This window comes from Novosphingobium sp. (genome assembly GCF_039595395.1).
In the GTDB taxonomy this organism is placed as follows: Bacteria; Pseudomonadota; Alphaproteobacteria; order Sphingomonadales; family Sphingomonadaceae; genus Novosphingobium.
In genome coordinates this window covers 1,734,043-1,964,728 of sequence record NZ_JBCNLP010000006.1, presented here as the reverse complement: position 1 = coordinate 1,964,728, position 230,686 = coordinate 1,734,043, and the positions used below count along the sequence as shown (strand labels likewise).

Sequence of the window (230,686 nt, the reverse complement as noted above, 5' to 3'; positions counted from 1 at the left end):
GCTGCGGTTATGAGGTGCCCCAGCGCCGAGCTCGGCGGCTGCCGATGCAGGTGTGTGATCAGATCAATGTCGTGTTGCCGGTATCTCTGGCGCATGGCAGGCAATTGGCCAATCCATTCGAACTGGCGCTGATAGGGGGGATCGGTGCAGCGCTGCGCGAGCGTCGACGAGATTTTTCGATCAATTGGCAGACGCCTTATGATGAGCAGAGCCTCGCCGATTTTCTTGGTGCTTCGCCCTATGCCGGGACAATCTTTCTTGGCCAGTCGCAGTTTCACGATACGCTCAATCGGTTTGGCGCCGCCGGCAAGCCGTTGATCGTCTGGGGGGCGGGCATTGAGGGGCAGACCTATTGCTCTGTAGGCAGCGACAATTTTCAGGGCGGTTATCGCGCGACCCAGCATCTGGCCAGGTTGGGTCGTCGTCGGATTGCCTTTGTCGGCGCGATGCCGGCAATCGCCTCGGCCCGAACGGGCTTTTCTCAGATTGCGCTACGGCTGGAAGGTTATAAGGCGGCACTTCAGGCCTCGGGGATCCCGTTTGATGCCGACATTGTGCAGACCCCACCGTCACAGCGCTTCGACGGCGCGGATGCCATCGACAATCTTCTGGAATGCCAGATCAGTTTCGACGGCATCGTCGCGGCTTCCGACATGGTCGCGCTCAGCGCCATACAGGCGTTGGTGCGTCGAGGGGCACGAGTGCCTGAGGATGTATCGGTGATCGGTTACGATGATCTCGATGTCGCCTCCTATGCCAGCCCACGACTGACAACCGTGCGCCAGGACGTGATTAAGGCTGGAAACCTGCTGGTTTCCAAGCTTTTGCGGATGATTGATGGCCACCGGGTGAGTGCCGAACTTTTGCCGACCGAGATCATTATACGCGAATCATGTGGCGCCTGATTTGTGCAATTGCGGGGATGTTTGTGCTTGCAGTTTGTGCAAAATCATTGAGCTGCGAAGATCGATGTTCGAGCATCTGTCTGAAATAAAGTAAAATAATCTAGAACAATTGACTTAGCTCCATGAAAAATGCAATCGATTGCCAAAATATATTGCACGATTTTGCATTGCGTGCGACATGAGGCGGGCCAGCCCGCGCCAGCAAGTGCGCGGAGCAAAAACGACCTGGCCTTATGTGGGGATGATGATCATGAGAGCGTTTCGTATCACCTTGTTGTGCACGGCGGCGGTGGCGGCAAACTGCCTTTCTTCCGTAGCGATGGCCCAAGGTGTCGCTCCGGGAGGCGCTGGACAAGCTGCTCAGACGGACGGTAGAGTTTCGCAACCTGCAGCAAATGAGGCAAGCTCGCCTCTTGATCTCAACACCATCGTTGTCACCGGTGCGACAGTCGCGCGCACCAAATTTGAAACATCCTATGCGATTACCACGCTGAACGGGGCCGAACTGACACGAAAGAGTCCGCGCGGCATCGCCGAATTGATCAATGACGTTCCCGGCATTTATGTCGAAAGTTCGGGCGGGGATGTCGGCAACAATGTCTATTCGCGCGGCCTGCCTAATGACAATTACCGCTATATCTCTGTGCTGGAAGACGGATTGCCTGTGTTCGAGGAGGGGGCAGGTGCTTTCACGAATGCGGATGAGTTCTTCCGTATCGACAGCATGGTCAAGAGCGCGCAGATCGTACGCGGTGGCTCGGCTTCGATCACAGCCTCCAACTCGCCAGGTGGCGTCGTGAACATCCTGACCAAGCACGGCACGGAAAATCTGGAGGGCCTGGTCAAGGTCGAAGGTGGCAGCAACAATCACCTGCGTACCGATGTCAGCCTGACAGGCCCACTTACCGACCGGATTCTCTTTGACATTGGTGGTTTCTATCGCGTCGATAACGGTGACCGCAATGTTGGTTATGCCGCGAACAAGGGTGGGCAATTTCGTGCGGGCCTGACCTTCAAGTTTGACGATGGTGAAGTCTACGCAGGCTACCGCAAACTGGATGACCATGCGGTGTTCTACACCGCCATGCCGCTGGCCAGTACATCATCGGGTCTGCCGGGGCTGAGCGCGGGGGCGGGTACTCTCTATTCCCCGGCCTTTGCTACAGTATCGGTGCCCAACGGCTATGGCACGGGCAACCAGACTGTCAGTCTGCAGGACGGGGTTCATACCAACACGGACACCTTTACCTTGTTGGCCCGCAAGGATTTCGGAGCCCGCTTCACCGTCAATGAGAAGGCCCGTTACACCCATGGGTATGTCGATTTCAATGGACTGTTCTCGAATACGGATGCTCCCTCTGCCGCTTTTCTGACCAGTTCACTTGCATCGCTCAAGTCGCTGGCGCCCAGCACCGTATCGGCTGCCTATCGAGCAATCGGCTCGAACACCAACCTTGGCGCTGCGGATATCGCCAACGGCCTCATTGAGAACGAGAGCATTTACCACACGCTGGTCAATGTGGACAATTTCATCAACGACCTGTCCGGTACCTTCAAGGCAGGGGCGCACAAAATCACGCTGGGCTATTATTTCAGCCATTATACGCAGCGCCAGCAGTGGAATTGGAACAACATCCTGACCGAGGCGACCAATCAGCCGCGGCTGCTCGATGTGGTGGGACTCGATACTGCCGGCAATGTTACCTCGCATCTCACGGCCAATGGCGTGGTCAATCCGCACGCGAACCTCAATGATTTTCATGACGATGTCACCCAGAACTCGATCTATCTGACCGACACCTGGAAGATCGACGGCCGACTGACCTTTGATGGTGGCGTGCGGATGCAGCATGAGAAGAAGACGGGCCTCATTGCGGGCACCACCACGGCCAATCTGCCCGGGTCGGCCACCATTGTTGCCGACAACAATGTGACGGTGTTTTCCGGCGCCTATACGCCTTATCGTTTTTCCACCACTCAATGGGCGTTCAGCGGCGGGTTGAACTATGAATTCAATCCGCGCCTCGCCACCTTCCTCCGCTATTCCAACAGTTTCCGTATTACGCCGGAATTCGCGCAATGGTTCAACTGCTGCAATGCTGTGGAAACCCGGATTCAGATGGTGGAAGGCGGGGTGAAATATGCCTCCCGACCGATCTCGGCCTTTGTGACGGGCTTCTTCAATGACTTCCCCAATGTGTCCTTCAACGAAATTGCCGGCAACCAGGTGATCACCGCCAAGGCATCCGCACGATCCTATGGATTGGAAGCCGAATTCGTGGCGCGGCCCACGGCCTGGTTCGATCTGGCCTTCGGTGGTACGCTGCAAAGTATCAAATATCAGGGCTTTGCTGGAACCGACCCGACGACGGGTCAGCCTTTCAGCTACTCGGGCAAACAGATCGTGCGCCAGCCTTCGCTCATGGCCTCTGTTCGCCCGACAGTCCATCTGATAGGCGGCGCGCTGGATGTGTTCAGCGATATCCGTCACACCGGCAAGCGCTATGCCGATGTCGCTAACACCATAGCCCTGCCTGCTTATACCGAAGTCAGCCTTGGGGCCGACTGGGCCATCACAAAGCGTCTGCACGCCATGGGACAGATCAGCAATCTGTTCAACACGGTGGGGCTGACCGAGGGCAATCCGCGCTCGGGTATTGTGCAGGGCGTGGCCGAACCGCAATTCCAGGGGCGGCCGATCTTTGGCCGTCGGTTCAAGGTGAGCATGACCTATTCATTTTGATCTCCTGATGGATCAGATTGTCAGAACCCAGACTTCATCGGCGCGCTGGTAGCACCTCCCCCGCGACCCGCCTGGCCATGAACCCCGGCTCCTGTTCGTTCAGGGCCGGGGGTTTTTTGCCCGCCAGATCAAACCCTTTTGTGGGACCACAGGAACGCCATGACCATCCGTTCGCTGCTCACTTGCGCAATGCTTGCCTGTCTGCTGATCTCGCCACGATCGGGTGTGGCGGCTTCGGCCCGCGCCGATGTCCGGCCATGGTGGGAGCATGCGGCGATCTATGAAATCTATATTCGCAGCTTTCAGGATTCGAACGGGGATGGCATCGGCGATCTTAACGGCATCACCCGCCGTCTCGATTATCTTCAGCGATTGGGCGTCGATGCGATCTGGATTACGCCGTTCTATCCTTCGCCCAACAAGGATTTCGGGTACGATGTCAAGGATTACGTCAGCATCGCGCCGGAATATGGCTCGATGGCCGATTTTGCTCGCCTGGTGAAGGAAGCGCGCCGCCGCCGCATTCGCGTGCTCGTCGATTTTGTGGTCAATCACAGTTCCGACCAGCACCCATGGTTTAAGGAAAGCATCGGCTCGCGCCATTCGGCGAAACGTGACTGGTACATCTGGCGCGATGGCACTCCCGATGGCGGGCCGCCCAACAACTGGCGTTCGATCTTCGGCGGCCCGGCCTGGACGAAAGACGTGACTTCCGGGCAATGGTATTATCACATCTTTCTGCCCGAACAGCCTGATCTCAACTGGCGCAACCCCGCCGTGCAGCAGGCGATGTTTCAGGTCATGAAGTTCTGGCTGGATCGCGGGGTGGCTGGATTCCGGCTGGATGCCACGCCCTATCTGGTTGAAAACGCCGATTTTGCGGATGATCCGGATATCGACCATGGTCAGCCAGTGGGCCTGAAGGGCTACAATTCGGATCACCCGGAAACCCATGCGATCCTGCGGGCCATGCGCAAGGTTGTCGACAGCCGATCTGGCGGGGCTATCCTGCTTGGTGAAAGCGCGACCGCGACGATCGAGCAACTGGCCGCCGAATATGGTGCGCGGGGCGATGAGATCACCTTGCCGATGAATTTCCTCTATGGTGATCTGCGCAAGCTCGATCCGTTGGTGATGCAACACCAGATCGACGATGCGCAGACCCGGTTGAACGGCCGTCCGCCCGTCATGTTCTTTTCCAGCCACGATCATAACCGGCAATGGAGCCAGTTCGGCGACGGGTTGCACAATGATCTGATCGCCAAGCTGACCGCGACGATGACGTTGGCGCAAAAGGGCGTGGCGCTGCTCTACTATGGCGAAGAAATCGGCATGCATGATGCGTCCCCACAGACACTTGCCGCATCGCCTCTGGGGCCCCGGCGCCCGGTGGCCGACAGACGCGATGTTGCCCGCACGCCCATGCAATGGTCGGGCAGATCCTACGGCGGATTTTCGGACGTGCGTCCTTGGCTCGACAGCGATCCTAATCAGACCGGCTATGACGTTGTCAGTGAGGTTTACCAGAAAGGTTCTATCCTGGAATGGTATCGCGATTTGCTCGGGCTGCGCAGGCACAATCCCGTGTTCCGCGATGGTGAATTCGTACAACTCGCGGCCAGCGACAAGGCTGTCGTGACGTTTGGCCGGCGGCTGACCGATGGCCGTGGCGCGATCGTGCTGCTTAATTGTTCAGATAGATCCACCGATGTTGTCGTTTCCGGGTGGCCTGGCCGCTGGCGAGTGCTTCACAGCTTGCTTTCAACGCATGGTGGTTTGCTGAGACGTGGGCACGCCTTTCGTCTGAAGCCGTATCAATCACTGCTGGTCAGCGTGAAAAGCGAATGATCAGTGTCCTGTCATTCGGAGGTGGCAACGATCGATGACGCTGAGCCGCAGATAGCCCATCGTCCGAGCGAAGGGATCAATCAAGGGCCTCGCCAGGGAAGGGGAAGGAGGCTCCATGGCGCCCAGGCTGGCATTCCGAGGCCCGCATCGCCATCCACGGAGACCACAGATAAATCTCCATCCATGTTGGTGAGCAACTGAAATGACTCAACAACCTTATGTGGAAGCTTTATACCTTAAGATCGTTGGCGATCAGGGGAATCTGATGTTAACATCTTCCAACCTGGTTGACGCAGAGGCGCATCGCCGTCGTCCCGGGCGTGACGGGGACATCCATGCCGACACTGACGATCAATGGCGAGGCGCATGACGTGACCGCAGAGGCGGATGTGCCGCTGCTGTGGGTGCTGCGCGATCTTCTCGGGATGACGGGCACCAAATTCGGCTGTGGCATTGCGCAATGCGGGGCCTGTACCGTGCATCTGGATGGGGAGGCGGTGCGCTCCTGCCAGCTTCCGCTGGGCGCCATCGGGACGCGCCGGATCACCACCATCGAGGGGGTGGGCAAGACGCCAGCAGGCGCGAAGATCCAGAAAGCCTGGCTCGACCTTGAGGTGATGCAGTGCGGCTATTGCCAGGCGGGGCAGATCATGTCGGCTTCGGCTCTGCTGGCTGCCAATCCCGCGCCGCAGGATGCCGATATTGACGCGGCCATGGCGGGCAATCTGTGCCGCTGCGGTACCTATGTGCGCATTCGCGAGGGGATCAAACATGCTGCGCGCGGATAAGCCGGTGATCGGCGACCTCAGTCGTCGATCGGTACTGCGCGCGGGCGCGGTGGTGGGCGGTGGCCTGCTGATCGGCATCAATCTGGTGAGCCGGGCTGCGGCGGATGCTGGTGGAACATCCGCCGAAGGGCCCGCCTTCAACGCCTTCATCCGCATCTCGCCCGAGGATCGCGTCACCTTTGTGATGCCCGCGGTCGAGATGGGGCAGGGGGCTTACACCTCGACCTCGATGATGTTGGCAGAGGAACTCGACGTCGATCTCGATCACGTCATGACCGAACATGCCCCGCCGGATCAGAAGCTTTATGGCAGCCCGGCGCTGGTCATTCAGGCGACGGGCGGCTCGACCACTACGGCGGCATGGTTCCTGCCGCTGCGCAAGGCAGGGGCCACGGCGCGGGCGATGCTAGTGCAGGCGGCGGCAGCCGGTTGGGGCGTGGCACCTGACACGCTGCGCACGCAAAGCGGCATGGTGCATCACGATGCCAGCGGCCGGTCGATCAGCTATGGCAAGCTGGCCGGCCATGCCGCGCATCTCGCGCCTCCCACCGATGTCCCGTTGAAGGATCCCTCCCGGTTCCGCCTGCTGGGCAAGCCCGCGCGCCGTCTGGACAGTCCGGGCAAGGTCGATGGATCGGCCAAATTCGGCATCGACGTGACCATGCCGGGCCTGCGATTCGCGACGTTGGCGGCCAGCCCGGTGTTTGGAGGCAAATTGAAGCATGTCGATGACACGCAGGCCAAGGTGGTGCCGGGCGTGCGGCAGATCGTCGTGCTGGATGATCTGGTCGCGGTGGTTGCCGACCATATGTGGGCGGCAAAGCAGGGGCTGGACGCCTTGAAGCTCGACTGGGACGAGGGCGCCAATGCCGGGGTCGGTCAGGATCAATTATGGGCTGAGCTTGAGAAGGGATCGCTGGGTTCGGGCGTCGTGGCGGAAAAGGTCGGTGATGCGGCTCAGGCCCTGAGCACGGGTACGCTCTATGAGGCGACCTATGAATTGCCCTTTCTGGCCCATGCGCCGATGGAGCCGATGAACTGCACTGCCCATGTCCATGACGGGCTATGCGAGGTCTGGGTCGGCACGCAGGCGCCAGGGCTGGCGCAGGGCGGCGCGGCCAAGGCCTTGAGCATCGCGCCCGACAAGGTGACGATCAACAACCATCTGATCGGCGGCGGCTTCGGGCGCCGGCTGGAGGTTGACGGTGTGGTGAAAGCGGTGCGGATCGCCCAGCAGGTCGAAGGCCCCGTCAAGGTGGTGTGGACCCGCGAGGAGGACATCCAGCAGGAACTTTATCGCCCGCTCTACCACGACCGGATGAAGGCGCGGGTGGAGGATGGCAAGGTCACGGCGTGGCATCACCGCGTGACGGGCCCCTCGATCCTGGCGCGCTGGTTGCCGCCTGCCTTCAAGGACGGGATTGATTCCGATGGGGTCGATGGCGCGATCAAGCAGCCTTACGACTTCCCCAATACGCTGGTCGAATTCGTGCGCCATGAAACCCAGATCCCGGTGGCCTTCTGGCGGGGCGTGGGGCCCAACAGCAACGTCTTTTCGGCGGAATGTTTCCTCGACCTGATCGCCCGGCAGAGCAGCGCCGACCCGGTGGCCTTCCGCCGCGCGATGCTGCAGAAGAACAAGCGTGCCTTGGGCGCGCTCGATCTGGCGGCGGACAAGGCGGGCTGGTCGACGCCGCTGGCGGCATCGGCGGGCGGGCGCGTGGGGCGGGGCTTTGCGCTGCTGGCCTCCTTTGGCAGCTTCCTCGGCTGCGTTGCCGAGGTCGTCGTGGGCGACGATGGCGATGTGCGCGTCACCCGTGTGGTCGTGGCGGCGGATGTCGGCACGGTGGTCAACCCTGACACGCTGCTGGCGCAGATTGAGGGCGGCGTGGTCTTTGGCATCACCACCATCCTGCACAGCAAGGTGACGATCGACAAAGGCCGCGTGCAGCAGAGCAATTTCAACGACTACCGCCTGCTGCGCATCGACGAGATGCCGGTCATCGCGGCGCATATCGTGCCCAGCTCCGAGCCGCCCGGCGGCATTGGCGAGCCGGGCACGGTCGTCGTGCAACCGGCGATTGCCAATGCGATCTTCGCTGCCACCGGCACGCAACTCACGCGCATGCCCATCGACCGCAGCAAACTCGCCAAGGGTGCGGCATGAGAGTGCTGCGCTGGACTTTCGGGGCCATTGTCGTCCTCGGACTGATCGTGGCTGGCTATGTCGCCTGGCTGGTGCTTCAGCCGGGCGTCACCGATTTTGCCGGGGGCACCGCCGTCGATCTGGCCGCTTACACGGGGCCATCGCCAACAGGGACGCCCGCCGATCTGCCGCAAGGCGATGCCTTGTCGCGCGGCGCCTATCTGACGGCGGCGGCCGATTGCGCGGCCTGCCACACTGCGAAGGGCGGTGTTCCCTTTGCCGGCGGTCGCCCCTTCAAGCTGCCCTTCGGCACGATCTACACGCCCAACCTTACCCCTGACCGCGAGACCGGCATTGGCAACTGGAGCGACGCGGAGTTCCTGCGCGCGGTCCACAAGGGCATCGGCAAGGGCGGCGAGCATCTCTATCCGGCCTTTCCCTATGCTTCCTACACCATGCTGACCGACGCGGATGTGCTGGCGATCAAGGCCTATCTCTTCTCGCTGGCGCCGGTGCATCAGGCCACGCCACCCAACACCTTCGGCTTTCCGTTCAACCAGCGCTGGCTGATGGCGATCTGGTCAACGCTGTTCAACAAGGATGAGCGTTTCAGGCCCCGGCCTGCGCAAAGCCCGGTTTGGAACCGGGGCGCCTATCTGGTCGAGGCGGCGGGCCATTGCGCCGAGTGCCACAGCCCGCGCAACCTGATGCAGGCGCCGGACACGCGGCAAAAGATGGCGGGCGGCCAGGCCGAGGGGTGGAACGCCTACAACATCACCAGCGACCGCCTGAGCGGGATCGGCGCGTGGAGCACGCAGGAGGTCACCGACTATCTCACCAAGGGGCATGCGGCAGGGCGCGGCACAGCGTCAGGGCCGATGCGCGAGGCGGTTGAGTTGAGCCTTACAAAGCTGACTCGAGGGGACATTGCCGCCATCGTCACCTATCTGCGCACCGTGCCTGCCATCCGCTCCTCCGCGTCGCCGGAACCTACAGGTCCGGCGCCGAAACTGGCCAGCGCAGGGCCGAGCGATAACCCCGTCGGCAAGCGCATCTTTGAGGGTGCCTGCACCAGTTGTCATGCCTGGACTGGGGCTGGTGCGCTGGTTGGGCAGGCGCAATTGACCGGCGGGCGGGCGGTCAATGATCCCAGTGCGACCAATGTCGCGCAGATGGTCCTCAACGGATCGGGCAAGGCCACCAGCGGCCACCCTGTCATGCCCGGTTTCGCCAGCGCCTACACCGATACCGAGATCGCGGCTGTGGCCAACTATGTCACCGCGCGCTTCGGTGCGGTGCCCTCGAAGGTAACGGCCAAGGAGGTGACCAGGCTGCGCGAGCAGAATTGACGACGGCGGCGGATGGGCGCGGCGGACGCATCCCTCTCACACCGATGGCTTGCCCAGCATCAGCAATTGGGCGGCCACGGCGATGGCGATCACGGCCGGATCCTTGCCGCTGATGCCCTCCATCCCGATGGGGCACACCAGCCGCTTGCCAGCATCGGCGATCCCCTCCCGCTCGATGCGTGAGAGGAAGCGCGCCCGCTTGGTGGCCGAGCCGATCACGCCGATCAAGGCGAAGGGGCGCTGCATCGCCGCCACCGTCAGGCGGTAGTCAAGCCCGTGATCATGGGTCATGATCAGGATCGCGGCCTCGGGCGGAGCGACGTCGATGGCGGCGAGGAGCTCTGCTTCCCCGGCGAAGCGCACGCCGGGGCGGGCAAACTCCGGCCGACCGTCATACCAGGCCAGCGCAAAAGGCAGCGGTGCCAGCACGGCCGACAGCGCCAGCCCGACATGCCCCGCGCCGAAGACCAGCACGGGGCGCCCCGCTTCGCCCAGCGGTTCGGCAAAGCTCTCGCCCGCCACCGGTCTGGCGCCGCGCGGATCGTTGAGCGGCGGCGCCATGCCGGCTGCCACCACCTCGCGCGTCACGCGCCCTTCATCCAGCCTTGCGGCCACCGTCCGGGAGGGCGCCAGATCGGCCAGCCAGTCCGCCCGCGCCGGATCGAGATGTTCGACCAGCAGCCGCACCTTGCCGCCGCAGCATTGCCCCAGCAGCGGGCCCAGCGGATAATCCTGCACCCGCCATGCGCCTTGCGGCTGGTCAAGGATCGCCTGCGCCTGCGTGATGGCGGTGACCTCCAGCGCGCCGCCGCCCACGCTGCCCGCTGCCAGGCCCGCGTGTGTGACCACCATGCGCGCGCCGGGGCCAAGCGGGGTGGAGCCCTGCGTTGCCAGAATGGTCACCAGCGCCACCTTTTGCTCGGTCAGCAGCGCGCGGGCGGTCAAGGCCCAGCCGAAAGGGGCGCGGGTGGCCGATGCGTGGCCCAGAGGCGCGGCGCTACCCATCGCGCGCCTTCAGATCGGCGATGGCGGCAAGAATGCGCTCGCCGGTGGCGGGGGCATCCAGACGGGGGAAGCCCTTGCCCGGCGCGGCGGCCATCACCGCGTTGGTCAGCGCCGAAAAGACGCTGATCGCCAGCATGAAGGGCGGCTCGCCCACCGCCTTGGAACGATGGATCGTGGGCACATGCGCCCTGCCGCGATGCCACAGGGCGATCTCCATCCGCGCCGGGCGGTCGTTGGCGGTGGGAATCTTGTAGGTGGAAGGCGCGTGAGTGGTGAGGCGGCCCTTGTCGTTCCACACCAGCTCCTCGGTGGTCAGCCAGCCCATGCCCTGAATATAGGCCCCCTCGACCTGCCCCAGGTCGATCGCCGGGTTCAGCGAGCGGCCCGCATCATGCAGGATATCGGCCGAGAGCACGCGATATTCGCCGGTCAGCGTGTCGATCACCACCTCGCTGACGGCTGCGCCATAGGCGAAGTAGTAAAAGGGGCGGCCCTTGTGCTTGGCGCGGTCGTAGGCGATCTCGGGCGTGGCATAGAAGCCGCTGGCCGAAAGCTGCACGCGGTTGAGCCAGGCCTGTTTCGCCACATCGGCAAAGGGCAGCGCCAGATTGCCCACCAGCACCCCCTTGGGCGTGAACAGCACTGTTTCGGGATCGACACCGTGTTGCTCGCCCAGCATGGCGGCGATCCGGTCGCGGATCTGGATCGCGGCGTTATAGGCCGCCATACCGTTGAGATCGCTGCCCGAAGAGGCGGCGGTGGCCGAGGTGTTGGGCACCTTGTCGGTGCGGGTCGAGGTGATCCTCACCGCATCCAGCCCGATGCCAAAGACATCGGCGGCCACTTGCGCCACCTTGATGTTGAGCCCTTGGCCCATTTCGGTGCCGCCATGGTTGAGGCTGACCGAGCCATCGGCATAGACCAGCACCAGCGCGCCCGCCTGATTGAGATGGGTGGTGGTGAAGCTGATGCCGAATTTGACGGGGGTGAGCGCAATGCCCTTCTTCAGCACCGCATGCGCCTCGTTGAAGGCTGCCACGGCATCGGTGCGGGCGCGGTAATGGCTGCTGGCTTCCAGTTGGGTGATGATCTCGGGCGCGATGAAATCCTCGACCGCCATGCCATAGGGGGTGATGCGCCGCCCGCTGTCCTGCCCGGGCATGTCGTAGAAATTGGCCTGCCGCACATCAAGCGGTTCGCACCCCAGATGAGCGGCGATGTGATCCACCACCCGCTCAATGGCGACCATGCCCTGCGGGCCACCAAAGCCGCGAAAGGCGGTGTTCGACACGGTGTTGGTGCGGCAGCGGTGGCTGATGATCTCCACAGCGGGCAGATGGTAGCAATTGTCGGCGTGGAACATCGCCCGGTCGTTGATCGCGGGGGACAGGTCGGTGGACCAGCCGCAGCGCGAGGCCAGCGTCAGGCGCAGGCCCGCGATGCGGCCCGCGGCGTCGAAGCCCACATCATAGTCGATGTGGAAATCATGGCGCTTGCCGGTGATCTCCATATCGTCGTCACGGTCGGCGCGGAATTTGGCGGGGCGGCCAGTGTGATGCGTCACCAGCGCGGCGGCGGCAGCGAAAAGCGCGGGCTGGGTCTCCTTGCCGCCGAAGCCGCCGCCCATGCGCCGCACCTCCACCGTCACATCGGCGGAATTGAGGTGCAGCAGATGGGCGACCAGATGCTGCACCTCGGAAGGGTGCTGGGTGGAGGCATGAAGATGGATCGTGCCATCGTCGCCCGGCACCGCCACGGCGATCTGGCCTTCGAGGTAGAAATGATCCTGCCCGCCGATGTCCAGATGGCCGGCAAGGCGATGCGCCGCTTGCACCAGCGCGGCATCGACATCGCCGTGGCCCATGGTCTGGCTGGCCTCGATCAGGCTGCCTTGCGCCAGCGCCTCCTCGATGGTGAGGATGGCCGGGCGGGGATCATAGGTGATGCGGCCCAGCCTGGCCGCGCGCCGCGCCGCCCGCGCGCTGGTGGCCGCGACCAGAAAGATAGGCTGGCCGAGGAACAGCACCTCGCCCTGCGCCAGCATGGGATCATCGCCCGCGAAGGGGGAGACATCGTTGCGGCCCGGAATATCGGCGGCGGTATAGACGGCCACCACCCCGGGCGCGGCGCGGACGGCGGCCAGGTCGATCGCGGTGATCCCGGCATGGGCCTGCGTCGACAGCCCGAAGGCCAGATGGAGCAGGCCCGGCATCTCGGGCAGATCGTCGGCATAAAGCGCGCGGCCTGAGACCTGCGCCGGGGCGCTGTCATGCGCGGTGGGCTTGTGGACGAGAAAGGTCTGCGCCTTATCCATGGGCCACCTGTGCGTGGCTGTCCGTTATGGCGTTGTCCAGCACGCCGGGGCCGCCGGCATGGATGCGGCGCAGCAGATTGGCGGCGGCGGCGAGGCGGTAGGCGCCCGAGCCGCGCATGTCGGTCAGCGGGGTGTAATCCCGCGCCAGCGCCGCGCAGGCCGCCTCGACCGTGGCGGCGGTCCAGGGGTGGCCGATCAGGGCAGCCTCGGCATGGGCGGCGCGGGCAGGGGTGGCGGCCATGCCGCCGAAAGCGATGCGGGCACTTTGCACGATATCGCTGGAGATCGTCAGGGCGAAGGCGCCGCAGACGGCGGAAATATCGCTGTCGAAGCGTTTGGACAGTTTGGCGATATGGATCTGCGTTTCGCCAGCGGGGCGGGGGATGAACACGCTTTCGACCCATTCGCCCGGCGCGCGATCCTGCTTGCCATAGGCGATGAAGAAGTCCTCCAGCGCGATCTCGCGTCTGGTGTCGCCATGGCGCAAGGCCAGGCGGGCATCGAGCGCGATCAGCGCCGGGGGCATGTCGCCGATCGGGCTGCCATTGGCGATGTTGCCGCAGATGGTGCCGGCATTGCGCACCTGAGTCCCCGCGATGCGGCGCACCAGCTCGCCCAGATCGGGGGCGAGGCGGGCCAGGGCGGGATGCGCCTCGCTGTAACGCACGCCGGCATAGAGGCGCAGCCCCTGCGGCGTCTCCTCGATACGGCGCAGATCGGCGCAATCACCAAGGAACACCAGCGCTTCGAGATCGCGATGCTGTTTGGTGACCCACAAGCCAACATCCGTGGCCCCGGCCACGATCCGCGCCTGAGGATGAGCCAGCAGCAGGGCGGACAAGGCATCGGCGCTGCGGGGGGCGAAGGCCTGGCGGGTCTGCCCGGCGGTGGTGTCATGATGAGCAAGCGCCAAAGCCTGTTCGCGCCGGAGCGCCAGCAGCCTGCCGCGCAGCGCCGCATCCTCTACCGCGGCCGAGCCGGGGGGGGCAGCGGCGCCCCGCCTTCAGAATGGGGCCATAGCCGGTGCAGCGGCACAGATTGCCGGCCAGCACATCGCCAATGCTGGCGTCTTGCGTGCCCATGGCGCCCATGGCCCGGCCTTGCAGGCTCATGACGAAGCCCGGCGTGCAAAAGCCGCATTGCGAGCCGTGGCAATCCACCAGTGCCTGCTGCACCGGGGACATCGTGCCCTTGGGGGCGAGGCCCTCCACCGTCATCACCGCGCGCCCGTCGAGCATCGGGAGGAACTGGATGCAGGCGTTGACCGCGCGCCACGATATGCTGTCATCTGCCTCGGCCAGTTCCCCGACCAGCACGGTGCAGGCGCCGCAATCGCCCTCGGCGCACCCTTCCTTGCTGCCGGTGGCGCGGGCCTGATAGCGCAGCCAATCCAGCAGCGTACCGGTAGGGTCGGCATCGGCAAGCACAGTGGGCTCGCCATTGAGCAGAAAGCGGATAGCGTTGGTCTGTTTCATCGGTGGCCCCAACAGGAATAAACGGTCGTTGGCCATGGGGTGAAGGGGAGCGCAATGGGCATCAACATCGATCTGTCATCCTGCCGTTTGCTGGACCGCTTCATTTCCATACCTTGTTCAAAGCACCGCTCATGTCGGATCCATCCGACGGGAGTCGGACCATAAGAGTTGCAGGCGTTCCAAACCAATAGAATTGATCGTCAGAAACTGACAATTTTTCGAACGCTCTTTGCTTTTGCCTCGGGGCCTTCGCTCACAGCCTAGAGACTTGTGTGGACGGCCGCACTCTTGCAAGGATTTTTAGCGGATAATTTGAACGGATCGCTTGCTGCCATGTGTCCGGCCTGTACCACGGTGCCGGACTTGATATCGAGGGCTTTGCTCTCATTGTGGCCGTACCGGGCAGAAACAAGGATCCTTATCCAGCATGTCGTGGGGGCGGACAGCAGCGTCTTGAGCTTGGGCAGCGCCGCGCCTTTTTGCGCGGGCCGCCCTATCGTGCGGGAGGTTCGTTGCGGGGGAGGGGCGAACAGGCGTGAATCCACCCGCAGCCGGGTGATGAGCGTTGCACGCCGTGTGATAGCATGGACCAGTTCGTGGACGGCAAAACTGCTGTCGCCCACGAAGATCACCCGGCGTCCTGGCAACCCAGCGGCACAACTGGAGTGCGCCCTGCCGAGCCCGGTCCGTCAACAGCTTGTACCGTCCACCGCGTTGGCGGTTGGCTCGCTCTGATGGAGCAAGCAAGGTCAGGACCGGCAAGTCCTTGATCAGGCTGGTCCATGACAGGGGCGTTAGCACCATGAAGCTCAGCCAGCGCAGCCCGTTGGCTTGACGAAATGGCCCTGCCTGGAGCGGACTGGGTTGCGGTATAATCTCCCGCGCGTTGATCCGGCGTCCCCACCGATGCTCGATGGTATCATCCATGCCGATGATGACACGACCGTGGGGCACGAACCGCTGAACGAACATGGTGAGCAAGCGCCTGGCAACGGCGCGCGTTCTCCAACGGGCTCGATTGAGGATCTGGTGGTGGGTCGCGAAGTTGATCGCCTCGGCCCGGCCAGTCATGCACAAGCACGAACTGACGGTCCGTTTGCCCGATGCCAGCGCTTGGGCGTGCCCGGACGGTCAAGCGGGCTTCTTGCATGGGGTGTTCCAAAACCTCCCCTTCCTTGTATCTTCAACATGCCTCGGTCGCCATGCAATTTTGGTTCTCAAAAATCGCCCGATCTACGCAGCCTTCATTTACTGGAAATTCACCGTTATCGCTCAACTAACCATGGTTAATGACGAATATGATCCGTGTGAGCACATGTTCGCTGGTTCCAGACATGGGGGTAGGCCCATATGCGCGTGTTGTTGATCGAAGACGAGCCTACCACGGCCCGCGCGATTGAGTTGATGTTGACCACGGAGGGCTTCAACGTCCATTCGACCGATCTTGGCGAAGAGGGCCTGGATCTGGGCAAGCACTATGATTACGATATCATTCTGCTCGACCTGAACCTGCCCGACATGCACGGCTATGAGGTGCTGAAAAAGCTGCGCGTCGCCAAGGTGCAGACGCCGGTGCTCATCCTCTCGGGCATTTCCGAAATGGATTCCAAGGTCCGCTCCTTCGGCTTTGGCGCCGACGATTACGTGACCAAGCCGTTCCACCGCGAGGAACTGATCGCCCGCATCCACGCCGTGGTGCGCCGGTCCAAGGGGCATTCGCAATCGGTCATCCGCACCGGTAAGCTTTGCGTCAACCTTGACGCCAAGACCGTCGAAGTGGACAGCGCCCGCGTCCATCTGACCGGAAAGGAATATGCCACGCTGGAGCTGCTTTCGCTCCGCAAGGGTACGACGCTGACCAAGGAAATGTTCCTCAACCACCTCTATGGCGGGATGGACGAGCCCGAACTCAAGATCATCGACGTCTTCATCTGCAAGCTGCGCAAGAAGCTGGCCCATTCATGCAGCGGCGAGAATTACATCGAAACCGTCTGGGGCCGCGGCTATGTGCTGCAGGATCCCTGCGGCGAAGTTGTAGCTGCTTGACGTCCGCCCGCTGCATGATCCTGGGTAGCGTGAAATCATGTCTCGCCAGCGCTCGGCAGCCGTGGGTACTTCGAACCGTAGGGGCAATTGGCATCCCCGGTGTTGCGGATCGCGCCACTGCTAGATCGACGACCATTATTTACTGGTCACTTTCGGCTGCACGCTCGTAAAACACAGGGATCAATGTATCGGGTGTCCGCCCGGTATGCGAACGCAGGAGGAAAAATGCGGACCATTCGGACTGTTGCCTTGATGCTCGTCACGGCGATCCTTGTAGCGTTCATCGCGATGAATTGGAGCAGGGCGGTCATCAATCTTTGGCCGCTGGGCGATGGCACCTACGTTCATCTGGAATGCCCTATTGGACTGATCGCCATTCTGTTCCTCTTTCTGGGAATATCGCCGATCTGGTTGTATTCACGGGCCGTTCGCTGGCGATTGGGGCGGCGTGTTATCGCGCTGGAGAACAAGCTGGTGCATGGTTCCATGTGATCTGCCCCCTTCTGAGTGGCCCATCGACTATCATAGTCTGGATCACGAAGGAGGAATGGAATGGCTCGGAAGCACAAGCCGGAGGAGATCATCGGCAAGCTGCGTGAAGCGGAGATCGTGCTGGCGCAGGGTGGGACGGTGGCGGATGCCTGCCGACGGATCGGCGTCACCGAACAGAGCTATTATCGCTGGCGCAAGGAGTATGGCGGCCTGAAGATGGATCAGGCGCGGCGGATGAAGGACTTGGAGCGCGAGAATGCTCGGCTTCGGCAGGCGGTGTCGGACCTAACGCTAGACAAGATGATCCTCCAGGAGGCTGCACGGGGAAACTACTGAGCCCCGCGCGCCGACGTCGCTGTATCGACCACATCCAAGGGATGATGACTGTCTCCGAGCGGCGGGTCTGCCGTGTGCTCGGCCAGCATCGATCGACACAGCGCAAGGCCCCCGCGGGGCAGACGAGGAAGCAGCTCTCACAGAGGACATCATCGCTCTGGCTCGGCAATATGGTCGTTATGGCTATCGCCGGGTGACGGCCTTGCTGCGCGATGCCGGCTGGCACGTGAACCGCAAGCGGGTCGAGCGCATCTGGCGGCGCGAGGGGCTCAAAGTGCCGCAGAAGCAGCCGAAACGCGGCCGTCTCTGGCTCAATGACGGATCGTGCATCCGGCTGCGACCCGAGTATCCGGGGCATGTGTGGTCCTACGACTTCGTCGAGGGCCGCACCCACGAAGGCCGCAAGTTCCGCATCCTATCGATCATCGACGAGGCCAGCAGGGAGTGCTTGGCCTTGCCGGTCGCGAGACGGCTCAGAAGCGAGGATGTGCTGGCGGCGCTGGCCGATCTGTTCATCACCCGCGGCCCGCCGGCACATATACGTTCGGACAATGGTCCTGAATTTATCGCCGCGGCCGTGCAGCAATGGCTGGCCAGGATCGGTGTGAAGACGCTCTACATCACGTCCGGCAGCCCATGGGAAAATGGCTATTGTGAGTCCTTCAACGGCTCGATGCGCGATGAACTGTTGAACGGGGAGATCTTCTACACGCTGGCCGAGGCGAAGATCCTGATCGAAGCCTGGCGGCGGCACTATAACACCATCCGCCCGCACAGCTCGCTCGGCTATCGACCGCCGGCACCGGAAACAGCGACGCCGCCATGGCCGCCCTCCGGTTCCGCTGCGCTCCACCTACGGTCGACCATGGCGCCGGAAGCAACAATGCACTAACAATCAACACGGACCACTCAGTGGGGGCCGATCAGTCGGTGGTGAGCCGCCCGCTGAGTGGTGAAGCGCCCACGATCGACCTTGCCGTGGGCTATCGGGCGGACAATCCTTCCGAGGTTCTCAGGAAATTTCTAAACGATATTAATCAACTGATTGATATTGGCCCTGCTGGAATGCGTGCGCCTTCGGGTACTTTGATACAGCGGCCTGTTGGCTAAGGTGTGTCTGTAACCCAGTGAGGGGTAGGCTACAATTCGCCGTTGACGATGGGAAATCCACGGCGCTTTGCCGAGACACTGTTCAAAGGTCTGGTCCCCAAACTTGATTTCCGGGCTTTGCGACAAGCTGGGACCTTTGCCGTTATCTGCCTTTGCTTTTTGGGCGGTGCCATGGTTGGCGGCTTCTCGACCCCTCGTTTTGGCAATTCGGCAGTTACGATACCTTTCGTCGCCCTGCTGTCCCTTCAGCTTGAGATATCCCTGAAACGGCCGTTCCAAAGTTGACCCTCTTAGGCTGCGCGCAGCAGACCTCGGTCTGAATCGCCATCAATCTCGCATGCATTTGGCCTTGCGGATCGAGGACACGTTCTCGATCCGCAAGGGATGGGCCGCCACCGTATCGGTAGGAAATGCGCTAGCCCCAATCGACGGGGCCGATACGGCGACTGGCGCATGCCCACCAGCGCACCGACACTCCCAGACGGACGCGAACATCAGCGGCCGCAAGGTCAATGGGTCCGATCCGGCCGGTTGCGCGTCGCTTAAGATGCGGAAGCCTTCTGCCGCGTCTCGCGCGGCACGCCCCAATTCGCGCAGCCATGATGGTTTGGGTCAAGGCCACCGACCTGGAACTGATCAACCTGCCGATGCCGCTCAAAAACTAATGAATTAGCGCCGCCCAAGTCTGACGAGACTGAGCATAAGGCTTGGAGCAAGCTCCATCTCGCATCGTCAGGCCTGGACCGCGTTCGCCCGCGCAGTGAAAGGAGTATCCATTGGCCTGCCAGCACGGCGGGCTGCGTGAAGTGAGGACTGCAACATGATACAAATCATCGATTATTCTCAACTTTGATCAACAATGCGATTCGATCTAAAATGAGAATCAATCCATGAGGCATCGAACTTCTGACCCATAGATTCGATCCACAAGGCTGATCCATCTTTCGGCGGAGACATCTTTACTAGAAGCATCGCACAGCTCCCAAATGTGTCATCCACAACAGGTAGAATCATGCCAAGCCTGTTCATCACGAAAAGCGTAGCGGGCGTTTTCCGAGATGGCATGATTTCCTGTTCCATTGATTTCCTTCCCTATTCCAATGCACATGCCTTAAGCGGTAATGCGTGGATAGGTACTGAACGAAAGAGCTTGACTACGGTTCCGAAGCGGAAATCCGAAATGTCAACCTGACCTTGTGGGCAATGATAGAGAGGAGCAGGGGGCCAGCGTTGCCGTCCCCGCTAAGACATGGGTGGTCCAGCGGATCGATCGCGAGGAGCCCTAGACGGATCTGTTCAAAAGGCCGGCCTCGCGAAGACTCCGGGTTTTATTGCCGGCTCCCCGCTGAGGAGCTTCTCAGGCGGTTGAACCGCACCGCATTTGCCCGAGGCTTCAGACCTGGAGTGCCGCATGAACGAAGGCGAGCATTCGACGAGCAGGAATGTGCCCTTGGACGTCAGCTTTGTCAGCGGCAGTGTACGCTCGCTGCTGCGATGTGAGCCATGCACTGGTAGATCCGCGCCCTGCCACGGTTGCTCGTAAGGGATAGGACCCGAACCAAAGATGCAAGCGCGCGGGGCTGAGGCCGCGCGCTTGCCTTGCAAAGACGGTTCAGGGCTGGAACAGCTTTGCCCATGGCTCAATGGCGTTTAACCTGCTTCGGCCATCCACTGCACAGCATCCTCTCCTGCCGCAATCCTGAGCGGCGCGCCCGGATCGGTGGCGGCCTGCCACACCGCCTCGGCCACGTCACTCGCATGGGTAACCGGGCCGCTATCCTCACGGAATCTGGCGATCATGCCTTCGATCATCGGCTTGTAATCGGGGTTATCGAGCCCACGCAGGTGCGGCAGGGCATTGTTGCCGAAATTCGTCTCGGGCGAGCGTCCGGGCAGGACGATGTGCACACGCACGCCGAACGGCTGCATTTCAACCGCCAGACTTTCGGTAAGAGCGTTCACGGCCGCCTTGCTCGCGCGGTAAACGCTGACGAGAGGCAGCGGCTTGAGCGTGACCGTTGATGTGACGTTGATGATGGTGCCGCTGCGACGTTCGCGGAATTTGGGCAAAATGGCCTGCAGCATCGCCAGCGTGCCCAAGGTGTTGGTCTCGAACAGTTGGCGCGCCGTGTCCGGCTCAATCAACTCGATGGGCACAGCAGCACCGAACCCGGCATTGTTGACCAAAACGTCGATATCGCCCGCCTGCGCCAGCGCTTTGGCGATGCTTGCAGGATCGGTGACATCAAGCGGCAATATGGTCAGCCGATCGGATGCGGGCAGGATGTCGGCCTTGGGCTGGCGCATCGTGGCAACGACGTTCCAGCCTTTCGCCAGAAAGTGCCGGGCGGTTTCGAGACCAAAGCCCGAGGAACAGCCGGTGATGAAAACGGTGGGCATGAGATTACTCCACGAGTGTGAACGGTCATCCCGATGTGGCCATGGCTTGCAGGATCAGTTATGGCCAGCTGTCTCGAATTCATTGGCGATAGTCCTGTTATGTCCGTTGACCCGCTTGCCGAGATCGTGACGCTGCTCCAGCCCTCGGCCAGCTATTCCAAGCTCGTAGAATATGGCGGGCGGTGGCGCGTTCGCCGCGACATCGAAGGCAAGCCTGTCTTTTTCGCGGTCCTGGAGGGAGAGTGCCGGGTCGTATCGTCGGGCCGCCCGCCGATCATCGTGCGTCAGGGCGATTTCGTGCTCTCGCCATCCACCAGCGATCACATCGTGGAAAGCATTGAGGCGCCGCCGCATGGGATCGCGATGATGCCGGTGGACATCGGCGAGGGGCGATTTCGCATCGGCCCGCCGTCAGAGCCGGTCAATCTGCGGATGCAGGTCGGGCTGTGCAGCTTTTCCTCGCCCGATGCCGCTTTGCTCGTGTCACTGTTGCCCGCGATGATTGTGGCGCGCGGGGCGCCGCGGCTTGCGCTGTTGCTGCAACTGGTGGGCGATGAAACCCGCCATACAAGACCGGGACGCGAATTGGTGCTGGAACGCCTGCTCGAGGTGTTGCTGATCGAGGCGCTGCGGTTTGGCGCTGATGTCACGTCCGTGCCCAGTGTCGCGCGCGGCCTGTCGGATGAGCGTCTGGTTTCGGCTTTGCGCGCCATGCATGGCCGGCCTGCGCATGGCTGGACGGTTGCCGATCTTGCCGCTGAAGCGGCCATGTCGCGCTCGGCTTTTTGTGCACGCTTTCATCGCGTCGTCGGACTGCCTCCGATGGAATACCTGCTGGCGTGGCGCATGGCGCTGGCCAAGCGCCTGTTGCGCTCGCATGAACTTGCTATCGAACATGTCGCCGCCCAGGTCGGCTATGGTTCGGCAAGCACGTTCAGCACCGCTTTTTCACGCCATGTTGGCATGCCGCCGATGCGCTATGCTCGGACGGTGGTTGCGGTTTAGCAAGGACGGCTTGTTTTCATCCGAATTCTTCGCGCATTATGCGCGATTGGGCAGGACACAAAGTCTGAGGCAGTTCGTCGAGGGCTGACTGATCCACGTGAATGATCGGCCGCTCTTGAAGAGATCGGGCGGGGCCGTAGACGACTGCTATGGCGGCGGGAGTGGGCAGACGGAACGCGCTGCCTACTCATCCCTGCGCTGGCCTTGCGATCCTGTAGGCACTCTTAGCGCATCGATCACGCGCCGACGAGTTCGGCAAGGTGCCGTTTCGCCGCTGCATTGGCTGGGTCCAGCTCCAGAACACGTCGGTATTCTTGTGCCGACGCCGCTCTCTCTCCGACGACGTGATAAGCCTGAGCCAGACTGTCGTGTGCATTCACGCTTTTGGGAAATTCGGCTGCGATGAAGGCGAACAGCGGCACCGCATCCTGCGCCCGCCCGTTGCTGAGCAGGCGATAGCCCCAGTCATTCAGCTCGTCTTCGGACCATACCAGCCCCGGATTTCCGGCCTTGATCGCCGCTGCTGCCGCAGCCGCATGCTCGTACCCCTCTTCCTCAAGTCTGATGCGCAGTGCGGGCACGCCTGTCAGCGGCAAATCGGGCGCATAGAGTGACGCGATCTTGTCGACCATATCCTCGGGAAATGCGCCTGTCAGATTGGTGAGGATGACAACGCCGACATGATCCTCGGGATAGTAAAACACCGCAGCGCGTCCTCCGCCGGTCATGCCGACCGCGCGATGGCTGCCGCGCGCGAGGATCTCCCAGCCCATGCCCCATTGGCCGGGCGTTCCGTCGGTAAAGGCAAGGGGCTGCCACATCGTTTCGCGGGCCGGGGCGGTGAGCAGCGAGCCCTTCTCAAGGGCGATCAGCCACTGCGCCATGTCGATCGCCGTGCTGTTGAGCCCCGATGAGGCGCGCCGGAATGGCAGGAAGCGTTCCGATGTCTCCTGCATCTGGCGCGGCGTGTCGGGCGCTGCAGCGCTGTAGCCGTTCACGAAAGGCCCAGGAAGCGACCAGCGATAGGTCGGCACCTTGTTCGGGATCATGTCATAGGCATCGCCATAAGAGGTGTGCGCCATGGCCGCGAGCTGCAGTTGCTCCCCGGCAAGCGGCGCGTCGAGGGCTCGCCCCTCGATCTTGTTGAGCACGCGCTGAACAAGCGTGTAGTTGGTCTGGCAATAGTTGAAGTGATCCCCCGGCGCGAAGCGGACCGGTTGTTGCTGGACCCATGTCCATGCCACAGCGGCATCAGTTTCAACCGTGGGCGCGCGCATCACATCAGGCAGGCCGGATTGGTGACTGAGCAACTGGCGGATGGTCACGCCGCGCCATGCCTCAGGCAAGTCTTTCAGATATCGGCCAACCGGCGCGGAGAGGTCGAGTTTCCCCTTGTCGACCAGACGCATCGCCGCAACGCCGGTGAAAGCCTTGGTGATCGAGTTGATGGCAAAGACCGTATCGTCTCTCACCGGAAGGCCGAATTCGACACTGCCGATCCCGTAGCTGCGCGCCAGGACAATCCTGCCCTCTTTGACCACTGCCACCGCAAGGCCCGGAATGCGCAGCCTGGACATTTGCGCGCCAAGATAATGGTCAACGGCGGTTGCAGCATCGACCGGAACGCTTTGCGCGGGCGCGGGCATCGGCAGGATGGCGAGGATCAGCGGGGCTATGCGGCAGACAAAGCGATGGCGGCTGCCGAACCAAAGGTGCGGGGTCATATCAAGCTCCAGCAATGTTGTGCGGTGCAGGAAGCGAATGCGATTTATGAGAGCGGGGATGGCGTCAGGATCGGCCGGCCGCGCGCCGCTGCGGCAGCTTCGGGGGAAGGGTAGCGGGCCTGTGCCCGCGCCAGGCCCGCTGCGGCGCGCTGTTCGAGATAGGCCGGGTCATTGATCGGGCGCCCTCTTGCTGCGGCCAGCGCTGACGCAGCCTCTGTCGTTACGGCTGCGCGATCGGCCTCGGGCGCGTCAAATGACGGAGATGGCACGGCCTGAACCCGTGCGCTGCCTGTGGCGATACGCGCCGGTACCAGCCTTTTGCCGACCATTCGCGCGGACTGCGGCGCCATGCGCTGGGGCGAGGTTGCGACGGGGATTATGGCTGTTGCGGAAGGCGTCATCACGCGCGTCGCCGCGCTGAGCACAAGGGCGCCACCGCCGAGCGCAAGTACCAGCGCCGGGATATGTCCCTGTCGGCGCTGCGGCAAGTCGAGCGCAAGGCCGCGCAGGCGATGCTTCAGCAGCGCCACCTCGCTGAGGCGACACAGCACGGCCGCCCCGCCTGCGGTCGCCTTGAGCAGCGTGCGGGCATAGGTGCCGGCATGCGCCTGTCCCAGCTTGCGCAACACATCGGCGTCGCAAGCCAGCTCCTGATCCCCACGGAACAGCAGATGCGCGCGATGGGCGAAGGGGTTGAACCAGTGCAGAGCCAGCACCACCATCGCGGCCAGATTGGCGAGCAGGTCGCGCCGCCGGTGATGCATCGCTTCATGGGCAAGGGCGCAATGCTGCTCACACGGATCGAAACGCGCTTCGAAATCGAGCGGAATGAGTATCTCGCGCCGCCATATGCCCACAGCGACAGGGCCGTCGACAACGCCGCTGCCGTGAACGGGAATGCCGGAGGCGAGTATTGTGGTCTCGATGCGATCGCTCCGCGCCGTTCGCAGGAAATGCCAATAGCGCGCGCATTGCCAGGCGAGCCAGAGGAACGCGCCGATCAGCCAGACCGTGAGCAGCATGGCGGCGAGATCCGGCCTTGTCGCATCGAGGAGGGATGCATCGGCCCTCGCTGCCGGTCCGGCGGGGAGAGGCTCTGCGTCCAGCAATGGCAGTGGCGGTATCGCCATGCGCAAGGCCGGCAGCAACCAGAGGGCGTAGATGAATTTGGGCCCCACGCGGCCGCTCAGCAGGCGGCGGAGTGCCGCCACCACGATCATCAGCAGCGTTGAGGCAAGAAGTGTCTGCGCGATCCAGCCGGTCACGCCTTGATCGCCTTCAACAGGGCCTCGATTTCGGCAATGTCATCGGGCGTGAGTGCGCCGCCGCGCGCCAGATGCGCAACGAGGGGCGCCGCGCGTCCGCCGAACAGAGTGTCGATCAACTGCCGCGACTGATGCGTCGCGAAATGTTCGCGTGACAGCGCAGCACGATAGATAAAGCGACGTCCATCTGCCTCATGAACCACCGCATCCTTAGCGACGAGCCGTGCCAGCAAGGTCTTGACGGTGCTCAGGCTCCAGCCGCGTTCGCGCTCCATGGCTGCCCCGACTTCGGCAGCGGTCATGGGTTGCCCATCCCACAGCGCCCGTAAAATCAGCTGTTCGCTTTCGGTAATGCGCTCCATGACGCCTCCTGTTTACATTTGTAGATGTATCATCGACAAATGTAAACGACAAGACGGAAACCGCGATCGGCAGGAGCAAACCCCTGCATCAGCCTGGATGAGCATCCCTGTTGATGTGAGAGGGCGGGCGCCTCTGATGGCACGGTTTCAGCCAAAGAAAGTCCGCTTTGGCGGCGAAACGAACATTTTCCATTGGTTGGCTGAGCATGCCTCGCGGGCGTAGACCATCATGCAAGCTCTGTTGCTACCGACCGTGCTACGCCTTCGAACAGATCCTTTTTCTGCAGCGGCGTTGGGTTGCCGCCTCGAGTGTAAACGCAGATCGCGATTGGTTCGTCCGGGCGTGGCCAAACGAGCGCAATGTCCCCTGCGGCATCCTTACCATTATTGCCGGTTTTGTTGGCAATCACCCAATCCGTGGGCAATCCTGCACGCAATCTGTCGGCACCGGTCTGGCATCCGATCATCCAGTTGCGGAGCCGACCACGAGCATCGTTCGACAACACCTGTCCGAGCAAAAGTTGGCGCAGGATTGAGGCCATCGCGACCGGTGTGGTGGTGTTGCGCAGGCCGTCTGGCGGCGTGGTATTCAGTGAAGGCTCGGTATCGTCCAACCGCGTGTCGCGATTACCTATCGCCCGCCAAAACGCGGTTAACGCGGCCGGTCCACCTACGCTGGCCAGCAAGAGATTGGCGCAGGTGTTATCGCTTTGCTCGACAATGGCCTGGCACATCTCGCTCACCGATAGTGCGCCTCTGGCCAGTTTGGCCTTGGCAACTGGCGCCCACCAATCGGGTACATCAGTAGGTGAGAACGGAATTTCGCGGTCAAGCCGATCGCGGCCTTGATCGACCCGCGCCAGAACAAGACCGGCAAGCGAGGCCTTAAAGGTGCTGCACATCACGAACCGTTCTGTCGCACGCCATGCAAGCTGAACACCCGTGCGCAGATTTTGGGCGTAAACACCGGCATGTCCGCCGCTGCCGGCCTCATAGAGCGCGACGGCGGGGAGCACCGTTCGCAGGCCAGACGATGCACGAGATGCTAGCAGCGCTATCGCACTGCCTGCTATGAAATGCCGCCTTTGCATTAGCCGAACGCTCCATCTTATTGTTGCCTGCTTGCTTATATCTCAAACCAGTGTGGATGCGACGAGCCTGCCGACGCCGGAAAGGTCCTGTCGAACTGCGTCCCGGCCGGCTTTCCCTGCGCGTATAAACCGTGATGACGATCCGCATTTTTGGCCGTGGCAACGCGACGCCAGTATCGCGGGCCATGTCGTGACCGATCCGTCCCCCGGTCGTGCGCTCATACGCGTGATCAGGTCAGCATCGCAGCGGGCGAACGCAGGCCACCACAAAAGCGCCGGTACGCCCAAGGCGAGGGATCGTGTTGTGAATTTCATCGTCAAACGCCTCTGTCTTTGGCGAGATGGCTAGGCTCCTCCATCAGCGAGGAAGGAAGGCATATCTGCGGAGCATCGGGCTGACAAAAGATCATAAATCGTATCTGACATGAGATTATCTCATGGCGGGCCTTTACCGGTATTGCTCAACGATCTGCGCTCCTTCGCGAGCGCCGCACGGCTCCTGCCGTTACGCGGAGCCCCTCCGGGCGGCGGGTTTGTTCCAAGCAGCAGCGTTCGCTCTCTGCAGGATATCGATGAACGAATGGCAGGAGACCGGGGCGCATCTAAACTGGGTGAGCGTCCGCTTTGTCAGCGCCATCGGTCTTTTCAACCATCCTGTGGTAGAGCCACCACGAAGGTCGTGGGCAGTGTCTCTCGCAAGTAGAGGTCGCCGCGATGACCACGAGCGATATGGCGGCTGAGGCTGAGGCCGATACCTGTGCCATTGGGTTTCGTTGTATGAAATGGATGGAAGATCTTCCCCCGTTCAGCAGAGGCCACGCCTTTGCCGCTGTCGCTGACAAGGATCAGGATCCGGTCCTTTTCGCAGGTGATGTCGAACCCCACCCAAGGCGTCTGCTGCCCGTCCAGCGCAGCCTCAGCAGCATTTTGCAGCAAGGCCCAAACCGCCTGGGTCAGCTGATCCCGGTCGGCCATGAAGCTGGCGCCGTCTGGTCCCGGCTCCACCCGCAAGGTGATCCCGCTGCGCCAGCGCCCTGCGAACAGCAGGGTGAGATCGCCCATGAAATCATCCATGGCGATGGGTGCGCGGGTGGGTTCCGGCAGGCGGGCAAGGGTGCGATAGGCTTCGGTGAAACGCTGAAGGCTTTCAGCCCGCCGCGCCAGCGTGGCAAGAATGTCGGGCATCAGCAGCGCGCGTTGCGCCTCACTTTGTTGCCAGGCAGCCAGCCCGCTTTCGGCGAGTGAGGCGATGGGCGCCAGGCCATTGAGCACCTCATGCCCCATCACCTGGATCATTTCGGCGGCGGCGCGCGCTTCACCGGTGCGCTCCTCGGCCTCGATGTCGATCAGCGCGAGGATGGTGCGGGCGCCGGTCGTCCCGCTCGCCTCCACCCGGTCGATGCGCCAGTGACGCCCGGCATGGGCCAGACGCGATGCGGCCGGAGATAGCAGCGGATCGGGCACCGGCGCGATGTGATCCTGCGTGGCAAACAGCGCACGGGCTGCGCGGTTCAGCGCTCGCGCGCCATCGCTCTGGATGCCGACCAGCGGGGTGGGCAGTTGATCGAGCAGCAGGCGCAGCGGCATCGTCTCCTCGCCAGTGGCGGCGGCAAGGGTCGCGTCACGAGGGGGCGAAAGCGCGGCATGCCCGATCCAGAGCCGCGCCAGCAGGCAGACGATCACCAGCAGCGCGCCCGCCACACTGGCCCACAAGGCATGTTGCCAGGCGCCGGTCATTGCCGCGCCGCCCAGGGCCAGCGCGACCCCCGTCATCAGCGCGCTTGGATCGCCTTTAAAGGCCATGGCGCTCCATCCGCCGATAGAGCGCGCCGCGCGTCAACCCTAAAGCCGCAGCGGCATGGGTGACATTGTGATGATGCTCGCGCAGTGCGGCGGCGATCATCGCCTTTTCGCTGTCGGCCAGATCGAAGCGTGCTGTAGGCTCGGTGGCGACGACGACGACAGGGGGCGTGATGGCCGTCGCCTCGATCACGCCATTCTCGGCGAGCAGCACCGCCCGCTCGATGGCCAGCGCCAGGCCACGCACCTCGTCCGGCCATGTCCTGCGCGTCAGCAAGGCTTCGGCGCCGAAGGTGAAGCGCGGCGCCGGGCCGCCATGGCGCTGCGCCGCGATCCGCGCGAAATGGCGCGCCAGCAGCAGGGCATCGCCATCGCGCTCCGCCAGCGGCGGCACGGCAATCTCGATGGTGGCGATGCGGGCGCGCAGCGGCGCGCCAAGCCCGGCGGCATGGGTGAGGATGGCGATCACCCTGGCCTCCGGCATCAGCCGCTCCAGCAGGCGGCCCTGCATCACCGCATCGATCTGGTCCGCATTGCGCAGGATCAGCGTGGCCTCTGTTGCGGCCAGCCTGCCCCAGGCCTCGGGATCGGCAAGATCGACCGTGACCGATGGCATCGCCCCCCGCGCCGAAGCCGCATGCAGCGCGGCGGCCACCAGCGAGCGCCCCGATCCGGCAGGGCCGGTCACTGCGACGCTGGCCTCGGTGGGGCCGATGCGTTGCACCAGCGCGCGCATGCGTTCGATGGCGAGGCTGTCGCCCAGAATATGCACCGGCTCGCCAGTGGGGGCCGGGCGCGGGGCGGCGGCGATCCGCGACGGGCGGGCGATGGCGGCCTCGATCTTGGCGATCAGCTCGGCATTGCGCCATGGTTTCATCACGAAATCGCTGGCCCCAGCCTGCATCGCGGCCACGGCGATGCGCACCCCGCTATGCGCGGTGATGACCAAGACCCGCGCATCGGGCGTGGTGGCCAGAATGCGCGCCAGCAGGGCCAGCCCCTCTTCCCCGTCAGTCTGGCCGGGCGAGAAGTTGAGATCGAGCAGAATGGCATCGAAGCGCTGCAGCGCCAGCCGTGACAGCGCCTCCTCGGGCGAGGGGACCGCCACGATGTCATGCCCGGCGATGCGGCAGGCGATCTCCATCGCCCGCGCCACATCGGCATTGTCGTCGATCAGCAGAATCGTCGCGCCACTTGCAGCGTCCCCGCACTGTCCATTTTCGGACACTGCGTTCGCATCCGGACGGTCATGCTCCGGCTGACTGTGTGATTGTCCTTGATTCATAGTGCTTTAGGTTTTTTCGCCGTTTCACATGATAATGGCTTCATGATGAACGAACCGGCAAGCCAGACAAGCCCCTCCAGCGGCGGCGCGATGGACAGGCGCATCGCGCGCGCCGCCGCGCCATGGTGGCGGCAGCGCCGTATGCTGCTGGGCGCGGGGGTGGTGGCCGGGCTGGCGCTGTTGTGGTTCTTCCTGCCCGCGGGGGGCTCGACCGACCTCGCCGCCGCCGATCTGGAGACTGGCCTCGTCCAGCACGGGCGCTTCGACGACACGCTGCCGCTGCGCGCCTCGGTGGCGCCGCGTGTCACCACCCTGCTCAGCGCCATGGCGGGCGGGCAGGTGGCGCGGCTGGCGGTGCAGGATGGCACGCTGGTCACGGCGGGCCAGCCGCTGGCCGAGCTGACCAATCCGCAACTCAAGCTCGATGTGCTGACCCGCGAGGCCGCGATCACCAGCCAGCTGGGCCAGTTGACCGGCGAGGATCTGGCGCTGGAACGCAGCCGCCTCGACCGCGCCGATCAGACCGCGACCGCCAGCTACGATCTGCTCAAAGCCCGACGCGAGCTGGATGTGCGCCAGCAGCTGCACGATATGGGCTTCGTCTCCGACGCAGGGGTGCGCTCCTATCGCGAGGAGGCCGATTATCAGGGCCGCCGCCTCTCCGGGCTGGCCAAGGGGCAGGCGGCGGAAAACCGCACCGCCACCCAGCAGGCGGGCCGTCTGGCGCAGGCGCGCAGCGAGCTTGAGGCCAACCGCGCCGCCGTGCGCGCCGGTCTCGATGCGCTGGTGATCCGCGCCCCGGTGGCCGGGCGCCTGACCAATTTCACGCTTCAGCCCGGGCAGACGCTGAAAGCGGGCGATACGGCGGGGCAGATCGACAGCGAGGGATCGTGGAAGCTGATCGCCGATGTCGATGAATTCTATCTGGGCCGCGTGGCTGTCGGGCAGAAGGCGGCGGCGGGCGATCTGCGTCTGACCGTCTCGCGCGTGCTGCCCAGCGTGACCGATGGCCGCTTCCGCATCGAACTGACCTTTGCGGGCGCGCCGCCGCCCGGGCTCAACCGGGGCCAGACCATCGATGCGCGCGTCACGCTGGGCGCGGCGCGAGAGGCCTTGCTGGCGCCGGTCGGCGGCTGGGTCGACAGCGGCGGGGGCAGCTCGGCCTTTGTGGTCGATGCCGATGGCCGCCATGCCCGGCGCACCGCGATCCGCATCGGCCGCCGTAATCCGGAGGTGGCCGAGGTGCTCTCGGGCCTCGCGCCGGGGGCGCGCATCGTCACCACCAACACCGCCGCCGTGAAGGGCGACATCATCAACATCCGCTGAAGCGTCATCAACATTGGCCAACGCAAGGGACATTGCCATGATCCGGCTCGAAAACATCCAGCGCCGCTTCACCTCCGACGAGGTCGAGACCACCGCCCTTGCCGACATCGATCTGGAGGTCGCGCAGGGCGAATTTCTGGCGATCATGGGGCCTTCGGGCTGCGGCAAATCGACGTTGCTCAACACGCTGGGCACTGTCGACCGGCCCAGCGAGGGGCGCTATCTCTTCGCCGAACGCGATCTGGCCATGCTCGATGAAAGCAGCCTGGCCCAGTTCCGCGCCGAGATGCTGGGCTTCGTGTTCCAGAGTTTCAACCTGATCGACGATCTCACCATCGAGGAGAATGTCGCGCTGGGGCTGGCCTATCGCCGCCCGGCCATGGCCAACCGGCGCGAGAAGGTGATGGCGGCGATGGACCGGGTGGGCATCGCCCACCGCGCGCGGCACTTCCCGCATCAGCTGTCGGGTGGCCAGCAGCAGCGCGCCGCCATCGCGCGGGCCATCGTCGGCGATCCGAAACTGATCCTTGCCGACGAGCCCACCGGCAATCTCGACACCGAAAACGGCGCCCAGGTGATGGACATTCTCACCGCGCTCAACAAGGCGGGCGCGACCATCGTGATGGTCACCCATTCGCCCGCTCACGCCGATCTGGCGCGGCGGCGGATCGACATGCTCGACGGGCGCATCGTCGCCTCGGCCGCGCGCGCGATCTGAGGAGGGCGATGATGAACCGTTTCGCCCTGCTGGCACTTTACCGCTCGCTCAGCCGCCACAAGCTTTATGCCGCGCTCAACATTGGCGGGCTGGCGGTGGGGATCGCGGTGTTTCTGGTGCTGGGCCTCTATGTCCGTTTCCAGACCAGCTTCGAGACCTGGTTGCCCCATCACGAGCAGATCGAGGTGGTGCAGACCGTCTGGCACCTGCCCGGAAGCCCCTTCGATGGCGCCAATTCCTACACGATGGGCGGGCTGCTCGAAGAGATGCAGCAGGATTTCCCCGGGCTTGTCGGCACGCGCGTTCAGGGCGGCGAGGGCGGCGGTCAGGTGATCCGTGGCGGCATCGCCACCGTGGAGGATGTGGCGCAGGTCGACGGCAGCTTTTTCGATGTCTTCGATCTTGCCATGGTGAGCGGCAATGGCAAAGCTCTGACCGCCCCCACCAATGCCCTTGTCAGCCGCAGCTTCGCGCGGCGCTTTTTCGGCGACACCGATCCTGTCGGCCAGATGCTGACCGTGGGGACGGGCAATGACGCCCCCGCCGATTTCCGCATCGCTGGGGTCTTCGAGGATCTGCCGAAAAACAGCGATTTCCATATCTCGTTGCTGGTGCCGCTGCCGCGCGCGCATCCCGAGGATTGGTGGCATCATTGGGGCAGCACCTCGCTCAACACCTATCTGCGCTTTTCCTCGCCTCAGGCGGCGCAGGCTTTTGCCGGGAAACTCGATGCTTTCGTCGACCGACGCGGTCTCAGGGATATGGGATTCCATGCCTCGCGGACGATGAGCCTGGCGCTGCTGCCGCTGACCGCCCTGCATTTCACGCCCGAGGGCACGCAGAGCGCCAGCACGAAAATCACCGTTGTCACGCTGGGGATCGTGGGTGTGCTGACACTGCTGATCGCCATCGTCAATTACGTGAACCTCGCCACCGCCCGCGCCGGGCTGCGCGCCCGCGAAGTGGCGATGCGCAAGGTCCTGGGTGCTGACCAGCCCCGGCTGATCCGCCAGTTTCTGGGCGAGGCGGTGCTGACGGTGACGGTGGCGGCGCTGCTGGGGCTGATCCTGGCCGAACTGGGCCTGCCGCTGATCAATGCGGCGGGCGGACTGTCGCTCTCCATTCCCTATGGGCTCGTGGTGCCGGGGCTGGTGGTGCTGGCGGTGGTGGTCGGCGTGGCGGCGGGGGCCTGGCCCGCGCTGCTGCTCTCGCGCTTTCCGGCGACGGCTGTGCTGGCCTCGGCGCGGGCGCCGGGCGGCGGGCGCAGCGGCAACCGCCTGCGCGAGGGGCTGGTGGTGTTCCAGTTCGCGTTGGCCACGGCCTTCATCATCTCCACCATGGTGCTGGTGGCGCAGGTCCGCCATGTGCGCCACACCGATCTGGGCTTTGCGCGGCAGGGGCTGATCGTGGTGCGCGGTCTGAGCGATGCGCAGATCGATACGGCGCGGCTGCGGCGGATCGTCGATGCCTTCCGCCGCATGCCTGGCGTGCAGAAGGTGGGGATCGGCAACAGCGCCGCCGGAGGCGGCTATGAGAACGACACCGACAGCATCGCCATCCCCGGCCGGAACGGCGACGGACCCTCGTTGCGCCGGATCGATGTCGGCCCCGATTTCTTTGGTGCCTATGCTCCGCGCCTGCTGGCCGGGCGGCTGTTCGACGATGCCCATGGCACCGATGATGCGACCGGCTGGTTCAAGCGCCATGTGTCGCGCAATGTGGTGATCAACCGCAGGGCGCTGGAGGTGCTGGGCTTCCACAGTCCGCAGGAGGCGGTGGGCAAGGTGCTGGGCGGCAAGCAGCCGGTGGTCATCATCGGGGTGATCGATCAGCTACGCTTCTTCTCGCCGCGCCAGCCCGACGATCCGACTTTCTATGTCTTTTACCGTGAGATGACCTCCAATCTGGTCGCCTCTGTCCGCTTCTCGGGTGATCCGCGCGCGATGCTGGAACAGGTGAGGGCGCGCTGGGGGCAATTGGCGCCGATGGTGCCCTTCCAGAGCGATTCCGCCGACCGGCGTCTTGCCAAATTCTACGAGGAAGACGACCGTGCGACCCGTCTGTTCGGCATTGGCGCGGGGCTGGCGGTGCTGATCGGCTGCGTCGGCCTGTGGGGGCTGGCCTCGTTCAACACGGCGCGGCGGGTGAAGGAGATCGGCATCCGCAAGACGCTGGGCGCCTCGACAAGGGATATCGTCCGGCTGCTGGTGGGGCAGTTCCTGCGCCCGGTGCTGCTGGCCAATGTCATCGCCTGGCCGCTGGCCTATGGCGCGATGCGACTGTGGCTGGCGGGGTTCGACGACCGTGTCGCGCTTTCGCCGCTGTATTTTGTATCGGCCAGTGTGCTTGCGGTGGTGATTGCGGTGGTGACGGTGATCGGTCAGGCCCTGCGCGCCAGCCGCGCCGCGCCGGGCTGGGCCTTGCGCCATGAATAGGGCGCTGCTGGCCGCCGCGCTGCTGCTGGCGCCGTTGTCGGCTCCTGGCCCGGTCAGCGCGGAAACGCTGGGCGAGGCCATCGCCGATGCCTGGCGCAACAATCCGACCCTGGGCGAGGCGCGGGCCCGCCAGCAGGCGCTGGAGCAAAGCCCGGAGAAAGCGCGTGCCGCCGGTCGGCTCACGGCTGGGGTGGATGCCACGGGGGGTTATGACCATGTCAATTACGGCAAGGGCGGCGGGGGCACGGTAACCGCCAGCCTGTCGGTGTGGATGGGGGGCCGCGTGTCCTCGGCGGTGCGTGTGGCGCAGGGTAATGTGGCGGCGGGCGCCGAGGGGTTGCGTGACAGCGAGGCGGCGGTGCTGGAGGCGGTGGTCGGTGCCTATGCCGATGTGCTCTACAGCCAGCAGGCGGTCGAGGTAGCCGGGGCGGATATCGGCCTGCTCGACGCGCAGGTGAGCGAGGCGCGGGCCCGTTTTGATCGGGGGCAGGCGACCCGCACCGATGTCGCCCAGTTGCAGGCGCAAAAGGCTTCCGCCGAGGCGACGCTAGCGCAGGCCGGGGCCACCTTGGCGGGCGTGGTGGCAAGCTATCGCGCGCTGGTCGGGCATGAGCCGGGGGTGCTGGTGGCCGCGCTCCCAGTGCCGGGCGCCTTGCCCGCCACGCCGCAGGAGGCGCGCGCGCAGGCGCAGCGGGCCAATCCGCTGGTCCGCCAGCAGCAGCGCACCGCGCAGGCTGATGCCGCCGGGATCGACCAGCAAAAGGCCGAAAGGCTGCCGACGCTGACGCTGGGCGGCAGCTATGGCTATGAGGGCGGCACGGTGCAGCCCGGCGTCACCATCGCCGCTTTTGGCGGTGTCACATTGCATGTGCCGCTGCTGACCGGAGGGCTGGTGCGGGCTAAGGTGCGCGAGGCCGAGGCGATCCACCGCGCCGATCTCTTCGCCACCGCCGCGGCCCAGCGTGAGGCCGAGCGTGCCGCCGACACGGCCTGGGCCAATCTGGCCGCCGCGCGCAGCCGCATTCTGGCCAACCAGGCGCGGGTCGATGCCGCCGATCTGGCGCTCAAGGGCGTGCGTGCCGAATATGGCTTTTCCTTGCGCTCCACGCTGGACATTCTGATCGCGGACGAGGCCTTGCGCGCGGCCCAGTTGGCGTTAGCCCAGAGCCGGGCTGATGTGCTGATCGCTCAGGCAGCCTTGTTACGCGCCGTGGGCAGGCTGTACGATGGAAGCTTCTAAACTGGTGAGCCAGATATGAATGGATGGCCGGAATTGAGGGCCCAAGCCAGATCGTCGAACGGCAGCCTAGTCAGCGAAACTGGCGTTGTGGCGTCTCGCCAAGGCGCTACGACCATGAATTGTTGATCGCCCCTTCTCGTGCCAGAGGGGAGGGGCAGCCTCAACTCATCGTGGTATTTACTTATTCGTATCGATTCGGCAGCTAACTCTCGGGGATGCCCGGGCGCCAGATAAAAAATTTGCAGGATTTTGCGTGTTTGGCGCTATGCGCGGCCGTCTGTGCAACGGCCTTGCTGCAAGCGACAGCGTTTCCATCCCGTCTGGCGGCAGCGGGCATTTCTCTGATCGCAGTTGCGGGCCTATGGGCTGGCCGCCTGCGCGACAGCCATCGCCTTGCTCTTCTGGCCAATCGGTTGGGTTGTGAGCCATCTCGGGGATGGGAAGGGATATTGGTCCGGGCCATCGACATCGAGAAAGAGTTGCAGGAGCTCGGCACGCGTCTGCCACAGCGCCACCCCGTGTCAGACCTGCCGACCCGGGAGCCACTGCTTTCTTTGATGGCACAGGATGGCCATGGTACGCTGGGCATTGTAGCTCTTGACGATTTCGACCGGCTTTGCGCGCTCGATCCTGCTCAGGCAGATGGCATGCTCAAGGCGTTGGCGCTGCGCCTGTCGCGCATGACCGGAGCGCGGCGCATGGTGGCGCAAGTTGACCGAGCGCGGCTCGCCATCTGGTTGGGTCCGGACGTGGCCGCCCGGGATGCCCATGGCCAGCTGGAGGCGATCAGCTATGTGCTGCATGCACCGCTGGAGGAAGGAACGCCCTTCGCTGGGCAACTGACCGTCCATCACGCCGCCTTCGATCATGCGGTTGAAACGCCGCAGAATGCTCTTGCGCGCCTGCTGGCGGTGGCCAGTTCGCGGCCGGGGCGCGGCGGCGCGGTGCATCGCGTTGATGACACCTGCGATGCAAGGGAGCGCGAGCAGTTCGCGCTGGAACAGGATGTGCGTCATGCGCTGGCGCGTGGTGAACTGGAGTTGCGTTTTCAGCCGCAGATCGATGCCCGCAAGGGGCGCACCGTGGGAGCCGAGGCGCTGCTGCGCTGGCGCAGCCCGGTGCATGGCATGGTCTCGCCCATGCGCTTTATCCCCTTGCTGGAGCAGCTTGGGCTGATCGAGGAGGTCGGCCTCTGGGTGCTCAACGCCGCCTGCCGCATGGCCCGGCAATGGCAGGCGCTGGAGCTGGGTAACCTGTCGATTGCGGTCAATGTCGCGCCGCAGCAGCTGGAGGATGCCAGCTTTCACGCGAGGGTGCGCCGCACCCTTGAGGCGCAAGGTCTGGCCCCTCAGGCGCTGGAGATTGAGCTGACCGAATCGCAGGCCGTCGCCGATCCCCACCGCGCCGAGCGGCAGTTCACGCCGCTGCGCGCGCTGGGCGTGAAGATCGCCATCGATGATTTCGGCACCGGCTTTTCCAGCTTCTCGGCGCTGCGCAAGCTCGATTTCGACAAGATCAAGATCGATCGCGAATTCGTGACCGATGTGGAACAGCGGCGTGACAGTCAGGCCATTTGCCAGAGCATGATCGCTTTGGCGCGGGGCCTTGGCATCCGCGTGATCGCCGAAGGTGTCGAGCGGGCCGAGGAATATCGCTGGCTGCTGCATCACGGCTGCCACGAATTTCAGGGCTTCTTTTTTTTCCCGGCCGCTGGCCGGGCCCGATTTCGCCGATTTCCTGCGCGATGGCGCCGGGCTTGCGGCGAAGCTGGCTGTCGATCCCCGGCAGTCTCAACATAAGATTTTACAAAGGTTTGGTCCATGATCCGGCGACTGGCTGGCCAAGGCGCAGCGGCATTTCTTCTGGCTCTTGCTGTGGCGGGCTGTTCGCATGACACAAGGCCCAAGCCCGTGGCCGTCCCGGCGCTGACGGTCACGCCCGAGCGGATCGATGCCATCCAGACCTGCCTGTTGGCGGGGGACCGGAAAGGGGCTGAAAAGCTGCTCAAGGCGCTGCTGAAGCTGGAGCCGATGAACCCCAAGCTGCAGCTGCTGGCCGATTCGCTCGACAAGGATCCGCAGGAGCTGCTGGGGCCGAAAAGCTATCCCTACACGGTCCAGCCGGGTGAAACGATCACCGATGTTGCCGAGCGTCTGCTGGGCAATCGCCTGAAGGCCTATCAGCTGGCCCGCTACAACCAGCTGGCAACAATCGTGGCCCTGACGCCGGGCCAGGTGCTGCGCATCCCCGGCGAACAGCCGGTGGCCAAGCCCCAGCCCGCGCCACCCGCGCCCGAAAGGCCCCGCCGCCCGGCTCCTGCGGCAAAACCGGCGGCGCCCGCGCCTGCAAAGCCTGTCGTCAATCCCGGTGCCGCGCAGCATCTGCGCGCGCAGGGCCTTGCCGCGCTCAACCGTGGTGCGGTGGGCGAGGCGGTCGGCCTGTTGCGCAAGGCCAAGGCGCTCGATCCCGGCAATGCCCTGATCGCCCGAGATCTGGGCCGGGCCGAGCGGATTGCCGCCACCGTGCGGGCGAATGCCAGAAAATAGGCGCATGCTAAATTTTGTTAAGTCATTTCCCTTAGGACGCTGACGACAACGGGGGGGCCGGAGGGCATATGCAGCAACTTGGCCGTTATCAGATTGCAGGGCGCCTGGGCGAAGGCGCGATGGCGGACGTCTTCCGGGCGTTCGATCCCGATATCGGACGCACCGTTGCCATCAAGGCCCTGAAGTCCGACTATCGGCGCGACCCGGAGCTGAGCGCGCGCTTTCTGCGTGAAGCCCGCGCCGCCGGGGCTTTGACCCATCCCCATATCGCCACCATCTTCGATGTCGGCGAGATTGACGGCATCCCCTACATCGCCATGGAGCTGGTGGAGGGCAAGCCGCTCGACGCCGTGCTTCAGGCGCAGGGCCGCATGCCCTTCGAACGCGTGCTGACGCTGGGCCTCCAACTGGCCGAGGCACTGGCTTTCGCCCATGCGCGCGGCATCGTCCACCGCGATGTGAAGCCCTCCAACATTCTGATTTCCAGCGATGGGCTCACCGCCAAGCTGCTCGATTTCGGCGTGGCCCGCATCGATGGGGGTGAGGGCGCCGGTCAGGACCGTCTGCTGGCGCGCACCATGGCCGGGCAGATCATCGGCACGCCGCGCTACATGAGCCCCGAGCAATGCCTGGGCCTGCCGGTCGATCAGCGCGCCGATCTCTTCTCGCTGGGCGCGGTGCTGTATGAGATGGTGGCGGGCACGGTGGCCTTCGATGCCACGGGCCTGGCCACGCTGGCGATCCAGATCTCGCAGGATAAGATTACGCCGATCGAGCGCAGCGCCGCCGATTGCCCGCTGGGCCTGCGCCAGATCATCGACAAGCTGCTGGCCAAAAAGCCCGAGCAGCGCTTTGCCGACGGCACTCAGCTGGCTCAGGCCCTGCGCCGCGAGATCGCCGCGCTCCATGCCGATGAGGGCGCGGTGCGCCGGGGCCTGTCGATCCGCGTCAAGCTGCCGCTGGCGCTGGTGGGCATCACCCTGGCCGCGCTGCTGCTGTGCATTTCCGCCGTGCTCAACCGGCAGCAGCATGCGCTGGAGCATATGGCGGTGACTTCGGGCGAGACCATCGCCACCTTCGTCAGCAAGAATGCCGCCGTGCTGCTGGCCGACAATGCCGGGCTGCCCGCCGATCAGCAGGATTGGGCGCCGCTTCAGGCTTTCGTGGCGGCTGCCGATCAGGACGGCGGCGTGAAGGACATAGTGGTGGTCGATGCGCAGGGCATGGTGCGCGCGGCCAGCCAGACCGGTCTGGTCGGCCAGCGCTATCGCCCCGTGGCGGGCGAGGCGGCGCTGGAGTCCTCCGGTCATGCGGCGGTCACCGATGTGCCCGGGCACAGTTCACTGCGCTTTGTCCGCGCGATCCATTACGCGGGGGCCGATTTCGGCAAGATCGACATGCTGGTGCCGCGCACCGCTCTGGATGAGGCGGTGGCCAATGCGCGCATGCTGCTGATCGCTCTGGCCGGTGTCGTGCTGGCGGTGGTGCTGGCGGTCGGCTATCTGAGCGGCGCATTGGTGGCGCGGCCCCTGCGACGCCTGCAACAGGCGCTGCAGGAGGCGGGAGAAACCGGCCTTGCCTTGCGCATCTCCCACAATCGCCGCGATGAGTTCGGCGCGGCCTTCACCGCCTTCAACCAGCTGGCCGAGACCATCGAGCCGCAATTGGGCGGCCTGCCCGAGCTTGCGGCGCCCGCGCTCGATGCGACCTGCATCCAGCTTCCCCCCCGTCAGGCGGCGTAAGGAACGCGGGCGATGTATATGTTGCAGCTTTTCACCGAGGACAGCGCCGTCGAGCCGGTCGATGCGCGGCTTTTGCGTGATGGCACCATCACCATCGGGCGCGGCGCGACCTGCGATTGGCCGATCAACGATCCGCAACGCGCCCTCTCGCGTGAGCATTGCGAGCTTTCCGCGCTGCCCCACGGGCTGATGCTGCGCACCACCGGCGCCAATGGCGTATTCGACGATGCCACCGGCGAGCGGCTGCCCGATCTGGTCGATGTGCCGGTGGCCGTGCCCGCCACCTTGCGGATCGGCGGCTTTCGCCTGGCGGCCACCCATGCCAAGCTGACCGATCAGGATCAGGTGGAGGACCGCACCATGGTGCTGACCCCACCCATCGGCATGTCCGCCGCCGTGCCGACCGATTGGGAGGATGCCTCCTTTCCGCTGGCCAGCCAGAGCGAATCGCTGATGGAGGCCTTTTGCCGGGGGGCGGGGCTCGATGCCTCGATGCTGTCCGGCGACGATCCGGCGCTGGTGATGGAGCGCGCCGGGGCGATCTACCGCCAGATGGTGCTGAGCATCGCGGATCTGATGCGTGAGCGCGAACAGGCACGGCGTCGCTACAATCTGGCGCGCACCACCATCAGCGGTTCGGGCAACAATCCCTTCAAATGGGCCCCCACGCAGCGGCTGGCGGTCGATCTGCTGCTCTCGGAGATCGGCAGTTTCCTCTCCGGTCCCGAGGCGATTGCCAATTCGCTGCAGGATGTGAAGCGGCATCTGATCGCCACCTTCGCGGGGTTGCAGGCCTCGCTGCATGAGGCGGTCGATACTTTCGATCCGGAGGCGGTAGCAGCCGCAACCGAAGGCAAGGGCGGCCTGCTCAAAAGCCAGCAGGCGCTGCAGATGCGCGAGGTACAGGAGCGCCACGCCGATCTGCGCCGCCAGCTCGATGGCGCCGAAGGCTCGCTCGAACGCGCTTTCGTCAACGCCTATGCGGCGGCGGAGCGGGACTGATGGGCGCAACCCTCGACCGGCCCGAAGCGCAGGCAGCACAGGCCTTCGCCTCGGCGGCGCGCAGCCATGTGGGCCATGTGCGCAAGATCAACGAGGACCGGCTGCTCGATTGCCCGGAGCGCTGCCTGTGGGCCCTGGCGGACGGCATGGGCGGCCTGCATGGTGGCGATGTCGCGGCCGAACTGGTGATCGGCGCCTTGCGCCAGCTGGTCCGCCAGCCCGCGACAATCGAAGCATCGATGATTGTGGAGGCCTTGCAGCAGGCCAATGCCGCAATCCTGGCGCGCGGGCGCGACACGGGCGGCATGATCGGTTCCACCGTGGTCGTCCTTCATATCGAGGCGGATCAGGCCACGCTGTTCTGGGCTGGTGACAGCCGCGCCTATCATTGCAACGGGGGCATATGGACGCAACTCACGCGCGACCATAGCGTGGTGCAGGAGCTGATGGATGCCGGGCTGATCGATGGCGATCAGGCCAGGCGGCACCCCAAGGCGCATATCGTCACCCGCGCGCTGGGGATCACAGAGCCCATTGAGATTGCGCAGATGGCGCGCACCGTCGCGCCCGCCGACCGGTTGCTGCTGTGCTCCGATGGCCTTACGCGCATGCTCGACACGCGGGATTTTACCTCCAATGCCGCTATCGGGACGGCGGCAGACACCCTGCTGACCGAAGCGCTTCATCGCGACGGATCGGACAACATCAGCCTGATCCTGATCGAGCCAATTGCGCCCTGATACCCCAGGCCCTGCTGCCCTTTCTGGTGAACATCACCATCGCCGCCATGCTGGTGGCGAGTTTCCTCACCATCGGCCAGCTCAACCCCAGTGTGCGCAGGGCCCGGTGGATCGCGCTGTGCTATGGGCTGGGGGCGCTCAATCCGCTGGGCGAGCTGGCGATCCTTTTCGGGGGTGATCTGAAATGGATGGGGATGATCGCCGCCGGCGGTTTCCTGTCGGGGATCACGCTCTATTCCCCGGTCATGTCCCAGTTTTACGGCAAGGCGGCGCGCCGCTGGGTGTCGCCGTGATCGACATCGACCATTTCAAGCGGATCAATGACAGCTTTGGCCATGCTCAGGGCGATGAGGTGCTCAAGACCATCGCCTTGTGCCTCGACCGGAACAAGCCGTCATCCGCCATGCTGGCTAGGATCGGTGGCGAGGAGTTCGTGATCCTTCTACCGGGGCTGAATGAGCAAGGCAGCTTGCTGGTGTGCGAGCATCTGCGGCTGGAGGTCTCCCGTCTGGTGACAGGATCGTTCCGCACGCTTACCATGAGCGTGGGTTTGACTCTCTTTGATAAGGGCGAAGATCTGGCTGATACGCTGCGTCGGGCGGATCGCGCGCTCTATGACGCCAAGCGCGGCGGGCGCGACCGATGCCGTGTTGCGGCTAATCAGGTCCCCCCGGAACGATTCCCTCGCCTGGAACTCGTTGCGAACGGATGAGTGCAAAATTCAGGGTTTTGGCGCCTCCGCGAACATCCTGTTTGGTCGTTGATCAGGTCCGGGCCCCATTGATGAGCAGCAGGCGATGTGTTTCACGCTCCATCACCTGGAGGCATGCCAGACTGGACCTTTAGAGGCGCGGTTAATGATCGGCAGCTATCGACGCTTGATATTCGGTCATTCAAGGTCGGCTTTTGTGAGCGAAAGCGCCTGTTCGTGGCAGGGCCCGGCTCGCCACCGCACGAGTAACGCTAACCCTCCCCAAGGCCCTTGCTTCAAGTCCTGCCTGCTTGACGCCGATGGAATTCGGCCCCGGGCCTATCCCGAACGTCGCTTCCGCCAGGCGGGCACGGATTGGCCGCCACGTCCCCAGTCTTCAGGTTCCACCTCCTGAATGATGACGAACGTATCCTCCGGGTCCTTGCCCAGCACAGTGTGAAGCAAGTCGGAGACGCCCGCGTGAAGCGCCTCCTTCTGCTCGATGGTGGTGGCCTTCGCGCCCGGGAGGGTGCCCTCGCGCGTGATCTGAATGGTCACGATTGGCATCGCCTGTCTCCCGATCAGTGCCCGGCGGACTGGCCGCCATCGACATGCAGGATCTCGCCGGTCACGAAACCCGCATCCTCAAGATACAGCACCGCTTGGACGATATCCTCCACCTCGCCCATGTGGCCGATGGGATGCAGCGCATCGAGAAAGCTATGCGTTTCAGGCGTATGCATCGGGGTGCGGATCACACCGGGCGACACGGCGTTCACCCGGATGCCGCGCGCGGCATATTCGATGGCCAGACTGCGCGTGGCGGCGTTGAGCCCGCCCTTGGTCAGCGCCGCCAGCGCCGAGGGCACGCCCGAGATCGCGTGATCGACAAGGCTGGTGGTGATCTGCACCACATGGCCCTGGCCCTGCCGCTCCATCGCGGCGATGGCGTGCTGGGTGATGTGGAAGAAACCATGCAGGTTGGTGGCGATGTTGGCCTGATACTGTTCGGGCGTGAACTGCGTGAAGGGGCTGGCGGTGAAGATGCCCGCATTGTTGACCAGCGTATCCACCCGCCCGAAAGTCTTGAGCGCCGCCTCGATCACGCGGGCGCCGGTGTCAGCCAGGCCGATGTCGCCGGCGATGGTCAGCAGGTCGGGGTTGTGTGAGGGGGCAATCGAGCGCGAGGTGGCGACGACCCGGTAGCCGCGCTGCAGAAAGGCCTCGACGAAACCCGCGCCCAGTCCTTGCGATGCGCCGGTCACGACGGCGACTTTGCGATCTTGTGTCATGGTGATGCTCCTTTCTTCTGGTGGGCCTCAGCGCCCGCGATGGAGCGGAAATAGGATGCTGCGCCTTGTGTGAAAATTCGCTATGATTGCGCAATGGCTGAGCAAAAACGCACAGACCCGGATTGGCAGGATCTGCGGGTGTTTCTGGCGCTGGGGCGCCATGGCAGCCTGTCTGCCGCCGCCCGCGCGCTGGGGGTGAACCATGCCACCGTCGCCCGGCGCCTGCATGCGCTGGAGCGGGCTGCGGGCGAAAAACTGATGGAACGCCGCCCGGATGGCTATGTGCTGACCGCGAAAGGTGCGCAGGTGCTGTCAGCGGCCAGTGACATGGAGGCGGCGGCGCGGGGCATTACACGCGGCGCGGCGGGTGAGGGGCCGCATGGGCTTGTCAGGATCAATGCGCCGCCCGCCCTGTCGCAGGGCTTTCTGGCCCGGCGTCTGGCGGAACTGGTCGCCGATCAGCCCGGTCTGGACGTGGATCTGGCCACCGGAATCCGCGCCGTCAGTCTGGAGCGGCATGAAACCGACATCGCCATCCGCATGAGCCGCCCCGAGGATGGCGATGTGATCGCAAAACGTCTGGTGGAGGTGGGGTTTGGGTTCTATGCCGGCGCGCGATGGTGCGAAGGCATTGCGGCAGGGCAGGAGCCAGTCTTCATCGGTTTCGATGAGGCCGATGTTCATGTGCCCGAAGCGGCCTGGCTCGCGCGCCATTTTCCCCGCCGCCGCGTGGCATTTCGCGCCGGTAACCACGCCTTGCAGGCCGTGGCGGCGCAGGCGGGGGCAGGGGTGGCCTTGCTGCCTCACTACATCGGCGCCGTGGCGCAGGGCTTGCAACCTTGCCCTCTGGGCGCCGATCCGCCCGGGCGTGAGGTCTGGATGCTGACCCGCCGCCGCGACCGCCACGATCCGCTGATCCATGGCGTGGCGGAGCGGGTCGCGGCTTTCTTCGCGCGGGAGGCTGCCCTATTTACGCCGGGCGGGGAATGAAACCGGGCACGCCTGTTTCCACCACGCCGTTAAAGCGGATCTGCGTGGCGATGTCCTCGCGCATGGCCCGCATTGCCTCGGCGGGCAGGCGCGAGATGGCGAAATTCTCGGCGATATGCGCCGCGCTGGTCGAGGTGGTGAGAAAGGCCGTTCCGCGCTGCGCCGCCCAGGCCAGAGCCACCTGCGACGGGGTCTTGCCGGTCTGGCGGGCGATGGCCTCAAGGGTTGTGTCCTGCGTCAGGCGCGGCTCCATGCCATGGCCCAGCGGAGCGAAGGCCAGCAGCACAATTCCTTCACTGCGGCAGTAATCCAGCAGCTCCCATTCGGGCAGATAGGGATGGGCTTCCACCTGCACCACGGCGGGCTTGATCCGGGCGATGGAGACGATCTCCTTCAGGCGTTCCAGCTTGATGTCGGAAAGGCCGATGCTGCGCGCCTTGCCTTCATCCACCAGACGTTCCATCGCGCCCCATGTCTCCTCCAGCGTGACGTCTGTGTCGTAGATCGTCTGCCCCTGGGCATCGCGCGGATGTTGTTCCTCGCCCGCCGGGAAGGCGAAGGGCGTGTGGATTAGATAGCAATCCGCCGCCTCGATCCGCAGCCTGCGCAGGCTGGCCTCCAGCGCGGGAGTGACCCGCTCGGGGCGGTGATTGTTGTTCCACAGCTTGGTGGTGACGAACAGATCCCCGCGGTTGAGCACGCCCGCCGCGATGGCTTCGCTGATCGCCTCGCCCACCACATCCTCATTGCCATAGCGCTCGGCGCAGTCGAGGTGGCGGAAGCCGGTTTCCAGCGCGATCCTGATCGCCGCTTTGGCCTTCACCGGATCGGGGATCAGCGTGCCGAAGCCCACGGCGGGCATGCTCGCCGGGCCATAGGCCAGCGGAATGTTCAGATGGCGGAGGGTGTCGGGGTGGCTCATGGGTCTTCTCCTGTTTCAGCGGGTGGCCAGGGATTGCTGGCGTTCAAAGGCGCCGCGCGCGTGGCCGCCCAGCGCGACGGACAGATTGACGGCATCGAGATAGCGCGCGGTGCGGGCCTGGATCTGGCCGAGCAAGGCGCGTTGCCGCGACCGCTGGGCCGCCAGCACGGTGAGCATATCGTTCTGGCCCGCGCGGTATCCGGCCTCGGCGAGGTGCTGGCTGGTTTCGGCGGCGGACAAGGCGCCTTGCTGGGCGGCTTCCTCCTGCCCGTCGTGGCGGATGGCCTGCAAGGCATCGGCGACCTGCCCCAGCGAGGCCACGACCGTCTGCTTGTACCCCGCCAAAGAGGCCTGATAGCCATCGACCGCCGCGCGCTGATTGGCTTTCAACGCGCCGCCGTGGAAGATCGGCGCGGTAAGACCGGCCGCGATACTCCACAAGGTGGCGATGCCCGGCGCGCCCTGGCCCAATGCGGCGGAGAGCTGCAGAAGCGGATAGAGATCCGCCGTGGCGATGCCGATCCCGGCACTGGCGGCGTGAAGCTGCGCTTCGGCTTCCAGAATGTCGGGGCGGTCATGGGCGAGGTCTGAGGGCAGGCTGTCGGGCAAGTCTGCGGGCAGGGTCAGATCGGCCAGATCGACATCGGGCGGTGTCCAGTCGCCCGGCGATCGCCCCGCCAGAACGGAGAGCATATGGCGCGCCAGATCCTGCTGCTGGGCGAGGGGCGGCAGCAGCGTTTCATCCTGCGCCAGTTGTGATCGGGCCAGCGCGATATCGACCTGCGTGGCGCTGCCGTGATCATGGGCTGTTTCGGTCAGCGTCAGCAAGCGGCGGTCCTGCGCCAGCAGATCCTCCACCGCTGCCATCTGCGCCCGGGCGCTGGCCAGTTGCAGCGCCTGTATCGCAACATCGCCGGTCAGCGTCAGCCATGCCGCATCGAAGCGATGTCTTTGCAGATCGGCGAAGGCGCGTTGCTGGGCGATGGCGCTTCTGGTGCCGCCGAAGAGATCGAAATCGAAGCTGACCTGTGGGCCGATGCCGTAGACATTCGAGGACACGCCGCCCATGCGCTGCCGTCCGCCCTGTGCGGTCAGATCGATGCGCGGGCGCAGTCCGGCGCGGGCGACGGTGATCGCCTCATCGGCCTGCGCGATGGTGGCCTGCGCGGCGGCGAGGTCGAGATTGTCGCTCACCGCCTGCCGCATCACGGCATCGAGCGTAGGGGAGCGGAAGATCGCCCACCATGAGGCATCGGGGGTGGGGGCGGCATGGGCCTCCACGGCGAAACAGCAGGCGGACAGCAAGGCGAGGGTGAAGTGACGGCGTGTCATCGAAACTCTCCTCTCAGGATTGGGGTTTGCGCAGCAACAGGATCAGCGGGGCGGCAAGGACCATGGCGAACATCAGGATCTTGAACTGGCCCAGCAGGGCGATCATCGCGGCCTGCCCGGTGACGGTTGCGTTCAGCAGGGTCGGGCCGGGGCCAGCCAGCAGCGCAGGGGCCTGAAGCGTGGCGCGATGCAGGGTGACATGGCTGGCCAGCGCCAGATGCATCGCCTGCGTGTTGTCGGCGAGGAACCATTGCACCACCGCGATGCCCAGCGTGCTGCCATAGAGGCGCGCCATGTTGAAGACCGCCATGCCCTGGGGTTTCAAGGCAGCGGGCAGGGTGGCAAAGGCAGCTTTCCCCAGCGCGGGCATCAGCATGCCCAGCCCCGCGCCCTGCAGCACCCCTGCGGTCACCACCGGCCACCGGTCCATCAGCGGTGAATAGGCCAGCATTCGCCAGTTGGCCCAGGCCGTCAGCGCAAGGGCCGTCAGGATCACCAGCCGGTTGTCGATGCGGGCGGGGGCATGGGCGGCCAGCGCCATGGCCAGCAGCAGCGCGATACTGCGCGGGATGGTCATGGCGCTGGTGGTGTCGGGCGGGTAGCCCAGCAGTTCCTCCAGCATCGGCGAGGTGAGCGCCACCGTGGGCAGTAGCACAAAGCCGAAAGCGAAGAACATCAGGCTGGCCGCCAGGAAATTGCGGTCACGCAGCAGGCCCTTGTCGAGGAAATGCCGGGGCGTGGTGAGGCTATGCGCCAGCCAGAGCGTGAAACCCAGCACGGCGGCGAAAGCCTCCAGCCGGATCTCGGGCGAGGCGAACCATTCCAACCTCTCGCCCTGGTCGAGCAGCAGTTGCAGTCCGGTGAGGCCCAGCGTCAGCGCGGCAAAGCCTAGCCAGTCGAAGGGGGGCGCGGCGGGTTTCTTCTCCTCCAGACATAGCGCCATGGCGGCAAACACCCAGACGCTCACCGGCAGTCCCAGCCAGAAGATCCAGCGCCAGTCATGATGCTCGCTGATCCAGCCGCCCAGCGGAGGTCCGCTCAGAATGCCCAGCATCACGCACAGGCCCGAGATCAGCGTCAGCCGGGCATGGCGCTGCGGCGAGGCACCGTCCAGCAGGACTGCCAGTGACAGCGGCGCCAGCGGTCCGCTCGCCGCGCCCTGAACGATGCGCGCGGCGATGAAGGCGCCGAGCGTATCGGCCTGCGTTGCCAAAACCAGACCCACAGCGAAGACCGCGATGCAGCTTAGAAGCACCGCCTTGCGGCCAAAGCGCCCCGCCAGCCAGCCGGTCATCGGCATGGTGATCGCGCTGGCGGCGATATAGGAGGAGAACAGCCAGCCCATCTCGTCATCCTGCATCGAGAAGGCGCCGCTGATATGGAACACCGCCGCGTTGGGGATCGAAATCGTCACCGCCTGCAGCCAGCCGGTGGCCAGTGCCGCCGTGGTGGTGGCGCGGCTCACCGTGCTTCTCCGGTGAAGGGGTGGGCCCATGTGCGACGCCAGCCCGTGTCGATCCGCGCGGTGACGCTGATGCCCGACCAGAGCGGATGCGTGCCATCCACATGGTCGAGTTGCAGCCGCACCGGCAGGCGCTGCACCACCTTCACCCAATTGCCCGTCGCATTCTCGGGCGGCAGCAGCGCGAATTGCGAGCCCGTGCCGGGGCTCATGCTGACGATATGAGCAGGGAAATGCAGGCCGGGATAGGCATCGACCGTGATGCTGGCCTTTTGCCCTACGCGCATATGGGTGAGGTCGGTTTCGCGGAAGTTTGCCTCGACCCAGATGCGGCGCGACAGGATGGCAAAGATCGCCGTGCCGGTGCTGACATAATCGCCCGGTTGCAGATCCTCGACCCTTGCCACAGTGCCATCCTCCGGCGCGGTGACGCGCGTGTAGGACAGATCGAGCCGCGCCTTGTCCAGTTGCGCCTGCGCCTCGCGGACGGTGGGGTGTAGGCTGGTGGCGATAGCGGGATTGCCGTCGAGCGCGGCCACGGTGTTGGCCACCTGTTGCTGGGCCTGTGCGATGCCTTGGCGTGAAACCTTGAGCGCGGTTTCCGCCTGCTCATAGCTTGCGCGCGAGGTGATGTCGGAAGCAAGCAGAGCCTGTTTGCGGGCGAAATCGCTGGCATTGTAGCCGGCTGTGTCACGCGCCGCCTGTAACGCGGCCATCTGCTGGCGATAGGTTGCTTTCAGCCCCTCTACCTGCAGCCGCGTGGCGTTCAGATGCGCCTCGGCCTGCGCCAGGGCGATCTCATAGGGCTGCGGATCGATGCGGAAGAGCAACTCCCCTTTGCGCACCACCTGATTGTCGCGGACGGCAATCTCCACCACCTGCCCGCCGACACGCGCATTGATCGAGCCCTTGGTGCTCTGGATCGTAGCGTTGTCGGTGGTGGCATAGGGCTCATCGGCCAGCCACAGGGCGCCGCCGCCCAGGGCCAGCAGCAAGGGCGCGAGCACCAGCAGCGGGCGGCGCAAGGCAAGGGTTTTGGAACGGGAAGGGGCGCTGCGCATCGCCGCGCCATCTTGGCTGGAAAGGCTGATCTGCATGGGTTGCTCCAACGCTCTTGAATTTTGTACTGTGTCGCATAAATATGGTGAGGCAGAATGCTCGTCAAGGAATTTATGCGAAATGGTACAAAATAAAGATGGAGCCGAGGGGAAGCGCCGCGGGCGCCCGCGCGCCTATGATCCCGCCGCCGCGCTGGCGCAGGCCCGCGATGCCTTCTGGCGCCATGGCTATTCGGGCACCTCGCTTGACGAGATCTCCGCCGCCACCGGTATGAACCGCCCCAGCCTGAGCGCCGCCTTTGGCGACAAGCGGGCGATCTATGTGGCGGCGCTGCGCGACTATTGGCTGGCAAAATATGCCACGATGGACCGGGAGCTTGCCGCCCCGACGCTGAAGGAGGCGCTGCTGGGCGTCTATGATGCCGCGCTCTCGCTCTATGTGACCGATGGCGAAGAGGGGCGGGGGTGCTTTGTGGTGGGCACCGCGATCACCGAAGCGGTCGATGATGCCGAGATCCGCGCGATCAGTCAGCAGGGCTTTGCCGCGATGGACGCCAAATTCGCCGCCCGGATCGAGGCGGCGCGTGTGTCAGGCGAGATTGCCGCCGACAGCGACGTGGAATCGCTGGCCCGGCTGGCGACCGCCACGATGCACACGCTGGCGGTTCGCGCCCGCGCCGGGACACCTTGCGGGGACTTGCGTGAGATGGCTCGCAAGGCGGTGGCGCTGATCTGCCGATGACGGGGCTGCCGGATGTTATCCAGCCCAGCTTGCGGGTGCTGTTCTGCGGCATCAATCCGGGATTGCTGGCGGCTGCAACCGGGCATCATTTTGCGGGGCGAGGCAACCGTTTCTGGCAGGTGATGCATGAGGCGGGCTTCACGCCGCATAGGTTCGCCCCGCAGGACAGCCGGGACTTGCTACACCATGGCTGCGGCCTCACCACAGTGGTTGCGCGCCCGACGGCGCGTGAGGATCAGATCGATCCGGCTGAATATCGCGCGGCAGCCGATGCCTTCGGAGGCAAGATCGCCCGTTACCGACCGGCCTTTGTCGCCTTCCTGGGCAAGCCGGCCTGGGCGGGGATGTCGGGCCAGCGGGAGATCGCATGGGGGCGGCAGGCCATGGGCTTTGCCGGCGCGACGACCTGGGTGTTGCCCAATCCCAGCGGTCGCAATCGCGCTTTCACGCTGGAGCAACTGGTCGAAGCTTATCGGGGCCTGCGCTGCGTGGCGTTTGCTGGGCCAATTCCATCACCGTGAATGAAGGGCGACTTTCGAGAGTTTAAGGTCACCACCTGAACGGCAGGAATCAGGCGGGAGAGGGCACCGCCTAGCTTGACGGTAAAGGGTTGACCGATGGGTCGTGCGATCCGGATCGGCAGCTTTCGATTATAAAAGTTGATGATCTGCCGTTCGGTCTGTTAGCACTCGGCAAGGCTGCTTTCCGAACCACTCGTGCTTTCATCGAATGGCATAGAAAGGTCCAAAACCATTCGTCCCTCGATCTTGCCTGCCTTTAGTCTGGCGAAAATCGCGTTGATCTCGGCCAACGGTGCTTTGGTTATCTCTGCGGTGATTCCTTTGTCAACCGCCATGGCGATGGCCTCATCCAGGTCGCGGCGTGTTCCGACGATGGACCCGCGCACGGTGAGACGCTTGAGGACGACATCGAAGATAGGCGTTGGGAATTCGCCAGGCGGCAAACCGACAAGTGCAACCGTGCCCCGGCGCCGAACGAAGCCTAGGGCTTGAGAAAACGCGGGCGGCGAGACCGCCGTCACCAGAACACCGTGAGCGCCTCCTCCGGTCGCAAGCAAAACTTTGGCCAAGGCATCGGGTGAACGTGCATCGATTGCGACATCGGCACCTGTTTCAAGCGCCAGTGCCAGTTTTTCGGGCGCGACATCCAGGGCCACAACCTTGAAGCCCATCGCCTTGGCATATTGGATGGCGATGTGGCCGAGGCCACCGATCCCCGAGATTGCGACCCATTCACCGGCGCGTGCTTCGGTTTCCTTCAGGCCCTTATAGGTCGTGACGCCGGCGCAAAGGATCGGCGCGATCTGGGCAAAGTCGACGTTGACGGGAAGTCTCGCGGTGAAGGCAGCAGAGGCAATGACATATTCCGCGAAGCCGCCATTGCAGCTGTAGCCGGTGTCATGTTGGTGCTCACACAGGGTTTCCCACCCGGTTTCGCAATACTCGCATCGCAGGCAGGCGTCGTGCAGCCAGGCCACACCGACCGGATCGCCCTCCTTGAAACCGGTCACATCGGGGCCGATGGCCGCCACCACACCGGCGACCTCGTGGCCAGGGATAAAGGGGGGCGAAGGCTTCACAGGCCAGTCCCCATCGGCGGCGTGCAGATCTGTATGACAGACACCGCAAGCAGCAACTTTGACGAGAAGTTCGCCCGAACCGGGGACCGGCACCGGAACATCCTCGATCACCAGCGGTTCGCCGAAACGGTGGACGACTGCGGCCTTCATCATCTGGGGGATCATCGCTCAACTCCTGTGTTGATGACGCCAGACTAGACGAGTCGGCCGGGGATGCATTGATGACGGTCAAGTTTGCTGCGCGATCCGGTTCCGGTGTGCGAGATGGCCACGTACCCGACAATAGGATGGACTTTACAGTACCGTGTCTTTGGACGTTAGGCATATGCCGGCCACATGTCCGATTAGGCGATTGGCGCCATGATTGAGGCAAATTTTCTAAGCGCCGAACGGAAGTGAGCTCCTTTGACCGCTTTAGCGGCTTCCTCAAGGATTACCCAGCGGCGCTGGCGTTGAAACATCTCCGGCCAGGTTGGTAGCAATGCTTCGACCTCCAGCGAAAAAATCTGCATGTGCTCGCTTGCCATGCCTTCTCCGCTTTCAATCAGGGGAAAATCACACCGGGTGACGAGAGGCTGGTCGACGGAACCTCGTGCGCCCGCCTCCTCATAGACCTCTTCTTGGGCGGATATGGCAGCCGTTTTTCCTGGTTTCACCTTGCCCTTTGGCAAGATCCAGTTCCCTTTCCCACGAGACGTGACCAGCAGCACCTCAATGTCCCCGGTTTGGGTCCGGCGGTAAGGTATTGCTGCGCACAGCATGATCAGTGCCTTTTCTCACGGTGGTGCCAACACGCACGATATCGGTTTGAGGCATTGTCTCACAAGGGCGCAGCCTCAGTTTTTCCTAACTTCTTTTGATCTCCAGCAAAGAAGTCCGCCTCTCTGGATGCTAGAAATTGCTCCCGATGAGAGTGCCAAGTCCTGCTCGTGCGGCTTCAAGCCTGTCATAGCGCTTGTCCTTGCCAGCGCAAAAGTCCTCATCCTTTGGGTCGATTTGACCGGTCGCAAATACGTGGCGGCTTTGGCGGGCCTAGGCATGGCCTGTCGCGGCGATGGAAGCCCGGTTTGGGCAGGGCGGCGAGGATCTGAGGAGATGACAGATGAAGTCCATGTCCCGCATGTTGCTGGCCAGCGTTCTGGTATTTGCGGCCCAATCTGTGCCCGTTCAGGCGGCGCCCCACGCGACCTCGCTTGAAGCTCAGGCCTTGCTTGAAAAGGCTGTGGTCGAGGTGAAGAGCCAGGGAGCCGACAAGGCCTTTGCCGAGTTCAACCAGCCCAAAGGCGTATTCAACACTGGCGAACTCTATGTTTTCGCTTTCGATCTGCATGGCATTTATCAGGCCTATGGCGCGCATCCCGGGCTTGTCGGGGCCGATGTGAGTGATCTGACCGATGTCGAGGGCAAGCCAATCGTGAAGGACATGATCGAGATTGCCCGAACCAGTGGTCATGGCAGGATCAATTATCTGTGGCTAAATCGCGGGGACAATCGCCTGGAACACAAGATGTCTCTGATCGAACTGGTTGGCGATCATGTCATCGGGGTAGGCTATTATCCGAATTGAGGCGCTTCATGGAGTGAGCCGCCCAGGTGTGCGGGGTGCCTGGGCGGGTCATCCATGTGAAACGGTGATAATAATTATCATTAAAATTGATTTTGACATTCAATATAAATAATAACTGAATTATAGGCTTTGATTTGAAATATGTCAAATATACGAAGATTGTTTATTTGTAATTTTTGAATCATATTTTTCTTTGTTAATCGCCTCCACATTTGAAGGGGAGGGCGAAATGGCCTTGCATATTTGCAGAATGAGCGCCGTATTCCTGTCGATGATGGCTGCCCTGTCCCTGCCGCACCCGGCCATGGCCGCCCCTGAGGAAATTCAGGTCTATATGGACGAGATGGACAAGCCGGGCCATTTCGGCCTGGATACCCATCTCAACTATGTTCCCGATGGCGTGCTGACCGATGATTATCCGGGGCAGCAGCAATCCCTGCGCCGCCTGCGTATCACCCCCGAATTTTCCTATGGTATCACACACAATTTTGAGGCTGGCCTCTATCTGCCGCTGGCCACGCTGGATGGTCAGGGGCGGCTCGACCCAGGTGGGTTGAAGGCAAGGCTCAAATTCATCGCTCCGCGTGCCGAAGGGCAGGCCTGGTGGTGGGGCGCCAATTTCGAGATCGGTCATGTGAATCACAAGCTCGACATCAATCCGTGGAACGCGGAGTTGAAAGGCATTGTGGGAACACGTCTCAACAAGTGGACACTGGCCGAGAACGCCAATGTCGATTTTGTTGTTTCGGGCCCGCAGCCGCATTCCCCCGAGGTCGAATTCGACACGAAACTGGCCTACGCCATGACCAAGGCCGTTTCGCTGGGCATCGAGAGCTATAATGGCACCGGCAGCTTCGCGCATTTTGGCGCTGTGGGAGACAGCGACCAGTCGATCTTTGCAGTGGCGGACATCGATCTAGGGCATTGGGCGCTCAACATCGGTGTGGGCCACGGTTATGGCACCAATGCCGATCATATGATCCTCAAGGCCATCGTCAGCCTGCCGTTGGAGCGTATCCTTGGTCGAAGGGGCGCTGCGGACTGAGTGCTGCCAGTTCAGTCTGATCTGTCGATTCACGATTGCCGGCTTTGCTCATTGCCAGAAAGCCTTGTGATCCATCAGATCTGCCCATGACTGCACGGCCTTTGAAATCAGGTCGGTCTTTCTTTGCTGGAGCATCTGCCTTTCAGTTGTCGCGGCTTCGGCCAGTCCCAATCGCTCGAGAAGGACCGGAATGGAGACGAGGTCGTTGAGTTCCCCCAAATCGTCCTGAAGCTTTTCGAGAGAAGCGGAAAATTTACGATAGCGTCGCTGAGCCTTGTGCTCGGGGAACAGCGAGCCGAAAAACTCCACTCCGTAGCGAAGGCGCTTCGCGGCCTTACGCAGATCGTGCCGCTCGACGTCAGTGAGCGTGGCCAGATCTCCGCCGCGCCTTTTCACCTTTTTGCGCAATTTGTGCAGGGCTTCTTGGGCATAGCATTTGGCCGTGGAATCTAGCCCATCGCGCGCGACGGACCAGGGACCTGCGGCGATCCACTCGGCCAGTTCAAGCAGAAGGTCTCGGACCCGTTTCGTAGCGAGCGTTGCTGCCAATTCGGCGTGAGATGTTGCGCAAGCATCCTCAAGCTGTTTGCGCCGCTCTTCCTGTCGGGTTGTGTCGAGCAGGACATCGATATCGCGCGTGCTGCCCAGAGCGGCGGTCAGCCAGCGCAGCTCGGATTGGACGTGGGCGAGGTGTTGGTTACCCAGCATCGGTTTGAAAATTGCGATGGCTGATCGCAGCCGCCGCAAGGCAACGCGGGCTTGATGCAGGGCTTCTGGCTGGTGGCCAGCCAAGAGCCTTGTCTCATTGAGGATGTATTGGTGCAGGCATAACCCTGCAATATCACGGTAGGCCGTCGCTGGCGAAACATCTCGTGCCAGATCCACCTTCTCGGCCTTGAAGGCGTCGATCACCGGGCCAAGCAAGCCATAGCCGCGCTGGGCCTTGCTCAGCACGCCCGGACGGACGGGCACAAATTCAGCGATCTTGCGGGCAAATGCGAAGACAGCTTGCGGTTCCCCTCGCTTGAGTTCCAGTTCCAATTCGCAGAAGGGAGCCTGTCGGTCGCTGGCTTTGACCAGTCCCCGGTCCAGCACCACCTCAATCGAGCTGCCGCCCTCTTCCACCATCCACCTTAGGCGTTCGACGGACACCTCAAAAGCAGGAGTGAGACCATCTGCGGCCCCGCTCAGCAGTTCGAGGATGGGCGTAGTTGGGTCCAGCATGACACGATTGCCAGAAACGGGCCGTTCCCATTCCTGGCGTATGAAAAGACCCGACATTTTTGAACCGCGACTCTTGATGGTCTGAATGTATTTTCGGCCTGATCGGCGGATGCGCAATGCGAACCCGGCTCGATGCAGAAGGTGATCGGGGGTGTCGAAGTAGGTTGCATGCAGCAGCTGCCTGGACGGTTTTTTCGAGATGATCGCTGACCGCACAAATGCCTCAGCCGCGTCGGCCGAGAAATCCAGCTTTAATTCGACTTCTTGTGTCACGACACACCCACGCTGCTCAAGGCGATACAAGCTACGTTTTATATCCGGGAATGAGCGTGTCGATGACGCATATCAAAGTCGATAGGCAACGTCACGAAGGAGGAGAGGTAACGCTGGATGCCATTACCGCCCGTAATAGGGGTTTGAACGCACTAGGGATGGGCTGAATGAAGGGCAGGTTTCAAGGATGAATTTTGATGGCATGAATGGCCGCCTTGTCAGCGATCCCCGCGCGGCGCAGAGGCGGCAGCCCGCGACCAAAATGCGTCGTTCGCACATGCTGCCCCGAATGGCAGATTTCGACGAAACCTGATGTCCAGCCCGGGCGCGATCAGCGCGATCTCCTTCGCCCCAGAACCAGCAAAAAGCCAAATCCCGCAAGATTGAGGATCGCTAAGGGCAGAAGGGCAAGAGCATAACGACCCGTCTTGTCCAGGATGAAACCGTAGATGTTGATGGCGATGCCTCCTCCGATAAGGTTTGAAACCGCGCCCACAACCGCCAGCCCCGCCGCCGCCGTTCGGGGTGAGAGCCACTCATAGCACAGCGCCCAGAAGGGCCCCTTGGCGCTATAGGCGCCCACCAGGATGGCACACAGCATGACCATCGTGGGTATCAGCGCTGTTGTTGTCATCGTGGACAGCACGCCGGCCACGATGAGCAATATGGCAGCGCAGGCGTGCCATTTCCGTTCGCCGGTCTTGTCCGACGAGGCGCCCCAAAGGATCATTGCCACCGAGGCGATGCCAAAGGGCAGGGCGCTTATCAGCCCTACCTGAAAGTTGCTCAAGCCACCGGCGGACTTGATCAACTGCGGTTGCCACACGCTTAGAACCGTGCTTGCCGCAGAAGGGCCTGAATACGCGAGCGCCAGAGCCCAGATGAAAGGATTGAGCAACAGTCGCCCTGTGGAAGGCGCGTCGGCAAGCGAAGTCGACGCCTGTTCTTCCTTCAAGGTTGCGTCAAGCCATTCGCGTTGCACGGGCGAAAGCCAGGCCGCTTGCGACGGCCGATCGGTCAGGACAAAGAAACAGAGGCAACCCAGCAGCAGCGTCGGCACACCTTCTGCAACGAAGACCCAATGCCAGCCCCGCATCCCCAAGCTGCCGTCCATTGACAGCAACGCTCCGGACAGCGGCGCTCCCAAAAAATTCGCGGCGGGGATCGAAGCCATGAAGGTGGCGACGACCCGGGCTCTGTATTTGCGCGGCAGCCAGTAGCTGAGATAAAGAAGGACGCCGGGAAAGAAACCAGCCTCCGCCGCTCCCAGCAGAAAGCGCATAACGTAGAGCATGTTAGCGCTCGAAACCAGGGCAGTCGCTGAAGAGAGCAAACCCCAACTTATCATGATGCGAGCAATCCAGCGGCGAGCGCCGAACCGTTGCAGCGCGAGATTGCTGGGGACCTCGGCCAGAAAATAGGAAACAAAGAACAGGCTGCTTGCCAGTGCGAATGCGGATTTCGACAGCTTGAGGTCTTCGTTCATTTGAAGCGAAGCCATGCCAATATTGCCGCGATCGATGATTGAAAACAGATAGCATATCATAAGAAACGGCACGATCCGCCAAATGACGCGGCGCATCGTGCTGCGCTCGATCGCAGAATCGACGAGACTGTCCATAATCCTCACCCCGGGCGGTATGCCGCCGTCTTTGTTTGTGTCAGGCTGCCTTCAGCGCGATGGGATTGGCAACCATCCATTGATCCGGCAGGCGGCCTTCAATTGCGGCCAGAGCCTGTTCCATCACCATGACACCAACCCTTTCGCGCGCTTCCGCTGTGTCCGCACCCACATGCGGTGTGACAACCAGGTTGGGCGCTGCCCAGAGCGGTGAATCGGGACCGGGCGGCTCAGATGCCACCGTGTCCAAGCCAGCTCCTGAAAGCTTTCCATCCTTCAGGGCCGCCACCAACGCGGCTTCATCAATGAGTCCCCCGCGCGCCGTGTTGATCAGCATTGCGCCATCGCGCATCAGTGCAAAGCGCCGGGCGTCGAACATGTTCGCGGTTTCGGGGGTGAGCGGACAGTGAAGGCTCACGACATCGCTATCGCAAACCAACGCATCAATGCTCGACGCAACTCCGTAAGACAACGGCAAGCTTTCAGCGGCCACATAAGGGTCATGAACCAAGATTCGCATACGCAAAGGTTCGACCAATTCGGCCAGGCGACGTGAAATGGTGCCGAAGCCTATCAGGCCCAAGGTCTTTCCGGTCAATTCTTGTCCGGGGACCTTGTCCCATGAACCATGTCGCGCGGCGTGGTCGAGTGCCACGATGTTGCGCGCCGCCGCAAACATGAGTGCAAAAGCGTGTTCGGCAACAGATTGCGAATTGGCCCCAGCCGCAAACGCCACTGGAATTTTCTGAGCAGTCGCGGTGGTGACGTCAATCGAGTCAACGCCCACCCCATGTTTCGTGACAAGCTTGAGCCGCTTGGCAACACGGATCGCGGCTCCACTCAATTTGCCGCTGCGCATGATGATCACGTCGGGCTGATGAGCCTCGATCGTTTCGATCATTTTCTCCTCAGGTGGATGAGGTGGAAGAGTTATGAGTTGTACGCCCCGAGCTTGCGCCAAGGCAACAGCTGCCGGTGCCAGGCCCGCCCCGACGAAGAGAATGGATGACGCCCCCCGCATCACTGGTGGATCTCACAACCTGCCGCCACCAAGGCGTCCTCGACCCATTGCCGATTGTTTTGGCCCTTGGCGATGCGGTCAAGTTGAGCGGTTTCCGCAGAGTGTTTCTTGGCCGCTGCAGCGTAGACGTTTTCGACATCGGCAAAGGGTATCGCGACCAAACCATCGTCGTCGCCCAACATAAGATCGCCCGGTTCGATGACCATGCCACCAATGGCGATCGGGACGTTCACCTCGCCCGGCCCCATCTTGTACGGACCGCGATGCGTCACGCCCGCTGCAAACACTGGAAAATCGCCGTCACGTATAGCAGCAAGATCTCTTACTGCCCCGTTGATGACAAAACCACCCAGCCCCAGCCAGGCGGCATGGGCAATCATGAGTTCGCCAATAATTGCATTGGTCAGATCCCCTCCGGCATCGACGACGATAATGTCGCCAGGGGAAGCCCGATCAATTGCTGCGTGAACCATCAGGTTGTCACCAGGCCGCGCCTTGACTGTGATAGCAGGACCGGCAAGGCGACTTCCGCGATGAAGAGGCCGTAAAGTAGCGCCAGCGCCTAACATTCTATCCATCGAATCGCTAACGTTGGCCACCGGCAACTGTTTGAATTTCTCCACCTGATCGGCCGAGACGGCCCTTCCTCGCGGCAGAATGCGAAAACCCACAGCCATACCTCAGCTCCATAACCGTCGTTTTTGATGTGCGGCAAGGAATAATGAAACACCGTTGCATTGTCATTAGCTAATTTGGGAAATTCAGCGCAAATTAGGCTGAAATCCTGCTTTTCACCGTGGCTTTGGTTGATGTGTGAGGCATTAATTGAAACGCCATTTCCATTTTTCGCGTCAAGGCGGCAGCCAGCCGCGCGGAGTGCTGCTTGGAAACGGGCAGTTTTGCTATTTACGAGCGGGTGCGATTCGCTTCCTGTAGAATGACGTCGCGGTGCACATCGGCGTTCATGCCACTGAGCAAATTGGAGAGCGCTTCCGATAGCAACGGAGCCAGCTCTTCCAGCCTTCCCTCATGGAGACGATTTGATGGCCCGGAAAGGGTCAAAGCTCCAACCGGCGGCCCATCGCCCAGAAAGACAGCTATGGCCATGGATGAGGCATATGGATCTTGCGACCCGGCCGAGTAGAGGACGCGCACTGCTTGGGGATCTGTCAGGCGCAGCGCCTGAGCAATCGCGGAATTATCCATCGGCCTGGTGTCACCTGGCTGGAGGTGAATGCGCAGCCGGTGCGGAGAATTGATCCGATACAGGCACATCCGATACGCCCCGTGCCTCACATAGAACGAGGCGGTTTCTCCCGACTGCTCCGAGAGACGCTGGAGGATAGGCAGGATTTGGCGCTCGAAACCGAAAGCATCCTGGTAGATGCTGCTGAGGCGAGCAATCTCCCCGCCGAGTTGGTATTGCCCGTCAGCCAGCCGCAGCAGAAAACCTGCTTCTTCCAACGAAACAGCCAAGCGCATCACGGTGCTTTTGACCAGATCGGTGCGCCGGGCGAGCTCGGAAAGCGTCAGCACCGCATCACCGCGCTCGAATGCCCGAAGAACGCTAAGGGCCCGATCGACGGCTGCAACACCGCTAACTCCCGGTCGATCACGTCTTGTCAATTCGCTGTCATTTGCCATGCCGTTTGCGATAAGGCCGCTCCCTCATAAGCACAAGGCCAGTCCTGCGCCCGTGGGTCCGGAAGACCTTGGGACCGGGCAAGTCCGCTCACTTAATCTCCCGCCCTTTTGTTTCCGGTGCGATGGCCACGATGACGAGAGCGAGCAACAAGGCGACCACCGTCGAGCCCAGTCCGGCTGCCAGACTGCCCTTGCCCGAGGCCAGCATGCCGATGATCGTGGGTGCCGATACACCGCCCAGCCTGCCCCCATTGTAGATCAGCCCCATGACGAAGCCACGCCGAGGGCTGGTGGCGATCAGTTCCGCGATGAAAGGGCCCAGTCCGGCGAAGATGCCATTCACCGAAAAACCCGCGCAAAACAGCGCCAATGGCAGCAGGGCATCGGGACCGAACACGAAGGTAGCGACCGCAACCGCGCCCAGCAGCAAATAGGCCGCGAACATCGGGCGTCGGCCCAGCCGATCGACGAAGACGCTGAAAACCAGAAAACCGGCAAGAGCGCCAAGCTGGAGCAGCAACACATGGCTCAGGCTCGACATCAGGTTCATGCCCCGGGCGGCAACCAGATAGGTCGGGGTCCAGCTTGTCACCCCCCAGAATACATATTGCAGGCAAAACACCAGACCGAAGGCGATGAGAGCAGGCTTGAGGATACTGGGGCCCACACCCTGTCTTGCGTCATGCGCTATTTGTTTGCGATGTCGTTGCGCTATCCAAACTGGAGACTCAGGCGTGGCCCGAGCGACGAAAAAGAGGATCAGGGCCGGCAAGGCCCCGATGAGATAAGGCACGCGCCACCCTTCATCGGCGAGGCCGATCGTTTCACCGACGACAGCGGAAGCGGCGATCGCCACGATCGCCCCGGTAGGCAGCCCCGCCTGCATCAGAGCGCCGCCGCGACCACGCAAATGCGCAGGCCAGCTCTCGGCGACGAGCGCGGCCCCCGCTGTCCACATACCACCCATGCCGAAAGCGCCGCAGACCCTAAGAATGAAGAGTTGCTCGACCGATTGGGCGCAGGCGAAGAGGCCCGAGAACAGGGAATAGATGCAGATACAGAGAAAGGCGGTTTTCACCCGCCCGATCCGGTCGGCCACGAAGCCGAAGAGAATGCCCCCGACCATTTGGCCTGCCGCGGTGAGGCTGAGGAGCGATCCGACCAAGGTTTTCGACATGGTGAAATGTTGCGAGATGAACGGGATCGTCAGTGACAAGGAGTAGGAGTCGTAGCTTTCAAACGTCCATCCCAGCCCGGCCAGGGCCAGGGCCATCCATTGGGCTCGCGTGATGTCGCGATACCATTTGGCGCCACTCACTTGCACATCAGACATCGCATGCTCCCGCGGCTCGTTTTATCGTGGGGCGAGCCTGCGCCCGGACCATGCACGGCCAAACCGAGAATCGCAATCAAAAATGAAACGCTGTTGCGTTATTGAGGGTGTGAGCTTAGGCGAGTCCCGAATTTTTGGAGAGTGCACGTGGCCGAACCCAAAGCGATAGCCTTTAGTCATGTCCCCGTCCGCGAGGATTGGTTGGCACTGAATGTCGAACCAGCACTCGATCCTGAGCTACCCATTATCGATTGCCATCACCATCTCTGGGACCGTCCGGACGGAACCTATCTCTACCCGGAATTGCTGAGCGATATCAAAAGCGGGCATCGTATCGCCGGCACGGTGTTCGTCCAGTGTCGTTCGATGTACCGCAAGAACGGGCCCCTCGCGCTCCGTCCGCTTGGCGAGGTCGAATTCGTCAACGGCGTGGCAGCCATGGCGGCCAGCGGCATCTATGGGGAGACGCTGGCCTGCGGAGGCATCGTGGGATGCGCCGATATGACGCTGGCGGCAGAGATTGCCCCGATTCTTGACAGGATGCAGCAGCACACCGACCGCCTCAAGGGCATCCGTTTCCCAGTTGCCTTTCACAACGATCCAGCAGTTCAGTCGACCCCGGTGGCTCCTCCCGAGGGACTTCTGCAAAGCCCGAGCTTTATTCGTTCCTCCCAGATCCTTGCGCAGCGGGAGCTCACGCTCGACGTCTGGGCCTATCAAACCCAGTTGCACGAAATTGTGCAGCTCAGCCTATCGGTCCCGGATCTTACCATCGTCGTCGATCACTGCGGCGGACCGATCCGCGTAGGAGGTTATCGCGACCGGCCGCGAGAGGCTTTTGATGCGTGGCGCGCCGGAATCGAGGCGGTTGCATCGCGACCCAATATTCGCATGAAGCTTGGTGGACTAGGAATGAAGGTTAATGGATTTGACCTCCATTTGCTCCCGGAACCGCCCACATCCGACCATCTGAGCCAGATCTGGCAGCCCTACATAGACTTTTGCATCGAGGCTTTTGGCGTAACGCGCTGCATGTTCGAGAGCAACTTCCCGGTCGACAAGGGTATGGTCGGCTATGCCAATCTTTGGAACGGTTACAAGCGGATCGCTGCATCTCGGACAGCACAAGAGCGTCACGCGTTATTTTTTGAAACAGCGCGGCAAACCTACAGCCTGAACGATATGTACCCCCTCGGCTGACGACATAAATTACCGCGAAAATGAAACACCGTTGTATTTATGCTTGTCACAGCCGATTTCTCCGGTTAACCCACCCCTCGTAAACCGGCCTGTCGAAAGGCCGAACGAATCGACCAGGCAAAGTCTGGCGAATGAAAGGGAAGGGACCGATGATGGGCCGTTACGCCTCCACTATGCCATCCGCTGTCCGCGTCATGCTGCTTGGAGCAGCAAGCGTTTTTGCATTGAGCAGCACCGCACATGCTCAAGGTGCTGTGGCCTCGTCTGAAACGCCTCCGGTCACTGCTCCAACGACAGCCAGCACCTCGGACGCAGGCAAAGTGAATGCCGATATCATCGTCACCGGGTCGCGCATCGCCCGGCCAGGTCTCACGGCCCCAACGCCGGTCACTGCCCTGAGCAGCGATCAGCTCATCAAATCCTCGCCTTCGACAATTGCAGAAGCGCTGCGCACCCTGCCCGCCCTAACCAATACGTCGGGGCCTCAGCGTAATTCGGGCACCACGAACGGAGGGCAGAGTTTCCTTGACCTGCGCGCGCTTGGACCTTCGCGGACATTGACCCTGCTCAACGGCCAGCGTTTCGTCGCTGGCTCGCTCAACGGCAGCGTCGATGTCAACATGATCCCCTCAGCGCTGATCAGCCGCGTGGACATCGTAACGGGCGGCGCTTCCGCCGCCTATGGATCCGATGCCGTCGCGGGCGTCGTCAATTTCATTCTCGATACGAAATTCACCGGCCTGAAGACCGACGCCTATTATGGCATCTCGCAGCGAGGTGATAACAAGGAAGTCAAAGCCTCCGGCGCTTATGGGTTCAAATTCGGTGGCGATCGGGGCCATGTCGTGATGTCGGCCGAGTATTTCCAGAATGACGGCGTGCGCCCGCAGGATCGCAGCTGGAGCAGCCAGGGTCATTACTATGTGCAGGGCCCGGCGGGCGGCCCTGGCCTCATTTCGGCTTACAATGTACGGACGATCGGCACACAGGGCGGCATGATTTTGAATGGCAATGGTGGCTCTGCGGCTGCCAATGCCGCGCTAGCCGGCATCCAGTTCAGTCCAAATGGCACACCCACGCCTTACAGCTTTGGCAGCTATCGTACCAGCTCGCAGCAGATCGGCGGCGATGGCATCAATTCGGAACTGGTGCAGGACCTGATCCGCCCGCTGCACCGCATCTCGCTCTTCGGTCACGCCGAGTATGATCTGACGGATAATGTGACGCTCTACGGCGAAGCTATGTGGGGTGACAGTGAAAGCACATACGTGACAGGCCTTAACCGTAATCAGGTCGGCAATGTTCTGACGATCCAGCGTGATAATGCCTATCTTCCGGCGTCCATCAGCAGCCAGATGCTCGCGACAGGTGTCACGTCCCTTACCTTCCTACGCCACTCTTTCGATCGTGGGTATGTCTACACCGACAATGACGCCAAGACGCAGCGCTATGTCGGTGGCGCCAAGGGCAAGCTGGGTTCCTGGAAATGGGAAGCCTATTTCAACCACGGTCAGTCCAAGGCAACGACCCAAATCCTCAACGTAGACAACACCCAGGCGTTGGCGCGTGCTGTCGATGCGGTCATCAGTCCTGCAACCGGGCAAGTTGTTTGTCGCTCGACACTGACCAACCCGACCAACGGCTGCGTGCCCATCAATCTATTTGGCATCAATGCGCCGACCTCGGCGGCGCTGGACTACGTTTCGGGTACCAGTTCCTCGGTTTCGACGCTTACCGAAAACGAGGCTCAGGTCAATTTTACCGGGACGTTGCTGCAAGGATGGGCAGGCCCGATTTCACTTGCCGTGGGCGGCGAATGGCGCCGGGAAAGTGCGGTCACGACCTCCGATCCGCTATCGCAAGCCGGCGCGTGGCTTTACGGCAACCCGCAACCCTGGGCCGGACATTATGAGGTCAAGGAGGCCTATGCGGAAACCGTTATCCCGCTTCTCAAGGACACCCCTTATGCTCGCAGCCTGGAATTTAACGGCGCGGCGCGCGTTACGAACTATAGCACCAGCGGAACCATTCCTTCATGGAAGGCGGGGATCAGCTATGTGCCTACCGAAGGTTTCCGCCTGCGGGTAACCCGATCGCGCGATATCCGCGCACCCAACGTATCTGAATTGTTCAGTGCCGGGCGCCAGCAGACCTCTTCGCCCATTGATCCCTTCAAGGGCGGCGCAGTCGTTCTTGGCGTTCCCACTATCTTGTCGGGCAATCCCAACCTAAGGCCGGAAAAAGCCGACACCTTCACCGCGGGCGTCGTGTTGCAACCGCCGGTCATTCCGGGTTTCACGCTGTCCGCCGACTACTACGACATCAAGATCAATGACGCGATCCAGTCTGTGACGGCGCAGCAGCTTGTTGACCAGTGCTACGCAGGCAATCCACTCGCTTGCTCCCAGACCGTTCGAGACTCAAGCGGGACGCTCGTTCGGCTGCTTAGTGTGCCTCTCAATCTTGCTCAACTCAGGGCTACGGGTATCGATTTTGACATCGGCTATCGTCATGCGGCTGGATCAATTCTCGGCGATGGCAGTAATGTGAACCTGCGCACCATCATCTCCTACCTCGACCGGCTCACCAACACCGTCCCGGGGTCGGCTCCGATCAACCAGGCTGGTCAGGTCGGCCTGAGTACAACCCCTCATTGGTCGGGCACGACTCAGCTTGGTCTCTCAAGCCGGGTGGCCTCGATCTTCTTTCAGGGACGGCTGATCGGGGGCGGGCTCTGGGATATCACGAAGAACGATACCCAGGTGAATTTCAATCATATCGCCCCGCAGTTCTATCTGGATGCCCAATTCTCCTACAAGCTGCCGGTGCTCGAGCGCCGGGCTGAGGTTTACATCGATATCCGCAACCTCCTCGACCACAATCCGCCATTTGCGCCAGGCAACGGCAATCTTGCGATCGCCACCAACCCTGGACTTTACGACGTTGTGGGCCGTTCCTTCCGTTTTGGCCTTCGCTTCAAGATGTGAGACATGAGATGAGCAAAATGAAAAACATTGCAGGCATTCTCCTCTCTTCCGGCCTCTTACTTGGATCGGTCACTAGCGCCGTTGCCGATCCCAACAAGCCGTATCCCAAGCCCGTCCGCACCTACGAGGACCTTGATCGGGAAGACGGTCTGAAGGATCCGGCCGCCATCGGCTTTGGCAAGATGGCGGTCGATGTCGGTGGCAAAGACTGGCCCACCACGGTCTCCTTCCGCTGCAACGCGACGGGTGGGCACATCGTTTCGGGCCTCACCGCGCCCAAAGCCACAAAGGTTTTCGACAATCTCTACTATATCGGAGCGGCCGATGTTGCCTCCTGGGCAGTGGTTACTTCGGAGGGGATCATTCTGATCGACGCCCTGACCACCCAGCAGGAAGCGCAAACCTATATCGTGGATGGCATGCGTTCGGTCGGCCTCGACCCGGGCAAGGTGAAATATATCATCGTTAGCCATGAACACGGCGACCATTATGGCGGTGCGCCGTTGATCCAGTCGCTGTCGGGTGCCCATGTCTTCATGAGCGAGATCGCGTGGCAAGCTTTGGAACATATGAATGAGCGCAGCCCACTGGCCCGCTCGCCCCGTCCGAAACGGGATCTCGTCCTTGAGGATGGCGGCCATGTAACGCTGGGCGACACCACCGTCACCACCATCGCAACGCCCGGCCATACGCCCGGAACCTTTTCCTTCATCATTCCGGTGAAGGACCATGGGCAGATGCATCAGGCGGCATACTGGGGTGGCAATGGCCTCCCGCTGAAAATCGAGGGTCAAAAAGTTTTTCTTCAGTCGCTCGGGAAGTTTTCCCAGGCCACGATGCTGGCCAAGGTCGATGTCGAAATTTCGCCTCACGGCGATACCGACGACACCGTGCAGCGCTTGAACGAGATCGGCCGTAGCAAGACCAATCCGTTTCTGGTCGGGCGGGAAAAATATGAGCGCTATGAGGCGGTATTCGACTTCTGTACGAGGGCGCGCATGGCAACGACCCTGGCTGCGGGAGGAACTGCAGCCTCGGGTGAATGAGAGGGCGCGTGATGCTGTGCGCTGGCTCAAGGCGTTGTAAATGGACCGAGATAGGGAGGGGAGGTGTCCATGCGCGCGATGAAACTGCTGGTGAGTGGGTTCGTGCTGGCCGGAGCGGTGTCGGTGCATGCCGCAACGCCGCAGGAAACGGTGGAAACCCGACAGAAGAATTTCAAGCAGTTCGGCGCCGCGGCCAAGGCGGCAGGTGACACGCTTAAGACCGGCACGCCCGATGTGGCCGTCATCCACAAGAGCGCGGCCACCATCAACGCGCTGGCACCCCGCATTGCCACCTGGTTCCCGAAAGGCACCGGCATCGGCCGCTACAAGGGGAAGACCGGCGCCAAGCCCGGGATATGGAACGACAACGCCGGCTTCAAGGCGGCGGCCGCCAGTCTGGTCAAGGCCGCCGGCGACTACAAGACCGCCGCGGATTCCGGCAATCTTTCCGAGATCCGCGCCAAGCAGATGGCGCTGGGCATGGCCTGCAAGGGCTCTCATGACAAGTATCGCCAGAAGGACGACTGAGCTTGGCGGACCAGCTCGTGACCGGCCAAAGCTTGACCATTCTCATGGCTCAACCGCACATGGTGACCTTGTGGCTGATCATTCCAGCGCTGATAGCGGGGGTGGTCACCTTGGGCTTGGCGCATGGGGCCAAATGGCCGCGGGTTTAACTGGAAGAGGTAACAAAACGCATCTCAGCAGTGCGAAACTTCGGCAATCCATCGTGAAGGAATGTGCCCCAAATCCAGCAGCCTTCAGCGGCGCCGAAATGGATCGTCCCCTGTGACAACGGATGGCATGATTAGGCTAAGGAGGCAGGTTTCGTCAAAATCTGCCATTCGATGCATCATTTGCGAAAGGCGGCAAAGTCCCAGACCCAGTCTTTCAGCAGCGCTGCAGCCAACGTAAATGTATGCCCGGTTTCAAAGCTCCGACCACGAGCGCTGAACGACCGGTATTGAGGCGGAGGCAGGCAAATGCCGTGATGCCATCTCAGGGATTGCATTACCCCTTGCCGCGTAAGCGGCACGGTGTGAAGGGGGAAGGCATGAATGAACTGGCAGCTCTATCGCTCCGCCGCTTGCAGGTCTTTCTGGTTGTGGCCCGTCATTTGCACATCGGGCGCGCGGCCGAGCAACTGGGCATTGCCCAGCCAGCCGTCAGCCAGCAGATCGCCGCGCTGGAAGAAGCGCTGGGCGTGCGCCTGTTCCACCGGCGTAAGCGCGGCATCGATCTGACCCATGCCGGTATCGCCTATCGCGACGCCTGCGCGAGCCTGCTCGACCGTCATCATGCGGATGCCGAAACCGCCCGCCGCACCGCGCGGGGCGAGGCCGGGCGGCTGGCGATCGGCTATGTCGTCTCAGCAATGTTCGGCGATACCCTGCCCGCCCTGCTGCGCCATGTGCGCGATGAACGGCCCGGTCTGGCGCTGGAGCTGCATGAGGGCAACATCGGCAGTGTGCTGCGCCAGCTGGAAGAGGGGCGGATCGACGTCGCGCTGGTACGCGCGCCGCTCACTTTGGCACCAGGATGGAGGCATCTGGCGCTGGCCCCTCAGCCGCTGCGCTTGGCCTTGCCCGAAAGCCATGTGCTGGCCGGGCGCGATCATGCCACGCTGGCCGATCTCGATGGGCTGCCGCTGATCAGCTACAGCGATCCGGGCGATTTCGGCGTGATGCAGGTGATGTCGCACCTGGCGCGGGAGGCTGGATTCTCGCTCAATGTGCAGTGGACCTCTAGCTCGGTGACCGGCGTGCTGGGGCTGGTGGCGGCCGGGCTGGGATCAGGGATTGTGCCGGAGGGATTGGCCCAGCTCAATCCGGCGCGCATCGTGCTGCGCCCTATCGTTCACCCCGAGGCGGTGGCCAGCCTGTGGTTTGTGTGGGATGAGGCGCGCGTGTCTCCCGCGCTGCAATGGACACTCGACGAGATCGACCGCAGGCTAGCCGCGCAAGAGCGGTGACTGGCCCGGCCCATCACGATTCAGCGCTTCGACTTGGACCTCGAACAGCTGTTGCCGTAGCTGCGCCCAGCGCGCCTGTCCTGTTTGCGGGTCATGCAAGGCAAAGCGCAGCGCACTGGTGATGCTGGCATAGGGCGCACTTTTGTCGCATACCGCAATTGGCTCGAGGCAGAAGCCTTGGAGATCCGGACCGGAGGCTTGGCTGGGGAGGGCAAGGGTGCCCACCAGCGCCAGACGGATCTCGAACACGCCTTCGGGGCTGGCCAGAATCAGGCAGGCCTGCCCGGTTGCCACCAGATTGTGGGTCCCGCGCGAACCGGCCCAGAGCGCCAGCCGGAGCTGACCCATGGTGTCGATCACCACCTCACCGCAGCTCAGATGGGCCAGATGCGGCCAGCCATCGGCGCGGCAGGTCAACAACTCGGCGGCCAGCGTGCTATCCAGGCCATGGCACCAGTCCCGCACCATGAGGGGCAGGGCGATCATGCGCGCCGCTCGATCCGGGGGACGACCGCGCTGTCCTCGTGATCTGTACTATTGCCTTCCAGCGGCGTTCCTTCGCCCCAGCGGATCATGTCGGGCATCTCCACGTCGAACAGGTCGAGCGCGCGCGCCACCGAATGGTTGACGATATCATCGAGCGTGCGCGGCCTGGTGTAGAAAGCGGGCACCGGCGGACTGCAAATCGCCCCCATCTCGGTCACGGCGGCCATGTTGCGGATATGGCCGCCGTGCAATGGCGTCTCGCGCACCATCATCACCAGCCGGCGGCGCTCTTTCAGTACCACATCGGCGGCGCGGGTCAGCAGGGTGGAGCTGATGCCGCTGGCCACTTCGGCCAGCGTGCGCATCGAACAGGGTGCAATCAGCATACCCAGCGTGCGGAACGAACCGCTGGCGATGCTGGCGCCGACATCGCCGATGGGGTGGACATGATCCGCCAGTGCATGCAACTGCTCACGCGTCAGATCGGTCTCATAGCCGCGCGTCATGTCCCCGGCGCGTGAGACCACCAGATGGCTCTCAACGCCCGCCGCGCGCAGCATCTCCAGCGCGCGAATGCCATAGATGATGCCGGTGGCGCCGCTGATGCCCACGATCATCCGGTCGGGGGCAGCGCCCCGCGACCGGCCGAGCAGCGTGCGCCCGCTCATGATGCCGCGCCCTTGAACAGCTCCGGCGCCCACGGAGCGGGGTCAACCTCGACGAATTGGGCGCGCTTGAAATGCTCCTTCATATGGAAGGGCACGGTGCAATCGAACACGGTCTTGCAGCTGTTGCCGCGCACCGAAAGGGCCGGATTGTACTCGGGCGTCTGCGATGGGTCGAGGATATGGCCCGGTACGTTGGGCAGGAACATCGTGTCGACATCGCCCTGATAACGCGTCTGCATCGCCCAGAGCACATCGTCGGTGTCGAAGAGATCGACATCCTCATCGATCAGAATAACATTCTTCAACTCGCGATAGGCTGCCAGCGCCAGGATCGCCGCCTGCCGCTGCTTGCCCTCGTCGCCCGCCGCGCGCTTGGCGACCTGGATCACCGCCAGAAACTTGCCGCCGCCCGAGGTATGAGCATAGACATTGGTGACGAAGCCGGGCAGCGCCGCCTCGCAGGCGTTGAGGATGCTGGCTTCGGTGGGGATGCCCGCCAGGCTGGTGTGCTCCTCGCCGGGCCCCACCAGTGTCTGCAGGATGGCGCCCTTGCGCATGGTCACCGCCTTGACCTTGATGATGGGCAAGGCAGGGTGCGCCGGGCCGGTGTAGCCGGGGAATTCGGGCATGGCATGGCCGGTATCGGTGTTGATGTCCTCGCGGATGCGGCGTTCGGGCAGGATCTCGCCCTCGATGACGATTTCGGCGCGGGCGATGGAATGCTCGTTCACCGTGACGGCTGGCACCAGCTCGACCGGTGCGCCGCGCAGCGCGCCTGCCACGCCCAACTCATCATAGCCGAAGGGGGTGGTGGGGGCCTCGAAACAGGCGCCGATGGGAATGGCGGGGTCCAGACCCATGTTGATGGTGACGGGCAGGGCCTCGCCGCGTGCCTCGGCCTTCTGGCGGAAGGCGTCGATATGGCGGCCCGGCGCGAAGAAGATCGACAACTCATCCTTGCCCTGCACGCAGAGGCGGTGGATGGTGACATCGCTGTGGCCCTCGTCGGGATCGGTGCCCAACACCAGGCCGAGGCAGAAATAGGGACCGGCATCCTCGGGCGTGTTGGTGGGGGCGGGCAGCAGCTTGCGCAGGTCGAAGCCGGGTTCGTCGGCGCGATAGACCAGTTCCTGACAGGGCGAGCCTTCGCCCGAAACCAGCAGCGGCGCCACCGGATTGGCGACGGCCTCGCCCATATGGCGGGCCAGATCCCGCGGTGCGCTGTCGAGCAGCAGAGCGACGCGCTCGCGGCTGGCCATCAGCCCGACCAGCACCTGCGAGTCGGGATAGCCGGTTACATTGCGGAAGATCATCGCCGGGCCGGTGCGCGTGGGGCGCGAGACCGTGCCGCCCGCGCCGATACGCTTGTAGACGCCCGCCAGTTGGGCGTCGGGATCGACGGGATGGTCGGTGATGAGGAGCTGGCCGGGCACGCTTTCCAGCCGCGCCAGCACCGAGCGCAAGTCATTGATGGTAGCGCGTTCCGGCGCGGATTGGGTGCGATTATCGGGTGAGAGATCGTTCATGGGGGACTCCTTGATCGGAATGCCCCCGGTCTAAGCTTCGGTAATATCATCATCTATGGCCTTCAAACGGCAATATTGATAAGTTTTAGATTATAGATTCCTCCATGGTCGGCGCGACGCGGTGATGCGCAGCCTGGGGGCGTGAGCCACGCTCGGAAGTCATCGGTCTCTTAATAGCCAGCCCTGCCCGCTTCAGGGCCTAAGGTCGCCGAACGTGGGAGTGGCGGAATTGGCGGGAAGTTGACCTTCGGTGAGCCGGATTGCAACGACGGCTTTGTCCGTGCGCCGTGCCAAGGCGGCGTTTTCCAGTGGGTGAAAGCCCCACCCGGCTATGCTCCAGCCGGAAGCAACCGGGGCAGGCATGGAGGTGACGAAATGTCTGAAGCCCCTGGATGACAGTCACATAGGTGACTGTGCGAGTGTGCAGGCCGCAACGTGAGTGAACGCTGAGCAAACCTCGAAAACGTCGATGTGTGGGCCGACCCGGCCGGACTTCCGGGGAAGGCTGATATGGATGGGGGAGTTTGAGCGACGCTGAACCCATCCGCCACACCGGGGTAGTGGCGGCAGCATGTACACAAGGAAAGCGCACGCAACACGGGAAACCCCATCACGTGCTCGGGGACGAGCAACCGGACGCCCGCGAGGGATGGGACGGGCGGGGTGGGGTGGCGGAGAGGCCCGTAGTACCGGGGAAGCCGGGTAATGCCGGTGGAGGGAAGGAGCCTCAGTTCAAGGCGAACGCACCAAGTAGTGAGGGACCGCGAGATTGGGAAACCTATCAACTCCGAAAAGCGTCCAGAAACTGCAGACGGCGTTGCACGCGAAAGCGAAGGCGGAAGCCGACTATCGCTTTTACGCGCTGTACGACAAGATCAGCCGCGACGACATTCTGGCGCATGCCTATGCCCAGTGCCGCTCCAACAAGGGCGCACCGGGGATAGACGGTCAGGACTTCGCGGATATTGAGGCATACGGCGTCGAGCGGTGGCTGGCGGAACTGGCGCGTGCCATCAGAGAGGAGACGTATCGACCGGAACCGATCAGGCGGGTCCATATACCGAAAGCCAATGGCAAACTCAGGCCGCTGGGCATTTCCACCGTGCGGGATCGGGTCTGCATGACAGCAGCAATGCTGGTGTTGGAGCCGATCTTTGAGGCCGACCTTCCGCCGGAGATCTATGCCTACCGAGCTGGGCGTAATGCTCAGCAGGCCGTGATCGAGGTGGAGGATCAGCTGTTCCATGGTCGTCCCGATGTCGTGGACGCCGACCTTGCCGACTACTTCGGCAGCATTCCCCATCCCGAGCTGATGAAGTCCTTAGCCCGCCGGATCGTCGATCCACGCGTGCTGCATCTGATCAGACTGTGGCTGGACTGCGCTGTCGAGGAAACCGACGACAAAGGCAGGAAGACACGAACGACGGTGGCCAAGGATCAGCGACGCGGCATCCCGCAGGGGTCACCCATCTCACCATTGCTGGCAAATCTGTACATGCGCCGGTTCGTGTTGGGGTGGCGGAAGCTCGGTCTTGGGCAACGTCTTGGCGCTCGGCTCGTCACCTATGCCGACGACCTCGTCATCCTGTGCCAGAAGGGCAGCGCGGAAGCTGCGCTCGACCATATGCGCAGGTTGATGGGCAAACTGAAGTTGACGGTGAACGAGGAAAAGACACGCATCTGCAAGGTACCGGACGAGACGTTCGACTTTCTGGGATACACATTCGGTCGGATGTACTCTCCGACGACGGGAAGAGCCCGCATGGGCTACCGACCGTCGAAGAAGAGCATCAAGCACGCGGTTGAGAAAATCCACGCGCTGACCGAGATGACGTCTACGTGGCAGGATTCCGCAGTACTGATAGCCAAGATCAACCGGGTGCTACGCGGTTGGGCCAACTATTTCTCGGTCGGCACAACGAGCAAGGCATACCGGGCCGTCGACAGCTATACGTTGGTGCGGGTGCGTCGGTGGCTGCGTATCAAACATCGAGGCAAGCGACGCAGGGCTCGGACCTATCCAGACGAGTACCTCTACGAGACCATCGGCCTCGTACGCCTGACCAAGCTTGGACGTGGCTCGTCGTGGGCGAAGGCGTGATGTCTTGTCCGAGAGCCGGGTGCGGGAAATCTGCACGCCCGGTTCGCCGAGCGGGGGGTGAAAACGGAACGTCTGGCAAGCCCCACAGGCGCGCCGCACGTCACCGCGTCACCTCCCGACTCTACCACTTTTTGTTATTCTCGACGCTCGGCCAGCACCTGAATGTATGGCAAGTTTCGACAGGCCCCATTGGAGGCGGGAACGACCGCTCTGTCAGCGTGAGCCGCGAGAGGCAGGCTGTGGGCGGCTCCGGTCGCCGACCGATTGCGACCCAGTGTACCCAAGTTGGCCGCGCAGATGGACAGCAGCGAAGATGAGGTGCTGGCCTATATGCACTTCCCGGCCTCGCACCGGATTAAGCTGCACTCGCACCATACGCCACTACCCACGAGTCGCAGCAGAAACTTCGGCACCGACATCCTCATACCGGTTACCAATCCACTGGAAAGGAGCAACAAAGAAATCAAGCGTCGGGCCGATGTCGTCGGCATCTTTCCCAACGAGGCCAGCATCACCCGCCTGATCGGCGCCGTCCTGCTCGAAATGAACGACGAGTGGGCGGTCCAGCGCGGGCGCTACATGACGCTGGAAAGTCGCGCCCAAGTCAGCAATAGTGCCTTCGTCACGCTTGCGGTCGCCGTGCCAGCCTGACAAACCCTGCCTTGCCGGGGTTCCTCGTGGCTCGCGCCCAAAGCTACACCACGAAATGGAACACGATCGTGTGCAATCGTGCGCACCCCTTCCAGCGCAGCTTCCGCAGTATTTTGCAGCAAGCCCCAAACTGCTTGGGTCAGTTGATCTCAATCGGCCATCAAGCTGGAGCCGATGGTTCGAGCTTCTCCTGCAAGGTGACCCGACCGCGCCAGCGTCCTTTGGAAAGGAAGGGTGCGATTGCGTGCGAAATCATTCAGGCGATAGGCGCGTGGATCGGTTCCGGAAGACGCGCAAAAGTACGACACGCTTCGTTAAAAGGCCGGATGCTTTCAGCCCGCTGCACCAGCCGTAGGAAGGATTTCCAGCATCGGTTGCGCGCTTTGCGCCTCACCCTGCTGCTCGGCAGTGGCGTTATACGCCTGGTCATTGATGATTGCGGGTATAAAGGATCGCCAGACACATTGGCATGGTTTCATGCGCGAAGAATGATATTTATCATCGGGAAGGTGAAGATTTACGGAGTTTTGGCTGTTATCTTCAGTCAATTATCTAAAAGGTGGCTCAGCAATCAAATGTTATGCCGACCATGACTGTCAAAATCGATAGGCAGCTTTTCTTACGATGCAAACAAAACCAACGATAATCAATATATAAAATATATATAGAAAACAAATTGCAGAAAAATAATGTGATGTCACAAGCGTGAAATGATGCGATTTTAATCGCCGCCCCTTGCTGCTCGAATGTTCGGCAAACAGGGGAAACATTCCATGTCACGTTATTCGCGCTTGATTTGCGCGCCGCTTCCGCTCGCCTTTTTTACATGCGTTGCGCCTCTGGCCGCGCATGCGCAGAATAGCTCGCCCGCGCCGGTCAGTTCGGATGATGGCGCGCCGAATGCCGGCGACATTGTCGTAACCGGAACCTATGCGCGCAGTCTGGCCGCAGCGACCGAAACCAAGCGCCGCGCAGCCTATGGCGTGGACTCGATCAACTCTACCGACATCGGCAAATTCCCCACCCAGAACGTTGCCGAAGCCCTGCAGCTTGTCACCGGCGTCGCGATCACGCGGCCGCGCGGTGAAGGGCTCTACGTTAGCGTCCGCGGCCTCGGCCCGCAATTCCAGAGCACGCTGGTCAATGGCCGCACCGTTGCCATCAACGATCTGATCGAGAACGGCGGCGCCAATGGCCGCCAGTTCCGCTTCGAGATGTTGCCCGCCGAATTCGTCTCGCAGATCGACGTGGTGAAAACGCCGACGGCCGACATGACCGAGGGCGCGCTGGGCGGCAACATCGACGTCAAGACCTTCCACCCGCTGGAAGTCGGCACCAAGACCACGCTGAACCTGCGCGGCACTTACACCTCTATGACCGGCAAGGTGAAGCCCAACGCCACCGTGCTGACCAGCTTCAAGAGCAAGGATGGCACTTTCGGCATTCTGGTGGGCGGCCAGCATTGGGCCAAGGCCGTTCGCAACGACCGCTTCTACAACACCGGCTGGAGCATCGTGCCGCGCTTCACCAGCGCTCTTGGCGGCAATTATTACGTGCCGATCCGTACCCGCCCCACGGTGGAGAATGAGGATCGCAAGCGTTACTCGGGCCTGCTCTCGGCCCAGTGGCGCCCCTCCAAGGAGCTGGAAACGACGCTCGATGTGTCGCTGACCCGGCTCGATGTCGCCTATGACGAGTTCGGCCTCGATATCTACCCCGATGACGGCCCCGGCAGCCGCTATGCCGGAGACCCTGGCACAAGCATCGTGCCCGGCTCCTTCACCATTTCGGGCGATACGGTCACGCGCGCCACGATCAACAATGTGCGCTTCATGGCCTCACGCGAATACAGCCTGAATCGCCACGATCTGGTCAATGTCGGGCTCAAGCAGCTCTGGAATCCGGGCGAATGGCATATTTCCGCCAACGCCAATTGGTCCTTCGCGCACAGCTATCATCCCAGCTTCGCGCAGGGCACCGTGCGCAGCCGCATGATGGTGATCGCGCCCCTGACCTATGACGCGACCGGCGGCTACAAGGTCGCGCCGACGCTGAGCACCACGGCGGATCTGAACAATCCGGCCAGCTATTCCTATTACCCCTTCAACATCGCACCGAAGAACAGCAAGGACTGGGACAACTATGGCCGGCTCGACGTCGGCCACGATCTGCATGGCTTCCTGACCAAGCTGCAGGGCGGTTTCGAATATCACTGGCGCAAGCGCGATTACTGGCGCCGTGATTTCACGGTGGGCTCCACCAGCAGTCCGTTGCGCCCGATCTCCCAGGTGGTGCCCAATGCTTCGGAGCCGTTGCCCTTCGACAGCTTCCTCTCCGGCGTCGGCGGCAACTTCCCGCGCACATGGCCCGCGCCAATCACCAGTGCTTTCTACAACACGCTCTTCACCGATGCCGTGAAGAACGCGCCCCTTTCGGCCAGCGACTTGCGTGCCTCCTACATCGTGACGGAAAAGGTGCTGGGCGGTTATCTGCGGGGCGATTACGGCTTCCAGCTTGGCGGCATCGACGTCACGGGCAATGTCGGCGTGCGCTATGTGCACACCGATCAGGTGGCCAGCGGCACGCTGACGACCGGCTCCTCGCCCACGGCCGTCAGCTTCCCCAAGACCTTCAACAACTGGCTGCCCAGCTTCAACCTGCGCGCGGAACTCACCCCCACGCTGATCGGCCGCCTGGCCGCAAGCCGCGTGCTGACGCGCCCCAACATCACGCAAAGCTCCCCGCAGATCAGCGTGTCGACCGACGCGCAGACGGCCAGCGGCGGCAACCCGGACCTCAAGCCCTTCCTAGCCACCCAGTTCGACGGGTCGCTGGAGTGGTATTTCCGCCGCGACGGCTCGCTGACGGGCGCGCTGTTCTACAAGAAGATGGATGATTACATCACCGCCCAGAACGTCAACATTGACATTCCCGGGCGCGGCACGGTGCTGCTCAGCACGCAGGTCAATGGCGGGCAAGCCAAGGTCTATGGCCTTGAGGCGGCCTATCATCAGGTCTTCAGCTTCCTGCCCCAGCCCTTCGACGGGCTCGGCATGCAGGCGTCCTACACCCACACCTCGGTGGAAGCGAGCTACACGGCGGGCGCCCGCCCCATCGTCAACCAGTTGATCGGACTGTCCAAGGACAGCTTCAACCTTGTCGGCTTTTACGAAAAGGGTCCGATCTCGGCCCGTCTGTCCTATGTCTGGCGCGGCAAGTATCTCTCGAGCAGCGGCAGCACCACCCAGACGGAAATCTATGTCGCGCCCTTCGGCTCGCTTGACGGAAATCTGTCCCTGCGCGTGATGCCCAGAACCACCATCAGTCTGGAAGCGATCAACATCGCCGGAGCCAGGAGCTATTCCTACAGCGGCACGGAAAACCGCTACAATGAAATCCAGTATTATGGCCGCACCATCCTGTTCGGCGGGCGCGTGGAGTTCTGATGGTGAAGAGGCTTTTCGCCACGATGCTTGGCTGTGCCGCGCTGACCTTGGTCGGCGCGGCGGGGCGGGGCACAGCAGGCCCCGTCGCCATGAACGATGTTCAGGTCGTGGGCTCTCACAACAGTTTCAAGGCGCGCATTCCCGCAGCGGTGATGGCGAAGATCCGCGCCATGGAGCCGAAACTGGCCGACGGTCTGGACTATTATCATCTGCCCCTGCCGCAGCAGCTTGACGCCGGTGTGCGTCAGATCGAGCTGGATGTCTTCGCGGACCCTCAGGGTGGGCGCTATGCCGACCCGAAGGGCGAACAATGGGCCAGGGAAGCCGGGGAGCGCACTGGTTTTGACCGCGCGGTCATGCTGAAGCCCGGTTTCAAGAGCTTCCATATCCCCGATGTGGATTATCTGAGCACCTGCGTGACCTTGGTGCGCTGCCTGACCGAGGTCGACCGCTGGTCACGCGCGCATCCCCGCCATCTGCCGATCATGATCACGATCAATGCGGCGGACACGCCCTCGAACCGGCCCTGCATTAGCAATCCGCTGCCCCTTGACGACAGGAAACTGCTGGATGATCTGGATGCGGAAATCCGCTCCGTGCTGCCGGGCAAGCGGCTGATCACGCCCGACGATGTGCGCGGCAAGGCGCCAACCCTGCGCGAGGCGGTGCATGGGCGGGGCTGGCCAAGCCTCGAAGCGGCGCGTGGGCGGATTTACATCCTGCTCGATGTCCGTCCTGCAGTGTCGGACGTGTACCGCGCGGGCCATCCCTCGCTGGCCGGGCGGGCGATGTTCGGCTGGTATCCGGACGATCAGCCCGAATCCGCCATCCAGATCGTGCAGGACCCGCTGGTGGATGGCGCCAAAATCCGGCAATGGGTGAAAGAGGGTGCCATCGTGCGCACCCGCACCGATGCCAACACCGTGGAGGCCCGCGCGCATGATCTGCGCAAGGCGCAAGCCGCGATGGCGAGCGGCGCGCAGGCGGTGAGCACCGATTATTACCCGGGCGCGCCTGATCCGCTCAAGCTGGGCTTTGCCGTCACCCTGCCCTATGGCGCGATGGCGCGGTGCAGCACTTTGCGTGTCCCCGGTGGATGCAGGCTGCGGCCATGAAGGCAAGCGCGCTGGCGGCCCTTCTGGCGCTCTGCCTCGCGGGAGGATCGTCTGCCGCGCAGGCAAAAACCGGCAAAGGCCCCGACTTTGTGGTGGAGCGCGCCGTGCTGGTGATGCGGCATGGCATTCGCGCGCCGCTGGCGGGGGAGGTGCCTGATGCCACGCGCACGGACCTGCCATGGCCGCAATGGCCCGTGGCGGAAAGCCGCATCACGCCGCATGGCGTGCGGGCGCTGGAGATCATCGGCGGTGCGGACCGCCGCCTTCTGGCCCGGCGCGGCTTGATCACGGCCACAGGATGCCCGGAAAGCGGGGCAATACGCATCCGGACCAACAGCTCAACCCGGACCATCGCTAGCGGTGAGGCCTATGCGCAGGGCTTCGCGCCTGGATGCCCCCTGCCGATCATGCATCGCCCCCTTGGTGAAGCTGACCCGATGTTCGAGCCGTTGCGGGCCCGTGCAACGGCCTTCGACACCAAGGCCGCCATTGCCGCGATCAATCAGGAGACAGGCGGCATGGCCGCGCTGGTCAGGCGCCATCAATCGGCGCTGGCGAATTTGAACCGGGTTTTGGGATGCCGTGGCACGGCGGCCGGATGCGCGGACAATGGCGTGCCCGGTCTGGCGCCCAGCGCCGATGGGCGTGATCTGGTGCTGACCGGGCCCATTCGCGCCACCTCCGGCATCGCGCAGGTGCTGCTGCTGGAATATGCCGAAGGGTTGTCTGCAAGGGATGTGGGCTGGGGCCGGGTGGATGCCGCGGGGCTTCGCAGGTTGGGCGAGCTGCATGCCGCCCTTTTCGCCGTGTTCACCAAACCGGCCTATATGGCGGCTCACCAGAGCGCGGTGCTGGGGCGCGAGGTCCTGCGGGGACTGCAGGAAGACAGTCCCTATCGGCTGGAACTGCTGATGGGGCACGATACCAATGTCACGGCTCTTGCGGCCGCTCTGCGCGTTGATCTCGATGCGCCCGGTTATGCGGTTAATGATGTTCCGCCCGGAGGTGGCTTATTCTTCGAGCGCGTGCGCAACCGGAGGTCGGGCAAAATCTTTGTGCGTGTTTCCTACCGGACGCAGTCGCCCGATGCCTTGCGAGCACTGACCTCTGGCGTGTCGATCAAGGCGTTGCCTGTTTTGACATGCCGGACTGCGCTTTGCCCGATCGAGGTGTTTCAGGAGGCCTTCGAGGCCCGGCTCGCGGCCTTGCGGTAAAATTGTCTTCTCGGGTTTCGACATCGCTGGTCATGCCTGGAGGAGAAAGTCCTGTGCCGCCGCATTGAGCGCGAGCTCAAAAAGGGGGGCGCTGTATGGCCACGTCCTTCGAAGCATGGATCGCGGCGGTACCTAGTGCCTCCGCCAATTCCTCCATGGTCCAGACACCCTTGCGCTCCAGCATTCCCGACCAGTGCAATGAATGCGGTGCTGATCGCACGACTGGCATCTCGGTCCGTTGGTGGCTCCCTTATGCTGTGACGAACCTTTGACCGTCCGGAGCTTGGAAGGCTGCCATACCATAAATGGAGGTCGATTAAACTTAGAAGGCAAAGGGATAACGGCGAGGAGATGCTGAAGCGTGTCCTCCGTCGATATGATGCATGGTGGCGTGCTGCTTCATCCGATATTTCATTTGAACGGTATATAGTATCTAATACCAACGTATGGATTGTGCTGCGGACGGACGCGTCGATACTGGACGCGACCGGGCCGCCGATGCCATGTCCAAGTTGCATCGCAATCAAAAGTGTCGGCCATGTCCTCAGGCATGCTCGAAGCCCGGCGTCTGTTCTGCACGAGTTGTAATCCCCATGTCTGAGGTGGGGTTCGGCTCGCCCGCTTTTAGCGTCCCGCCATTCCCATACCTTCGTAGTCCTTCATCCGCGTCCCACAGGCGTCCTAGATGCAATGAGGCTCGCAAAAGGATGAAGGCATATGGATAAACTAGCGGTTGAAACGATCGAAGCCCACGGTGGACTGGAGCAGTGGCGTAAATTCAAAACCGTGAAGGCCCATTTGATTCAAGGAGGTGGGCTCTGGGATATCAAAGGCGTTACTGGGGTGTTGGCGAACACGAACCTGACCGTCGCGCTTACCCATGAGCAAGCATCTCATCAGCCGTTTGGCGATGGGAAGCGCAGATCACTGTTCACGCCCAACAAAGTCGCCCTGATTTCAACCGAGAGCGGCGAGGTTCTCGAAGAGCTCGACAATCCCCGTGCTTCCTTCGCCGGCCACAAGCTGGAAACCAAATGGAATGATCTCCAACTGGCCTACTTTGCCGGGCACGCGATGTTCACCTATCTCAACACGCCTTTTCTGATGGCATGGCCGGATGTCCAGGCTGAGGAAATTGGTGATTGGGAAGAAAACGGGGCGGTCTGGCGCCGTCTGCGCATCACTTATCCCTCCAGCATCGCCACCACAAGCAAGGTGCAAACCCTCTATATCGGTGCGGATGGTCTGATCCGTCGCCATGACTATCACGTTGAAATTTCCGACGATGTGACAGGTGCTCACTATCCTTCGGACTATGTGGAGGTGCAGGGAATCAAGTTTCCGACCCGGCGCAGGATTTACACGCGGGACGCGGAGGGGATTCCCAATTTCGAGCAAATGACTGTCTCGATCGATTTGGATCGGATTGAATTGCTCTAATTCTCAGACATTTGTCTGTTTTGGCTGGTGAGGGCATAGGAGTGCAGGGCCTATGCTCCCCCGTTTTTAGCTGCCAGCATGCGGGCGCAGTGACCGATCAAGATGGTCCATCCGATCCAAGTACCTTGGGTAGAGACGCGAGACCGGCCCGGCCCATGAGCGTTGATTATAGCTCGTGGCATACCAGGGTATAATGGTCGAACGCAGGCTGATGGCGTTACGAGGCCCTCACGATCTGCCCATCGGATTCAGCACAATCTGAGCATGTTGGCGCGGGGCTTCCCGCATAGTTGCAGGGTGTATCTGCAATAAATACGAATCCGGAGAGTGGATTCGTAAAAAAGAATTCAAAAATCGAAGAAAAAATGTGGATTCATTTCCACTACTGAAATTTTTGCGTGCTATTTTCGTAATTAATATGAAAATTCAATCAAGTGCGGTGGTGGAAATTTTGTAAAATTAACGATTAAGTAATAATTCAAAATGCTATTTGGCGTCAATTGATCCGATTGTCTCGTGTAAATACACTGGAGCGCGTTATGGCTGATTATATAGAATATGGCGCAGGCGATGTGGCGACGGAGTTTCCTGAAGGGCAGCACGGCTTCACCGACAGCAACGGTGTCTTCCATCCTGACGGATCGGTGGTTACGCCCAATAACCCGGTCACTCCGGCTGTAACCGACGATTTCCAGGGGCCGCCTCCCACAAACTCGATCTTCACACCGCTGGCCTATCATCAGTATGATGGCTTTACCCAGTGGATGGACGCCGATCCCATGGCGTTCCAGACCAAGGCGAACGGCCTGCAGATCGGCTACACCAGCACGCCTCATGTCGGGCAGGGCGTGTCCAACAGCTATAGCTTCGCGCCCCCGGCACAGAGCCTGACACTGGGCCTTGCGGGCCTGTCGGTCACGGAAACCAAGATGGCCGCGCAAAGCGACTGGACCGCCACCGCCGACTGGGGCGGCAAGATGCGCGCCACGATGGTGCAGGGTGGTTTGTTCACCTATGTGAACCGTCTGTCGGATGATGATGTTGTCATCGATCTCAACACCATCAACAGCGCCTCCGCCGATACGCCCTCCAATCAGCTGGCCTACACGATCAATGGGCTGAACGGGAGTTTCAACGGGCAGGGGCTGGCTTTCAACTTCTCGGTCAATGCGCCTGAAGTGGCCGATATCGTGAAGTTGAAGGTTTCTTACGATTTCGACGGTGACGGCAAGATTGACCGTACCGAGCTGTATGATGCCTTTGCCATCGACGCCAATGCCAACGGGTGGGAAGATTACAGCACCAGTAAGCTGATCTCTTCCACGGGCGCGGCCATGCGCGACCTGGCCAATGGCAGCGTCAAGGTCGAGCTTTGGCGCGTGAGCGGCAACGGAGACAATGTCGAGGTGCAGACCAACAGCGCCTCCAGCTTCGTCAAGCTGCCCTATTCGGGGCTGACCACGGGCGATGGCACTGCCGTTCCCGGCTCAACCCTCTACCTTCAGCAGGGCGCCGCTGCGGGAGACAAGAGCAGCACCCTTTCCACTGCGGTGAATTCGCAGGACGGCGTGGTATATGATACCACCCATGTTACCCCCAAGCCCAGCATCGGCGGTTATGATGGCCCGGGTCAGGTGTGGTACAATGAGGGCGGCGTGGTCGGTATCACGATCAACGGTCAGTCCTACGGCATTTTTGCTAATTCCGACGTGACCTGGACCTATACCTCGACCGGCCTCAAATCGAGCCTGGACGACAAGAACTTCTATTCCGTCGCCCTGCTGCCTGATGCCTCGGTAAACACGCTGATGGAATACCGCCAGCACGCCTTTGCCGAAGTGACCGGCACGGTGGCCAGCTATGCCATCGACAAGTCGACCAATCAGGTCGTCACCACCTTCACCTACACCACTCAGATGATGTCGGATGAGAAGGGCCTGTCGAGTGACCCGCTGACGGCGCTCTATTACCACCAATATGCCAACAGCGATGCCTCCACGCTGGACTTCTCCTTCGCCTCCGCGCGCGGCGATATGAAGGCTTATGACGGCTCCTCCTTCTCGACCAGCATGAAGATGCCGCCGATCCTGCCGCTGATGCCCTTCCTTGGCACGGATGCGCAAAAGGCCGAGCTGCAGAGCCTGATCCATGATGAACTGAAGACCTTCCTCTCCAAAAACGATCCCGTGGGCGGCGACACCTATTGGGGTTCGCGCCAGATCGCGAAATACACCGATCTGGCCATGCTGGCGCAGCAGGTCGGTTACGGTCAGGCCAAGGATACTTTCCTGAAGGCCGCCGAACAGCAACTGGAAACGTGGTTTACCGCCTCGGACGGCGACAAGTATGAATTCGTCTATGACAAGATCTGGCATGCCATCATCGGCTATCCCGGCTCCTACGATGCGGATGACAAGAGCAACGACCTGACGCTTCAGCTCGGCTATTTCGTCAATGCTGCGGCGACCATCGCCACGCTGGACCCGGAATGGGCCAAGCAGAGCAACTTCGGCGCAATGGTCAACCTTATCATCAAGAACGCCAACAACCCTGACCGGAACGACCCGACCTTCGGTTATTTGCGCGGCTTTGATTCCTATGCGGGCCACAATTGGGCCTCGGGCACGGGCTTTGGCATCACGCAGGAATCGGCAACGGAATCGTTGAACTTCGACGGCGCCGTGGCGCGGTGGGGCGCGGCAACCGGTCAGGCCGACATGGAAAATCTTGGCCTCTACCTCTACACCACCGAGAGCCAGGCCTTCGCCGACTACTACCTCGACGTGCATAACATCGCCTTCCCCGACGGCTTTGATCACACCCGCATCGGCATTCTGGGTGCGGATGGTGGTTCCTACGCTACCTATTTCGGAACAGATCCGCTTTACGTCCAGGGCATCAACATGACGCCCATCCTGTCGCAAAGCTCGCTCTTCATGGGCTATTACACGGATGAGATCCGCGAGGACCTGGCCGAACTGACCGCGCAGATGCAGGATCCCACCCTGTCGAACCCCGACAATGCTTGGTGGAACAGCATCGACAAATATATGGCCATGGCCGATCCCGACAAGGCGCTGGCCGATTATCTGAGCCACACCACCTATCAGGGTGGCGGCGGCGAGGAATCGCGCCCCGACACGCTGGCCTTCATCGAAAGTCTGGCGGCGATGGGCACGCTGTCCAAGGATGTCAGCGCCAATTCGCCTTATGCGGCGGTCTATGTGAAGAACGGCGCCAAGACCTATGTGGCGTGGAACCCTTCCACCACCGCCGGCATGACCGTCACCTTCTCGGACGGGACCAAGGTGAGCGTGGGCGTCAATGACATGGCTACGCTGACCCCCGACGGCCAGATCCACATCACCGATTTCGCCTCGAGCATCGCCTATCGCCCCGACGGCATTCCGCTCGACCTGCCCACCGATCCGCCAGCCTATGCGCTGACCACGGTGGCCACCAATGGCGATATGGTGCTTTCGGTCGAGGCGACCACGGGCACGGCATGGCTTTCGGTGGGCGGGGCCGCACCGCGCGCCATGCTCAATGGAGACAGCACCCGCCGTGCGCTGCAAAGCGCCAATGGCGACCGGCTGGTGGCCGTGGGCCGCGATGCGTCGGGGCAGGTTCATGTGCTGCTGGCGGGCGGCGCCAATGGCAAGGAGCCCTTCTATGACAAGATCCTCGACACCAATTATAGCCTGAAGGACAATGGGGCGGCGCTTTACAGCAATGCCAATGCGGCGACGCTGGAACCACTGTACAATCAGGATTTCAACGGTGACGGGGTGGTCGTGGGCGGCACGCTCACGCTCAAGCAGCAGAATGGTACGCTGTCGCTCTTCGTCGATGATGGCAATGGCCGCGCCTATGTGAAGGACGGGGCCAATGGCATGACCGAGATCTTCCGCAACGGCGATGGTGTGCCCACCCTGCTGACGCGCGGCGGATCGACGATTTCTGCCGTGGGCAAGGATGCAGATGGCAATTTGCATGTGCTGGATGTGCCGGCGGGTTCGAACCTCGTCTATTCCTGGAAGCTGGATGCCAAGGGCAACTGGACAGGCGAGACCGCTTACGACATCACGCAGCCGGGCATCGCCGATGCTGAGGCGATCTTCCAGATCGACCTCAATCACGATGGTGTGGTTCCGGCCGCGTTGCCGCAGATTGTGGCCAGGAACGGGGGACTGCAACTGCTGGTCGATGCTGACGGCTATGCGCTGGCCAAGCTCGAGGATGGCACGACCATCAATGTGATGCGCGGCGGCGAGAAGGTGAAGCTGGATCGTGGTTCGCAGCTCTCGGCTATCGGGCGCGACAGCGAGGGCAATCTGCGCGTTCTGGATGGTGACCCCAACAACTTTGGCCCCGATACCCAGCACTGGGCCTGGCGCCTGGACGCTCAGGGTAACTGGGTGGGCGAGGACGTCTACAGTGGCACCGCGCTGACGCAGGTCGACGGGCAGTTTGGCAAGGACTTCAACGGCGACGGTGTCATCTCTGGCTCGCAGAAGAGGCTGGTTAGCCAGAATGGCGGCGACGCTCTTTATGTCGATGATCAGACAGGCAAAGCCTTTGTCTCCGTTCAGGGCGCCGCGCCGATCCAGATCACCCGTGATGGCGCCGACTGGGGCGATGTGAAGCTCCAGCGTGGTGACTGGTCATTGGTTGCGGTGGCCACCGACGATGAGGGCCGCACGCGTGTGCTCGATGCCGATCCCTTTTCCGACATGAAATATGCCTGGATCCTTGACGGTAACGGTCATTGGTACGGCGAACAGTCCTTCGACAAGTCGAACAGCGCGGCAGCCGAGATGCTCTTCTCCACCGATCTCAACGGTGATGGCATCATCGGCAACAAGGCCACAAACATGGCGGCTGCCGTGAACAACCACCTGTTGGGTTGATCCGATAACTGGCGCCGTGATCCGAACCGATCATGGCCCGACCTTGTGGAAGGCAGGCGACGGAAGTTGCCTGCCTTCCATCGCTTTTCAGAACTTGAGACCCTTTCCATGCTGCCAGCCTTTGCTGCCCTGCTCGCGCTCTCGTCGCTGGCGGTGCCTTCTGCCTCGCCTGAAAAGAAACTGAATTCTGCCCCCAGTCAGCATGCCGCGACTCGGCAGCGTTACGCAGAGGGTGGCTGGAAACTGACCATCCGGCGGGACAATTTCACCGGCATCACGTCGTGCCGCTTGACGGGCAAAAACATGCGCTATCAGCGCGGCGCCCTTGGCTTTGCCACCGGCATCCACGCCGACCTTGCAGGCGCATGGTATCGCATCGACGCGGCTGCTCCGGCGCGTTGGCAGGATCTCTATCCGGGCCTTGTTGCAGCGGGGGTGAGCATGGAGACGGGCGGTATTGATGACCCGCACGGGGGTATCGTGTGGTTGCCGATCGAGCTTGCGGGGCACGCGCGCGAGGTGGCGATACATATGGGCCGCAAGACCCGGCACTATCAGGTCGGAGGTTTCGCGGCGCTGCGAGAGGCAGCCCCGCACCTCGGATGCCGGGATGATGGCTTCAAGCTATGATCCGCCAGCGTTCGATCATGGTGGCCGGTGCGGCGCTGCTAGCCGTTGCGGCCAGGCCCTTGCATGCACAGACCCTCGCCGAGGCGATCATCGAGGCCTACCGTACCAATCCCACATTGGGGGCCAGCCGCTATGACGTGCGTCAGGCCGATGAGGGCGTGGCGCAGGCCCGCGCAGAACTGCGCCCCACCACCCAGCTTCAGGCGACTGCCGGTTACGACCACGCTGTCACTGGTCAATCCTCGCGCAGTCCCTTTTCTCCCTCGGTGACGGACAGCAACAGCAACCAGATCCAGGTCTCGCTGGTTCAACCGCTCTACACTTCGGGCAAGGCCACGGCGGACCGCCATGCCGCCGAGGCGGGGGTGAGTGCTGCCCGCGCCTCGCTGCGCGGGGTGGAGGGCGATCTGCTGCTGGCTGTCATTACCGCCTATGCTGATGTGCGACGTTACGACGCGCAACTGGCAGTGTGGCGTGGCAGCGTTGGCCAGCTTGAAAAGATCGAGGCCGAGATCGCCGCAAGGCGCGAGGCCGGCGAACTGACGCTGACCGACGTGTCGCAGGCGCGCAATCAGCTCAATCAGGAGCGCGAGCAGGCCGTGGCCACCGAGCAGCAGCTGGAAGGCGTGCGTGCCGATTATGCCGATCTGGTCGGCAGCGAGGCGGGCGATCTGGCCCCCGAGCCTCCGCTGCCGCGCCTGCCTCGCAGTGCGAACGAGGCCTTTGCCGAGGCGGAGACCAACAGCCCCGATCTCGCCCGTGCGCTGTTTACCGAAAGGTCTTCTCGCGCGAACATCGATGCCATGCGTTCGCAGGGTGGGCCCACTGTTTCGCTGCGGGGCGGGGCAGGCCTGAGCGGCGATGTCTGGCCCTATCGCCTGCGTGACCAGAACCGCGATGTCAGCGGCAGCGTGGTCCTCTCCATGCCGCTGAGCGCCGGTGGCCGCATCGCCTCGCAGATCCGTCAGGCGCAGGACAAGAATGCGCAGGACCGGCTCCAGATCGAGGCGTCACGGCGTAATCTCATGCGTGACGTGCGCAATGCGTGGAATGCGCTGGCCACCGCCCAGCGCGCGCTGGACCTGATTGAGGCCCGCCGCGCCGCCGCCCGCATCCAGCTTGACGGTATGCTCTCGGAATATCGTGTCGGCCTGCGCTCCACCTTCGATGTGCTCTATGCTCAGCAATCGCTGCGCGATGCCGAACTGTCGGTGATCGGCGCGAGGCGCGATCGCTATATCGCCGGGGCAACGCTGCTGCGCCGCGCGGGGGATCTGGATGTTGAAACGCTGGTCAGCGGCGTGGAGCCCTATGATCCCGCGTCCCATCTGCGCCATGTCCAGCGCGTCGATGCAATGCCATGGGATGCTGCGGTACAGGCAATGGATGCGACCAAGCTGCGCGGTCACGACACCCCGCCGATCATTCTGCCTCCTCTAGCCGACAATCCTGGCATCCTGGCGCCGACCACATCGCCGCCCGATCATCCCCCGCTTGCCCGATCCATGCCCCTCACACCAAGGCCGGCCACTGCCGGTCGGGTTCTCAGCCGAGATTTGCCATGAGCGACATCACCCCGCCCACTCATATGGAAAGCGGCCCCACCCTGCTGGCGGTGTTGCTTGCCATGCACCGCATCGCTGCTGACCCCGCGCAACTGCGCCATGCAATGGGCCACCATAATCCAGCCAGCGCGGTCGATCTGGTGCGCCTGGCCAAGGCGCAGGAGGGGGTGCGCGCCCGCCATCGCACCGCCACATGGGAGCAACTGGCATCGCTGCCGCTGCCTGCGCTGGCGCATGGTCCCGAAGGCTGGTTTCTGATCGGTCGCGCCGGCGACAGCGAGGTTTTGGTGCAATGGCCAGGGGCCGATGTTGCCAAGCTCAACCGTTCGCAGTTGGAGATGGTGTGGTCGGGCGATCTCATCATGCTCACAACTCGAGAGACGGTGGGTGCCTCGCAGCAGCGCTTCGATTTTTCGTGGTTCGTGCCGCAGATCGTCAAATATCGCGTGCTGATTGGTGAGGTGCTGCTCATCACGTTGGCGCTTAACCTCTTAGGGTTGGCCGCTCCGCTGTTTTTCCAGAATGTGGTCGACAAGGTGCTGGTCAACAACACGATGTCCACCCTGACCGTGCTGGCCGTGGGTTTCGTGGTCGTCTCCATATGGGAGACGATCTTTGGTTGGCTGCGAACACGCCTTTATGCCGAAACAAGCCAGAAGATCGATGTGGAGCTGGGGGCCAAACTGTTCTGGCACCTTTTGCGCCTGCCGCTCGGCTATTTCGAGACACGCCGGGTGGGCGATACCGTGATGAGGGTACGCCAGCTTGAATCGATACGCGAATTCCTCACCAATGCCTCGCTCTCGGTGTTGGTCGATCCGGTCTTCACGCTGATCTTTCTGGGCGTGATGTGGATCTACTCCTTCAAACTGTTCCTGCTCACGCTCATCACCATCCCGGCTTATTTCGCGGTGGCAATGCTTCTGACCAAACCCCTGCGCGCACGGGTGAATGAGAAGTTCGAGCGTGGTTCTGCAAACAATGCGCTTCTGGTCGAAAGCATAGGCGGCATCCAGACGGTGAAGGCTGCCGCCGTGGAGCCGCAATGGCAGGATCGCTGGGAACGCCAACTGGCGGGCTATTCGCAGGCCAGCCAGCGCGTGATCGATCTGAGCAACAGCGGCAGCCAGGCGATTCAGTTGATCTCCAAGCTGAACATGGCCGCCATCCTCTATTTCGGGGCCGAAGCGGTGATCCATCACACGCTGACGGTGGGCGGTCTGATGGCTTGCAACATGTTCGCCCAGCGCGTGTCCGGCCCGGTGATCCGCACCGCGCAATTGTGGCAGGATTTCCAGCAGGTGCGTATCTCGATCCAGCGGCTCGGCGATGTGCTGAACCAGCCCACTGAGCCGGGATCGGGCAGCCGCACCGCTCTGCCAGCGCTCAAGGGCGCCATCCGTTTCGAGGGTGTCCGCTTCCGTTATGGCATCGACGGGCCATGGACGGTGGAAGACATCGATCTGGACATCAAGGCCGGATCGACGCTGGGCATCGTCGGCTCCTCGGGCTCGGGCAAGTCCACGCTGACCAAGCTGTTGCAGCGACTCTATGTGCCCGATGCCGGGCGGCTGATGATCGATGGAGTGGATGTGGGCCAGATCGACCCGGCATGGCTGCGTCGCCAGATTGGCGTGGTGCTTCAGGAAAACCTGCTGTTCAACCGATCAGTGCGCGACAATATCGCGCTGGCCAATCCCGCCATGCCGCTGGAGCAGGTGGTGGCCGCTGCGGAACTGGCCGGAGCACATGAGTTCATTCTGCGGCTGTCGCAGGGCTATGACACGATCATTGAGGAGCGCGGCACCAACCTTTCGGGCGGGCAGCGCCAGCGTCTGGCTATTGCACGCGCGCTGGTAACCCAACCGCGCATCCTGATCTTCGACGAGGCGACTTCCGCGCTGGACGCCGAAAGCGAGGAAATCATCCAGAACAATCTCAAGGCCATGGCCAAGGGGCGCACAGTGCTGATCATTGCGCATCGTCTTTCGGCCATCCGCCAATGCGACAGGATCATCACACTGGAACGGGGCAAAATCGTGGAAACCGGCAGCCATGATCAGTTGATCGCGCTCGATGGCCGCTATGCTGATCTTCACCGCCGCCAGATGGGCGTCAGCCAGGGGGTGGCGGCATGAGCGCGCTGGCCCATTACTGGCGCCTGGCCCAAGAGGCGATGAACCAAGAGAAGTTGCGCACCGTCGACCGCCTGCGCAGCCGCGAGGCCGATTTCCTACCCGCTGCGCTGGAGGTGATCGAAAAGCCTGTCTCCCCCACCGGCCGGATCACGGCCTGGGCGCTGCTTATGGGGTTTGCGGCCACGGTGCTCTGGTTGATGCTGGGGCGGATCGACATTGTTGCTACGGCGCAGGGGCGCATCGTGCCGATGGATGCGGTGAAGCTGGTGCAGGCGGCCAACACCGGCATCGTACGGCGCATCTATGTGCATGATGGCGATATGGTGAAGCGCGGCCAGCCACTGGTCGATCTGGACCCGACCGTCTCCACTGCAGATCAGGAACAGGCGGAAAAAGCGCTGCTCGATGCCGAACTGACCGCCGCGCGCAATCTGGCGATCGCCGATGCGCTGGCGGGCAAGGGCCTGCATTTCACCCCGCCTGATGGTACGCCGCCCGAGGTGGCCGAGACCCAGCGCCGCCTGATCTCCGCGCAGGTGGCCAATGCCAATGCGGCGGTGGCGGGCATGGCGGCGGCCCGCCAGTCGGCGCTGGCCGATGCGCGCTCCGCCGGGGAGCAGATCCGCAAGTTTCAGGAAACCACGCCGGTGCTGGACCGCGAGCTGGAAGCGATGAATGGGCTGGCCGCCAAGGGTTATGCGCCGGGACTGCGCCTGCTGGAGCTGCAACGCCAGCGACGGGGCGAGCAGGGGGACCGTGATGTCGCGGTGGCGCAGCAGTCGCGAGGCCTCTCGGAAGCGGCGAAATTCGGGCAGGAGCTGGCTCAATCGCGTGAGCAGGCGCGCCAGCAGGCACTGACGGATCTGGCTAAGGCGCAAAATGAGGTGATCCAGCGCCGAGAAGAGCTGACCAAGGCTCGCCGGCGTAGCCGCCTTCAGCGCCTTGTTGCGCCCGAGGATGGAACGGTTCAGCAACTGGCGCTCCACACGCTGGGCGGTGTGGCCGAGCCGGTGAAGCCGCTGATGATCATCGTGCCCGAAGGCTCGATGGTGGTGGAGGCGCGGGTGCTGAACAAGGATGCCGGTTTCGTCCATGCCGGGCAGGGTGCGACGGTGAAGCTCGAAGCCTTCCCCTACACGCGCTATGGCACCGTGCCGGGACGGATCGTCTCGATTAGCCGCGATGCAATCCAGGACAAGGCTGGGCCCTATTATCTGGCACGGATCGCCCTGCTGAAGGGCACCATTGAGACGGAGGATGGGCCGCGCGCCGTGTCGCCTGGGCTGAGCACCACCAGCGACATCCGCATCGGCACGCGCTCGATCATCAGCTATCTGGTCAGTCCTCTGACGTCGCTGCGATCCGAAGCCGCCCGTGAAAAATAGTGGAAAAATAGTGTCCAGGGGGCAGTAACCTGACCCGGTTGGGCGCGAACCTAAGATAGGTTGGTACGGACGTCCGGATATTCGTTCGCCGCAGAGCCATCGATGAAAGCTGAGGGCTTACAGGGGCGGCAGGAGATCAACCCAGGGGGCGGAGTGCGGCCCGGCTCCGGCGCCCTGGTTTGAATTGGGAGGCGGTGCTTCAGACCTCGCAAGTGGGCGGGGCGCCGGCGACGGGTACTATGCGGCTGTGAAGAGGCGCAATGGCATGGCCAGCGACAGGGCGGTCTGACCAGGGAAAATCCGGCGTTCGAAGCGCGCATCAATCTGTTTGACCAATGCCTCCAGGAGTCGACTGCCAAACCCGGAGCCGCGTTGGCTATCGGCGATGGGCCCGGGTATATCTTCAACCCACAGGATTCTCAGCTCGGTGTTGCTGGTTTCCCAATAGATGGTCAGGCGCGCCTCCGTGAGGCCTCGCAGGCAGCCATACTTGACCGAATTGGTGACCCATTCGTGGAGGATGAGCGTGAGAGGCGTTACGGCGCCTGGGAGTATCGAGACCGTCGGGCCGGTCAGCTCGAGGATCGCAAGGTCCCGATATGGCGCGAGAATGGCCTCGAGAAGGTTTCCGAGCGTCGGATGGCTCTCGGATGCCCAGAGAAGATCGTGGGCTTTCGCCAGAGACCCGAGGCGGTTCTCCAGTTCGTTCGCGTAGGAGGGGGCATCGTTGAATTGCCGTGCGAGGCTGCGGACCATGGCCGAAAAAACGGCAAACAGATTATGCAGACGGTGCTGGAGTTCGCTGGCGATCAGCGCCTGCATTTCGACCGCTTCGACTTCGCCAGTAATGTCGATGACCAACCCCCCGAGGCGAATAGGATTGGTGCCGGGCAGGCGCGATCCTGTGCAACGCAACCATCGAATGGCGCCGGCCTCATCTTTGACGCGAAACCGGACTTCGCGGGATTCGCCCAGCTTTTCCATGGCTTCGAGAGCCGAGGCGAGGATGCCATGATCCTCTTCGACCAAGGAACCGCCCTCCGGATGAAATGCATCCCCAGCAATACCAGGCACAATACCATCGGGGCCAAGCAGGAAGCTGCGGCAGCTTGCCGTGCAGTAGACCCAAAACGCGATGCCGTTGTCCTGAAGGCTGGAGAGCAGACCCTGCCCATCGGTCTCGGCAGGGGCCAGGATCTCAGCCGGATTTTCTGTTGAAGCGCTCTGTCTTTTGCCAGATCCGGTGCGATCTGCCCGGTAAGCGCTTCCTTCACATTCGCTCATGGGAGGGCCTTTCGCTTTCGAGCTTAGTCAATCGCCGATCGAAAGCGCACGGACCACCACCATCATGGCATGGGGCAGCCATACGAAAGTGTGGCTGTTCAGGCGTCCGTCTTTGGCAGCTGGCGCAGGGTCAAGACAAAGGCGGCAAGGCCAATGATCACGGCGGGCAGGGAAGCTTCTGGCCCGAAGGCCCCGCCGGTCAGGATGTCCATGGACCCCGGTTTGGGAAGGCTCGTCAAAAGGCTCCCGTCGCTGGCCATGCCGGACACGCGAGCGCCGAAAACGCCGCCAAGCATCAGGTTCCAGCCAGCGTGGATTCCAGCCGACATCCAGACCCTGCCGGTCAGGATATAGAAGCCCGCAAAGAGCAGCCCGGCTTCGACAGCAATGGCGATAGCGGCGAGCGGGGAGGAGTGAGGGTTGAAAATATGGGCAGCGCCGAAAGCTATGGCTGAGATGATGAGCCCGGCAGGCAGCCCGAAGGCCCGAGAGAGGAGGCGGAAAAGGATGAGCCGCGCCAATAATTCTTCAAGCAAGCCGGTCCCGATCGTCTCGCGCAGATCGTGCGCCCAATCGCTCCACTGGCTGAGCCGGATATCATAAAGGCCAGCCAGCCAGAGCAATCCAACAGTGAGTGTGATGATCAGGCAGCCGGCCAGAAAGCCCGCGAGATACTCTTGCCAGAAGGCCTGAAGGGAGAGCTCTGATGGCCAGCGGCGCTCTCCCTTTCTAACCAGCCCGAAATAGGCGCCGTAGGCGAGCAGGGTGCATATGAACGCCATCGTGACCGTCAGGGTCTCGTTGGGGATCCATGATTTGACCAGCGACTGAAGGGATAGGATGGCGCCCGTCACAATCAACAGGGCGACCATCCAGATAAGGCTGCGCAGGGGTGCCCAAGGGCCCGGGTGGAGGGGGCCCTTGTTTCCCAGAACGATCCGACCCTGCCGGCCCCAGACCGTACCAAGCAATTCACCGCGCATGCTGCTTTACCCCATCATCCATCGTTACATCATCGCTGGTCGATCGCGAAAGGCGACCTATGCGTTGGTTTATGCCTCGGTGAGGCCGTAGCGCGCGGCCGGTCGGGCATGGGCAACGTTTTCGGCAATCTCGCGCCGTGCGGAATCGAACCGATCCCAAAGAGCGCCATCCTGGAGCGGCGGGATGGTGACCGTCTCGCCCAAATCGAAGCCCGCCATTGCGGAATCGACCAGGAGATCGACGGGCATCGCCTTGGGGCTTTCGGCATATTCGCCATAACCCGCCACGGACCAGAAATCGGTCGCCGTACCGCCCGGCAGAACGGTCTGGACGCGAATGCCTTTGTCCGCCACCTCGCTCAGGAGCGACTGGGTGAACGCCAGCACGAAGGCCTTGCTGCCGCCGTAGACGCCGTTGAGGATCTCGGGGCCGATCGCGACGATCGAGGAGATGTTGATGATGGCACCATGGCCACGGGCGAGCATCGCCGGCACGGCAGCATAGGTCAGACGGGTCAGAGCCGTGACATTGACCGCGATCATGTCCTCCATCAGATCGGGATCGGACGAAACGAGCGGGGCGACGCCGCCGAAGCCGGCATTGTTCACCAGCAGCGTGATATCCTCGCGGCTCGCCAGAATTTCCTCGACGGAGGTGCGGCCTTCTTTGGTGATGAGATCGGCGGTAAGCGTTTCCACGCGGCGCCCGGTCTTCTCGCTGAGATCGGTCGCGATGTCGTGGAGGCGCTCTGCGTTGCGAGCGACCAGGATGAGATCATAGCCTCGCTTCGCCAGGCGATCGGCATAGACGGCACCAATGCCCGCCGATGCACCGGTGATGAGCGCGGTACCCTTGGATGAGGTCGTCATGACAAGCGTTCCTTTGATGTAAGTTTTGAGGGGGCCGGGACCCGTTTGGGAGACCCAGGCGTGTTCAGAGTGGATTGATGGGCGAGGGGGCGCCCCGGCCCTTCAACCTTCGAGGAACAGGTTGGCATGGGCCAGAAACAGCCCAGGGAACTGGAAATGCGGGGCATGGCCCGCGTCGGGATAGATGATCAGCTGCGCATCCGGGATATTCTGCTGCAGGTAGAAGGAGTTGATGGTCGGCAACATGACATCCAGAGTGCCGTTGACCACCAGGGTGGGCACCGAGATCTTCTTGAGATCCGCAAAGCGCTCACCGTGCGGCACCAGCCAGTCGTGCCCGGCGATCGCCTGCGATACGATGGATTCCTGCCGTGAAGGGGGATCGACCTCCAGGGTTCGGCTGTGGCGGCGCTCCCAAAAGCGTCCAGCGGCAGCCCGGCCGGCTTCCGAGTGGCCAAAGAACAGCCAGGCGAGCTCCTCGAGGCCCGCGTTCCCACGCGCCCGTTTGACGACCTCCTCCTGGAAGGGCGTTGGCTCACCACCGCGCGGGCTGGTCCCCACGAGAATCAGTTTCCGCAGCTTGGACGAATGCTCCTTGGCATAGGCCTGCGCGACCATCCCGCCGATCGAGAAGCCCAGGAGATCAAAGGTCTCCAGTCCGAGAGCCATGATGAAATCATCGATGCTCTGCGCCATCAGTTCGATCGTCTTGGGCGTCTCGCCGCTCGATGCTCCGATGCCGGGGTAATTCACGAGGATGACCTCGCGGTCTTTCGCGAAGCCATCGGTGATCAGGGGATCCCAGTGATCGAGGCCGCCCGTGAAATGCTGAAGCATGACCAGCGGCAGTGTGCCCGGGGCACCAAAGCGTCGGTAGGCAAAGTTCACGCCGTTGGCTTCGATATGAAGTGTGGGCGCAGTCGCATGAGTGAGCATGGCAAGCCTTTCAGCAATTTTGCAGGGTTATGCTGAGCGCGCTAATCGCCAGCCACACACACAATGGTATGGGATAGCGCCGTTCGGCCCCTGCTTTGGCTCGCGGCTTGCTTGAATGTGTCCGACGAATTGCCCTTATGTCCTCGGTTCCAGGGCATTTGGGCAGAACTGGAGGCCAGGCCAGGGCTCTCATGAGAGGCCATACCATGGTATGGAGGGGCATTTGGTGGATTTACTGTCAGGCTGCTGATCCATATGCAGGCAGCACGTCCTGACGTCGAGGACGGATTGGAGGCCGACTATGCTAAGCCAGCGATCGGCCGTGCCGAAGGATCGTCGAGGGGCGCCTGTGGAAAGCGCGCCCTCTGACAAGCCGCTCGTTCTCATCGTCGATGATGATGATGACCTTCGTGAAGCGCTTAGCGACCTCTTCACCTCCGTTGGTCTGGATTCACTTGCGTTTCCATCGACAGCGGCGCTGCTGGCCCATGGGCTGCCCGACCGCCCGAGTTGCATGGTGCTCGATTTGCGCATGCCCGGATCCAGTGGGCTGGACCTCCAGGCTCGCCTCGTTGAAACGGGGGTGAAGCTGCCGATCATCTTTTTGACCGGTTACGCCGACGTCCCTACGTCAGTCCGAGCCATGAAGGCCGGGGCCGTGGATTTTCTGCCCAAGCCTTTCCGTGAACAGGAACTCCTTGATGCCGTGATGTCGGCCCTGGAGCGTGATCGCGAGCGCTGGGCGGGGCATCATGCGGCCCGACAGGTCCACGTTCTGGCCAAGGCGCTGACGCCCCGTGAGACCGACGTTTTGAAGGGCGTGAAGCGCGGCCTCCTCAACAAACAAATCGCCTATGAGCTCGGCATCACCGAAATCACGGTGAAGATGCACCGTTCGAGTGCGGGGCGCAAATTGAAGGCTAACTCGGTCGCTGATCTGGTTATGAAGCTCGACATCCTCGGATGGTAGGTTAGCCGGTGACCGGGAGGCGCCCTGGCGGCCCGGCGAGCATGCTCATTGGCTCGGTGGCTTGGGGATCAAGCCTTGCCCTTGCCGTTAAGGCAAACGACCACTAGATCTGCGCTGCTATCGGTAGATTTTGCGGTACTCGCGGGCGGGGCGTCGGCGCGAGGAAGCGTCATCGGATCGATCGGCCGCACTGCATAGGTCTTGAAATTAGGGTCGTCGGTCGATGAGAAAGCAGGCAGCTTGACGCAGAGTACAGGCCTTTGGGACCTGATGAGCGAGAGTGTCATCGCGTCGAGGGACGGTCGGATTTCGGGTTGGAATCTGGCTGCCTCAACCCTCTATGGCTGGCAACCTCACGAGGCAAACGGCCAGCACCTTGCTGAACTTTTTGGCGCTTATCCCGACGACATAGCCGAGGCCCTTGAGACCGAGGGAGTTTGGGAGGGCACGATCGATCGTATTGCCTTCGACGGCACCGGTTTGACCGTGCGGGTCAAGTGCGCGACCTCACAATCTCTCGGCGTGGCGCCAGGAGAAATCGTTGAAGTCTCATCTCTCCTCGATTCCAAGCATCCAGCTGAAATCAAGCTCGCGGCCAGTGAGTACCGCTATCGCAACCTGTTCAGCGCGGTGGCGGCAGCTTTCTGGGAACTCGATTTTTCAGGCGTAGGTCGAATTTTGGGCCGTTTGGGCAATGAAGCCAAGGCCGATCTGGCCGGCCATCTTGCTCGCAATCCGGATCTTGTGCGTGAGATGATGCGGGCGACGCGGGTCGTCGATATCAATGAGCGTTCAGTCGAACTGTTCGGTCCCGGTACCAAGCGAGACCTGCTGGCGATCTCGCTCGAACATTATTGGCCTCAGGCAAGTCACAAGGACTACGCTGCCGCCGTGATTGCAGCGGTGAGCGGGCAGTCGCATTTCATCTGCGAAACCCGCATGCGCAGCCTGGGCGGGCGGGAATTCGAGGCGCTCTTCACCGTGTCCTTCCTGCCCGGGACGGTTGGACGCGGCAGTTTGCTGATCGGCTTCACCGATATCTCCGAGCGGATCCGTGTTTCTCGCGAGCTTGATCTCGCCAGCCAGCGCGAGAAAATGTTCTACGAGATTCCGTCCATCGCGATCTCGGAGATGGACACAAGCCGGCTGGCACAGCGCTTCGAAGAGCTGCGGGCGCAAGGCGTCGTCGATCTCGAGCAATATATCAACGAGCACCCGGACTTCGTGGATTTTGCCATGGAAGCCGTCACCGTCATCGAGACGAATGACGCGGGTGCCAGATTATGCGGCGCAGCCTCGCGAGAGGATTTGATCGGCCGATCGCTCAAGGGCATGTTCGAGCCGGGCCGCGAGGCCTACCGCCGGGGAATCCAGGCGAGTTGGCGGGGGGAGGCCGTGTTCCAGTCCGAACTGCGTATGCGTCGCCTTGACGGGACATTTGCCGATACGCTGTTCTGCCGGGTCGTTTCGCTTCCCTACAGCAGGGGCCGGGTGCTGGCAGCTCAACTCGACATCACCGAGCAGGTTCAGGCCCGCGAGGAATTGGAGCGGCTCCAGCGGCAATTGACCCATGCTTCCCGGATTTCTATGCTGGGCGAGCTGTCAGCGTCAATCGCTCACGAGATCTCGCAACCGATCACCGCTATTGCGAACAACGCCGTGGCCGCCGAACGGATCGCCCGTCAGCCGGCCATGGCCGCAAAACATCTGGCCACCCTGAGTCAGAGGGTTCTGCGTGACGCCATTCGGGCCGGAGAGATCATCTCTCGCATTCGGGCGATGGCTTCCAACCAGAAAGTTGAGCTTGTGGATCTGGAGGTCACGCAGGTGATTTCCGATGCCCACCAGCTTGTCGCCCGAGAGCTCCGGGACCATGATATTCTGGTCAACTTCGCATTCGACAAGGATCTACCCCGCATTCGTGGGGACCGCGTCCAGCTCCAGCAGGTTATGGTCAACCTCATGATGAATGCCGTGCAGGCAATGGAAGGACAGGCAGGCCAGCGTGCCCTCCAGATCTCGGCCACAGCAGGAGGGGACACTTTTTCGATCGTCATCTCCGATACCGGGCCGGGTTTTCCCGAGGGCGGCGAGGGCGCGAGTTTCAGGAGCTTTCAGTCAACCAAGCCCAATGGACTGGGGCTCGGATTATCAATTTGCCGCTCCATCATCGAGGGGCATGGCGGCCAGATCGGCATAGCTAACCGCGAAAATGGAGGAGGGGCCAGGGTGACCATTGACCTTCCGCTCCCGCCATCAGACGGGATTCTGTCCGCTCACGACGCAGGCATTGTCGGCTAAGGTCGTCTTAGCCCAATAGGCTGACCAATTCGTCGATAAGCGCATTGGGATCAAATGGCTTGCTGAGGAACTGGTGGACTCCGGCATCCCTCGCCCTTCGCTCGATTTCATCAGCGGGAAACGCGGTGATCAGGATGACGGGGACGGCTGTCCGTGAGCGAATCTCACGGGCCAGTTGAATGCCGTTTGTGCCAGGCATCTGGACATCGCTGATGACGCAGCGGAACTCATCAAGGAGCGGTGAGGCTAGCAGCGCATCTGCGGTTTCGAAGAGGACAGCCTCATGGCCAACGCTCAGGACGAGCATTTCCAAGGACTCTCGCACGTCCTCGTCGTCATCGACGACGGCCACGAGGGCGGGTTGAGTCACGTTTTAATCCTCTCGTCGAAACCCGAGCCTCCTGCTCTGCGGGCATATCGGGTGGCCATGATTGGGGCAAGCATACCTAGGTAGTGGATGGGGTCCGAATGCAATCACTTGAGACACTGATGTTGTTTCATATCTCCAGTTGAACATGGGCTGTCAGGTGCTCGATGAGCAAGCGAATCCGACGTGAATGTCTGACATCCCGGTGATAGCCGAGCCAGACATCTCGGCCGGGCGGAGCAGGTTCAAGCCTTTCGAGCCCAAGTGAATCTCCGATCAATCGTGGCAAGACGGCGATGCCTGTCCCGCGAAGGCAGGCGATCGCCTGTGCTTCGCGATTGTTGCTGCGAAATGCGAGCCGTGCCTGGGGCCATCGCTGCTGGAGCCAGAGCGCGTCGGCAGCACCAGCCAGCGCTGTGTCCATCGTCACGATATGGTGACCCGTGCCGTCCGCGCTGGAAAGCGGATCTCCGAATTTCCGCCGGTAGGCCGGGCTGATATAGGCTCCATAGCGGACGTGCGTGAATCGTCGCTGGACAATGTCCCCTTCGCTGAAGGGGGCGAAACGAAACACCATGTCGGCTTCCCGGCGGTGGAGGCTCGAAAGGCGGAAATCAGCAAGGAGTTCGGTGGTCAGGCCCGTGTGCTGATCAACGAAGCCAGCAAGCGGATCGGCCAGAACGCGCGAGGCAAACCAGTCAGAGGTCGAGAGCCGCAGTACGCCGCCAAGCCGCTCCTCGCCATTCATCAATTGGCGTTCAAGCTGCAGGGCCTCGTCCTCGATATTCTGGGCATAGGCGAGCACGGTCTGGCCCGCGTCGGTGAGACGAAATCCGTTGTGAGACCGCTGGAAAAGCGCGGTTCCGGCCGCTTCCTCGAGGCTACGCAGCTGGCGCCCTGCGGTGGGTTGCGTGATCTTCATGCGCATCGCTGCTGCGGTGAGCGTGCCGGTGCGCGCGATCGCGAGAAACAACCGGAGATGATTCCAGTCGAGGGAGGAGGGCTCACGGGCGCTGTTCATTGATGCAGGATTTATCTCTCTCCAGCGATCAGTCCATGCATTTATGCATGATGCCCATACCGAAGTTGGTCTGGTGAAGGCAGGCCGGTCGGCCGATCTTGTTCGCACGCCAGATGGCATCGAACGAAGAGGAGGTCGCCGTGCGGCACTCGCGGAAAAGATTATGGGTTTTCGGCAGCGTTTTGGCCGCCGCTTGCAGTGGTGTAGTGCTCGCCACCTTTGGTGGTGCGGTGTTGGCGGCGGTGGCAGGCGGCGTGCTGACCGTTGGCTCCGCGACTGAACACTCGACGGGCAAAGATTCGACGGGATTGGCCCAGATCGAGAGCGTGGTTTCGACGCGAAGCCAGCTCTGGAATGCGGTTGTGGCCGATGGGAATCGCTATCTGCTTTCCGGTCCCCGTTGGACCGGGCAATCGGGGCCTCAGTTGGCGGCTGCCCGGAACGGACAGATCATCCCCTATCCGGATGCTGGCTGGAACGAATGGAAGGCGGGCGAGGATGGCGCGCGCTCATTCGTGAACATCAACGCACTTCGCCGCGATCCCGAAGGCGCGCTCTGGGTGGTCGACACCGGAGCCCCAACCTTCGGCGGAGATCCGCTGCCCGGCGCGGCCAAGCTGGTGAAGATCGATCTGCGCGAGAACAAGGTCACCCGTGTGATCCATTTTCCACCCGAGGTGGCGAGGAAAGGGTCCTATGTCGATGACATCCGGTTCAACGGCAAGCACGCCTATCTGACCGATGCCGGCAACGCCGGGATCATCGTTCTGGACCTGGACACTGGTCGGAGCCGTCGGGTGCTCGACCGGCACCCCTCCACGGTTGCGTCTTCGAACCGACCGATCGTGATGGAGGGGCAGGTTCTCAAGGGGCCGGACAACCGTCCGCTGCTGGTGAATTCTGATCCTATGGAGCTCAGCCCGGACGGCCAGTGGCTGTATTACGGCCCGCTTGAAGGGCCCTGGTCGCGGGTGCCCACCAGCTTGCTCGATGATCCCAAGGTCACCCCACAGGCCTTGGACAAGGCCGTCCGGCCTTTTGCGGATCTTCCTCCGATGGGAGGCAGCGTCATGGATGCCCATGGCAACCTCTACTTCTCGGATCTCAAAGCAAATGCGATCCGCAAGCGAGCACCTGATGGCGTCATCACCACCATCGCCTGCGACCCGCGCCTCCATTGGGTCGATGCGATGTTCATCACAGATGACGGTCAGCTGCTGATGCCGGCGGCCCAGATCGATCGGGTGCCACTCTTCAATCAAGGGGTGTCGCGGGTGGAATGGCCGATCTCGCTCTTCACCCTCAAGCTGGCAGGCCAGCCCTGATCTACGCAAATTCTCAGGAGACTTCTCATGAAAGCTGTTGGTTATCAAACACCTGGCCCAGTTGATCGGCCCGATGCGCTTCTGGATGTTATTCTGCGCTCGCCAGTGCCGGGCCCACGAGACCTGCTGGTCAAGGTCAAGGCTGTCTCGGTCAATCCTGTCGATGTGAAACTTAGGGCAAGCGCGGCCCCGGCAGGTGAGGAACCCAAGATCCTGGGCTTTGACGCAGCGGGCATCGTTGAAGCCGTCGGTACCGAGGTCGAACATTTCAAGGTCGGCGACGAGGTGTTCTACGCGGGTGACATCACTCGCCCCGGTTCCTACGCTGAGTATCAGCTGGTGGATGAGCGCATCGTCGGTCGCAAGCCTGCGAAGCTGGACTGGGGCGAGGCGGCGGCGTTGCCGCTGACGACAATCACCGCCTGGGAGATCCTGTTCAGCCGCTTCGGGCTGCCTCGCGATCGTGATCTGAGCAAGGGGACCTTGCTGGTCATCAATGGGGCAGGGGGCGTGGGATCGATCCTGATCCAGTTGGCGCGCAAGCTCACTGGCTTGACCATCCTGGCGACTGCCTCGCGACCCGATACCGTCGAATGGGTCAAAAAGATGGGGGCCGACTTTGTCATCGATTATCGGCAGTCGATCGAGGAGCAGCTGGAGCGGCTCGATATCCCGATGGTCGATTATGTCGCGTCCCTGACGGCGACCGATCAGTATCTGCCGCTGTTCCCCAAGATCGTCGCGCCTCAAGGGCACATTGCCGTCATCGATGACCCGGCTTCCCTGGATATTGCTCCGCTCAAGCGCAAGGCGATCAGCGTGAGTTGGGAATTCATGTTTACCCGTTCGATGTTCCGGACGGCTGACATGATCGAGCAGCATCGCCTGCTCAATGAGGTTTCCGAGCTGGTCGATGCCGGAGCGCTGGTCACCACGCTGACCAACCGGCTCGCTCCCATCGATGCCGCCACGGTCCGAGAGGCCCATCAATTGATCGAGGATTCGACCTCGATCGGCAAGACCGTGATCGAAGGCTTCTGACCACCGGGCCACCGACCAGTTTTAAACAGGGAGTAAAATGCCATGCATATGATGGATTGGAACGGATATCGCGATCAGGTCCTCCAGGGTGTTTCGGAAATCGGGCACATCAGCCCCGATATCACCCGGGGCTACGCAACGATCGGCGGTGCGGGTAAAAAGACCAACCACCTCGATGAAAAGACCCGTGAGCTGATCGCAGCGGCCTGCGCCATCACCCTGCGGTGCGACGGCTGCATATCGGTCCACACGAAAGCAGCCTTGGCCGCAGGTGCGACCCGGGAAGAGCTGGCCGAAGCGCTCGGCGTGGCCATCGGACTGAACGCGGGGGCGGCGCTGGTCTATTCCACGCGCGCCATGGATGCCTATGCCGCTGCCGCTGAATAAGCTCTGATCCGACCTGCGCTGCCCGCCCGGCTTAACGTCGCGGCGGGCAGTTTGCCGCCAGACATGTGATCTCAACAGATACCTTGGTGGGTATCGCCCAATACTCAGGTGCGATTGTCCTGATTTCTCGCGAGGTTGATATCTCTTGCCGGGGATGCCGGTGCCCATTCGGGCGGGCCTCCCGCTCTCTCAAAATGGGCATTTAACCGATGAGCAATTCCCTCTTCGACATCACGCGCCGCCAGATGGTGGGCCAGATGATAATGGGTGGGGCGCTCGCGTCGGCGGGGCTTACCCTGCTACCTGAAGTCGCTCTCTCGGCATCACACTCGACACATTCAGGACATGGAGATTTTGGCATGGGTACGTTCAAGGTCGCAGACGGCACCGAGATTTTCTTCAAGGACTGGGGTCCCAAGGATGCCCAGCCCATCTTTTTCCATCATGGCTGGCCGCTGAGCTCGGACGATTGGGATGCCCAGATGCTCTATTTCCTGAGCCACGGCTTCCGTGTGATCGCGCATGACCGTCGCGGTCATGGCCGTTCGACCCAGACCGACACCGGCAATGACATGGACACCTACGTGGCCGATGTCATCGCGCTGACCGATCACCTGGACCTGCGCAATGCCGTGCATATCGGGCACTCGACCGGCGGCGGCGAGGCCGCTCGCTATGCTGCTCGCGCCAAGCCTGGCCGCGTTGCCAAGGCTGTGCTGGTCGGCGCGGTGCCCCCGATCATGGTCAAGTCCGTGAAGAACCCTGGCGGCACGCCGATGGAGGTTTTCGATGGCTTCCGTTCGGCTCTCGCGGCCAATCGCGCCCAGTTCTATCTCGATGTCGCGAGCGGGCCGTTCTACGGGTTCAACCGTCCTGGTGCGAAGATCTACCCCGGCACCATCCAGAACTGGTGGCGTCAGGGCATGATCGGTGGCGCCAAAGCGCACTACGACTGCATCGCGGCCTTCTCGGAGACCGATTTCACCGAAGACCTCAAGGCAATCAGCGTTCCCACGCTGGTTATGCATGGTGATGATGATCAGGTGGTGCCGATCGCCGACGCAGGGCTGCTTTCGATCAAGCTCCTCAAGCACGGTCAGATCAAGATCTATCCGGGCTACCCGCATGGCATGCTGACGACGCATGCCGATGTGCTGAACCCCGATCTGCTTGCCTTCATCAAAGCCTAAGGGGGCTGGTCCATGAGCGTGGAAACCTATGACCTCATCGTCTTTGGCGGCGGCAAGGCCGGGAAGACCCTCGCCATGGACCAGGCCAAGGCCGGTCGGAAGGTTGCGTTAATCGAACGCGGCCTCATCGGTGGCTCGTGCATCAACGTCGCCTGCATCCCGAGCAAGACCCTGATCCGCAGCGCTCAGGTCCACGACCTCGCGGTTCATGCCGATGATTACGGCTCTCCCGATGTGGTGACTTTGTCCATGCCGGCGGTGGCGCGGCGGACCGCATCGGTTGTCCAGGAAATGGTGGATCTTAACCTGGCTGCCTTTCTGGCTTCTGGATTGGATCTCCTGATAGGGTGGGGGCGCTTTGTCGAACCTCGCGTGATCGAGGTTCAGTTGGACAACGGCGTCCGGCGCCTGACCGCCGGGGAGATTTATCTCAACCTTGGCACTCAAGCGCTGGTCCCTGACATTCCGGGCCTCAAAGACGCGGAACCGATGACCCATGTCGAGGCCTTGCGCCTGGACAGCCTCCCCTCGCACTTGCTGGTGTTGGGAGGTGGTTACATCGGTCTTGAACTGGGCCAGGCATTTCGTCGTCTCGGCAGCAAGGTCACCATTATCGAGGCTGGCGACCAGATCGCCAGACGCGAAGATCCCGATATCTCGGCAGCCCTTCAGGCCGCCCTAAGTGCTGGCGGCGTCAGCTTCGCCCTGGGATCGGCAATTGTCGAGGTCTCCGGGCGGTCAGGTCAGGCCGTCTCCGTGCGGCTTGCAGACGGGAAGGAACTTGAAGGGTCACACCTTCTCGTTGCCACGGGACGCCGGCCGATGACGCGGGATATTGGCCTCGATATTGCGGGGGTTGACCTCGATGGCCTGGGTTTCGTCAAGGCCGATGACCGGCTTCGGACGACGGCTGATGGCATTTGGGCGCTCGGCGAGATCGCTGGCACCCCGATGTTTACCCATGCCTCCCTTGATGACTTCCGGGTGATCAAGTGCGGCCTTGCCGGGGGCAACTACACCAGGGCGGGGCGCGTCATTCCCTATTGCGTCTTTACGGATCCCGAACTCGCACGGATCGGCCTGAGCGAGAAAGAGGCCAAGGCCACCGGCATCGACTATCGCCTCGCGATGCTTTCGATGAATGCGGTGCCTCGTGCACGAACGCTCGGTGAGCGTGGTGGCTTTATGAAGGCGCTGGTCGGTGATGATGATCGTATTCTCGGCTTTGCGATGCTGGGCGCCCAGGCCGGTGAAGTGATGACAGCGGTGCAAATGGCGATGGCCGGCGGACTGCCTTACACCGCTCTGCGCGACGCGATCATCGCCCACCCGACCCTTGCCGAAGGGCTTGGCCTCCTGTTCGCGACCGTCCCGGCAAAAACGCGGTGACGGGCAAGAACTCCTTTCTCGCCTGAGGCCAAGCGCGCTGCGGTGGGCTGCGCGTGAAGATGCTCAAAAATTCGAAGGAACCAAAAGATGAGCGGCAAGCCGATCAATAGCGTGTTTGCGGAAGATGCCTTCACACTCAAGCGGGTGACCGCGAAAACGGGACGAGAATTTGCCGAGGTGGTGGAGCGCTTCGAACGGATCGTTCATCGCCTCGATCCCAACCAGAAGGCAGAAGACGCGCAGCTCAGTGCCGACGGCCTTCGGAAGCGACTGTCCGGTCTGGCGGCCCCCAGTGGCTTCGTCCTGTTGGGCAAGATCGAACATGGTCTTCTCGAACGATTGGGGCGGCCAGGTCGAAGCGTTCAATATGCAATCGGCAATCCTCTCGTAGCCGCTGACATCACGGCCTACGATCTGGGCGTCGGGCTCTACGCACCCTTCCGGCTCGGAATTTTCGAAGATCTCAGTGATGGTGGGACAACGATCATGTTCGACGATCCGGCTGATCTGATGGGATCATTCGCGATTGAACATGTCGCCGAGGTCGGTCGTATGTTGTCCGCCAAGGTTCGCGATCTTATCGCCCAGTGCCTCTGAGGCGATGCCTCTTTGAATGACGGTCGAGCCAGGGGCAGGCGGTCGTGTGAGCGCCAGGTTTGGCCGGGCCTCTTCCGGATGGGCTACCTTGGTATGGTCAACACATTCCAGATCGTGAATGGTTTGGACGCTCTAAGGCAGACAATCTCCTGGCCATGAGGTCGACGCGATTTCCTTCGAATCCTCAACGCATTGCTCCAGGATTCCCGGTGTCGCGTCGATCTGCTCTGACTTTCAGCAGTGGTCGCTGAAAGTCGTCTCAGGAGATGTGATGATGAGTGATCTGGTTGACTTCGTGATCGAGGCCCACGGTGGTTTGGAGCGCTTCAAGAGCTTCAAGACGCTTGAAGCTGATCTGCTTCAAGGCGGCATCCTCTGGGCACTCAAGGGCCAGCCTACGGTGCTGGAGCATGCCCATGTGAAGGTCGATCTGACCCAGGAGCATGTGTCCCACTGGCCTTTCGCTCCGACGCAGAACCGCTCGAATTTCACGCCGGGCCGCGTTGCGATCGAGACCCCCGAGGGTGAGGTCGTGGAAGAGCTGCTCGAGCCGCGCGGATCCTTTGCCGGTTATGAGATGGAAACCCCCTGGAGCAATCCTCAGGTGGGATATTTCGCCGGCTATACCATGTGGACCTATCTCACGTCGCCGTTCCTGCTCAAGCAGCCAGGCGTCGTGACGCAGGAGGTGGAAAGCTGGACCGAGAATGGGGAGACCTGGCGTCGTCTGCGCGCGGAGTTTCCCGAGACGATTGCGACCCACAGCAAGACGCAGACCTATTATTTCGACGAGAAGGGGCATCTGCGTCGCCACGACTATGAGGTCGATATTCAGGGGAGCAATCCTGCGGCGCGCTATCTGAGCGAGCCGGTCGTTGTCGACGGGATCACCCTCTACGGCAAGATGCGGATCTACCCGCGCCTGCCTGATAACACGCCGGCGGCCGATCCGCTGATCGTGGCGATCGATCTCTCCAACTATCGCTTTACCTGATGCCCGCCGGGCGGAGGCCCCGAGCCTCCGCCCGGCCAATCCTTCGATCAAAGAGGCGCGATACATGGGCGACCCCATTTTTTACCCCGACCGACCCTACTTCATGACGTTCGAAGGCCACGAACTTCGTCTGCTCAGAACGCCCGGTGAGGGCATCCCGATTTTGATGACTGCGCCCTGGCCGCAGAGCATCTATGCATTTCATGCGGTGTGGAAAGACATTGGCGGGCTTGGCCCCATCATCGCTGTGGACCTGCCAGGCTTTGGCCAGTCCGCTCATCGTGCAGATGTGATGGCGCCCGCCCCCATGGGCGCTTTTATCGTTCGGTTGGCGGCCGAACTCGGCCTCGAACGTGTTCACGCCGTCGGGCCGGACGTTGGCACCTCGGCGTTGCTTTTTGCCGCCGCGCAGGCGCCAAACCTGTTTGAGAGCATTGTCATCGGCAGTGGCGGAGCCAGCATGGATCTGCTGGGGCAGGGGCTGCGGGGCGTGATCGAGGCTGCACCTGGTTCATATGGCGAGGCCGAAGGCGGCGCTCAGGTGACCGGGACGATCCAGCGTATGACGCGCAACCTCCCTCCGGCGGAGGCGATGGAGGATTTCCGTCAGTCGTCCTCTGCCCGTCGCTGGGTAGAAGCGGCCGATTATGTGCGAGCCTATCCACGTGATCTGCCAATCTTGCGGGATCTTCTCCCGACCATCGAAACGCCCGTGCTGGTGGTCTCCGGCAAGAACGATCCTATCGTTCCACCGGTGAACGGCGATTTCCTGGCGGCCGGCCTACCGAAGTCCCGTCACATCGTCCTGGAAACAGGGCATTTCGTGTGGGAAGATGCACCGGGTGACTACGCGGCACTGGTGCGCTCGTGGATTTCTGGGGGCTATCGGGTTTGACCCCTGAGCCGCAGGGTTGGCGGAGTTATCCTGCATTTTCTGGTTTCAGGAAAATGCATGATAATGCGGCTCGACATCCCACGGCGTCCCGCCGAGCTGTGTGAATTGTCACAAGCATATCATAAATCGGCCCCGCCTGCTTGAGTGCTGGCGGGGCCGATCTCTTGTAGCCTCGTGCAGTCAGTTGCTCTTTTGAGCGGTCGACCGACCCCCGGCTATCAGGCGTTGAGGAACTCGTTCACGTCCGCCGAGAATTCGGCATGGTGCTGGAAGAGGAAGCCGTGGCCGGCGTCAGGATAGATCTTGACGATGGCGTTGGGGATCAGGCCGCCCATGAGGTGCGAAAGGCTCGGGGGGATCATCGCATCGGCATCGCCATTGCAGACGAAGGTCGGCTGAAGGATGCCCTGGAGGCGCTGCAGCTTGGAATGATCCGGGATGCCCCAGTCGCACACGGCATCATAATGGGCATCGCGGGTTTGCAGCGTGCTGGCGATATCGCGATCTTCAGTCCGGGCGATGAAGCGGCCGAGATACTCGGCGCCTGCGGCCTGGCTGGTCACGGTCGGCTTGAAGAAAGTGTAGAGCAGTTCGGGCGGCCCGGGAGGATCCTTACGGACCGCATCGCGGATATCGGCGCGCCAGCCATGCATGTTCGGTCCGCCTTGGGGGCCGGTGGCAGCCAGGATCAGCTTGCGCACCACATCCGGGCGGATGAGGGCGATCTCCTGGGCGACGAAGCCGCCCAGCGAGAAGCCGAGCAGATCCACCTCGGTCAGCGAGAGGGCGTCGAGGAAAGCGACCAGATCACGGGCCATCTCGGTGATGGTCGAAGGCGTCGTGCCGCTCGTGGAACTAACCCCACGGTTGTTGACCAGGATAACTTCACGTTCATCCGCGAGGGTGTCGAGGATGGCAGGGTCCCAACTGTCCAAATCTCCGCGAAAACGCGGCAGAAGGACGAGAGGGACGCCGCTCGCGTCACCGAAGCGACGATAGGCGTAGCGGATGCCGTTGGCGGCTTCGACAAACTGGGTCGGCACCGTCACGGTGGTGTGTTGCGTGATGGTAAGGCTCATTCAAGCGCTCCTCGCAGGTAAAAAGGTGACAGGATCGGCCTGACCGGGACGGGGGTAACGTTAGGTCACGGGCGCCGGCGGGGGGGATTGATGGAAGCGCCCTCCGATCCTGTCATGGGCAGTTTTGCGCAATCGCGCAGGTCGCCGCCACTGATCCAAGGAATCGGCTGCCCAATAACTTGGTATGGGGCTCTTGATCAGCGATCGATCAAGCCAGGGTGATCTGATCAAGATCGATCGAAACGACGAGCGGCTCGGGCATCGCCTTGCCGTCTTCACCGCGTGGGAAAATCCGGCGCTTGGTCGGGATCTTGATGCCGCCGACTTCGGTATAGTCGGAAATGAAATGGGCGCCCGGGGTGTTGCCCGCGATTTCGACGTCATAGTCGTGGCGCTTGATCAGGCCGCTTTCATCGACATAGAGCGTCTGCGTGGTGCTGTGCGTCGCGATGTCGGCGGGGAAGCGAACGCGCAGCCGACGAAGGGTTTCACCGTTCTCCACCACGGCTTCGAGCTCCTCTGTCTCGACACCGGGCGAGGCCAGCAGGAACGGCATGGTCAGATAGGTCCACATGGCGCAGCCGGCGAAATAGGCCAGCTGGAGGTCGCTCCAGGGCGTTTCGAGGGTGTGCCCTGCGAAAGAGGCGCGTGGCTGGTCAAGCTCCTCCAGCACGCTCCCGGCATCGGAGAGAAGCGCAACCTTGCCAGGCGTGAAGGAAGATTTGCGCGAAGCATCGCCGAAGGGAGCGTGCGAGGCATGCTCGCGGGTCAGGTCGATGGTAACCCAGGTGTCGTCCAGGACACCTGCTTTGCCCTTCAGCATCCACAGGGCACCGCCCTGAATGAGGTGTGCCTTCAGCGTCTTGAACTTGCGCCATTGCTCAAGTCCGCCGTGGGCGTCGATAATGTGGGTAGCCAGATCGCTCATCGTAAAGGCCTCCGGAAGGATGGATTGGCACAGATAGAGGTCGGTGGGGATTGGGTTGAAGGACTACCAAGCTATCGGGATGCCATACTATGGTATGGATAAAAGCAGCCGTGACGTGCTGTGAAGGATGTTTTAGATTGTTCCCGAGGCCATCCTCGATAGTGGCTCGCCAGGCGAACTCCTATCGCGATGTCTTTCTTGTAGATTGGAGAATTGTAAAATATTTCTCCTTCAGGACGTCTGTCGGCAGTCATGGAGAAAGCAAGGCGCACGCCAGTCCAAGAACAATGTGGCACGATCAGTAGGACCATTGCATGTCGAATCCCATCCGCATCTTGCTGCAGACGACCATCCCGACGACGGAGGAGGACTGGCATATCGGTCGCTTTTCTCTCCTTCGTGAATATCTGGCGGGGCTAACGGATGATGCCGGTAATCCTTTGTGCCATGTGACGGCGCGAGACCGGGCTACACCGGGCGAACCCGATCCGGTTCTCTCAACCATCGACCATTCCGACTTTGACGAAATGTGGCTCTTCGCGGTTGATACGGGCAATGGCCTTCACGCCGAGGATTGCGAGGCGATCGGTCGTTTCCGCGCCAAAGGGCGCGGATTGCTTGTATCTCGCGACCATATGGATCTGGGAAGTTCGGTCTGCACGCTGGGGGGAGTGGGAGGTGCCCATTTCTTCCATAGTTCCCAGCGCGATCCCGATCCGACCCGGCACGTCATCGACGACTATGAAACCTCCTATATTCTCTGGCCCAACTACCACTCCGGTGCCAACGGGGATTTTCAGGAGATTGTCCCCGTCGGGGAGTTGCATCCCGTTCTGCGTCATGTCGATGCGCCGGAAGGATACGTCCGTTATCTTCCCTCGCATCCCCATGAGGGGGCGGTGGGGGTGCCCGTCGGCGATCCTTCTGCCCGCGTTATAGCTACAGGCACCAGCAAGGTGAGTGGGCAGTCCTTCAACATCGCGGTCGCCTTTGAACCTACGGAGACGGCAGGGCCGGTGATCGCGGAGTCGACCTTCCACCACTTTGCGGACTATAACTGGGATCCATCCGCCGGTTGTCCGGGCTTCGTTTCGGAAAAACCGGGGCATGGCTTGGCGCATTCGCCTGCTGCTCGCGCGTCCATCCATCAGTATGTCGAAAATCTCGTGCTGTGGCTGGCCGGGCGAGGGGCCTCATAAACTGGGTTCGTGCCGGCTCTCTAAACCCGAGGCCCTGCGTATGGAGATGCACTCGCAAAGGGCTGAGAGGCAGTGGGCCGAACAGCAAGGCGTTTTGCCCAAGCCCCACTGGCCTGTCTCGGGATTGCCGCGCCCTGGGATCTGGGGGCAGGGCAGGTAGCTTGCCTGATATTTAAGGCTCCTCCCGAAGGGAGACCGGGAACTGTCCGGGTCGCCGTAGGTGGCGACCCGGTTGCAGCTCACCTACGAGCAGCAGTGTCAGTGGCGGCCGCTCTCGTACAAGAACCAAGCGCGCCGTTCGGCTTCATCGATCCAGACTTCCAGCAGGCTGGCGCTTGCGACGTCACCCTTGTCGTCGCACAACCCATGGACTTCGCGCATCGCCGCGACCAGCTGACGGTTGTCGTCTTCCAGTTCGGCCAGCATGTCGCCGGGTTCGACGTAGTCTGCGTTGTTGTCCAGGATGCGCTGTTTACCGGCGATGTCAGAGATCGACCGGATTGTGCCGCCGCCTAGCTTCCGAACCCGTTCCGCGACGAGATCGGTCATTGCGAAGATCTCCGCAGCCTGCTCGTCCAGGAGCAGGTGATAATCGCGGAAATGAGGTCCGCTCATGTGCCAGTGGAAGTTCTTGGTTTTGAGGTAGAGGGCAAACACGTCGGCGAGCAACGCGGTCAGTCCCCCAGAAATATCGCGGGAAGCATCTGCTCCGAGGTCGCTGCGCGGTTCGAGATAGCGTTTGGACTGAGTGACGGTGTGGCTCGCTGCGGACATGGATAAAACTCCTGACTTCACGCTTGTCAAATAGACGGGTGGTTATCTGTTTCGGAGTTTCGGTTAGGCCGCAATCATACCAGAGTATCGACAGGAAGGGACTATTCCTGCGTCGGCAATAGCCATTTTATCCCGAAATTTGAATGATACGAAGTAGGCTGGACTTTGGTTCTTATCTCCGGACGTCAAGTGGCTTTTGGGGCATTTCCCGGGGAGGAAACGTGCGATTAGGGCTGATCTACCAATGCCAGATACAAGCGTTCAATCAGTTCCGTGCTTCGCTCTGATGTCGCAAGTAGACGATGATATCGGCACGATCGAGCTCATCCTCAATGCCTGAAAATTGCATCGAAGTGCCGGGTATCATCATTTTCGGATTTCTGATCCAACGATTGGGAGTGGCTGCATCCCACTTGCCGCCTGTGTCATGCAACGCTGCAGTATACCCATAGCTCGGGCTGTTCCAATCCACAGGTTCCCCGTGAACTCCAGAATCCGCGCATGAGCTTCGCAGAGATGCCTCTGTCAGGTCGTTAGTGAACTACTTGCATAATTTGCGCGAGTACGGAACGGGTGGGGTTATCCATTGCCGCAAAAGCAATGGCATTAACGGTGCAAGGTCGCGGCATCCATCCACTCGTTGGTCCATGTCGGTCACAGTGCGCTTGAATGGCCGAAGCTGGGGCATTGCTCACCTGAGCCAGGAACGCAGCCATCGCTTGCCTCCGACACGGGCAGCTATTGGCGCCGACTATGCTGCAGCAGCTCGAAAATCGGGGAGATGCCGCGTCGGTGTAATTCCGCGATCAAGCAAGGTCGACGAACAAGAGAGATCAGACAGATGGACTACGTTCGCTACAGGCCCTTTATCCAACGCAAGAGTGCCGGGTCGTCATCCATGCTTCCTTGCCAGACATGCTCGGGCACCTGCGGCTGGTTGTTCCCTCGTGCCCGGCCGCGGTAGACCTTCATCGATACGGCCAGTTGCGCTTTCCCGCTTGGCAAGGGAACAAGCTTGTTCTCGATATAGAGCGTATCCGCCCCCGTGGCGCGCCCGACCTGGACAGCACCGTCGGCCTTCCATTCGTCCACGGCATCGAGGCAAGCTGAGAAGCACCATTCATCCGTAAGCACGAAAACCTTGACCTGCGGCGTCCTGCCCCTGTCGGCCGCTGCCTGCGATGGAAACGCCATCGGCTGGTGCCACCAGATTTCGTGGGCCTGATCCGCCGCCTTCATTGCGGTCACTTCCTCTTCAAGCCCACTCGCATCGCTGCCCGATGCCTTGTAGCTGTCGACATAGCCTTGAAGGGCGGCGATATTGCCTCTGGATACGCGCCAGTCCACGGCCTGGGGCCTCGGGACGGGGTGCGCGGCCCGCCAGTCGTCGTCCCAAATCGTCGCCGCAATGTCATCGCCCCAGGCTGAGGACCCTCCGCCATTGCCCCGCACGTCAAGGACGATCCGCCTGGCACCGCGCAGGGCGCGTTGGTCGGCCCGCATGCGGGCGATGACCGAAGTCAGGATCTTGAAGTCAGCGCCCTGCGGATTTCCACTGAAATCGGGAAACGACAACCACCAGGTGCTATCCTCCAACTGGCGATAGGCGAATTCGGTGCGGCGCTTGGGCATCGCACGGGCCTCGGCGGCTGCAAGATCCACCGCCGCGATGGGGCGCCACTTCGTGGCGTAGCTGCGCTCACGGCCAGCGAAAGAAAACCTGCACGATCGCAAGGTGGTGAGCCAAGGATTGCCACGATCCTCCACCAGCCAGGCGGCGAACTTCGTGCGTTGAGCTTCCAGCGACCATTGGCCTACAAAACGCCCCACGCGTGCGGCGGCCAGCTTGTCAGCCGGAATGCCGTCACAGGCAAGCAGCCTGGCGCCGACTGCTGGCAGCCCCTGCATGGCCGGATCTCTGTAGGCGACGATCAACTCTCCCCTGCTGTAGCGCGTGAGAAACCCCGCCCAGCGTGTCGGCAACGCCGGTGCCGTATCGGAAAAAACAACCTGAAGATGGGCATCATCGAAAAGCGCGGCATAGCCTTTGAGCGCCCAGTACCATCCGCCTGCCGTGCGCACCACGGCAGCCTGGGTTTTGATGGCTTCCAGGCCCTTGTCCAGATTGACCGCGAATTGCGGGTTCTGCAGGTCGATGGTGCCTGGATGATCGGAACCAAGGATGTCATGCATGGCCTGCGCGTCGGCCTTCAGGGCTTGTCCCCAATACGGGGGCGCCGCATGGGCGAGGTTTGTGCTGCTGATGCAGAGCATGACGGCAAATATAGAGCTCCTTTTCACGCTTAATCCCCTATCATGTCCCTCGACGCAGTGCGCGTTTCATCGTGCCCCAAGCCGACAGGACATCGCCGATTATGACTGGTTCATCGATGCTTACCGCCTGTCTGGATTGCTTCCTGTATTGGTAAACGTTTGTGAGACAAACAAGGCAATAGAGTTCGCACGAGTTCGCTGACAGAGCTGCCGTTCATTCGGCTTCTTGACCTCGTTCAAAGCTGTCGGTCATTCATCTTCGCAACGAAGGCAGCCAACGATTCGCTTTGGGACCTAGAGGCGCCCCAACGCTGTCGCACCTAGGTCCTGACAGGCAGACCGCAATCCGCCGTCCCTGCCGTGCCAACAACTGTAGCACGGGTTATCGGCTCAACACGCACGGTCTCCTTGGTACCAGATCGCATTTGGGTAGCCCTTTGCCCACATCGCCTAGTCTCGCCAGATGATCAAACTGCCTGTTTCAGCCAGCGCCGCCAAACTTGCGCCCCAGCGTGGCTGCGACGGCCTCCGAATCGGCCGGGGCAATAGGGGCCTTGTAGACGCTGACCATCTTCGTCACCTCGTCCCGCCAGAACTGTATACCCTTCCCGCGCGGCTGCGTCGTGATGTAATCGAGCGAATGGCAGGCGGAGCAATTTGCGGCCACGACCTGCCCCTCGCCATCGGACAGCGCGGCGGGCAAGGGATCGGCGCGCGGCACATAGTGCACAGGGCGCGCGGGCGCGCCGGAGCTGGCGCTGCCCTGAGCGGACGCCAATGACAGTACGCAGGCGAAGAGCAGAGCAAAACCGCGCGCCATCAAGCCGCCTCCACCCGCACCGTTTCGACGACATTGCGCATATAGCCCGGCGGGTTCCACAAGGGCTGAAGCGGCTGCGTTTCTCGCCTGGGCGTGCTGGCCCGAACGCGGATTGCGTGGCGCCCCGCAGACAGCGTCACTGCCAATTGCCATTCGCGGAAGGAATAACGCCCCAGATCCTCCCCAAGGCGGGCCTCGCTCCAGTTGACGCCATTGTCGGTCGAGACGAGGACATGGGCGATCCCTTCTCCACCGCTGAAGGCGATGCCGCGCAGCAAAGTCGTGCGCCCCGCTGCAAGGCGCGCGCCCTCGGCATGGCTGGTAAGGAAGGAGCGGACGTTGAGCCGGCTGATCGGGCGTGTGGAAACTGGCTTGGTCCCCGCCGGCACGCTGCCATCGGGCGTATCTGGGATGCGATAGGCGGTCTTCATCCAATAGCCGTCGAAAGGCTGGTCGAGTACGGTGATCTCGCTCAAATGCTTGACCCAATAGGTACCATACCAGCCGGGCACCACCAGCCGCAGCGGATAGCCGTTGAGATAGGGCATATCCTCGCCATTCATCGCCCAGGCCAGCAGCACATCCTCCTCGCGGGCGTGGTCGATGTCGAGCGCCTTGACGAAATCGGGAACCGTGTCGACCGGCGGGGTGTCCAGCCCGTTGAAGGCGATTTGCTGTGCGCCCGCTTTCACTCCAGCGCGGTCAAGCAGCACGCGTAGCGGCACGCCGCGCCAGCGGGCATTGCCCATTGCGCCATTGCCAAGTTGCCCGCCTGCCACGCGGGGGTTTGTAAAGCCCCGGCTGTTGCCGCTGCACTGGTTGACGGCAATGATTTCATGGACGGGGAAGTCCCGCTTCAACTGGGCGAGCGAGAGCGAGAGTGGACGCTCGACCGCGCCGCCGAGGGTAAGCCGATAGCTTGTGGGATCGATGACATCGGGCAGGCCAGAAAGATGATAGCGCACGAAAAACGCGTCATTTGGGGTGATGGGGCCTTGGTTGAAGACGGCAAAAGGCGTTTCGACCTGCGGCGGCCGGGTGGTGAGCGCGATCAGCGGGCGTTTCTGCGGCAGGCGAACCAGCGGCCTTTCACCATTGTCGAACGGCAGCGTCACCTGCGCCTCTTTGCCCAGCAGAGGCGATGCGGCGGCGCCCGCCAGCACGCCCAGCATGGAGCGACGATGAAGCGCATTGCCCGAAAGAACGTCTGACATCGCCCATACCCCGAGAGTCGATCAACATCTCTAAACTCTCTGCTAGCTGCGGAGAAAGTCAATCGGAGGACTAGAGAAATTGTCAAGCGGCTGGCGTTCTTCCCATGCCTCAAACAAGCTGCCTTCAGGACAGATAAAGCCTACGCAGTTTGACGATGTCCCCGCGAGAAAGGCCCAGCTCATCGCGGAGATAGGCCTCCGCTCCGCCCGCATGCGTGTCGATCACCTTGAAGGCAGCATCGATGTAGCTGCGATCGGCCGCAACCAGCATCTTTGCGGCATCGGGCGACATGCTGGCCAGGGGGGTGGCAGGCGAGGCCGAGCCTTTGCTCAGGCTGCGCGCATCGAGGGTGCGGTTGGTGAGCAAATAATCCTCGATCACCGTGGCGCGCGGCACACCCAGAGCGGTGAGCAGCAGTGCGGCGGCGAGGCCGGTGCGGTCCTTGCCCGCCGTGCAGTTGAAGGCGAGCGGCGCATGCCCCGCCAGCAATTCGGAGAACATGCGGCGATACTGGCCGTTGAACTGCACCAGCATGCGCGGATAGGATGCGGCCATCGCCACGCGCGCCTGCTCGGCCGTCCAGCTCTTGGAATCGCCGGGCGGGAAGAAGTGCCGGTCGAGTTCGTAATCGTCGCTCAGCACGCGCGGGGCGCCGGGCTCTGGCCATGCCACCGGTTCGCCCGCACGTTCCTGCGTATCGCGGAAATCGCACACCACGCGGATGCCCCTGGCCTCCAGCGTGCGATAATCGGCTGCCGTCAGCCCGTCCATCGAACCTGAGCGGAACAGCAGGCCTCACTTCACCATCCGGCCATCGGCGGCGCGATAGCCGCCAAGGTCACGGAAATTGCGCCCGCCCTGCAAGGGCAGCACGGGCTCATGCGGGGTGTTGGGTGCCGCGATCGGAACCGGCATCGGCGCCCGGGCAAGGGCTGGCTGCGCCGCGACCAAAAGGAGCAGAGGAAGGGAAAAACGCATCATCTATCCTTCGGATCGGCGTCGCAGCCAGGGGGTGGGGTTTATCAGAAGCGGATGTTCACCTGCCCGCCAAACGTGCGCGGGTCATTGAAATAGCCGTAATAGCCGGTTCCCGTTGAGTATGTCCGGTTGACCACATGCTGCTCGTTGAACAGGTTGCGCACCCAGAAAGACAGGGTCATCTTCGCGCCCGAGCCCGCAAGCTCGATATCACCCAGCGAAATGCGCGTGTTGAACACGGCGCCGGGCTGGCTGCGCGGATTGAGCACGCCAACGGCATTGGGCGTGCTGCTGCCATAATAGCCAGAGTCCCAGGCACCGTCGAAGTGGCCGCGCAAGGTCATTCCATAGAATGGGGTCTCATAGTCGATCTGGCCCGAGGCGCTATGCTTGGGGGTGTTCACCGGCTGCTGTGGGCGCGGGGTGGGATCGACAGCGCAGCCGCCCGTGGCCAGCGGTTCGCAGAAGGGGTCCACCGCCGCACCCACGCGGACATAGGCATAGGTGTAGGAACCGCCCACCGTCAGGCCCCGGATGGGCGCCAGCGTCAGTTCGGTCTCGATGCCGCTGACCCGGCCGTTTTGCGGCGTATTGTAAGTGTTCGTGGTGGTCCGGGTGGTGACGGCGGCGCCCGGACAGGCGATCACCGCGCCCGATCCGCTGTAGCAGAAATAGGGGACGCTGAAATCGACCTGCTGGTTCTTGTAGATGCCGGTATAGCCAGCGATGTTGAAGCGGGCGTGGTGGTCGAAGAATTCGCTCTTGAGGCCCACCTCGAAAATCGAGATCGATTCAGGATCGAAGGCTCGATAGTTGAGCGACCGCGAGTTGGCGCCGCCCGATTTGTAACCCGTGCTCCACTTGCCATAAGCCTGAATGTCGCGGGCCAGATCGACGGCGAGGTTGACCATCGGATCGACGCGCTTCCACTCCGCCTTGAAACTGATCGGGGCAAAGGTGCCGTTTGAGTTCACCGGAGCGAAATTGTTTGTGAGCAGCAGCGTGCCGGACTTCTTGTCGTCGGTCCAGCGCAGGCCGCCGGTCAGGTGCAGGCGGTCCTCCAGCAACGCCGGGTTCCAGGTGGCCTGGCCGAAGATGCCGTAGCTGGTGGTCTTGGCGATGCTGGCGCGGTCCACGCCGACATAGGGGTTGAGCGGGTCCACGACATTGGTGACGCCGGTCTGCCCGTTGGTGTTCATCAGATTGTTGGTGCCGGGCAGTTCGACGATCCACTGGCCGGCGCTGTTGAAATAGCCAGTGTTGAAGGCCTGGGCCTGATCGCGGACATGCTCATGATAGGCAAGGCCGCCGACCACGAACTTGACGCGACCGATGTCGCCGATCGCCTGCAGTTCCTGGCTGTATTGATACTGCTGGAAATTGGCGAGGCTGTAGCGGTCCGACACGTTGTCATGCTGCGACAGCCCATTGGGCGCCGCCGTCGTGACGTAATTGCCACCCGCCATGCCGCCACCGTCATACTGCGACTGGCTCAGCTCGCGATAGGAGGAGATCGACTTGATTGTGAGATGGGGCTTGGCCTGCCAGGTCACGGTCAGCATATGGCCGTTCTGCTTGCCGATGCTGGGCTGGAGAGGGATGCCGAAGGCCACCTGATCGGTACGGTTGGGCTGGAGCGCGGCGGTGGGCACGAAAGCCGTGCCCACCGTGAGGCGCTGCTCATAGCCGACCGTCGAGGAATCGTAGATGTTGTCATAAGCATAGAGCGCCGTGACATCGGGCGTGGGCTGCCACTTGAGCTGCGTGCGGATGCCACGACGATAATAGCCGTTGAAGTCCGATTGGGCTGGCATTGTGTTGCGCACCGTGCCGTCGCGCGAGGTGATGAGCCCGTCGACCTTGACGCTGAAATTGTGCCACTCGGGCAGGTCGAGATGCGCCTCGGTCTCGTAGCTGCCATAGTTGCCCGCGCCCGCTGTGACGGAGAGACCGAACTTGCCGCTGGGCTTCTTACTGACGATGTTGAGCGCGCCGCCCTCGGTGTTGCGGCCGAAGAGCGTACCCTGCGGGCCCTTGAGCACCTCGATGCTCTCCAGATCGTAGAGCGCGCCGTTCAGCCCCTGCGGGCGGCCCAGATAGACGCCGTCGATGTAGACGCCGACACCGGCATCGCGCGCGGGCTGGTTGGAATCGCCCAGCACGCCGACGCCGCGAATGTTGAGCACCAGGCTGAAGTTGCGGCCCGAAAAGGGCAGCACGCGCAGGCTGGGGATCGAGCCATCCTGCAGGTCGAGCAGCGACTGGATGTGGCGGTTCGCGATGTCTGTCGGCTTAAGTACCGAGATGGAGATCGGCGTCTTCTGGAGATTTTCCTCGCGCTTCTGCGCGGTCACCACGATCTCGGCGAGAGCTCCCCGGGCGTCCTGTTCCTGGACAGGCGCTGCGGCAACCGGCTCTGGTTCAGCCGCATAAGCGGGAGCAGCAATAAGACCGGCGCACATGGAAGTCGCGCACAATAAACGGCGCGCAGAAACGCTTGAAAATGACATGAAGAGCCCCCTCTTGGTGGATGAGGGGTTCCTAGAAACATTTCGTTACACACGAAAGGCCGCATTATTACAGTTAGATCCAATATATTGCATTTTTAAGTATCCACAATTCATTGCATATTTGCAAGTTGCGGGGCGAACATCAGTTTATTAGATGGCCGATCCCAGATTGCGTGAAGAGCTACGGGCGATGATGCAGATTAGACCGATACATTCAACTTGATAAAGGCTGGCTCGAAATTCCCGGCTAAGACAAAGCTTCAGCTCTGGCCGATGCGTCGCGAGAACTCCGGCTGCCTTACCGTTCTAAAATCCAGCTTCTTCAGACCCCTACCTCCCGGAGATATGCAGTGGGCATGACAAAGATTGGCCTGTTGGGCCTTATGACAGCCACCATGATGGCCACAGCGGGCAACGCGGATGCACGATCTGCGCCGCATCCTGCGGCCAAGAGCCCCCATAACGTCATCCTTTTCGTGGTGGACGGTCTGCGCGGCAAGATTGTCGACCAGGATACGGCTCCTGAGCTCGATAGGCTGCGCAATGAAGGCGTGTTCTTTCCGAACAGCCATTCGGTGTTTCCTACCTTCACCACGGCCAACGCTTCTGCCCTGGCGACCGGGCATCAACTCGGTGATACCGGCGATTTCAGCAACACGATCTATACGGCAAAGCGGATTGCCACGGCCAACGGAAGCGTGACCCCGTTTCTGGAGAGCGACCCCGTTCTGGGGGAAATGGACCAGACCTTTGGCGGCAATTACCTGAACGAAATCACGGTTCTTGAAGCGGCGCGTCGAGCAGGCTATGGCACTGCCGCCATCGGCAAGCTTGGGCCTGTTCTGATCCAGGATCATAGGGCGCGTGATGGTCTCTCGTCGATCATTGTTGATGACACCACCGGTCACGAGGGGGCCATTCCCCTATCGCCGCACGTCCAATCAGCTCTGCGTGCGGCAGGCCTGCCGACGGCGACCCCGAGCCGGGGCGCCAACGGACAATCGGGCACGGCCACCACGCCTGGCACCTTGTCGCCCAACACGGTCCAGCAGGACTTTTTCGTCGATGTTGCGACGCGCGTGGCTCTGCCCATGCTCAAGGCACGCCATGCCCCCTTCGCGATGGTCTTCTGGTCGCGTGATCCCGACGGGACCCAGCATAATCAGGGCGACAGCCTCAACACCATAACCCCCGGCATCAACGGCGCCTCGACCATGGCGGCAATTCGTAATGCCGATGGCGATCTGGCCAAGCTGCGAACGGCTTTGAAACAGCTCGGGCTGGCCGACACCACCGACATCATCGTCACCTCCGATCATGGTTTCTCGACGATCTCGCGGCAAAGCGCGAGCAGCCCGGCGGCCCGTGGCAGCTATGCCGATGTGCCCAAGGATATGCTCCCGCCCGGTTTCTTAGCGATGGATCTTGCATCCGCGCTTGGCATGGTCATGTTTGACCCCGAGACAAACGACACTCCGGTGCCTGCTGGCACGCATCCGAGCAAGGGCAACGCATTGTTGGGCGCCACAGCCGAGCATCCCGAGCTTGTCGTGGCGGCAAATGGAGGGTCGGACCTCATCTATGTGCCTGGCAACGATCGGGCGTTGGCCGCACGCGTTGTGGAAGCTCTGCTCGCGCAGGATTACGTTAGCGGCATTTTCGTCGATGACCGGCTCGGAGCGATCGCCGGCACCTTGCCCCTTTCGGCAATCAATCTGACCGGCAGCGCAGTCACACCGGTGCCATCGATCGTGGTCAACTTCCGCACGTTCACCAGTGGTTGTGCCATTCCCACCAACTGCATGGTCGAGGTCGGCGATACGACACTGCAGCAGGGCCAAGGCATGCATGGCAGTTTCGGGCGCGGAGACACGCTGAACTTCACCGCAGCGATCGGGCCCGACTTCCGGCGCGGGTTTGTGGATCAGGCGCCTGTGAGCAATGCGGACGTCGGCAGGACACTCCTCCACTTGCTGCATCTTTCGCCAGCACCCTCGGGCAAGCATATGGGACGGGTCATTCTCGAGGCAATGCCGGGCCAGCCCATGCCAAAATCCACTCAGGGGGTGCTTTCGTCCGAAGCGGCGGCGGGTGGCCTGAAGACCACCCTGCGGTATCAAACGGTTGGTTCTGTGCGCTATCTCGACGCTGCCGGGTTTGAGGGGCGCACGCTGGGCCTCTCCGCACCAGCGGGTCAGTAACAGGGGGCGCGCGCCTGATCCGTTTTATGACCGAGCGAATGATCCAGGCTTGCTATCGCTGCATCTTTGCGGTGGGTGGCGAGCCTGGTCACCCTTCTGGAGCTAACCCCTGAAGTAGATAAACTTTCACGACGCCGACACGACGAATCTCTATGGCATTGATAGACAAACAGCAGTGCCGGGGGGATGCTGATGCTCAGGGGTCTGATATGCATGGGATTGGCCACATGGGCTACGCCGGCTTTGGCTGGCGACGGCGAAGGTTTCGACCTGTCGGGCACTGTGCGCTTGCGGTACGAAGCGATCACCAATCAGCCTCGCGTCGGATACAATCAGGACGATGACCTGGTGAACCTGCGCACCACCATTTTTGCCAAATATCAGTCCGGCCCCTTTGCCGTTGGCGGAGAACTATGGGACAGCCGGGTGTATGGCGGAAACAAGGGCTCCCCCATCACCACGGGCGAGGTCAATACGCTGGAGATGGTCCAGGCCTTCGTGGGCGCGAAAGCTGCCATTGGAGCCACCAAGCTCGCAGTTCAGGCCGGCCGCTTTACCCTCAATCTGGGCTCACGCCGGCTCGTGGGAGCCGACGAATACCGTAACACCACCAATGGCTACACCGGCCTGCGGGCCGATCTTTCCAGCCAGAGCGGCATCACCGCGACGGCCATCTATGTTTTGCCTCAGCAGCGTCGCCCCGACGATCTGGCAGCCTTGCGCAGCAACGCCGTCGGATTCGATCACGAAGGCTTCGACCTCGTGTTGTGGGGCGGACTGATCGCCAAGGCGAAGGCCATCGGGCCCGTAACCGTGGAGGCCAGCTTCTATCACCTGGGCGAGCGGGACACACCGGGCCGCCCGACGCGGGACCGCTCGCTCGACACCTACGGCGGCCGCCTCATTCGTGACCCGGCCATCGGCAAATTAGACGGCGAGGTCGAGGCTTTCTACCAGTCGGGAACCGTGAGCGCTTCCACGGCACCCGGGGCAGCAACCCTGCCGGTGTCAGCGTGGTTTGTGCATGCAGCCGGCGGTTATACATTTCCCAGTCGTTGGAAGGCACGGGTGTCAGTTCAATATGATCGAGCCAGCGGCGACGGATCGCCCGGGACCTATCGCCGGTTCGATACGCTTTACGGCATGCGCCGCGCTGATCTTGCCCCCGCCGGCCTTTATAATGCCGTTGGCCGCGCGAACATCTCCACGCCAGGGCTGCGGATCGAGATCGCGCCCCCAAAGCGATGGGACGCCTTCGTGACATACCACGCGATGTGGCTGGCATCGCACACCGACAGCTTTTCAACGACTGGTGTTCGCGATGCGAGCGGTCGATCAGGGGCCTTTGCCGGTCACCAGTTCGATGGACGCTTTCGCTGGTGGGTGCGCCCGGCAAAGCTTCGTTTTGAGATAGATGGGGTGCTGCTTGCAAAAGGGCGCTTTCTGGAGTCCGCCCCCAATGCCACGGCGAAGGGTACTACGGCTTATGGCGCGCTGAATCTCACGGCGTCGCTATAGATTAATGTTCGACTGCGAGAGCAAGTATGCCGGGGCCGCGCCCCACTTACGATAGGTGCATCATTTTCCCATGGGACCAGGTGTCTCTCTTTCTCTTTTCCTTGTGGCTCTGATCTATGCCTCCGTTGGGCAGATAGAAGCTTCGGGTTACTGCGTGCCGCCAACGCTGCCCAATCCAAGCAGAGCCTGAACGAAGGGCCGGAATGGACACATGCACTTTTGAAGCGGATGAGGTGGATGGCTCCCGCTCACGGCATCTGAGTGCCAAGATGGGTTGCTATCAGGCAAACCCGAGCAATGGAGCCATCCGCCATGGAAATTAGCACGATCGGCCTCGATCTGGCCAAAAATGTTTTCCAGGTTCACGGTGTCAACAAGGAGGGCACGGTCGTCTTGCGTAAGACACTGCGTCGAGCGCAAATGTTGCCTTTCTTTGCCAAGCTATCGCCATGTCTTGTTGGCACCGAGGCTTGCGGCACATCGCATCATTGGGCTCGGGAGCTGCAAAAGCTTGGCCATGAAGTGCGGCTGATGCCCCCTTGCTACGTCAAACCGTACGTGAAGCGCGGCAAGAACGATGCCGCCGATGCCGAAGCCATCTGCGAGGCGGTAACACGTCCAACGATGCGGTTCGTGGCAGTCAAATCGCGTGAACAGCAAGCGACACTGTCCCTTCACCGGGTGCGTCGACTGTTGACCGGTCAGCGTACGCAGTTGGTCAATATGATGCGCAGCCAGTTGGCGGAATTTGGCATATCCATTCCCGTCGGCCTTGGTCGGGCGCTACAAATGGCGCAACAGATCGTCGACGACGGCGAGGCGACGATTGACCTGCCGGCCCACGCAGCACAGGTGATCGGCATGCTGTGCGAAGTGGTGCTCAAGCTTCACGCACAGCTTCACGAACTTGATCTTCAGCTAGAGGCCCTCAGGCGTAGCGATGATATGGCGCGCCGCCTGGCCACGATCCCGGGTATCGATCCCATCTGTGCGACCGCGTTAGCAGCTTCGGTCGCGGATCCTTGTCAGTTCAGCTCTGGGCGGCAGTTTGCCGCTTGGCTTGGCCTGACCCCGCGTCAGAAATCGAGCGGTGGCAAAGAGCGCCTGGGCCGGATCACCAAAATGGGCGATAAATATCTGCGGCAGTTGCTCGTCATCGGGGCGACCTCCTTGATCCGTCGCGCGAAGTACAGTCCAGAAACGGTTCAACCATTCCTGGTGGGGATGCTGGCCAGAAAATCAGCCCGAGTGGCCAGCGTCGCCATGGCCAACAAGATGGCGCGGATCGCCTGGGCCGTCATGGTACGCGGCGAAGTCTATCGATCAAATCATGCGCCAGCATTGGCCGCATGAACACGCAATCTGGCTGATGTGATGCCATCAGCCAATCGAAGTTGTGAGCGCAAAGGGAAATGATGGCGACACCGGTCAGGCCGGGAGCAAGGGCAGCCCGTGGAAAGTCTCAGGCGCAACAGCCTGCGAAGCCGATAGGAACCTTGTTTTTCGGACCCCATCAGGGCCAGCAGTCCGAAACGACTGCATCAACAGGCCGGACAGACGACTGCACCCGACCCACGCCAGAGTTTCAAAAAGTGCTTGCAACGCGGGAGCCATCCACAGAAGAATTTCCGGAGACCACGACTTATCTGCCATCATCTGGGCTCTCGGGATAGCTTGGAGGGCAGGCGATGGCCAATTTAGTTTTACTCTTGCTTATCCTCGCTTTTATAAGCCATGAAGAAAGGCGAGGAGTGCGTGAAAATAGTTTTTCTGGTCGTCCCACATTGCCAAATGGCTGCCATTTTCGCTCATGAACAGTTGAGCGTGAGGAATAAGATTGGCCTCTCGTTCAATGCTTTTTGGGTTCATTTCATCATAGCGGGCGCCCATGACGAGAGTAGGCGTAGTGATACGCGGCAGGTCGGACCAGCGGTCCCATCCCTTTAGGTTACCTGTGATCACAAACTCATTGGGGCCCTGCATCTGGTTGTAGATCGTCCCGTTTGCCACATCAAAGCTGTGTTGCAGTCCCGACGGCCAGGGCGAAAGGCGACAGATATAGCGCGTGTAGAGCTCCCTCTGGAGAATGCTGCCGTACTCGTCACTGTCGGCTTTGCCTGCTTTCTCAAGCGTAGCGAGCTGATCCCGGATCGCTGGGGGCAGCGTGCCCTTCAGGGTTTCGGTGTATGCGGCAAAATCTGCGAAACTAGCGGTCATACTCGACAGGACGAAACCTTCGAGGTGGGCGCCGTATTTCAAGGCATACTCGATGCCCAGGATACCGCCCCAACTGTGGCCCACAAGGATGAAGCGGTCGAGCCCAAGGGCTTGCCGTACCTCCTCGACCTCTTCGAGATATCGAGGCAGGGTCCAAAGGCTGGTGTCCTCGGGACGGTCTGACTTGCCACAGCCGAGCTGGTCGTAGAAATACATCTCATAACCCGCCTGCGGCAGGAAATCGGAAAAGCAATCCATGTAATCATGGCTGAAGCCCGGCCCTCCGTGCAGCAGCAGGACCTTCTTTGGGCCCTTTCCGAGCTTTTGCGTCCAGACGCGGTGCCCATTGGACAGCGTGACCCATTGCACGCCGACATCGGATGAGATTGCGGGACTGGAGTTGGCTAGCGCAGGCACTCGGCCGAGCAAGGCGGCGCTTGCAACAGCAGATGACGCAAGGATGTTGCGACGGGTGATATTCATTCTGGTTTCCTGAAATTCTGTGGGGGTGGTTCAAGGTCTGGCGGAATGATCAGCTGCTTCGGCGAGTTCCCGATACAGCTCGCTTGCGCTCCATTCTCTGTCATGGCCGCTATGTTGGCGCTCGCGTTCTCGGTCCCCCTCCAGAAGGGCGGCGAGGGCTTCAACTGCCGAAAGGGTTGCCTGGATAAATCCGGGCTCATCCGGCTTGCCCGGCCGGTTGCGGCGGAAGAGCGCCTTGTCATGCATGCGGAAGAGGCTGGCGGAGCGGTGAGCCCTGTGCGCACGATGTCCAAGCCTGACGAGTGCCTCACGGCCGAGCAGCAGGCTGGATTCGTAGGTCTCGATCTCGATATGATCGGCGCCCGCTTCGATGAGGTTATAGGCGTGCCGCCGGTCCCATGCGCGGGCGAGGATACCGAGATGAGGGAACGAGTGGCGTGCCGTCTCGACCAGCTTGATGGCCTGTTCCCGATCGTCGATCGCGACGATCAGCAGCCTTGCCTCTTCCGCTCCGGCCGCACGAAGAAGATCAAGCCTGGTCGCGTCTCCGAAATTGACCCGCTGGTTAAAGCGGCGAAGGACATCGATCTGCCTTAGGCTGGTATCCATAATCGACAAGCGATGACCGTTGGCCTGGAGCAGGCGCCCCGCGATCTGTCCAAACCGGCCAAACCCCGCGACGATGACATCCGCGCCTTGCTCGAATTGTGCATCAGGATCGGGAGTGGGGGGGCTCTCGCGCGTCAGGTGGCGGATTGCGTGATCGAGCAGGATCAGGGCGAGTGGCGAGAGGAGCATCGAAACGGCAACGGCGGCAGGAAGCAGGCGAGCCAGATGTTCAGGGAGGATGGATAATTGCCCGGCAAAGCTGACGAAGACGAAGGCGAACTCTCCACCCTGACAGAGCAGCACCGCCAGCATCAGGGCCTCTATCCGCGGGAAGCGGAAAGCGGTCGATACGACGTACATCGTGGCGGCTTTTGCGGCCATGAAGCTCAGTGCGATCGCTACCACGGCGATCGCTTCGGAACGCAGCAATGACAGGTCCAGGCCGGCCCCAACCGTGATGAAAAAGAGGCCGAGCAGCAGGCCACGGAAGGGTTCGATATCGCTCTCGATTTCCCGCCGGAATTCAGATTCGCCCACGACGACGCCCGCCACAAAGGCTCCCAGTGCCGGGGATAGGCCAACCATCGTCATCAAAGCAGCCACCCCTACAATCAGGAGGAGGGCGGCGGCCGTGAATATCTCTCGTGATCTGGTCGCGGCAATAAATTTGAACAGGGGGCGCACGGCGAAGCGGGCGCCTGCGATCACCGCAATCAAGGCGCCCAGCATCATGGGCGCACTATGCCATCCTGTCTGGTCGTGGCTTGCAGCAGCGTGCCCCTGGATGGCCAGCATGGGGACGATCAGGAAAAGGGGAATGATCGAGAGATCCTGGAACAGCAAGACTCCGAAGCATGCTCGGCCAACCGGTCCAGCTTGCTGGCCCTTTTCCTCCAGCGTGGCCATCACAAGCGCCGTCGAACTCATCGCCAGGATCAACGAGGTTGTCCAGGCTGAAGCAAAATCAAGTCCAATGGCGAGCCCGACGAGCGTGACCACCAATGAGACGCTGGCCATCTGGGCAACACCGAGGCCGAAGATGATGGACTTCATCCGCCATAGCGTTGCGGGCCTTACCTCCAGCCCAATCACAAAGAGCAGGATGACCACCCCGAATTCGGCGACGTGGTGAACTTCGCTGATATCCCCGGTCAAGGAGAGGATTCCTGGGCCTATGATTGCGCCTGCCAGGATGTACCCGAGTACGGCGCCAAGCCCCAACCTCTTGGCGAGGGGGGCGGCAACGACGGCGGCGAGGAGGTAGGCGAAAGTCCTGAGCAGGATGTCATCGGTGCTCATGCGTGATGCCGCTCCAGCGCGGAATTGAGGTAGGTTCGATATCCTTCGCGTGCTTCGGCCAGACGAGGCCCCCGTAATTGCGGAGCATCGTGGAGGATGTGGGGCGGTAGCCATTCCATGCGACACAGAGCTGCTGTTCGCTCGAGGGGGCGGAGGAATTCTTCCACGGAGTAGCCATTATGGCCGCCTGGCGCATAGCTGGCTGAATCGCCCCCTGTGGAAACGGCGCAAAAGAGCCTTTTCCCGGACAGCTTGGGCGAGGTGCCACCATAGGCAAAGCCGTGAAGCCAGACGAGGTCAAACCATTCTTTCAGGAGGGCCGGGATGGAGTACCAAAACAGGGGGAATTGGAGCCCAATCACCTCGTGGCTTAAGAGTCGTGCCTGTTCGGAGGCGATATCGATCTGGTAGTCAGGGTATGTCTCATAGAGGTCATGGATCTCTATGAGGCCAGACGCTTGGGCCGTTTCCACCAGGGGGGCGTTGACGGCACTGCGGTCAAGGCGAGGATGCGCCACGACCAGCAGGCAGTTGCGGCCAAGCGGGAGAGTGTTCGAGACCTTATTGACATCGCTGGCGGTCAAGGGACGGTCATCCGGCTGCGAGGGTGGCAGCGCCTGCCTGTGCGATTGCCGTGTCCTGGTCAGGGGTGCCGCCGCTCACGCCAATGGCGCCCAAAAGGCCGTCGGGGGACGTGACAGGCATTCCGCCGGGAAGCGGGAGATATTTGCCGGACTGGACAGAACCAACGCCGTAAAGAGGGGCTCCGGGTTGTACCAATGGCGCAAAGTACCCGCTCGGTGCCGCGAAACCTCGTGAGACATTCGCCTTGGCCAGCGCGAGATCAAAGGCCCCCGCCCAGGCCCCATCCATACGGGCAGCAAGCAGGATGTCGCCGGTGGCATCCAGGATGACAATGGCCGCCTTAACACCCACGGCCTCGGCAGTAGAAATGGCCGCGCTGAGAATGGCTTGAGCATCCTGAAGGGTGGCAGTCTTGAAGGTCAATGGCATGGAGCACCTGTGAAATATCGGCGACATGCGTGACAAAATCACGGCTCACCTGCCACTATGCTAGGGAAGGGGGATGCCACGCCAAAGTATGGGATGGTGGCTTGGCTGGACGAGCTCGGCGCTCCGGAAAGCGCGGGCCTGGAAGCCATCTTCAAAAAGGAATTCGACCACCCGATACCTTGTTATGGGGCGCACCTGGTTGCCAGAGGCGATATAATCTTCGTCCAGTTTGCGGGGGCTGGGCTGGCAGGGCGTGATTGGGTTTCAGCAGCCGATGAAGTGCGATTGTGATTCGATGATAAGGATGCGCTGGGGGAGGGGTGTCCGTGCCCGATGACATCTGCCCGTTGGAGGCGATGCTCGACGTCGCATCCGAAGCTATGATAATTCGAGACGCAGACGGCCGGATCATTGCATGGAATGAAGCCGCGACCAGGCTTTATGGCTACCAGCGGTCTCATGCTCTTGGTGCCTGCGTCGACAGCCTTCTGCAGACCCATCCGCCACAGCAATTTCCGCAGCGAGCGGCACCAGCTGTGTGGAATGCCTGTGTCGAGCGGCGTACCTCTGATGCGGAGGCTGTGCTGGTCGAAGCGCGCCTCAGTGCAGTCTATGGCAGCGACGGTCGACTGGCCCACATACTAGAGGCTTCACGCAAGGCGGAAGGTGATGGGTCGGAAGCGCGGGTCCGTGAGCAGTTCCGGGCAATGTTTCGTGAGATGCCTATCGCGCTGTGCAGTGTGAACAGCGATCAGATTGGGCCCTACTATGCTTCGCTCGGCATCAACGACCGCGTTGATTTTGAGAAGATCCTTATTGAGAATCCCGAGATTGTTCAGCGCGTTGCGGAACTGAATTTTTTTGAGGAAGTCAATCCCAAGTGCGTTGAGATACTCGGTGCCAAGAACGCGAGTGAATTGATCGGCCGCCCAGTAGCTTTCGCGTTTGAGAAACGACCAGACAGCTATCGTAAAATTATGGTCGCGGGTCTGCTGAGCGAGAAGGTGGAACAGGAAACTCAGTTGGTTGGGCTCGATGGCGTGACCCGAGATGTGCTTTTGACCTGTATCCGCTATCAGGATGGCCGCCGCCGGAGCACATTGGCCGGCATCATTGACATCGGTCCGCGCCTCAAGGCCGAGGCCGAGCGTCATCGGATAAGCGATCAGTATGCGCGCGCGTCGCGGACTTCCTTTTTGGGGGACGCGTTTGACATGTTTGCCCATGAAATGAGCCAGCCCATATCGGCAATTGCCACTGGCGGCCAGTCCGGCCTGCGCTGGTTGGCGAAAACACCCCCTGATATTGCTTCAGCCCGTGCTTGCCTTGAATTAAGCGTTAATCAGGCGATGCGGGCTGGAGACATCATCAACCGGGTGAGGCAGTTCGGGGATACAGGCGAGGCTATCTTCGCCACGGCGAGCGTGCCCCATATGGTCCATGAAGCGGTCCGAATCGTCGAGAGCCGGGCCAAGTCCCAAAGGATCGTCCTCGAACTGAGGGATTCGACCAGTCCGCATGAGGTGCGCGTCGACCAATTCCGCATCGAGCAAGCCATTGCGAATATCCTCTTGAACGCCATTGAAGCGATTGCGGCGTCAGGAGGTACGGATCGGCGGATCCAGATCGAAATGATGGATGCCGAAGGTAGCGTCGTTTGCATGATTGCCGATAGTGGCAAGGGTTTTGAACCTGGCCAAATCGATGATATTTTCAAGCGTAGCATCGCGAGAAGCTCGCAGCAGCAAACGTTCGGCCTGCCGAACTGCAAGGCAATTTTTGAATTTCACGATGGTCACATTTTGGCCTCTAACGACTCCGCCCTTGGCGGTGCAAACCTGCAATTCGCACTGCCAGCAACATTTCTGGACGCAGGCCCGCTCTCCTGCGCACTCTGACTGGAGCCTCAAGCCTGGCAGGGCGAAGTCGGCGTTTGCTCATTTGAATTGTAAGCCTGGGGCCCCGGCAACCGCAGATTCGGCTCGTTTGAGCGGTCTTCGGTGCCGGGGACCTTTATTCATCTGAGGCAGGTTCTGAGCCAGCCCTCAGCGATTGACGTCGACCAGTGTTCGCCCACGGATCAGGCCCTTGAGCATCTTGCCCACAACGCCCTGAACCTCCGCAAGCCCAACTTCGCTGACCGTCGAAGCGAGAATGCTGGGGGCGAGATCACGGGCGAGACGTGCCCAAGCCTCTTCGCGCACCTGTTGCGGGGCATTGACCGAGTCAATGCCGGCCAGGGTCACATTGCGCAGGATGAAAGGCAGAACGCTACCGGGGAGCTCTCGTCCACCGACAAACCCGCAGTTTGTCACCACACCGCGATAAGAGGTTTGCGCCAGGACATTCGCCAAGGTCTGGCCGCCCACCGTATCGATGGCACCAGCCCAGCGCTCTGCCGCAATCGGCGCGGCAGGTTCGGAGAGTGATGCGCGGTCGATGATATCGGCGGCGCCCAGATTCGTGAGATACTCGGCCTCGTCAGCTTTGCCGGTCGAGGCAATAACCCGGTAACCGAGTTTGGCCAGGATGGCGACCGCTACTGACCCGACGCCGCCCGAGGCGCCCGTAACCAGAATTGCGCCGCGCTCAGGGGTGATGCCGCCATGCTCAAGCGCCAGTACGCTCAGCATGGCGGTGAAGCCGGCGGTGCCGATGGCCATCGCGTCGCGCGTGCTGATCGCCTCCGGCAGCTTGACCAGCCAGTCGCCTTTGACGCGTGCCTTTTGGGAAAAGCCACCATGATGAGTTTGGCTCAGGGCCCATCCTGTTGCGACGACCTTGTCGCCGACGCTGAAGCGGGGGTCGCTCGAGCCCGACACGGTTCCGGCAAAATCGATTCCAGGGATGAGCGGCGAGGTCTGGATGATCTGCGGGGTATAGAGTGCGATGGCGTCCTTATAGTTCACATCGGACCATTCCACGTCGATCGTGACGTCGCCCTCTTGCAGAATGCTTTCGTCGAGCGTCTCGATGGATGCTTCGACGGTTCCATCTTCCAGTTTGTGGGCGAGGATGGCTTGGAATGACATGTCAGGCTTCCTTTCTCATTCGTTTTCATGACATTGGTCGGGTAAGGTGAAATGGCGTATTCAGGCCTAGGGCATAGTTCGTTCGCTGGATGCGGGGAGGGTGAACGTGAAGGTCGCGCCTCGATCCGGATTGTTTCGGGCTGTCAGCTTCCCGCCAAACCCCTCGATAATCGTCCGACAGATCGCGAGCCCCATGCCGATACTTCCGGGCTTGGTCGAATAGAGTGGCTCGAACAGCCGATGCTCGTCCTCCTGGGGGTATCCACTGCCGCTGTCTTGGACTTCGGTCCGGGTGATGGCGCTTTCGGATGTGACGATAAGCACTTCTACACGCCGCTCATTGGCAGGCGAAGCGCGGTCGGCTTGCAGGGCGTTCAGCAACAGATTGATAATGACCTGTTGGAGCTCGATCCGATCCGCAACGACAGGGGCCGTCTCACTGTCAGTGGTCAATCCGATCTTGGTGTCCTGCAGCCGCGCCTCATGCTCCAGCAGGGAGATGCTGGTCCTGACGATTTCAGTGAGATCGATAACATTCACCGCTCGATCCCGTCTGGCCAACTGATCGCGGGTACGGTGCAGCAGTTCACCCGCGCGCCGGGCACTCGAGGCCACTCGATCGAGGGCTTTCCCAGCCATACTCACATCTGGAGGCGTGCGAGACAGCGATCTCCCACCAATGGCCGCATCCATGGCAATCGCGCTGATGGGCTGGCCAAGGTCATGGGCCAGAGAGACAGACAGCGCCCCCGCCGTCAGGGCGCGGTTGGCGCGGGACAGCTCCTCTCGCGCTTCGAGGAGCAGCTCCCGCGTGTGTTCTCGATCAGTCACATCGATCATGACGGAAAGGGCGCGGCACTGACCAGGCCTTTCATCCATGACTGTCACACCGCATATTACATGGATGACTCCGCCATCCCCCGCGATGAGGGGGACGATCTTTTGCCATCCGTCAGCCCGTTTGTTTGCGATGGCCAAAAGGACTTCGGCAAAGGGCTGCGCTTCAGCGATGCCTGGGCGCCGGCCTGCAAGCACAGCCTGTCTGTCGATCCGGTAAAGGCGGGCAGCTGCCTGATTGACATCGATAATACGGATGAGGCTGATCAGGTGGCGGACAAGGTCGGGGTCGGATTCGAGGTGTGCTCCGAGCCGATCCCCGTGCTGCGCCTTAAGCTCTGCCAATGCCGAGGCGAGGTCGTTTATGTCTTGCTCAACCATGCTGACATGAGACTGCTCGAACATGGACCGATACCGTCGCTCGCTTATGGCCAGCTCCTGAGCGCGCTCCTCGACGCGCTGCTCGAGGGTCTGGTTGAGGGCACGAACGCTTAATTTGGTCTGCATCTCGTCGTGGATATCGGTGGATACGCCATACCAGCGGATGATCTCGCCGTTGAAGTTACGGACCGGGCGGGCCGTCACCTGGAGCCATCGATAGGTGCCGTCAGTGTGGAGAAGGCGGCGGTAGGAGTCGAAGCGCTCACCTGAGATACGCGCGCGAGCCCAATCGTCGAGAAGGCCCTGGCGATCATCGGGATGAAACCAGTTCTGCCATGCCCAACCGTCATCTGCGAGGCCCTCCTCAACGCTGGCACCGGTGATCTCGGTCCAACGCAGGTTCATGAAAGTTACCCTTCCGTCCGGAAGCCCCTGCCAGAGCACCTGAGGTACAGAATCTGATACAATCTGGAGATCGGCTCGGCTTGAAGCCAGTTCCTCCCTGGCTTTGCGCAGCGCAGATTGGCGGTTGAACAGAACACCGGGTGTCAGCACACCTGCGATAGCGACGGCTGCGGGGAGTGCTGCTGGATGCCCATTGGCGTAAAGGCGCCATGTTACGAGGCAAGCGGAAGCAGCGGTCGCTGCGATCATGCTGCTGGCCCACGCAGGACCGAAGAGTTTCAGTTCCCCTGCCATCGCTAAAATCCGAGTGCCTCAAGGCGTGAGTCTGGCCGGGCTGCCGCAGGCAGCTCGGGATGAGGGGCGTGAGCCTTTCTCTCTGGCCATGAGGAAGCAGACGAGCCTGTTTCAGGTTTTTAGCCCCCCACAGCGACACTGCTAGACGCTCGGATAGGGGCAAGAACATCCTACCACGGTATGCATTCACTCGGGTAGGTCACAGGGCTATGCTCACGCGGAAGGCCATGCCAATTTGGGCATCCCTGGCATTCATGTGCAACGACCAGCTCGTTGTTTCAATGATAGACCTGCCATAAAATTGAATAACACATACAAAGGTTTGTGTATCCCAACGTATGTCTGCTGATTGTGGCGGTCGTTCCTAAAAATGCCATTCGCAATTTCTTTGCGAATGGAGATGATGACATGGCCAAGATCGTATGCGTACTTTACCCTGATCCGGTGTCGGGCCATCCGACCAGCTATGCGCGGGACACCATCCCGACCATCGCTACCTATCCCAACGGTCAGACTGCGCCCAACCCAAAGGCGATCGACTTTACCCCGGGCGAGCTTCTGGGCGACGTGACGGGCGAATTGGGCCTGAGGCGCTTCCTGGAGGCCGCCGGTCACACCTTGGTTGTTATTTCGGACAAGGAAGGACCGGACTCCCAACTCGATCGCGAGCTCGTCGATGCGGATGTGGTGATCTCTCAGCCCTTCTGGCCTGCCTATATCACGCGTGAGCGCATGGAGAAGGCGCCCAAGCTGAAACTGGCGATCACGGCCGGCATCGGATCGGATCACGTTGATCTCAAGGCCGCCGCCGACCACGGCCTGACCGTTGCCGAGGTGACATTCTCAAATTCCATCAGTGTGGCTGAGCATACGGTGATGATGATCCTGAGCCTGGTGCGGGATTACATCCCCCAGCACGACATCGTGCGCGCGGGAGGCTGGAACATCTCGGAGGCCGTCTCGCGCTCGTATGACGTGGAGGGGATGCAGGTCGGCGTCATCGCAGCCGGTCGTATCGGTCTGGCGGTGCTGCGCCGGATGAAGCCCTTCGATGTAGGCCTTCACTATTTCGACTTCCATCGCCTGCCTGCTGATGTCGAGAAGGAGCTGGCGCTGACCTATCATCCCTCGGCACAGGCTCTGGCTGCGGCCTGCGATGTGGTTTCGATCCATACGCCGCTGACGCCCGCAACGGACACGATGTTCGATGCGGACTTCTTCGCGGGTATGAAGCGTGGTTCGTACATTGTGAACAATGCGCGCGGCAAGCTGATCGATCATGAAGCTCTTGTGGCGGCGCTCGAGAGCGGGCACCTTGCCGGCTATGCCGGTGATACTTGGTATCCGCAGCCTGCGCCCGCTGATCACCCCTGGCGGAGTATGCCGCACAACGGGATGACGCCCCATACCTCGGGAACGAGCCTGTCTGCCCAGGCGCGCTATGCAGCCGGTACCCGAGAGATCCTCGAATGTTGGTTTGATGGTCGGCCGATCCGGGACGAGTATCTCATCATAGCCGGCGGTGGTTATGCCGGGACCGGTGCTCACAGCTACGCCGTGGGCTGAGGTCATAGTAACCTTTCAGCACTGGTGAACCTGTACTGAAAGGGCTGCCGCCCACCGCAGATCGAAAGGGGCGCCATTGGCAGAGTGCTGATGGCGCCTTTGAGCTATCGCTCTCGCCGGAGGTGCTATCAAGGGGGGCCGCTCCAAAATCCCATGCTTTGGTATGGGATTGGTGCCACCTTGGGGGCTGCAATCTGGAAAAGTTGGGCTACATGAGGCATCTGAAGGTTTGGTCGCTGATCTGGAACTCATGGCGCACGTGTTTCTGGCAATTCGCAGCGATGGCGGGGAACAAGCGCGTGGAGACAGAGCCAAGGCGAGCCGGAGACGTTTTCCTGAGGATGCTCGCGACACTGGTGATGGTCGCGATCTATGCGGTTGATCGGTTCTCCCATCTCGAGGTCGGCATCCCGACGCTCTACATCGCTGTTATCGGGCTGGTCGGGCGGGACGGCTCGGAGAAAGAGATCAGAATCTGGACATGCGCCAGCGTAGCCCTTGCTTTCATGGCCTGGCTGCAGGTCCATCTTCGCGCTCCTGATTTCGGGAGCGCGATCCGTCTGCTATTTGCCTGCATGGCGATTCTGCTGACCTGTGGTCTCTTGATCAACCGCCGTCGTTACCAGAGATCGCAGGCCGAGCTGGAAATGAGCAGGGCGGACCTTCAGAATTTCTCGGACTCCGTTCCTCAGCTTCTCTGGCGAACCCTTCCAGACGGCCGGGTGGATTATTTCAACCGGCGGTACACCGAGATGACAGGGCATGATGCCAGGGAGGCCATCGAAAAGCAGAACTGGGGGGAATGGTTTCACCCCGACGACTTCCCTCATGCAATGGAGTTGTATCAGGGAGCACTTGCTGGCAATTCGGGGGACGAGCTTCGGATTAAATTTCGTATGCTCTTTGCTGACGGCACGTATCGCTGGATGTCGTTGGTTGGCCGGGGCGTTCGCGATCCGCAGACCGGTGGCTATTCGGCTTGGTATGGAGGCACATCGGATGTTCACGATGAGGTCCTCGCACAAAATGCAGTGACCGAGCTTAACGGTCGTCTTGAGCAGCGCGTTGAGGAGCGGACCAACGAGCTGTTCAAGATCGAGCATCGGATGGCCACGCTCTTCGAGATGAGCAACATCACCTATGCCGAGCAGGACTTGAGCGAGACCTTGCCCATTCTCGATGCCATTCGAAGCGAGGGCATAACTGATCTGTCGGGCTACATGGATGCGCATCCCGAAGTGCTGGACCGTTGCATCTCAACCATCCGCAATGTGCGCGTCAATTCGGCTTTGGCTCGTCTCCTGGGCTACCGCGATGCCGACGAATTGGCCGCGACGCCACCGGTCCAAAACGCTAATGATGCCAGGGCGGTGCTGCTCCGTCAGCTCGAAATGGCATTCTACGGCTTGCCTAGCATAGAGGGCCGGACAGTTCTGATTGGGAAGAATGGCATTCGAGTACCGGTCTTCTTCAACGTCCATCGCTTGAGCGACGAGCGACAGCTCTCATCCCATATCGATGTGACCGGTCAGGAGCGCATTGAGGAGATGCGCCTCGCCGCTCAGGCCGAATTGGCGCGGGCGAACCGCGTGGCGACGGTCGGAGCATTCTCTGCCTCAATCGCCCACGAGTTGAATCAGCCGATCGCCTCCATGTCGATGGATGTCCAGACAGCCAAGCGCGTCTTGAACGTCGAGGCGCCAGATATCGCTTTGGCTCAGCGAATTCTGGACCGGCTTGCACGCACGACCGAACGGGTTGCAGGGATCGTTCAGAATACGAGGGCTCAGGTGGCAAAGGGCAATCGCTCAGCTGAGGCCATCGACGTCAGTCTGCTGGTTGTGCAGACCATTGAATTGCTTGAACGGGAAATTCGAAATGCCAAGGCGCAGGTCCGGTATGAGGTTCGGTGCGAAGGCTGTTTGGTCTGGGGTGATCGTATCGGATTGCAGCAGGTCCTCATCAACCTGCTGAGCAATGCGATGGATGCCATGGCCCAGACTCCCGAGAGGGAGAGGATCGTGGATATTTCCGTCGTTCGGGAAGGGGGCCACGTCACGATAGTCGTAGCCGACCATGGGCCGGGCATAGCCGAAGACCAGATTGATCGGCTCTTCCAACCGTTCTTCACCACAAAGCCCAATGGCGTGGGGATGGGCTTGCAAATCTGCCGATCTACCGTCGAATCGCTGGGCGGCGACCTTCGTGCATCCAGTCGGGCGGGAGGAGGAGCGGTGTTTGAGTGCGGGCTTCCCATTTATGATGAGGCATCTGGTCCCGCGCAGTGACGTCTTCTAATTTGAGCCCCATACCAACGGATGACAGCGCCCCACTTGGGTAGGGCTGCATGTTCTGGCGGCTATATGCGACACCGTTGTTCGTCCGGGCCGACAATCTGAGCGCCAGACCCCCACTGTCACGTGTCCCCACCCGAGGCAGCCGTCGGCCCGGCAACCTGGGTGTGTGATCCAGAATTTGTTAGTTTCAGGAAATAGCGATGGATTGGGTCCCGATGGTATTCCTGACGTTCAAGGCTGTTGATTGCCACTGAGATGTGACCCGGGGTTTCCATTGAGAATTGACCCGGGTGGGTGTGGGTTATGTGCTGCCTCTGGCGGGCAGGTTCAAGATGCCGGCTTCTCCTTTTTGGCTTTGGGCGCAGCGGTGCTGGCGCGGAAGCGGAAGCTGTCGTTTCCAGTTTCCAGGATGTGGCAGTGATGAGTGAGCCGGTCGAGCAGCGCGGTGGTCATCTTGGCGTCGCCGAACACGCCGGACCATTCGCTGAAGCTCAGGTTGGTGGTGATCACGACACTGGTGCGCTCGTATAACTTGCTCAGCAGATGGAAGAGCATGGCCCCTCCTGATGGGCTGAAGGGCAGATAGCCCAACTCGTCGAGGATAAGCAGATCGAGGCGCAGCAGGCGTTCCGCCAGTTGGCCGGTCCGGTTGGCTGTCTTCTCCTGCTCAAGCGCATTGACGAGATCGACCGTGGAGAAGAAGCGGGCCTTCTTGCGGTGATGTTCGACAGCCTGGACGCCCAGCGCCGTTGCGATATGGCTTTTGCCGGTTCCGGGCCCGCCGATCAGCACGACGTTGTCGGCGTTTTCCATGAAGTCGCCCTGGTGAAGCTGACGCACTAGTGCTTCATTGATCTCGCTGGCGGTAAAATCAAAGCCAGCCAGATCCTTGTAGGCCGGGAAGCGGGCCGCCTTGATCTGATAGGCGATGGACCTGACCTCCCGCTCGGCCATTTCTGCCTTGAGGAGCCCAATTGGGCCAGCATCGGCACGGCAGTATCGAAGGCAGGCGCGCCCTGCTCGATCAGTTCGCCTGCGGCCTGAGCCATGCCGAACATCTTGAGGCCGCGCAGCATGACGACGACTGCGGCGCTGGCGGGGTCATGACGCATGGCGGATCTCCCTTTGAGCATATCATAGCGATCGACATTGGCCTTGGGCTCCTGCGTCAGGCGCAAGGCCTGAGGCGCATCAATGGGCGATGCCGGAGGTGCCTTGCCGTCAATCAGTCGGTGCAACACGTTGAGAATGTGGGTCTTGGTGGCGACACCAGCTTCCAAGGCCAGCTCGACCGCACTCAGGACCGCCTGCTCGTCGTGGTGCAGCACCAGGGACAGGATCTCCACCATTTCCCTGTCTCCGCCGGAGCGCTTGAGGAGGTGGCTCTGCAAGTGTCGGAAGGCTTCGGGCATCTCCAGGAAGGGCGCGCCATTGCGCAGGGCGCCGGGTTTGCGCTGAACCACCGCCAGATAGTGCCGCCAATCATAGATCGTGCGGCCGGGTTTGTGGTGGGAACGGTCGATGAGCCGGACGTGCTCGCACACGATCTGGCCCTCGGCCGCGATGACCAGGCGATCGGGATAGACCCGCAGGCTGACCGGCCGGTTCGCGAAGGAGGCCGGCACGCTGTAACGGTTGCGCTCGAAGGCGATCAGGCAGGTGGGCGACACGCGCTTGGTCTGTTCGACAAAGCCATCGAAAGGCCTGCCCAGCGGCATCAGGCAGGAGGCTTCCTCGGCATGCACATCGGCGACGGTGCCGGGCATAAGGCCGTGCTGGATCTCGCCCCATTGCGCGATGCATCATTCTTCCAGCCAGGTGTTCAGCGTCGCCAGATCCGCAAAGCTGGGCATGGGCTGCCACAACCGCCGCCGGGCATCCTGCACGTTCTTCTCAACCTGCCCCTTCTCCCAACCCGAGGCCGGATTGCAGAAATCGGTCTCGAACAGGTAATGGCTGGCCATGGCGGCGAACCTGGCATTGACCTGTCGCGCCTTGCCCGTCCCGATCTTGTCGACGGCGGTCCTCATGTTGTCGAAGATCCCGCGCTGGGGCACGCCGCCCAGCACCCGAAAGGCCTGCGTCAGCGCGTCAAACAGCATCTCATGGGTCTGGAGCAAATAGGCCCGCACGATGAAGGCGCGGCTGTGGGCCAGCTTGGTATGAGCAACCTGCAGCTTGGTCGCCTTGCCATCCAGCAGGGCATAATCCTCGCTCCAGTCGAACTGGAAGGCCTCGCCGGGCTGGAACACCAGTGGCACGAATGTCCCGCGCCCGCTGGTCTGCTGCTCATACTGAAGATCGGTCCGCCAGCGCCGGGCAAAGGCAGCCACCCGGTTATAGGAGCCTTCGTAACCCAGCTTCACCAGATCGACGTACAGTTGCTTGGCGGTCCGCTTCTGTTTGCGAGATTTCTTGGATTCCACCCGCAGCCAGGCGGTCAGCTTCTCGGCGAAAGGATCGAGTTTGCTGGGCCGCACCGGAACCTTGAAGCTGGGCTCCACCGCATCGGAACGCAGGTATTTGCGGATGGTGTTGCGCGATAGGCCGGTCCGTCGCTTGATCTCCCGAATGGAGATCTCCTGCCGAAAATGCCATCGGCGGATCACACTGAGTAAGTCCATGTCGATCACTCCGAGACCCTCCGACTGACAGCCGGAGGGGAGGGAAACATGGGTCAATTCTCAGTGGAAACTTATCAGCTCCCCGGGTCACATCTCAGTGGCAATCAACACCGTAAGCCGCAATTCGTTCGAGAATGAGGTCTGTGCGCACCTTGTCTCGCTGCCATGTCGAGGTCGTTGCAATGATGCCTTCCACATCGAATTCATTGGCATAGAGCAGAAATCGGACCAGACTCTCTGAGTCGTCCGGTTCGTTCCCGATATCGGTCAGCACAAGCACGCGTGGTTTGGCGGGCGCTTCTGGCAGGGCCGAAGCCGTCGAGGGAAGGAGCGCGACCGCGAATATGAGCAGGAGCGTAGAGAGAAAGCGTGCGATGTTAGCCGCTTTTTGGCCGCCCACAGCCCATCTCTTCACATCCCATGGAACACGCGAGTCGGTTCTCGCCAGCGTCCGGGCCCTTAACTGCGTTGAGGTGACCGGGTCAGTCAATGTCTGCCTCCTGCTGGTTCTTGTGGCTGGTTCTGCCCTGCCGTCCGGAAAAAGTCGAAGTCAGCGACACCATTGGTCGTCGCGATTGCTGCGGGCGTTCCATAAGGCGCGCTGGCAAACAGGCCGATGCGCGCGCCAACCCAAAAGCCCGGCTGAACCAAAAACGGCTCGCCAAGATCGGTGTAGGTCTTGCCATTGAGACTGTAGGCGAGTGAGGCCATGGCCTGTTCCTCGCGCAGCATGGACGGCCAATATGGGCTGAAACCTGGCGGCGGCACCTCAATCAGAGCCGGCTTGGCGGTGAGGCGCAGCCACACCCTGCCCTCAGGCAGGAGTGGTCCGGGACTGCGCGAGATCGTATCGCCCGGCTTGATCGAGTGTTTCGTGTAGCTGACCACCTGCACGCCAGCAGGAGTGTTCTCCAGCCCAACCCAGGCAAAGGTGCGACCGTGGATGGCAAGGCCGGCGGTTTCACCGCTGCTGCGCGGTTTGAAAGTGAGGCGCGTTGTCGCGGCGAAGGAAAGCCCGGGCAGACGCTGGGATAGAATAGCGCCATTTTCAAAGAGATCGGCAGGACCGGGAACCGCGAGGAGATGCAGGGCGCCGCCTGACACCTTTGCCCAATCGGGGGAAGGATTGCTCGCAAAACTCCAGGCAAGAGAAAGCGAACCCTTGAAGTCATCGCTGCTTGCAGGGGCTGTTATAGGCTGGGAAGGAAGGTTGGGCTTCTTGTAGATCTCGACCGGCTCACCTCTGCCTGTGCTACCGACCGGCTTGCCGATGATTGGCCAATCCTTCACCCAGCGCATCGGCTCAAGAAGGACCACGCGGCCGTAAGTGTCTCTGTCCTGAAAGTGGAGGAACCAGTCTTCACCCTTTGGGGTCGAGACCCAGGCTCCCTGATGGGGGCCGTTAACAGCAGTTCGTCCCTGATCGAGAACATCGCGGCCTTCGTAGGGACCCTCGATTGAGCGGCTGCGAAAGACACCCTGCCAGCCGCCTTTCACGCTGCCGCTCGGGACAAAGATATAATACCAGCCATTGCGTTTGTAGAGTTTGGGCCCCTCGGTTGTTTGCCAAGGACGACCGCCAAGGCTGGTCTCGACTTTCGGCATGGCGTCGGCATCGATGATGACCGTGCCTTTACCGGTAGTATGGGTGTCATCCTCGCTCAGGGCTTTGAGCACGATCCGATTGGCAAAGCCGGCCCGGCTTTTGGCAAAACCGTGAACCATCCAGCCCTTTCCGTCATCGTCCCAGAACGGTGCCGGATCGATCGCGCCTTTCGTGTCATCGACCAAGACCGGCTCGGACCAGGGGCCTGCCGGATTTGTGGCGGTGACCAGAAAAATCCCCCGATCAGGGTCCGGGAAATAGATCATGAAATGACCATTGCGGTAGCGGATCGCGGGGGCCCAGACGCCGCCACCCTTGCGGGGCGTGCTGAAATGTGTGTCTGGCAGCACCCGTGGCAAGGCATGACCAATCAGCGTCCAGTTCACAAGATCTTTCGATTGCAGGATCGGGAGGCCGGGGCTTTCTGTGAATGAGGAAGCTGTCAGGATATAGCTGTCTGCGACCCTGACCACATCGGGATCGGACCAGTCGCCGATCAGCACCGGATTGCGATAGGTTCCATTCCCCAGATCGGCCTGCCAGGGCAGAGCCGGATCGATGGTCGGCGCCGAGAGCGCGAGCATGATGGCGGTGAGGAGTTGGGCCTGTGGCAAAAGCAATATCCCGAAGAGCGCTGGCCGATCCATTCGCTTTCTTGTGACGGCTTGTTGCGAATGTACCGAGGCATTTGAAGGAAGCAGGGATGGTGGCGGTTGTGCGACCACCATCCCTGGCGCACGCTCAGAATCGAGCGCTTGCGGTGAAGAAGAAGGCCCTGGGCGCGTTCACCTGCACCGTCGAAAGGGCGTTGGGGTATTGCGCGATAAAGTCGGCTTCCGTCATGTTGGATGGAAGGGTTCCCACAATGCCCAGCTTGGTGGGCGAGGCATTGTTGAACAGGTTGTTGACGTTGAACTGGAAGGTGAGGTTGCTGCTCGCGTTGTAGGTCATGCCGATGTCCGAGAGCTTTTGCGGCGCGAGCTGGAAGGTGTTGCGGATCGTGACCGGGCGCGAGCCGATATAGCGGAAGCGATAATAGCCGGCAAAGCGACCGAAGCGAATGTTCGCGGTGCCGTTGTAGACAAGGCTTGCCGCCAGCGGCTGCGGGCCCGAGGTATAGGTGGCGGTATCGTCGTCCTGCGGCTGAATCCCGCCCGGACAGTTCGTTGCCGTGACCACCCCATTGCATGTACCCAGACTGATGTTGGGGTAAGAGAGCGCCAGAGAGCGCTGCACGGTCAGCACATTGCGAATGCTGAGCCATTTGGCGAAACGCACGGTGTTGTCCAGTTCGGCACCATAGGCCTGGTAATGGGCCATAAAGGGCGGTGTCGTGTAGCGCGTGACACCATCGGACAGGAAGCCGTCGTTGCGCCGGACCGGAACATTGGTCAGATCGGTAAAATAGAAGACCGGATTGAAGGTGAGCCAACGGTTCCGGTACTGGAAGGACAGTTCCGCGCTCTTGAGGGTCGGCAAGGGCGAAAGAGAGAACTGATCAACCAGATTCTGGGCCACATTGAAGCCGTCCCAGAACGCATCGTTGTTCTTTTTGCCGAGCGTGAAACGGGCGAACATGGAAAAGCGCCGATTGAACATATAGTTGGCAGCGCCCGTCCACTGCACATACGAAATGCTCTTGTCGAAGGGGAAATGTCCCGATGGCGTATCGACGGCATAGACGTTGTCGTAGATCGTCCGGCTGTTGCCATCGACGCCGCCAAAGCTGCGAGATGCGGCGCTGGCGTTGGTCACGAAGCGGTTGTTCTCACCCCATCCGCGATACATGGTAAAGCGCGCGCCGCCATCGAGCAGAAGATGGGAGTTTGCTTCCCAGGTGATGCCGAGCAGGGGCGAGATTTCCCTGACATGGGCCCGGTCACGCAGCGTCAGCCCGACAGAACTGCCTTCAGCGCCGTAGCCGGTCGGGTCGGTAATCTGATAGGTTGTCCCGGCCGTGCCGCCCGCCGTGGTGCTCGTGGTCGTGGTGAAGGCGACGCCCAGTGTGGTGGGCTGGTTTTGCAGGGGCATTATTGCACGCCCGCCATAGGCAAAATCACGCGAGAAGCTGGTCTGGTTGAAATAGACCCCGGCCGTGATCGTCACCTTGGAAAATTCCTTGGTGAGGGTGAAAAGGTCGGTGATGTCGTTGCTGGCGATGATCCCGCTGGAATTCGACGAGCCCGTCATGAGGATGAGGTTTGTGCTGTCGATCGGCGCCTGGTTCACCAGCGTCTGGTTGGGCAGGAGGTTCGGGGTGTTCTTGTCGATGCAGTAGCCGTTTGAAACGGGCGTGACACATACACCACTTTGGCTGGCAGCCGTGATACGGTAAACCCGCGCAAGCGTCTGACCATTGGCTCGATTGGTCAGCGTGAAATAGCCTGGCGTGTTGCTCAGACCCGCCGCAGCCGTTCCCATCGTCGTCCATGTCGTCGAGTTCAGCAGGCTCTGATAGGTGAAATCCGTCGCATAATTGTTCTGCACCTGATTGCTCTGGATGCGCAGATTGTTCGACAGCTGCAGTCCGTTGTTGAACTTGTGATCCCATTTGATCGTGCCGACATAGGACTTTTCGTGGCTGAAATTGCTCGGGTCCCAGGTGTAGGAGCCATCGTTGCCGAATGGCACGGAGTGGGCGAGATCGCCGGTCGGCAGAAAGTTAACGTCGCGGCCAAAACCCGGCAGGAACTGGGGATCGCTAAAGCCGGTGGTCAGCGGGCGGAATGTGTCGTTCGTTCCGGTGTGGTCGTTGAGATATTTGAACGAGACGAGCAGTCCGCCTTTGCCGAAATCGGTGTCGTAGCTGTAATTCAGATTGGCTTTGATCTGACCGCCGTAATTCATCGGATAGGCGATGGCGCGATAGCCGTAACCATGCCGATAATCGCCGCCGATCGACCAGGCGAAGGTCTTGGCGTCATTGTGCCAGCCATAATAGCCATCGTATTTCTGATAGAGATTGCCGTCGCCCTCGCTGCCGAGGCGGACAATCACCTGGCCACCCGGATCAGTCATCCCATTCTTGGAGATATAATTGAAAAGACCTGAGGGCGCATTGGGCCCGGTAACGGCCGCAGAACCGCCCCGAACCGCCTGCACGCGCTTGATGGTCACATCGGCGCGCAGGAACATATCGGGCTGGAAATTGGAATAGGGCGCCGGGGTGAGGGGAAGCCCGTCTTCCAGCATCGTCGTCCAGTAATATCCGTAGGTCGAAGCATCCGTACCATTGGACAGACCGCGCGCGAACACCGTGGCCTTGGCCTCGCCCGCATCGGAGTTGACGACGACGCCGGGCACTTCTGTCAGCAGGTCTGCTGCGCTGAGCGGCACCGTCTGCTGAATCTTGTCTTCGCCTACGGTGGTCGTTGAAATCGGCGCCTTGCTCGCCATCGTGTCACGCAGCACGCCCGTGACAATAATTTCCTCGGTTGTCGTCTGGTCGGTCTTGGCCCCCTGAGCCATGGCGCCGGACGGCACTCCAACAACTGCGGCGCTTGCGTACAGCGCAGCACAAATCATGCGGCGTTCCATTTTTTGCCCCTCCGTTTGTCGCCCGCGATCCTTGTCGCGCTTGGCGGAAACATTTCAGGCTTCGAGCTGTTCTAGGCCTGATATCGATAACAGATATCGATATCAGGCCTACGGAGCAAGATTTAAAATGCGAAAAAATGACCCGTTTTCTGATGCTGCGTGGAAAGGTTTCTAAATCCAGTCTTTAAGCGCGCTTGAAGCACTTCCAGGCCGCGATGTCCGGCCAGCTGGATATAGCGAAACGGTTAAATCGAGATCGCCGCCCGTATTTGATGCGGCCCGGATCGCGAGAATCGACACGCCCTTATTATCGGCTTCAAGCGGTCTTCCAGGATTGGCGGACAAGATTTCGAATCTGTGTCCAGGCGTGTCAATCACCGCTTCCATGATCTTGCCATCCTGCGTGAGAATGGCTCTGTTTCCCTGAAGGGTGATCAAGGCTCGGGTGAACATCGCCCAGCGCCACAACGCCCCAGGCTTCCCGCGATCGACTTCGTCGCGCAGAACGATCCGCCTGCCATCGTCGCGAAAATCGACACCGCGCCATATTCTCTGGGCGCTCGAGGGATAAGCCTGGGTCAGATCGAGAACGGCCATGCCACCGTCCTTGCGCTCCTTGAAATGCAGGATCGGCGCGGTTCCACCGGGAGATTGCTGGCCGCCCTCTGGCATCAGCGTCCCATGTCCGCTCGCACTTATGCGGTAGATTTGGAAGCGCTTACCCCCGGGCGAACTGTCGAAATAGCCGGGAACCTGATAGCTGTCCGAGCCCAGATCGATGGCCCAGCGTACCCCCTGGCTGTCGAGGACGAAGGAGCCGAGATCGTGATGGGCGTGGTTGGCGGCGTTGTTGCCGCCCTTGAAGCCGAGGTAGGTATCATTGACCGACCAGCCGCTGCGGAAGATCGCCAGATCGGCATCCCCGCGAAAATGTTTTGCCTTTTCGTTGTCATGTCTGGCGCTGACAGTCGTGGGATACCAGAGGGTGTAGAGCGGCAGGAAGCGATCGAATTCGCCATTGAGGTCGGATGCCTCAAGTAGGCCCATCAGATCTTCCCGGGCTTTTCCGATAGTTGCGGGATGGGCGAAGCGCTTGCCGAGATAGGCCAGAGCAGCGCTGGGCGCGAGCTTCTCGTGGCAGTCTGCGTAATTGAAGGCCTTGCCGGCCGGCCCTTGAGCCCAAAGGCGGAAGATGTCCGTGACATGAAAGCCTTCAGAGTTTGCCAAGCCGCGATCGGAACCGAAAGCGGTTTCCATCATCGCAAGAATGATTACATGATAGGTCGTGCCATAGGTCCAATAGACCGGGCCTTCGGCGCTGACACCATCCGGCTCATAGGCGGTCAGGGCCAGCGGGACAGACTTGATCGCCCCGGCGATCACATCGCTGCACAGCTGGGCCTCGCTCTCGGCAACGGCAATGGCAGCAGCCAGGGCGCCGCCGTTGCAGACCTGATTCCAGTTCCAAGTGTAGCGCGGGAAACCGAGCCATTCGTCCTTCGTGCCGCGATAGGCCCGATCCGCCCAGAGCAGGCATTTCTCGACTAGCGCGGTACGGACCAGATCTCGCGTGGTTTCGTCCATCACATCATGGAGCCAGTCATAACCGATGGCGACACCAAAGCTGGTTTCCGCAACGTCGAGGAAATGAGTGTGGTTCCATTCGGGAAAGCGCGCTGCCGACACCATCTCAGCGATTGCCCTGTCGGCATAGGAGCGCTCACCGGTCCAGCGCCAGGCGAAAGCGCAGGTCATGATATAATGAATGATGGTGCGCGAGCCGCCCAGCATCGAGGGCCTTTCCGCCCCGGTCAGATTAAAGGGCACATGGGGGCGAGAAAGGACCGATTGAGCGTCGGCAAGGATGCGGGCAATGAGCCGGGCAAAGACCGGATCATTGCTTGCGGTTACACGCATCGCATTCATGGCATCAGCCGTGATGAGCAGGCGAGGGTGATCAACTTTCAGATCGGGTAGAACGTCGCCCAATTTGCTGGAAGGGAAACCCGAGCGCGCAAGGGCTGGTAGCGCCTGGGCCGCGAGAATCAAGGCGCTGCTGCCCATCAGGGCGCGACGTGTCCAGATGCCGGTTCGAGCCATCAAAATTGCTCCCAGATTTCTACTGTTTTCAGGAACGTTGGTGCGGCGCTCAGGACCAGCGGCTTTCAGCCGAGCCGGATCTTGGGTGCCTACGTCTATCGGTTGGTCGCGAGAGGTTCCCCAGGTGGGGCTAGCGCGCGAGCCAGCCACCATCGACCGCAAGGACATGACCCTGGATATAGTCTGCGGCAGCGCTGGCAAGAAACACCGCCGCGCCGCCCATATCCGCCGGGCTGCCCCAGCGATTCTCAGGGATGCGCTCCAAGATCTGGCGGTTGCGGGTTTCATCCGCCTGAAGCGCCGCCGTGTTGTTGGTGGCGATATAGCCCGGCGCGATGGCGTTGACGTTGACGCCCTTGCTAGCCCATTCGCAGGCCAGGAGCTTGGTCAGCCCCGCTACGCCTGATTTGGACGCTGTGTAGCTGGGCACCCGGATGCCGCCCTGAAAGGACAGCATCGAGGCGATGTTGACGATCTTGCCGCGCTGGCCGATTGCCTCATGGTTGGCGATCATATGGCGCCCGGCGGCCTGGCTCAGGAAGAAGACCGATTTGAGATTGGTGTCCACCACCGCATCCCAGTCTTCCTCGGTGAAATCGACTGCATCGGCGCGGCGGATGATCCCGGCGTTGTTGACCAGAATATGCAACCCACCCAACTTTTCGACTACCTGAGCCACCACATCGCCCACCGTCGCAATGGAAGACAGATCGGCTTGCACCAGTTCGCAGCGACGGCCCAGATCGCGGATGCGCTGGGCGGTCTCCTCGGCGGGGGTTCGACCGACCGCTGCAATATCGGCTCCCGCCTGGGCCAAGGCCAGGGCGATCCCCTGGCCGATACCAGTGTTGGCACCGGTGACCACGGCGACGCGCTGCGCGAGGTTGAAAATGGACACGGAAAAACACTCCTACTTCTTGATCGTCAGCTTTTCCACGAAGGGGCCAACATCGATATCTGCGGTCTCTGGCGAGATCGCCGTGCGATCGCCGAGGGTCAGATTTTCGATCGTGACATTGCGGACCGCTGTGCTCGGCGAGAGCCCGGAGATGATCGATCGGCTTGGAAGACCCTCACCGGTATAGTGGATGTTGCGAAGCGTGAGGCCGTCGATGCCGCGACCAGGGCGCTTGTTGGCCTGCGCGCTGGCGATCGTCAATTTGGTCTGGCCGGCAACGATGTTGAGCAGCCGCCCTTCCTCGATTCGCTGGACGTCGATATCGCTGAACGTCACGTTTTTGATGAAGGTGGCATTGCCCGAATAGATGGACATCACACCATCCCACATCGGATCGTCCTCGTCGAAATTGACGATCTTGATCTTCTCGAAGGTCACGTCGCTGATCGTCCGCGGCGCATCGGCGTCGCCGAAATGGCCCACGAAGAGTGAATGAGCAACATCGTTCCAGATCGTCAGATTACGCGCCGTGATATCGAAGGTATCGGCCGGCTGGGTCGCGCCCGGAGGTCCGACCGGTGCAATTGGATGGTTGCGGCAGATCGGACAGTCTGTGACCGCATAGACGACAACGCCGTCATCCGAGACCCGCAGATAGCCGCCGTCGATATGCACATGCCGGGAGGTGGAAATGTTGAGCCCATCGGACCATTTGCCAGAGGTGAAGCCACTGATCTGACTCACCGACACATTTTGCGAATTGCGGATGTTCATCACGCGCGCGGCGTCGTTGCGCTCATCATTGACGACGATCAGGTCGCGGATGTCGATATCGCTGGCGCCGTCAAGATCCACAGGACTGCCGGCATTGTAGAGCAGACCGCGGCCGGAAATCTTCACATTCTCGACATGATCGAGGGCAAAGCTTCCCCGCAGCACCGCGCCGCCCGCCAGGTAGATGCGGTCACCCGATTTGACGGGGAACCGGTTCGTGCCTTCCGGGGGCGTGTGAATGCCCGGGCCGAAATAGATGACATTGTCCCCCGCGGGTCGATCCGGCGGTAGCTCGCCGGCCAGAATATGGAGGTTGTGCAGGCGATCGCCGTCGAATTGGACCGAGAAGCGCTCCGGCTTGTCGAGCGTCATGCGCACGACAGAGCCACTGCGCTGCATTGCTATCCCCGGCTGGCGCGGGAGAACATCGGCGGTCGTGAAATTGCCGTTGTTCTTCTCGATCTCCAGTTCGACCTTGCCGGAGAAATCGAAATAGACCAGCGACGCATTCTGCAATGTGTCGTTGTCCACCCGGATACGGTACTCATAGAGGCTTTGCCAGGCCCCTCCCGGCGTGCGCACGCGCACGGTGTAATCATCATTGTGAGCAGCATAGAGAAGTGCCTGGGGAACGGGATAGACCCGTAGTTCGCCGGCAGCGCAGAGCTGCTGCGCGCCGGCCAGTCCCGCCGCGCCGAAGATCGAGAGGCATGCCAGCTGCAAGCGGCGACGTTTCGAGAGGCTGGGCATCGCAAGACTCACTTCAGCTGGCAGATGTCGAGGACGTTCATATCGGTGTAGTCGAGGTTTTCCCCACCCATCGCCCAGATGAAGGCATATTTCTTTGTGCCGCTGCCCATGTGAACCGACCAGGGCGGGCTGATCACCGCCTCCTCGTTGGCAACCACGATGTGGCGCATGTCTTCCGGCTCGCCCATGTAGTGGAAGATGCGGTCGTTCTTCTCGGGCAGGTCGAAGTAGAGATAGATTTCGCTGCGGCGGTCATGCAGATGCGGCGGCATGGTGTTCCACACGCTGCCTTCTTCCAGCACGGTGAGGCCGAGGAGGAGCTGGGCGCTCTCGCAAACGCCGGGGATGACCAGCTGGTAGATCGTGCGCTGGTTCGAATTGGCCAGATCGCCGCGCTGCAGCGGGTTGGCCTGGGCCAGCGTGATATGCTTGATCGGCAGGGCTTTGTGCGCCGGAACGCTGGCGATGTAGAAGCGCGCGCCCTCGCCCTCGAAAATCACCTCAGCGCTGCCCATCGGCACGTAGAGGCATTCCTTGTTGCCCATCTCGAAACGCTGGCCATCGACGGTGATCGCGCCGGCAGTGCCGATGTTGACGATGCCCGCCTCGCGGCGCTCCAGGAAAGGATGACCAGCAGCGCTGGCCGGCACGGTCTGCTCGGGCAGCTTGATGGTGCTGCTGCCGGGCACAGCACCACCGATCACCAGGCGCTCACCGTGAGAATAATTGAGCGTTACCTCGCCCTCGATGAACATGCTGCCCACCAGATAGCGGTCGCGGAGTTCGTCATTGGTTGCGCCCTTCATCATATCGGGATGGGTGGCGTAATAGGTCTTGGAGAACATGGGCTCTTTCCTTCGATATGGAGATCAGGAGTGCGGCAGAGGCACGCCGGGCGAGATAATCCCGCTTTCAGCAAGCTCGGCCCAGAAGGCGGCGGGGATTGGGGTGGTAGCCAGGATGCAGGTTTCAGCCACGCGGGCTGAGCCTGCGACACCTGGGAGAACCGAAACAACGGCGGGGTGACCCAGGCCAAATTGCAGGGCTGCAGCACCAAGGGGGACGTCGTGCGAAGCACAAAGCGCTTCGAGCGCAGCCAGGGACGCGAGAATTTCGGGAGGAGCGGCCCCATAGTCGTAGCGCATGGCACCGGTGCGCTTGGTTCCGCCCGCGAGCAACCCGGTGTTGTAGGGACCCGCAGCGATCACACTGACCCCCGCCTCTGCGCAGCGGTCGAGCAAGGGCAGGGCACCGGCGTGGTCGAGAAGGGTGTAGCGACCGGCAAGCAGGAAGGCATCTACCGGCGCTTCATCGAGCATGCGATGACAGACAGCCGCTTCATTCACCCCCAGCCCAAACGCTTCGATTGCCCCGTCCCGCTTCAGTTCGACGAGTGCGCGCAGACCGCCATCGATGAATTCACGCCACAGTCGCGCATCGTTCTCGCCATGGGCATAGGCACCGATGTCGTGGAGAAAAAGAACATCGATATGGGCCAGGCCAAGGCGGTGAAGGCTGGCTTCCCACGACCGCATCACCCCGTCGTAGCTGTAATCGAAGGCAGCCCGGAATGGCATAGGCGTATGGAAGCCGTGGCGTGGCTGGCTGGTGTCTGCCTCATCATCGGGAAGCAGGGTACGACCAACCTTGGTCGAGATCAGAAAATGATCCCGCGGTGTTTCGCGCAAGGCATCGCCGAGCCGCCTCTCGGCAAGCCCCAGGCCGTAATAGGGCGCAACATCGAACCAATCGAGGCCGGCTTTCAGGCCGGTGTGGGCGGTGCCGATGGCTTCTTCAGGAGGGCGCGGACGATTGCGGTTGCCCATGTCACTGCAGCCGATGCCGATCACTGGCAGGCTGAGATCGGTCTGGCCCAAGGGGCGGCGGGGGATCGTGCTCATGGCGTTTTCAGGCCCAGTAAGGCTGCCAAGCGCGACGCAAGCGCATCAACGCCTCAAGGTAGAAATAGTCCCCCCAGATGCAGCATTCATCGACGCCGACCTTGTTGGGCCAATGGTAGACCGCATGCGCGAGCATGCCATCGCTGCCTTCGAGCGGGGCAAGATAGTCGCGGTCCAGGCTCTCGGCCATGCGCAGCGCTTCGGCCTGATATAGGGCGCGCCGCGTGTCCACGATCGGAAGGGCCGAAGCCAGTTCCAGCAAGCCGCAGATCGTGATTGCGGCCGCAGAGCTGTCCCTTGGCTCATCCTTGGTGAAAATGAGATCCCAGCAGCAGATGCCGTCGTCCGGCAATCTGGCCAGATAATAGTCCGCTAGTTGTGCGGCCAGATCGAGATAATCCCTTCGACCGGTATGGCGAAAGGCCAGTGCGAAGCCGTAAATGCCCCAGGCCTGACCGCGTGCCCAGCAACTGTCATCGGAAAAACCCTGATGGGTCGAGCCGTGACGGGGAAGACCGGTCCGGGTGTCGACATAATAGGTGTGATATGTCGAGTGATCGGGCCGGACCAGAAGCTTGGCTGCCTGCTCGACATGAGCGTCGGCGGCCTGGGCAAAGCGCCTGTCGCCCGTTTCACGCGCGGCCCACCACAAAAGCGGCAGGTTGAGGTTGCAGTCGATGATCATCCGACCGCTCTGTTCGGGATCGGAAAGATCTCCCCAGGCCTGGATGACCCGCGCAACGCTGTTGTACCGTGACAGGAGGAGTTCCGCGGCCATCAAGCCGGAAAGACGAGCCTCTTCATTGCCCGTCAGTTGCCAGGCAGCGCAGGTCGAGAGCGTGTAGAGAAAGCCCAAATCGTGATGGTCCGTGAGATGGCGCCGGGCCACCCGGTCGGCAAAACCGGGCATCAACGCATCAGCTGCAGCGCGGTAACGTTCCTCCCCCGACAATTCCCAGGCCAGCCAGAGCATCCCTGGCCAGAAGCCGTTGGTCCATTCCTCATTGTCCATAAGCGGGTAGACACCGCCCTGGCTGGAGGGGGCGGGGAAGCGACCGCCATAGGCGGTGATGGAGCGGTCGACCCTTTCGAGAGCGCGCGCAATCATCATGTCTGCCATGGCAGGACTCAGCGATGGGACTTTCTTGCCCATGTCAGTTCTTTCCTTGAGGGCGCGGAGCCGGGTCGGGAGCCAGCGCAAGATGCGAGGCAATCCAGAAGCACAGGGCAAAAGCCGCGATGGTGAAATAGGTGTGGCGAAAACCGATGGCATCGTAGAGCCGACCAGCGATCGGCGAGAGAATGGCAAGGCCAAGCGAGTGGCCGAAGCTGACGCCCACCATATAGAGGGTGCTTGAGAAGCGGGCTTCGAAATGGGCGGCGATGTAGCGAAAGATCGAAACGAGCAGGATGGGCAACTCGAGCGAATGGAGCATCTTGCAACCAGAGATCGACCAGGGTCCCGCAGCCACACCGGTTGCAGCGATTCGAACGATCATGATCGCCGTTGCCAGGAGCAATCCGCGTTTGATGCCGACGCGGTTGACGATGATCGGCGCCACAAACATCATGCCCGCCTCAAGAAAGATCTGGGCTGAATTGAGATAGCCAAACATGGCGTTGCCCGATTCGCGCGTAGGAAAGAGCGATGCGAAATAGGCCGGGAACTGCTGGTCGTAGACGAGATACAGGTTCGTGACGCCCAAGATCAGGACCATGAAGCGCCAGAATTTCGGCAGGCGCAGCACACTCAGCGAATCGGCAAGGGTGAGCGGGCGAGGGGCCTCGACGCTGATGGGCGCGATGACATTGCCGCGCAGCGCCAGGATCAGCGGAAGGAGAATGAGTCCGGCCACCGTCGCCAGAAAGAAATTGATGCGCGGATCGATGTTGAAGAGGCGCCCGGAAAACAGCGCGGCGAGTGAGAAGCCGAGCGATCCCCAGAGACGCGCGCGCGAATATTCAAAGCCGTCCCGGCGACTTACGCGGTCCACGAAGCTTTCGATCGCGTAGCTGCCGGCCACGAAGGTCGCGCCGATATAGGCCCCGCCGAGAACTGCTCCCGCCAGCATGTGATCGCGCAGCAGCGGCGCGTAAACGAAGCTGAAAAAAGGCCCGGCCATCACCACCATGATGGCGATCGCCAGCGGAACCGTTCGGCGATAGCCCATGCGATCCGAAAGCCAGCCATAAAGCGGCTGACAAACCATGGCAGCGATGAAATTTGCCGAGAAAACGGTGCCGACTTGCGCTCCGGACAGCCCGAGGCGCTGGCTCAGCCAGATCGACAGCAATGAAATGGCCGCAGCCTGCGCGAAAAAGAAAGCGGCGACATAGCCGCTGACGAGCAGGTAGTTGCGGCGTGCCTGACCATGCAACATCCTCGTGGAATCTCCCGTTGGCCGACTGAAAGACCTTGCGTGGGTCAGTGTCGTGGCCTAACCTGTTATCGATAACTGACGGGGCTAAATAACGGCAATTTGGGATGACGCGCAAGAGGCTACTTCAAATTTGCGAAACTTGCCCCTAGGAGCGACGGAGGAGACCTGATGGCCGAGGATGAAGTATCTGGCGTTGACGCACTCTTGGAGGGCACGGGCAAAAGCGCCGTGACCATCTACGACGTCGCGCGCGCCGCGGGTGTCTCCCATACGACCGTGTCGCGCGTCATGAACGGGCGCCACCACGTCAGCAAGGCCACGCGGGAAAAGGTCATGGCCACGGTCGAGGCCATGAATTTCTCGCCAAATGCTGCGGCGAGTTCGCTGCGCAGCGCGCTCAAGATCGGCCTGCTCTATTCCAATCCCAGTTCCTCGAATCTGGGGGACTTCCTGATGGGTGCCTTCCGCCAGGCAGGTGAATCGGGATGCCAACTGATGATCGAGCCCAGTTCGGCTCATTCCGATGGTCTCTCAGCCGTCAACAAACTGCTGAGCGTCGGGGCCGACGGCGTGATCCTTCCGCCGCCACTGTGCGACCTGCCCGAGGTCCTCGAACGCCTGATGCAGGCCGGAGTCCCTGCACTCGGCTTTGCGACCGCCGAGCCGCGCCCCGATACGCCGGCGGTGCTGGTCGACGATTTTGCCGGGGCTCGGCTGATGACCGAGCATCTCATCGGTCTGGGTCATCGCGACATCGCATTCCTGCGCGGCGATCCCATGCACTCCACAGCACGGCGACGCGAGGCAGGTTTCCGCGCAGCCATGCGCGAGGCTGGGCTGGCTGTTCGTCCCGAGTGGGTCGCCCAGGGCTATTTCACCTATCGCTCGGGCATGGATGCTGCGCAGCAACTCTTCGCCCTCGATGAGCGTCCCACAGCGGTCTTTGCCAGCAACGATGATATGGCTGCGGGCGTTTCGGCGGTTGCCCACGGGCTTGGCCTTTCCATCCCCGGCGATATCAGCATTGCCGGGTTTGACGATACCTCCGTTGCCACGACTGTATGGCCGGAACTGACGACCATCCATCAGCCTATCTCCCAAATGTCTTCCTCGGCCGTAACAGCCATCACCGATCTCGTGCGGCGCCGCCGTGCGGGCGAGAGCGTGCCTGTGCGCCACGAGGTGATCTCCATTCGCCTGGTCGAGCGTGCCTCGACCGGCAAGCCCACCAAGGGCTGATTTTTCCCGACAATTTGTAGCAGCGGCCCATTCGTGGGCGGCGCCCCTCTTTTGCATGGAGCACAGCTATGTCTGCTTCCCCAAGCACGTCCAAACTCACCTTCGGCGCTATCGAAGCCGGGGGCACGAAGATCATTTGCGGCATCGGCGATGCCGAAGGATCGCGCGAGACAATCCGAATCCCGACGAGCAACCCCGAGACTTGCGTGTCGCAGATCCTCGCCTTTTTCAGAGAGGGACAGCAGAAATATGGCCCGATGGAAGCGGTTGGACTAGCCACCTTCGGGCCCGTCGATCTCGATCCCTCTTCGCCGACATGGGGGCATATCACAACCACGCCCAAGCCTGGCTGGCAGGGCGCGGATCTGCGCGGCATGATCGCCCAGGGGATTGGCCTTCGCGTCGAAGTCGATACCGACGTCAACGCCGCAGCACTCGCCGAGGCCTTCGTCGGCGCTGCGCGAGGCAGCCAGTCGGCGGCCTATATCACCGTGGGCACGGGCATTGGCGTCGGGCTCGTTTCGGGAGGCCGCACGATTATTGGCCGCGGTCACCCCGAAATCGGACATATTCTGCCTCGGCGCCACGGCGCACATGATAACTTTGCCGGTGTCTGTCCCTTCCATGGCGACTGTTATGAAGGCCTCGCCAGCGGGCCGGCGATCATTGCCGCCTGGGGTGGGTCTCTTGCAGAACTGCCCGGCGATCATCCGGCCTGGGATGCTCAGGCCGATTATCTGGGGCAACTGTGTGCCTCGCTCATCCTCTCGGTGGCGCCCGAGCATATTGTGATCGGTGGCGGCGTGATGGCCTATGAGCATCTGCTCGTCGCGGTTCGCCGCGAAACCGCACGTCGTTTGGGCGGCTATGCCTCACTCTGGGCAGATCCCGAGATCCTCGATGCCCGCATCACCGCCCCTGGCTGCATCGAGCCTGCCGGGCTGGTGGGCGCCTATCTTCTGGCACAGCAGGGCTAAAGAAAATGGCGGATGCCTTCAATCCGCTCTCGGGCAATCCTCTGCGGGACCGAGAGGATCTTGCCAGGGCCTTGTTTGCCTTGCTCGAACCCTTGCGTGCCTGCTTTTCGGCCTCGGGTGCCCGGGTGGTCATCGACCGTGCTGGCGCCGCTTTCGACCGCGCCGCCATAGAGCTTGAAGGCTTTTCCCGCCCGCTCTGGGGGCTGGTTCCCGCCACATTGGGCGGTTTCGACACCCAGGACTGGTGGGCGATCTATCGCGCGGGGCTTTCGGCTGGGACCGATCCGCTGCATCCCGATTACTGGGGCACGGTCGGCCCGGTCGATCAACGGCAGGTTGAGGCCGCGGCCATTGGTTTTGCCCTGCGATGCTGCAGGAAGGAACTCTGGGAGCCGCTCGATGCAGCCAGCCGTGCCAGGGTCGGCGCCTGGCTTATGGCCGCGCGCGACCAGCCTTTTTCCAACAACAACTGGAAATTCTTCCGGTTGATGATCGATCTTGGCCTCGAAGAAATCGGCTTTGCTCCCGATGCCGCCGGTCACGAGAACTACCTTGCCGAGATCGATGCATTTGCCATGCCCGGCGGCTGGTATCGCGACGGTCCGACACGGCAGATGGATCACTATGTGCCTTTCGCCTTCCATTATTATGGCCTGCTCTATGCGGCTCTGGCGAGAGGACGATGTGGCCAGCGGCAAGTGCTGCGCGAGCGTGCGCGCCAGTTTGCGCCCGATTTTGCGCGCTGGTTCGATCCCGATGGTGCCTGCCTCCCCATCGGGCGCAGCCTGACCTACCGCTTTGCCATGGCTGGCTTCTGGGGCGCTTTGGCTTTCGCTGGAGAAGAGGCGCTGCCATGGGGACACGTGAAAGGACTGTTTTTGCGCCATCTCCGCTGGTGGAGCGAGCAGCCGATGACCCGGCGCGACGGTCTCCTGACGGTCGGATATGCTTATCCCAATCCGCTTATGGCCGAGGCCTACAATTCGGCCAACTCACCCTATTGGGCCTGCAAGGCATTTCTGCCCCTGGCGCTCCCGGGCGACCACCCGTTCTGGGCCGCGCAAGAGCGCGATTTGCCGGCGCAGCGCGACCGGATTGTTGCCCTCGATCAGCCCGGCCTTGTGCTGCGGAGCGATGAGGATGGTGTTGTGGCGCTCTCAAGCGGCCAGTCCAACACCGCCATCCGGCATGGCTGCGAAAAATATGCGAAATTTGCCTATTCCACGCGGCATGCCTTCTCGATCGAAAGCGATCTGCGCGCGCCTGACACCTGTTCGCTCGATTCGATGCTCGGCTTGATCGACGAAGATGGCAATCTGCGCGTCCGCGATCGCTGCGAGCAGGCCCGGATCGGCAAGAACGGCCTATGGTCGCGCTGGCAGCCCTTCCACGATGTCACTGTCGAAACCTGGCTGTGGTGGGAAGGCCCATGGCAGATGCGTCGCCATTGGGTGAGATCTGCCCGGCCTTTGCGCACCATCGAGGGCGGCATGGCGGTGGCCGACCGGCCGGACACGGCAGTTGTCGAAGAGGCTTCGGGGCTGGCGGTCTGGCGGCGCGATCTCTGGTCGGGGATCGTCGACCTTGGAGGGCAACGCAGCGCCAGATTGCTGGCCGGGGAACCCAACACCCATCTCCTTCATCCGCGCGCGCTCGTCCCCCAGCTCAAGGGCAGGATCGGAGTCGGCACGACCATTTTGAGCTGTGGCATATTGGTGACCGTTAATCCCGGGAAGGGGCTGAGCCTTTGGCCCGGACATGCTTTCCTAAATCGTGATGTCCCAACGGATTTGGGGCCAGATGGCCGGTTGGTCGGGGTGCTGACCTGACCCGGTAATCGAGCGGCTGTTTCCAGCAATATACGGATACAGACAGAAGGACTTGACATTCCGAACCGGTTATCGATATCTGATATCGATAACAGCACGTGAAGCGACTCGTTCCAAAAGGAAGGGGCCTCCGGCTGTTGGAGGGAGGATTTCTGATGAAGAGCATGTCTCGAGCCTTGTTTGCCTCGTGCTCGCTGGCCGCAATGGCCTTTGCCCCGTTCGGCGGTGTCGCATTCGCACAGGCGCAACCGGCTGCGAAAGCCGAAGCACCCTCGGTCCCCGATGGCGGAGAGATCGTGGTGACGGCGCAAAAGCGTTCGGAAAATGTGCAGAAAGTGCCCGTTGCCGTTTCTGTTCTGAGTCCGGCTGCGATTGGTGCTTCGGGGGCCCAGAACCTTCAGGATCTGGCCAAGGCCAGCTCCTCCCTGACGATCACACCGGAATCCCAGCCCGCCAACACGTCGATCATCCTGCGCGGCGTGGGGACCTTCGCCTTCTCGATCGCGGTAGAACCGGCAGTCGCGGTCATCGTGGACGACGTGCCTCAGGCCTATCAGGCCCAGGCCCTGACCAGCGATCTGGGTGACGTCGAGCGGGTCGAAGTGCTTCGCGGCCCGCAGAGCACGCTGTTCGGCAAGAGCGCTTCGGCCGGCGTTATCAACGTCGTTTCCAAAGGCCCCAGCGATACTTTCACGGTCAGCGGCCAAGCAACGGCGACAACCGATCAGGAGTACCGCGTGGGCCTCACCGCCGCAGGCCCGCTGACCAAGAACCTGTCTTACCGCATCACCGGCGCGACCTCGACCTGGGCGGGGCCCACGACGAATCTGACGACCGGTGACAAGATCAACGGCCTGACGAATTCGACGTTGAAGGGCGTGCTGCGCTGGGATGCGACCGACGCTCTCACACTCACCGGCGGTGTGCTGTACAACCGTGTGAAATCCAATTGCTGTTCGGCAAGCTACATCCAGCTCGATCCCAACGCGAAGCTGCTCGGCACCAATTACACCGGCGCGCAGGTGACCGCGGGCGAGACCGTCAATCGCAAGAACAACACCGTGCGCCTCGACAGCCCGCTCTATGCCAACAGCCAGTTTCTGGAGGAATATGGCAAGATCGGCTATTCGCTGGATTCCGGCCTGTCCCTGCTGTCAGTCACCTCGCACCAGCTCTTCAAGCTCTACAGCGGTGTCGACAATGATTTCTCCGACCTGCCGATCGCGACGGCCAACAATGGTGGCGTCGCCGCGCCCAATTATATCCAGACCGTCAACAACCGGGTAGAAACCTGGACCCAGGAGCTTCGCTTGACCTCGCCCGATACCGGGCCACTCAAATATGTCGCAGGCCTCTATTTTCAGAGCTTTGGGGGCGAAGGGCATTTCCGTCGCGGTCCCACCTACAATTTCGCCAGCTACGATGCTTATGCCACATCGAAGAATTATGCGGTGTTCGGTCAGGCGACCTGGGATTTTGCCCAGGGGAGCCGCGTGATCGCCGGTCTGCGCGCCAACAGCGAGGATATCGGCTATCAGTTCTACAAGAACACCACCGGCCAGTATTTCAGCGGGAAAAACAAGGACAACACCGTCACCGGTAAGTTCGGTTTGCAGCACGACCTCGCCCGCGATGTGATGGTCTTTGCCACCTATGTGCGCGGCTATAAGGGGCAGGCTTACGATCTGACCAGCGCTCTCAATGCCACGATTGCCGCCAACTTCCCCGTCAAAGCAGAGCATTCCAACGATTATGAGATCGGCCTGCGAAGCCAGTTCCTGAACCGGCGGATCACGCTGAACCTTACCGGTTTCTGGACCGATTACAGTAACTTCCAGGCACAGGGTCTGCTGCCCGATATCGCTGCCACGCCTGTGCTGGCCAATGTCGGCAAAGTGCGCACGCGCGGCGTCGAGCTTGAAAGCAGCGCTCGCGTCACCGACGCGCTGCGCCTCAATGCCGGGATCACCTATACCGACGCCAAGATCGTCAACTATCCCAACGGGGCCTGCTATCCCGGCCAGACAGCGGCTACCGGCTGCATTGGCAATCAGCAGAATGAAGCTGGTTATGTCCTGCCGAATGCGCCGCGTTGGAAGATGGATCTGGGCGGCGAATATCGCGTGCCGGTGGGCAGCAATCTGAAGGCGGCGGTCACTGCGCATTATACCTGGCAGAGCAAGGTCAATTACACACTGACCGGCGATCCCTCGACGGTTCAGGGGGCTTACGGCATCTTCAATCTGGGCCTGAGCGTCTCGCCTAACGACGATCGCTTCAAGATCACCGCCTTCATCAACAACCTCTTCGACACGCAATATTACTCCCGTATCGACAACCGTGCGAGCCTGTGGGGCAACAGCACGGCTCTTGCCGGCTACCTGCCGCGCGATTTCCACCGCTATGCTGGTGTGACGCTCGGCTTCAAATATTGATCATCCCAGGTGCGGGCAGGACGCTGCGGCTGTCCTGCCCGCGCCGCGTTTAAGGAGATACCATGCGTTTCGAAACCTCACGGCGCAAGGTGATGCTCGGCCTGGCAAGCGTTCCTGCGGTAGCGGGGGCGGCGAGGGGACGGGCGGCTGCGCGTTATGTCGCCGCCTCGCCAAATGGCAAGATCGAGGTCGAGCTGCACCTCCATCCGCTTGCCTGGTCGGTGCGCCTGGGTGGTCGAACCATCATCGAGCCTTCGCCTTTGGCGCTTGAGCTTGTCGATCACGAGGCTCTTGGACCCCAAGCCCTGGTGACAGGCACGAGAAGCCGGCGGATCGAGGGGAGCTGGTCGCCGCCCTTCGGCATTCGCTCCACTTGCAGCGAGGCCTGTGGCGAGGTGGAGCTGCTCTTGCGCGACAGGACGGGGAACATCCGGTTTGCCGTGATCGCTCGGGCTTATGACGCGGGCGTCGCCCTTCGCTTTCATCTTCTCGCCGCGCCGGGGCAATCCCTGGTCGTCGCGGGAGAGGCCATGCAGTTCCGGCTTCCGGCGGAAGCGATCATCCATGCCAGCAGAGACGAAGGGGAGTATCAGGTTGCGCGCCAGACCGGCGTATCCCCCATTCCCGATCCGCCTTTGACGGCAAGCAGCGATCCGCAGGGGCCCGCTGACATCCCACTCACGGCGCAGCTTGCCGATGGCACCACTCTGCTCATCACCGAAAGCGATCGCCTCCATTATCCACGCATGATGCTGGAGAGCACGGCGCGCGGCCTTGTGACCCGGTTGATGAGATATCCCGGGCGGGCAACCGGCTGGTCAGGGCCGGGCGATACTCCGGCCGAGCATCACTTCTCGATCGAAGCGGGGGCCTTCACGCCCTGGCGCGTCGTCGTCGTCTCGCCTGATGCGGTCGGCCTGCTCGAACGCCAGGATCTGGTCCCGACGCTTGCCACCCCGTCGCGGCTGAGTGAGGTCTCCTGGATCAAGCCAGGTCGGGCGGTGCGGATTCGCGGCTACACGACCCAGATTGGCCTCGACACCATCGATTTCGCGGCGGCCCGCAAGCTCGATTATGTCGAATGGGATGCCCATTGGTATGGCGACGGCACCGATCCGAGCGATGCGACCTATGCCATTCCGGCGATCGATATTCACAAGGTGATCGCGCATGCCCGGTCGAAGGGGCTGGGCATGATCCTCTATGTCGATCGCGTTCCCGCCATGCGGCAGCTCGATGCAATCCTCAAAACCTATCGCTCTTGGGGCGTTGTCGGGATCAAATTCGGCTTCATGTGGGAAGGGCGACAAAGCGATGTCGACTTCATTTCGGGCTTGGTTGCGGCTTGTGGCGCGCAGGGCCTGATGGTCAGCCTGCATGACAATCTCCGTCCTGCCGGGCTCGAACGCACCTATCCGAATTATATCGCTCTGGAAGGCGTGCGCGGAAACGAACATTTCCCCACCGCGACCCATAATGTCACGCTGCCCTTCACCCGGGCGATTGCCGGACCGATCGATTACACGATCTGCTATGCGAACCCGCGCAACCAGACAACCAATGCGCATCAGCTCGCCATGGCTGCGGTCTACTACAATCCGCTGACCTTCCTTTATTGGTATGATGGGCCGGAGAAATATGCGGGGCGCGCCTGGCCGGAGCTTGCCTTCTTCGACGAATGTCCGACGAGCTGGGAGCAGACGGTCGCTCTCTCGGGCGCTATCGGGGAGCATGTCGCGGTTGCGCGATATGCCCGGGGACGATGGTTCCTGGGTGCGATGACCAATGAGAAGGAGCGCAAGCTCAGCCTCTCGCTGGGCTTTCTCACCAAGGGCCGCTGGCGGGCTCGCCGCTTTGCCGACGGGCCGCCCGGCGAGAGACCTTTCGCCACGCCGGTTGTGCTCACACAGGACATCGTCGGGCCCGAAAGCAGGCTGGAGCTGAGCTTGGCGCCCTCCGGCGGACAGGCGATCATCTTCGAGCCGATGTGACGATCTGGATCGCGGTTCTTCTGACAGGAACGATGGATGACATCTATGTATGGTATGAGGCTGCCAACCGCCCAAGCCGGGCTGAGCTTGATCTGCCTGGCATTGAGCGCGTTGCCAGCGCATGCGGCGCAAGCAGGGCTGCGCCATCCAGGAGCACTGAATTCGGCAGCCGACTTCACCGCGATCGCTGAAGCCGTAAAACAACAGCGCGATCCCTGGGCCGCGGATTTTGCAAAAATGCGGGCCAACTCCCATGACAGCACCAGTTATTGGGCTCGGGATGTCGAGGTGGTCGTGCGCGGCACGCAGGTGGGCGGTCCCCGCGAAAATTATGCCAACCTCTTCAACGATACAGCGGCCGCCTATGCTCTTGCCCTGGATTGGCGCATCAGCGGTGACCGCAAGCGAGGCGCTGCGGCAGCACGCATTCTCAACGCCTGGGCGCGCACGCTCAAGACCATCACCGGCACCTCGGACAGATATCTGGCCTCGGGGATCTACGGCTATCAATTGGCCATCGCGGGTGAAACGCTTCGGGATTTCCCCGGCTGGTCGCAAACCGATCAGGCCGCCTTCCACAAGATGCTCCTCGATGTGATTGCGCCGATGAACCGCGATTTCTTGACCCATCACAACGGTGCCAAGATCGACCATTATTGGGCGAACTGGGATCTGTGCAATCTGGCCTCGTTGATGGCGATCGGCATCCTAACCGACCACCGGGACCTCTATGAGCAGGCCCGCGAGTATTATCTTCATGGCGAGGGCAACGGTGCCATCGGTAAGGCGGCATGGCAGGTCTATCCTGGAGGCTTGGCCCAGTGGCAGGAAAGCGGGCGCGATCAGGGCCACAGCCTGATGGGGCTGGGTCTAGCCGGGACGATCTGCGAAATGGCCTGGCAACAGGGTGACGATCTGTTCGCGGCCGACGACAACCGGCTGCTGGCGGCTGCACGGTATGTTGCGCGCTACAATCTTGGTCAGGACGTGCCCTACACCACCTACACCAACAGCGATGTCACCCAGAGCGTGATCTCCGACAAGATGCGCGGGCAGGTGCGCCCAGTCTGGGCATTGATCTTCAACCATTACGTCAAGCGCAAAGGGCTCGAAGCGCCCGAGTTGCAGGAGATGATCCGAAAGAACGGCATCGATGGCGGTGGTGGCGATTATGGTCCCAACAGCGGTGGCTTCGATCAGCTCGGATATGGCACGCTAACCTCCACGAGGCCGTGAGAGGCTCTGGGGTCTTCTGTCATTGGGCCTTTCGGGGCCCATGACGCAAGCGCATCTCGCCACTTGCCCAGAGGGCAGCTGTGATGCGTCAGGCATCCGGCAAGGCGATATTTCGGGCAACCTCCTGTGATGTGGCTGAAAAGGCCGGCGTGAGCCAGTCGATGGTGTCTCGTGCGCTTTCGGGATCAAGCTGTGCGGCAAGAGCCACGGGCAAGAGAATAGAGGCCATCGCCCGCGATCTTGCCTATCAGGTCGATCCGATGGCCTCGCCTGTGCGACGCATGCTTGCGGCGCGGGAAGGGTGGCCGGTTGGTTCTTCAAGGGTTGGAATGAAACTCGTCATTCGGGAGCGTTCGCGGTTCCTTCCGATCTAGCCCACTGGTCTAGAACCCAGTGGGCTATCGCCAGGTTTGGGGGCCTGGGCAATTCGCTGCGCCTCGGGCTGGACGGTTGGCGATGGCAATCTTGACCAACCGGCGGCTCTGAGCCTCTTTCTGACCCCCCAGAGGACGAAGCGAGCCTTCCTGTGGCGGGACAAAAAAATAGCGGGCAGGCTGTGAGGCCTGCCCGCTTGGTCGTGAATGCCGCGCATGCTCCGGCTCAGAAGCGCACCGATCCTGTCAGAAAATAGGAGCGCGGCTGGGTCGTGGCGATGCCGGTCGTCGCATTGGGATATTGCGCCTGCAGCTGGGCCTGGGTCAGGCCAGAGACCGGGAGATTGGGATTCTGCAAGGAGAAGATTCCGACCGTGTTGAAGAGGTTGTTGACGTTGAGGCCGAGACGGAAATTGGTGGTGACGTCGTAAAAGAGCGACAGATCGGTTTGGGTCTGAGCAGGAAAAACGGTTGTTCCCAGATAGCTGTTGGGCCGTGATCCCAGATATGTGAAGTTGACGAGGCCGTCGAAGCGACCACGGACATATTCCACGCCGACACGGCCCTGAAGCTTGGGAAGGTTCTCCAGTGCGCTGTTCGGGAAGGATTGCAGAACGTCATCCTGGCTGCCGACCTGCCCAAGGTTCCACACATACCACTGCAGTGCCTTGCCGCGCTGGAAGGTCAAAGCCGCATGGGTGGTGAACCCGGCAAAAGGCCCCACCGTGCCCTCGATTTCGACACCATAGACTCGCGTCTTGTTGAATGCGGGCGGCGTCACATAGGTCGTGCCATCCAGATTGGTTCCGATTGCCACCACATTGACCTTGTCCATCACGGTGAAGAAGGGGGTGACCGACAAGTTCACGTGATGGGCGCCGTAATTGAAGCCGGCCTCATATTGGGTGATCACAGGGGGGGTGATCGGCTGGTTCTGCGCCTTGAAGGCGGTGTCATAGCCTGCCCACAGGCCATCACCGTTCTTGTAACCGTGTGAATAACGGAAATAGGAAGAAAAGGCCGAAGAGACCTTGTAGCTGACCGCGGCGCTCCAGTTAACAAATTGCAGCGAACGGTCGAAATTCACCTGATTGGTCATGAGACCATAGACATTGTCGTAAATGGTCAGCGGATTGCCGTCGAGCCCGCCAAAGGTGCGCGACTTCGCGCTGCTGTTGGCAGTGGCATTAAGATTGGTCCCCCTAAAGCCGAAGCTCTCGAAGCGCAGCCCGGCATCCAGTGTGAGCTTGTCCGTCACCTTCCATGTCGCTCCCCCGAAAGCGGAGGTCGAGCGGTTGCGGACATAGTTCGACTGGGGGGCAGCATCGATCGCGCCAAATCCTGCCGGATTGGTGATCTGATAGGTGTTGCCCGTTGCCTGGTCGGAGAAGCTCACCGAATAGGCCGAGGGATCGTTCTGAATTCCGGAGATATAGCCGCCTGGGGCGAGAAGGTAGCGATGGAAGGCCGAACGCGACAGATAGGTGCCCACCGTGACGGTCAGACGCTTAAACTGCTTGGTGGCGGTGAATTGATCCACCCAGGTATCGTCATGCATGGCCGTAGAGGTGCCGGTGCCGGCCATCACCCCATTGTTGAGCACCTGTTGGTTGGGCAGGTTATTGGCGAGAATGGAATAGACCCCCGCCGTCGTCGTGCCGACCCTCGCCATGACCTGGCCGGCAGAATTGCTGAGCGTTATCGTGCCGTTGCGATTGGACAGGCCTGCCGCGCTGAAACCGACCACCGCCCAAAGATTGGGATTGTCCAGCCCATAGGTGCCGACATTGGTCTGGTTGAGCTTGAGGTCGTTGCTCATGAAGCGGAAGTGATTGGTGATCTTGATCCCCGAATCGAATTTATGCTCCCACTTCAGGCCGATCTGACGCGAGATCGAGTGGTCGAGGTCCGAAGGATCGAAGCGCTGCGAGGCGATCGGGCCAGCCCCGGGAACCGTATAGGCCGAGGCGGTCCCAAGATAGTAGTTGTCCGTACGCGACAGGCCCGGCGCCACCTGTGGGTTGGTAAAGCCGATCGAGGGGATGCGCTCGGAATCGTAGGAGCCATTGTGGTCGTTGAGATATTTGCCGTAGAGCAGCAGAGTGCCATGACCGTAGTCCCAGCCGAGCGACCCCTTGACCTCCCCGCCATTGTTGAAGGCATAGGGCGTCGGGCGCGATCCGAAGGAACGGCGGTAAAAGCCGCCGATGGCCGCGCCGATGTTGGAATCCTTGATCGGAGCCCCGTAATAGAAATCGCCGCGCTGATAAGGACCGCCGTCGCCTTCAAGGCCGACGCGAACGCTCGCACGACCGCCCGAATGATCGGTCAGAGCGTTACGGGAGATGTAGTTGAACAGGCCACCTGGAGCATTGGGACCAGTTACCGTGGCGCTGCCGCCGCGCAATGCCTCGATATGATCGACGTTGATGTCCTGGCGGAAGAAGATGTCTGGCTGATAGCCGCTGCCCTGAATGCCCAGGGTGGGCAGGCCATCCTCAAGCAGGGTCACGAAATAATAGCCTGAGGTTGCCGATTGGGTCCCCACCGAGAGCCCGCGCGCATATACAATGTTGCGCGTTTCGCCCACCGATGAGTTCACATACACGCCCGGGACGTTTTTCAGGGCATCTGCGGCACTGACCGGAGCGGTCCGTGCGATGGTATCGGCCGAAACCGTAGAGAGTGCGATTGGAGCGTCACGACGCTTGGTCGCGCTCATCACGCCGGTCACGACAATGTCCTTGGTCGCTTCCTGGCCCTCGTCCCTGCTCTGGGCCGCCTGCGCAGCAGGTTTGGGGGCAGCCGCGCCGCTGGTTGCAGCGGCGCCCTGATTTGGAGAACTCGGCTGTTCTGCAGCCTGGGCGGCAGGCGCGAGGGAGGCCAGCGCCGATCCGGCAAGGAGGGTGGCCACAATCCGCTTCAAAGGAGCGGGTCGCGCGATGATATCTGCTTTAAAATCCATCTGGCATCCCCTTGCGCTCTGGTTTGGGCTGCGGCGCAGGCGAGTCTGTTATCGATATCTGTTTTCTGAGTCCATCTCACCATGGCCCTTTCGGCTTTTGTCCAACCAAATGATGCAAAATGGCAACAAAATCCCATATAAGGGCATTTTGAGCCGGAATTTTCCTTCTATTTCTTGGGCGGTTACAGTCTCGATGGGCTGTTATCGATATTTATCAGGGTCGCGTTTGGTCGTACTCAGTGCGTGATGGCACGCCATTGCCAGGAACAGTCAGCAGCCATCCGGCTGGGGGCGCAGGGCGCGCTGAAAGCATGCAGCGGCGATGGGCCGCGCCGGCGAGCGGGCAGCGCAGTTCCTGCCTTCCCCTGTCACGGGAAGGTTTTCGATCAGAACGACCGGTTAAGAAATTAGACGCGCAGCGGCCCGGTCGAATGGCGTTCGACGAGGCTGAAGGGGACGATATAATGTCGCGGCGCAGGCTTCTTGCCCAACTTGTGCTGCCGAATGACATCAGTCAGAATCTCGACCGCGGTCGCTGCCATCATGGCGATGGGCTGATGAATGGTCGTCAACGGCGGCCACATCAGCGAGGCGATGGGGGTGTCGTCGAAGCCTGCAATGCTCAGCTCGCCAGGAATGCTGATCCCCATTCCGAGCGCGATCGCTGCGATCGCCGCAGCCATCTCGTCATTGCTTGCGAAGATGGCCGTGGGGCGGGAGCCTTGCGCTTGATCGAGCAACCGTCGACCGGCATCGAGCCCCAGCCGAAAGGAAAACGATCCCTCTTCCAGCCATGCCGGATTGATCGGCAACCGTGCCTCGGCCATCGCTGCGCGAAAGCCCTCTTCGCGGCGCATTGCCGGGGAATGGCGCGGATCGCCCCTGACGAAGGCGATGTCGCGGTGCCCCAGCTCAATAAGGCGGCGCGTCATCGTCCGCGCGCCGTCGAAGTCATCGATGAGGACAGCGGAAGAATGTGATCGAAGCTCGGCTGCGGCAAAACTGAGTGCTGGAATGCCTGCGCCCCAGACTATGTCGAGTATGTCCAGGGAGTCGGACAAGGGTGGCGGAAGGATGACGCCATCGGCTCCCATTGTGACGACTCTGCGCACGGCTTCTGCGGGATTGCTATGGTTCGTCACAGCTTCGATCAGCATTTGACTGCCATCAAGCGCTGCGCGTTGCGAGGCACCCATCAGGAAATCGCCAAGATTGAGCGAGCGTGGATTGTTGATGATCATGCCGATCCGAAGCGAACCGGTTCGCGCCGCGCGCGCTGTGGCATTTGTGACATAGGCCAAGGTCTTCAGCGAGGCTTCGACCTTGACGCGCAGCGCGTCACGCACCTTTTGCCCGTTGACGACGCGCGATACAGTCATCTTCGAAACGCCCGCATGTCGTGCAACGTCCTGCAGCGTGACCGCGCGCCGGGCTTCGGCAGCCGGTGCTATCTCGCTGTCCGTCAATGTCATCCCTTTTTCTCGCGACTGAAGCTGGCAACAGGAAACCGGCCGGTTTCTGACATAGGCTCGACCAAGAGTTCGACCAAATCTGGCCGATGCCTTCCACAAGCGCTCCCTGAGAGGCAAGGATTAATTTCGAAGGGGTTGGCCCATCGTGAACCGCACCGGGCTTGCCGGAGGGGCTCGCCAGGGATGAATGGAGGGCCGCTGTTGAGGAATGCGCAGGGGACGCCGAATAACCGCTTTGTCAGCGCATCCAGTCTGTAGCGAGGGGTCGGCGAAGCATTCACGCCAGCCTGTAGGGGCCGCCCCTGGACACCGCGGCCTGATAGGCGGGGCGGCTGTGGATGGTGTCCAGCCATGCCGAGGTCGCGGGGCGGCTGGCATCGAGCCCGGCCCGGTCGCGGGCGGCTTCTAGCGGGAAACTCATGGTGATGTCGGCGGCGGTCAAGACCTCTCCGGCAAACCACGGGCGGGAGGCCAGCTCGCTTTCCACGAAATCGAGATGAACGTCGATCATCGGCTGGATGCGCTTTTGCGCCATCCCGCCCAGAAGCGGCACCTTGCCCAGCACCAGCTTGACGAGCAGCGGCGGCATCAGCGACCCTTCGGCATAATGCAGATAGAAACGATAGCGCAGCATCGACGCTTCATCGGCAGGCGCGCCCAGACGGCCACCGGCCTTGTCGACCAGATAGGCGATGATCGCCCCGGTCTCCGCGATGGTACGGTTCCCCTCATCATCAACGATGACCGGCGATTTGCCCAAGGGATGGACGGCCCGCAGTTCGGGCGGCGCCAGCATCGTTTTGGGGATCCGCGCGTAACGCCTGATCTCATAAGGCAGGCCCAGCTCCTCCAGCAGCCAGAGTACGCGCTGCGAGCGCGAGTTTTCCAGATGATGGACGGTGATCATGGGCCTGCTCCTTTGCTTTCCCAACGATTCGGGGCGGCCAATGTTCAGCTTGCGGGATGGGTTACCCGCCATGCCTTCACGGCAGCCAGCGACCGCTCGACATGGCCCGGCGGGCTGAAGGCGGAATAGGACATCAGGATGGTGCCGTCGGGCGCGATGACATAGCTAGTGCGATCCGACATGGAGAGCACCGGCAGCTTGACCTCATAGGCCTTGATCACAAGGCTGCTGGCCACGCCGACGGCGAATTTGTTGCGGCATTCGGTGACGGAAAAGCGGCTGAGCTTGGCGAGAGGATCATCCGACAGGCCGATCACGGTTGCCCTGGCGGCGTGGAAAGCATCGGTGGCTTCGGAAAACTCATGGGCCTCAATGGTGCAGCAGCTGGTGAAGGCGGCAAAGAAGAAATAGAGCACGACCGCGCTGGCCTAAAATCAGATCGCCGTTGACAGGCGGGCTTCAATCCCGGTTATGCACGTCTCAGGTGGCGTGTTGGACATCATGCGCCTTGGCAAGATGGGACACCACCGTGTCGAGATCGGCGTCGGCGGCGTCGGTGCTCACTAGCGTTCCCGTGATGGAACACTAGGCGCCACCGGATGTTTCGCCCACATCAGATCAACGACGGCACGACCCCGTGTCCTATCTTCAGAGGAGCCAATCATGGGTGAATTCACCGACAAGCTCGATGCGGCCGGCAACAAGATCGCCGGCAAGGCCAAGGAACTGTATGGCGAGGCGACGCACAACGCCGAGCTGGAGGCCGAAGGCAAGGCACAGCAGCTCAAGGGAACTGCGCAGGATGTGAAGGGCAGTGTCAAAGGCGCCTTGGGCGACAAGATCTGACCAACCCCCAAAAAAGCCCCCGGATCGTTGCAAAAGAGCGGTCCGGGGCTTTTTGTGCCTGCCTCTGCGTCACCCCTTGTCGTTGATGATCTCATCAAGCGCACCACGCAAATCGGGGTACCAGAAAACAAAGCCACTGTCCGAGGCTGCCCTGGGCAAAACTCGCTGTCCCGAAAGCAAGAGTTCGTGGGCAAAATCGCCGAGCATAGCCCGAAGAGGCCATGCCGGGATGGGAAGCAGCGCCGGACGGTGCAGAACGCCGGCCAGTGTTTGCGTGAAGACGGTGTTGGTCACTGGCTGCGGTGCCGTGCCGTTGACGGGGCCAGAAAGATCAGGCTTGGCGATGATGTGCACGATCAAACGCGCCAGATCGTCGCAGTGTATCCAGCTCATGACATGACGACCGTCGCCGAATGTACCCCCGAGCCCGAGCTTAAAGGGCAGTAGGAGCCGCGCCAGCATGCCTCCGTCGTGATCGAGCACCAGCCCGGTCCGTAGCAGCACCGTGCGCACCCCCAAAGACTGCGCACCCAAAGCCGCTTGTTCCCAACACACACAGACTTGGCGTGAAAAGCATGGAGTCCCGTTGCTCGCCTCCGTCAACTCCTCGTCACCGCGCAGACCATACCAACCGATGGCCGAGCCGCTGACCAGGACCTTGGGCTTGCGGTCAAGCCGTGCGATCAAGCTTACCACTTGATTGGTCACCTCAAGCCGGGAGTTCATGATGCGCCGTCGCTTGCTAGTGGTCCATGGACTGTTGGAAATGGGCTCGCCTGCCAGATTGACAATGGCATCAACAGGGGTGTCATTGCCGATGTCGGACAATGCCTTGACGATGCGAACACGCGGGAGGCGCGAGGTGTCCGCCTTCGCGCCTCCCCGGGTGAGAACGGTGACGTGATGACCGGCTGCCGACATTGCGGCTACGAGCCGGGTGCCGATAAAACCGGTGCCGCCAGTTACAAGTATGGAATGCGATCCTGGGAGGCCACTTGCCAAGGAAACGGGGTCACGCGGTGTCATTGTCGGCATCGCTTAAATCCTGCTCGATAGGGCCAAATAAGCTGCATTGACGCGTTGTCTCACGGCAGTGCCGTCTGGCATCATGCCTCGCTCCGACCATCGAGCCTCAGAGCCGAGGGTTTGTGAGCCGCGCGCTTGCCTTCCGCGGTCTCGACAATCACCTCTGGGTTGTCGGGCGAAGCGGCGACCTTATGCTTTTTAACCCTGGTCGGGCTGGTGATCGTTTTGACAACCTTGCCATGGGCTGTGCCGGCATGGCTGTTCCAGCTGACCTTCTGTCCTTTTACCAGCGTCTTACGCATGGTCCGCTCCTTTGAGTTTTCGAAAAGAAAAACTGAACCGCGCCGAACTCCCCTGCGGCCTTCTCAGGTGAGATGAACGGAGAGCGGCTATTGAGCAGGCGGCTGAAGCCAGTGACGGTCGGCTATGTTCGCGGCCCCAGACAATGATCGTTACCTCGCAAACAGTAAGTGCAGCATTGCGGCATGATTTGTAAATCTCCATCGATCATGACCGTTGCGTGGTGTCGTTCCCTTATCGCCAGAGCCCCGGATACATCCAAGCACGCCTCAAGTGTCCTTCAAATCGGACGCTTCTCCCATCGGCGCTGCAGATGGGGGGAGGGTATCAGGCTGGCGGGTCGTGGCACGTTGGGCGGCGGATCGAACACTCCCTCTGCCAAATAATGAAGCGCGTTGACGATCCCCGAATTGGAAAACGGCTTGGCGATCACCCCATGAGCGCCCAGGAAATCCTCCGGAATTTTCGAAACATTGGCGGTCACGAATATGATCAGCGCTTGGGGCCATCGCTTTTGAATCACGCGGCAGACGTCCAGCCCGCTCGAGCCGTGGGCCAAATGGAGATCGACAAAAGCCAGTTGCGGTTTGATCGTATCGGGTAGCTCTTCAACGTCTTCGAGGCAAGCTGCTTCTGCCAGGACGTTGTGGCCACTGTCCTCAACCATCGTCCCGATGTCCATTGCCAGCAGCATTTCGTCTTCAACAATCAAAACGTCCAGAACTTCTGTCACTGGGACACTCCTGTAAGGGGGACTCGCACCGTTACGCAGGTGCCCGGAGCATTATTGGCCCAAATCACCTCGGCCTTGGCCTGGCGGGCCAAACGGGTGATTAATGCTAAGCCAATGCTTTTGGTGCGCTTCGATGTCGGCATACCCGGCCCATCGTCCGAGATGCTGATGGTGCCCCATCCATCTTTGGTCTGCACCGATACGGATAGCTTTCCAGGGCGACCATCAGCAAATGCGTGTTTGATGGCATTCGTGAAGATCTCGTTAAAAATAAGTCCGAGGGCCGAGGCATGGGAGGCATCGACGTAGAGCGTCTGCGCGTCGATGTGTAACGCGATGTTGGTGCGCCCGCTTGACCCCAAGACATCGGTCACAAGGCTGACGACAAAACCGCCGACGTCGAAGTGAGAGATGTCCGAGGACTGGTAAAGCTGGCGATGCACCACGGCCAGTGCGTCAACCCGCTCCAGCATGGAGTCTAGCTTAGCCGCCGTATCGGGATCATCGATGGTGCGAACCTGCAGGCGTAGTAACGACCCGATCATCGTGAGATTGTTTTTGACCCGATGATCAACCTCGTGGAGCAGGATCGTTTTGGCGTCTAGCGCCATGCGCAGATCCGCCGTGCGCCGTTCAACCTCGCGTTCAACCAGCAATTTCTGGTTGTTGACGATCTCTTGCGCCTGAATGCGATCCGTCACGTTGAGCTGGGAAGCGAAATAAAAACGGATAACGCTGTCCCTATCACGTACAGGGGACATGTGCAGGGCATTCCAGAAAGTGCTACCGTCCTTGCGATAGTTGAGCAGATCGACGTCGACATCATGCCCGTTGGCGACAGCCTCGCGGACTCTCGAGACAGCCTCAATGTCGGTCTCCGGGCCCTGCAGAAAGCGGCAATTGCGCCCTATGATTTCCTCGCGGGCATAGCCGGTAAGCTCCTGGAAGGCGACGTTGCAGAACACGATCGGGTTGTCGGGCTGAGCGGGATCTGTAATGACCATCGGCATTCTGGTGGCTCGAACAGCAGCGGCAAAGGGGTCTCCCCGGCCGTGCTCATAATCCAGAGCTTCCGTCAGATGCCAATCGTCACGCTGCCTCAAGGCCTTTCTCCGGCGAGTCGCCGCCAACCGGCCTCTCACGATTGAAGCGACGGTGAGCTGCTGGGTTCCATGCTGGTCTGATCGTCCTCATAGTTAGGCGCGTCCACCCAAAATCGCCAGGAGCGGCAGGCGCAAACCGGCCAGCGCATCATCCCCAAACACGGGTGGTTGCAAAGCACATTGCCTGGCGAACGCGGCGGCCACGGAAATCGGCCATGTGCGGGCAGAAGGCGGGCGGGGGTGGCGGCCGCCTCCGGGGCCCCGGCGGGAAGGCCGCCTTCCGTCGCGGGTGCTGTTTGAGCCATAGTGTCACCGTCATCGGCTCACAGACAGCCTCATTTGATAATACGTTGATCAGCCGTCGTTTTGTTATCGGAACCGTATACGATAACCCGCCACTCTTTTCGCCCTTTCCGGGGTAGTGGGAGGATTGGAAGCGGCTTGGCGTGAGTGCAAAAAAGAGGTCCGTGGGCAAACGACGGGCTGGCCATTTCAAGGGGAATACCATGAGGAAATTTTCAAGGATTCGGGGCCGTATGTCCAGTGGCCTCGGCTCGATACTGGCGGTACTGGCGGTGGGTGGCCATGCGGAGGTGGTGTTGGCGCAGACGGCATCCACGGCTGCACGGCCTGCCACCGACCAACCTGGCGCGCAAAGGGATGCCTCCGGTCAGGTGACCGAATTGGTGGTGACTGCCACGCGGCGCTCCGAGAACGTGCAGGATGTTCCGGTGGCCACCTCGGTCATCACGCCGACGCAGATCCAGACGATCTTCAGCGCGGGCGGCGACGTGCGGGCCCTGGCCAACACCGTGCCCAGCCTGAACATCGAATCCTCCAACGGTCGTACCTTCCCTCGCTTCTACATTCGCGGCTATGGCAACACCGATTTCTCCTCCTTCGCCTCCCAGCCCGTCTCGCTGGTCTATGACGATGTGGTGCAGGAAAATCCGGCGCTCAAGGGCTTCCCGGTGTTCGACGTGGCCGACGTTGAAGTGCTGCGCGGGCCGCAGGGCACGCTCTTTGGCCGCAATGCGCCCGCTGGTGTCGTGCAGGTGCAGTCAGCCAAACCGGTGCTGGGCGAAACGTCGGGCAGCATCAGCCTGTCGGATGGTACTTACAACACCCTCAATGCCATAGGCATGCTCAACGTGCCCATCGGCAACGACTGGGCTGTGCGCCTCTCCGCGCAGGAGCAGCATCGTGACAATTGGGTGCATGATCCGATCAACAACACCAAGCTTGAAGGCTACGACGATTTCGCCGGGCGCATCCAGGTGCTCTACAAGCCCAGCAGCGATTTCAGCGCTCTGTTCAACTTCCATGGCCGTGATTTGAATGGTTCGGCGCGCCTGTTCCGCGCCAACATCGTCCAGCCCGGCACCAACAATCTGGTCCCTGGCTTCAACCCCTCCACCATCTACACCGATGGCAAGAACACCCAGCAGTTCAGCAGCATCGGCGGTAGCGCCAGGCTAAACTGGACCACCGGCCCGATCACCATCACCTCGGTGACGGGTTATGAGCAGATCCTCAACTACTACACCCAGGGCGACATCGACGGGGGCTATGGCGCCTCCTATGAAAACACCATGGGCCCGACGGTGACCAAGCCGAATGGTACGGTTGTCGGCATTCCTTTCGCGGTGGAAACCGGCGGCGGCCTGAGCAGCCATGTGCAGTTGACTCAGGAAGTGCGGGCCCAGTCGAACTATTCCGGCCCGCTCAACTGGCTGGCCGGTATCTATTACTTCGACGACAAGGCCACCGCGCCCAGCTATGATTTCGACCAGCTTGGCGTGACGGTGACTGACAACAACATCTCGCGCCAGCACAACAACGCCTTCGCCGCTTTCGCCTCGCTTGATTACAAGCCCGTGCCTCGACTGGAACTGCGCGGTGGTCTGCGTTTCACGCATGACCACAAGACCTTCAACGTCATTTCCGCGCTGAACCAGAGCTTCGTCAACACCTTCGACTCTGCCACGGCCAACAATGTCAGCGGCGATTTCAGCGCCACTTACACCGTGGCTCCGGACGTCAAGGTCTATGCCCGCTACGCCAATGGTTTCCGCGCGCCCAGCTTTGGTGCGCCCTCGTCCACCGTGGGTATCCAGGTGGCCAAGGCCGAGGTTAACAATTCGGGTGAAATCGGTTTCAAGTCGCTGCTGTTTGACCGCCGCGTCAAGCTGAACGCCGATGTGTTCTATTACAATGTGTCCAACCAGCAGTTGACGGCGGTGGGCGGCACCGACAATTCTACCCGCCTGCTTAATGCCAAAAAGACCATCGGTTATGGCGCCGAAGTCGAGTTCGAGGCGCATATCACTGACGAGCTGACCTTTGCGACGGCCGCCAGCTACAATTTCACCAAGATCGAGGATCCGACGCTGACGGTGGGCGTTTGCGCTTCCTGCACGGTTATCAATCCGGTGAATGCAACTGGCAATGCCTATATCAATGGCAATCCGCTGCCCCAAGCCCCACGCTGGACGGTGGATCCTTCGCTGACCTACCGGAAGCCGGTGGGCGACGGGCAGTCGGTCTATTTCAATTCGGACCTCGCCTATCGGAGCCAGATCAACTTCTTCCTGTATGAATCGAAGGAGTTCACTGGTCAGTCCTTCGCCAATCTGGGCCTGCGTGCGGGTTACACCTGGAACCATGGCAAATATGATGCCTCGGTGTTCTGCCGTAACTGCCTCAACCAGATCCGCATGGTCGGCGGCATCGACTTCGACAATCTGACCGCCTTCATCAATGACCCGGTCATCGTGGGGGGCCAGTTCACCGCCAAGTTCTGACTTTTAAGGTCTGACTGTGTGCACCGCTCCACCCGACCATGCCGGGTGGCGCGGCTGTTTGGAGCTGACAATGACTGTATCGCTGCGAAGACAGGTCTTTAAGGCATTGGGCGGAGCCATGCTGGTGCTGGGCGCCATAAGTGCGCGGGCGCAAGTTGCCCCGGCTGGCCTTGTCACACCCATCCCCGTTATCATTGACACGGACATCGGCGATGATATCGACGATGCATTTGCCGTTGGGCTGGCCATTTCAGACCCGCGCCTCCAGGTGCTGGGCATCACCTCGGCCTGGGGGGATACGCACAAGCGAGTGTTGCTGCTGCGCCGCCTGCTGGCGGCTGCGGGCCGCGCGGACATCCCGCTGGGCGAAGGCGTCGTTACGCCAGATTCCACCCCTTTCACGCAGGACCGCTGGGCGCAAGGTGCGAAGGACAAGGCGCCCGCGCCCGATGCAATCGCCTTCATCGCCGCGCAGGTCCGCCAACACCCGGGTCAGATCACGCTGATCGAACTGGCGCCTATGAGCAATCTTCAGGCGCTGATCCAGCGCTACCCCGATGTGCTGCCCAAGCTGAAGCAGATCGCCTTCATGGGTGGCTCGGTCCATATGGGGTATGAAAAGGGCAGCGTGATTCCCAATCCGGTGCCCGATGCGGAATATAATATTGCCGTCGCGCCCGCCGCGCTCTCCGCCGTGCTGGCCAGCGGCGTTTCGCTGGCGATGTTCCCGCTCGATTCCACCCAGCTCAAATTCGACGAGGTGCGGCGCGATCGCCTCTTCGCCTATGGATCGGCGCAGTCCGATGCGATCACGCTGCTTTATCATCAGTGGCGTCTGAACAACAGTTGGGGGCAGATCACGCCCACCCTGTTCGATGTGATCCCCGTCGCCTGGCTGATCGACCCCGGTCTTTGCCCGGCCACGCCCTTGCGTATCGCTGTGGATGGCAAGGGCTATACGCGCACCCTCAGTGGCAAGCCCAATGTGCAGGCCTGCCTCGCCCTGCATGAGGACGGGGCACAAAAGCTGATCATCAACGCGCTGGCGCCCGAGGCGGGCATCAATGCTCCGCACCAGTAAGGGAATGTGAGATGATATTTCGGATGTTCACTCGCGCCTCCCTGACGGCGTGGCTGCTGGCTCTGGTCGCTACTTGCCTTGGCCTGCCCGCTCAGGCGGATGAGGCAAGGCGCAGGGTCATCATCGATGACGATGGCTTTGGCCTGTTGCAGATGATGCTGCTGGGAGCCAAGGACGTCGAAGTGCTTGGCCTCACCTCCGTGTCCGGCGACATCTGGGCCAATCGGGTGACCGCCAAGGACCTGCGCGGACTGGAGTTGATGGGACGAAGCGATGTCCCGGTTGTGCAGGGCGCGACCGATCCCCTGCTCAACTCCGAAGTGCTGACGACCCGGTGGGAAGCGCTGTATGGCAAGTTGACCTGGAAGGGGGCGTGGATGAAACAGTGGGTCGAGCCCACCGTGCAGGCCGCGCCAGCCTATCATGGCCCTGATGATCCCGTCGATCTGCCGGAAGGAAACCCCAGGACCAAACCGCTGGATGAGGTCGCGGCCAATTTCCTCATTCGCATGGTGCACAAATATCCGGGGCAGGTCACGATCATCGCATGCGGCCCTCTGACGAATCTGGCGCTGGCCCAGCGGCTGGACCCGCAATTTGCCAGGCTGGCCAAGGAACTGGTGTTCATGGGCGGCAGCCTGAACCCGCGTCAGTTGCTCAGCACTCGCTCTGCCGCCGATTTTGCGCGCGAATATGCCAATTCCCCGCGCCGCGAATTCAATATCCGTTTCGATCCCGAGGCGGCCAGCATCGTCGCGCGCGGCCCTTGGAGGGCGATCACGGCCGTTCCTGTCGATCCCTCCACGGCTACCCAGCTTTCCCCCGACCTGTTGGCCAGACTGTCGAAAGCGGCCCGGCCTGCTCTAGGCCCCGTTTTTGGTCAGATGCAGCCCGGCTTTCCCCTGTGGGATGAGATTGCGGCTGCCGCCTGGCTCGACCCCGGACTGGTGACTGAGAAGGAAACGCTGTTCATCGACTTCAACAGTCAGTTCGGACCTGGTTACGGTGACATGCTCTCCTGGCGCCCGGGCTATCAACCCGGCTCGGGCGAGCAGCAGGCTCAGGTGATCCGCGCCATTGCTGCAGAGCGCGTGGAGACGCTTATCCTCAGTTTGCTCTCGCACCATTGAGGTCAGACCCAAAGGAAGGGGGCGGCTCCCTGTTACCTCCAGGCCTACCGGTGAGCATCATTCATTTTGGCGGATTTTAATGATGTGAGTGGGGAATCAGAGAGGCCTTTGCGGCCGCTGAAGCGGCGGCCTTACTAGCGGCCTTTGTAGGTATGGACCGGTACTACGAGGTGCCGCCCGCCTGCCTGGAAATCGAGATCACTGCGGATATCTCGGTGCATTTGCTAATCTTGCAAGCGCGGCAGTCGCGCTTGTAGAGCCAAGGTATTGCCGTCGGAATCGATGATTTCGGCGCCGGCTATTTGCTCGCCTCCTCCAGCAACTGAAGGCCGATAAGGCCAAGATAGATTGATGCTTCATCACCGGCATAGAAGATCCCCGGTCCAACCAGGCACTGGTTCGAGCAGTTCTCAAAGCGACTCATCGGTGAGCGATCAGTCCAGCGCGGCGCCGGCGGACGTGCTTCGGCAAACCGGGCCTACCTCGGTTCAACCGGCCTGCTGGGCCGCACATCAGCCAATCTCCGGAATCCTCAAGGACCACTGACGGAGAGCTCCCATTCCTGGGTGAACGCGAGCATCAAATGGATCAATTTTTGTGCGGCTTCCCGTTGAGCGTTGTCGATAGATGGAGGTGGTAAACGAACCTTACGGCCAGCGTAAATAAAGCTTGAGTAAGATTATTCGGCCTACCTCGACCGAATATGAGGCTTCGGCGAAGCTCCACCTTAATGTCCGCCACTTGTATCGATTGGACCTTGGGGCTTGGGGGCCAGCCAGATCAACACCCCGGTGAAGGCAAGGCATAGTGCCACGACGGTAAACATGTTGAGCGTGGCGAGCATTACGCTCTGACTTTCAACGGTATTGGTCAGCAAGGTGGTCGCCGTTTCGAGCGACTGGCCCGATGTGACCAATGCATCGATCGTTGAAGGGCCTTGCTGCATGGCTCCGACCAGTTCGGCCTGATTGAACCTTGCGGCATTGGTCCAACCCGTCTGGACTAGCGACGTGGCAAAGGCGGCGGTCAGCGTGCGCAGAAAATTGGAGATGCCCGCGGCATCGGCATGTTCGTGTGGGTCAACGCTTGCGATGCACAAGCCAGTGACAGGAATAAAGAACATCATCAGGAAGGGGCCCGTCAGCAGCATGGGCCAGGCCATCTGAAGAAAGGTCATATCAGGCGTGAAGGTGGTGCGCCAAAGCGAGATGAGCGCCATGCCCGCGATCCCGATCGAGATGAGCAGACGCACATCCATCTTGGCCGCCGCCGCGCCGATGGCCGGTGAGGTCAGCACCGCGAAGATCCCCATGATGCCGGTCGCATAGCCGGCCCAGGTCGCAGTATAGCCCATATTCTGCTGGAGCCAGAGCGGGATCAGGACCACCGTTGCGAAATAGGCGGCAAAGCTCATGGCATAAGTGACGGAAGCCACGATGAAACCGCGATGCCGGAAGACACGCAGGTTCACGATGGGATGCTCTTCGGTCAGCTCCCAGATCAGGAACGCCCCGAAACCAATCGCCGCGATGACGGCCAGCACGCGGATCTCGGTGGCCGCGAACCAGTCGACATTGCGCCCCTCGTCCAGCAGGATTTGCAGCGAGGCGACCCAGATGACGAGAAGAACGAGGCCGACCATGTCGATCGGCGCCCTGGCCGTCGCCTCGCGCCGTCCATGCAGCAGATAGAGCAGGCCCGCGGCGCCAAGGGCCGCGACCGGCACGTTGAGGAAAAATATCCATTGCCAACCGGCATTGTCGGAGATGATGCCGCCCAGGATCGGCCCGGCAATCGGCGCGACCGTGGTGGTCATCGCCCAGATGATGGTTGCGAGCGTTGCTTTTTCTGGAGGGAAGACGCGCAGCAGCAGTGTCATCGACAGGGGGATGATCATGCCCCCGGCAAGACCCAGCAGCACGCGGCCCCCGATCAGCATATCGAGCGAGCGGGACAGCCCGCACAGCAAGGAAAAGAAGCCAAAGGCCATGAATGCCAAAGTGAACACCCGCTGCTCGCCAAAGCGCCGGGCGAGAAAGCCCGCCAGCGGTACGGTGATGGCATCAGCAACGGCGTAGGATGTGATGACCCAAGTCGCCTCCGTCACCGATACGCCGAGCGAACCGGCAATATGCGGGATGGAGACATTGGCAATAGTCGTGTCGAGCACGACCAGGAAGTTGCCCAGCCCGATCATCAGGGCGGCGAGCATGAGGGCTGCGCCGGCGAGGGGTTTGGCCACAGGCTCTGCCACATCAGGTGCGGCGCCAGTGTCGGTCATATCGTCCGTCATATGCGTTTTCCGCTTAGTTCGAGAGATCCACGGTGGCGCTCATCGACAGTCCGACCCGCAGGGGATGATCGGCCAGTTCCTTCGGATCGAGCGCAATCCGCACGGGCAGGCGCTGAACCACCTTGATCCAGTTACCCGTGGCGTTCTGGGCGGGGACCACCGCGAAGGCAGCACCGGTGCCGCCGGAAAAGCCGATGACCCGTCCGTGATATTCAACGCCATCGCCGTAAAGATCGGAGGTGAGCGTGACGCGCTGTCCCGGCTTGACGCGGGTGAGTTGCCCTTCCTTGAAGTTGGCGTCGACGTAGGCTGCCTGCACCGGCACGATAACCATCATCGTCGCGCCCGCTTGCACGCGCTGTCCGACCTGGACCTGACGACGTGAAACGATGCCATCGACGGGTGCCCGCACCACCGTGCGTTCAAGATCAACGAGCGCCTGATCGCGCGCGGCGCGTGCGGCCAGCACTTCCGGGTTGGCATCAGGTGCGGCATTGGCGATCAAGGCGAGATTGGCATCACGACTGCCCAAGGCAGAGGTTTTATTGGCCTGTGCCTGCGCGTTCTCGGCCTCCGCGACCTTCAAATTGGCGGTGGCGGTGCTGAAAGCGTTGCGCGCGACGGTCAACTCGTCGCCGGAGACGGAGCCGGATGGCGCGAGCGCTTCGCGGCGGTCAAGATCGATCTTCGCCTTTGCAAGATCGGCACGTGATGCAACAAGGCGAGCTGCGGCGCGTGCCTGGTCCGCGGCGCGGGCGCTCACTTGGGCGCCGAGTCCGCTGTCGGTCGCAACCAGCCCCCGAACCCGGCGCTCAGCCAGCGAAAGCTCGGCGTTGGCACGCGCGAGGGCGAGGCGGGCATCCGTATCGTCGAGCCGCACAAGGACGTCGCCCCGCTTCACCCGCTGTGCGTCATCAACCAACACTTCGCTCACCGGACCGCTGACCAGCGGCGTCACCTGCGCGACATTGGCGCCGACATAGGCATTATCGGTGGAAACGTGGCGCGACGCGATAAAATGGTCATAGGCCCAATAGAGAGCGCCCAAGCCAGCCACTGTCGTTGCGAAAATGGTGAACATCCTGCGGCGCTTGGCTTTCATGGAAGCGTCATTTGGCGTTTCGATGGCCGGAGAAGCGGAAACGGTCAGGGTTTGAGTGGACATCGGGAGATCCTTCAGGAACGGAAGCCGCCGCCGAGCGCGCGGATAAGGGCGACATTGAGGACGAAGCGGCGGTTGCGCAGCGTGGCGAGGTTGCGCCGTGCATCGATCAGCGCATCTTCGGCCACCAGCACGTCAAGCGACGTGGCAAGTCCGCCCCGGTAGCGATTGTTGGCGACAGTCCATGCCGCCGATGCGGCGCGCTCGGCTTCTTCTGCCATGGCTATGCGCTGAGCGAGGGCACGTTCACTGGCCGCGGCATCGGCAACCTCACGCAGTGCCTGGGTGAGTGCGCCGTCATAGTTCGCAACCGCCTCGCGATAGTCGGCTTCAGCGGCGCGAAAGGCACCTGTAAGCTGGCCCCCTTCGAAGATCGGCAGGCTGACCGCCGGTCCGACCGTGCCGAAAGTGGAGCCGGACTTGACCAGATCGCCAATGCCGAGGGACTGCAGGCCGATCAGCCCGGCAAGGTTGACATTCGGATAGAAAGCCGCGTGCGCTTCCTTGACCCGGCTTGCAGCCGCCTGCGCTCTCATCCGCGCGGCGATGATGTCGGGACGGCGCCCGATGAGGTCGGCCGGCAAGTTGGCGGGGAGGCCAAAATCCTCGGCCGCGCGGGCGGTCGGCCGCGTGATGGCAAGGCCCCGGTCGGGGCCGGCACCGAGCAGCGCCGCGATCCTATTGCGTGTGAGCGAGAGGTTTTCGTTCAGAGTGGCAAGCTCACCTTGAGAGACGGCAAGCGCTGAACGCGCCCGATCGACTGCACCGGCGTTTTCAAGCCCCTGAGTTCGTCGTCCGTCCATCAATTCGAGCGTGCGTTGCCGCACTTCGACGGCGCGTTTCGCGGCATCGGCTTGCGCGAAAAGATCGGCGAGATCGGCATAGGCAGCGGCAATGCCGGCCGACAGGACCAGGCGTGCCTCCGCCGCCTCCGCCTGGGCTGCCGCAGCGTCGGAGCGTGCCGCGGCGATCGCCGCCCGGTTCCGTCCCCAGAAATCCAGCTCCCAATCGAGCCGCGCCGTGGCCTGGCCGTAGTCTTGCCAGCCTTGGGGCGCGAACGAACGTGGGATGAGATAGTTGTAGCTCTGCTTGGTGCCGCCAATCTCTCCATTAGCCTGGAGCGATGGCAGCAGTCGGCTTCGGGTTTCTCGCACCAGCGCGTTGGCCCGATCAAACCGTGCCTGCGCGACGCGCAGATCGGTGGCGGATGACAGCCCCTCTTCGATGAGCGCCGTGAGTTGCGGATCGCCGAAGCCATCCCACCAACGATCTGATGGCCAGGATGCTTCTGGCGCCGCCAGACTGGCGGCGCTTGCAAAGGCACTCGCCGACCGCATCGGCGGCGCCGCGCCTTGCTTGGGCAAGGTTGCGCAGCCCGCGAGGAGCGGCACTGCCAAGCCGAGCGTCGTCCAGATCATGCCTTTATGCATCGGGCCGCTCCGCCTCGATTTGAGCGGGCTGCTCGCCGGCGAGCAGCCGTGCGGCGATGCCTTCGGCCTCCCCTTCTGAAGCAGAGACGAGGATTGGATAACCCCAGAACTTCTGAAAAATGGGAGCAGAGGTTTTGGCGAGGAAGCGCTTTGCCGGGCTCGGTTCGACATACACCATGGCCAGGACATATTTATTGAGCGCTTTCCGATTGCGCTTCATCCACATTGTCAGCTGTTTTCGCTCTTCATTGGACTGAACTTGCTCGGCTGCCGCGCCAAGGCCAATCAGCACAAAAGGCTTGCCTCGCCCCAAAAGATCTTCGAATAGCTGGAAGCTTACTTCATCGCCACGCGCATCTGCGCGATTATAGTGCATATGCACGAGCGGAAATTGTGCGTCGTCAATCAGCATGGTCTGGATCCAACAAGTTCATCCTACCAAGCCTACATAGGCTGTGAATGACATGTTGGATTTTGCGACTCTGGCAGATGATTCATCGAAACTGCCAATCTTCAACGTTCGTGGAACGCCGAGCAATGATTCACCGGAACGGCCGGGGTTGAGCATCACAGCCCCAGCGCCCGCTGAGCCTCCGTCATCGTCGATATGAGCTTGGGTTTGCTCTGTTGCGATCCTGCGGGGGGAGACCCATTGCGCCGCGCGGCCAAAAACTGTCCCGGTGGTTGCCCCATCAATTTTTTGAACATGGTTATGAAAGCGCTCGCGCTTTCATAACCGAGATCGAAGGAGACCGTCTGGACAGAAGCGCCTTCGGTTAGTCGCTCGATCGCGAACATCACCTGGAACTGCTGCCGCCAACGCCCGAAACTCATGCCGGTCTGGCTCATGACGAGCCTGAACAGGCTGCGTTCGCTCATGGCAACGATCCGCGCCCATTCCCCGATCGTCGTCCAATTGGCGGGATCGGACAAGAGGGCCTTGGCTATAGTTCTCAGCCGTGGGTCGATCGGCATCGGCAGATGCAGACTGCCCATGGGCGCGCGCTCGAGCTGGTCAAGCATGGTCTGAATAAGCCGACCATCAGCACCATCGACATCATAAAGCGAGGGGAGGCGGGATACCGCGATCAGCAATTCGCGCAGCAGCGGCCCGGTCGAGAAGGTGCTGCACTCCATAGGGAGATTGCCAGCAAGTTCGGGATCGATGAAGAGCGTGTAGACCTCAAGGTCGCCGACGCAGCGCACGCTGTGCTCCATGTCACCGGGGATCCACAGTGCACACTGGCGCGGAACCATCCACAGACCCTGTGCCACCTCACATGTGATGAGACCACGGACTGCCAGGATGAGTTGCGCCTTGCGATGCTGATGGGGCGGCTGTTCGAAGCCTTCGGTGAAGAGCTCCATCCCCACCGCCGAAACGGGCCGAGGAATCTCCTCGGGCTCAAAGATTTCATAATCGTCGCGTTGCATCGTTCCAGTCCAAGGGAGCAGCCTTCTATCTGCCAGAACTCCTTCGGAAATGCGAACGATTCTCAACTGCTTGGCGGCATTGCGAAACATTCTGGCGATATCGCTCAATCCGACGACGTATTGTCCACTGTTAATCGTTCGGATGCCTGCCCAGGAAAAACTCAATCGGCACAACCACCTCGATCTCGTCAGGACGGCCAGCAGGAATGGGGGGAAAGGGCTGCGCGCGAGCCACCGTCGCCAGAGCCTCCTGATCGAGCAAGCGGCTTCCCGATGAGCTTTCGAGTGACGAGGATAGCAGGTGTCCCTGACGATTGACCCGGAAGCGAACTTTCGCGACACCCTGATCGCGCCGACTGCGCGCGGCAGGCGGATAGCGCTTCAGGCTTTCGAGGCGCGCGACCACGCGGGCTTCCCAGCTATCCTTGCCGGTTGTGCTCACTGGCGGACTCGGCGGCGTGGCGGCAGGAGCGGATGCGGCCACCGGCATCGGCGGCGGCGAGGGCATGGGTGGCGCCAAAGCCACGGCGGCCGGAGCGAGCGCCACCGGCACGACAGCCGCCAGTGCTGGGGGAAGCTGCGGCGATTGGACTGGCCGCATGGCCGGAGCCTTGCTGGTGACAGGCTTCACCTTCTCCTGCCGGACGGGCTTCGGCGCCGGGGGCGCGGGCGGGCTGGCCGGAAGCATGGTAACGGTCAGATGCGGCTTCGATGGCGGCATGTCGGTCGCCACATGCCAGGTCAGCAAGGCCAGCAAAGCCGCAATATGGATCAGCGCGGTCTTGGAAAAGGCGGCGGCAAAGCGTTTGCGGTCCGCCTGTTGCCCATAATGCGCCGGGGCGGGGGGCATGGCCGGGATCATCGGCACCGGCTCCACCGGCCCCAATGCCGTGTCAGGCGCGATGTCGGAATCCTGTCTGTCCAGAGCAAGCATCGGTGTCACAACTCAATCGCGCGGCGCAGCAGGTTGTGATAGACGCCGGTCAGGCTGAGCGTGCCATGTGTGTCATGCCCCAGTTGCTGCCTCACCTCGATGATGGCCATATCCAGATCATAGAGCAGTGAGCGCAACCCATCGTCCTTGAGCATCGACTGCGTCCAGAAGAAGGCTGAGGTCCGCGCGCCGCGCGTGACCGGACTGACCCGGTGGAGGCTGCCCGCCGGATAGAGGATCATCGAGCCGGCGGGTAGCTTGACGCTGCTCGTCCCATAGGCGTGTTCGATCAGCAACTCCCCGCCATCATAATCCGCGGGGTCGGTAAGAAAGAGCGTGGAGGAGACGTCCGCCCGCATCCTTGGCCCCCCCGAGGGCATCGCCCGCACCGCGCCATCCACATGCGCGTCAAAGGCCATCCCAACCTCATAGCGGTTGAACAGCGGCGGCAGGACGCGCAGCGGCAGCGCAACACTGTTGAACAGCGGATTGCGGCCGAGCGCCTTCAGGATGATTTCCCCTGCCTCGCGCGCGGCCTGCCCTTCCTGCGGCAGTTGCAGGTTGCGCTTGGCTTGCGCGGCCAGCTCGCCGGCCGTTTCGCGGCCATCGACAAGCTCCGCCGCATCAATGATGCGACGGACCTCGGCGAGTTCGGACTTAGTCAGCACGTCCGGTATCTCGACCACCATAACGTCAGAACTTCACGGCGACGGTTCCGGTAAAGGCCCGGCCCGGCGCCACCTCGGCACGATAGAAGAAGGCGGATGTGTAGGTGAGCGCGTTGGTGAGATTGGTCACGTTGAGCGTCACTTTATAGCGATTGTCCTCCCAGGAGATCATACCGTCGAAAGTCGTCGCACCCGATATCCGGTAGATTTGGGAGGGATCCGCATTATAGTGGCTGCGGTAATTGGCGCCGCCGCCGATCAGCAACTTGCCCGGCAGGCCGCGAATGAGCGGGGCGATGTCGTAGCTCGTCCACACCGCCGCATTGTTTTTGGAGACATAGGCCACCTGATTGCCGGTGGTATCGACGGGAACGAAGACGCTGAGCGGCGCCCCGACCAGGATCTTGCTGTCGTAATAGCTATAGGATGCCTGGATTTCCCACGCCTTGGTGATCTTGCCGGTCAGGCCCAGCTCGATGCCCTGCACCCGATCCCGCTCACCGCTTGGCACCGAGGCCCCGGTCAGCGGATCGCTATAGCTGCCTGTGTTCTTGATGGTGCGGAACAGGGCAGCGGTCGCCCCGAGCTGCTCGCCAATCAGGCTCCATTTCCCCCCGAGTTCAAGCGTATAGTTCTTGTCAGGCTGGAGATTGGGAGTGCTTGCAGAGACGGTGCCCTCACAGGTGACGTTCTGACCGGCCGGGGTGAAAGATCGTGAATAGCTGAAATAATAGTGCTGACCCGGTGTCGGCTCCCAATTCAGCGAGGCCTTCGGGCTGAGGAAATGCGTGACGCTCTTGGTGTAGGGCGGGAAGCTGCCGTCTGTGGCCTGTGTCGTTGATTTTGCGGTGTAGCTGTCCCAGCGGAGGCCGGCGATGACAGACAGGGTCGGTGTGAGCCAGGCCTGATCGCTGGCGAAAAGTCCGACATCCCATGCGCGAGCGCGGACCTGCCCGCTCGCCGGGGAAATCGTGAAACCGGGGGGATTGGAAAAATCGGGATTGAGCAGCGTGCCGCCGCTGCGCGGGCTTGAACCCGTCAGGCTGCCGAAGAGGTTGTTCTGATAATAGGCATCGATGCCGGCAATCAGTTCATGCTTGATGCCGGCGGTCGCGAACTTTGCCGTGGCCGTCGTGATGTTCTGGCCGCCGGTGCTGGTCTGCGTGTCGCCGACGACGGGCCAGACCGTATAGGCCGTGTTCAGATTGCCGGCGAGCACATCGGTGGAGCAGGTGCCGAAATTCGCGAAGCCGCCAAAGCCCGTGCCGCAGATGGTCGGCGTGAAGGCCATCCACCGCGTGTAGCGCGCCCAGCGCGTATCATTCGAGAGGGTCAGCCAGTCATTGACCTCTGCATGGAAACGCGCGGTCACCATATCAACATTGGTCAGGTCGCGATCGGATTCCTTGCCGAAGAAGCTGTTCTTGGGCACGCCATATTCGGTGACGGGCAATGTGTAACCAGTATAGCCGGCCGGAGGCATCGGGATCGGCACGCCCATGTCGGGGCGACGGTCGTCATGCTGGTGCATATAATTGAGCGTGAATGTCGTTGAAGTCCCGAGACCCAATCCGAGCGAGGCGAGCACGCCCCAGCGCTTGGCATAGATATGGTCGCGATCAACCATGTCCTGATCGTGCCACATGCCCACGACGCGCACCGCAGTCGTGTCGTTGATCTGCTTATTCACATCGGCGACAATGCGTTTCTGAAGGCCGCTGCCGAGCGTGCCGCTCAGGCCGTAGCTGTCACCCAGATGCGCTGTCTTGCTGGTCTGATTGATGACACCGCCGGTCGATCCGTTGCCGAAGCTTTCCGAGGTCGATCCTTTGAACACCTCGACGCTCTCGACCGCGAAGGAATCGCGCACATAGGCGCCGAAATCGCGCAGGCCGTCAACGTAGACGTCGCCCTTGGCATCGAAACCACGGATGCGGAAGGCATCGCCGTTCATGCCGCCGCCACCTTCACCGGTCGCGACCGTAACACCGGGTACATATTTCAGCACCTGGTCGATCGTGGTCGCCTGTTGCTGTTCGATCACGGCCTGAGGGATGACCGTGATGGTTTGCGGCGTGCCCTGGATGTCTCCAGGAAGACGATCGAGCTGGGTCCCATGGTGGAGCGTGTTGGGGCTGTTGCCCGTTTCGTTATCCGCTCGCACGCGAACCGGGCCGAGCTGGACGGGGGCGTCCTGCTTGTCGGCAGGCGGCGAACTGTCCTGGGCTTGCGCCTTGCCCGCACCAAGCAGCATCAGCCCAGTGGCGAGGCCCGCGGAAATTGATGAGGCCGAGAGGCTGTTGCGCGCGGTGGCGAGTGTGTGGGAACGAAGAGATGACGACTGCATCGGGGTTTAACCTCGGATTAGGAAGAAGGCGCGTGGAGCGCGATGAACATGGGGCGCGGCTAGGCTTGGGGGGGATAAGGTTCGCCTGCCCGGCGGCTTGAAAGGGTTCATGCGCCGGGCCCATCGTTTGAGCAGTGCCCAGCGGCTTGGCTCCGGTTCGTGAGAGGTGGGTGGCGCCTGGCATGGCGCACGCCGTGCAAGAGCATCGAGACCGATGGCTCGTAGCCGCCCATCGGCATGGTCGAGCAGCACTGCGGCGATGCGACCGCGAAACCCATCATCGCTTTTCTCGATGCAGCGGTTAAGCCAATGAAATGCTTCGTCATGAGCGCCCTGGGCATAGAGCAAGGTGGCAAGATTGAACTTTGCCCAATGGTCGCCGCGCTCGGCCGCGACCCGATAGAGAACCGCCGCGCGGCGTGGATCGGCAGGCCCGGCCCAGCCCTCCTCAAGACATCGGGCGAGGGAATTGATCGCCTTGAGATGACCAACCCCGGCAGCTTCCTCGAACAGATGATAGGCGCGGGGCCGGTCAGCGGGGTCGCCCAGCCGCATCAGGATTTGGGCGAGATTGACCTTGGCCCAGACATGGCCGAGCGCGGCGGCGCGCTCGAAATAGGGCATCGCACGGCGATAGTCCTGCGGCGTGCCCCAGCCTTTCTCATGGCAACGCCCGACCATGTTCCAGGCTTCGGGTTCGCCTTGCGCGGCGGCGCGTTCAAACCAGGCCAGCGCAGCGACGGGATCGCGCTTCACGCCGCGGCCATCAAGCAGCAGTTGGCCATAGACGAGTTGGGCAGCCGCAATCTCGCGCTGCGCGGCGGTGCGGATTGCGCTGACGGCTTCGCGCGGATTAGCGGCAAGGCGCATTTCAAGCGCGTTCGTGTCAAGCAAGACCGGTTGTAGCCGGATCTGAGCGGATGAAGACACATCGCCTCTCACGCGCAAAGCCCTGCTTTTGGGCTGGCCCTGAAAGTGAATAAGCGATGCATGACGTATCCCCTTCAAGCGGGGCGCGTCTAATTAATAATGCCTCGCATTAACGCCTCATAGGCCTTGTTGCTGAAGAGGCATAAGGCGATCTCGCCAAATCATATCGCAAAGCTGCCAACCGCGCCGGGAAGGGTGGGGGCATGGCCATCATACCCCCCCACACCCTTCCGCCTGACTCAATCCAGCCCCCGCTTCCCGGGCGCCCAGTAAGCCTTGGTTATGATGCTGGAAACCGGAATGCCTCTTGCCTTCAAGTCTGTTCGAAGGACCTGGATAGACTGTGCTTTCCCGGTGAGCAGGAAGCCGCAATCCATGTCGGTTGGCTCTGCGGCAGTTTGCGTGTTGCTGGCGCCGCGCGTGATAAGCTCGACGTTCTGAAGGGCGAGGGCAGTGACGACTGAGCCAGTCTCGTCAACCGAGTCCACTTCAAGGATCGTGCGCAAAGTGCCAGGCTGCCGCGTCTCCTGCAAAGCCTTGGCAAGGCCTAGCGATGTTTCATCGCCAAAGAGAATAAGGTTGGCCGGCAGAGAAGACGGATCCAGTGAGCGCCGCGGGCCGAAGAGATGGCATGGGTCGCCAACCTTGACATTGAGTGCCCATGCGCTGCCCGGGCCCTCTCCATGCGCGAAGACGAGGATCCGGGTGGTGCCAGCAGGTGCATCCCAATTGAGCGGTGTATAGGTCCGGTTGGTAAATGCCGAACCAAGCGAAATTTGAATTTTCTCCCCAGCGGACCAGGACACGTGGCGTAGTTCCTCGCCCTCAAGCGTGATGAGTCGGAATCGCGATCCGAGCGATTCGCATGCGCTTACGCGTGCATTACGCATCAGCAGCCTGATGAGCGCCTTGCTGATCACGCCAAGCTGGCGGTCGGCGTTTTTGGGCGAAACGGGTTGTTCTTTCATGGCATTATTCCTCGACGGGGCACTTGGTCATGCGCGCGTTGCAGAGCGGAAAAGATCGTGCGGTGAAAAATGACTAGCCCGGCATCCGCCAGCGCCCGGGCCGCAGCCTCGAACAGCAGGTTGAGTGCGGGCTCAAGGTCGATTGGCCAACGAGCACCGCCGCGCATCGGCTCAGGCTTGGTGCGCTGGCGCAGCGCCAACTCCCCAAGGATGAAAATCTCGCCCTCGGAAACGAAAGGCGAGGCGATGTCATGCAGGCGCACGATGGGCAGGGATCTCGGCAACAAGGTCATCAGCGCCGACAAGGTAGAGATGCCGCGCTCGCTGGTGCCGGCCTCACGAAGCAGGTCTTTGCCGCGAGCGGGGCCAGGTTGTGGCGCCGCCAAATGGCGCAGCGCCGCGATGAGCAGACGTTCTGTGCTGTGTCGGCTCTTCAGCGCTATGACCTTGCCTTGAAACAAATGACAAAACCTTTCGAACTGGCGCTTCTTCAACAGCCTCCTGCACCGCCGGGCTTTTGTGCTGATCGCGGAAAGGGGGCAACGCGCTATTACGAGCGATTTTCGCCACCGACATAGCAAACTGGAGCGCGCAGACATCGCGCAACCTCGCCAAAGACTTTTGATGTTCTGCCAGGCGTTCCGCCGATCCGGATGCTGATCCCGCGCCAGGGCTCAATTGAGCCAGTCAATTTGGCAGTCTGTCGATGTGCGCTGGCGGAATCGATAAAGTCATATCTGCCAGCCTTGGCTATAGCGATCTGATGCGACTGACTTGCGGTCGCAATAGCCAAGGGTGCACAATGTCGAAGATCATTCTGCTGATTGCGGCCTGGACTTTGTGCGCGGCTTCAATCTCGATGCTGAAGTGGGCAAATGCGCCTCGCAGCCGAGCGTGGCGCTGGAGCCTTGCGGCGCTCGCTTTGTGGGGATTGGCGCTCACGGCGGCGATAGAAGCGTTGGGCGCTGCCTCTGGCTCCATCGTCGCACTCTTGTCATTCAGCCTTATCGGCCTGTTCATCGTCGTTTCTGGCGCGGAACTTCGCGCGGAGCGCAAGCCGGAGAAGGCGGTCGAATTGCGGGCGGTCGAACTGGTGGAGCGACATGGCAAGCGATGGCGAGGCTGGGTCCGCGGCCTTTCCGCCGTGTTGCTGGCCGCCATCACGGCCAACGCGCTGGGCGCCGGTCTGGCCGGGATCGCATCGGCTTCGGCGGCAGATCGCTTCGCGGCCGGGCTCTTGCTCGTACCCCTGCTGTGGGCGGGATTTGCCATCTGGATGCTTAGCGATCGCGTTCTGTCGCGTCCTCTTTACGGAATGCTTGGCACGCTGGTCGCCGCAGGTGGTCTGGTCGCAAGGAGCCTACTGGCATGAACAAGAAGACGACAACCTCGACCGCACGGCCGGCGAAAACCTGGATTGCGGCATTGTTGGCGGGCCATTCGGCACTGGGCCTGAGCTTCTGTGCGCTCATCTATCTGATCTGCCTGAGTGGCACTCTTGCCGTCTTCGAACATGAACTTCAGCGCTGGGAGCAGCCGCTGCTACCCATTGCTACCGAGCTTGCGCCCCAGGCGATCGATACCGCCATTACGCAAATCCGGCAGAAGGCGCCCACCGATGCGGCTTCATCCATCACGATCACCCTGCCGACGCAAGATCGGCCTCAAATGCTTGTCTCTGCCGGTGGACATGAGGGTAAGGGCGGTCACGATTGGTATGCCGATGGATATGGCCGCCTCGTGATCGAAGCGCGTCATCCGGCCACCTCCTTTATCGCCGAGCTTCATACCGGGCTTCACCTGCCCTTGGGCGTTGGCACGGTCATCATCGGCCTGTCGGGTATGGCGCTGCTCTGCCTGATCATCTCGGGCACGCTCGCCCATGCGCGTATGTTCAAGGATGCCTTCAAGTTGCGTCTGGGCGGTGCGCGCCGGCTCCAGCTTGCTGATATGCATAACCGACTGGGCACATGGGCGCTGCCATTTGCCTTGATCATTTCATTTACGGGCGCCTTCATTGCGCTCTTCTTTTTCATGTTCGCCGGTGTGGCGACCACGACCTATCGGGGCGATATGGGCAAGGCATTCGCTGATCTGGCGGGGCCCTTCCCAAAACATGACAGGCGCCCACAGCCTTTGCCGCCGATCGCACCCTTGATCGCGCAGGCTCGCCTAGCGATGCCGATGGCCACAATGGACACGCTCGATATTCAACAGCCGGGAACGCGCGGCCAGCAGATCGGGATCAGTCTTCGCGAGGCGAACCCGCTGCTCGCCCCGGCTCGTTTCGTGTTCGACGGTGATGGTCGGCAGATCTACTCCAGCGTGGCGCCCCCCTTCTCGGCCCCGCAACAGCTTCTGCTGGCAACCCAGCCTGTGCATTATGGATGGTTCGGGGGGCTCGGGGTCAAGATTGCTTATGGCCTTCTGGGCATTGTGCTCTGCGTGGTAACATCAACCGGCGCCCGGGTCTGGCTCGAGCGTCGACGCGACAAGGGACGTCCGGCTCCGACCTTCGAGCGGCTGTGGATCGCTGTCAAATGGGGACAGCCGCTCGGTATTGCGCTTGCCGTCTGGATTGCGCTGGTGAGCACCGGCGCCATAGCGCCGACCCTGGTTTGGGTCCTCGTCAGCGCAGCAACATTGCTGGCCGCAGCTTTCCGAGGGGCGCAAGATCGTCTGGATCGCTGGTTGCGAATTGCGCTTGCGTCCGTGCTTGCGGTCGTGGTGGTGTCACATCTTTGGATCTGGCGTGACTCCGAAGCCATCTTGGTATCCTGGCCAATCGACGGAATGATTTTAATCAGTGCAATCATGGTGGGATTTACTCTGCCGAGGCGTTGAGGTTTCCCAGCTGTTCCAGCATAGAAGCATGTGTTGCCTCTGTTAAAATGTCCACTTTTTGTGAACCTGCAATATAAGGCTTTGGGCCACCTTCCAAGTCCGGACTTACTCGGCAGGAAGGGAGTCGCAGGTTCCTCGATCTTGCTAAAAATAGTCAATTTTCAAATCATACAGATGATTGCTCGGACTGGCTTTCTAAAAATCAAGGGGCGCGCGAGCGAGCGACCTGTTGAAATGTCTGCTTGTGGGCGTAACTGGATGATGTTAGTCGCGGCGTCGACCGGCGGGTTTGTCCCAGCGACCATGACCGGCTGTCGCCGGACACCGGTGCCGATAGGTTCAAATTTCTGTGTTTTCGGCAAGAGCAAGCGCGTCCTCCACGTCGATCCCGAGATAGCGCACTGTGTTCTCGATTTTGCTATGGCAGAGAAGCATCTGGAAAGCCCCTAGGTTGCCGGTTGCCCTGTAGATGATCGATGCCTTCGTTCGGCGAAGCGAGTGGTTGCCATACTCGCTTCGCATCAGGGCGCCCCCTGTCACCCATTCGTCGACAAGCCGAGCATACTGTCGTGTGTTTAGGTGTCCATTGTCATCAACCCGGCTTGGGAACACATAATCGTCCACCGGGCCGCTGCGGCGCTCGAGCCATGCCAGCAAGCTCGCCCGAGCGTCGGGCAGCAGTTCGAACTGAACGGGCCTGCCTGTTTTCTACTGCATAACGATTGCTCACGTTCGGATCTGCCCTGCCGCTGACAAGGTCGCCGATCAATCTTCATCTGCGCCAGGTCGCAGCCCCGAAGCTTGCTGTCGATCGCGAGATCGTACAGTCCACGATTTCGCAGGCGGCGGCGCTGATTGAGGGACAAACGGATCTCCCAGATCTGTTTCGGTTTAATGGCCCGCTTTGCGCCTACGGCCCTTCCGGCATTCCAAACCGGGTGTTTGGCGGCGGTGAGTTTGGTTACAGGCATCTCCACGGTCTTTCTACGGAGAGGTCATGACGTTCTTGTCGAGATTGTGCCTCGTTCGTTCGAGAAAAAAATGATGAACGTAAGGCAGTTTTGAAGGGCCCAGCTTGAGCCTCAAACGGCGGCCCTCGCGGGGGGCAACGTCCGCCATCCAGCACCGGCAAGTTCCGACCACAATGCGTCGTTCGCACATGTTGCCCTGAACGGCGGCTTCCGACGACGAAACCGGATGTCCAGCCCGGGCGCGATCAGCCCGACCCCCGTTGCCCATGCCGCCGAGCGTTTCGTGGACCAGCCCGCAAGGCGCGACACGCTGGAGAGACTGGCGGTGGCCATGTCGGATGCCTATGGCACCAGCGATGTGGTGCTCTACACCGTTGCCATTCAGGGCCAGAACTTGTCCGGCGGGCGGGTGATCGTGCGCGTGGCGCAGGGCTTTATCAAGGGGATCACCTATCCCGATGGCTCGACCCCGGTGATCCGTACCTATGCGCAGCATCTGCTGGGGATGAAGCCGCTGCGCCGCTCGGCGCTTGAGCGGGAGTTGTCCCTGATGCGCGATATCGCCGGGGCGAATGTCACCGTCGATCTGCCGCGCGGGCGACAGCCGGGCGGGGTGATCCTGTCGCTCAAGATGAAGCGCAAGCCTATCGACGGCTCGCTGGCCTATGACAACAGCCGCTCGCAACTGCTGGGCCAGGGGCAGTTCAACGCCACAATTTCTGGGGACAGCCTGCTGCGCGACGGCGATGAGACCAAGCTAAATGTGATGGTGGCCCGCAACTTCCGTAGCTTTATCTCCACCGCACTGAGCCGCGCCACTCCGCTGGGCCATAATGGGCTGAAGCTGACTCTCTCCGGCGCATGGTTGAAAACAGACGTCCCCGCATACAATCTGCGCGGCCATGCGGTGGTGGGCGGCGCCTCGCTCAGCTATCCGGTGATCCGGAGCTATCGCAAGAACCTGACCGTCAGCGTCGGGCTAGATGTGTTGAACAGCGATTCCGCCCTGTTCGGCACCGTCGCCTCCAGCGACCATATCCGCACCATGCGCGTGGCGGCGGGCTACTCATGGGCGGGCAAGAAAACGGTCTGGTCGCTGGGCAGCACGGTGAGTCAGGGTCTGGCGATCCTCATCTGCCCCAATCAGCAGAACCTGCAAGGTAGCGCCAGAGCACCGCTTACCTTGGTTCTGGTGATAGCAGTCAGGATGTGGCCTTTTGTTTAGACGCGGAGGCTAATCGGTCGCCTGCTATTGTCGCGCTGAGGTGCCGCCTTCCTATCGCAAACGATCAGGGTGCCAGCGATGCCATAAGCGCGCCGGCTGTGCCGGGAAGGGCATGATTTCAGCCGACGCGCCCCCGCTCCGATCGATCGGCGGCCTGAGCGAGGACATTTAGCTTAGCGGCGCGATCCTGCCGATGGGCTGAAGCGGGACGTCAGGCGTCGTTCAGCCCTTTCCCCCGTTCCAGACAGCCCTCCAGGTTCAGTATCGCATAGCAAGGCTTGGCTCAGCGTCATTGGTCACCGGAACAACGCATGAGCCGCTGGTTTTGGAGCGCGGGGAGAGGAAATCCGGTGCCGATTTGGGTCAAAGATCGGCGGCGTCGCAAAATGCCAGTTTAACCTGAATTACAGCAAATCGCGATACGGCACCGCCTGGGCTCAGGCTGTGTCCGCTGCGCGCCCAACCGAGTCCAATGGGCCAAGTGAAGTATTTCATGGAGAAGCATTATACCTGCCGCGAACATTCTGCATGCTGGAACGCTCTTGCTCGTCAATGCGATGCTCGCACTCTTGTCCTCGGCGATATTCATCGCCTCCTGGGCCAGTCGGCTGAACCCGCCAAGAAACAAGGGCCTGCTACACTGGGGGATCGGCTATGCGCTGATTGGATCCGGCTTCTGCGTCCTCGCGCTTCCAGCGGCACGGATCGATTTCCCCTATCTGGTACTTTGCGGGAATCTCTTGATCGACGTTGGGACCGTGTTGACCCTGCTGGGGGTGGCCGCCTATTTTCAGCGTTTGGGCTGGGAGCTGTGGGCGCTTCTGCCCGCGGCCGTTCTCGCCAGTGTCGAGATCAGCCTCGTCCTGAGCGGCGGCGAGAATTATCGGGTCATGGTGCCCTTCGGCGCCGGGGCGCGAGCGATTGTCACAATTGCGACCGCAACCATGCTTTGGCGATGCTCGGATGAGGCCAGCCGATTGGCCGCACGCTCGTCAAGTCTCTTCCATCTGGCCTGGGCTGCCATGCTGGCGCTCAGGATTGGCTGGTGGTTCGCACATCCCTCGATGGGCGCGGGGGCGGATCCGACGTCGACTTTCGGACTGTTGTCACGCCTGTTGCTGACCTGGGCAATCACACCGACCTATCTATGGATGCTGAGCCGGGAGCTGGATGCCGAACTCATCCGCCACGCCCGGCAGGATCCTCTCACGGGGATTGCGAACCGACGCGTGATGTGGGCGGAAGGCGAGAAATGGGTGGAAACGGTGGATCGCAAGGGGCGATACATGGCTGTCGTCATCATTGATCTCGATCATTTCAAGGCCGTAAACGACAATTGGGGGCACGCGGCGGGCGACGAGGTACTGGTCGGCGTGGCACATACCTTGGCGCGGCATAAGCGGGAGGAGGATCTGCTTGCGCGCATCGGGGGAGAGGAGTTCATGGTCCTGATCCGTCATGAGCATCGGGACCTCGTAAAGGCGACGAATGCAATCGAAGCCATCGCCGAGAGGCTTCGCCAGGCAATCGAGAAGCAGGAATTCAGTTTCTCCGATAGTGACATCCTGAAGTGCACGGCGAGCATCGGCTACGCGGTGTCACAGCGCGGGCAATCGCATTGGAGTACCGTCGTCGAAGCGGCAGACAAGGCGCTCTATGATGCCAAGCGGAACGGTCGCAATCAGGTCCGCGGATCCAGAGTCGGGCCCAATAGACAGCCTCCGCTGCCGCTTGGATCATAATTTGTTGGCATGGCTTCAGCCGAAGCTGACGCCGGTCAGATTTTCAGAGAGATCCCACAGCCTCGTTGCAGCCTCTGCGTCGAGTGCTTGCGGTGGAATCCGCGCGGTGGCGGGCGCACCGCTGGTCTCGCCAAGGCTCCTTGGGCCATAATAGCCGCCGGGTACAGCCTTGGAAGACGTCGCCGCAAACAGCGTCGGCAATGCCCCTTGCGCTACAGGCTGGAACAGGAACCACAGCAGCGATCGGGTAAGCCCCATAACGCTGCGGCGCCCCGGGGCATTGTGCAATAGATCAGTCCGCGCGACGCCCGGATGGGCACCGATGCTGGTCACTGCCCATTGACCGCGATCGCTGCGTCGTTGCAGCTCCAGGCTGAACATGAGGCATGCAAGCTTGGATTGGCTATAGGCCGGCATCGGCTGGTAATGCGCCCTGGCGTTGATATCGTCAAAATCGATCGCCCCGCTTCGGGCCGCTATGCTCGACAGCGTGACGACCCTCGATCCGGCGGTCCGGCGCAGAAGAGGGAGAAGCCGACCGGTCAAAGCGAAATGGCCGAGATAGTTCGTGCCGAGTTGAAGCTCGAAGCCGTCCTGGGTCTCTCGCCGTTGCGGCGGCACCATCACGCCGGCATTGTTGATCAGCACATCGAGGCGATCAAATCGCCCCGCAAACCGAACAGCGAAGGCCGCGACAGAAGCGAGGCTGGCGAGATCAAGCTGTTCGAACAGAATGTTTGCACCTGGTACGGCGGTCCTGATCTTTCCGATCGCATCGGCACCCTTGTCGGGATTGCGCCCGGCTAGGATCACCTGGGCTCCGGCGCGCGCCAGTGCCAGCGCATCCTCATACCCCAGACCGCCGGTGCCGGTGACGATCGCGACACGGCCCGTCTGTGGGGGAATATCTGATGCAGTCCAATTTGCCATGGCATGCCTTTCAAAAAAGCTACACTGGGTGTAAGATCTATTTATTACACTGAGTGTAGATTTCAAGGCCCAACGACGATGAGCAGCGACATCACACCGCAAGAGGGTACGCGGGCGCGCAAGCGCCGCGAGACGCTTGCGCGGATCACCGAGGCAGGTATCTCCCTGTTCCTCAAGAAGGGCTATGCCCCGACCACGCTCGACGACATTGCAGCGGCGGCAGGCATTTCCCGGCGGACTTTCTTCTACTATTTCAAATCAAAGGACGAGATCCTGCTGTCGCTTCAGAGCGGCATGGGCGAGATGATCGTCGATGCCCTCAGAAAGCAACCATCCGAAAAGCGACCGCTCGAGGCAGTTCGAGACGCAGTGCTGAAAATCTGCGGGATGTTCCCTGCCGACGAAATGATCGCGATCGATCACTTGATGCGGACGAACCCGGTTGTGCAGGCGCGCAAGCAGGCGAGCATGATCGAGCACGAGGCAACGCTTTATGCGGCGCTCCGCGAAAAATGGGCGGCGCCCGACCAAGCCGTTGGGTTACGAATGGTAGCGATGATGGCGATGGGAGCGGTTCGGGTTGCTACTGATGCATTCCATCAAGAAGGCGGCAAGCGGCCGTTTACCGATCTGTTGAACGAGAATTTCGATGCTCTAATCGACGCATCTGAGACCGGCGGATGGCCGTTAGGCAAGAGGCGGTCGCTGCGGCACATTTCAAGGTGGAAACGCTGATTTCGACGACAGGCGACAGGCAGCTCGGCGCCGCAGAATGGCGCATTTTGGCCGAACTCGTTGTCCCGGCAGATCGCTTGAGTGACGAATAAGGCCCAACGCCAGTCGATCAGAACCTCCAGGGGGAGAAATGAACGACCGGCTGCTCCTGACGATCTAAAACTGAGCCTTAATCGTCAGCAATGTCAGCGACCGTTCCCACCGTGCGGGCGCGGCAGGCCCCGACCAACATACGCCGTTCCGATGCGGAGCTGGGAGTGGCGCTTTAGACCGAAACCGGACGTTCGCTGGACCGTCACCCTGAGGTTGGCCCTACCCCATACGCTGCTGACATAAGGCTTCCAGCGTCAGCTATCTCAGCGATGGCGGTCCTAGCTCCTGCACGAAAACATCAAGCGTAGCGACAAATGCCCTTGCAGCGGCTGAGCGATAGCCGCCCTCGCGTTGTAACAAGACCACCCTCCGTGCGTCGATTGCCGGGACGAGGGGCAGGAAACGCAGGTCGTCTCGTTCAAATGCGACGGCATCGGGGAGAACCGTCACCAGTGAACTCGATCGCACAAGTTCGATGAGCGTTGTCATGGAACTTGTCTCGATCACGACTTTCGGCTTGATCCCGTGCCGCTTGAAATGCTTGTCGATGGTTTGGCGGGTGGCGAAGCTCCCGTTCAGAAGAACCATCTCCACCTGCTCTATGCTCGCAATATCAATGGATTGGCTCACCATCGCCGCGTGATCATATCGAGCAATCAGCGACAACCGTTCAGTGTGCAGCGGCTGCGCAACGATGCCGGTGACGCTCGAGGCCCAGAAGGCGATCGCGCAATCGAGCTTGTCGTCGGCAAGCCCGGCTTCAATCTCATCCTGCGACAAGGCGAGCAGGTCGAGCGCAATCCCAGGATATTGCTCGCGGAACCGCCGTGCGAGCGGCGCAATCAGGTAACCGCTGAAGCTGGGGGTAAAGCCGAGACGCAGCCTGCCAGAGCTGAGATCATTGACATCACGTGCGGCGCGGCCCGCCGCGTCGATCTCGCGAAAGGCCCGGTGCACATGGCTCAGGTATGTTGCGCCAGCATCCGTGGCGCGCACAGATTTTCCCGAACGGTCCAGCAACTGCACGCCCAGTTGCTCTTCTAACTGGCGGATCTGCTGCGATAGCGCTGGCTGAGACACATGCAGGGCCTGAGCCGCACGTGTGAAGCTCCCATGCTCCACAACTGCCGAGAGGTACCGAAGATGGCGAAGGAGCATCTGTATAACGCCTGCTTATAGACCTGATTGGCTTTCAGTCTTGGACAATTATAAGCGGGAAGTCGATACCTGCCTCAACAAGGCAAGGAGATCAATACAATGCAAAGGCTGATCGAAGGGTTCAAAAAGTTCAGGGAAGGGGAATATCCCGAACGCATCTCTCTCTTCCAAGACCTCGCAACAAGGCAGGAGCCAGGTACGCTTTTTGTGACCTGTTCCGACAGCCGGGTCGTTCCGGAGTTGGTCACCCAGCGCGAGCCGGGTGATCTGTTCGTGATCCGCAACGCGGGAAACATCATCCCTTCGTTCGGCCCCGAACCCGGCGGGGTTACCGCCTCGGTCGAGTACGCCGTCGCCGCGCTGGGCGTGGAGGATATCGTGATCTGCGGCCATTCCGACTGCGGCGCGATGACCGCCATCGCCACCTGCCAGTGTCTGGAGCACCTGCCGACGGTCGCCGGCTGGCTGCACCACGCCGATGCCGCCAAGGCGGTCAACGACGCACACTCCGCACAGCTGCGACGAGGCCCGGGTCGCGGGGATGGTGCGCGAAAACGTCATCGCCCAGCTCAACAACATCAAAACGCACCCTTCCGTCGCCCTGGCTCTCGATCAGGGCCGCCTTACGCTCCACGGGTGGGTCTATGACATCGGTGAGGGATCGATCGAAGCATACGATGCTGCGAGTGGCCGGTTCGTTGATCTGGTCGAATATCCCGAGACAAACGCGACCGTCCTCGCCGCCGCCGCCTAAGGCATTGCACGCCAGGACGCAGGATTTTTGCGCCCATCGTGGGCGCCTCCCTTATCCCCTCATACCGTTATAGAAGAAAGGTAGATCAATGACCCAAGTGCAAGTGACCCAGACCGCCCGCAAGGCGCTGACCGAAGCCGTGATCCAGTCGAAGGCTGAGAAGCAGCTGAGCTGGACCGCTATCGCTGCAAACAGCGGCCTCTCGCGCGAGTTCGTCACCGCCGCCCTGCTCGGGCAGCACCCGTTGCCGGCGAGCGCTGCCGAGGCAGTCGGCGAGACGCTCGGTCTCGCCGCCGACGAGATCGCGCTGCTTCAGGCGATCCCTGTTCGCGGTAGCTTCCCGGACGGCGTGCCGACCGATCCGACCATGTATCGCTTCTATGAGATCATCCAGGTTTACGCCACGACCCTGAAGTCGCTCGTTCACGAGGATTTCGGTGACGGCATCATCAGCGCGATCAATTTCAAGCTCAAGCTTGAAAAGCGTGAAGACCCTGAAGGTGGCCACCGCTGCGTCATTACGCTGGACGGCAAGTACCTTCCAACCAAGCCCTTTTGACAGGCCGACGCCTGAACTGAGAACGTTGGGAAGGTGCCGCCATCTTCCCCATTGCTTCCAGGCACGAGTCACTCATCGCGGCTTATGACCTCCGGCGCTGATCCCGTTTTGGCGCACGCTTCCACACCACAAAGTCTGAAAATGCAGAGTCTTCCGGTCGCGGGGCAGGGTGCGGACTTATCTCGTAAAAAATTGCTTGTACCTATCGGTAAAAGAATGTACCGATAGGTACAAGTAGCCAACCCCAGAGGGGAATCGAGTGACCGGCCGCACTTTCATAGCTTCCCTCCCTACTGCGGCCCTTGCTGCCCCGGCGCTTGCCAAGACCATTCACATCACGAAAGGAAATCCAATGTCCCGTCCTCCTCTTCCCCCGTTCACCCACGAAAGCGCTGTCGAGAAGGTCCGTCTGGCCGAAGATGGCTGGAACACTCGCGATGCCGCCAAAGTGGCCCTGGCCTACACTCTCGACACCCGCTGGCGTAACCGCGTTGAGTTCGCCACCAACCGTCAGGAGGCGCAAGCCTTCCTTGAGCGCAAGTGGAACAAGGAACACGAATACCGGCTTATCAAGGAACTGTGGGCGTTCACCGGCAACCGTATTGCCGTGCGCTATGCCTACGAGTATCGCGATGACGCCGGACAGTGGTTCCGCGCTTACGGAAACGAAAACTGGCTCTTTGCCGAAGACGGACTCATGTCGAACCGCCACGCCAGCATCAACGAAATGCCGATCAAGGAATCGGACCGCCTGTTCTTCTGGCCCCTGGGCCGCCGTCCCGATGACCACGCTTCGCTGAGCGATCTGGGCCTTTGATTACCAAGCGCGCCCTTACCGATCGCGAAAGTGCGCTGCCAGCACTGGCAGAGGCATTCCGCGAGCACGGGTTCGAGGGCGCGACCCTGGCCACTCTGTCAAAGGCCACGGGCCTGGGCAAAGGCAGCCTCTACAACTTCTTCCCTGGCGGGAAGTCCGAGATGATGGAGGCGGTCCTTGAGAACATCGATGGTTGGTTCGCCAATGCGATTTTCTCGCCGCTGGAGAATGCTTCTGATCCGGCAGCGGCTGTCACGGCCATGTTCGACGACGTGACTGCGTATTTCCGCTCTGGAAGGCGGGTGTGCGTCGTCGGGTGCCTTGGGCTTAACTCCTCTGGCGAAACCTTCGCGGTTAAGGTGAAGGACTACTTCGCTAGGTGGATCTCGGCTCTGGCCCACTGCCTCGAAGTGGCAAAGGTTCCGCCAGAGATGGCCGTGGATCTCGCTGAAGAGGCAGTATCTGGAATACAGGGTGCCATCGTCCTGGCACGGGCGCTTGGTGATGGCGCGACCTTTCAGCGGATCGTTCATCGCCTCCAGTCGACGTTGCTCGATGCGATCGGCCGCTACGGCTGACATTCTCTGAGTTGCCCGGCGTCCGGGCGGTTCGTTCCAGCTTTCCCAATATTGTCTGCCAGACCGCCTAGGCGCTGCTGCGGTCAGCCCCATTGCGCGAGCAAGTGGCGGGCTGATGCTCGACGCCGCCGAAATCCACATTCACACAGGAGGGGACTTCCCGTGACCGTTGGCAAACATGGACCCGAAATCAGGAAATGGTTTAGCCGCATCGCTGACCAGATCCAGCCTGTCATCGTTGCATCAAATGTCGCCGGAATCACTGGTGGCGCGATTGCCGTAGCAGGCCTGATGGCCAACCGGGCGCTCGAGGCCCGTCCCGGTAGGGGCGCCTGATATGCGGCTTCCATCAAGTTTCTCGACAGTGCCAGCGACTGCCCCTCGCTCGCTGTCGGCCCAACCCCTCCTTTAGAAGAGGGGGCCTTGGCAAGCTCGGTCCGACGTTTTCAAAGCCCCCCGGTCGGGCCGAGTTTGTCCAAGCATCTACCAGCTTCAAATCCAGAGCTTTCCAAGGAGCACAATCGTGGACAGCCTTTCCCGGCGCAGCGTCCTCGTTAGCAGCGCCATCGCCGCCACCCTGCCTTTGCTGCCCAATGCAGCAGCCGCTTTCACGAACCCAAACCCTACCCGCAACGGAGAATCAGTCATGAGCAACGGCTTTGTCACCACCAAGGACGGCACCCGGATTTTCTACAAGGATTGGGGCCCGAAGGACGCCCAGCCCATCGTGTTCCACCATGGCTGGCCGCTCTCGTCAGACGACTGGGACACGCAGATGCTGTTCTTCCTGTCCAAGGGTTTTCGCGTCGTCGCCCATGATCGCCGGGGGCATGGCCGCTCCGCGCAGGTCAGCGACGGCCACGACATGGACCACTACGCTGCCGACGCCGCAGCGGTGATGGAACATCTGAACCTGCGCAATGCCGTCCACATCGGCCACTCGACGGGCGGCGGCGAAGTGGCTGCCTATGTCGCGCGCTACGGCATTCCGAAGGGCCGTGTCGCAAAGGCTGTTCTGGTCAGCGCCGTGCCGCCTATCATGCTCAAGACTGCGCGCTATCCCGGTGGTCTCCCGATCGAGGTGTTCGACGGCCTGCGCGCTGGCCTCGCCGCCAACCGTGCTCAGTTCTTCCGCGATGTTGCCGCAGGCCCGTTCTACGGCTTCAACCGCGAGGGCGCCAAGGTGCTCGAACCCGTCATCGACAACTGGTGGCGTCAGGGCATGATGGGTAGCGCCAAGGCCCATTACGAAGGCGTCAAGGCCTTCTCCGAAACCGACCAGACCGAAGACCTGGAGGCGATCACGGTCCCCACGCTCGTCCTCCACGGCGATGACGATCAGGTTGTGCCTTACAAGAACGCTGGTGTACTTCAGGCTGAAATCCTGCCCCGCGCCACGCTCAAAATCTACCCCGGCTTCTCGCACGGTATGCTCACCGTGAACGCCGACATCATCAATCCCGATCTGCTCGCTTTCGTGCAGAGCTGATCGAACTCGCTCGAGGAGGCTCAGATTCGATGGCACAAGCATTCTTCAAGACCATGTTCGGCCCAAGGTCGCGCGCGATGCAGGAAATTGACGGGTCGCGGGCATCCTATGCACGCATGGAAGCCCAGGCGGGAGAGACCGACGTTCTCACCGATCGAGAACTGGATTTCATCGCCGCGCGGGACAGCTTCTATCTGGCCAGCCTCAGCGAAGATGGCTGGCCCTATGTCCAGCATCGCGGCGGCCCGGCAGGGTTTTTGCGCCTGATCTCTGGCAACCGTATCGGGTTTGCCGACTATCGCGGAAATCGTCAGTACCTTTCGACCGCGAATCTGGCTGCCGACAACCGGGTCTGTCTGTTCCTGATGGATTATCCGAACCGGCGGCGGCTCAAGATGATCGGCCGTGCCCATACCACCGACGATCCTGAAAAGGTCGCCGCGTTGATGGTGCCCGGATATGAGGCTGAAGGAGAGAGGGCCTTTGTGATCGATATCGTCGGGTTCGACTGGAATTGCCCTCAGCATATTACACCCCGTTTTACAGACGCGCAGATTGCGGAAGCCACTCAGCCGCTGCTGGCTGAAATTGACCGGTTGCGCGCCCGCGTCGCTGCATGGGAAGACCATCATCATGGCTGAAAAACTGACCTGCGGTGTCCACCATGTGGGCCTCACCGTCCCCGATCTCGATCAGGCGCGCGCGTTCTTCTGTGACGTGCTGGGCTTTGATGTGGTCGGCGGCAGGCCGGACTATCCCGCGATCTTTGTGTCCGATGGCGCGATCCTTCTCACCCTCTGGCGCGCGGCCGACCCGATTACCGCACGCGGTTTTGATCGGCGCGCCAACATCGGCCTGCATCATCTGTCACTGGCGGTCGCGGACGACGCTGCTCTGGACGAAGCGTGGGAAAAGATAAGCGCCCACCCCGAAGTCATCATCGACGTGGCACCCGAGCCGATGCGCCCAGGGTCGGCAACGCGGCACTTTCTGGTCTTCATTCCCGGCGGCATCCGTCTGGAGCTTGCCACTCCTCTCCCCAGGGCTTGAAGGGTAAGTCAGAGCATAGAGAGCGACAATGGCGTCGCCACATGCTCTGAAACGCTGGTTATTGTCCCAAGCGCCCGAGTCCGGTCTTCACCGGAGACGGGTGCCGATGGCGTCAGATTTCAGTATTTTCCGCCAGAGCGAGTGCATCTTCAACGTCGATGCCGAGATAGCGGACAGTATTCTCGATCTTGCTATGGCCGAGCAGGATCTGAACGGCGCGCAGGTTACCAGTCGCCCGGTAGATGATCGACGCCTTCGTTCGGCGAAGCGAGTGGGTGCCATATTCGCTTCGTATCAGACCAACCCCAGTCACCCATTCATCAACGAGCCGGGCATACTGCCGCGTGCTGAGGTGACCATTATGGTCAACCCGGCTTGGGAAGACATAATCATCTACCGTGCCGCCCCGTCGCTCAAGCCAGGCTAGCAGGCTAGTCCGGGCATCAGGGAGCAATTCGAATTGAACAGGCCGACCTGTTTTCTGCTGCATCACGATTGCCCGCGTTCGAATCTGACCACCGCTAACAATGTCGCCAATTTTCATCTGCACCAGGTCACAGCCCCGGAGCTTGCTGTCGATTGCCAGGTCAAACAGAGCCCGATCTCGCAGGCGACGACGTTGATTGAGGTAGAAGCGGATCTCCCAAATTTGCTTTGGCTTCAGAGCGCGCTTCGCTCCGACAGCTCTTCCCGCATTCCAGACCGGGCGCTTGGTGGCGATGAGTTCAGTTTCAGATTGCTCCATGATCGTTCTCCAATGGCCAAATTGGCCGTTTGAAGAACGCATCAGATGGATGTCGTGAGGCAATGGTCGACCAAGCCCAGCCATTTGCCAGTCGTCCCTCCAGCGGCAACTTCCGCCAAAATCGTCCGTTCGCCTTGCCCAAAGACATCCGGCGGCAACATGCCCACCTCCAAGCCTTTAGGCCCATTCTGATCTGTCCTGTAAGATGGCATTGGTTGTGGCGCATCAGCCATTTACAAGCCCGATGGTCATTCTCCACGCGACCGGTCGTAGGCTATGGCAGCGGTTGCCATAGCATGCTCATGCGCCAGCGCCCAGGAACAGAGCGCCTCAAAGGGTTCGCGGAGCGAGTGACCCAGTGGCGTAATCCTGTATTCGACACCGATAGGGCTGGTTGGAAGTACAGTTCGAGTAATCAGTCCGTAGCGTTCCAGGCGCTTCAACGCGTCGGCGAGCGATTTGTGAGTGATGCCGCCCAAGCGTCGCTTGATATCGTTGAAGCGCGCTGGCTGGGGGCAAAGCACCGTCAGGATCATGACCGTCCATTTGTCCGCGATCTTGTCGAGCACGGGGCGGATCCTGGGTACATCCATCATCGCCTTGCACGAGAGTGCCTCTAGGTCGGTATCGTCAGCCATATCTAGGCTACTCCAGGTGCGTTCTTGATAGCAGATATGCCTCGTATATCTGGTTGCCCGTCTCAAATGGAAGGACGGATGATGGCAAGCATGGAAAACAAGGTTGCACTGGTGATCGGCGGCGCGAAGGGGATCGGTCTGGCAACTTCGCGGGCGCTTGCACAGGAGGGTGCTTCCGTGATCCTCACGGGACGAAGGCAGTCCGAGGTAGCGGCTTCGGCGGAGGCGATCGGTCCTTTGGCGCAGGGCTTGGTGGCGGATGCGGCTTCGCAGGCGGACCTGCGGCTGGTCGTGGGCGAAGTTGATCGCCGCTATGGCCGCATCGATGCGCTTGTGCTGAATGCCGGACTGTCGGAGCCGGCGACAATCGCCGAAGAGACGTCCGGGCATTTCGATCGGCACTTCGCGGTGAACGTGCGGGGCGCTTTGTTCGGTATCCAGGTGGCGCTGCCGCTGCTCAAGGAAGGCGCGTCGGTCGTGCTGATCGGGTCGATCGCGGATGCCATGGGCGTAACGCCCTTCAGCACCTATGCCGCGACCAAGGCCGCGTTGAGGTCTTATGCGCGCAGCTGGGCGGCCGAACTCGCGCCGCGGCGCATCCGGGTCAACGTTGTGGCGCCGGGGCCTACCGACACGGACATGATGACCGCCGTGTCCGATGAGATGCGACAGAAACTGATCGCACCCATTCCCCTCGGCCGGATGGCGCACCCCGCAGAAGTAGCGGCCGCCGCGGTGTTTCTGCTCAGCGATGCGGCAAGCTTCGTGACCGGAGCGGAGCTTTGCGTCGATGGCGGCATGGGGCAGGTGTAGAGGCACGGTGCCGGCGGGGGAGAGCAGCCACGTTAACGATCAATCTGGCGGCTCCCTTCGCGGCAGATCATCTGTACAAAACTGAACGGCAAGTGTGCAACCTTGGCGGTTCAAGAACAAATCCAAGTATCTAGATTGTCTCCATCGTCGGGAACGAGGCGAACAGGCGGAAGTCGTAGCTGACTGCCGCAGACGGTCCGAACGCTCGTGCACAAGGATTTTGAGGATGATCACAATGCTGGTGACCTATGCGGGCGATCCGCACACACCGTTCGATCGCGACCACTGGATCGACGTCCACTTCCCGCTCGTGCGGGAAAGCTGGGGCCGCTATGGGCTCGTCAGTGCCGCTGGTTTCTTCCCTCAAACGGACGGCGCCGGGCTGATCGCGGTTGGGGTTGTCAACTTCCGCGACGGGGCCGCCATGGAAGCGGCGCTCCACGCGCCCGAAACCGCCCAAATCATGGCTGACGTCGCCCTCTTCACTTCCATCCAACCGCAGCGCAGCGTCGTGCATCCGCTCTGAGCGGAGCGTCGCCACTATCTGAAAACCAACGGAGCGCATGTCATGAAAACCTGGCTCATCACGGGCTGCTCGAGCGGCTTCGGGCAGCGACTTGCGCTTGCGGCGGCACGGCGCGGCGACCGGGTCATCGCAACGGCACGTAATGTCCAGGCGATCGCTGCCCTGGCCGAGCCGTTCGGGGGCCGAATGCTCACCTTGCCGCTCGATGTGACCGATGCCGCGGCGGCCAGGACGGTGGTCGCACAGGCAGTCAAAGCTTTCGGCGGGTTCGACGTGCTCGTGAACAATGCCGGCTACGCATTGTTCGGCGCGATCGAGGAAGGCACGCCTAAAGAATATCGGCCGATGTTCGAAGTGGACGTCTTCGGGCTGATCGAGACCACCAGAGCCGCGCTGCCCGTTCTGCGGCGCACGGGAGGCACCGTCGTCAACATGTCGTCGGGCGCCGGGATCGAGGGAAGGGGCGGCGGTGGCTATTACCATGCCGCCAAGTTTGCCGTGGAAGGGATTTCCGAGGCGCTCGCCGGCGAGCTGAAGCCTTTGGGCATCCGCGTGCTGATCGTCGAACCCGGACCGTTTCGCACCGATTTTCTTGGTCGATCAATCGCCATGGCCGCCAACGAGATGCCCGAATATGCCGCGAGCTCGCGCAAGCATTACCGGGAAACCGGCGACGGCAATCAGGCGGGCGATCCGGACAAGGCGGTCGCGGTGATCCTGCGGGCCGTCGATGCCAAAGACGCTCCGCTGCACCTGCCGCTCGGCCCGTCCGCCCACGCGATCGCCGAGCGGAAGCTCGCCGCTTTCCGGCGCGATATCGATGCCTGGCGTGACATCACGATCGCCACCGATTTCGACCCAGCCTGAGCGCCAGTCCTGCACACCGTTTGAACGTTATTATCCCTTTGGAGAGCGATCATGTTGATTGCCACTGAGATGTGACCCGGGGAGCTGATAAGTTTCCACTGAGAATTGACCCATGTTTCCCTCCCCTCCGGCTGTCAGTCGGAGGGTCTCGGAGTGATCGACATGGACTTACTCAGTGTGATCCGCCGATGGCATTTTCGGCAGGATATCCCCATTCGGGAGATCAAGCGACGGACCGGCCTGTCGCGCAACACCATCCGCAAATATCTGCGTTCCGATACGGTGGAGCCCAGTTTCAAGGTGCCGGTGCGCCCCAGCAAGCTCGATCCCTTCGCCGAGAAGCTGACGGCGTGGCTGCGGGTGGAATCCAAGAAATCCCGCAAGCAGAAGCGGACCGCCAAGCAGTTGTATGTCGACCTTGTGAAGCTGGGGTACGAAGGCTCGTATAACCGGGTGGCTGCCTTTGCCCGGCGATGGCGGAGCGATCTTCAGTATGAACAGCAAACCAGCGGGCGCGGGACATTCGTGCCGTTGGTTTTCCAACCCGGCGAGGCCTTCCAGTTCGACTGGAGCGAGGATTATGCCGTGCTGGACGGCAAGGTGACCAAGCTGCAGGTTGCCCATACCAAGCTGGCCCACAGCCGCGCCTTTATCGTGCGGGCCTACTTGCTCCAAACCCATGAGATGCTGTTTGACGCGCTGACGCAGGCCTTTCGGGTGCTGGGCGGCGTGCCCCAGCGCGGGATCTTCGACAATATGAGGACCGCCGTCGACAAGATCGGGACGGGCAAGGCGCGACAGGTCAACGCCAGGTTCGCCGCCATGGCCAGCCATTACCTGTTCGAGACTGATTTCTGCAATCCAGCGTCAGGCTGGGAGAAGGGGCAGGTCGAGAAGAACGTGCAGGATGCCCGGCGGCGGTTGTGGCAGCCGATGCCCAGCTTTGGGGATTTGGCGGCGCTGAACGCCTGGCTGGAAGAACGATGTATCGCGCAATGGGGCGAGATCCAGCACGGCCTTATGCCCGGCACCGTGGCTGATGTGCATGCTGAGGAAGCCTCCTGTCTGATGCCGCTGGGCAGGCCCTTCGATGGCTTTGTCGAACAGACCAAGCGCGTGTCGCCCACTTGCCTGATCGCCTTCGAGCGCAACCGTTACAGCGTGCCCGCTTCCTTTGCGAACCGGCCAGTCAGCCTGCGGGTCTATCCCGATCGCCTGGTCATCGCCGCCGAGGGCCAGATCGTGTGCGAGCACGTCCGGCTCATCGACCGTTCCCACCACAAACCCGGTCGCACGATCTATGACTGGCGGCATTATCTGGCGGTGGTCCAGCGCAAACCCGGTGCCCTGCGCAATGGTGCGCCCTTCCTGGACATGCCTGAAGCCTTCCGGCACTTGCAGAGCCACCTCCTCAAGCGCTCCGGCGGAGACAGGGAAATGGTGGAGATCCTGTCCCTGGTGCTGCACCACGACGAGCAGGCGGTCCTGAGTGCGGTCGAGCTGGCCTTGGAAGCTGGTGTCGCCACCAAGACCCACATTCTCAACGTGTTGCACCGACTGATTGACGGCAAGGCACCTCCGGCATCGCCCATTGATGCGCCTCAGGCCTTGCGCCTGACGCAGGAGCCCAAGGCCAATGTCGATCGCTATGATATGCTCAGGGAGATCCGCCATGCGTCATGACCCCGCCAGCGCCGCAGTCGTCGTCATGCTGCGCGGCCTCAAGATGTTCGGCATGGCTCAGGCCGCAGGCGAACTGATCGAGCAGGGCGCGCCTGCCTTCGATACTGCCGTGCCGATGCTGGCCCAATTGCTCAAGGCAGAGATGGCTGAGCGGGAGGTCAGGTCCATCTCCTATCAGATCAAGGCCGCCCGCTTCCCGGCTTACAAGGATCTGGCCGGCTACGACTTTGCTGCCAGCGAGATCAACGAGGCACTCGTGCGCCAGCTTCACCAGGGCGACTTCATGGAAAACGCCGACAATGTCGTGCTGATCGGCGGCCCGGGCACGGGTAAAAGCCATATCGCCACGGCGCTGGGCGTTCAGGCTGTCGAGCATCACCGCAAGAAGGTGCGCTTCTACTCCACGGTCGATCTGGTCAACGCGCTGGAGCAGGAGAAGACAGCCAACCGGACCGGCCAACTGGCGGAACGCCTGCTGCGCCTCGATCTGCTTATCCTCGACGAGTTGGGCTATCTGCCCTTCAGCCCATCAGGAGGGGCCATGCTCTTCCATCTGCTGAGCAAGTTATACGAGCGCACCAGTGTCGTGATCACCACCAACCTGAGCTTCAGCGAATGGTCCGGCGTGTTCGGCGACGCCAAGATGACCACCGCGCTGCTCGACCGGCTCACTCATCACTGCCACATCCTGGAAACTGGAAACGACAGCTTCCGCTTCCGCGCCAGCACCGCTGCGCCCAAAGCCAAAAAGGAGAAGCCGGCATCTTGAACCTGCCCGCCAGAGGCAGCACATAACCCACACCCACCCGGGTCAATTCTCAATGGAAACCCCGGGTCACATCTCAGTGGCAATCAACACGCTCACCTTCTCCTGATGAAAACATCATGTTGCGGTGAGGTTAAAGTACGGAAAAGAAGCGAGGAAGGGGCCGAAAGAAGACCGGGGCCCTCGCGCGGATGCCCGCGCGACCGCGCTCCAGCGTGCCGTGAACGGCACCCCCGGGCCACGCCGAGGCGCGTCCCGGCCCTTCGGGTGGCGATCGCTGGGCCGAAGGGGGGAAGGAATGATGTTGACGCCGCGCGCGGGGCGCACGGCGGTGTCTTTGAGGGCCTTCCCTCGGCGCGCGGGTAGGCGGCGCGCCCTTTTGGGCGGGCCCAGCCAGGCCGCAAGCCGGCCTTTCAGGCCGGCTCCTCCACTGACGTTACGGCCAAAGGTGCGGCCCGGCTTTACGGGCCCGCCCTGGGGACGCTGGTGCCGCCCACCCCCGCACCGGGGGAAGCCAATGGGGTTTTGGGTGGCGCAAGGAGGCTATCCGATGCGTCAGGCACGACATGATACCGCTGCCCGCGAGGGCGAGGCGAAACCCGCAGCGGGCGGCGGCGAAAACCGGGCCCAGCTCTATGATGAGGTCACCGCCAAGATCATTGCCCAGCTTGAGGCGGGGCGTTTCCCTTGGGTTCAGCCATGGGGGAAGCCCCAAGGGGGAGGGGCGGGGCTGGCTCCCGGCCTGCCCCACAATGCGCTCACCGGCAGGGCCTATTCAGGCGTCAACGTCCTCCTGCTCTGGGGCAGCGTCATCGAGTTTGCCTATCCCTCGCAAGGCTGGCTGACGTTCAAGCAGGCCTTGGAAGCCGGAGGCAACGTCCGCAAGGGCGAGAAGGGCGTGAGCGTGGTCTATGCCGACCGCTTCACCCCTCAGGCCGAAAAGGAGCGCGCGCAGCAGAGCGGCGGGGATGCGCGCAGCATTCCCTTTCTGAAGCGCTTCACCGTCTTCAACATCGCGCAATGCGAAGGCCTGCGCGAAGGGCTGTTCAGTGATCCCGAGCCCTTGCCCGAGCGGGAGATCGTGCCCGTGGCTGAGGAGGTCATTGCCGCATCGGGCATCCCCTTCCGCATCGGCGGGGCCAAAGCCTTCTATGTGCCCTCGCAGGATTATGTGCAGGTCCCCCCGCAACCGGCCTTTTTCGAGCAGGTGAATTTTTACCGGACGGCGCTTCACGAACTGTGTCACGGCACGGGCCATAGCTCGCGCCTTGACCGTAAAATCCTGAATCCATTCGGTTCCAAGGACTACGCTCGCGAGGAACTGGTCGCGGAAATGGGCTCCGCCTTTCTCTGCGCGGCGCTGGGGATCGTGCCCACCGTGCGCCATGCCGACTATCTCGGCGCTTGGCTGGAGGTGCTGCGCGAGGACAACCGGGCGATCTTTCGCGCCGCCAGTCAGGCCAGCAAGGCCGCCGACTGGTTGCTCACGCGTCACACCGAATTCAAGGCAGCGTGCGATGCAGGCCAGCCGGGCAAGGGCACGGCGAGCACCGAAGGGAGGACGGCGGCATGATCCTGCTTCCCGACAGAATCCGCGTCGCGCTTCTGGTCAATTCGGCCCGGCACCTTGCGGCCCAGCGCGATGGTGCGCCCGATCCCGACCCGGTGCCCTTGCTCAAACTGTTCAACCCCTGCGGCAGCGCGACATGGCTCGCCAGCGAACTCGACGAGGACGGCGACACGCTGTTCGGCTTGGCTGATCTCGGCTTTGGTTGCCCTGAACTCGGTTCGTTCAGCCTCTCTGAAATTGCTGCCGTGCGTCTGCCTTTCGGCCTCGGGATCGAACGCGATGCCGATTTCAACAGCAGCCATCCGATGTCGCTCTGGGCGCAGACCGCCCGCAACCTCGGCTCGATCTCTCAGGCCGAAATCGCCCTGCATCTGATGGGTTTCTGAAGCCTCTTTCGCCGTCTTCCCGGCGGCATCTAGCTTGTCGTCTGGCTGATTGGAAGCGGTCAGGTGACCTGACGCGGGCGGGCGTTTTCCCGCTCATTTGCGAAAACCGGCCCGCCATTCCTGGAGGGTCAGGGCGGGCCGGTACTCGCTTGGAGTGAGTAATGACCATGAAACTCGACTTTATCGATCTTGGCAAGCTCTGTGTGAGCAAGGCAAACATGCGTTTCTCCAAAAAGGCACCCGATGTCACCGACATCCTGCCGACCATGCGCCGCCATGGCGTTATCGTGCCCGTTCTGGTGAGGCGGAACGGCAGTCCTGAAACCTTCGAGATCGTTGCGGGTGCGCGGCGCTTTCATGCGGCCAATGTGCTGGCCGACGAACGCCGGGCAGCGGGGCAGGAGGTTGACCCCATGCCCTGCGCCATTCTCGAAAGCGGCGAGAATGCCGACGCCATCGAGGCTTCGCTGATCGAAAACACCGCCCGGATCGATCCCGATGAGGTGAGCCGCTGGGAATGCTTCACGCGGCTGATCCGCGAAGGGCGCGGGGTGGACGATCTTTCGACCACCTTCGGCCTGCCCGAGCTCGCCGTGCGGCGGGCGCTGGCGCTGGGCAATCTCCTGCCCCGCATCCGCGCCGCTTACGCCCGCAAGGAAATCGACGCCACCACCGTTCGCCATCTGACCATGGCGAGCAAGAGCCAGCAAAAGGCATGGCTGGCGCTGTTCGACGATCCCGACGCATGGTGCCCCACCGGGTATCAATTGAAGCAATGGCTGCTGGGCGGGCAGTCCATCCCGGTGTCCAATGCCCTTTTCGACACCGCCGAGATGAAAGGCATCGTCTCCGATCTTTTCGGGGAAGAGAGCTATTTCGCTGACGCCGAAGCCTTCTGGACCGCACAGAACGCTGCCATCGAGCAGCGCCGCGCCGCCTATCTCGATGATGGCTGGGCCGATGCGGTGATCGTGCCGCCCGCCGAGCATTTCCACACTTGGGAACATCAGAAGGCACCCAAGCGCAAGGGCGGGCGCGTCTACATCGATGTCCATGCCAATGGCGAGGTCACTTTCCATGAGGGTTATGTCACCGCCAAGGAGGCGCGGCGCATCGAGAAGGGCGAAACCATCGATGCGGCGCCCAAGCCGGTGCGGGCCGAGATCACCGGGCCGATGCAATGCTACATCGACCTGCATCGCCATGCCGCCCTGCGCGCGGCGCTGCTCGACCATGGCGGGCTGGCGTTGCGGCTGATGGTCGCTCATGCCATCGCCGGTTCGCCCCAGTGGAGCGTCCATATCGAGAAGCAGACGACCCGCAACGATGCCATTGCCGACAGCATCGAGAACAGCCGGGGCGAAGCCGACTTCGATGCGGCCCGGCGCAAGGTGCTGGCCCTGCTCTCGCTCGATCCCGATGAGCCGACCGTGTGCGGCGCGGGCAACGCCATGGGCAGCGCCTTGCCGCTGATCTTCATGCGGCTGATGGTGCTGGGGGATGATGATCTGCTCTGCGTCATCGCGGTGGTGATGGGTGAAACGCTGGCATCGGGCAGCGCGATCATCGAGACGGTCGGCCAGCAGATCGGCATGGATATGGCGCCCTACTGGCAGGCCGATGATGCGTTTTTCGAGCTTGTGCGCGACCGCGAGGTGCTCACCGCAATGGTGGGTGAGGTGGCCGGTGAGATGGTGGCCGAGGCCAACAGGTCTGAGAAGACCAAGGTGCTCAAGGCCATCATCCGCAATCATCTCGACGGCGCGGATGGCCGTGAAAACCGTGAGGGCTGGGTGCCGCGCTGGATGACCTTCCCGCCCGCCGCCTACACCGCGCGCGGCGGTGTGGGCACGGTTGAGAAAGCCGAATGGGCTGCATCCAGCATCGCGCAGAGCGAGGCGCCCGACAGCGACGAGGAAGGCCCGGACGAAACCGGTTCGGGTCCCGACAACGCACCTTCGGGCGGCAACGCGGCGCTGGCCGCATGACGATGGGCGGGCGTGGGCCGGTCGGCTCCACGCCCGCCTTTCTTCCCTTTTTCAGGAGATGACACATGGTTGACCGCGTTTCGGCATCCATCACCATCGGCGGCAGGTTGCCCACCGATCACCTTCCCGAATTTCTCGAACTGATTGCCGATGAAGAGTTGTCGCTTGAATGGGACGGCGAGCCCTTCACCGCGGCGCAGCTTGCCTGCGGATTGCCCCTGATGCTCAAGGGGCGGGAGGTCGCGCTGGGGCAATTCAGCAGGCTTGAGGACTTCTGTGTCGCACGTAATCTGCAGTTCCGGCGCTGGTGCGCCGGTTGCTACAGTTGGGGACCGCAGCGCGCGGTGTTCGATGGTACGGGCGAGGTGAGCTATTATGCCACCGACGATGAGGATGAAGCGCTCCTTAGCCTCACCCTTGCCGCCGATCTGGGCAGTTTCGAAGCGATCCTCGCATGGTTTGAAGCGGCAAACCTCACCGTTCCCCCTCTGGCAATTGGTGACAACATCTGGCGCTCCGCGTGCGAGGCCGTCCATTGCCTGATCTCGGTTTCTTCCCTTGTGCCAACGCGGGAGCTGGAAGCCGAGGATCGCGCTCTGCTTCCTTTCTATGCCGTGGCGCTGAGCGATGACCGGGGCGCTTGCGCCGATCACAAGGCGATCATCGAGGCGGCCAAGAATGTCTTCCACCAGACCATTGCCATCGGGAATCTCGATCATTTCGTCATCGAGGTCGAGATCGCGGCGCGGCGGGGCGACATTCCTGCCGACGCGCTCTGGCTGGATGGGGCCGCTTCCATCCTTCCACGGCTCACATCACCGTAAGCGCCGGACGCATGTTTCGTTGCAACCGGGCAGTGATGGACATTGAGGGCCGAACATCCTCTTCGGGCGCCTGACATCCGCAGTGTCCTCGATCTATGAAACGGTCTTTCCGGCAATCAAATTCAGGCGCCGCCCGCCTCCATGACAGGGTGCGGGCGGCGCTTTGTGGGACCATTATTTGACGGATGGCTGTCAGGGGCCTAGGTTTCCCGGACTTGACCGACATGAGGACTACCATGGACGAGAACAATCCTTCGGACGCGCGCGATTTCATCGAACTCGCAGGTGACATCACCATCGCCTGGCTGCAAAACCCCAATGTGAAGCCCGGTGCTCAGGACGTGCCCGCGTTCCTCAAGGATATGCACACTGCTATCGCCGCATTGAAGAGCGAGCCCGCTGGTGAAGAGATCCCCGCGACCTATGAACCGGCCGTATCGGTGCGCTCTTCGGTCAAGCCCGATCATCTCGTCAGCCTGATCGACGGGAAAAAATACAAGACGCTCAAGCGGCATCTTTCGCTTCACGGTCTTACGCCCGCCGAATATCGCGCGCGCTACGGCCTGAAGTCCGATTATCCGATGGTTGCGCCGGACTATGCCTTGCAGCGCCGCGAGATCGCCCAGAAGCTCGGCCTTGGCCGCAAGCGTGGCGCGCCGTCCGGCGCTGAAACCGCCGCGACCGGTGACGTCGCCGTGAGCCCATCCAAAGCGCAGAAACCGGCCACCACACCCAAGCGCGCGGCAAGCAAGCCTGCCGCCGTTGCCGCTCCGGTCGCGCAGACTCCGGCGGATGTCGCCACCAAATCTCCCGTTCCGGGCAAGCCCAAGCGCGGTGCAGCCAAGTCCAAGGGCGACAACGCAGTCGATGCCAGCGCCGCTGTCGTCAGCACGCCAAAGGAGGCAACGGCCAAGCCGAAGCGGGCAGCCGCAAAGACCGGCCCCGCGTCCAAACCGGCAAAGCCAAAGGTTGCAAAGCCCAAAGCGGAGGCCAAGGTCGAAGCCGCCCCGGCCCCGTCCGCCGAGGCCTGAGCCTCGTCTGGAAAAATCGCGGCGGCGCCCTCCCTATGGGGAGGGGCGCCGCCATTTTTTCGCCGCTGTCGTGGATAGCGGGCTTGCCTGATGCTCGCCTCACTGGCTAGGCGATCAGCATGGATAAGCCCGACAATGAGCAATGGCTGGAGGCGGCCGGCGGTGCTGTGCGAGCACGACGCCTTGCCAATTATATGGCGGTGCTGCCCCGCGAACGGCTGACCGAAATCCTCTGGCTCGTTTCGCGCAGCATGCGGGAAACCGGTGACCTTGTCGCCGCTCGGCATCATCTTCCTGATTTTCTGCGAACCGGTCATCTGATCGCGCAATCGCTCGCTTTGCCCCGCTTCATGGCGGCATTCGGCGGTAGCGAAGCAGATCTGGAAGATCGGTTTTTCGCGGAATTCAATCTGCTGTGCGATGAATTGCGGGATGCTCTCGCGATGCCGTGATCCCGGTTCCGGCGGGGTACTTCCGCGTCAGGCCGCCCTGCCTCTCCTGCGGATGACGGGACGTTCCTCACCGCACAGGCTGCAGCGATCGCGCTCCCGGTCAAAGCCCCGCTCCACCGCCAGCTCGCCCAAGGTCGCGCGCAGATCGTCGGTCAGCTGCAGCGACAGGCGATCCGCGACGCAAACGTCGCAGACCGGTTCGGGAGCCAGACGCTCGACCAGACGCCGAACGGATATGAACATCGACATCGTGCCTGCCTCTTTGTCCTGCGCGTGGTGCACGCTTGTTGTGTTCGATCCGAAAATTCCCTTATTCCTCCCCCGCTGCCAAGCTGAAATCGCTGCCTTTTCCACGGTTTTGCTCTCCTTGCCCGCACGAAACCGCCTGCCGAGCGGGCGATGTCCTGGGACGGCCACGGGGCCGCGAAACCATCGCGGCGCGCTGATTTCCCCGGCTGCGGAACAGGCCCGCAGCCTCCTCGCGCAACAAATCAGCCCGCCGCTCCGGTCCTCCGCTTCGCTTCGGCCTATAGGTTCGCGGCCCCGTTGCAGCCGTCCCTTCGGCACGCCCATCGCCCGGAAGCGGTTTTCGAGCGACATAGCCAAGGAGATGAACAATGCCCGCAATCGGATATGTGCAGCGCCTCGACGATGGCAGCTTCAAGGGTCAGATCCGCACCCTCTCGGTCAGCGCCGACATCAGCATCATTCCCAACCGTCGCAAGACGGGAGACCAGCCCGACTACCGCGTGATCTCCGGCAGCGTCGAACTGGGCGGTGGCTGGATTCGCACCGGTGAAGTCTCGGAGCGTGAGTACATTCGCCTCTCGATGTCGGCTCCCGAACTCGGCAACCGCACCCTTTATGCGAACCTCGGCAAGGCCGCCGGGCAGGATGAGGACGATACCTACGCCATCATCTGGAACCCTGGGAGCTGACCCTGATGCCCCCGCGCGGTTGATCCGCGCGGGGGCATTTCATGCAGTGGATCAGCCGTTCAGCTTGTCCTTCACGGCCTTGGCAGGCGTGAACGTCAGCTTTTTGGCCGCAGCAATCTGGATCGTCGCGCCGGTGCTGGGGTTACGGCCCTCACGGGCCGCGGTCTCTTTCACCTTGAACTTGCCGAAACCGTTGAGCGAGATTTCCTCACCCTTTGCAGCGGCATCAGCGATGGCGGCGAAGGTGGCATCGACCAGCTCACGGGCGGCGGTTTTGGTCAGGCCATGCGTGGTAGCAAGGCCCTCGGCGAGGTCGCTGTTGTTCATGTCTTGAAACTCTCCATAGGGCTATAAAAGCTTGCTATTCCTAGCTCTGGCATGGGGATGCGTCCATGCGGACGAGCCCGTGACATGCAGGCCGGCGAAGGTTTTTCCACCGAGAAAGCGGCTGATGGCGAGGTGGTGAAGAGCTTTCTGCCCGGATCCCTCGATGATCCGGCGGCGTGGGGCCTGCGTCAATGACGATGGGGCCCCACCATTTTTCGGGGGCGCTCGACGTTGTTCCCCCGTTCGAAACGGTCGCGGCGCCCCCAAAAAATCGTGACCCCCATCGCCGCTGGCGCGGCCGCTTCGCGGTCATTGACCCAGGCCCCACGATGCCGGGCCCGTGTCCCATCGTGCAGCGAAAAGGAGACACATCATGGCGATTGAACAGCACATCGAGGAACTGCGTGCGGAGCTGGCGGCATGCGGATCGCGCCTTGAACGCAGGAAAATCCAGCGTGAACTGCAGGCAGCGAGCGACGAGCTGGCGGCGCTGTTGAAGCCCGACTGAGCGGCCAATCCGCCATGGAGCAGCCGGAAGCGAGAGGCCGTCGGGACATTCCCGGCGGCCTTTTTTCATGCACTCAGCGGAGCGCACGGACCTGGAGGCGTTGGCGGTTTGAGAAGGACGAGGGGGGGAGCCGGGACGGGGGCGCCGAATGCAAGATAGAGGCAAGATCTCGTCGATCTTGCAACTTATTGTCTGCACATCCTTTTTTGCCTCGTTTTACGAGACAGGCTTTCCCGCCGCGAGATGCGCGGGGCAGGAATGGCGGATTTCCGGGCTCTTGGAGAGGATTTCGCGAGACGGGTTGCGGCTTTTTGCCGCTCTGGCATGCTATGGCCCGGGGAGCGTCCTTCCATCGCGGAAAGGCGCATTAATGCAGGATGATGATTTCACACCCCGTCTCGGGCGGCCCGGCAATATGGGCAAGACCGAGCGCTATCTGACCCAGGTGGTTCGCGCCACCCAGCGCGCTGGGAAAAGGGCGCTCAAAGGCTCCGGGCGGTTCACCGGTGAACGGATCGGTCGCGGCGCAGCTCGGGCCCGCGTTCTGTCATCAGGAGGCAAGGATTCCTCGCTGCGCGCGCGCCGGGTTATCGTCAAGACCCGGCTGATCACGCTTAAGGGGAAGGGCATCGCGGCTGCCACAGCCCATCTGCGCTATATCGAGCGGGACGGGGTCAACCGCGATGGCTCGCCGGGCAAACTCTATGGGCCGGAGGCGGACCAGACGGACGGCAAGGAGTTTCTCTCGCGCAGCGATGGCGACCGACATCAATTCCGCTTCATCGTCTCACCCGAGGATGGCGACCAGTATGACGATCTTAAGCCGTTCGTCCGGCGCCTGATGAGCCAGATGGAGGAGGATCTGGGCACGAAGCTCGATTGGGTCGCCGTCGATCACCACAACACCGGCCACCCGCACACGCATATCATCCTGCGCGGCAAGGATGACCGAGGGCAAAATCTGGTGATCGCCAGGGATTACATTTCGCATGGCATGCGTGAGCGTGCGAGCCGTATTCTGACTTTGGATCTTGGGCCCCGCACGCAAATCGAGATCGAGGAGAAATTGCGTCAGGATATGACAGCCGAGCGGCTGACCTCGATCGATCGCCGCCTGCTGCGTGATATGGGCAGCGACCGGACTGTTGGTGCTGCCCCTGATCAGGGGGGCAGCAGTCATGATGCCGCGCTGCGGGTCGGGCGGCTTCGCAAACTGGAGGGGATGGGGCTCGCGCAGGCGGTCGAGGGCGGGCGGTGGCAACTCGCCGAGGGTCTTGAAGACACGCTGCGTCGCATGGGCGAACAGGGGGACATCATCCGGGCGATGCAGCGGGAACTCTCGGCGCGGCGGCTTGAGCGCGCACCTGCCGACCAACAGATCTTCGATCCGGCTGCTCCCGATGCACGGCCCATCGTTGGGCGGGTGGTGATGCGCGGCCTTGCCGACGAGCTGGACGATCGCCATTTCGTGATCGTCGATGGCGTGGACGGGCGGACCCATTATGCCGCGATCGGTCGGGGCGAAAATACCACGTCTCTGCCGACCGGTGCGATTGTGAAGGTCGTGCCGCGTGAGGCCGGGATACGTCAGCTCGATCGCACGATTGCGCAAGTGGCTGCCGCGCAGGGCGGACGCTACAGCGTCGAGGCCCATCTCCAGCACGATCAAAGTGCCAGCGAAAGCTTTGTCGAGGCCCATGTGCGGCGGCTGGAAGCGATGCGACGGGTCATGGGCAGCGTCGAGCGCGAGGCAGACGGCAGCTGGACCATCGCGGCCGATCACCTGGAGAAAGCGGCGGCCTTTGAGGCCAGGCGATGGCGCGATCGGCCCGTCGATGTCGAAGTGCTCTCCCATGAGCGGCTCGAGCGGCTCACAGGGATGGAGGCCCCGACATGGCTCGACCGGGAGTTGGTCTCATCTGCGCCGGTTCCCCTGCGCGACAACGGCTTTGGGCAGGAGGTGCGCGCGGCTCAGTCGCTGCGCCAGCAATGGCTGATCGATGAGCAACTGGCGGTGGATCATGATGGTGACATCCAATACCGCGCAGACATGCTCGCCAACCTCCAGCGCAGGGAATTGCTGCGCCTGGCCGGCGCCTTGTCCGAGGAACTGGGGCTGCCCTTTGCCGAGATGAGCCAGGGAGAGCGCATCGATGGGCGGCTGGTGCGCAGTGTGGATATGGTGGGCGGAAAGCACGCACTGATCGAGCGCTCGCGAGATTTCACGCTGGTTCCCTGGCGGGACGTGCTCGAGCGCCGGATCGGCCAGAACGTGTCGGGCATCATGCGCGACGGGCCCATAAGCTGGGAGTTTGGTCGCGGGCGTGCCGGACCGGGTATCTCATGAAGGCGAGGACCTCCCATCGAGCGTCTGCACTTGATGAGCCTCGGCTTTGAATGGCCTCCAACACCGTGGCGGCTAGTGGGGGGCGACCACCCGTTTCAGCGCAATGATGGCATCGAGCACCATTTCCTGCACCATGTCGCGTTTGCCCTCATGATGAAAAACCTCGGCATCATTCTCTGGTGTAAGATTTGAAAGGTCCTCCTGAATGCTGTCCCTGAGATGCATGAGCTTCTCGGCAGGCTTGGGTGATTGGGATTTTGCCCAATCCACCAGAACTGGCACCATCAGTTCCCGCAGGGCGTCGATCTGGCCCGAAAGATAATGGAAGTTTTCATCGTCCATGCAGCGTCTCCGGTTTCCTACTGCGGCACTTCGCCCAATCTGATCCGGTCCCGCTGGGGACGGATTTCCAAGGGCAGAAACTTTCAGACGAATCGCCGCTGCGTCCACCGAAAAAAGGGATGAACGCGCGCAGTCCGCGCCGGCCGCGTCGCGAGAGAAGGCGAAAAGTGGGTTCGGGACGGTAGAGACGCACTAACGCCGGTTGCCCGGCTCATGCGAGTCTTGAGGGGTAGAGAAAATCTCCCTTCCGGAGCACTCCCCATGACACCGACGAAGCTGCTGATCGGCCAGATTTGGGCCGTGTTTTCGATCGTGATCGCTGGCATTTGGCTGGCAACCGAATGGGCCGCGTGGCGCCTGGCCTGGCAGCCTGAACTCGGGCCCCCATGGTTCTACCTCGGACATCTGCCCTTCTACCATCCCTGGGCGATCTTCCCGTGGTGGTATCACTTCGACGCCTACGCCCCGCATATCTTCAGCACGGCCGGGATCATCGCCGGGACCAGTGGATTCCTCGGCTTCGGCGTGGCGGTGATCGGGTCGCTCTGGCGGGCACGTCAGGCCCGGAACGTCACGACCTATGGTTCGGCGCGCTGGGCACTGCCCCTTGAGATCGAGCGTGCCGGGCTCCACCGCGATGCCGGCGTTTTCCTCGGCGCTCTGGGCAAGCGCTATCTGCGTCACGATGGCCCCGAGCATATCATGGCTTTTGCCCCCACTCGTTCGGGCAAGGGCGTGGGCCTGGTGGTGCCCACCTTGCTCAGCTGGACCGGATCGGCGGTCATCCACGACATCAAGGGCGAGAACTGGGAGGTGACCGCCGGGTGGCGCTCGCTCTTCAGCCATGCGCTGCTCTTCAATCCCACCGATGCGCGCTCGGCCCATTACAACCCGCTGCTCGAGGTGCGGCGCGGCGAGCACGAAGTGCGTGACGTCCAGAACATCGCGGACATCCTCGTGGACCCCGAGGGCTCGCTCGATCGCCGCAATCATTGGGAAAAGACCAGCCATTCGCTGCTGGTGGGTGCCATCCTCCATGTCCTCTACGCCGAGGAAGAGAAGACGCTCGCCCGGGTGTCGGCTGTGCTCTCGGACCCGCAGCGCAGCTTCACCGCGACGCTCAAGCGCATGATGGACACGAACCATCTGGGGACAAAGGATCAGCCCAAGGTTCACCCCGTGGTGGCCTCGGCGGCCCGCGAGGTGCTTAACAAGAGCGAGAACGAGCGCTCGGGCGTGCTCTCGACCGCCATGTCCTTCCTTGCCCTCTATCGCGACCCGACCGTGGCGGAGATCACCTCACGCTGCGACTGGCGGATCTCCGACCTGATCCATGGTGAGAAGCCCTGTTCCCTCTATCTCGTCGTGCCGCCTTCGGACATCAGCCGCACCAAGCCGCTCATCCGCCTGATGCTCAATCAGATCGGTCGCCGTCTTACCGAGAAGCTTGAAGGGCAGGGCGGCAAGACCGGGCGGCACGAGCTCCTGCTCATGCTCGATGAGTTTCCCGCGCTCGGTCGCCTTGATTTCTTCGAGACCAGCCTTGCCTTCATGGCGGGCTATGGGATGCGGGCCTTCCTCATCGCGCAGAGCCTCAACCAGATCGACAAGGCCTACGGCGAGCACAATGCCATACTCGACAATTGTCATGTCCGGGTCGCCTTCGCCACGAATGACGAACGCACCGCCAAGCGTATCTCCGATGCATTGGGGCAGGCAACCGAGCAGCGTGCCATGCGCAACTATGCCGGGCATCGTCTGGCGCCGTGGCTCGCCCATGTCATGGTCAGCCGGCAGGAGACGGCCCGGCCACTCCTGACCCAGGGCGAGGTGATGCAATTGCCTGCCAGCGACGAGCTGGTGATGATCGCCGGGCTCGAACCCATCCGCGCCAAGAAGCTGCGCTTCTACGCCGACCGCAATTTTACAGCGCGAACCCTGCCGGCGCCGCGCCTGATCGCCGGGCGCTATCGCGACATACCGCCGGCCGCTTCCGATCCCTGGGGCAGGCAGGTTCGCCAGCGCGATGCGCGCCTGACCGAGGTGACCCAAAGCACCGGCGGCGTGTCCGAAGATGGGATGCAGCAACAGCGCCATCCTTCGCTCGAAGATCATGGCGTGAAGCGCGAGAAGCCCAAGCAGCTGGATTTCCTCGGCTTCGAGCGGGATGAGGTCGATCCCGCCAGCGACAAGAAGGCGATGGATCAGGCTCGCCAGCAGGCCGACGTGACGCGGGCCCGCGCGATGAACGAGGGCGATGGCCATTCACCCGGCGAGGGCCGCGATGCCCTTCCCAGCTTCTGGCGGAGAGCGGGCGATGAAAGACAAGCGCGTGCGCTACCAGCTCTTCCTGCCGGTGGATCTCAGCCATCGTCTCGAAGCTCTGGCCGACAGGCCCGGTGCCTCAAAGTCCGGCATTCTGACCGATGCGCTTACCGCCTGGCTAAACAGGCAGGCGGCCAGCGATCTGGAGAACCGATTTTCGCATCGCCTCGATCGGCTGTCTCTGGCCCTGGGCCGCGTCGAGCGCGACGGGCATGTGCTCCTCGAGAGTCTGGCCCTCTTCATCCGCTATCAACTGATGGTGCAGGCGCCGCTCCCCGAGGGTGACGATGCTGCACGGGCTGTCGGCCGCGATCGCTACAATGCCTTCGTCGCGCGGGTCGGCGAGGCGATGGCCGTCGGGCAACGCAGCCTTGGCGACGTGCCGAGCGGGGAGCGCCGATGATGATGCAGCCCTCCGCATCCTCCAGCGCGCAGCGTGGTCGCTCGATGCTGCGTACCGCCATGGGGCCGGCCATCGGCTCGGCCCTGGTCGACCCCGCCGTCGTCGAAATCATGGTCAATCCAGACGGCCACCTCTGGATCGATCGGCTGGGCGAAGGCCGCAGCGATACAGGGACGATCTATGAAGCCGAGCAGATCGAACGGATCATCCGGCTCGTGGCGAGCCATGCCAGAGCCGAGATCCACGGAAATGCGCCGATCATTTCGGCAGAGCTGCCGCCTCATGGCGAGGGCGCCGGCGAACGCTTCGAGGGCGTTCTGCCTCCCGTCAGCCTCGCGCCGTGCTTCTCGATCCGTAAACCCGCTTCGCGGATCTACGGTCTCACGGACTACGTCGATGATGGGTTGATGAGTGCAGGCATAGCCGAGCGCCTCGCCCTCGCGGTCGTCGAGCGGCTGAACATTCTGGTCGTCGGCGGGACCAGCTCGGGCAAGACGACGCTCACCAATGCGCTGCTCGCGGAAATGGCCCATCTGGGCGACAGGGTCATCCTGATCGAGGACACCCGCGAACTGCAATGCGCGGCACCTGATGTGGTGGCTCTGCGGACGCGCCCGCCAACCGGCGCCGGCGGCGCCGGCGTCACCATGGCCGATCTGCTGCGCTCGACCCTGCGGCTACGCCCCGACCGCATTGTCGTGGGCGAAGTGCGCGGCCCCGAGGCCCTCGACATGCTCAAGGCGTGGAACACCGGCCATCCGGGCGGCATCGCCACGGTCCATGCCAATGGCGCGCTTGCCGCGCTCTACCGCCTCGAAAGCCTCGTGCAGGAGAGTGTGGTCTCCGTGCCCCGGCGGCTGATCGCCGAGGCCATCGACATGATTGTCTTCATCGCCGGGCGCGGTCGCGCGCGCCGCGTGGAGACCATTGCCAGCGTCCGGGGGCTCGATCCCCAGGGCAACTATGAGGTCGTCGATCTCACGCCGGCCTCTCCCTCCCAGCCAAACCTACCTCAAGGAGACAAGTCGTGATGCACATCTTGCGTTCCCGCCACCGGCTGAGCCTGCCGATCATGGCGCTGAGCCTCTCGCTGGCCTTGACCACCAATGCCTTTGCCTCGGGCACGGGCATGCCGTGGGAAACCCCGCTCAACAACATTCTGGAATCGGTGCAGGGCCCGGTGGCCAAGATCGTTGCCGTGATCATCATCATCGTCACCGGTCTGGGCCTCGCCTTCGGTGAGACTTCGGGCGGTTTCCGCAAGGGCATTCAGGTGGTCTTCGGCCTCTCCATCGCCTTTGCCGCCTCCAGCTTCTTCCTCACCTTCTTCAGCTTCGGCGGGGGAGCCCTGATCGCATGAGCGGCGAGGCCAGCCCCGGTGCGGGCGCTATCGAAGGCTTCGAGGTGCCGCTGCACCGGTCGCTGACCGAGCCGATCCTGCTGGGCGGCGCGCCACGTGGCATTGCGATCGTCAATGGCACGCTGGCCGCTGCCCTCGGGCTTGGGCTCCAGCAATGGATCGCCGGTCTGGCCGTCTGGGCGCTGGGGCACACGCTCGGTGTCTTTGCCGCCCGCCGCGATCCCGATTTCGCGACGGTGCTGATGCGCCACCTGCGCCAGAAAGGATATCTCTCATGCTGAACCTGCGTGAATATCGCAGCCGTGCCGATCGCCTTGCCGACCATCTGCGCTGGGCGGCGCTGGTGGCCCCGGGCGTCATTCTCAACAAGGATGGCAGCTTCTTGAGGGTGTTGCGGTTCCGCGGCCCGGATCTGGAATCCGCGACCCAGGGCGAGCTGGTCTCGGTTGCCGCCCGCGCCAACAATGTGCTGCGCCGCTTCGGTTCCGGCTGGGCGCTCCATATTGAAGCGCGCCGGCATGAAGCCTCGGCCTATCCTGTGAGCCGCTTCCCGGACCCGGCCAGTTGGCTGGTAGATCAGGAGCGGCGGGCAGGCTTCGAGGAAGCCGGCACACATTTCGAAAGCCATTATTATCTCACGCTCACCTTCCTGCCGCCGCCCGATCAGGCCGATGCGGCCGGGCGGGCCCTGGTTGAGCGCGCCGATGAGGGCAGGGGGCGCGACTGGCGTCAAGCGCTCACACGCTTCCTTGATGAAACCGATCGCGCGCTCGACCTCTTCGCCGGCTTCATGCCGGAGGTGGCTGCGCTCGATGATGGTGAAACGCTGACCTTCCTGCATGGGGCGATCTCGACTCGCGATCACGCAGTCACCGTGCCCGAGACGCCGATGTATCTCGATGGTCTGCTGGCGGACACGCCGCTTATCGGTGGGCTCGAACCCATGTTGGGTGACGCGCATCTGCGCACGCTCACCATCATGGGTTTTCCAGGCCATACGCGCCCGGGCCTGCTCGATGCGCTCAATCACCTGGACTTTGCCTATCGCTGGGTGACCCGCTTCATCGCTCTCGACAAGACCGATGCGACCAAGGAGCTGACGAAGCTGCGTCGCCAATGGTTCAACAAGCGCAAGTCGGTCACCGCCCTGCTGCGCGAGGTGATGTACAATCAACCGACCCAGCTCGTCGACAGCGATGCCGACAACAAGATGATCGATGCTGATCTGGCCCTGCAGGCGCTGGGCGGCGATCACGTTGCGTTCGGCTATCTCACCACGACGATCACCCTGATGGATCGGGGGCGGGCCCAGGTCGAGGACAAGGTTCGCGCCGTCGAGCGCATCGTGAATGGTCTGGGCTTCACCTGCATCCGCGAGGGCGTCAATGCGGTGGAGGCATGGCTCTCCAGCCTGCCCGGGCAAGTCTATGCCAATGTCCGGCAACCGCTGATCCACACTCTGAACCTGGCACATCTCATGCCGCTGTCCTCGGTTTGGGCCGGACCCGCGCGAAACGATCATCTGGACGGGCCGCCGCTGTTCCACGCCCGCACCGGTGGCTCGACGCCCTTTCGCCTGTCCACCCATGTCGGCGATGTCGGCCATATGATGATCGCCGGGCCGACCGGCGCGGGCAAATCGGTGCTGCTGGCGCTCATCGCGCTCCAGTTCCGCCGCTATCGCGACAGCCAGATCTACATCTTCGACAAGGGACTTTCGGCGCGGGCCTCGGTCCTCGCGATGGGCGGCACGCATCATGCGCTCGGCCTCGGGGCCGCCCAAGGTGAAAGAGGCGGCGAAGGAAGCATTGCCTTTCAGCCGCTTCGCGACATCGACCGGCTTGATGAAAGGGCATGGGCCGCAGAATGGATCGGCGCGCTGGTGGCGCAGGAAACCATCCTGCTCACCCCCGAAATCAAGGACATGATCTGGTCCGCGCTCACCAGCCTTGCCACGGCGCCCGAAGAGGAGCGCACGCTCACAGGTCTGTCGCTGCTCCTGCAATCCGCGCTCCTGCGCTCGGCCCTGGCCCCCTACACGCTGGAGGGACCCTATGGCGCCCTCCTTGATGCCTCCCGCGATGATCTGGAGGTGACGCCCGTTCAATGCTTCGAGACCGAGGCACTGATGGGGCAGGCCGGCGTCATCGCTCCGGTGCTGACCTATCTCTTCCATCGGCTGGAGGCCCGCTTCACCGGGCGCCCGACGCTGCTCATTCTCGATGAGGCATGGGTCTTTCTCGACCATCCGCTTTTCGCTGCCCGCATACGCGAGTGGCTCAAGGTGCTGCGTAAACGCAATGTTTCCGTGGTTTTCGCCACCCAGAGCCTCTCTGACATTGCAGACAGCCCGATCGCGCCGGCCATCATCGAAAGCTGTCCGCAGCGCATCCTTCTGCCCAACGACCGTGCAGTCGAACCGCAGAGCCGGGCGAGCTATGAACGCTTCGGCCTCAATGAGCGGCAGATTGAGCTCATCAGCCGCGCCACGCCCAAGCGGCATTATTACCTCCAGTCCTCACGCGGAAACCGGCTCTTCGAGCTGGGCCTCGGGCCGGTTGCCCTGGCTTTTGCCGGCGCTTCCGATCCCGAAAGTCAGCGTCTGATCGACGCGGTCCTGAGCGAGCTGATGATGGCTCAGGATTTTGCCGGCGCCTTCCTTGCCGCCCGTGGTCTCGAATGGGCCGCTGACCTCGCCGACCGGTTCGGCCGAGCCAACCCCTGATCCCATGCCTCTCGACAGAAAGGAGAAATTCCCATGATGGACATGTTCAACTCTGCGGCTCGGCGGCGCTCGACCGTTCGCTCTCTTCTGGCGGCGATGGCTGCGATTTCGCTCGCGCTGACGGCGGGCCCAGCCCAGGCGCAATGGACGGTGTTCGATCCGTCCAATTACAGCCAGAACATCCTGACGGCAGCCAGGACGCTCCAGCAGATCAACAATCAGATCACGATGTTGCAGAACCAGGCGCAGAGCCTGATCAATCAGGCCAAGAACCTCTCCACGGTTGCCTTTCCCGAGCTGTCGGCCATCTCTCAGACGATCACTCAGGTGAACCAGCTGATGAGCCAGGCTCAGGCCATCGAGTTCAAGGTCGCGAACATCGACAGCCAGTTCAAGGCGATGTTTCCCACCACCTTCAACCAGCTGCTGACCACCAGCCAGCAGGCGACTGCAGCGCGCGCCCGCATGACCAGTTCCATGACTGCCTTCCAGCAGACCATGACCGTTCAGGCGCAGATCGCTGAAAACATTGCGTCTGACACCACCAATCTTCAGTCGCTGTCATCCCGCAGCCAAAGCGCGCAGGGTGCCTTGCAGGCAACGCAGGCGACCAACCAGCTTCTCGCGCTCATCGCCAAGCAGCAAATGCAGATCCAGAGCATGATGGCGGCGCAATATCGCGCCGAGACGCTTGATCGCGCCAACCGCACCCAATCGCAGTCCGATGCGCAGGGCGCGACGACCAAATTCCTCGGTTCCGGCAGCGCCTACACCCCCTGACCCGGGCCGCTGCCGAAGGGCGACCTGACTCCCGGACCGCAGGATCCGACGCGAGCATGTCGCCACACTGCTGCGGGGCTCGCGCCGCGCTCCCCACGCGTGCCCCGCAGCCTTTTTGACGCCCGTTCGTGGTGATCCCGTTCCCGCCTGGAGGATCAGAGTGATGAGCGATCTCAACATCATCGATCAGTTCATGA

At 61.8% G+C, this 230,686-nt stretch carries 187 protein-coding genes and 6 pseudogenes (2 of these 193 running past the window's edge); 105 read left to right on the top strand and 88 right to left on the bottom strand.

The annotated features are described in order from the left end of the window. The 6 genes from ABDW49_RS28125 to ABDW49_RS28100 form a co-directional block, all read left to right on the top strand. Window positions 1-905 carry the 3' portion of a substrate-binding domain-containing protein gene (locus tag ABDW49_RS28125; protein WP_343617231.1) on the top strand. It extends 145 nt beyond the left edge of the window, so 905 of the gene's 1,050 nt are visible here — the last part of the coding sequence; the start codon falls outside the window, past its left edge; it ends in the stop codon at window positions 903-905. A gap of 178 nt (window positions 906-1,083) precedes the next feature. Beyond that, window positions 1,084-3,648 carry a TonB-dependent receptor gene (locus ABDW49_RS28120; RefSeq protein WP_343617228.1) on the top strand — a complete coding sequence of 855 codons (2,565 nt, stop codon included), beginning with the start codon at window positions 1,084-1,086 and terminating at the stop codon, window positions 3,646-3,648. Window positions 3,649-3,807: 159 nt separating this feature from the next. Further along, window positions 3,808-5,496 (top strand): alpha-glucosidase, encoded by a 1,689-nt coding sequence (locus ABDW49_RS28115; protein ID WP_343617226.1) that lies wholly within the window; start codon window positions 3,808-3,810, stop codon window positions 5,494-5,496. Between the two features lie 335 nt (window positions 5,497-5,831). Next, window positions 5,832-6,284, top strand: a complete 453-nt coding sequence (locus tag ABDW49_RS28110) for a (2Fe-2S)-binding protein (protein ID WP_343617224.1) — start codon at window positions 5,832-5,834, stop codon at window positions 6,282-6,284. Further along, a complete protein-coding gene (locus tag ABDW49_RS28105; protein ID WP_343617223.1) occupies window positions 6,268-8,451 on the top strand; it encodes a molybdopterin cofactor-binding domain-containing protein in 2,184 nt (727 codons plus the stop codon). The genes ABDW49_RS28110 and ABDW49_RS28105 overlap by 17 nt, the downstream gene beginning before the upstream one ends. Next, entirely contained in the window at window positions 8,448-9,779 is a 1,332-nt protein-coding gene (locus ABDW49_RS28100) for a cytochrome c (protein ID WP_343617221.1), read from the top strand. Before ABDW49_RS28105 ends, ABDW49_RS28100 begins: the two co-directional genes overlap by 4 nt. Window positions 9,780-9,815: 36 nt before the next feature. Here the strand turns inward: ABDW49_RS28100 and xdhC are convergent, their stop codons facing one another. From xdhC to ABDW49_RS28075, 5 genes are all read right to left on the bottom strand, one after another. Continuing rightward, window positions 9,816-10,784 carry a xanthine dehydrogenase accessory protein XdhC gene (xdhC, locus tag ABDW49_RS28095; protein ID WP_343617219.1) on the bottom strand — a complete coding sequence of 323 codons (969 nt, stop codon included), beginning with the start codon at window positions 10,782-10,784 and terminating at the stop codon, window positions 9,816-9,818. Then, complete coding sequence (gene xdhB, locus ABDW49_RS28090) at window positions 10,777-13,098, bottom strand: xanthine dehydrogenase molybdopterin binding subunit (protein ID WP_343617217.1); 2,322 nt, start codon at window positions 13,096-13,098, stop codon at window positions 10,777-10,779. Before xdhB ends, xdhC begins: the two co-directional genes overlap by 8 nt. Further along, on the bottom strand, window positions 13,091-14,011 hold the full coding sequence (locus tag ABDW49_RS28085; RefSeq protein WP_343617215.1) for an FAD binding domain-containing protein: 921 nt from the start codon (window positions 14,009-14,011) through the stop codon (window positions 13,091-13,093). The genes xdhB and ABDW49_RS28085 overlap by 8 nt, the downstream gene beginning before the upstream one ends. After that, entirely contained in the window at window positions 13,992-14,573 is a 582-nt protein-coding gene (locus ABDW49_RS28080; protein ID WP_343617213.1) for a 2Fe-2S iron-sulfur cluster-binding protein, read from the bottom strand. Before ABDW49_RS28080 ends, ABDW49_RS28085 begins: the two co-directional genes overlap by 20 nt. 260 nt (window positions 14,574-14,833) lie before the next feature. Then, entirely contained in the window at window positions 14,834-15,205 is a 372-nt protein-coding gene (locus ABDW49_RS28075) for a hypothetical protein (RefSeq protein ID WP_343617211.1), read from the bottom strand. A 718-nt stretch (window positions 15,206-15,923) separates the two neighbouring features. Here ABDW49_RS28075 and ABDW49_RS28070 point away from each other — a divergent pair. The 3 genes and pseudogenes from ABDW49_RS28070 (at window position 15,924) to ABDW49_RS28060 (ending at window position 18,339) form a co-directional block, all read left to right on the top strand. Then, window positions 15,924-16,619, top strand: coding sequence for a response regulator transcription factor (locus tag ABDW49_RS28070; protein WP_343617209.1), 696 nt, complete (start codon window positions 15,924-15,926; stop codon window positions 16,617-16,619). A 225-nt stretch (window positions 16,620-16,844) separates the two neighbouring features. Further along, window positions 16,845-17,111 (top strand): LapA family protein, encoded by a 267-nt coding sequence (locus ABDW49_RS28065; protein ID WP_343617208.1) that lies wholly within the window; start codon window positions 16,845-16,847, stop codon window positions 17,109-17,111. A 60-nt stretch (window positions 17,112-17,171) separates the two neighbouring features. Continuing rightward, a pseudogene (locus ABDW49_RS28060) lies at window positions 17,172-18,339 on the top strand (IS3 family transposase). A 1,868-nt stretch (window positions 18,340-20,207) separates the two neighbouring features. On the opposite strand, the gene ABDW49_RS28055 reads toward ABDW49_RS28060, so the two are convergent. Continuing rightward, window positions 20,208-20,957 (bottom strand): SDR family oxidoreductase, encoded by a 750-nt coding sequence (locus tag ABDW49_RS28055; protein WP_343617206.1) that lies wholly within the window; start codon window positions 20,955-20,957, stop codon window positions 20,208-20,210. Window positions 20,958-20,990: 33 nt separating this feature from the next. Here ABDW49_RS28055 and ABDW49_RS28050 point away from each other — a divergent pair, with 33 nt between their 5' ends. Beyond that, window positions 20,991-21,962, top strand: a complete 972-nt coding sequence (locus ABDW49_RS28050) for an AraC family transcriptional regulator (protein ID WP_343617204.1) — start codon at window positions 20,991-20,993, stop codon at window positions 21,960-21,962. A gap of 236 nt (window positions 21,963-22,198) precedes the next feature. Here the strand turns inward: ABDW49_RS28050 and ABDW49_RS28045 are convergent, their stop codons facing one another. The 6 genes from ABDW49_RS28045 to ABDW49_RS28020 form a co-directional block, all read right to left on the bottom strand. After that, window positions 22,199-23,686 carry a serine hydrolase gene (locus ABDW49_RS28045; RefSeq protein WP_343617202.1) on the bottom strand — a complete coding sequence of 496 codons (1,488 nt, stop codon included), beginning with the start codon at window positions 23,684-23,686 and terminating at the stop codon, window positions 22,199-22,201. Window positions 23,687-23,730: 44 nt separating this feature from the next. Beyond that, complete coding sequence (locus ABDW49_RS28040) at window positions 23,731-24,951, bottom strand: M56 family metallopeptidase (RefSeq protein WP_343617200.1); 1,221 nt, start codon at window positions 24,949-24,951, stop codon at window positions 23,731-23,733. Continuing rightward, a complete protein-coding gene (locus ABDW49_RS28035; protein WP_343617199.1) occupies window positions 24,948-25,313 on the bottom strand; it encodes a BlaI/MecI/CopY family transcriptional regulator in 366 nt (121 codons plus the stop codon). The genes ABDW49_RS28040 and ABDW49_RS28035 overlap by 4 nt, the downstream gene beginning before the upstream one ends. 227 nt (window positions 25,314-25,540) lie before the next feature. Continuing rightward, window positions 25,541-26,329, bottom strand: a complete 789-nt coding sequence (bla, locus tag ABDW49_RS28030; protein ID WP_343617198.1) for a class A beta-lactamase — start codon at window positions 26,327-26,329, stop codon at window positions 25,541-25,543. A gap of 720 nt (window positions 26,330-27,049) precedes the next feature. After that, window positions 27,050-28,207: a HAMP domain-containing sensor histidine kinase gene (locus tag ABDW49_RS28025; protein ID WP_343617196.1), complete on the bottom strand. Its 1,158-nt coding sequence runs from the start codon at window positions 28,205-28,207 to the stop codon at window positions 27,050-27,052. Beyond that, a complete protein-coding gene (locus tag ABDW49_RS28020; RefSeq protein ID WP_343617194.1) occupies window positions 28,197-29,432 on the bottom strand; it encodes a response regulator in 1,236 nt (411 codons plus the stop codon). Before ABDW49_RS28020 ends, ABDW49_RS28025 begins: the two co-directional genes overlap by 11 nt. 99 nt (window positions 29,433-29,531) lie before the next feature. Here ABDW49_RS28020 and ABDW49_RS28015 point away from each other — a divergent pair, with 99 nt between their 5' ends. The 11 genes from ABDW49_RS28015 to ABDW49_RS27965 all read left to right on the top strand — a co-directional run bounded on the left by ABDW49_RS28015 (window position 29,532) and on the right by ABDW49_RS27965 (window position 41,950). Continuing rightward, entirely contained in the window at window positions 29,532-30,815 is a 1,284-nt protein-coding gene (locus tag ABDW49_RS28015) for an HlyD family efflux transporter periplasmic adaptor subunit (protein ID WP_343617192.1), read from the top strand. Between the two features lie 37 nt (window positions 30,816-30,852). Next, a complete protein-coding gene (locus ABDW49_RS28010) occupies window positions 30,853-31,533 on the top strand; it encodes an ABC transporter ATP-binding protein (protein WP_343617190.1) in 681 nt (226 codons plus the stop codon). A gap of 8 nt (window positions 31,534-31,541) precedes the next feature. After that, entirely contained in the window at window positions 31,542-33,968 is a 2,427-nt protein-coding gene (locus ABDW49_RS28005) for an FtsX-like permease family protein (RefSeq protein ID WP_343617188.1), read from the top strand. After that, the gene (locus tag ABDW49_RS28000; RefSeq protein WP_343617186.1) at window positions 33,961-35,208 is read left to right on the top strand and encodes a TolC family protein; all 1,248 of its coding nucleotides are present in this window, start codon (window positions 33,961-33,963) and stop codon (window positions 35,206-35,208) included. Before ABDW49_RS28005 ends, ABDW49_RS28000 begins: the two co-directional genes overlap by 8 nt. Before the next feature lie 557 nt (window positions 35,209-35,765). Further along, entirely contained in the window at window positions 35,766-37,007 is a 1,242-nt protein-coding gene (locus tag ABDW49_RS27995; RefSeq protein ID WP_343617184.1) for an EAL domain-containing protein, read from the top strand. 21 nt (window positions 37,008-37,028) lie between these two features. Next, entirely contained in the window at window positions 37,029-37,754 is a 726-nt protein-coding gene (locus ABDW49_RS27990) for a LysM domain-containing protein (protein WP_343617182.1), read from the top strand. A 68-nt stretch (window positions 37,755-37,822) separates the two neighbouring features. Further along, on the top strand, window positions 37,823-39,496 hold the full coding sequence (locus ABDW49_RS27985) for a protein kinase (protein WP_343617180.1): 1,674 nt from the start codon (window positions 37,823-37,825) through the stop codon (window positions 39,494-39,496). A gap of 12 nt (window positions 39,497-39,508) precedes the next feature. Next, a complete protein-coding gene (locus ABDW49_RS27980; protein ID WP_343617178.1) occupies window positions 39,509-40,498 on the top strand; it encodes a type VI secretion system-associated FHA domain protein in 990 nt (329 codons plus the stop codon). Next, a complete protein-coding gene (locus ABDW49_RS27975; protein WP_343617176.1) occupies window positions 40,498-41,238 on the top strand; it encodes a protein phosphatase 2C domain-containing protein in 741 nt (246 codons plus the stop codon). The genes ABDW49_RS27980 and ABDW49_RS27975 overlap by 1 nt, the downstream gene beginning before the upstream one ends. A gap of 26 nt (window positions 41,239-41,264) precedes the next feature. Beyond that, window positions 41,265-41,531 carry a hypothetical protein gene (locus ABDW49_RS27970; protein WP_343617174.1) on the top strand — a complete coding sequence of 89 codons (267 nt, stop codon included), beginning with the start codon at window positions 41,265-41,267 and terminating at the stop codon, window positions 41,529-41,531. Next, a complete protein-coding gene (locus ABDW49_RS27965; RefSeq protein WP_343617173.1) occupies window positions 41,528-41,950 on the top strand; it encodes a GGDEF domain-containing protein in 423 nt (140 codons plus the stop codon). The genes ABDW49_RS27970 and ABDW49_RS27965 overlap by 4 nt, the downstream gene beginning before the upstream one ends. Window positions 41,951-42,268: 318 nt before the next feature. Here ABDW49_RS27965 and ABDW49_RS27960 read toward each other — a convergent pair whose 3' ends face one another. Continuing rightward, a complete protein-coding gene (locus ABDW49_RS27960; protein WP_343617172.1) occupies window positions 42,269-42,496 on the bottom strand; it encodes a 4-oxalocrotonate tautomerase family protein in 228 nt (75 codons plus the stop codon). Between the two features lie 14 nt (window positions 42,497-42,510). Beyond that, window positions 42,511-43,221 carry an SDR family oxidoreductase gene (locus ABDW49_RS27955; protein ID WP_343617171.1) on the bottom strand — a complete coding sequence of 237 codons (711 nt, stop codon included), beginning with the start codon at window positions 43,219-43,221 and terminating at the stop codon, window positions 42,511-42,513. 93 nt (window positions 43,222-43,314) lie between these two features. Between ABDW49_RS27955 and ABDW49_RS27950 the strand changes: the two genes are divergently transcribed. Continuing rightward, window positions 43,315-44,211 (top strand): LysR family transcriptional regulator, encoded by an 897-nt coding sequence (locus ABDW49_RS27950; protein WP_343617169.1) that lies wholly within the window; start codon window positions 43,315-43,317, stop codon window positions 44,209-44,211. Here ABDW49_RS27950 and ABDW49_RS27945 read toward each other — a convergent pair. Genes ABDW49_RS27945 through ABDW49_RS27930 form a run of 4 tightly spaced genes read right to left on the bottom strand, consistent with a single transcriptional unit; the run spans window position 44,192 to window position 49,024 of the window. Continuing rightward, a complete protein-coding gene (locus tag ABDW49_RS27945) occupies window positions 44,192-45,133 on the bottom strand; it encodes an aldo/keto reductase (RefSeq protein ID WP_343617167.1) in 942 nt (313 codons plus the stop codon). The two genes, ABDW49_RS27950 and ABDW49_RS27945, sit on opposite strands and share 20 nt — an antisense overlap. A gap of 15 nt (window positions 45,134-45,148) precedes the next feature. After that, window positions 45,149-46,465 (bottom strand): efflux transporter outer membrane subunit, encoded by a 1,317-nt coding sequence (locus tag ABDW49_RS27940; RefSeq protein WP_343617165.1) that lies wholly within the window; start codon window positions 46,463-46,465, stop codon window positions 45,149-45,151. Between the two features lie 13 nt (window positions 46,466-46,478). After that, window positions 46,479-47,930 (bottom strand): DHA2 family efflux MFS transporter permease subunit, encoded by a 1,452-nt coding sequence (locus ABDW49_RS27935; RefSeq protein ID WP_343617163.1) that lies wholly within the window; start codon window positions 47,928-47,930, stop codon window positions 46,479-46,481. After that, window positions 47,927-49,024 carry an HlyD family secretion protein gene (locus tag ABDW49_RS27930; protein WP_343617161.1) on the bottom strand — a complete coding sequence of 366 codons (1,098 nt, stop codon included), beginning with the start codon at window positions 49,022-49,024 and terminating at the stop codon, window positions 47,927-47,929. The genes ABDW49_RS27935 and ABDW49_RS27930 overlap by 4 nt, the downstream gene beginning before the upstream one ends. A gap of 82 nt (window positions 49,025-49,106) precedes the next feature. Here ABDW49_RS27930 and ABDW49_RS27925 point away from each other — a divergent pair, with 82 nt between their 5' ends. Together ABDW49_RS27925 and mug are read left to right on the top strand one after the other, a co-directional pair. After that, window positions 49,107-49,727 (top strand): TetR/AcrR family transcriptional regulator, encoded by a 621-nt coding sequence (locus ABDW49_RS27925; protein WP_343617159.1) that lies wholly within the window; start codon window positions 49,107-49,109, stop codon window positions 49,725-49,727. Beyond that, window positions 49,724-50,248, top strand: a complete 525-nt coding sequence (mug, locus tag ABDW49_RS27920) for a G/U mismatch-specific DNA glycosylase (RefSeq protein ID WP_343617157.1) — start codon at window positions 49,724-49,726, stop codon at window positions 50,246-50,248. The genes ABDW49_RS27925 and mug overlap by 4 nt, the downstream gene beginning before the upstream one ends. Window positions 50,249-50,409: 161 nt before the next feature. Here mug and ABDW49_RS27915 read toward each other — a convergent pair whose 3' ends face one another. Beyond that, window positions 50,410-51,489, bottom strand: a complete 1,080-nt coding sequence (locus tag ABDW49_RS27915) for a zinc-dependent alcohol dehydrogenase (protein ID WP_343617428.1) — start codon at window positions 51,487-51,489, stop codon at window positions 50,410-50,412. Window positions 51,490-51,671: 182 nt separating this feature from the next. Continuing rightward, window positions 51,672-52,088 (bottom strand): NUDIX hydrolase, encoded by a 417-nt coding sequence (locus tag ABDW49_RS27910; protein ID WP_343617155.1) that lies wholly within the window; start codon window positions 52,086-52,088, stop codon window positions 51,672-51,674. 341 nt (window positions 52,089-52,429) lie between these two features. Between ABDW49_RS27910 and ABDW49_RS27905 the strand changes: the two genes are divergently transcribed. Both ABDW49_RS27905 and ABDW49_RS27900 read left to right on the top strand, forming a co-directional pair. Beyond that, the gene (locus tag ABDW49_RS27905) at window positions 52,430-52,894 is read left to right on the top strand and encodes a cache domain-containing protein (RefSeq protein WP_343617153.1); all 465 of its coding nucleotides are present in this window, start codon (window positions 52,430-52,432) and stop codon (window positions 52,892-52,894) included. A gap of 250 nt (window positions 52,895-53,144) precedes the next feature. Further along, window positions 53,145-53,939, top strand: a complete 795-nt coding sequence (locus tag ABDW49_RS27900; RefSeq protein ID WP_343617151.1) for a hypothetical protein — start codon at window positions 53,145-53,147, stop codon at window positions 53,937-53,939. A 48-nt stretch (window positions 53,940-53,987) separates the two neighbouring features. Here ABDW49_RS27900 and ABDW49_RS27895 read toward each other — a convergent pair whose 3' ends face one another. From ABDW49_RS27895 to ABDW49_RS27870, 6 genes are all read right to left on the bottom strand, one after another. After that, window positions 53,988-55,436: a CHAD domain-containing protein gene (locus ABDW49_RS27895; RefSeq protein WP_343617149.1), complete on the bottom strand. Its 1,449-nt coding sequence runs from the start codon at window positions 55,434-55,436 to the stop codon at window positions 53,988-53,990. Between the two features lie 331 nt (window positions 55,437-55,767). Continuing rightward, complete coding sequence (locus ABDW49_RS27890; RefSeq protein WP_343617147.1) at window positions 55,768-57,057, bottom strand: MFS transporter; 1,290 nt, start codon at window positions 57,055-57,057, stop codon at window positions 55,768-55,770. Between the two features lie 40 nt (window positions 57,058-57,097). After that, window positions 57,098-58,078, bottom strand: coding sequence for a hydroxyacid dehydrogenase (locus ABDW49_RS27885; protein ID WP_343617145.1), 981 nt, complete (start codon window positions 58,076-58,078; stop codon window positions 57,098-57,100). Beyond that, window positions 58,078-58,755: an RraA family protein gene (locus ABDW49_RS27880; RefSeq protein WP_343617143.1), complete on the bottom strand. Its 678-nt coding sequence runs from the start codon at window positions 58,753-58,755 to the stop codon at window positions 58,078-58,080. Before ABDW49_RS27880 ends, ABDW49_RS27885 begins: the two co-directional genes overlap by 1 nt. Before the next feature lie 229 nt (window positions 58,756-58,984). Then, entirely contained in the window at window positions 58,985-59,722 is a 738-nt protein-coding gene (locus ABDW49_RS27875; RefSeq protein ID WP_343617141.1) for a helix-turn-helix domain-containing protein, read from the bottom strand. An 88-nt stretch (window positions 59,723-59,810) separates the two neighbouring features. Continuing rightward, window positions 59,811-61,055: an MFS transporter gene (locus tag ABDW49_RS27870; RefSeq protein ID WP_343617140.1), complete on the bottom strand. Its 1,245-nt coding sequence runs from the start codon at window positions 61,053-61,055 to the stop codon at window positions 59,811-59,813. Between the two features lie 147 nt (window positions 61,056-61,202). Between ABDW49_RS27870 and ABDW49_RS27865 the strand changes: the two genes are divergently transcribed. From ABDW49_RS27865 to ABDW49_RS27845, 5 genes are all read left to right on the top strand, one after another. Then, window positions 61,203-62,255 (top strand): amidohydrolase family protein, encoded by a 1,053-nt coding sequence (locus ABDW49_RS27865; RefSeq protein ID WP_343617138.1) that lies wholly within the window; start codon window positions 61,203-61,205, stop codon window positions 62,253-62,255. 149 nt (window positions 62,256-62,404) lie between these two features. After that, a complete protein-coding gene (locus ABDW49_RS27860; protein ID WP_343617136.1) occupies window positions 62,405-65,242 on the top strand; it encodes a TonB-dependent receptor in 2,838 nt (945 codons plus the stop codon). An 8-nt stretch (window positions 65,243-65,250) separates the two neighbouring features. Then, complete coding sequence (locus tag ABDW49_RS27855; protein ID WP_343617134.1) at window positions 65,251-66,288, top strand: MBL fold metallo-hydrolase; 1,038 nt, start codon at window positions 65,251-65,253, stop codon at window positions 66,286-66,288. 69 nt (window positions 66,289-66,357) lie between these two features. Beyond that, window positions 66,358-66,816 (top strand): cytochrome c, encoded by a 459-nt coding sequence (locus tag ABDW49_RS27850; RefSeq protein WP_343617426.1) that lies wholly within the window; start codon window positions 66,358-66,360, stop codon window positions 66,814-66,816. Between the two features lie 526 nt (window positions 66,817-67,342). Continuing rightward, entirely contained in the window at window positions 67,343-68,260 is a 918-nt protein-coding gene (locus tag ABDW49_RS27845; protein ID WP_343617132.1) for a LysR substrate-binding domain-containing protein, read from the top strand. Here ABDW49_RS27845 and ABDW49_RS27840 read toward each other — a convergent pair. The 3 genes from ABDW49_RS27840 to ABDW49_RS27830 are packed head-to-tail and all read right to left on the bottom strand — an operon-like array spanning window position 68,240 to window position 70,940. Further along, window positions 68,240-68,746 carry a hypothetical protein gene (locus tag ABDW49_RS27840; RefSeq protein WP_343617130.1) on the bottom strand — a complete coding sequence of 169 codons (507 nt, stop codon included), beginning with the start codon at window positions 68,744-68,746 and terminating at the stop codon, window positions 68,240-68,242. The genes ABDW49_RS27845 and ABDW49_RS27840 overlap by 21 nt on opposite strands. Beyond that, window positions 68,743-69,414 carry a UbiX family flavin prenyltransferase gene (locus ABDW49_RS27835; protein ID WP_343617128.1) on the bottom strand — a complete coding sequence of 224 codons (672 nt, stop codon included), beginning with the start codon at window positions 69,412-69,414 and terminating at the stop codon, window positions 68,743-68,745. The genes ABDW49_RS27840 and ABDW49_RS27835 overlap by 4 nt, the downstream gene beginning before the upstream one ends. Then, window positions 69,411-70,940 (bottom strand): UbiD family decarboxylase, encoded by a 1,530-nt coding sequence (locus tag ABDW49_RS27830; protein WP_343617126.1) that lies wholly within the window; start codon window positions 70,938-70,940, stop codon window positions 69,411-69,413. The genes ABDW49_RS27835 and ABDW49_RS27830 overlap by 4 nt, the downstream gene beginning before the upstream one ends. A gap of 769 nt (window positions 70,941-71,709) precedes the next feature. On the opposite strand from ABDW49_RS27830, the gene ltrA reads away from it, so the two are divergent. From ltrA to ABDW49_RS27770, 12 genes and pseudogenes are all read left to right on the top strand, one after another. Beyond that, window positions 71,710-73,041: a group II intron reverse transcriptase/maturase gene (ltrA, locus tag ABDW49_RS27825; protein ID WP_343613260.1), complete on the top strand. Its 1,332-nt coding sequence runs from the start codon at window positions 71,710-71,712 to the stop codon at window positions 73,039-73,041. Between the two features lie 252 nt (window positions 73,042-73,293). Beyond that, a pseudogene (locus ABDW49_RS27820) lies at window positions 73,294-73,692 on the top strand (transposase); the annotation flags it as partial. Window positions 73,693-73,718: 26 nt separating this feature from the next. Beyond that, a complete protein-coding gene (locus tag ABDW49_RS27815; protein ID WP_343617124.1) occupies window positions 73,719-74,285 on the top strand; it encodes a hypothetical protein in 567 nt (188 codons plus the stop codon). 180 nt (window positions 74,286-74,465) lie between these two features. Next, complete coding sequence (locus ABDW49_RS27810) at window positions 74,466-77,138, top strand: TonB-dependent receptor (protein ID WP_343617123.1); 2,673 nt, start codon at window positions 74,466-74,468, stop codon at window positions 77,136-77,138. Further along, complete coding sequence (locus tag ABDW49_RS27805) at window positions 77,138-78,253, top strand: Ca2+-dependent phosphoinositide-specific phospholipase C (protein ID WP_343617122.1); 1,116 nt, start codon at window positions 77,138-77,140, stop codon at window positions 78,251-78,253. Before ABDW49_RS27810 ends, ABDW49_RS27805 begins: the two co-directional genes overlap by 1 nt. After that, window positions 78,250-79,467, top strand: coding sequence for a histidine-type phosphatase (locus tag ABDW49_RS27800; RefSeq protein ID WP_343617121.1), 1,218 nt, complete (start codon window positions 78,250-78,252; stop codon window positions 79,465-79,467). Before ABDW49_RS27805 ends, ABDW49_RS27800 begins: the two co-directional genes overlap by 4 nt. 717 nt (window positions 79,468-80,184) lie before the next feature. After that, window positions 80,185-80,907, top strand: a complete 723-nt coding sequence (locus ABDW49_RS27795; protein WP_343617120.1) for a hypothetical protein — start codon at window positions 80,185-80,187, stop codon at window positions 80,905-80,907. Between the two features lie 539 nt (window positions 80,908-81,446). Beyond that, a complete protein-coding gene (locus ABDW49_RS27790) occupies window positions 81,447-85,817 on the top strand; it encodes a glycosyl hydrolase (RefSeq protein ID WP_343617119.1) in 4,371 nt (1,456 codons plus the stop codon). 66 nt (window positions 85,818-85,883) lie between these two features. After that, window positions 85,884-86,447 (top strand): hypothetical protein, encoded by a 564-nt coding sequence (locus tag ABDW49_RS27785; RefSeq protein ID WP_343617118.1) that lies wholly within the window; start codon window positions 85,884-85,886, stop codon window positions 86,445-86,447. Next, entirely contained in the window at window positions 86,444-88,012 is a 1,569-nt protein-coding gene (locus tag ABDW49_RS27780) for a TolC family outer membrane protein (RefSeq protein ID WP_343617117.1), read from the top strand. The genes ABDW49_RS27785 and ABDW49_RS27780 overlap by 4 nt, the downstream gene beginning before the upstream one ends. Then, complete coding sequence (locus ABDW49_RS27775; protein ID WP_343617116.1) at window positions 88,009-90,150, top strand: type I secretion system permease/ATPase; 2,142 nt, start codon at window positions 88,009-88,011, stop codon at window positions 90,148-90,150. Before ABDW49_RS27780 ends, ABDW49_RS27775 begins: the two co-directional genes overlap by 4 nt. After that, window positions 90,147-91,535, top strand: coding sequence for an HlyD family type I secretion periplasmic adaptor subunit (locus ABDW49_RS27770; protein WP_343617115.1), 1,389 nt, complete (start codon window positions 90,147-90,149; stop codon window positions 91,533-91,535). The genes ABDW49_RS27775 and ABDW49_RS27770 overlap by 4 nt, the downstream gene beginning before the upstream one ends. A gap of 237 nt (window positions 91,536-91,772) precedes the next feature. Here the strand turns inward: ABDW49_RS27770 and ABDW49_RS27765 are convergent, their stop codons facing one another. The 4 genes from ABDW49_RS27765 to ABDW49_RS27750 form a co-directional block, all read right to left on the bottom strand. After that, on the bottom strand, window positions 91,773-92,819 hold the full coding sequence (locus ABDW49_RS27765; RefSeq protein ID WP_343617114.1) for a sensor histidine kinase: 1,047 nt from the start codon (window positions 92,817-92,819) through the stop codon (window positions 91,773-91,775). 98 nt (window positions 92,820-92,917) lie between these two features. After that, window positions 92,918-93,691: a type II CAAX endopeptidase family protein gene (locus ABDW49_RS27760; protein WP_343617113.1), complete on the bottom strand. Its 774-nt coding sequence runs from the start codon at window positions 93,689-93,691 to the stop codon at window positions 92,918-92,920. 180 nt (window positions 93,692-93,871) lie between these two features. Then, window positions 93,872-94,672: an SDR family oxidoreductase gene (locus ABDW49_RS27755; protein ID WP_343617112.1), complete on the bottom strand. Its 801-nt coding sequence runs from the start codon at window positions 94,670-94,672 to the stop codon at window positions 93,872-93,874. Window positions 94,673-94,774: 102 nt separating this feature from the next. Continuing rightward, window positions 94,775-95,608 (bottom strand): alpha/beta hydrolase, encoded by an 834-nt coding sequence (locus ABDW49_RS27750; RefSeq protein WP_343617110.1) that lies wholly within the window; start codon window positions 95,606-95,608, stop codon window positions 94,775-94,777. 349 nt (window positions 95,609-95,957) lie between these two features. Here ABDW49_RS27750 and ABDW49_RS27745 point away from each other — a divergent pair, with 349 nt between their 5' ends. Together ABDW49_RS27745 and ABDW49_RS27740 are read left to right on the top strand one after the other, a co-directional pair. After that, window positions 95,958-96,578, top strand: a complete 621-nt coding sequence (locus ABDW49_RS27745; RefSeq protein WP_343617108.1) for a response regulator — start codon at window positions 95,958-95,960, stop codon at window positions 96,576-96,578. 270 nt (window positions 96,579-96,848) lie between these two features. Further along, window positions 96,849-98,879, top strand: a complete 2,031-nt coding sequence (locus tag ABDW49_RS27740) for an ATP-binding protein (RefSeq protein ID WP_343617106.1) — start codon at window positions 96,849-96,851, stop codon at window positions 98,877-98,879. A 7-nt stretch (window positions 98,880-98,886) separates the two neighbouring features. Here ABDW49_RS27740 and ABDW49_RS27735 read toward each other — a convergent pair whose 3' ends face one another. Then, the gene (locus ABDW49_RS27735; RefSeq protein WP_343617104.1) at window positions 98,887-99,249 is read right to left on the bottom strand and encodes a response regulator; all 363 of its coding nucleotides are present in this window, start codon (window positions 99,247-99,249) and stop codon (window positions 98,887-98,889) included. 127 nt (window positions 99,250-99,376) lie between these two features. Then, window positions 99,377-100,267, bottom strand: a complete 891-nt coding sequence (locus ABDW49_RS27730) for a LysR family transcriptional regulator (protein ID WP_343617102.1) — start codon at window positions 100,265-100,267, stop codon at window positions 99,377-99,379. A 98-nt stretch (window positions 100,268-100,365) separates the two neighbouring features. Between ABDW49_RS27730 and ABDW49_RS27725 the strand changes: the two genes are divergently transcribed. From ABDW49_RS27725 to ABDW49_RS27690, 8 genes are all read left to right on the top strand, one after another. Continuing rightward, a complete protein-coding gene (locus ABDW49_RS27725; protein ID WP_343617101.1) occupies window positions 100,366-101,592 on the top strand; it encodes an L-dopachrome tautomerase-related protein in 1,227 nt (408 codons plus the stop codon). A 27-nt stretch (window positions 101,593-101,619) separates the two neighbouring features. After that, window positions 101,620-102,633 carry a zinc-binding alcohol dehydrogenase family protein gene (locus tag ABDW49_RS27720; protein ID WP_343617099.1) on the top strand — a complete coding sequence of 338 codons (1,014 nt, stop codon included), beginning with the start codon at window positions 101,620-101,622 and terminating at the stop codon, window positions 102,631-102,633. Between the two features lie 42 nt (window positions 102,634-102,675). Then, complete coding sequence (locus tag ABDW49_RS27715) at window positions 102,676-103,020, top strand: carboxymuconolactone decarboxylase family protein (RefSeq protein WP_343617097.1); 345 nt, start codon at window positions 102,676-102,678, stop codon at window positions 103,018-103,020. Between the two features lie 359 nt (window positions 103,021-103,379). After that, window positions 103,380-104,210: an alpha/beta hydrolase gene (locus tag ABDW49_RS27710; RefSeq protein WP_343617424.1), complete on the top strand. Its 831-nt coding sequence runs from the start codon at window positions 103,380-103,382 to the stop codon at window positions 104,208-104,210. A gap of 12 nt (window positions 104,211-104,222) precedes the next feature. Beyond that, window positions 104,223-105,599, top strand: a complete 1,377-nt coding sequence (locus tag ABDW49_RS27705) for an FAD-dependent oxidoreductase (RefSeq protein WP_343617095.1) — start codon at window positions 104,223-104,225, stop codon at window positions 105,597-105,599. 87 nt (window positions 105,600-105,686) lie between these two features. After that, a complete protein-coding gene (locus ABDW49_RS27700) occupies window positions 105,687-106,196 on the top strand; it encodes a DUF302 domain-containing protein (protein WP_343617093.1) in 510 nt (169 codons plus the stop codon). Between the two features lie 271 nt (window positions 106,197-106,467). Next, window positions 106,468-107,190 carry a hypothetical protein gene (locus tag ABDW49_RS27695; protein WP_343617091.1) on the top strand — a complete coding sequence of 241 codons (723 nt, stop codon included), beginning with the start codon at window positions 106,468-106,470 and terminating at the stop codon, window positions 107,188-107,190. Window positions 107,191-107,254: 64 nt separating this feature from the next. Continuing rightward, the gene (locus ABDW49_RS27690; RefSeq protein WP_343617089.1) at window positions 107,255-108,085 is read left to right on the top strand and encodes an alpha/beta hydrolase; all 831 of its coding nucleotides are present in this window, start codon (window positions 107,255-107,257) and stop codon (window positions 108,083-108,085) included. A gap of 218 nt (window positions 108,086-108,303) precedes the next feature. On the opposite strand, the gene ABDW49_RS27685 is transcribed toward ABDW49_RS27690, so the two are convergent. Then, a complete protein-coding gene (locus tag ABDW49_RS27685; RefSeq protein WP_343617087.1) occupies window positions 108,304-109,164 on the bottom strand; it encodes an alpha/beta hydrolase in 861 nt (286 codons plus the stop codon). A 208-nt stretch (window positions 109,165-109,372) separates the two neighbouring features. Continuing rightward, window positions 109,373-110,092 carry a hypothetical protein gene (locus ABDW49_RS27680; protein ID WP_343617085.1) on the bottom strand — a complete coding sequence of 240 codons (720 nt, stop codon included), beginning with the start codon at window positions 110,090-110,092 and terminating at the stop codon, window positions 109,373-109,375. Window positions 110,093-110,406: 314 nt separating this feature from the next. On the opposite strand from ABDW49_RS27680, the gene ABDW49_RS27675 reads away from it, so the two are divergent. Next, window positions 110,407-111,291: a hypothetical protein gene (locus ABDW49_RS27675; RefSeq protein ID WP_343617084.1), complete on the top strand. Its 885-nt coding sequence runs from the start codon at window positions 110,407-110,409 to the stop codon at window positions 111,289-111,291. Window positions 111,292-111,549: 258 nt separating this feature from the next. Here ABDW49_RS27675 and ABDW49_RS27670 read toward each other — a convergent pair whose 3' ends face one another. The 6 genes and pseudogenes from ABDW49_RS27670 to ABDW49_RS27645 all read right to left on the bottom strand — a co-directional run bounded on the left by ABDW49_RS27670 (window position 111,550) and on the right by ABDW49_RS27645 (window position 119,706). Beyond that, window positions 111,550-112,065: a DNA starvation/stationary phase protection protein gene (locus ABDW49_RS27670; RefSeq protein ID WP_343617083.1), complete on the bottom strand. Its 516-nt coding sequence runs from the start codon at window positions 112,063-112,065 to the stop codon at window positions 111,550-111,552. Between the two features lie 855 nt (window positions 112,066-112,920). Next, window positions 112,921-114,258, bottom strand: coding sequence for a S41 family peptidase (locus ABDW49_RS27665; RefSeq protein ID WP_343617081.1), 1,338 nt, complete (start codon window positions 114,256-114,258; stop codon window positions 112,921-112,923). Between the two features lie 562 nt (window positions 114,259-114,820). Further along, window positions 114,821-115,159, bottom strand: a complete 339-nt coding sequence (locus tag ABDW49_RS27660; protein WP_343617079.1) for a cytochrome C — start codon at window positions 115,157-115,159, stop codon at window positions 114,821-114,823. After that, entirely contained in the window at window positions 115,159-116,373 is a 1,215-nt protein-coding gene (locus ABDW49_RS27655; protein WP_343617077.1) for a molybdopterin-dependent oxidoreductase, read from the bottom strand. Before ABDW49_RS27655 ends, ABDW49_RS27660 begins: the two co-directional genes overlap by 1 nt. A gap of 124 nt (window positions 116,374-116,497) precedes the next feature. Beyond that, window positions 116,498-117,289, bottom strand: a pseudogene (locus tag ABDW49_RS27650) (tyrosine-protein phosphatase). 107 nt (window positions 117,290-117,396) lie between these two features. Further along, the gene (locus ABDW49_RS27645) at window positions 117,397-119,706 is read right to left on the bottom strand and encodes a TonB-dependent receptor plug domain-containing protein (protein WP_343617073.1); all 2,310 of its coding nucleotides are present in this window, start codon (window positions 119,704-119,706) and stop codon (window positions 117,397-117,399) included. A gap of 512 nt (window positions 119,707-120,218) precedes the next feature. Here ABDW49_RS27645 and ABDW49_RS27640 point away from each other — a divergent pair. From ABDW49_RS27640 to ABDW49_RS27630, 3 genes are all read left to right on the top strand, one after another. Beyond that, entirely contained in the window at window positions 120,219-122,063 is a 1,845-nt protein-coding gene (locus ABDW49_RS27640; protein WP_343617071.1) for an alkaline phosphatase family protein, read from the top strand. Between the two features lie 213 nt (window positions 122,064-122,276). After that, on the top strand, window positions 122,277-123,581 hold the full coding sequence (locus ABDW49_RS27635; protein WP_343617070.1) for an alginate export family protein: 1,305 nt from the start codon (window positions 122,277-122,279) through the stop codon (window positions 123,579-123,581). Between the two features lie 312 nt (window positions 123,582-123,893). Then, a complete protein-coding gene (locus ABDW49_RS27630) occupies window positions 123,894-124,934 on the top strand; it encodes an IS110 family transposase (protein ID WP_343617068.1) in 1,041 nt (346 codons plus the stop codon). 372 nt (window positions 124,935-125,306) lie between these two features. Here the strand turns inward: ABDW49_RS27630 and ABDW49_RS27625 are convergent, their stop codons facing one another. From ABDW49_RS27625 to ABDW49_RS27610, 4 genes are read right to left on the bottom strand one after another with little or no spacing between them, the layout of a single operon-like run. After that, window positions 125,307-126,281 carry a proline iminopeptidase-family hydrolase gene (locus tag ABDW49_RS27625; RefSeq protein WP_343617066.1) on the bottom strand — a complete coding sequence of 325 codons (975 nt, stop codon included), beginning with the start codon at window positions 126,279-126,281 and terminating at the stop codon, window positions 125,307-125,309. A 30-nt stretch (window positions 126,282-126,311) separates the two neighbouring features. After that, on the bottom strand, window positions 126,312-128,189 hold the full coding sequence (locus ABDW49_RS27620; RefSeq protein ID WP_343617065.1) for a cation:proton antiporter: 1,878 nt from the start codon (window positions 128,187-128,189) through the stop codon (window positions 126,312-126,314). Further along, window positions 128,186-128,773, bottom strand: a complete 588-nt coding sequence (locus tag ABDW49_RS27615; protein ID WP_343617064.1) for an NAD(P)H-dependent oxidoreductase — start codon at window positions 128,771-128,773, stop codon at window positions 128,186-128,188. Before ABDW49_RS27615 ends, ABDW49_RS27620 begins: the two co-directional genes overlap by 4 nt. Window positions 128,774-128,780: 7 nt before the next feature. Further along, window positions 128,781-129,203 (bottom strand): heme-binding protein, encoded by a 423-nt coding sequence (locus tag ABDW49_RS27610; protein WP_343617062.1) that lies wholly within the window; start codon window positions 129,201-129,203, stop codon window positions 128,781-128,783. A gap of 326 nt (window positions 129,204-129,529) precedes the next feature. Here ABDW49_RS27610 and ABDW49_RS27605 point away from each other — a divergent pair, with 326 nt between their 5' ends. Continuing rightward, entirely contained in the window at window positions 129,530-131,101 is a 1,572-nt protein-coding gene (locus ABDW49_RS27605; RefSeq protein ID WP_343617060.1) for a PAS domain-containing sensor histidine kinase, read from the top strand. Window positions 131,102-131,248: 147 nt separating this feature from the next. Here ABDW49_RS27605 and ABDW49_RS27600 read toward each other — a convergent pair whose 3' ends face one another. Beyond that, the gene (locus ABDW49_RS27600; RefSeq protein WP_343617057.1) at window positions 131,249-132,235 is read right to left on the bottom strand and encodes an MDR family oxidoreductase; all 987 of its coding nucleotides are present in this window, start codon (window positions 132,233-132,235) and stop codon (window positions 131,249-131,251) included. Window positions 132,236-132,301: 66 nt separating this feature from the next. Continuing rightward, window positions 132,302-134,107: an ATP-binding protein gene (locus ABDW49_RS27595; RefSeq protein ID WP_343617422.1), complete on the bottom strand. Its 1,806-nt coding sequence runs from the start codon at window positions 134,105-134,107 to the stop codon at window positions 132,302-132,304. A gap of 453 nt (window positions 134,108-134,560) precedes the next feature. Between ABDW49_RS27595 and ABDW49_RS27590 the strand changes: the two genes are divergently transcribed. Together ABDW49_RS27590 and ABDW49_RS27585 are read left to right on the top strand one after the other, a co-directional pair. Further along, window positions 134,561-135,718: an NAD-dependent formate dehydrogenase gene (locus ABDW49_RS27590; protein ID WP_343617055.1), complete on the top strand. Its 1,158-nt coding sequence runs from the start codon at window positions 134,561-134,563 to the stop codon at window positions 135,716-135,718. 212 nt (window positions 135,719-135,930) lie between these two features. After that, entirely contained in the window at window positions 135,931-138,006 is a 2,076-nt protein-coding gene (locus ABDW49_RS27585) for an ATP-binding protein (RefSeq protein ID WP_343617053.1), read from the top strand. A gap of 336 nt (window positions 138,007-138,342) precedes the next feature. Here the strand turns inward: ABDW49_RS27585 and istB (ABDW49_RS27580) are convergent. From istB (ABDW49_RS27580) to ABDW49_RS27525, 12 genes and pseudogenes are all read right to left on the bottom strand, one after another. Then, a pseudogene (gene istB, locus ABDW49_RS27580) lies at window positions 138,343-139,127 on the bottom strand (IS21-like element helper ATPase IstB). Continuing rightward, window positions 139,119-140,639 (bottom strand): annotated as a pseudogene (istA, locus tag ABDW49_RS27575) (IS21 family transposase); the annotation flags it as partial. The pseudogenes istA (ABDW49_RS27575) and istB (ABDW49_RS27580), both read right to left, overlap by 9 nt. A 94-nt stretch (window positions 140,640-140,733) precedes the next feature. Then, a complete protein-coding gene (locus tag ABDW49_RS27570; protein ID WP_343617051.1) occupies window positions 140,734-141,129 on the bottom strand; it encodes a nucleoside hydrolase-like domain-containing protein in 396 nt (131 codons plus the stop codon). Beyond that, window positions 141,126-142,892 (bottom strand): glycoside hydrolase 43 family protein, encoded by a 1,767-nt coding sequence (locus ABDW49_RS27565; protein WP_343617049.1) that lies wholly within the window; start codon window positions 142,890-142,892, stop codon window positions 141,126-141,128. The genes ABDW49_RS27570 and ABDW49_RS27565 overlap by 4 nt, the downstream gene beginning before the upstream one ends. Before the next feature lie 94 nt (window positions 142,893-142,986). Then, entirely contained in the window at window positions 142,987-145,782 is a 2,796-nt protein-coding gene (locus ABDW49_RS27560) for a TonB-dependent receptor (RefSeq protein ID WP_343617047.1), read from the bottom strand. Between the two features lie 171 nt (window positions 145,783-145,953). Further along, window positions 145,954-147,882: a heparinase II/III family protein gene (locus tag ABDW49_RS27555; RefSeq protein WP_343617046.1), complete on the bottom strand. Its 1,929-nt coding sequence runs from the start codon at window positions 147,880-147,882 to the stop codon at window positions 145,954-145,956. A 130-nt stretch (window positions 147,883-148,012) separates the two neighbouring features. Further along, entirely contained in the window at window positions 148,013-148,780 is a 768-nt protein-coding gene (kduD, locus tag ABDW49_RS27550; protein ID WP_343617044.1) for a 2-dehydro-3-deoxy-D-gluconate 5-dehydrogenase KduD, read from the bottom strand. Window positions 148,781-148,792: 12 nt separating this feature from the next. Further along, window positions 148,793-150,304, bottom strand: a complete 1,512-nt coding sequence (locus ABDW49_RS27545) for a hypothetical protein (protein WP_343617042.1) — start codon at window positions 150,302-150,304, stop codon at window positions 148,793-148,795. An 8-nt stretch (window positions 150,305-150,312) separates the two neighbouring features. Continuing rightward, complete coding sequence (kduI, locus tag ABDW49_RS27540) at window positions 150,313-151,149, bottom strand: 5-dehydro-4-deoxy-D-glucuronate isomerase (RefSeq protein ID WP_343617041.1); 837 nt, start codon at window positions 151,147-151,149, stop codon at window positions 150,313-150,315. A gap of 24 nt (window positions 151,150-151,173) precedes the next feature. Continuing rightward, on the bottom strand, window positions 151,174-152,205 hold the full coding sequence (locus ABDW49_RS27535) for an aldo/keto reductase (RefSeq protein WP_343617039.1): 1,032 nt from the start codon (window positions 152,203-152,205) through the stop codon (window positions 151,174-151,176). Window positions 152,206-152,212: 7 nt separating this feature from the next. Further along, a complete protein-coding gene (locus ABDW49_RS27530) occupies window positions 152,213-153,358 on the bottom strand; it encodes a glycoside hydrolase family 88 protein (protein WP_343617037.1) in 1,146 nt (381 codons plus the stop codon). Window position 153,359: 1 nt separating this feature from the next. Then, complete coding sequence (locus ABDW49_RS27525) at window positions 153,360-154,586, bottom strand: oligosaccharide MFS transporter (RefSeq protein ID WP_343617035.1); 1,227 nt, start codon at window positions 154,584-154,586, stop codon at window positions 153,360-153,362. 168 nt (window positions 154,587-154,754) lie between these two features. Between ABDW49_RS27525 and ABDW49_RS27520 the strand changes: the two genes are divergently transcribed. The 7 genes from ABDW49_RS27520 (at window position 154,755) to ABDW49_RS27490 (ending at window position 164,667) form a co-directional block, all read left to right on the top strand. After that, complete coding sequence (locus ABDW49_RS27520; RefSeq protein WP_343617033.1) at window positions 154,755-155,825, top strand: LacI family DNA-binding transcriptional regulator; 1,071 nt, start codon at window positions 154,755-154,757, stop codon at window positions 155,823-155,825. Between the two features lie 68 nt (window positions 155,826-155,893). Further along, complete coding sequence (locus ABDW49_RS27515; protein WP_343617031.1) at window positions 155,894-156,802, top strand: ROK family protein; 909 nt, start codon at window positions 155,894-155,896, stop codon at window positions 156,800-156,802. Between the two features lie 5 nt (window positions 156,803-156,807). After that, entirely contained in the window at window positions 156,808-158,631 is a 1,824-nt protein-coding gene (locus ABDW49_RS27510) for a DUF2264 domain-containing protein (RefSeq protein WP_343617030.1), read from the top strand. Between the two features lie 155 nt (window positions 158,632-158,786). Beyond that, entirely contained in the window at window positions 158,787-161,066 is a 2,280-nt protein-coding gene (locus tag ABDW49_RS27505) for a TonB-dependent receptor (protein WP_343617029.1), read from the top strand. A gap of 62 nt (window positions 161,067-161,128) precedes the next feature. Further along, window positions 161,129-163,057: a glycoside hydrolase family 97 catalytic domain-containing protein gene (locus ABDW49_RS27500; RefSeq protein ID WP_343617028.1), complete on the top strand. Its 1,929-nt coding sequence runs from the start codon at window positions 161,129-161,131 to the stop codon at window positions 163,055-163,057. A gap of 237 nt (window positions 163,058-163,294) precedes the next feature. Then, window positions 163,295-164,293: an alginate lyase family protein gene (locus ABDW49_RS27495; protein WP_343617026.1), complete on the top strand. Its 999-nt coding sequence runs from the start codon at window positions 163,295-163,297 to the stop codon at window positions 164,291-164,293. A gap of 83 nt (window positions 164,294-164,376) precedes the next feature. Further along, complete coding sequence (locus ABDW49_RS27490) at window positions 164,377-164,667, top strand: LacI family DNA-binding transcriptional regulator (protein ID WP_343617024.1); 291 nt, start codon at window positions 164,377-164,379, stop codon at window positions 164,665-164,667. Window positions 164,668-164,893: 226 nt separating this feature from the next. Here the strand turns inward: ABDW49_RS27490 and ABDW49_RS27485 are convergent, their stop codons facing one another. The 4 genes from ABDW49_RS27485 to ABDW49_RS27470 form a co-directional block, all read right to left on the bottom strand. Further along, window positions 164,894-167,632: a TonB-dependent receptor gene (locus ABDW49_RS27485; RefSeq protein ID WP_343617022.1), complete on the bottom strand. Its 2,739-nt coding sequence runs from the start codon at window positions 167,630-167,632 to the stop codon at window positions 164,894-164,896. A gap of 407 nt (window positions 167,633-168,039) precedes the next feature. Further along, window positions 168,040-169,104: a LacI family DNA-binding transcriptional regulator gene (locus ABDW49_RS27480; RefSeq protein WP_343617020.1), complete on the bottom strand. Its 1,065-nt coding sequence runs from the start codon at window positions 169,102-169,104 to the stop codon at window positions 168,040-168,042. Window positions 169,105-169,381: 277 nt separating this feature from the next. Beyond that, window positions 169,382-170,011, bottom strand: coding sequence for a glutathione S-transferase (locus tag ABDW49_RS27475; protein ID WP_343617019.1), 630 nt, complete (start codon window positions 170,009-170,011; stop codon window positions 169,382-169,384). 44 nt (window positions 170,012-170,055) lie between these two features. Then, window positions 170,056-170,427: a peroxiredoxin gene (locus ABDW49_RS27470; RefSeq protein ID WP_343617017.1), complete on the bottom strand. Its 372-nt coding sequence runs from the start codon at window positions 170,425-170,427 to the stop codon at window positions 170,056-170,058. Between the two features lie 247 nt (window positions 170,428-170,674). On the opposite strand from ABDW49_RS27470, the gene ABDW49_RS27465 reads away from it, so the two are divergent. After that, complete coding sequence (locus ABDW49_RS27465; RefSeq protein ID WP_343617014.1) at window positions 170,675-170,857, top strand: CsbD family protein; 183 nt, start codon at window positions 170,675-170,677, stop codon at window positions 170,855-170,857. A gap of 69 nt (window positions 170,858-170,926) precedes the next feature. Here the strand turns inward: ABDW49_RS27465 and ABDW49_RS27460 are convergent, their stop codons facing one another. The 4 genes from ABDW49_RS27460 to ABDW49_RS27445 form a co-directional block, all read right to left on the bottom strand. Beyond that, window positions 170,927-171,892: a TIGR01777 family oxidoreductase gene (locus tag ABDW49_RS27460; RefSeq protein WP_343617012.1), complete on the bottom strand. Its 966-nt coding sequence runs from the start codon at window positions 171,890-171,892 to the stop codon at window positions 170,927-170,929. A 71-nt stretch (window positions 171,893-171,963) separates the two neighbouring features. Further along, a complete protein-coding gene (locus ABDW49_RS27455; protein WP_343617010.1) occupies window positions 171,964-172,185 on the bottom strand; it encodes a DUF2945 domain-containing protein in 222 nt (73 codons plus the stop codon). A 278-nt stretch (window positions 172,186-172,463) separates the two neighbouring features. Then, window positions 172,464-172,916: a response regulator gene (locus tag ABDW49_RS27450; protein ID WP_343617008.1), complete on the bottom strand. Its 453-nt coding sequence runs from the start codon at window positions 172,914-172,916 to the stop codon at window positions 172,464-172,466. After that, a complete protein-coding gene (locus ABDW49_RS27445; protein ID WP_343617006.1) occupies window positions 172,913-174,019 on the bottom strand; it encodes a histidine kinase dimerization/phosphoacceptor domain -containing protein in 1,107 nt (368 codons plus the stop codon). Before ABDW49_RS27445 ends, ABDW49_RS27450 begins: the two co-directional genes overlap by 4 nt. Before the next feature lie 536 nt (window positions 174,020-174,555). On the opposite strand from ABDW49_RS27445, the gene ABDW49_RS27440 reads away from it, so the two are divergent. The 3 genes from ABDW49_RS27440 to ABDW49_RS27430 all read left to right on the top strand — a co-directional run bounded on the left by ABDW49_RS27440 (window position 174,556) and on the right by ABDW49_RS27430 (window position 179,034). After that, window positions 174,556-176,823: a TonB-dependent receptor gene (locus tag ABDW49_RS27440; RefSeq protein ID WP_343617004.1), complete on the top strand. Its 2,268-nt coding sequence runs from the start codon at window positions 174,556-174,558 to the stop codon at window positions 176,821-176,823. A 70-nt stretch (window positions 176,824-176,893) separates the two neighbouring features. Then, window positions 176,894-177,904, top strand: coding sequence for a nucleoside hydrolase (locus tag ABDW49_RS27435; protein WP_343617002.1), 1,011 nt, complete (start codon window positions 176,894-176,896; stop codon window positions 177,902-177,904). 11 nt (window positions 177,905-177,915) lie between these two features. Further along, window positions 177,916-179,034 carry a nucleoside hydrolase gene (locus ABDW49_RS27430; RefSeq protein ID WP_343617001.1) on the top strand — a complete coding sequence of 373 codons (1,119 nt, stop codon included), beginning with the start codon at window positions 177,916-177,918 and terminating at the stop codon, window positions 179,032-179,034. Window positions 179,035-179,761: 727 nt separating this feature from the next. Here ABDW49_RS27430 and ABDW49_RS27425 read toward each other — a convergent pair. From ABDW49_RS27425 to ABDW49_RS27375, 11 genes are all read right to left on the bottom strand, one after another. Further along, entirely contained in the window at window positions 179,762-181,327 is a 1,566-nt protein-coding gene (locus tag ABDW49_RS27425) for a DHA2 family efflux MFS transporter permease subunit (protein ID WP_343616999.1), read from the bottom strand. Between the two features lie 13 nt (window positions 181,328-181,340). Then, a complete protein-coding gene (locus ABDW49_RS27420) occupies window positions 181,341-182,492 on the bottom strand; it encodes an HlyD family efflux transporter periplasmic adaptor subunit (protein WP_343616997.1) in 1,152 nt (383 codons plus the stop codon). Window positions 182,493-182,503: 11 nt separating this feature from the next. After that, window positions 182,504-183,907 carry an efflux transporter outer membrane subunit gene (locus ABDW49_RS27415; RefSeq protein WP_343616995.1) on the bottom strand — a complete coding sequence of 468 codons (1,404 nt, stop codon included), beginning with the start codon at window positions 183,905-183,907 and terminating at the stop codon, window positions 182,504-182,506. Between the two features lie 4 nt (window positions 183,908-183,911). Then, on the bottom strand, window positions 183,912-184,331 hold the full coding sequence (locus ABDW49_RS27410; protein ID WP_343616993.1) for a hypothetical protein: 420 nt from the start codon (window positions 184,329-184,331) through the stop codon (window positions 183,912-183,914). Window positions 184,332-184,486: 155 nt separating this feature from the next. Beyond that, window positions 184,487-185,353: a helix-turn-helix transcriptional regulator gene (locus tag ABDW49_RS27405; RefSeq protein WP_343616992.1), complete on the bottom strand. Its 867-nt coding sequence runs from the start codon at window positions 185,351-185,353 to the stop codon at window positions 184,487-184,489. Between the two features lie 130 nt (window positions 185,354-185,483). Next, window positions 185,484-186,287 (bottom strand): TonB family protein, encoded by an 804-nt coding sequence (locus ABDW49_RS27400; RefSeq protein WP_343617421.1) that lies wholly within the window; start codon window positions 186,285-186,287, stop codon window positions 185,484-185,486. 5 nt (window positions 186,288-186,292) lie between these two features. Next, window positions 186,293-186,976, bottom strand: a complete 684-nt coding sequence (locus ABDW49_RS27395) for a Fe2+-dependent dioxygenase (protein ID WP_343616990.1) — start codon at window positions 186,974-186,976, stop codon at window positions 186,293-186,295. A gap of 4 nt (window positions 186,977-186,980) precedes the next feature. Next, window positions 186,981-189,302: a TonB-dependent receptor gene (locus tag ABDW49_RS27390; protein ID WP_343616989.1), complete on the bottom strand. Its 2,322-nt coding sequence runs from the start codon at window positions 189,300-189,302 to the stop codon at window positions 186,981-186,983. A 6-nt stretch (window positions 189,303-189,308) separates the two neighbouring features. Further along, complete coding sequence (locus tag ABDW49_RS27385) at window positions 189,309-190,172, bottom strand: tetratricopeptide repeat protein (protein WP_343616988.1); 864 nt, start codon at window positions 190,170-190,172, stop codon at window positions 189,309-189,311. A gap of 299 nt (window positions 190,173-190,471) precedes the next feature. Then, a complete protein-coding gene (locus tag ABDW49_RS27380; RefSeq protein ID WP_343616986.1) occupies window positions 190,472-191,200 on the bottom strand; it encodes a siderophore-interacting protein in 729 nt (242 codons plus the stop codon). Then, the gene (locus tag ABDW49_RS27375) at window positions 191,197-191,694 is read right to left on the bottom strand and encodes a hypothetical protein (RefSeq protein WP_343616984.1); all 498 of its coding nucleotides are present in this window, start codon (window positions 191,692-191,694) and stop codon (window positions 191,197-191,199) included. Before ABDW49_RS27375 ends, ABDW49_RS27380 begins: the two co-directional genes overlap by 4 nt. A 308-nt stretch (window positions 191,695-192,002) precedes the next feature. Here ABDW49_RS27375 and ABDW49_RS27370 point away from each other — a divergent pair, with 308 nt between their 5' ends. Continuing rightward, a complete protein-coding gene (locus ABDW49_RS27370; RefSeq protein WP_343616982.1) occupies window positions 192,003-192,572 on the top strand; it encodes a hypothetical protein in 570 nt (189 codons plus the stop codon). Further along, window positions 192,569-194,044, top strand: a complete 1,476-nt coding sequence (locus ABDW49_RS27365) for a PepSY-associated TM helix domain-containing protein (RefSeq protein ID WP_343616981.1) — start codon at window positions 192,569-192,571, stop codon at window positions 194,042-194,044. The genes ABDW49_RS27370 and ABDW49_RS27365 overlap by 4 nt, the downstream gene beginning before the upstream one ends. 339 nt (window positions 194,045-194,383) lie before the next feature. On the opposite strand, the pseudogene ABDW49_RS27360 reads toward ABDW49_RS27365, so the two are convergent. Next, window positions 194,384-195,021 (bottom strand): annotated as a pseudogene (locus ABDW49_RS27360) (tyrosine-type recombinase/integrase). A gap of 220 nt (window positions 195,022-195,241) precedes the next feature. Between ABDW49_RS27360 and ABDW49_RS27355 the strand changes: the two are divergent. Both ABDW49_RS27355 and ABDW49_RS27350 read left to right on the top strand, forming a co-directional pair. Then, on the top strand, window positions 195,242-196,240 hold the full coding sequence (locus ABDW49_RS27355; RefSeq protein ID WP_343616979.1) for a ShlB/FhaC/HecB family hemolysin secretion/activation protein: 999 nt from the start codon (window positions 195,242-195,244) through the stop codon (window positions 196,238-196,240). A 542-nt stretch (window positions 196,241-196,782) separates the two neighbouring features. Then, the gene (locus ABDW49_RS27350) at window positions 196,783-197,982 is read left to right on the top strand and encodes a GGDEF domain-containing protein (protein ID WP_343616977.1); all 1,200 of its coding nucleotides are present in this window, start codon (window positions 196,783-196,785) and stop codon (window positions 197,980-197,982) included. A gap of 15 nt (window positions 197,983-197,997) precedes the next feature. On the opposite strand, the gene ABDW49_RS27345 is transcribed toward ABDW49_RS27350, so the two are convergent. Then, complete coding sequence (locus ABDW49_RS27345) at window positions 197,998-198,912, bottom strand: oxidoreductase (RefSeq protein WP_343616975.1); 915 nt, start codon at window positions 198,910-198,912, stop codon at window positions 197,998-198,000. Between the two features lie 78 nt (window positions 198,913-198,990). Here ABDW49_RS27345 and ABDW49_RS27340 point away from each other — a divergent pair, with 78 nt between their 5' ends. Then, the gene (locus ABDW49_RS27340; RefSeq protein ID WP_343616974.1) at window positions 198,991-199,647 is read left to right on the top strand and encodes a TetR/AcrR family transcriptional regulator; all 657 of its coding nucleotides are present in this window, start codon (window positions 198,991-198,993) and stop codon (window positions 199,645-199,647) included. 351 nt (window positions 199,648-199,998) lie between these two features. On the opposite strand, the gene cynR is transcribed toward ABDW49_RS27340, so the two are convergent. Then, window positions 199,999-200,898 carry a transcriptional regulator CynR gene (gene cynR, locus ABDW49_RS27335; RefSeq protein ID WP_343616972.1) on the bottom strand — a complete coding sequence of 300 codons (900 nt, stop codon included), beginning with the start codon at window positions 200,896-200,898 and terminating at the stop codon, window positions 199,999-200,001. 99 nt (window positions 200,899-200,997) lie between these two features. Here cynR and ABDW49_RS27330 point away from each other — a divergent pair, with 99 nt between their 5' ends. The 8 genes from ABDW49_RS27330 to ABDW49_RS27295 all read left to right on the top strand — a co-directional run bounded on the left by ABDW49_RS27330 (window position 200,998) and on the right by ABDW49_RS27295 (window position 206,145). After that, the gene (locus tag ABDW49_RS27330) at window positions 200,998-201,546 is read left to right on the top strand and encodes a carbonic anhydrase (RefSeq protein ID WP_343616970.1); all 549 of its coding nucleotides are present in this window, start codon (window positions 200,998-201,000) and stop codon (window positions 201,544-201,546) included. Then, window positions 201,458-201,652, top strand: a complete 195-nt coding sequence (locus tag ABDW49_RS27325) for a carbonic anhydrase (RefSeq protein ID WP_343617419.1) — start codon at window positions 201,458-201,460, stop codon at window positions 201,650-201,652. The genes ABDW49_RS27330 and ABDW49_RS27325 overlap by 89 nt, the downstream gene beginning before the upstream one ends. Window positions 201,653-201,740: 88 nt before the next feature. Beyond that, window positions 201,741-202,211, top strand: coding sequence for a cyanase (cynS, locus tag ABDW49_RS27320; RefSeq protein WP_343616969.1), 471 nt, complete (start codon window positions 201,741-201,743; stop codon window positions 202,209-202,211). A 352-nt stretch (window positions 202,212-202,563) separates the two neighbouring features. Beyond that, complete coding sequence (locus ABDW49_RS27315) at window positions 202,564-203,028, top strand: DUF1348 family protein (RefSeq protein WP_343616967.1); 465 nt, start codon at window positions 202,564-202,566, stop codon at window positions 203,026-203,028. Continuing rightward, a complete protein-coding gene (locus ABDW49_RS27310; RefSeq protein WP_343616966.1) occupies window positions 203,025-203,606 on the top strand; it encodes a TetR/AcrR family transcriptional regulator in 582 nt (193 codons plus the stop codon). Before ABDW49_RS27315 ends, ABDW49_RS27310 begins: the two co-directional genes overlap by 4 nt. 646 nt (window positions 203,607-204,252) lie before the next feature. After that, window positions 204,253-205,095, top strand: coding sequence for an alpha/beta hydrolase (locus ABDW49_RS27305; protein WP_343617417.1), 843 nt, complete (start codon window positions 204,253-204,255; stop codon window positions 205,093-205,095). Between the two features lie 29 nt (window positions 205,096-205,124). After that, window positions 205,125-205,736, top strand: a complete 612-nt coding sequence (locus ABDW49_RS27300) for a pyridoxamine 5'-phosphate oxidase family protein (protein ID WP_343616964.1) — start codon at window positions 205,125-205,127, stop codon at window positions 205,734-205,736. Next, a complete protein-coding gene (locus tag ABDW49_RS27295; protein ID WP_343616962.1) occupies window positions 205,729-206,145 on the top strand; it encodes a VOC family protein in 417 nt (138 codons plus the stop codon). The genes ABDW49_RS27300 and ABDW49_RS27295 overlap by 8 nt, the downstream gene beginning before the upstream one ends. 112 nt (window positions 206,146-206,257) lie before the next feature. Here the strand turns inward: ABDW49_RS27295 and ABDW49_RS27290 are convergent, their stop codons facing one another. Both ABDW49_RS27290 and ABDW49_RS27285 read right to left on the bottom strand, forming a co-directional pair. Beyond that, window positions 206,258-206,890: a tyrosine-type recombinase/integrase gene (locus ABDW49_RS27290; protein WP_343616961.1), complete on the bottom strand. Its 633-nt coding sequence runs from the start codon at window positions 206,888-206,890 to the stop codon at window positions 206,258-206,260. Window positions 206,891-207,138: 248 nt separating this feature from the next. Next, the gene (locus ABDW49_RS27285; RefSeq protein WP_343616959.1) at window positions 207,139-207,528 is read right to left on the bottom strand and encodes a helix-turn-helix domain-containing protein; all 390 of its coding nucleotides are present in this window, start codon (window positions 207,526-207,528) and stop codon (window positions 207,139-207,141) included. Window positions 207,529-207,606: 78 nt separating this feature from the next. Here ABDW49_RS27285 and ABDW49_RS27280 point away from each other — a divergent pair, with 78 nt between their 5' ends. The 11 genes from ABDW49_RS27280 (at window position 207,607) to ABDW49_RS27230 (ending at window position 218,434) form a co-directional block, all read left to right on the top strand. Beyond that, complete coding sequence (locus ABDW49_RS27280; RefSeq protein ID WP_343616957.1) at window positions 207,607-208,341, top strand: SDR family oxidoreductase; 735 nt, start codon at window positions 207,607-207,609, stop codon at window positions 208,339-208,341. 226 nt (window positions 208,342-208,567) lie between these two features. Continuing rightward, on the top strand, window positions 208,568-208,867 hold the full coding sequence (locus ABDW49_RS27275) for an EthD family reductase (RefSeq protein WP_343616956.1): 300 nt from the start codon (window positions 208,568-208,570) through the stop codon (window positions 208,865-208,867). Between the two features lie 42 nt (window positions 208,868-208,909). Next, window positions 208,910-209,734 (top strand): oxidoreductase, encoded by an 825-nt coding sequence (locus ABDW49_RS27270; protein WP_343616954.1) that lies wholly within the window; start codon window positions 208,910-208,912, stop codon window positions 209,732-209,734. A 162-nt stretch (window positions 209,735-209,896) separates the two neighbouring features. After that, on the top strand, window positions 209,897-211,417 hold the full coding sequence (gene istA / locus ABDW49_RS27265; RefSeq protein WP_343608774.1) for an IS21 family transposase: 1,521 nt from the start codon (window positions 209,897-209,899) through the stop codon (window positions 211,415-211,417). Continuing rightward, the gene (gene istB / locus ABDW49_RS27260) at window positions 211,407-212,186 is read left to right on the top strand and encodes an IS21-like element helper ATPase IstB (RefSeq protein WP_343608772.1); all 780 of its coding nucleotides are present in this window, start codon (window positions 211,407-211,409) and stop codon (window positions 212,184-212,186) included. The genes istA (ABDW49_RS27265) and istB (ABDW49_RS27260) overlap by 11 nt, the downstream gene beginning before the upstream one ends. 547 nt (window positions 212,187-212,733) lie before the next feature. Further along, complete coding sequence (locus ABDW49_RS27255) at window positions 212,734-213,756, top strand: zincin-like metallopeptidase domain-containing protein (RefSeq protein WP_343616952.1); 1,023 nt, start codon at window positions 212,734-212,736, stop codon at window positions 213,754-213,756. Continuing rightward, window positions 213,753-214,139, top strand: coding sequence for a DUF2958 domain-containing protein (locus tag ABDW49_RS27250; RefSeq protein WP_343616951.1), 387 nt, complete (start codon window positions 213,753-213,755; stop codon window positions 214,137-214,139). The genes ABDW49_RS27255 and ABDW49_RS27250 overlap by 4 nt, the downstream gene beginning before the upstream one ends. A gap of 161 nt (window positions 214,140-214,300) precedes the next feature. Further along, entirely contained in the window at window positions 214,301-216,127 is a 1,827-nt protein-coding gene (locus tag ABDW49_RS27245; RefSeq protein WP_343616949.1) for a ParB N-terminal domain-containing protein, read from the top strand. 65 nt (window positions 216,128-216,192) lie between these two features. Continuing rightward, on the top strand, window positions 216,193-216,951 hold the full coding sequence (locus ABDW49_RS27240) for a hypothetical protein (RefSeq protein WP_343616947.1): 759 nt from the start codon (window positions 216,193-216,195) through the stop codon (window positions 216,949-216,951). Window positions 216,952-217,187: 236 nt separating this feature from the next. Further along, window positions 217,188-217,982 (top strand): MucR family transcriptional regulator, encoded by a 795-nt coding sequence (locus ABDW49_RS27235; protein ID WP_343616945.1) that lies wholly within the window; start codon window positions 217,188-217,190, stop codon window positions 217,980-217,982. A gap of 119 nt (window positions 217,983-218,101) precedes the next feature. After that, on the top strand, window positions 218,102-218,434 hold the full coding sequence (locus ABDW49_RS27230) for a hypothetical protein (RefSeq protein WP_343616943.1): 333 nt from the start codon (window positions 218,102-218,104) through the stop codon (window positions 218,432-218,434). 27 nt (window positions 218,435-218,461) lie between these two features. Here ABDW49_RS27230 and ABDW49_RS27225 read toward each other — a convergent pair whose 3' ends face one another. After that, window positions 218,462-218,683, bottom strand: coding sequence for a hypothetical protein (locus ABDW49_RS27225; protein ID WP_343616941.1), 222 nt, complete (start codon window positions 218,681-218,683; stop codon window positions 218,462-218,464). Between the two features lie 368 nt (window positions 218,684-219,051). Here ABDW49_RS27225 and ABDW49_RS27220 point away from each other — a divergent pair, with 368 nt between their 5' ends. After that, window positions 219,052-219,372 carry a DUF736 family protein gene (locus ABDW49_RS27220; RefSeq protein WP_343616939.1) on the top strand — a complete coding sequence of 107 codons (321 nt, stop codon included), beginning with the start codon at window positions 219,052-219,054 and terminating at the stop codon, window positions 219,370-219,372. 51 nt (window positions 219,373-219,423) lie between these two features. Here the strand turns inward: ABDW49_RS27220 and ABDW49_RS27215 are convergent, their stop codons facing one another. Continuing rightward, window positions 219,424-219,699, bottom strand: coding sequence for an HU family DNA-binding protein (locus ABDW49_RS27215; protein WP_343616938.1), 276 nt, complete (start codon window positions 219,697-219,699; stop codon window positions 219,424-219,426). Window positions 219,700-220,072: 373 nt separating this feature from the next. Here ABDW49_RS27215 and ABDW49_RS27210 point away from each other — a divergent pair, with 373 nt between their 5' ends. After that, window positions 220,073-220,207 carry a hypothetical protein gene (locus ABDW49_RS27210; RefSeq protein ID WP_343616937.1) on the top strand — a complete coding sequence of 45 codons (135 nt, stop codon included), beginning with the start codon at window positions 220,073-220,075 and terminating at the stop codon, window positions 220,205-220,207. Window positions 220,208-220,577: 370 nt separating this feature from the next. Further along, the gene (rlxS, locus tag ABDW49_RS27205) at window positions 220,578-222,554 is read left to right on the top strand and encodes a relaxase/mobilization nuclease RlxS (RefSeq protein WP_343617416.1); all 1,977 of its coding nucleotides are present in this window, start codon (window positions 220,578-220,580) and stop codon (window positions 222,552-222,554) included. Window positions 222,555-222,626: 72 nt separating this feature from the next. On the opposite strand, the gene ABDW49_RS27200 is transcribed toward rlxS, so the two are convergent. Then, window positions 222,627-222,896 carry a hypothetical protein gene (locus ABDW49_RS27200; protein ID WP_343616935.1) on the bottom strand — a complete coding sequence of 90 codons (270 nt, stop codon included), beginning with the start codon at window positions 222,894-222,896 and terminating at the stop codon, window positions 222,627-222,629. 261 nt (window positions 222,897-223,157) lie between these two features. On the opposite strand from ABDW49_RS27200, the gene ABDW49_RS27195 reads away from it, so the two are divergent. From ABDW49_RS27195 to trbL, 7 genes are all read left to right on the top strand, one after another. Continuing rightward, window positions 223,158-225,506, top strand: a complete 2,349-nt coding sequence (locus tag ABDW49_RS27195; protein WP_343616933.1) for a conjugal transfer protein TraG — start codon at window positions 223,158-223,160, stop codon at window positions 225,504-225,506. A 120-nt stretch (window positions 225,507-225,626) separates the two neighbouring features. Further along, window positions 225,627-226,655, top strand: coding sequence for a P-type conjugative transfer ATPase TrbB (gene trbB, locus ABDW49_RS27190; protein WP_343617414.1), 1,029 nt, complete (start codon window positions 225,627-225,629; stop codon window positions 226,653-226,655). Next, on the top strand, window positions 226,655-226,984 hold the full coding sequence (locus tag ABDW49_RS27185; RefSeq protein WP_343617412.1) for a TrbC/VirB2 family protein: 330 nt from the start codon (window positions 226,655-226,657) through the stop codon (window positions 226,982-226,984). Before trbB ends, ABDW49_RS27185 begins: the two co-directional genes overlap by 1 nt. After that, window positions 226,981-227,265 carry a VirB3 family type IV secretion system protein gene (locus ABDW49_RS27180; protein WP_343616931.1) on the top strand — a complete coding sequence of 95 codons (285 nt, stop codon included), beginning with the start codon at window positions 226,981-226,983 and terminating at the stop codon, window positions 227,263-227,265. The genes ABDW49_RS27185 and ABDW49_RS27180 overlap by 4 nt, the downstream gene beginning before the upstream one ends. Next, window positions 227,259-229,709, top strand: coding sequence for a conjugal transfer protein TrbE (gene trbE / locus ABDW49_RS27175; protein ID WP_343616929.1), 2,451 nt, complete (start codon window positions 227,259-227,261; stop codon window positions 229,707-229,709). Before ABDW49_RS27180 ends, trbE begins: the two co-directional genes overlap by 7 nt. A 33-nt stretch (window positions 229,710-229,742) precedes the next feature. Further along, entirely contained in the window at window positions 229,743-230,489 is a 747-nt protein-coding gene (gene trbJ, locus ABDW49_RS27170) for a P-type conjugative transfer protein TrbJ (RefSeq protein WP_343616928.1), read from the top strand. Window positions 230,490-230,652: 163 nt separating this feature from the next. Next, window positions 230,653-230,686 carry the 5' portion of a P-type conjugative transfer protein TrbL gene (gene trbL / locus ABDW49_RS27165; protein ID WP_343616926.1) on the top strand. 1,280 nt of this gene lie beyond the right edge of the window, so 34 of the gene's 1,314 nt are visible here — the first part of the coding sequence; the start codon lies at window positions 230,653-230,655; the stop codon falls past the right edge of the window.

What these genes read in the sequence shown, in the direction of transcription:
- ABDW49_RS28120 (WP_343617228.1), top strand. Translation starts at nt 1,084, where the DNA reads ATGAGGCGGGCCAGCCCGCGCCAGCAAGTGCGCGGAGCAAAAACGACC.
- ABDW49_RS28115 (WP_343617226.1), top strand. Translation starts at nt 3,808, where the DNA reads ATGACCATCCGTTCGCTGCTCACTTGCGCAATGCTTGCCTGTCTGCTG.
- ABDW49_RS28110 (WP_343617224.1), top strand. Translation starts at nt 5,832, where the DNA reads ATGCCGACACTGACGATCAATGGCGAGGCGCATGACGTGACCGCAGAG.
- ABDW49_RS28105 (WP_343617223.1), top strand. Translation starts at nt 6,268, where the DNA reads ATGCTGCGCGCGGATAAGCCGGTGATCGGCGACCTCAGTCGTCGATCG.
- ABDW49_RS28100 (WP_343617221.1), top strand. Translation starts at nt 8,448, where the DNA reads ATGAGAGTGCTGCGCTGGACTTTCGGGGCCATTGTCGTCCTCGGACTG.
- xdhC (WP_343617219.1), bottom strand. Translation starts at nt 10,784, where the DNA reads ATGGGTAGCGCCGCGCCTCTGGGCCACGCATCGGCCACCCGCGCCCCT.
- xdhB (WP_343617217.1), bottom strand. Translation starts at nt 13,098, where the DNA reads ATGGATAAGGCGCAGACCTTTCTCGTCCACAAGCCCACCGCGCATGAC.
- ABDW49_RS28080 (WP_343617213.1), bottom strand. Translation starts at nt 14,573, where the DNA reads ATGAAACAGACCAACGCTATCCGCTTTCTGCTCAATGGCGAGCCCACT.
- ABDW49_RS28070 (WP_343617209.1), top strand. Translation starts at nt 15,924, where the DNA reads ATGCGCGTGTTGTTGATCGAAGACGAGCCTACCACGGCCCGCGCGATT.
- ABDW49_RS28065 (WP_343617208.1), top strand. Translation starts at nt 16,845, where the DNA reads ATGCGGACCATTCGGACTGTTGCCTTGATGCTCGTCACGGCGATCCTT.
- ABDW49_RS28055 (WP_343617206.1), bottom strand. Translation starts at nt 20,957, where the DNA reads ATGCCCACCGTTTTCATCACCGGCTGTTCCTCGGGCTTTGGTCTCGAA.
- ABDW49_RS28050 (WP_343617204.1), top strand. Translation starts at nt 20,991, where the DNA reads ATGTGGCCATGGCTTGCAGGATCAGTTATGGCCAGCTGTCTCGAATTC.
- ABDW49_RS28045 (WP_343617202.1), bottom strand. Translation starts at nt 23,686, where the DNA reads ATGACCCCGCACCTTTGGTTCGGCAGCCGCCATCGCTTTGTCTGCCGC.
- ABDW49_RS28035 (WP_343617199.1), bottom strand. Translation starts at nt 25,313, where the DNA reads ATGGAGCGCATTACCGAAAGCGAACAGCTGATTTTACGGGCGCTGTGG.
- ABDW49_RS28025 (WP_343617196.1), bottom strand. Translation starts at nt 28,207, where the DNA reads ATGGCCTTTAAAGGCGATCCAAGCGCGCTGATGACGGGGGTCGCGCTG.
- ABDW49_RS28015 (WP_343617192.1), top strand. Translation starts at nt 29,532, where the DNA reads ATGATGAACGAACCGGCAAGCCAGACAAGCCCCTCCAGCGGCGGCGCG.
- ABDW49_RS28010 (WP_343617190.1), top strand. Translation starts at nt 30,853, where the DNA reads ATGATCCGGCTCGAAAACATCCAGCGCCGCTTCACCTCCGACGAGGTC.
- ABDW49_RS28005 (WP_343617188.1), top strand. Translation starts at nt 31,542, where the DNA reads ATGATGAACCGTTTCGCCCTGCTGGCACTTTACCGCTCGCTCAGCCGC.
- ABDW49_RS28000 (WP_343617186.1), top strand. Translation starts at nt 33,961, where the DNA reads ATGAATAGGGCGCTGCTGGCCGCCGCGCTGCTGCTGGCGCCGTTGTCG.
- ABDW49_RS27995 (WP_343617184.1), top strand. Translation starts at nt 35,766, where the DNA reads ATGGCACAGGATGGCCATGGTACGCTGGGCATTGTAGCTCTTGACGAT.
- ABDW49_RS27990 (WP_343617182.1), top strand. Translation starts at nt 37,029, where the DNA reads ATGATCCGGCGACTGGCTGGCCAAGGCGCAGCGGCATTTCTTCTGGCT.
- ABDW49_RS27985 (WP_343617180.1), top strand. Translation starts at nt 37,823, where the DNA reads ATGCAGCAACTTGGCCGTTATCAGATTGCAGGGCGCCTGGGCGAAGGC.
- ABDW49_RS27980 (WP_343617178.1), top strand. Translation starts at nt 39,509, where the DNA reads ATGTATATGTTGCAGCTTTTCACCGAGGACAGCGCCGTCGAGCCGGTC.
- ABDW49_RS27975 (WP_343617176.1), top strand. Translation starts at nt 40,498, where the DNA reads ATGGGCGCAACCCTCGACCGGCCCGAAGCGCAGGCAGCACAGGCCTTC.
- ABDW49_RS27960 (WP_343617172.1), bottom strand. Translation starts at nt 42,496, where the DNA reads ATGCCAATCGTGACCATTCAGATCACGCGCGAGGGCACCCTCCCGGGC.
- ABDW49_RS27955 (WP_343617171.1), bottom strand. Translation starts at nt 43,221, where the DNA reads ATGACACAAGATCGCAAAGTCGCCGTCGTGACCGGCGCATCGCAAGGA.
- ABDW49_RS27950 (WP_343617169.1), top strand. Translation starts at nt 43,315, where the DNA reads ATGGCTGAGCAAAAACGCACAGACCCGGATTGGCAGGATCTGCGGGTG.
- ABDW49_RS27945 (WP_343617167.1), bottom strand. Translation starts at nt 45,133, where the DNA reads ATGAGCCACCCCGACACCCTCCGCCATCTGAACATTCCGCTGGCCTAT.
- ABDW49_RS27940 (WP_343617165.1), bottom strand. Translation starts at nt 46,465, where the DNA reads ATGACACGCCGTCACTTCACCCTCGCCTTGCTGTCCGCCTGCTGTTTC.
- ABDW49_RS27930 (WP_343617161.1), bottom strand. Translation starts at nt 49,024, where the DNA reads ATGCAGATCAGCCTTTCCAGCCAAGATGGCGCGGCGATGCGCAGCGCC.
- ABDW49_RS27925 (WP_343617159.1), top strand. Translation starts at nt 49,107, where the DNA reads ATGGTACAAAATAAAGATGGAGCCGAGGGGAAGCGCCGCGGGCGCCCG.
- mug (WP_343617157.1), top strand. Translation starts at nt 49,724, where the DNA reads ATGACGGGGCTGCCGGATGTTATCCAGCCCAGCTTGCGGGTGCTGTTC.
- ABDW49_RS27910 (WP_343617155.1), bottom strand. Translation starts at nt 52,088, where the DNA reads ATGCTGTGCGCAGCAATACCTTACCGCCGGACCCAAACCGGGGACATT.
- ABDW49_RS27905 (WP_343617153.1), top strand. Translation starts at nt 52,430, where the DNA reads ATGAAGTCCATGTCCCGCATGTTGCTGGCCAGCGTTCTGGTATTTGCG.
- ABDW49_RS27900 (WP_343617151.1), top strand. Translation starts at nt 53,145, where the DNA reads ATGAGCGCCGTATTCCTGTCGATGATGGCTGCCCTGTCCCTGCCGCAC.
- ABDW49_RS27890 (WP_343617147.1), bottom strand. Translation starts at nt 57,057, where the DNA reads ATGGACAGTCTCGTCGATTCTGCGATCGAGCGCAGCACGATGCGCCGC.
- ABDW49_RS27885 (WP_343617145.1), bottom strand. Translation starts at nt 58,078, where the DNA reads ATGCGGGGGGCGTCATCCATTCTCTTCGTCGGGGCGGGCCTGGCACCG.
- ABDW49_RS27880 (WP_343617143.1), bottom strand. Translation starts at nt 58,755, where the DNA reads ATGGCTGTGGGTTTTCGCATTCTGCCGCGAGGAAGGGCCGTCTCGGCC.
- ABDW49_RS27875 (WP_343617141.1), bottom strand. Translation starts at nt 59,722, where the DNA reads ATGGCAAATGACAGCGAATTGACAAGACGTGATCGACCGGGAGTTAGC.
- ABDW49_RS27870 (WP_343617140.1), bottom strand. Translation starts at nt 61,055, where the DNA reads ATGTCTGATGTGCAAGTGAGTGGCGCCAAATGGTATCGCGACATCACG.
- ABDW49_RS27860 (WP_343617136.1), top strand. Translation starts at nt 62,405, where the DNA reads ATGATGGGCCGTTACGCCTCCACTATGCCATCCGCTGTCCGCGTCATG.
- ABDW49_RS27855 (WP_343617134.1), top strand. Translation starts at nt 65,251, where the DNA reads ATGAGCAAAATGAAAAACATTGCAGGCATTCTCCTCTCTTCCGGCCTC.
- ABDW49_RS27850 (WP_343617426.1), top strand. Translation starts at nt 66,358, where the DNA reads ATGCGCGCGATGAAACTGCTGGTGAGTGGGTTCGTGCTGGCCGGAGCG.
- ABDW49_RS27845 (WP_343617132.1), top strand. Translation starts at nt 67,343, where the DNA reads ATGAATGAACTGGCAGCTCTATCGCTCCGCCGCTTGCAGGTCTTTCTG.
- ABDW49_RS27840 (WP_343617130.1), bottom strand. Translation starts at nt 68,746, where the DNA reads ATGATCGCCCTGCCCCTCATGGTGCGGGACTGGTGCCATGGCCTGGAT.
- ABDW49_RS27835 (WP_343617128.1), bottom strand. Translation starts at nt 69,414, where the DNA reads ATGAGCGGGCGCACGCTGCTCGGCCGGTCGCGGGGCGCTGCCCCCGAC.
- ABDW49_RS27830 (WP_343617126.1), bottom strand. Translation starts at nt 70,940, where the DNA reads ATGAACGATCTCTCACCCGATAATCGCACCCAATCCGCGCCGGAACGC.
- ABDW49_RS27810 (WP_343617123.1), top strand. Translation starts at nt 74,466, where the DNA reads ATGTCACGTTATTCGCGCTTGATTTGCGCGCCGCTTCCGCTCGCCTTT.
- ABDW49_RS27805 (WP_343617122.1), top strand. Translation starts at nt 77,138, where the DNA reads ATGGTGAAGAGGCTTTTCGCCACGATGCTTGGCTGTGCCGCGCTGACC.
- ABDW49_RS27800 (WP_343617121.1), top strand. Translation starts at nt 78,250, where the DNA reads ATGAAGGCAAGCGCGCTGGCGGCCCTTCTGGCGCTCTGCCTCGCGGGA.
- ABDW49_RS27795 (WP_343617120.1), top strand. Translation starts at nt 80,185, where the DNA reads ATGGATAAACTAGCGGTTGAAACGATCGAAGCCCACGGTGGACTGGAG.
- ABDW49_RS27790 (WP_343617119.1), top strand. Translation starts at nt 81,447, where the DNA reads ATGGCTGATTATATAGAATATGGCGCAGGCGATGTGGCGACGGAGTTT.
- ABDW49_RS27780 (WP_343617117.1), top strand. Translation starts at nt 86,444, where the DNA reads ATGATCCGCCAGCGTTCGATCATGGTGGCCGGTGCGGCGCTGCTAGCC.
- ABDW49_RS27775 (WP_343617116.1), top strand. Translation starts at nt 88,009, where the DNA reads ATGAGCGACATCACCCCGCCCACTCATATGGAAAGCGGCCCCACCCTG.
- ABDW49_RS27770 (WP_343617115.1), top strand. Translation starts at nt 90,147, where the DNA reads ATGAGCGCGCTGGCCCATTACTGGCGCCTGGCCCAAGAGGCGATGAAC.
- ABDW49_RS27765 (WP_343617114.1), bottom strand. Translation starts at nt 92,819, where the DNA reads ATGAGCGAATGTGAAGGAAGCGCTTACCGGGCAGATCGCACCGGATCT.
- ABDW49_RS27760 (WP_343617113.1), bottom strand. Translation starts at nt 93,691, where the DNA reads ATGGTCGCCCTGTTGATTGTGACGGGCGCCATCCTATCCCTTCAGTCG.
- ABDW49_RS27755 (WP_343617112.1), bottom strand. Translation starts at nt 94,672, where the DNA reads ATGACGACCTCATCCAAGGGTACCGCGCTCATCACCGGTGCATCGGCG.
- ABDW49_RS27750 (WP_343617110.1), bottom strand. Translation starts at nt 95,608, where the DNA reads ATGCTCACTCATGCGACTGCGCCCACACTTCATATCGAAGCCAACGGC.
- ABDW49_RS27740 (WP_343617106.1), top strand. Translation starts at nt 96,849, where the DNA reads ATGAGCGAGAGTGTCATCGCGTCGAGGGACGGTCGGATTTCGGGTTGG.
- ABDW49_RS27730 (WP_343617102.1), bottom strand. Translation starts at nt 100,267, where the DNA reads ATGAACAGCGCCCGTGAGCCCTCCTCCCTCGACTGGAATCATCTCCGG.
- ABDW49_RS27720 (WP_343617099.1), top strand. Translation starts at nt 101,620, where the DNA reads ATGAAAGCTGTTGGTTATCAAACACCTGGCCCAGTTGATCGGCCCGAT.
- ABDW49_RS27715 (WP_343617097.1), top strand. Translation starts at nt 102,676, where the DNA reads ATGCATATGATGGATTGGAACGGATATCGCGATCAGGTCCTCCAGGGT.
- ABDW49_RS27710 (WP_343617424.1), top strand. Translation starts at nt 103,380, where the DNA reads ATGGGTACGTTCAAGGTCGCAGACGGCACCGAGATTTTCTTCAAGGAC.
- ABDW49_RS27705 (WP_343617095.1), top strand. Translation starts at nt 104,223, where the DNA reads ATGAGCGTGGAAACCTATGACCTCATCGTCTTTGGCGGCGGCAAGGCC.
- ABDW49_RS27700 (WP_343617093.1), top strand. Translation starts at nt 105,687, where the DNA reads ATGAGCGGCAAGCCGATCAATAGCGTGTTTGCGGAAGATGCCTTCACA.
- ABDW49_RS27695 (WP_343617091.1), top strand. Translation starts at nt 106,468, where the DNA reads ATGATGAGTGATCTGGTTGACTTCGTGATCGAGGCCCACGGTGGTTTG.
- ABDW49_RS27690 (WP_343617089.1), top strand. Translation starts at nt 107,255, where the DNA reads ATGGGCGACCCCATTTTTTACCCCGACCGACCCTACTTCATGACGTTC.
- ABDW49_RS27685 (WP_343617087.1), bottom strand. Translation starts at nt 109,164, where the DNA reads ATGAGCCTTACCATCACGCAACACACCACCGTGACGGTGCCGACCCAG.
- ABDW49_RS27680 (WP_343617085.1), bottom strand. Translation starts at nt 110,092, where the DNA reads ATGAGCGATCTGGCTACCCACATTATCGACGCCCACGGCGGACTTGAG.
- ABDW49_RS27675 (WP_343617084.1), top strand. Translation starts at nt 110,407, where the DNA reads ATGTCGAATCCCATCCGCATCTTGCTGCAGACGACCATCCCGACGACG.
- ABDW49_RS27670 (WP_343617083.1), bottom strand. Translation starts at nt 112,065, where the DNA reads ATGTCCGCAGCGAGCCACACCGTCACTCAGTCCAAACGCTATCTCGAA.
- ABDW49_RS27665 (WP_343617081.1), bottom strand. Translation starts at nt 114,258, where the DNA reads ATGCATGACATCCTTGGTTCCGATCATCCAGGCACCATCGACCTGCAG.
- ABDW49_RS27660 (WP_343617079.1), bottom strand. Translation starts at nt 115,159, where the DNA reads ATGGCGCGCGGTTTTGCTCTGCTCTTCGCCTGCGTACTGTCATTGGCG.
- ABDW49_RS27655 (WP_343617077.1), bottom strand. Translation starts at nt 116,373, where the DNA reads ATGTCAGACGTTCTTTCGGGCAATGCGCTTCATCGTCGCTCCATGCTG.
- ABDW49_RS27640 (WP_343617071.1), top strand. Translation starts at nt 120,219, where the DNA reads ATGACAAAGATTGGCCTGTTGGGCCTTATGACAGCCACCATGATGGCC.
- ABDW49_RS27635 (WP_343617070.1), top strand. Translation starts at nt 122,277, where the DNA reads ATGGGATTGGCCACATGGGCTACGCCGGCTTTGGCTGGCGACGGCGAA.
- ABDW49_RS27630 (WP_343617068.1), top strand. Translation starts at nt 123,894, where the DNA reads ATGGAAATTAGCACGATCGGCCTCGATCTGGCCAAAAATGTTTTCCAG.
- ABDW49_RS27625 (WP_343617066.1), bottom strand. Translation starts at nt 126,281, where the DNA reads ATGAATATCACCCGTCGCAACATCCTTGCGTCATCTGCTGTTGCAAGC.
- ABDW49_RS27620 (WP_343617065.1), bottom strand. Translation starts at nt 128,189, where the DNA reads ATGAGCACCGATGACATCCTGCTCAGGACTTTCGCCTACCTCCTCGCC.
- ABDW49_RS27610 (WP_343617062.1), bottom strand. Translation starts at nt 129,203, where the DNA reads ATGCCATTGACCTTCAAGACTGCCACCCTTCAGGATGCTCAAGCCATT.
- ABDW49_RS27600 (WP_343617057.1), bottom strand. Translation starts at nt 132,235, where the DNA reads ATGTCATTCCAAGCCATCCTCGCCCACAAACTGGAAGATGGAACCGTC.
- ABDW49_RS27595 (WP_343617422.1), bottom strand. Translation starts at nt 134,107, where the DNA reads ATGATCGCAGCGACCGCTGCTTCCGCTTGCCTCGTAACATGGCGCCTT.
- ABDW49_RS27590 (WP_343617055.1), top strand. Translation starts at nt 134,561, where the DNA reads ATGGCCAAGATCGTATGCGTACTTTACCCTGATCCGGTGTCGGGCCAT.
- ABDW49_RS27585 (WP_343617053.1), top strand. Translation starts at nt 135,931, where the DNA reads ATGAGGCATCTGAAGGTTTGGTCGCTGATCTGGAACTCATGGCGCACG.
- ABDW49_RS27565 (WP_343617049.1), bottom strand. Translation starts at nt 142,892, where the DNA reads ATGGATCGGCCAGCGCTCTTCGGGATATTGCTTTTGCCACAGGCCCAA.
- ABDW49_RS27560 (WP_343617047.1), bottom strand. Translation starts at nt 145,782, where the DNA reads ATGGAACGCCGCATGATTTGTGCTGCGCTGTACGCAAGCGCCGCAGTT.
- ABDW49_RS27555 (WP_343617046.1), bottom strand. Translation starts at nt 147,882, where the DNA reads ATGGCTCGAACCGGCATCTGGACACGTCGCGCCCTGATGGGCAGCAGC.
- ABDW49_RS27545 (WP_343617042.1), bottom strand. Translation starts at nt 150,304, where the DNA reads ATGCCCAGCCTCTCGAAACGTCGCCGCTTGCAGCTGGCATGCCTCTCG.
- kduI (WP_343617041.1), bottom strand. Translation starts at nt 151,149, where the DNA reads ATGTTCTCCAAGACCTATTACGCCACCCATCCCGATATGATGAAGGGC.
- ABDW49_RS27535 (WP_343617039.1), bottom strand. Translation starts at nt 152,205, where the DNA reads ATGAGCACGATCCCCCGCCGCCCCTTGGGCCAGACCGATCTCAGCCTG.
- ABDW49_RS27530 (WP_343617037.1), bottom strand. Translation starts at nt 153,358, where the DNA reads ATGGGCAAGAAAGTCCCATCGCTGAGTCCTGCCATGGCAGACATGATG.
- ABDW49_RS27525 (WP_343617035.1), bottom strand. Translation starts at nt 154,586, where the DNA reads ATGTTGCATGGTCAGGCACGCCGCAACTACCTGCTCGTCAGCGGCTAT.
- ABDW49_RS27520 (WP_343617033.1), top strand. Translation starts at nt 154,755, where the DNA reads ATGGCCGAGGATGAAGTATCTGGCGTTGACGCACTCTTGGAGGGCACG.
- ABDW49_RS27515 (WP_343617031.1), top strand. Translation starts at nt 155,894, where the DNA reads ATGTCTGCTTCCCCAAGCACGTCCAAACTCACCTTCGGCGCTATCGAA.
- ABDW49_RS27510 (WP_343617030.1), top strand. Translation starts at nt 156,808, where the DNA reads ATGGCGGATGCCTTCAATCCGCTCTCGGGCAATCCTCTGCGGGACCGA.
- ABDW49_RS27505 (WP_343617029.1), top strand. Translation starts at nt 158,787, where the DNA reads ATGAAGAGCATGTCTCGAGCCTTGTTTGCCTCGTGCTCGCTGGCCGCA.
- ABDW49_RS27500 (WP_343617028.1), top strand. Translation starts at nt 161,129, where the DNA reads ATGCGTTTCGAAACCTCACGGCGCAAGGTGATGCTCGGCCTGGCAAGC.
- ABDW49_RS27495 (WP_343617026.1), top strand. Translation starts at nt 163,295, where the DNA reads ATGCGGGCCAACTCCCATGACAGCACCAGTTATTGGGCTCGGGATGTC.
- ABDW49_RS27490 (WP_343617024.1), top strand. Translation starts at nt 164,377, where the DNA reads ATGCGTCAGGCATCCGGCAAGGCGATATTTCGGGCAACCTCCTGTGAT.
- ABDW49_RS27485 (WP_343617022.1), bottom strand. Translation starts at nt 167,632, where the DNA reads ATGGATTTTAAAGCAGATATCATCGCGCGACCCGCTCCTTTGAAGCGG.
- ABDW49_RS27480 (WP_343617020.1), bottom strand. Translation starts at nt 169,104, where the DNA reads ATGACATTGACGGACAGCGAGATAGCACCGGCTGCCGAAGCCCGGCGC.
- ABDW49_RS27475 (WP_343617019.1), bottom strand. Translation starts at nt 170,011, where the DNA reads ATGATCACCGTCCATCATCTGGAAAACTCGCGCTCGCAGCGCGTACTC.
- ABDW49_RS27465 (WP_343617014.1), top strand. Translation starts at nt 170,675, where the DNA reads ATGGGTGAATTCACCGACAAGCTCGATGCGGCCGGCAACAAGATCGCC.
- ABDW49_RS27460 (WP_343617012.1), bottom strand. Translation starts at nt 171,892, where the DNA reads ATGCCGACAATGACACCGCGTGACCCCGTTTCCTTGGCAAGTGGCCTC.
- ABDW49_RS27455 (WP_343617010.1), bottom strand. Translation starts at nt 172,185, where the DNA reads ATGCGTAAGACGCTGGTAAAAGGACAGAAGGTCAGCTGGAACAGCCAT.
- ABDW49_RS27440 (WP_343617004.1), top strand. Translation starts at nt 174,556, where the DNA reads ATGTCCAGTGGCCTCGGCTCGATACTGGCGGTACTGGCGGTGGGTGGC.
- ABDW49_RS27435 (WP_343617002.1), top strand. Translation starts at nt 176,894, where the DNA reads ATGACTGTATCGCTGCGAAGACAGGTCTTTAAGGCATTGGGCGGAGCC.
- ABDW49_RS27430 (WP_343617001.1), top strand. Translation starts at nt 177,916, where the DNA reads ATGATATTTCGGATGTTCACTCGCGCCTCCCTGACGGCGTGGCTGCTG.
- ABDW49_RS27425 (WP_343616999.1), bottom strand. Translation starts at nt 181,327, where the DNA reads ATGACGGACGATATGACCGACACTGGCGCCGCACCTGATGTGGCAGAG.
- ABDW49_RS27420 (WP_343616997.1), bottom strand. Translation starts at nt 182,492, where the DNA reads ATGTCCACTCAAACCCTGACCGTTTCCGCTTCTCCGGCCATCGAAACG.
- ABDW49_RS27415 (WP_343616995.1), bottom strand. Translation starts at nt 183,907, where the DNA reads ATGATCTGGACGACGCTCGGCTTGGCAGTGCCGCTCCTCGCGGGCTGC.
- ABDW49_RS27410 (WP_343616993.1), bottom strand. Translation starts at nt 184,331, where the DNA reads ATGCTGATTGACGACGCACAATTTCCGCTCGTGCATATGCACTATAAT.
- ABDW49_RS27405 (WP_343616992.1), bottom strand. Translation starts at nt 185,353, where the DNA reads ATGCAACGCGACGATTATGAAATCTTTGAGCCCGAGGAGATTCCTCGG.
- ABDW49_RS27400 (WP_343617421.1), bottom strand. Translation starts at nt 186,287, where the DNA reads ATGCTTGCTCTGGACAGACAGGATTCCGACATCGCGCCTGACACGGCA.
- ABDW49_RS27395 (WP_343616990.1), bottom strand. Translation starts at nt 186,976, where the DNA reads ATGGTGGTCGAGATACCGGACGTGCTGACTAAGTCCGAACTCGCCGAG.
- ABDW49_RS27390 (WP_343616989.1), bottom strand. Translation starts at nt 189,302, where the DNA reads ATGCAGTCGTCATCTCTTCGTTCCCACACACTCGCCACCGCGCGCAAC.
- ABDW49_RS27385 (WP_343616988.1), bottom strand. Translation starts at nt 190,172, where the DNA reads ATGCGCCTTGCCGCTAATCCGCGCGAAGCCGTCAGCGCAATCCGCACC.
- ABDW49_RS27380 (WP_343616986.1), bottom strand. Translation starts at nt 191,200, where the DNA reads ATGAAAGAACAACCCGTTTCGCCCAAAAACGCCGACCGCCAGCTTGGC.
- ABDW49_RS27370 (WP_343616982.1), top strand. Translation starts at nt 192,003, where the DNA reads ATGTCGAAGATCATTCTGCTGATTGCGGCCTGGACTTTGTGCGCGGCT.
- ABDW49_RS27365 (WP_343616981.1), top strand. Translation starts at nt 192,569, where the DNA reads ATGAACAAGAAGACGACAACCTCGACCGCACGGCCGGCGAAAACCTGG.
- ABDW49_RS27355 (WP_343616979.1), top strand. Translation starts at nt 195,242, where the DNA reads ATGTCCAGCCCGGGCGCGATCAGCCCGACCCCCGTTGCCCATGCCGCC.
- ABDW49_RS27345 (WP_343616975.1), bottom strand. Translation starts at nt 198,912, where the DNA reads ATGGCAAATTGGACTGCATCAGATATTCCCCCACAGACGGGCCGTGTC.
- ABDW49_RS27340 (WP_343616974.1), top strand. Translation starts at nt 198,991, where the DNA reads ATGAGCAGCGACATCACACCGCAAGAGGGTACGCGGGCGCGCAAGCGC.
- cynR (WP_343616972.1), bottom strand. Translation starts at nt 200,898, where the DNA reads ATGCTCCTTCGCCATCTTCGGTACCTCTCGGCAGTTGTGGAGCATGGG.
- ABDW49_RS27330 (WP_343616970.1), top strand. Translation starts at nt 200,998, where the DNA reads ATGCAAAGGCTGATCGAAGGGTTCAAAAAGTTCAGGGAAGGGGAATAT.
- cynS (WP_343616969.1), top strand. Translation starts at nt 201,741, where the DNA reads ATGACCCAAGTGCAAGTGACCCAGACCGCCCGCAAGGCGCTGACCGAA.
- ABDW49_RS27315 (WP_343616967.1), top strand. Translation starts at nt 202,564, where the DNA reads ATGTCCCGTCCTCCTCTTCCCCCGTTCACCCACGAAAGCGCTGTCGAG.
- ABDW49_RS27305 (WP_343617417.1), top strand. Translation starts at nt 204,253, where the DNA reads ATGAGCAACGGCTTTGTCACCACCAAGGACGGCACCCGGATTTTCTAC.
- ABDW49_RS27300 (WP_343616964.1), top strand. Translation starts at nt 205,125, where the DNA reads ATGGCACAAGCATTCTTCAAGACCATGTTCGGCCCAAGGTCGCGCGCG.
- ABDW49_RS27295 (WP_343616962.1), top strand. Translation starts at nt 205,729, where the DNA reads ATGGCTGAAAAACTGACCTGCGGTGTCCACCATGTGGGCCTCACCGTC.
- ABDW49_RS27290 (WP_343616961.1), bottom strand. Translation starts at nt 206,890, where the DNA reads ATGGAGCAATCTGAAACTGAACTCATCGCCACCAAGCGCCCGGTCTGG.
- ABDW49_RS27285 (WP_343616959.1), bottom strand. Translation starts at nt 207,528, where the DNA reads ATGGCTGACGATACCGACCTAGAGGCACTCTCGTGCAAGGCGATGATG.
- ABDW49_RS27280 (WP_343616957.1), top strand. Translation starts at nt 207,607, where the DNA reads ATGATGGCAAGCATGGAAAACAAGGTTGCACTGGTGATCGGCGGCGCG.
- ABDW49_RS27275 (WP_343616956.1), top strand. Translation starts at nt 208,568, where the DNA reads ATGATCACAATGCTGGTGACCTATGCGGGCGATCCGCACACACCGTTC.
- ABDW49_RS27270 (WP_343616954.1), top strand. Translation starts at nt 208,910, where the DNA reads ATGAAAACCTGGCTCATCACGGGCTGCTCGAGCGGCTTCGGGCAGCGA.
- istA (WP_343608774.1), top strand. Translation starts at nt 209,897, where the DNA reads ATGGACTTACTCAGTGTGATCCGCCGATGGCATTTTCGGCAGGATATC.
- istB (WP_343608772.1), top strand. Translation starts at nt 211,407, where the DNA reads ATGCGTCATGACCCCGCCAGCGCCGCAGTCGTCGTCATGCTGCGCGGC.
- ABDW49_RS27255 (WP_343616952.1), top strand. Translation starts at nt 212,734, where the DNA reads ATGCGTCAGGCACGACATGATACCGCTGCCCGCGAGGGCGAGGCGAAA.
- ABDW49_RS27250 (WP_343616951.1), top strand. Translation starts at nt 213,753, where the DNA reads ATGATCCTGCTTCCCGACAGAATCCGCGTCGCGCTTCTGGTCAATTCG.
- ABDW49_RS27245 (WP_343616949.1), top strand. Translation starts at nt 214,301, where the DNA reads ATGACCATGAAACTCGACTTTATCGATCTTGGCAAGCTCTGTGTGAGC.
- ABDW49_RS27240 (WP_343616947.1), top strand. Translation starts at nt 216,193, where the DNA reads ATGGTTGACCGCGTTTCGGCATCCATCACCATCGGCGGCAGGTTGCCC.
- ABDW49_RS27235 (WP_343616945.1), top strand. Translation starts at nt 217,188, where the DNA reads ATGGACGAGAACAATCCTTCGGACGCGCGCGATTTCATCGAACTCGCA.
- ABDW49_RS27230 (WP_343616943.1), top strand. Translation starts at nt 218,102, where the DNA reads ATGGATAAGCCCGACAATGAGCAATGGCTGGAGGCGGCCGGCGGTGCT.
- ABDW49_RS27225 (WP_343616941.1), bottom strand. Translation starts at nt 218,683, where the DNA reads ATGTCGATGTTCATATCCGTTCGGCGTCTGGTCGAGCGTCTGGCTCCC.
- ABDW49_RS27220 (WP_343616939.1), top strand. Translation starts at nt 219,052, where the DNA reads ATGCCCGCAATCGGATATGTGCAGCGCCTCGACGATGGCAGCTTCAAG.
- ABDW49_RS27215 (WP_343616938.1), bottom strand. Translation starts at nt 219,699, where the DNA reads ATGAACAACAGCGACCTCGCCGAGGGCCTTGCTACCACGCATGGCCTG.
- ABDW49_RS27210 (WP_343616937.1), top strand. Translation starts at nt 220,073, where the DNA reads ATGGCGATTGAACAGCACATCGAGGAACTGCGTGCGGAGCTGGCGGCA.
- rlxS (WP_343617416.1), top strand. Translation starts at nt 220,578, where the DNA reads ATGCAGGATGATGATTTCACACCCCGTCTCGGGCGGCCCGGCAATATG.
- ABDW49_RS27200 (WP_343616935.1), bottom strand. Translation starts at nt 222,896, where the DNA reads ATGGACGATGAAAACTTCCATTATCTTTCGGGCCAGATCGACGCCCTG.
- ABDW49_RS27195 (WP_343616933.1), top strand. Translation starts at nt 223,158, where the DNA reads ATGACACCGACGAAGCTGCTGATCGGCCAGATTTGGGCCGTGTTTTCG.
- trbB (WP_343617414.1), top strand. Translation starts at nt 225,627, where the DNA reads ATGCAGCCCTCCGCATCCTCCAGCGCGCAGCGTGGTCGCTCGATGCTG.
- ABDW49_RS27185 (WP_343617412.1), top strand. Translation starts at nt 226,655, where the DNA reads ATGCACATCTTGCGTTCCCGCCACCGGCTGAGCCTGCCGATCATGGCG.
- ABDW49_RS27180 (WP_343616931.1), top strand. Translation starts at nt 226,981, where the DNA reads ATGAGCGGCGAGGCCAGCCCCGGTGCGGGCGCTATCGAAGGCTTCGAG.
- trbE (WP_343616929.1), top strand. Translation starts at nt 227,259, where the DNA reads ATGCTGAACCTGCGTGAATATCGCAGCCGTGCCGATCGCCTTGCCGAC.
- trbJ (WP_343616928.1), top strand. Translation starts at nt 229,743, where the DNA reads ATGATGGACATGTTCAACTCTGCGGCTCGGCGGCGCTCGACCGTTCGC.